This window comes from Pantoea sp. 18059, assembly GCF_902706165.1.
Classification (GTDB): domain Bacteria; phylum Pseudomonadota; class Gammaproteobacteria; order Enterobacterales; family Enterobacteriaceae; genus Pantoea; species Pantoea agglomerans.
The window spans coordinates 345,644-572,958 of the sequence record NZ_CACSJS010000002.1 but is presented as its reverse complement, the minus strand read 5'-3'; the positions used below and the strand labels follow the sequence as shown (position 1 = coordinate 572,958).

General features: G+C 56.3%; 208 protein-coding genes and 3 tRNA genes (2 of these 211 running past the window's edge). 124 read left to right on the top strand and 87 right to left on the bottom strand.

Features of this window, described 5'->3' with window-relative positions; all coding sequences use genetic code 11:
* The 3 genes from lysC to panS form a co-directional block, all read left to right on the top strand.
* Positions 1 to 105: the 3' end of a lysine-sensitive aspartokinase 3 gene (gene lysC, locus GVJ63_RS09440; protein ID WP_022625207.1), read on the top strand. 1,248 nt of this gene lie to the left of the window's left edge; only the last 105 of its 1,353 coding nucleotides appear in the window; its start codon lies beyond the left edge, outside the window; its stop codon occupies positions 103 to 105.
* A gap of 238 nt (positions 106 to 343) precedes the next feature.
* Positions 344 to 1,039, top strand: a complete 696-nt coding sequence (aqpZ, locus tag GVJ63_RS09435) for an aquaporin Z (protein ID WP_304623069.1) — start codon at positions 344 to 346, stop codon at positions 1,037 to 1,039.
* 183 nt (positions 1,040 to 1,222) lie between these two features.
* Positions 1,223 to 2,140 (top strand): ketopantoate/pantoate/pantothenate transporter PanS, encoded by a 918-nt coding sequence (panS, locus tag GVJ63_RS09430; RefSeq protein WP_010252655.1) that lies wholly within the window; start codon positions 1,223 to 1,225, stop codon positions 2,138 to 2,140.
* Between the two features lie 95 nt (positions 2,141 to 2,235).
* Here the strand turns inward: panS and GVJ63_RS09425 are convergent, their stop codons facing one another.
* The 6 genes from GVJ63_RS09425 to GVJ63_RS09400 all read right to left on the bottom strand — a co-directional run bounded on the left by GVJ63_RS09425 (position 2,236) and on the right by GVJ63_RS09400 (position 8,498).
* Positions 2,236 to 3,861, bottom strand: coding sequence for a Na/Pi cotransporter family protein (locus tag GVJ63_RS09425; protein ID WP_010672204.1), 1,626 nt, complete (start codon positions 3,859 to 3,861; stop codon positions 2,236 to 2,238).
* A 108-nt stretch (positions 3,862 to 3,969) separates the two neighbouring features.
* Positions 3,970 to 4,962 carry an ABC transporter ATP-binding protein gene (locus tag GVJ63_RS09420; RefSeq protein WP_010252646.1) on the bottom strand — a complete coding sequence of 331 codons (993 nt, stop codon included), beginning with the start codon at positions 4,960 to 4,962 and terminating at the stop codon, positions 3,970 to 3,972.
* 2 nt (positions 4,963 to 4,964) lie between these two features.
* A complete protein-coding gene (locus tag GVJ63_RS09415; protein WP_062759333.1) occupies positions 4,965 to 5,750 on the bottom strand; it encodes an ABC transporter permease in 786 nt (261 codons plus the stop codon).
* Positions 5,751 to 5,761: 11 nt separating this feature from the next.
* Positions 5,762 to 6,607, bottom strand: coding sequence for an ABC transporter permease subunit (locus GVJ63_RS09410; protein WP_010252254.1), 846 nt, complete (start codon positions 6,605 to 6,607; stop codon positions 5,762 to 5,764).
* Positions 6,604 to 7,416, bottom strand: coding sequence for an alkaline phosphatase family protein (locus GVJ63_RS09405; protein WP_159226738.1), 813 nt, complete (start codon positions 7,414 to 7,416; stop codon positions 6,604 to 6,606). The genes GVJ63_RS09410 and GVJ63_RS09405 overlap by 4 nt, the downstream gene beginning before the upstream one ends.
* Before the next feature lie 20 nt (positions 7,417 to 7,436).
* Positions 7,437 to 8,498, bottom strand: a complete 1,062-nt coding sequence (locus tag GVJ63_RS09400; RefSeq protein ID WP_010252250.1) for an ABC transporter substrate-binding protein — start codon at positions 8,496 to 8,498, stop codon at positions 7,437 to 7,439.
* Between the two features lie 206 nt (positions 8,499 to 8,704).
* On the opposite strand from GVJ63_RS09400, the gene GVJ63_RS09395 reads away from it, so the two are divergent.
* From GVJ63_RS09395 to ubiA, 4 genes are all read left to right on the top strand, one after another.
* Complete coding sequence (locus tag GVJ63_RS09395) at positions 8,705 to 9,412, top strand: UTRA domain-containing protein (protein ID WP_022625213.1); 708 nt, start codon at positions 8,705 to 8,707, stop codon at positions 9,410 to 9,412.
* A 71-nt stretch (positions 9,413 to 9,483) separates the two neighbouring features.
* Complete coding sequence (gene psiE / locus GVJ63_RS09390) at positions 9,484 to 9,894, top strand: phosphate-starvation-inducible protein PsiE (RefSeq protein WP_010252246.1); 411 nt, start codon at positions 9,484 to 9,486, stop codon at positions 9,892 to 9,894.
* 86 nt (positions 9,895 to 9,980) lie between these two features.
* Entirely contained in the window at positions 9,981 to 10,493 is a 513-nt protein-coding gene (gene ubiC / locus GVJ63_RS09385) for a chorismate lyase (RefSeq protein WP_010252243.1), read from the top strand.
* Between the two features lie 10 nt (positions 10,494 to 10,503).
* The gene (ubiA, locus tag GVJ63_RS09380) at positions 10,504 to 11,388 is read left to right on the top strand and encodes a 4-hydroxybenzoate octaprenyltransferase (protein ID WP_022625214.1); all 885 of its coding nucleotides are present in this window, start codon (positions 10,504 to 10,506) and stop codon (positions 11,386 to 11,388) included.
* 63 nt (positions 11,389 to 11,451) lie between these two features.
* Here ubiA and plsB read toward each other — a convergent pair whose 3' ends face one another.
* On the bottom strand, positions 11,452 to 13,875 hold the full coding sequence (gene plsB / locus GVJ63_RS09375; protein WP_159226750.1) for a glycerol-3-phosphate 1-O-acyltransferase PlsB: 2,424 nt from the start codon (positions 13,873 to 13,875) through the stop codon (positions 11,452 to 11,454).
* 128 nt (positions 13,876 to 14,003) lie between these two features.
* Here plsB and GVJ63_RS09370 point away from each other — a divergent pair, with 128 nt between their 5' ends.
* The 4 genes from GVJ63_RS09370 (at position 14,004) to GVJ63_RS09355 (ending at position 16,895) form a co-directional block, all read left to right on the top strand.
* Complete coding sequence (locus GVJ63_RS09370; RefSeq protein ID WP_010252234.1) at positions 14,004 to 14,372, top strand: diacylglycerol kinase; 369 nt, start codon at positions 14,004 to 14,006, stop codon at positions 14,370 to 14,372.
* A 105-nt stretch (positions 14,373 to 14,477) separates the two neighbouring features.
* The gene (gene lexA / locus GVJ63_RS09365) at positions 14,478 to 15,092 is read left to right on the top strand and encodes a transcriptional repressor LexA (protein WP_010252231.1); all 615 of its coding nucleotides are present in this window, start codon (positions 14,478 to 14,480) and stop codon (positions 15,090 to 15,092) included.
* 100 nt (positions 15,093 to 15,192) lie between these two features.
* Complete coding sequence (gene dinF, locus GVJ63_RS09360; protein WP_010672211.1) at positions 15,193 to 16,515, top strand: MATE family efflux transporter DinF; 1,323 nt, start codon at positions 15,193 to 15,195, stop codon at positions 16,513 to 16,515.
* 167 nt (positions 16,516 to 16,682) lie between these two features.
* Positions 16,683 to 16,895, top strand: coding sequence for a CsbD family protein (locus GVJ63_RS09355; protein WP_010672212.1), 213 nt, complete (start codon positions 16,683 to 16,685; stop codon positions 16,893 to 16,895).
* 73 nt (positions 16,896 to 16,968) lie between these two features.
* Here GVJ63_RS09355 and zur read toward each other — a convergent pair whose 3' ends face one another.
* On the bottom strand, positions 16,969 to 17,490 hold the full coding sequence (gene zur / locus GVJ63_RS09350; protein WP_089414668.1) for a zinc uptake transcriptional repressor Zur: 522 nt from the start codon (positions 17,488 to 17,490) through the stop codon (positions 16,969 to 16,971).
* 450 nt (positions 17,491 to 17,940) lie between these two features.
* Between zur and GVJ63_RS09345 the strand changes: the two genes are divergently transcribed.
* The 3 genes from GVJ63_RS09345 (at position 17,941) to pspG (ending at position 20,735) form a co-directional block, all read left to right on the top strand.
* The gene (locus GVJ63_RS09345; RefSeq protein ID WP_061703543.1) at positions 17,941 to 19,188 is read left to right on the top strand and encodes a conjugal transfer protein TraF; all 1,248 of its coding nucleotides are present in this window, start codon (positions 17,941 to 17,943) and stop codon (positions 19,186 to 19,188) included.
* 107 nt (positions 19,189 to 19,295) lie between these two features.
* Positions 19,296 to 20,288 carry a tRNA dihydrouridine(20/20a) synthase DusA gene (gene dusA, locus GVJ63_RS09340; RefSeq protein ID WP_010672214.1) on the top strand — a complete coding sequence of 331 codons (993 nt, stop codon included), beginning with the start codon at positions 19,296 to 19,298 and terminating at the stop codon, positions 20,286 to 20,288.
* 180 nt (positions 20,289 to 20,468) lie between these two features.
* Complete coding sequence (pspG, locus tag GVJ63_RS09335) at positions 20,469 to 20,735, top strand: envelope stress response protein PspG (RefSeq protein WP_010252199.1); 267 nt, start codon at positions 20,469 to 20,471, stop codon at positions 20,733 to 20,735.
* Between the two features lie 210 nt (positions 20,736 to 20,945).
* Here the strand turns inward: pspG and GVJ63_RS09330 are convergent, their stop codons facing one another.
* On the bottom strand, positions 20,946 to 21,929 hold the full coding sequence (locus tag GVJ63_RS09330; protein WP_010252198.1) for a quinone oxidoreductase: 984 nt from the start codon (positions 21,927 to 21,929) through the stop codon (positions 20,946 to 20,948).
* Positions 21,930 to 22,025: 96 nt separating this feature from the next.
* On the opposite strand from GVJ63_RS09330, the gene dnaB reads away from it, so the two are divergent.
* From dnaB to GVJ63_RS09300, 6 genes are all read left to right on the top strand, one after another.
* A complete protein-coding gene (dnaB, locus tag GVJ63_RS09325) occupies positions 22,026 to 23,432 on the top strand; it encodes a replicative DNA helicase (protein WP_010252197.1) in 1,407 nt (468 codons plus the stop codon).
* A gap of 129 nt (positions 23,433 to 23,561) precedes the next feature.
* Positions 23,562 to 24,041 (top strand): Lrp/AsnC family transcriptional regulator, encoded by a 480-nt coding sequence (locus tag GVJ63_RS09320; protein WP_010252196.1) that lies wholly within the window; start codon positions 23,562 to 23,564, stop codon positions 24,039 to 24,041.
* A 240-nt stretch (positions 24,042 to 24,281) separates the two neighbouring features.
* Positions 24,282 to 24,896: a YitT family protein gene (locus GVJ63_RS09315; RefSeq protein WP_003855751.1), complete on the top strand. Its 615-nt coding sequence runs from the start codon at positions 24,282 to 24,284 to the stop codon at positions 24,894 to 24,896.
* Between the two features lie 40 nt (positions 24,897 to 24,936).
* On the top strand, positions 24,937 to 26,130 hold the full coding sequence (locus GVJ63_RS09310; RefSeq protein WP_159226749.1) for an amino acid aminotransferase: 1,194 nt from the start codon (positions 24,937 to 24,939) through the stop codon (positions 26,128 to 26,130).
* Between the two features lie 121 nt (positions 26,131 to 26,251).
* Complete coding sequence (locus GVJ63_RS09305) at positions 26,252 to 26,671, top strand: secondary thiamine-phosphate synthase enzyme YjbQ (RefSeq protein WP_010252188.1); 420 nt, start codon at positions 26,252 to 26,254, stop codon at positions 26,669 to 26,671.
* Positions 26,671 to 26,994 (top strand): MmcQ/YjbR family DNA-binding protein, encoded by a 324-nt coding sequence (locus GVJ63_RS09300; protein ID WP_010252186.1) that lies wholly within the window; start codon positions 26,671 to 26,673, stop codon positions 26,992 to 26,994. The genes GVJ63_RS09305 and GVJ63_RS09300 overlap by 1 nt, the downstream gene beginning before the upstream one ends.
* 52 nt (positions 26,995 to 27,046) lie before the next feature.
* Here GVJ63_RS09300 and GVJ63_RS09295 read toward each other — a convergent pair whose 3' ends face one another.
* Together GVJ63_RS09295 and uvrA are read right to left on the bottom strand one after the other, a co-directional pair.
* Positions 27,047 to 28,111, bottom strand: coding sequence for an NAD(P)-dependent alcohol dehydrogenase (locus GVJ63_RS09295; protein WP_010252184.1), 1,065 nt, complete (start codon positions 28,109 to 28,111; stop codon positions 27,047 to 27,049).
* Positions 28,112 to 28,344: 233 nt separating this feature from the next.
* Positions 28,345 to 31,173, bottom strand: a complete 2,829-nt coding sequence (uvrA, locus tag GVJ63_RS09290) for an excinuclease ABC subunit UvrA (protein WP_010252182.1) — start codon at positions 31,171 to 31,173, stop codon at positions 28,345 to 28,347.
* A 224-nt stretch (positions 31,174 to 31,397) separates the two neighbouring features.
* Here uvrA and ssb1 point away from each other — a divergent pair, with 224 nt between their 5' ends.
* A complete protein-coding gene (ssb1, locus tag GVJ63_RS09285) occupies positions 31,398 to 31,961 on the top strand; it encodes a single-stranded DNA-binding protein SSB1 (RefSeq protein WP_010252180.1) in 564 nt (187 codons plus the stop codon).
* 71 nt (positions 31,962 to 32,032) lie between these two features.
* Here ssb1 and GVJ63_RS09280 read toward each other — a convergent pair whose 3' ends face one another.
* Complete coding sequence (locus GVJ63_RS09280; RefSeq protein WP_033770839.1) at positions 32,033 to 32,554, bottom strand: isochorismatase family protein; 522 nt, start codon at positions 32,552 to 32,554, stop codon at positions 32,033 to 32,035.
* A gap of 120 nt (positions 32,555 to 32,674) precedes the next feature.
* Between GVJ63_RS09280 and GVJ63_RS09275 the strand changes: the two genes are divergently transcribed.
* Both GVJ63_RS09275 and GVJ63_RS09270 read left to right on the top strand, forming a co-directional pair.
* Positions 32,675 to 33,502, top strand: coding sequence for an AraC family transcriptional regulator (locus GVJ63_RS09275; RefSeq protein ID WP_122889187.1), 828 nt, complete (start codon positions 32,675 to 32,677; stop codon positions 33,500 to 33,502).
* A 77-nt stretch (positions 33,503 to 33,579) separates the two neighbouring features.
* On the top strand, positions 33,580 to 34,539 hold the full coding sequence (locus GVJ63_RS09270; protein ID WP_122889188.1) for a DMT family transporter: 960 nt from the start codon (positions 33,580 to 33,582) through the stop codon (positions 34,537 to 34,539).
* A gap of 923 nt (positions 34,540 to 35,462) precedes the next feature.
* Here GVJ63_RS09270 and GVJ63_RS09265 read toward each other — a convergent pair.
* Positions 35,463 to 35,858 carry a transposase gene (locus GVJ63_RS09265; protein ID WP_003855733.1) on the bottom strand — a complete coding sequence of 132 codons (396 nt, stop codon included), beginning with the start codon at positions 35,856 to 35,858 and terminating at the stop codon, positions 35,463 to 35,465.
* Between the two features lie 525 nt (positions 35,859 to 36,383).
* On the opposite strand from GVJ63_RS09265, the gene GVJ63_RS09260 reads away from it, so the two are divergent.
* Together GVJ63_RS09260 and GVJ63_RS09255 are read left to right on the top strand one after the other, a co-directional pair.
* Positions 36,384 to 37,640 (top strand): oligosaccharide flippase family protein, encoded by a 1,257-nt coding sequence (locus GVJ63_RS09260; RefSeq protein WP_031591774.1) that lies wholly within the window; start codon positions 36,384 to 36,386, stop codon positions 37,638 to 37,640.
* A gap of 8 nt (positions 37,641 to 37,648) precedes the next feature.
* Positions 37,649 to 38,599: an ATP-grasp fold amidoligase family protein gene (locus GVJ63_RS09255; RefSeq protein WP_010252168.1), complete on the top strand. Its 951-nt coding sequence runs from the start codon at positions 37,649 to 37,651 to the stop codon at positions 38,597 to 38,599.
* 54 nt (positions 38,600 to 38,653) lie between these two features.
* Here the strand turns inward: GVJ63_RS09255 and GVJ63_RS09250 are convergent, their stop codons facing one another.
* Entirely contained in the window at positions 38,654 to 38,935 is a 282-nt protein-coding gene (locus GVJ63_RS09250; RefSeq protein ID WP_010252166.1) for a YjcB family protein, read from the bottom strand.
* Between the two features lie 254 nt (positions 38,936 to 39,189).
* Complete coding sequence (soxS, locus tag GVJ63_RS09245) at positions 39,190 to 39,615, bottom strand: superoxide response transcriptional regulator SoxS (RefSeq protein WP_122889189.1); 426 nt, start codon at positions 39,613 to 39,615, stop codon at positions 39,190 to 39,192.
* A gap of 100 nt (positions 39,616 to 39,715) precedes the next feature.
* On the opposite strand from soxS, the gene soxR reads away from it, so the two are divergent.
* From soxR to GVJ63_RS09225, 4 genes are all read left to right on the top strand, one after another.
* Positions 39,716 to 40,201 (top strand): redox-sensitive transcriptional activator SoxR, encoded by a 486-nt coding sequence (gene soxR, locus GVJ63_RS09240; RefSeq protein ID WP_010252161.1) that lies wholly within the window; start codon positions 39,716 to 39,718, stop codon positions 40,199 to 40,201.
* Positions 40,202 to 40,240: 39 nt separating this feature from the next.
* Positions 40,241 to 40,906 (top strand): glutathione S-transferase family protein, encoded by a 666-nt coding sequence (locus tag GVJ63_RS09235; protein ID WP_010252159.1) that lies wholly within the window; start codon positions 40,241 to 40,243, stop codon positions 40,904 to 40,906.
* A gap of 358 nt (positions 40,907 to 41,264) precedes the next feature.
* A complete protein-coding gene (locus tag GVJ63_RS09230; RefSeq protein WP_022625223.1) occupies positions 41,265 to 42,614 on the top strand; it encodes an NCS2 family permease in 1,350 nt (449 codons plus the stop codon).
* Positions 42,615 to 42,759: 145 nt separating this feature from the next.
* Positions 42,760 to 44,409, top strand: coding sequence for a Na+/H+ antiporter (locus tag GVJ63_RS09225; RefSeq protein ID WP_010252155.1), 1,650 nt, complete (start codon positions 42,760 to 42,762; stop codon positions 44,407 to 44,409).
* Between the two features lie 44 nt (positions 44,410 to 44,453).
* Here the strand turns inward: GVJ63_RS09225 and GVJ63_RS09220 are convergent, their stop codons facing one another.
* The gene (locus GVJ63_RS09220) at positions 44,454 to 45,356 is read right to left on the bottom strand and encodes a LysR family transcriptional regulator (protein ID WP_010252153.1); all 903 of its coding nucleotides are present in this window, start codon (positions 45,354 to 45,356) and stop codon (positions 44,454 to 44,456) included.
* A gap of 103 nt (positions 45,357 to 45,459) precedes the next feature.
* Between GVJ63_RS09220 and GVJ63_RS09215 the strand changes: the two genes are divergently transcribed.
* From GVJ63_RS09215 to GVJ63_RS09205, 3 genes are all read left to right on the top strand, one after another.
* Positions 45,460 to 45,885 carry a CidA/LrgA family protein gene (locus tag GVJ63_RS09215; protein WP_010252151.1) on the top strand — a complete coding sequence of 142 codons (426 nt, stop codon included), beginning with the start codon at positions 45,460 to 45,462 and terminating at the stop codon, positions 45,883 to 45,885.
* Positions 45,878 to 46,573, top strand: coding sequence for an LrgB family protein (locus GVJ63_RS09210; protein ID WP_010252149.1), 696 nt, complete (start codon positions 45,878 to 45,880; stop codon positions 46,571 to 46,573). The genes GVJ63_RS09215 and GVJ63_RS09210 overlap by 8 nt, the downstream gene beginning before the upstream one ends.
* 136 nt (positions 46,574 to 46,709) lie before the next feature.
* Positions 46,710 to 47,255, top strand: coding sequence for a YfaZ family outer membrane protein (locus tag GVJ63_RS09205; protein ID WP_010252147.1), 546 nt, complete (start codon positions 46,710 to 46,712; stop codon positions 47,253 to 47,255).
* A gap of 82 nt (positions 47,256 to 47,337) precedes the next feature.
* On the opposite strand, the gene GVJ63_RS09200 is transcribed toward GVJ63_RS09205, so the two are convergent.
* The 3 genes from GVJ63_RS09200 to acs all read right to left on the bottom strand — a co-directional run bounded on the left by GVJ63_RS09200 (position 47,338) and on the right by acs (position 51,415).
* Positions 47,338 to 48,993 carry a cation acetate symporter gene (locus GVJ63_RS09200; protein ID WP_022625224.1) on the bottom strand — a complete coding sequence of 552 codons (1,656 nt, stop codon included), beginning with the start codon at positions 48,991 to 48,993 and terminating at the stop codon, positions 47,338 to 47,340.
* Positions 48,990 to 49,319 carry a DUF485 domain-containing protein gene (locus GVJ63_RS09195; protein WP_010252143.1) on the bottom strand — a complete coding sequence of 110 codons (330 nt, stop codon included), beginning with the start codon at positions 49,317 to 49,319 and terminating at the stop codon, positions 48,990 to 48,992. Before GVJ63_RS09195 ends, GVJ63_RS09200 begins: the two co-directional genes overlap by 4 nt.
* A 140-nt stretch (positions 49,320 to 49,459) precedes the next feature.
* Positions 49,460 to 51,415, bottom strand: a complete 1,956-nt coding sequence (gene acs / locus GVJ63_RS09190; RefSeq protein WP_010252142.1) for an acetate--CoA ligase — start codon at positions 51,413 to 51,415, stop codon at positions 49,460 to 49,462.
* Positions 51,416 to 51,999: 584 nt separating this feature from the next.
* Between acs and gltP the strand changes: the two genes are divergently transcribed.
* From gltP to GVJ63_RS09160, 6 genes are all read left to right on the top strand, one after another.
* Complete coding sequence (gltP, locus tag GVJ63_RS09185; protein WP_010252141.1) at positions 52,000 to 53,301, top strand: glutamate/aspartate:proton symporter GltP; 1,302 nt, start codon at positions 52,000 to 52,002, stop codon at positions 53,299 to 53,301.
* A gap of 219 nt (positions 53,302 to 53,520) precedes the next feature.
* On the top strand, positions 53,521 to 53,796 hold the full coding sequence (locus GVJ63_RS09180; RefSeq protein WP_010252139.1) for a type II toxin-antitoxin system RelE/ParE family toxin: 276 nt from the start codon (positions 53,521 to 53,523) through the stop codon (positions 53,794 to 53,796).
* 119 nt (positions 53,797 to 53,915) lie between these two features.
* Positions 53,916 to 54,290, top strand: coding sequence for a helix-turn-helix domain-containing protein (locus GVJ63_RS09175; protein WP_159226737.1), 375 nt, complete (start codon positions 53,916 to 53,918; stop codon positions 54,288 to 54,290).
* A gap of 942 nt (positions 54,291 to 55,232) precedes the next feature.
* Entirely contained in the window at positions 55,233 to 56,144 is a 912-nt protein-coding gene (murQ, locus tag GVJ63_RS09170; protein WP_159226736.1) for an N-acetylmuramic acid 6-phosphate etherase, read from the top strand.
* Positions 56,144 to 57,598 (top strand): PTS N-acetylmuramic acid transporter subunit IIBC, encoded by a 1,455-nt coding sequence (murP, locus tag GVJ63_RS09165; protein ID WP_159226735.1) that lies wholly within the window; start codon positions 56,144 to 56,146, stop codon positions 57,596 to 57,598. The genes murQ and murP overlap by 1 nt, the downstream gene beginning before the upstream one ends.
* A gap of 228 nt (positions 57,599 to 57,826) precedes the next feature.
* Positions 57,827 to 59,371: a PAS domain-containing methyl-accepting chemotaxis protein gene (locus GVJ63_RS09160; protein ID WP_033780425.1), complete on the top strand. Its 1,545-nt coding sequence runs from the start codon at positions 57,827 to 57,829 to the stop codon at positions 59,369 to 59,371.
* A 22-nt stretch (positions 59,372 to 59,393) separates the two neighbouring features.
* Here GVJ63_RS09160 and GVJ63_RS09155 read toward each other — a convergent pair whose 3' ends face one another.
* Entirely contained in the window at positions 59,394 to 60,359 is a 966-nt protein-coding gene (locus GVJ63_RS09155) for an AraC family transcriptional regulator (protein ID WP_010252125.1), read from the bottom strand.
* A gap of 104 nt (positions 60,360 to 60,463) precedes the next feature.
* Here GVJ63_RS09155 and GVJ63_RS09150 point away from each other — a divergent pair, with 104 nt between their 5' ends.
* The 3 genes from GVJ63_RS09150 to GVJ63_RS09140 all read left to right on the top strand — a co-directional run bounded on the left by GVJ63_RS09150 (position 60,464) and on the right by GVJ63_RS09140 (position 63,328).
* Positions 60,464 to 61,651, top strand: coding sequence for an MFS transporter (locus GVJ63_RS09150; protein WP_010252123.1), 1,188 nt, complete (start codon positions 60,464 to 60,466; stop codon positions 61,649 to 61,651).
* 212 nt (positions 61,652 to 61,863) lie between these two features.
* Positions 61,864 to 62,073, top strand: a complete 210-nt coding sequence (locus tag GVJ63_RS09145) for a DUF1471 domain-containing protein (RefSeq protein ID WP_009092571.1) — start codon at positions 61,864 to 61,866, stop codon at positions 62,071 to 62,073.
* Positions 62,074 to 62,275: 202 nt separating this feature from the next.
* Positions 62,276 to 63,328, top strand: a complete 1,053-nt coding sequence (locus tag GVJ63_RS09140; protein ID WP_159226734.1) for a YncE family protein — start codon at positions 62,276 to 62,278, stop codon at positions 63,326 to 63,328.
* Between the two features lie 122 nt (positions 63,329 to 63,450).
* Here the strand turns inward: GVJ63_RS09140 and GVJ63_RS09135 are convergent, their stop codons facing one another.
* From GVJ63_RS09135 to sbmA, 3 genes are all read right to left on the bottom strand, one after another.
* Positions 63,451 to 63,750 (bottom strand): helix-turn-helix domain-containing protein, encoded by a 300-nt coding sequence (locus GVJ63_RS09135; protein WP_159226733.1) that lies wholly within the window; start codon positions 63,748 to 63,750, stop codon positions 63,451 to 63,453.
* A complete protein-coding gene (locus GVJ63_RS09130) occupies positions 63,750 to 64,103 on the bottom strand; it encodes a type II toxin-antitoxin system RelE/ParE family toxin (protein ID WP_010672045.1) in 354 nt (117 codons plus the stop codon). Before GVJ63_RS09130 ends, GVJ63_RS09135 begins: the two co-directional genes overlap by 1 nt.
* Before the next feature lie 234 nt (positions 64,104 to 64,337).
* Entirely contained in the window at positions 64,338 to 65,579 is a 1,242-nt protein-coding gene (sbmA, locus tag GVJ63_RS09125; RefSeq protein WP_010672044.1) for a peptide antibiotic transporter SbmA, read from the bottom strand.
* 276 nt (positions 65,580 to 65,855) lie between these two features.
* Between sbmA and GVJ63_RS09120 the strand changes: the two genes are divergently transcribed.
* Genes GVJ63_RS09120 through GVJ63_RS09110 form a run of 3 tightly spaced genes read left to right on the top strand, consistent with a single transcriptional unit; the run spans position 65,856 to position 69,698 of the window.
* The gene (locus GVJ63_RS09120) at positions 65,856 to 66,590 is read left to right on the top strand and encodes a gluconate 2-dehydrogenase subunit 3 family protein (RefSeq protein ID WP_159226732.1); all 735 of its coding nucleotides are present in this window, start codon (positions 65,856 to 65,858) and stop codon (positions 66,588 to 66,590) included.
* A gap of 2 nt (positions 66,591 to 66,592) precedes the next feature.
* On the top strand, positions 66,593 to 68,377 hold the full coding sequence (locus GVJ63_RS09115; RefSeq protein ID WP_010252112.1) for a GMC family oxidoreductase: 1,785 nt from the start codon (positions 66,593 to 66,595) through the stop codon (positions 68,375 to 68,377).
* Positions 68,378 to 68,387: 10 nt separating this feature from the next.
* Positions 68,388 to 69,698 (top strand): cytochrome c, encoded by a 1,311-nt coding sequence (locus GVJ63_RS09110; protein WP_033780611.1) that lies wholly within the window; start codon positions 68,388 to 68,390, stop codon positions 69,696 to 69,698.
* Between the two features lie 46 nt (positions 69,699 to 69,744).
* Here the strand turns inward: GVJ63_RS09110 and GVJ63_RS09105 are convergent, their stop codons facing one another.
* Complete coding sequence (locus tag GVJ63_RS09105; protein WP_159226731.1) at positions 69,745 to 71,154, bottom strand: MFS transporter; 1,410 nt, start codon at positions 71,152 to 71,154, stop codon at positions 69,745 to 69,747.
* A 381-nt stretch (positions 71,155 to 71,535) separates the two neighbouring features.
* On the opposite strand from GVJ63_RS09105, the gene nadS reads away from it, so the two are divergent.
* Positions 71,536 to 71,820, top strand: a complete 285-nt coding sequence (gene nadS, locus GVJ63_RS09100; RefSeq protein WP_022625237.1) for a NadS family protein — start codon at positions 71,536 to 71,538, stop codon at positions 71,818 to 71,820.
* A 76-nt stretch (positions 71,821 to 71,896) separates the two neighbouring features.
* Here nadS and abgT read toward each other — a convergent pair whose 3' ends face one another.
* The 3 genes from abgT to GVJ63_RS09085 form a co-directional block, all read right to left on the bottom strand.
* Positions 71,897 to 73,414 carry a p-aminobenzoyl-glutamate transporter gene (abgT, locus tag GVJ63_RS09095; RefSeq protein ID WP_010252101.1) on the bottom strand — a complete coding sequence of 506 codons (1,518 nt, stop codon included), beginning with the start codon at positions 73,412 to 73,414 and terminating at the stop codon, positions 71,897 to 71,899.
* A gap of 161 nt (positions 73,415 to 73,575) precedes the next feature.
* On the bottom strand, positions 73,576 to 75,018 hold the full coding sequence (locus GVJ63_RS09090; RefSeq protein WP_159226730.1) for a M20 family metallopeptidase: 1,443 nt from the start codon (positions 75,016 to 75,018) through the stop codon (positions 73,576 to 73,578).
* Positions 75,015 to 76,328, bottom strand: a complete 1,314-nt coding sequence (locus GVJ63_RS09085) for a M20 family metallo-hydrolase (protein ID WP_064690598.1) — start codon at positions 76,326 to 76,328, stop codon at positions 75,015 to 75,017. The genes GVJ63_RS09090 and GVJ63_RS09085 overlap by 4 nt, the downstream gene beginning before the upstream one ends.
* Positions 76,329 to 76,442: 114 nt before the next feature.
* Between GVJ63_RS09085 and GVJ63_RS09080 the strand changes: the two genes are divergently transcribed.
* Both GVJ63_RS09080 and yjdN read left to right on the top strand, forming a co-directional pair.
* Positions 76,443 to 77,339: a LysR family transcriptional regulator gene (locus GVJ63_RS09080; RefSeq protein WP_010252093.1), complete on the top strand. Its 897-nt coding sequence runs from the start codon at positions 76,443 to 76,445 to the stop codon at positions 77,337 to 77,339.
* A gap of 75 nt (positions 77,340 to 77,414) precedes the next feature.
* Positions 77,415 to 77,852, top strand: a complete 438-nt coding sequence (yjdN, locus tag GVJ63_RS09075; RefSeq protein ID WP_010252091.1) for a VOC family metalloprotein YjdN — start codon at positions 77,415 to 77,417, stop codon at positions 77,850 to 77,852.
* A 96-nt stretch (positions 77,853 to 77,948) separates the two neighbouring features.
* On the opposite strand, the gene GVJ63_RS09070 is transcribed toward yjdN, so the two are convergent.
* The 3 genes from GVJ63_RS09070 to GVJ63_RS09060 form a co-directional block, all read right to left on the bottom strand.
* Positions 77,949 to 78,815 (bottom strand): nucleoside-specific channel-forming protein Tsx, encoded by an 867-nt coding sequence (locus GVJ63_RS09070; RefSeq protein WP_010252090.1) that lies wholly within the window; start codon positions 78,813 to 78,815, stop codon positions 77,949 to 77,951.
* A 279-nt stretch (positions 78,816 to 79,094) separates the two neighbouring features.
* Entirely contained in the window at positions 79,095 to 80,450 is a 1,356-nt protein-coding gene (locus tag GVJ63_RS09065; protein ID WP_159226729.1) for a HAMP domain-containing sensor histidine kinase, read from the bottom strand.
* Positions 80,447 to 81,106, bottom strand: coding sequence for a response regulator (locus tag GVJ63_RS09060; RefSeq protein WP_010252086.1), 660 nt, complete (start codon positions 81,104 to 81,106; stop codon positions 80,447 to 80,449). The genes GVJ63_RS09065 and GVJ63_RS09060 overlap by 4 nt, the downstream gene beginning before the upstream one ends.
* Before the next feature lie 671 nt (positions 81,107 to 81,777).
* Between GVJ63_RS09060 and GVJ63_RS09055 the strand changes: the two genes are divergently transcribed.
* The 4 genes from GVJ63_RS09055 to GVJ63_RS09040 all read left to right on the top strand — a co-directional run bounded on the left by GVJ63_RS09055 (position 81,778) and on the right by GVJ63_RS09040 (position 85,037).
* Positions 81,778 to 82,044, top strand: a complete 267-nt coding sequence (locus tag GVJ63_RS09055) for a hypothetical protein (RefSeq protein WP_010252074.1) — start codon at positions 81,778 to 81,780, stop codon at positions 82,042 to 82,044.
* A 241-nt stretch (positions 82,045 to 82,285) separates the two neighbouring features.
* Positions 82,286 to 82,654: a helix-turn-helix domain-containing protein gene (locus GVJ63_RS09050; RefSeq protein ID WP_009092546.1), complete on the top strand. Its 369-nt coding sequence runs from the start codon at positions 82,286 to 82,288 to the stop codon at positions 82,652 to 82,654.
* Between the two features lie 170 nt (positions 82,655 to 82,824).
* Entirely contained in the window at positions 82,825 to 83,721 is an 897-nt protein-coding gene (locus GVJ63_RS09045; protein WP_159226728.1) for a LysR family transcriptional regulator, read from the top strand.
* 110 nt (positions 83,722 to 83,831) lie between these two features.
* The gene (locus tag GVJ63_RS09040; protein ID WP_159226727.1) at positions 83,832 to 85,037 is read left to right on the top strand and encodes an MFS transporter; all 1,206 of its coding nucleotides are present in this window, start codon (positions 83,832 to 83,834) and stop codon (positions 85,035 to 85,037) included.
* Between the two features lie 55 nt (positions 85,038 to 85,092).
* On the opposite strand, the gene GVJ63_RS09035 is transcribed toward GVJ63_RS09040, so the two are convergent.
* Together GVJ63_RS09035 and GVJ63_RS09030 are read right to left on the bottom strand one after the other, a co-directional pair.
* On the bottom strand, positions 85,093 to 87,483 hold the full coding sequence (locus tag GVJ63_RS09035; protein ID WP_159226726.1) for a glucose/quinate/shikimate family membrane-bound PQQ-dependent dehydrogenase: 2,391 nt from the start codon (positions 87,481 to 87,483) through the stop codon (positions 85,093 to 85,095).
* A 275-nt stretch (positions 87,484 to 87,758) separates the two neighbouring features.
* The gene (locus GVJ63_RS09030; protein WP_235038338.1) at positions 87,759 to 88,358 is read right to left on the bottom strand and encodes a hypothetical protein; all 600 of its coding nucleotides are present in this window, start codon (positions 88,356 to 88,358) and stop codon (positions 87,759 to 87,761) included.
* A 400-nt stretch (positions 88,359 to 88,758) separates the two neighbouring features.
* On the opposite strand from GVJ63_RS09030, the gene GVJ63_RS09025 reads away from it, so the two are divergent.
* A complete protein-coding gene (locus GVJ63_RS09025) occupies positions 88,759 to 90,000 on the top strand; it encodes an MFS transporter (protein WP_159226725.1) in 1,242 nt (413 codons plus the stop codon).
* Positions 90,001 to 90,512: 512 nt separating this feature from the next.
* Positions 90,513 to 91,154 (top strand): hypothetical protein, encoded by a 642-nt coding sequence (locus GVJ63_RS09020; RefSeq protein ID WP_052271188.1) that lies wholly within the window; start codon positions 90,513 to 90,515, stop codon positions 91,152 to 91,154.
* 623 nt (positions 91,155 to 91,777) lie between these two features.
* Here the strand turns inward: GVJ63_RS09020 and GVJ63_RS09015 are convergent.
* Both GVJ63_RS09015 and GVJ63_RS09010 read right to left on the bottom strand, forming a co-directional pair.
* Positions 91,778 to 91,987, bottom strand: a complete 210-nt coding sequence (locus GVJ63_RS09015; protein ID WP_010252057.1) for a hypothetical protein — start codon at positions 91,985 to 91,987, stop codon at positions 91,778 to 91,780.
* Positions 91,988 to 92,202: 215 nt separating this feature from the next.
* Positions 92,203 to 93,360: a Gfo/Idh/MocA family protein gene (locus tag GVJ63_RS09010; RefSeq protein WP_010252054.1), complete on the bottom strand. Its 1,158-nt coding sequence runs from the start codon at positions 93,358 to 93,360 to the stop codon at positions 92,203 to 92,205.
* A gap of 270 nt (positions 93,361 to 93,630) precedes the next feature.
* On the opposite strand from GVJ63_RS09010, the gene GVJ63_RS09005 reads away from it, so the two are divergent.
* Positions 93,631 to 94,515 (top strand): BadF/BadG/BcrA/BcrD ATPase family protein, encoded by an 885-nt coding sequence (locus GVJ63_RS09005; RefSeq protein ID WP_061901843.1) that lies wholly within the window; start codon positions 93,631 to 93,633, stop codon positions 94,513 to 94,515.
* Positions 94,516 to 94,555: 40 nt separating this feature from the next.
* Positions 94,556 to 95,674, top strand: coding sequence for an ROK family transcriptional regulator (locus tag GVJ63_RS09000; protein WP_159226724.1), 1,119 nt, complete (start codon positions 94,556 to 94,558; stop codon positions 95,672 to 95,674).
* Between the two features lie 57 nt (positions 95,675 to 95,731).
* On the opposite strand, the gene GVJ63_RS08995 is transcribed toward GVJ63_RS09000, so the two are convergent.
* Both GVJ63_RS08995 and GVJ63_RS08990 read right to left on the bottom strand, forming a co-directional pair.
* Positions 95,732 to 96,823: an ABC transporter ATP-binding protein gene (locus GVJ63_RS08995; RefSeq protein WP_010252048.1), complete on the bottom strand. Its 1,092-nt coding sequence runs from the start codon at positions 96,821 to 96,823 to the stop codon at positions 95,732 to 95,734.
* A 12-nt stretch (positions 96,824 to 96,835) separates the two neighbouring features.
* Positions 96,836 to 97,435 (bottom strand): GNAT family N-acetyltransferase, encoded by a 600-nt coding sequence (locus GVJ63_RS08990; RefSeq protein WP_061901841.1) that lies wholly within the window; start codon positions 97,433 to 97,435, stop codon positions 96,836 to 96,838.
* Between the two features lie 550 nt (positions 97,436 to 97,985).
* Between GVJ63_RS08990 and GVJ63_RS08985 the strand changes: the two genes are divergently transcribed.
* The 4 genes from GVJ63_RS08985 (at position 97,986) to GVJ63_RS08970 (ending at position 102,497) form a co-directional block, all read left to right on the top strand.
* The gene (locus GVJ63_RS08985; protein ID WP_010252044.1) at positions 97,986 to 99,317 is read left to right on the top strand and encodes an extracellular solute-binding protein; all 1,332 of its coding nucleotides are present in this window, start codon (positions 97,986 to 97,988) and stop codon (positions 99,315 to 99,317) included.
* Between the two features lie 57 nt (positions 99,318 to 99,374).
* Positions 99,375 to 100,247: a carbohydrate ABC transporter permease gene (locus tag GVJ63_RS08980; protein ID WP_010252041.1), complete on the top strand. Its 873-nt coding sequence runs from the start codon at positions 99,375 to 99,377 to the stop codon at positions 100,245 to 100,247.
* Positions 100,247 to 101,062 (top strand): carbohydrate ABC transporter permease, encoded by an 816-nt coding sequence (locus GVJ63_RS08975; protein ID WP_010252038.1) that lies wholly within the window; start codon positions 100,247 to 100,249, stop codon positions 101,060 to 101,062. Before GVJ63_RS08980 ends, GVJ63_RS08975 begins: the two co-directional genes overlap by 1 nt.
* Positions 101,063 to 101,165: 103 nt before the next feature.
* The gene (locus GVJ63_RS08970; protein WP_159226748.1) at positions 101,166 to 102,497 is read left to right on the top strand and encodes a glycoside hydrolase family 28 protein; all 1,332 of its coding nucleotides are present in this window, start codon (positions 101,166 to 101,168) and stop codon (positions 102,495 to 102,497) included.
* Position 102,498: 1 nt separating this feature from the next.
* On the opposite strand, the gene GVJ63_RS08965 is transcribed toward GVJ63_RS08970, so the two are convergent.
* Positions 102,499 to 103,569: a tartrate dehydrogenase gene (locus GVJ63_RS08965; RefSeq protein ID WP_010672027.1), complete on the bottom strand. Its 1,071-nt coding sequence runs from the start codon at positions 103,567 to 103,569 to the stop codon at positions 102,499 to 102,501.
* Positions 103,570 to 103,633: 64 nt separating this feature from the next.
* Between GVJ63_RS08965 and GVJ63_RS08960 the strand changes: the two genes are divergently transcribed.
* Positions 103,634 to 104,572, top strand: a complete 939-nt coding sequence (locus GVJ63_RS08960; RefSeq protein ID WP_159226723.1) for a LysR family transcriptional regulator — start codon at positions 103,634 to 103,636, stop codon at positions 104,570 to 104,572.
* Positions 104,573 to 104,773: 201 nt separating this feature from the next.
* Positions 104,774 to 105,868, top strand: a complete 1,095-nt coding sequence (locus tag GVJ63_RS08955; protein WP_159226722.1) for a YncE family protein — start codon at positions 104,774 to 104,776, stop codon at positions 105,866 to 105,868.
* Between the two features lie 30 nt (positions 105,869 to 105,898).
* Here the strand turns inward: GVJ63_RS08955 and GVJ63_RS08950 are convergent, their stop codons facing one another.
* The 4 genes from GVJ63_RS08950 to GVJ63_RS08935 all read right to left on the bottom strand — a co-directional run bounded on the left by GVJ63_RS08950 (position 105,899) and on the right by GVJ63_RS08935 (position 109,225).
* Complete coding sequence (locus tag GVJ63_RS08950) at positions 105,899 to 106,192, bottom strand: DUF1330 domain-containing protein (protein ID WP_010252030.1); 294 nt, start codon at positions 106,190 to 106,192, stop codon at positions 105,899 to 105,901.
* Between the two features lie 10 nt (positions 106,193 to 106,202).
* On the bottom strand, positions 106,203 to 107,066 hold the full coding sequence (yghU, locus tag GVJ63_RS08945) for a glutathione-dependent disulfide-bond oxidoreductase (RefSeq protein ID WP_022625250.1): 864 nt from the start codon (positions 107,064 to 107,066) through the stop codon (positions 106,203 to 106,205).
* 218 nt (positions 107,067 to 107,284) lie between these two features.
* On the bottom strand, positions 107,285 to 108,163 hold the full coding sequence (locus GVJ63_RS08940; protein WP_010252025.1) for a sugar phosphate isomerase/epimerase family protein: 879 nt from the start codon (positions 108,161 to 108,163) through the stop codon (positions 107,285 to 107,287).
* An 18-nt stretch (positions 108,164 to 108,181) separates the two neighbouring features.
* Complete coding sequence (locus GVJ63_RS08935; RefSeq protein WP_010672024.1) at positions 108,182 to 109,225, bottom strand: Gfo/Idh/MocA family protein; 1,044 nt, start codon at positions 109,223 to 109,225, stop codon at positions 108,182 to 108,184.
* A gap of 330 nt (positions 109,226 to 109,555) precedes the next feature.
* Between GVJ63_RS08935 and GVJ63_RS08930 the strand changes: the two genes are divergently transcribed.
* From GVJ63_RS08930 to GVJ63_RS08920, 3 genes are all read left to right on the top strand, one after another.
* A complete protein-coding gene (locus GVJ63_RS08930; RefSeq protein WP_010672023.1) occupies positions 109,556 to 110,581 on the top strand; it encodes a LacI family DNA-binding transcriptional regulator in 1,026 nt (341 codons plus the stop codon).
* A gap of 150 nt (positions 110,582 to 110,731) precedes the next feature.
* Positions 110,732 to 111,649 carry a TIM barrel protein gene (locus tag GVJ63_RS08925; protein ID WP_159226721.1) on the top strand — a complete coding sequence of 306 codons (918 nt, stop codon included), beginning with the start codon at positions 110,732 to 110,734 and terminating at the stop codon, positions 111,647 to 111,649.
* 10 nt (positions 111,650 to 111,659) lie between these two features.
* Positions 111,660 to 112,829, top strand: coding sequence for a Gfo/Idh/MocA family protein (locus GVJ63_RS08920; protein WP_033759601.1), 1,170 nt, complete (start codon positions 111,660 to 111,662; stop codon positions 112,827 to 112,829).
* 101 nt (positions 112,830 to 112,930) lie between these two features.
* Here GVJ63_RS08920 and GVJ63_RS08915 read toward each other — a convergent pair.
* The 6 genes from GVJ63_RS08915 to aspA all read right to left on the bottom strand — a co-directional run bounded on the left by GVJ63_RS08915 (position 112,931) and on the right by aspA (position 118,658).
* Positions 112,931 to 113,006, bottom strand: a tRNA-Phe gene (locus tag GVJ63_RS08915).
* A 107-nt stretch (positions 113,007 to 113,113) separates the two neighbouring features.
* Positions 113,114 to 113,689, bottom strand: a complete 576-nt coding sequence (locus GVJ63_RS08910) for a transcriptional regulator (RefSeq protein ID WP_010252014.1) — start codon at positions 113,687 to 113,689, stop codon at positions 113,114 to 113,116.
* A gap of 63 nt (positions 113,690 to 113,752) precedes the next feature.
* Entirely contained in the window at positions 113,753 to 115,453 is a 1,701-nt protein-coding gene (locus GVJ63_RS08905; protein WP_033787517.1) for a protein-disulfide reductase DsbD, read from the bottom strand.
* Positions 115,429 to 115,743, bottom strand: a complete 315-nt coding sequence (cutA, locus tag GVJ63_RS08900) for a divalent cation tolerance protein CutA (protein ID WP_158149634.1) — start codon at positions 115,741 to 115,743, stop codon at positions 115,429 to 115,431. The genes GVJ63_RS08905 and cutA overlap by 25 nt, the downstream gene beginning before the upstream one ends.
* A gap of 65 nt (positions 115,744 to 115,808) precedes the next feature.
* Positions 115,809 to 117,110 (bottom strand): anaerobic C4-dicarboxylate transporter, encoded by a 1,302-nt coding sequence (locus tag GVJ63_RS08895; RefSeq protein WP_033759606.1) that lies wholly within the window; start codon positions 117,108 to 117,110, stop codon positions 115,809 to 115,811.
* Positions 117,111 to 117,221: 111 nt separating this feature from the next.
* Entirely contained in the window at positions 117,222 to 118,658 is a 1,437-nt protein-coding gene (aspA, locus tag GVJ63_RS08890; protein WP_010251996.1) for an aspartate ammonia-lyase, read from the bottom strand.
* A 328-nt stretch (positions 118,659 to 118,986) separates the two neighbouring features.
* Between aspA and GVJ63_RS08885 the strand changes: the two genes are divergently transcribed.
* The 4 genes from GVJ63_RS08885 to GVJ63_RS08870 all read left to right on the top strand — a co-directional run bounded on the left by GVJ63_RS08885 (position 118,987) and on the right by GVJ63_RS08870 (position 122,561).
* Positions 118,987 to 119,448 (top strand): FxsA family protein, encoded by a 462-nt coding sequence (locus GVJ63_RS08885; protein WP_181955364.1) that lies wholly within the window; start codon positions 118,987 to 118,989, stop codon positions 119,446 to 119,448.
* A gap of 460 nt (positions 119,449 to 119,908) precedes the next feature.
* On the top strand, positions 119,909 to 120,202 hold the full coding sequence (locus GVJ63_RS08880) for a co-chaperone GroES (protein WP_010251990.1): 294 nt from the start codon (positions 119,909 to 119,911) through the stop codon (positions 120,200 to 120,202).
* A 49-nt stretch (positions 120,203 to 120,251) separates the two neighbouring features.
* Positions 120,252 to 121,901: a chaperonin GroEL gene (gene groL / locus GVJ63_RS08875; protein WP_010251987.1), complete on the top strand. Its 1,650-nt coding sequence runs from the start codon at positions 120,252 to 120,254 to the stop codon at positions 121,899 to 121,901.
* 312 nt (positions 121,902 to 122,213) lie between these two features.
* Complete coding sequence (locus GVJ63_RS08870) at positions 122,214 to 122,561, top strand: DUF4156 domain-containing protein (protein WP_010251983.1); 348 nt, start codon at positions 122,214 to 122,216, stop codon at positions 122,559 to 122,561.
* A gap of 53 nt (positions 122,562 to 122,614) precedes the next feature.
* Here GVJ63_RS08870 and epmB read toward each other — a convergent pair whose 3' ends face one another.
* Positions 122,615 to 123,643 (bottom strand): EF-P beta-lysylation protein EpmB, encoded by a 1,029-nt coding sequence (epmB, locus tag GVJ63_RS08865; RefSeq protein ID WP_064704939.1) that lies wholly within the window; start codon positions 123,641 to 123,643, stop codon positions 122,615 to 122,617.
* A gap of 43 nt (positions 123,644 to 123,686) precedes the next feature.
* Between epmB and efp the strand changes: the two genes are divergently transcribed.
* From efp to GVJ63_RS08850, 3 genes are all read left to right on the top strand, one after another.
* Positions 123,687 to 124,253 (top strand): elongation factor P, encoded by a 567-nt coding sequence (gene efp / locus GVJ63_RS08860; protein ID WP_010251979.1) that lies wholly within the window; start codon positions 123,687 to 123,689, stop codon positions 124,251 to 124,253.
* A 51-nt stretch (positions 124,254 to 124,304) separates the two neighbouring features.
* Positions 124,305 to 124,436 carry an entericidin A/B family lipoprotein gene (locus tag GVJ63_RS08855; protein ID WP_003848306.1) on the top strand — a complete coding sequence of 44 codons (132 nt, stop codon included), beginning with the start codon at positions 124,305 to 124,307 and terminating at the stop codon, positions 124,434 to 124,436.
* Positions 124,437 to 124,538: 102 nt separating this feature from the next.
* Positions 124,539 to 124,673 carry an entericidin A/B family lipoprotein gene (locus tag GVJ63_RS08850; RefSeq protein ID WP_003848302.1) on the top strand — a complete coding sequence of 45 codons (135 nt, stop codon included), beginning with the start codon at positions 124,539 to 124,541 and terminating at the stop codon, positions 124,671 to 124,673.
* Between the two features lie 55 nt (positions 124,674 to 124,728).
* Here the strand turns inward: GVJ63_RS08850 and GVJ63_RS08845 are convergent, their stop codons facing one another.
* Positions 124,729 to 125,253, bottom strand: a complete 525-nt coding sequence (locus GVJ63_RS08845; protein WP_061901835.1) for a lipocalin family protein — start codon at positions 125,251 to 125,253, stop codon at positions 124,729 to 124,731.
* A 135-nt stretch (positions 125,254 to 125,388) separates the two neighbouring features.
* Here GVJ63_RS08845 and epmA point away from each other — a divergent pair, with 135 nt between their 5' ends.
* On the top strand, positions 125,389 to 126,366 hold the full coding sequence (gene epmA / locus GVJ63_RS08840) for an elongation factor P--(R)-beta-lysine ligase (protein ID WP_003848297.1): 978 nt from the start codon (positions 125,389 to 125,391) through the stop codon (positions 126,364 to 126,366).
* Positions 126,367 to 126,517: 151 nt separating this feature from the next.
* On the opposite strand, the gene degS is transcribed toward epmA, so the two are convergent.
* From degS to zapG, 3 genes are all read right to left on the bottom strand, one after another.
* The gene (gene degS, locus GVJ63_RS08835) at positions 126,518 to 127,579 is read right to left on the bottom strand and encodes an outer membrane-stress sensor serine endopeptidase DegS (RefSeq protein WP_010251964.1); all 1,062 of its coding nucleotides are present in this window, start codon (positions 127,577 to 127,579) and stop codon (positions 126,518 to 126,520) included.
* Positions 127,580 to 127,668: 89 nt separating this feature from the next.
* Positions 127,669 to 129,042, bottom strand: a complete 1,374-nt coding sequence (gene degQ, locus GVJ63_RS08830) for a serine endoprotease DegQ (protein ID WP_010251960.1) — start codon at positions 129,040 to 129,042, stop codon at positions 127,669 to 127,671.
* A gap of 110 nt (positions 129,043 to 129,152) precedes the next feature.
* Positions 129,153 to 129,554, bottom strand: a complete 402-nt coding sequence (gene zapG / locus GVJ63_RS08825; RefSeq protein WP_003848291.1) for a Z-ring associated protein ZapG — start codon at positions 129,552 to 129,554, stop codon at positions 129,153 to 129,155.
* A gap of 178 nt (positions 129,555 to 129,732) precedes the next feature.
* On the opposite strand from zapG, the gene zapE reads away from it, so the two are divergent.
* The 5 genes from zapE to sspB all read left to right on the top strand — a co-directional run bounded on the left by zapE (position 129,733) and on the right by sspB (position 133,386).
* The gene (zapE, locus tag GVJ63_RS08820; RefSeq protein WP_010251948.1) at positions 129,733 to 130,860 is read left to right on the top strand and encodes a cell division protein ZapE; all 1,128 of its coding nucleotides are present in this window, start codon (positions 129,733 to 129,735) and stop codon (positions 130,858 to 130,860) included.
* A gap of 227 nt (positions 130,861 to 131,087) precedes the next feature.
* Complete coding sequence (gene rplM / locus GVJ63_RS08815) at positions 131,088 to 131,516, top strand: 50S ribosomal protein L13 (protein ID WP_008925400.1); 429 nt, start codon at positions 131,088 to 131,090, stop codon at positions 131,514 to 131,516.
* Positions 131,517 to 131,531: 15 nt separating this feature from the next.
* Positions 131,532 to 131,924 carry a 30S ribosomal protein S9 gene (gene rpsI / locus GVJ63_RS08810; RefSeq protein ID WP_008925401.1) on the top strand — a complete coding sequence of 131 codons (393 nt, stop codon included), beginning with the start codon at positions 131,532 to 131,534 and terminating at the stop codon, positions 131,922 to 131,924.
* Positions 131,925 to 132,255: 331 nt separating this feature from the next.
* Positions 132,256 to 132,897 (top strand): stringent starvation protein SspA, encoded by a 642-nt coding sequence (gene sspA / locus GVJ63_RS08805; RefSeq protein ID WP_009092481.1) that lies wholly within the window; start codon positions 132,256 to 132,258, stop codon positions 132,895 to 132,897.
* Between the two features lie 3 nt (positions 132,898 to 132,900).
* The gene (gene sspB, locus GVJ63_RS08800) at positions 132,901 to 133,386 is read left to right on the top strand and encodes a ClpXP protease specificity-enhancing factor (RefSeq protein WP_010251939.1); all 486 of its coding nucleotides are present in this window, start codon (positions 132,901 to 132,903) and stop codon (positions 133,384 to 133,386) included.
* Positions 133,387 to 133,497: 111 nt separating this feature from the next.
* Here sspB and GVJ63_RS08795 read toward each other — a convergent pair whose 3' ends face one another.
* Positions 133,498 to 135,255, bottom strand: coding sequence for a sulfite reductase subunit alpha (locus tag GVJ63_RS08795; protein WP_010251935.1), 1,758 nt, complete (start codon positions 135,253 to 135,255; stop codon positions 133,498 to 133,500).
* Between the two features lie 185 nt (positions 135,256 to 135,440).
* Positions 135,441 to 140,972: a glutamate synthase-related protein gene (locus tag GVJ63_RS08790; protein ID WP_010251932.1), complete on the bottom strand. Its 5,532-nt coding sequence runs from the start codon at positions 140,970 to 140,972 to the stop codon at positions 135,441 to 135,443.
* An 889-nt stretch (positions 140,973 to 141,861) separates the two neighbouring features.
* On the opposite strand from GVJ63_RS08790, the gene arcB reads away from it, so the two are divergent.
* Both arcB and mtgA read left to right on the top strand, forming a co-directional pair.
* Positions 141,862 to 144,195 (top strand): aerobic respiration two-component sensor histidine kinase ArcB, encoded by a 2,334-nt coding sequence (gene arcB / locus GVJ63_RS08785; protein ID WP_111534513.1) that lies wholly within the window; start codon positions 141,862 to 141,864, stop codon positions 144,193 to 144,195.
* A gap of 888 nt (positions 144,196 to 145,083) precedes the next feature.
* Positions 145,084 to 145,803 (top strand): monofunctional biosynthetic peptidoglycan transglycosylase, encoded by a 720-nt coding sequence (gene mtgA, locus GVJ63_RS08780; protein WP_010251926.1) that lies wholly within the window; start codon positions 145,084 to 145,086, stop codon positions 145,801 to 145,803.
* A gap of 3 nt (positions 145,804 to 145,806) precedes the next feature.
* On the opposite strand, the gene npr is transcribed toward mtgA, so the two are convergent.
* The 11 genes from npr to GVJ63_RS08725 form a co-directional block, all read right to left on the bottom strand.
* Entirely contained in the window at positions 145,807 to 146,079 is a 273-nt protein-coding gene (npr, locus tag GVJ63_RS08775) for a PTS phosphocarrier protein NPr (RefSeq protein ID WP_010251923.1), read from the bottom strand.
* Positions 146,076 to 146,930, bottom strand: coding sequence for an RNase adapter RapZ (rapZ, locus tag GVJ63_RS08770; protein WP_010251920.1), 855 nt, complete (start codon positions 146,928 to 146,930; stop codon positions 146,076 to 146,078). The genes npr and rapZ overlap by 4 nt, the downstream gene beginning before the upstream one ends.
* A 47-nt stretch (positions 146,931 to 146,977) precedes the next feature.
* On the bottom strand, positions 146,978 to 147,457 hold the full coding sequence (gene ptsN / locus GVJ63_RS08765) for a PTS IIA-like nitrogen regulatory protein PtsN (RefSeq protein WP_010251916.1): 480 nt from the start codon (positions 147,455 to 147,457) through the stop codon (positions 146,978 to 146,980).
* Positions 147,458 to 147,609: 152 nt separating this feature from the next.
* Positions 147,610 to 147,897: a ribosome hibernation promoting factor gene (gene hpf / locus GVJ63_RS08760; RefSeq protein ID WP_010251913.1), complete on the bottom strand. Its 288-nt coding sequence runs from the start codon at positions 147,895 to 147,897 to the stop codon at positions 147,610 to 147,612.
* Between the two features lie 21 nt (positions 147,898 to 147,918).
* Positions 147,919 to 149,352: an RNA polymerase factor sigma-54 gene (gene rpoN, locus GVJ63_RS08755; protein WP_010251911.1), complete on the bottom strand. Its 1,434-nt coding sequence runs from the start codon at positions 149,350 to 149,352 to the stop codon at positions 147,919 to 147,921.
* 48 nt (positions 149,353 to 149,400) lie between these two features.
* On the bottom strand, positions 149,401 to 150,126 hold the full coding sequence (gene lptB, locus GVJ63_RS08750; protein ID WP_003851107.1) for an LPS export ABC transporter ATP-binding protein: 726 nt from the start codon (positions 150,124 to 150,126) through the stop codon (positions 149,401 to 149,403).
* A gap of 5 nt (positions 150,127 to 150,131) precedes the next feature.
* Positions 150,132 to 150,683, bottom strand: coding sequence for a lipopolysaccharide ABC transporter substrate-binding protein LptA (gene lptA / locus GVJ63_RS08745; protein ID WP_010672013.1), 552 nt, complete (start codon positions 150,681 to 150,683; stop codon positions 150,132 to 150,134).
* Positions 150,658 to 151,230, bottom strand: a complete 573-nt coding sequence (gene lptC / locus GVJ63_RS08740; protein WP_010251907.1) for an LPS export ABC transporter periplasmic protein LptC — start codon at positions 151,228 to 151,230, stop codon at positions 150,658 to 150,660. Before lptC ends, lptA begins: the two co-directional genes overlap by 26 nt.
* Entirely contained in the window at positions 151,227 to 151,793 is a 567-nt protein-coding gene (gene kdsC, locus GVJ63_RS08735; protein ID WP_010251905.1) for a 3-deoxy-manno-octulosonate-8-phosphatase KdsC, read from the bottom strand. Before kdsC ends, lptC begins: the two co-directional genes overlap by 4 nt.
* A gap of 13 nt (positions 151,794 to 151,806) precedes the next feature.
* Positions 151,807 to 152,790, bottom strand: a complete 984-nt coding sequence (kdsD, locus tag GVJ63_RS08730; RefSeq protein ID WP_010251903.1) for an arabinose-5-phosphate isomerase KdsD — start codon at positions 152,788 to 152,790, stop codon at positions 151,807 to 151,809.
* A gap of 16 nt (positions 152,791 to 152,806) precedes the next feature.
* Positions 152,807 to 153,787 carry a calcium/sodium antiporter gene (locus GVJ63_RS08725; protein WP_159226720.1) on the bottom strand — a complete coding sequence of 327 codons (981 nt, stop codon included), beginning with the start codon at positions 153,785 to 153,787 and terminating at the stop codon, positions 152,807 to 152,809.
* Between GVJ63_RS08725 and GVJ63_RS08720 the strand changes: the two genes are divergently transcribed.
* The 8 genes from GVJ63_RS08720 (at position 153,786) to murA (ending at position 158,820) form a co-directional block, all read left to right on the top strand.
* Positions 153,786 to 154,043, top strand: coding sequence for a hypothetical protein (locus GVJ63_RS08720; protein WP_124889623.1), 258 nt, complete (start codon positions 153,786 to 153,788; stop codon positions 154,041 to 154,043). The genes GVJ63_RS08725 and GVJ63_RS08720 overlap by 2 nt on opposite strands.
* On the top strand, positions 154,015 to 154,830 hold the full coding sequence (gene mlaF / locus GVJ63_RS08715) for a phospholipid ABC transporter ATP-binding protein MlaF (RefSeq protein WP_010251897.1): 816 nt from the start codon (positions 154,015 to 154,017) through the stop codon (positions 154,828 to 154,830). The genes GVJ63_RS08720 and mlaF overlap by 29 nt, the downstream gene beginning before the upstream one ends.
* Before the next feature lie 4 nt (positions 154,831 to 154,834).
* Positions 154,835 to 155,617, top strand: a complete 783-nt coding sequence (gene mlaE / locus GVJ63_RS08710) for a lipid asymmetry maintenance ABC transporter permease subunit MlaE (protein WP_010251894.1) — start codon at positions 154,835 to 154,837, stop codon at positions 155,615 to 155,617.
* 4 nt (positions 155,618 to 155,621) lie between these two features.
* Positions 155,622 to 156,167, top strand: coding sequence for an outer membrane lipid asymmetry maintenance protein MlaD (gene mlaD / locus GVJ63_RS08705; protein ID WP_010251890.1), 546 nt, complete (start codon positions 155,622 to 155,624; stop codon positions 156,165 to 156,167).
* 15 nt (positions 156,168 to 156,182) lie between these two features.
* Positions 156,183 to 156,818 carry a phospholipid-binding protein MlaC gene (gene mlaC / locus GVJ63_RS08700; protein WP_010251887.1) on the top strand — a complete coding sequence of 212 codons (636 nt, stop codon included), beginning with the start codon at positions 156,183 to 156,185 and terminating at the stop codon, positions 156,816 to 156,818.
* Positions 156,818 to 157,123, top strand: coding sequence for a lipid asymmetry maintenance protein MlaB (gene mlaB, locus GVJ63_RS08695; RefSeq protein WP_010251883.1), 306 nt, complete (start codon positions 156,818 to 156,820; stop codon positions 157,121 to 157,123). Before mlaC ends, mlaB begins: the two co-directional genes overlap by 1 nt.
* 113 nt (positions 157,124 to 157,236) lie before the next feature.
* Positions 157,237 to 157,494 (top strand): BolA family iron metabolism protein IbaG, encoded by a 258-nt coding sequence (gene ibaG, locus GVJ63_RS08690; protein ID WP_010251880.1) that lies wholly within the window; start codon positions 157,237 to 157,239, stop codon positions 157,492 to 157,494.
* A 66-nt stretch (positions 157,495 to 157,560) separates the two neighbouring features.
* Positions 157,561 to 158,820, top strand: coding sequence for a UDP-N-acetylglucosamine 1-carboxyvinyltransferase (gene murA / locus GVJ63_RS08685; RefSeq protein WP_010251868.1), 1,260 nt, complete (start codon positions 157,561 to 157,563; stop codon positions 158,818 to 158,820).
* A 73-nt stretch (positions 158,821 to 158,893) separates the two neighbouring features.
* Here the strand turns inward: murA and GVJ63_RS08680 are convergent, their stop codons facing one another.
* On the bottom strand, positions 158,894 to 159,178 hold the full coding sequence (locus GVJ63_RS08680) for a helix-turn-helix transcriptional regulator (protein WP_022625265.1): 285 nt from the start codon (positions 159,176 to 159,178) through the stop codon (positions 158,894 to 158,896).
* Between the two features lie 237 nt (positions 159,179 to 159,415).
* The gene (gene ispB / locus GVJ63_RS08675; RefSeq protein WP_008925415.1) at positions 159,416 to 160,387 is read right to left on the bottom strand and encodes an octaprenyl diphosphate synthase; all 972 of its coding nucleotides are present in this window, start codon (positions 160,385 to 160,387) and stop codon (positions 159,416 to 159,418) included.
* Positions 160,388 to 160,644: 257 nt separating this feature from the next.
* Here ispB and rplU point away from each other — a divergent pair, with 257 nt between their 5' ends.
* From rplU to cgtA, 3 genes are all read left to right on the top strand, one after another.
* Complete coding sequence (gene rplU, locus GVJ63_RS08670) at positions 160,645 to 160,956, top strand: 50S ribosomal protein L21 (RefSeq protein WP_008925416.1); 312 nt, start codon at positions 160,645 to 160,647, stop codon at positions 160,954 to 160,956.
* A 15-nt stretch (positions 160,957 to 160,971) separates the two neighbouring features.
* Positions 160,972 to 161,229 (top strand): 50S ribosomal protein L27, encoded by a 258-nt coding sequence (rpmA, locus tag GVJ63_RS08665; protein ID WP_003851093.1) that lies wholly within the window; start codon positions 160,972 to 160,974, stop codon positions 161,227 to 161,229.
* A 242-nt stretch (positions 161,230 to 161,471) separates the two neighbouring features.
* On the top strand, positions 161,472 to 162,644 hold the full coding sequence (gene cgtA / locus GVJ63_RS08660) for an Obg family GTPase CgtA (RefSeq protein WP_003851092.1): 1,173 nt from the start codon (positions 161,472 to 161,474) through the stop codon (positions 162,642 to 162,644).
* A gap of 72 nt (positions 162,645 to 162,716) precedes the next feature.
* Here cgtA and GVJ63_RS08655 read toward each other — a convergent pair whose 3' ends face one another.
* From GVJ63_RS08655 to GVJ63_RS08635, 5 genes are read right to left on the bottom strand one after another with little or no spacing between them, the layout of a single operon-like run.
* The gene (locus tag GVJ63_RS08655) at positions 162,717 to 163,136 is read right to left on the bottom strand and encodes a hotdog fold thioesterase (RefSeq protein WP_029519501.1); all 420 of its coding nucleotides are present in this window, start codon (positions 163,134 to 163,136) and stop codon (positions 162,717 to 162,719) included.
* Between the two features lie 2 nt (positions 163,137 to 163,138).
* Positions 163,139 to 163,897 (bottom strand): 2,3-dihydro-2,3-dihydroxybenzoate dehydrogenase, encoded by a 759-nt coding sequence (gene dhbA / locus GVJ63_RS08650; RefSeq protein WP_159226719.1) that lies wholly within the window; start codon positions 163,895 to 163,897, stop codon positions 163,139 to 163,141.
* On the bottom strand, positions 163,894 to 164,748 hold the full coding sequence (locus tag GVJ63_RS08645) for an isochorismatase family protein (RefSeq protein WP_010672010.1): 855 nt from the start codon (positions 164,746 to 164,748) through the stop codon (positions 163,894 to 163,896). Before GVJ63_RS08645 ends, dhbA begins: the two co-directional genes overlap by 4 nt.
* 18 nt (positions 164,749 to 164,766) lie before the next feature.
* Positions 164,767 to 166,383: a (2,3-dihydroxybenzoyl)adenylate synthase gene (locus GVJ63_RS08640; protein WP_010672009.1), complete on the bottom strand. Its 1,617-nt coding sequence runs from the start codon at positions 166,381 to 166,383 to the stop codon at positions 164,767 to 164,769.
* A 10-nt stretch (positions 166,384 to 166,393) separates the two neighbouring features.
* Positions 166,394 to 167,572, bottom strand: coding sequence for an isochorismate synthase (locus GVJ63_RS08635; protein WP_159226718.1), 1,179 nt, complete (start codon positions 167,570 to 167,572; stop codon positions 166,394 to 166,396).
* 177 nt (positions 167,573 to 167,749) lie between these two features.
* Here GVJ63_RS08635 and fepB point away from each other — a divergent pair, with 177 nt between their 5' ends.
* On the top strand, positions 167,750 to 168,718 hold the full coding sequence (fepB, locus tag GVJ63_RS08630) for a Fe2+-enterobactin ABC transporter substrate-binding protein (protein WP_132499341.1): 969 nt from the start codon (positions 167,750 to 167,752) through the stop codon (positions 168,716 to 168,718).
* On the opposite strand, the gene entS is transcribed toward fepB, so the two are convergent.
* Positions 168,713 to 169,957 (bottom strand): enterobactin transporter EntS, encoded by a 1,245-nt coding sequence (gene entS, locus GVJ63_RS08625; protein ID WP_033770868.1) that lies wholly within the window; start codon positions 169,955 to 169,957, stop codon positions 168,713 to 168,715. The genes fepB and entS overlap by 6 nt on opposite strands.
* A gap of 145 nt (positions 169,958 to 170,102) precedes the next feature.
* Here entS and fepD point away from each other — a divergent pair, with 145 nt between their 5' ends.
* Genes fepD through GVJ63_RS08610 form a run of 3 tightly spaced genes read left to right on the top strand, consistent with a single transcriptional unit; the run spans position 170,103 to position 172,857 of the window.
* Complete coding sequence (gene fepD, locus GVJ63_RS08620) at positions 170,103 to 171,092, top strand: Fe(3+)-siderophore ABC transporter permease (RefSeq protein WP_072171285.1); 990 nt, start codon at positions 170,103 to 170,105, stop codon at positions 171,090 to 171,092.
* Positions 171,089 to 172,069, top strand: a complete 981-nt coding sequence (gene fepG, locus GVJ63_RS08615; protein ID WP_033769496.1) for an iron-enterobactin ABC transporter permease — start codon at positions 171,089 to 171,091, stop codon at positions 172,067 to 172,069. Before fepD ends, fepG begins: the two co-directional genes overlap by 4 nt.
* Positions 172,066 to 172,857, top strand: a complete 792-nt coding sequence (locus tag GVJ63_RS08610; protein WP_010251825.1) for an ATP-binding cassette domain-containing protein — start codon at positions 172,066 to 172,068, stop codon at positions 172,855 to 172,857. Before fepG ends, GVJ63_RS08610 begins: the two co-directional genes overlap by 4 nt.
* A 43-nt stretch (positions 172,858 to 172,900) precedes the next feature.
* Here GVJ63_RS08610 and GVJ63_RS08605 read toward each other — a convergent pair whose 3' ends face one another.
* From GVJ63_RS08605 to fes, 3 genes are all read right to left on the bottom strand, one after another.
* The gene (locus GVJ63_RS08605; RefSeq protein ID WP_158132057.1) at positions 172,901 to 176,830 is read right to left on the bottom strand and encodes an enterobactin synthase subunit F; all 3,930 of its coding nucleotides are present in this window, start codon (positions 176,828 to 176,830) and stop codon (positions 172,901 to 172,903) included.
* Positions 176,823 to 177,041, bottom strand: a complete 219-nt coding sequence (locus GVJ63_RS08600; protein ID WP_060681688.1) for an MbtH family protein — start codon at positions 177,039 to 177,041, stop codon at positions 176,823 to 176,825. The genes GVJ63_RS08605 and GVJ63_RS08600 overlap by 8 nt, the downstream gene beginning before the upstream one ends.
* A 102-nt stretch (positions 177,042 to 177,143) precedes the next feature.
* The gene (gene fes / locus GVJ63_RS08595) at positions 177,144 to 178,349 is read right to left on the bottom strand and encodes an enterochelin esterase (RefSeq protein ID WP_159226717.1); all 1,206 of its coding nucleotides are present in this window, start codon (positions 178,347 to 178,349) and stop codon (positions 177,144 to 177,146) included.
* A 250-nt stretch (positions 178,350 to 178,599) separates the two neighbouring features.
* On the opposite strand from fes, the gene GVJ63_RS08590 reads away from it, so the two are divergent.
* Positions 178,600 to 180,867, top strand: a complete 2,268-nt coding sequence (locus GVJ63_RS08590) for a TonB-dependent siderophore receptor (RefSeq protein ID WP_159226716.1) — start codon at positions 178,600 to 178,602, stop codon at positions 180,865 to 180,867.
* Positions 180,868 to 180,930: 63 nt separating this feature from the next.
* Here the strand turns inward: GVJ63_RS08590 and dacB are convergent, their stop codons facing one another.
* The gene (gene dacB / locus GVJ63_RS08585; RefSeq protein WP_010251813.1) at positions 180,931 to 182,364 is read right to left on the bottom strand and encodes a serine-type D-Ala-D-Ala carboxypeptidase; all 1,434 of its coding nucleotides are present in this window, start codon (positions 182,362 to 182,364) and stop codon (positions 180,931 to 180,933) included.
* Between the two features lie 249 nt (positions 182,365 to 182,613).
* Here dacB and greA point away from each other — a divergent pair, with 249 nt between their 5' ends.
* Complete coding sequence (gene greA, locus GVJ63_RS08580) at positions 182,614 to 183,090, top strand: transcription elongation factor GreA (protein ID WP_010251811.1); 477 nt, start codon at positions 182,614 to 182,616, stop codon at positions 183,088 to 183,090.
* 106 nt (positions 183,091 to 183,196) lie between these two features.
* On the opposite strand, the gene yhbY is transcribed toward greA, so the two are convergent.
* Positions 183,197 to 183,490, bottom strand: a complete 294-nt coding sequence (gene yhbY, locus GVJ63_RS08575; protein WP_010251809.1) for a ribosome assembly RNA-binding protein YhbY — start codon at positions 183,488 to 183,490, stop codon at positions 183,197 to 183,199.
* 127 nt (positions 183,491 to 183,617) lie between these two features.
* On the opposite strand from yhbY, the gene rlmE reads away from it, so the two are divergent.
* The 17 genes from rlmE to GVJ63_RS08490 all read left to right on the top strand — a co-directional run bounded on the left by rlmE (position 183,618) and on the right by GVJ63_RS08490 (position 201,639).
* Positions 183,618 to 184,247, top strand: a complete 630-nt coding sequence (gene rlmE, locus GVJ63_RS08570; protein ID WP_010251807.1) for a 23S rRNA (uridine(2552)-2'-O)-methyltransferase RlmE — start codon at positions 183,618 to 183,620, stop codon at positions 184,245 to 184,247.
* A gap of 113 nt (positions 184,248 to 184,360) precedes the next feature.
* Positions 184,361 to 186,286 (top strand): ATP-dependent zinc metalloprotease FtsH, encoded by a 1,926-nt coding sequence (gene ftsH, locus GVJ63_RS08565; RefSeq protein WP_010251805.1) that lies wholly within the window; start codon positions 184,361 to 184,363, stop codon positions 186,284 to 186,286.
* 79 nt (positions 186,287 to 186,365) lie between these two features.
* Positions 186,366 to 187,205, top strand: coding sequence for a dihydropteroate synthase (gene folP, locus GVJ63_RS08560; RefSeq protein WP_010251803.1), 840 nt, complete (start codon positions 186,366 to 186,368; stop codon positions 187,203 to 187,205).
* The gene (glmM, locus tag GVJ63_RS08555) at positions 187,202 to 188,536 is read left to right on the top strand and encodes a phosphoglucosamine mutase (protein WP_010251799.1); all 1,335 of its coding nucleotides are present in this window, start codon (positions 187,202 to 187,204) and stop codon (positions 188,534 to 188,536) included. Before folP ends, glmM begins: the two co-directional genes overlap by 4 nt.
* Positions 188,537 to 188,752: 216 nt before the next feature.
* Positions 188,753 to 189,091, top strand: coding sequence for a preprotein translocase subunit SecG (gene secG / locus GVJ63_RS08550; protein ID WP_010251798.1), 339 nt, complete (start codon positions 188,753 to 188,755; stop codon positions 189,089 to 189,091).
* A 37-nt stretch (positions 189,092 to 189,128) separates the two neighbouring features.
* Positions 189,129 to 189,215 (top strand) — tRNA-Leu (locus GVJ63_RS08545).
* A 59-nt stretch (positions 189,216 to 189,274) separates the two neighbouring features.
* A tRNA-Met gene (locus GVJ63_RS08540) sits at positions 189,275 to 189,351 on the top strand.
* Between the two features lie 212 nt (positions 189,352 to 189,563).
* Complete coding sequence (rimP, locus tag GVJ63_RS08535) at positions 189,564 to 190,016, top strand: ribosome maturation factor RimP (RefSeq protein WP_010251795.1); 453 nt, start codon at positions 189,564 to 189,566, stop codon at positions 190,014 to 190,016.
* Between the two features lie 24 nt (positions 190,017 to 190,040).
* Positions 190,041 to 191,528: a transcription termination factor NusA gene (gene nusA, locus GVJ63_RS08530; RefSeq protein ID WP_010251792.1), complete on the top strand. Its 1,488-nt coding sequence runs from the start codon at positions 190,041 to 190,043 to the stop codon at positions 191,526 to 191,528.
* Positions 191,529 to 191,545: 17 nt separating this feature from the next.
* Positions 191,546 to 194,239: a translation initiation factor IF-2 gene (gene infB, locus GVJ63_RS08525; protein WP_010251789.1), complete on the top strand. Its 2,694-nt coding sequence runs from the start codon at positions 191,546 to 191,548 to the stop codon at positions 194,237 to 194,239.
* 65 nt (positions 194,240 to 194,304) lie between these two features.
* Complete coding sequence (rbfA, locus tag GVJ63_RS08520) at positions 194,305 to 194,712, top strand: 30S ribosome-binding factor RbfA (protein WP_010251785.1); 408 nt, start codon at positions 194,305 to 194,307, stop codon at positions 194,710 to 194,712.
* A complete protein-coding gene (truB, locus tag GVJ63_RS08515; protein WP_010251781.1) occupies positions 194,712 to 195,656 on the top strand; it encodes a tRNA pseudouridine(55) synthase TruB in 945 nt (314 codons plus the stop codon). Before rbfA ends, truB begins: the two co-directional genes overlap by 1 nt.
* A gap of 131 nt (positions 195,657 to 195,787) precedes the next feature.
* The gene (gene rpsO, locus GVJ63_RS08510) at positions 195,788 to 196,057 is read left to right on the top strand and encodes a 30S ribosomal protein S15 (protein ID WP_003851063.1); all 270 of its coding nucleotides are present in this window, start codon (positions 195,788 to 195,790) and stop codon (positions 196,055 to 196,057) included.
* 310 nt (positions 196,058 to 196,367) lie between these two features.
* A complete protein-coding gene (gene pnp, locus GVJ63_RS08505; RefSeq protein WP_010251767.1) occupies positions 196,368 to 198,506 on the top strand; it encodes a polyribonucleotide nucleotidyltransferase in 2,139 nt (712 codons plus the stop codon).
* Positions 198,507 to 198,635: 129 nt separating this feature from the next.
* Positions 198,636 to 199,520: a lipoprotein NlpI gene (gene nlpI / locus GVJ63_RS08500; protein ID WP_010251765.1), complete on the top strand. Its 885-nt coding sequence runs from the start codon at positions 198,636 to 198,638 to the stop codon at positions 199,518 to 199,520.
* 105 nt (positions 199,521 to 199,625) lie between these two features.
* Positions 199,626 to 199,682: a protein YrbN gene (yrbN, locus tag GVJ63_RS22540; RefSeq protein WP_098053093.1), complete on the top strand. Its 57-nt coding sequence runs from the start codon at positions 199,626 to 199,628 to the stop codon at positions 199,680 to 199,682.
* A 16-nt stretch (positions 199,683 to 199,698) separates the two neighbouring features.
* Positions 199,699 to 201,639 carry a DEAD/DEAH family ATP-dependent RNA helicase gene (locus GVJ63_RS08490; RefSeq protein WP_010251762.1) on the top strand — a complete coding sequence of 647 codons (1,941 nt, stop codon included), beginning with the start codon at positions 199,699 to 199,701 and terminating at the stop codon, positions 201,637 to 201,639.
* Positions 201,640 to 201,694: 55 nt separating this feature from the next.
* On the opposite strand, the gene GVJ63_RS08485 is transcribed toward GVJ63_RS08490, so the two are convergent.
* The gene (locus GVJ63_RS08485; RefSeq protein ID WP_010671804.1) at positions 201,695 to 202,441 is read right to left on the bottom strand and encodes an SDR family NAD(P)-dependent oxidoreductase; all 747 of its coding nucleotides are present in this window, start codon (positions 202,439 to 202,441) and stop codon (positions 201,695 to 201,697) included.
* A 174-nt stretch (positions 202,442 to 202,615) separates the two neighbouring features.
* Here GVJ63_RS08485 and GVJ63_RS08480 point away from each other — a divergent pair, with 174 nt between their 5' ends.
* Positions 202,616 to 203,536, top strand: coding sequence for an AraC family transcriptional regulator (locus GVJ63_RS08480; protein WP_159226715.1), 921 nt, complete (start codon positions 202,616 to 202,618; stop codon positions 203,534 to 203,536).
* Here the strand turns inward: GVJ63_RS08480 and GVJ63_RS08475 are convergent, their stop codons facing one another.
* The 3 genes from GVJ63_RS08475 to GVJ63_RS08465 form a co-directional block, all read right to left on the bottom strand.
* Positions 203,537 to 204,547 (bottom strand): luciferase-like monooxygenase, encoded by a 1,011-nt coding sequence (locus tag GVJ63_RS08475; protein WP_159226714.1) that lies wholly within the window; start codon positions 204,545 to 204,547, stop codon positions 203,537 to 203,539.
* A 120-nt stretch (positions 204,548 to 204,667) separates the two neighbouring features.
* Positions 204,668 to 205,546, bottom strand: coding sequence for a U32 family peptidase (locus GVJ63_RS08470; protein ID WP_010251753.1), 879 nt, complete (start codon positions 205,544 to 205,546; stop codon positions 204,668 to 204,670).
* Positions 205,547 to 205,555: 9 nt separating this feature from the next.
* A complete protein-coding gene (locus tag GVJ63_RS08465) occupies positions 205,556 to 206,551 on the bottom strand; it encodes a peptidase U32 family protein (RefSeq protein WP_010251751.1) in 996 nt (331 codons plus the stop codon).
* A 204-nt stretch (positions 206,552 to 206,755) separates the two neighbouring features.
* On the opposite strand from GVJ63_RS08465, the gene GVJ63_RS08460 reads away from it, so the two are divergent.
* Together GVJ63_RS08460 and GVJ63_RS08455 are read left to right on the top strand one after the other, a co-directional pair.
* Positions 206,756 to 207,280, top strand: a complete 525-nt coding sequence (locus GVJ63_RS08460) for an SCP2 domain-containing protein (RefSeq protein WP_010251750.1) — start codon at positions 206,756 to 206,758, stop codon at positions 207,278 to 207,280.
* Positions 207,274 to 207,780 carry a GNAT family N-acetyltransferase gene (locus GVJ63_RS08455; protein WP_010251747.1) on the top strand — a complete coding sequence of 169 codons (507 nt, stop codon included), beginning with the start codon at positions 207,274 to 207,276 and terminating at the stop codon, positions 207,778 to 207,780. Before GVJ63_RS08460 ends, GVJ63_RS08455 begins: the two co-directional genes overlap by 7 nt.
* Here GVJ63_RS08455 and GVJ63_RS08450 read toward each other — a convergent pair.
* A complete protein-coding gene (locus GVJ63_RS08450) occupies positions 207,764 to 208,057 on the bottom strand; it encodes a GIY-YIG nuclease family protein (protein WP_031292823.1) in 294 nt (97 codons plus the stop codon). The two genes, GVJ63_RS08455 and GVJ63_RS08450, sit on opposite strands and share 17 nt — an antisense overlap.
* A 75-nt stretch (positions 208,058 to 208,132) precedes the next feature.
* Here GVJ63_RS08450 and GVJ63_RS08445 point away from each other — a divergent pair, with 75 nt between their 5' ends.
* Complete coding sequence (locus tag GVJ63_RS08445) at positions 208,133 to 208,561, top strand: YhbP family protein (RefSeq protein ID WP_159226713.1); 429 nt, start codon at positions 208,133 to 208,135, stop codon at positions 208,559 to 208,561.
* Between the two features lie 34 nt (positions 208,562 to 208,595).
* Here the strand turns inward: GVJ63_RS08445 and GVJ63_RS08440 are convergent, their stop codons facing one another.
* Positions 208,596 to 209,117 (bottom strand): type 1 glutamine amidotransferase domain-containing protein, encoded by a 522-nt coding sequence (locus GVJ63_RS08440; RefSeq protein ID WP_010251739.1) that lies wholly within the window; start codon positions 209,115 to 209,117, stop codon positions 208,596 to 208,598.
* Between the two features lie 145 nt (positions 209,118 to 209,262).
* Here GVJ63_RS08440 and GVJ63_RS08435 point away from each other — a divergent pair, with 145 nt between their 5' ends.
* Entirely contained in the window at positions 209,263 to 209,898 is a 636-nt protein-coding gene (locus tag GVJ63_RS08435; protein ID WP_062759372.1) for an NAD(P)H-binding protein, read from the top strand.
* Here GVJ63_RS08435 and nrdG read toward each other — a convergent pair.
* Both nrdG and nrdD read right to left on the bottom strand, forming a co-directional pair.
* Positions 209,890 to 210,357, bottom strand: a complete 468-nt coding sequence (nrdG, locus tag GVJ63_RS08430; RefSeq protein ID WP_159226712.1) for an anaerobic ribonucleoside-triphosphate reductase-activating protein — start codon at positions 210,355 to 210,357, stop codon at positions 209,890 to 209,892. The genes GVJ63_RS08435 and nrdG overlap by 9 nt on opposite strands.
* The gene (gene nrdD / locus GVJ63_RS08425) at positions 210,354 to 212,492 is read right to left on the bottom strand and encodes an anaerobic ribonucleoside-triphosphate reductase (protein WP_124889634.1); all 2,139 of its coding nucleotides are present in this window, start codon (positions 212,490 to 212,492) and stop codon (positions 210,354 to 210,356) included. The genes nrdG and nrdD overlap by 4 nt, the downstream gene beginning before the upstream one ends.
* 249 nt (positions 212,493 to 212,741) lie before the next feature.
* Between nrdD and GVJ63_RS08420 the strand changes: the two genes are divergently transcribed.
* Positions 212,742 to 215,138 (top strand): beta-N-acetylhexosaminidase, encoded by a 2,397-nt coding sequence (locus GVJ63_RS08420; protein WP_159226711.1) that lies wholly within the window; start codon positions 212,742 to 212,744, stop codon positions 215,136 to 215,138.
* A 33-nt stretch (positions 215,139 to 215,171) separates the two neighbouring features.
* Here GVJ63_RS08420 and galR read toward each other — a convergent pair whose 3' ends face one another.
* On the bottom strand, positions 215,172 to 216,173 hold the full coding sequence (galR, locus tag GVJ63_RS08415) for an HTH-type transcriptional regulator GalR (protein ID WP_010251726.1): 1,002 nt from the start codon (positions 216,171 to 216,173) through the stop codon (positions 215,172 to 215,174).
* A 190-nt stretch (positions 216,174 to 216,363) separates the two neighbouring features.
* On the opposite strand from galR, the gene GVJ63_RS08410 reads away from it, so the two are divergent.
* The 5 genes from GVJ63_RS08410 to GVJ63_RS08390 all read left to right on the top strand — a co-directional run.
* A complete protein-coding gene (locus GVJ63_RS08410) occupies positions 216,364 to 218,637 on the top strand; it encodes a molybdopterin guanine dinucleotide-containing S/N-oxide reductase (RefSeq protein WP_159226710.1) in 2,274 nt (757 codons plus the stop codon).
* A gap of 279 nt (positions 218,638 to 218,916) precedes the next feature.
* Positions 218,917 to 220,656: a penicillin-binding transpeptidase domain-containing protein gene (locus GVJ63_RS08405; RefSeq protein WP_010251720.1), complete on the top strand. Its 1,740-nt coding sequence runs from the start codon at positions 218,917 to 218,919 to the stop codon at positions 220,654 to 220,656.
* Positions 220,657 to 221,076: 420 nt separating this feature from the next.
* The gene (locus tag GVJ63_RS08400; RefSeq protein WP_159226709.1) at positions 221,077 to 222,288 is read left to right on the top strand and encodes an efflux RND transporter periplasmic adaptor subunit; all 1,212 of its coding nucleotides are present in this window, start codon (positions 221,077 to 221,079) and stop codon (positions 222,286 to 222,288) included.
* Positions 222,285 to 225,512 (top strand): efflux RND transporter permease subunit, encoded by a 3,228-nt coding sequence (locus tag GVJ63_RS08395; protein ID WP_159226708.1) that lies wholly within the window; start codon positions 222,285 to 222,287, stop codon positions 225,510 to 225,512. The genes GVJ63_RS08400 and GVJ63_RS08395 overlap by 4 nt, the downstream gene beginning before the upstream one ends.
* A protein-coding gene (locus GVJ63_RS08390; RefSeq protein WP_159226707.1) for a multidrug efflux RND transporter permease subunit crosses the window boundary here: on the top strand, positions 225,509 to 227,315 show its 5' portion. 1,295 nt of this gene lie beyond the right edge of the window; the window shows 1,807 of its 3,102 coding nt (coding positions 1-1,807); it begins with the start codon at positions 225,509 to 225,511; its stop codon lies beyond the right edge, outside the window. The genes GVJ63_RS08395 and GVJ63_RS08390 overlap by 4 nt, the downstream gene beginning before the upstream one ends.

Here is a 227,315-nt window from a genome sequence, read left to right as displayed (position 1 = left end):
CGGATGATTTGCTACGGTGCCAGCAGCTACAACCTCTGCTTCCTGGTACCGGGCAACGATGCGGAAAGCGTGGTACGTACGCTGCATCGTAATCTGTTCGAGTAAACTTCTCTGCCATTCAGGCCGCGTCAGCGCGGCCTGAAAAACGGCAAAAATGGTTCATATCTCCCTCATTACTCCCCCGGCACGCGACTTCCGATAAAACCTGTTAATACATAAGGTTAAATTCTGTTATTGCCAAATGGCAACCCCTTTCTCTGCGCATTTCGTGCACCTGCATTGCGCTCCCTTTCCGCAGATTTATAATCCCGCCGCTGAATCAATTCACCCAAATTTAGGAAATATCATGAAAAGGTTAGTCGCAGAGGCGCTGGGTACCTTCGTGCTGGTGGCTGGCGGTTGTGGAAGTGCCGTGCTGTCAGCTGCGTTCCCGGAGCTGGGCATTGGCTTCATGGGCGTGGCGCTGGCTTTCGGGCTGAGCGTGCTGGTCATGGCGTATGCGGTCGGTCACATCTCAGGCGGGCACTTTAACCCGGCGGTGACCCTGGGATTAGTGGCAGGCGGACGTTTTCCCGCGTCTCAGGCCATTCCTTACATCATCGCGCAACTGGCAGGCGGCATTGCCGCTGGCGCGGTGCTCTATCTGATCGCCAGCGGTAAAGGCGACTTCAGTGCAGCGGCCAGCGGCTTTGCGGCGAATGGCTACGGCGAACACTCGCCAGGCGGCTTCAGCCTGCAGGCAGGCATGATCGCCGAAGGGGTGATGACCGCTATCTTCCTGATTGTGATTATGGGTGCCACCAGCGAACGCGCGCCGAAAGGCTTTGCACCTATTGCGATCGGCCTGGCGTTAACCCTGATCCACCTGATCAGCATTCCGGTAACCAATACCTCGGTTAACCCGGCACGCAGCACCGCGGCAGCCCTGTTCCAGGGTGACTGGGCGATCTCTCAGCTGTGGATGTTCTGGTTAATGCCGATTATCGGTGCCGTGATTGGTGGTTTGATCTACCGCGGTTTAGAGGAAAAAGCAGCGTAATTTCTTCGATATGCAGCGGATCGGCAGCAGTCGATCCGCATTTTGCCGCCTCGCCCCATCTTCGCCTTACGCCATGATAATGAAATGTTATGATCCCGCCTTCGTCACGGCAGTCGTTCCTGCATGATGACTCTCTATGGCAAATCTGCATAAAACATAACATTCTTATAAGGAAGTCTGGCTATGCTCGCCACGTTAACCCGCCTGTTCCCGCTCTGGGCCGTGCTGTTGTCTGTCGCCGCTTATTACTCTCCAGGTACATTTCTCGGCATCGGACCCTGGGTCACTTATCTGCTGATGCTGATTATGTTCGGCATGGGTGTGACCCTGAATATCGACGATTTTAAACGGGTCCTGACCCGACCTGCGCCGGTGATTGCCGGAACCTTTCTGCACTATCTGGTGATGCCGTTAGCCGCCTGGGGACTGGCAAAACTGTTTCATATGCCGCCCGATCTGGCTGCCGGTATGATTCTGGTCGGCTCAGTTGCCAGCGGCACCGCCAGCAACGTCATGATCTATCTGGCGAAGGGGGATGTGGCGCTGTCGGTGACGATCTCGTCAGTCTCTGCGCTGGTGGGTGTATTCGCCACGCCGCTGTTAACCCGCTTTTATGTTGATACCCACATTCAGGTTGATGTGGCTGGCATGCTGCTGAGCATCGTGAAGATCGTCGTGATCCCCATCTCCCTGGGACTGATCATTCATCACAGCATGAACAGCGTGGTTCGCCGGGTGGAACCCTGGCTGCCTGCGTTTTCGATGGTCTGTATTCTGCTGATCATCAGTGCGGTGGTGGCGGGCAGTCAGGCCTTTATTGGATCGGTGGGTCTGATGGTGATCGCGGCGGTGATCCTGCATAACGCGATTGGCCTGCTTGGCGGCTACTGGGGCGGTAAGCTGTTTGGCTTCGATGAGTCAACCTGCCGTACCCTGGCGCTGGAGGTCGGCATGCAAAATTCCGGTCTGGCGGCGACGCTGGGCAAACTCTACTTCTCACCGCTGGCGGCATTGCCAGGCGCGCTGTTCTCGGTTTGGCACAACCTGTCAGGTTCACTGCTGGCGGGTTACTGGTCAGGAAAGCCGATTAAGAAGAAGTAACAGTGGCGGCGCATTATTGCACTGCGCCGCATCTCACTGCTGCCGCGCCGGACGATCGCCGCTCCGGCGCGGCAGGTTATTCACTCCGCTCAGTTTTATTCATAGTCACGTTCATCGTCGGGCTGTTCCAGCACCGTGTAGGCCACACTACAAAACAGTGAATTCAGGCGCTTCATGTCGCCCAGTAAACCGAGATGCAGCGAACTGGTCTCAATACTCTGCACGTTCTTCTGGTGCAGGCGGTCAACATGCGCATGAGAGTAGCGGCGGATCATCAGACGGAAGCGATGTTTAGCGCGGCGCAGACGTTTAGCACTGGTGATATCGTGTGACAGAAACACCGACAGGCTCATTCTGAGGTTAGCGATCAGCAGCTCATGCAGCTCCTGCAGCTCTTTTAATCCCTCGGCAGAGAACGCGCGGCCCGCTGCCAGCGATTTGTCAGCGACATCGCCGCTCATCCGCTCGATGATGTCCCCGGCCTGCTCCAGATTAAGCGACATTTCAATGATTTCGCCCCAGCGACGCGAGTCCTCTTCGGGGAGGTCCTCTTTTGGCATCCGCGCCAGATAGAGTTTGATGGCGGTATAGAGCACATCGACATCATCATCCAGCCTGCGCACCGTGCGTTCCTCGCGGGATTCGCCATGTACCACCTTATTAAACGCCTCCAGCATCTGCTCCAGCACGTCGCCCATGCGTAACGCTTCGCGGGCGGCATTCACCAGCGCCAGCGCCGGCGTATCCAGCGCGCTGCGATCGAGGTGCTTCGGCTTGAGGTGCAGCGCGTTATCCACGTCGTCGGCAATCATACGGCGACAGAGGCGCGCCATCAGGTCAGCAAACGGCACCATCGCCACGCAGCGGATCAGGTTGTAAAACACATGGAAGAAAATCACTAACTCTTCATCGTTGACCGGCAGCTTATCCAGCCACTCCGCCACAATATCGACAAACGGCAGGATGAACACACAGCCGATCAGCTTGAACAGCAGGCTGCCGAGCGCCACGCGCTTGCCCGCGGCATTCGAGCCGCTGGCGTTGATCATCGCCAGCAGGCCGCTACCGAGATTGGCACCAATCACCAGACAGAGCGCCACCTTAAACGAAATCACGCCGGTGGCGGTGAGCGTCGCGGTGATCAGCACCGCGGCCAGGCTGGAGTAACTGATGATGGCAAATACCGCCCCCAGCAGCGCATCGAGCATCACGTCGCCGGTCAGGCTGGAGAAAAGCACCTGGACACCGGCGGCCTGGGTAATCGGGCGAGCCGCTTCGACAATCAGCTGCAGCGCCAGCAATATCAGGCCCAGGCCGATACTGGCCCGGCCTAACTGACCCGCACGGGTCTGCTTGCGGCTGAGGAAGAACACCACGCCAAAGAAGATAAACAGCGGTGAGAGCCAGGAGAGATCAAATGTCAGGATACGCGCCATAATCGCGGTGCCGACATCCGCGCCAAGAATCACCACCAGCGCGGGCGTCAGGCTGACCAGATTCTGCGCCACAAAAGAGGTTACCAGCAGCGTGGTGGCGTTGCTGCTCTGCACCAGCGTGGTCACGCCAATGCCCGCCAGAAACGCCATCGGTTTTTTTTCTATGCTGCGACTCAGGACGCGGCGCAGATCGGCACCGTAGACCCGCATGATGCCGGTTCGTACGATATGCGTGCCCCAGACCAGCAGGGCCACCGCAGAGAGTAAATTAAGCAGGGTTAACACGTGGTGTCGCTCCTCGAATGTCAGGCTCAAAGCACAGACTGCCAGCCTGACGGAAGAGAGCAATCTGTGAAGGGGATTGCCGTGCTATGCGTGATTTTTTCCTGTGTTTTAAGCCACCTGGCGCAAAGTCGACATCTCCAATTGTAGACCAATCTTCCTGCCAGCGGGATGCAAATCCGCCGCCGATCGGTTAAGCACATCAACCGAAAGTTCCACATCATGCGCCCGGATACGATAGCGGATCACGTTGCCCAGCAGGCTGTGGCTGAGGATTTCCGCAGGAATGCCTTGGCCCGGCGCGGTGAACAGCATTGATTCCGGGCGAATGGCCACCTGGCTGTGGAAAGGCTGACCGGTCAGTCGCGTCGCCTGCTCAGCGCTCAGCAGGTTGTAGTTGCCAATAAATCCGGCGGCGAAGAGATCGACCGGTTGGGTATAGAGCGCTTCGGCATCGCCATTCTGCACGATTTTGCCCCGGTTCATCAGCACGATACGATCGGATAGCGTCAGCGCCTCCTCCTGATCGTGGGTGACGAACAGGGTGGTGAGATTCAGCTCGCGCTGGATGCGCCGGATTTGATCGCGCAGATGGCGGCGAATACGCGCATCCAGCGCCGACAGCGGTTCATCCAGCAGCAGCAGACGCGGACGCGTCACCAGCGAACGTGCCAGTGCCACGCGCTGACACTGCCCGCCTGACAACTGGTGCGGATAACGGCGTGCATAATCATTGAGTTCAACCAGCTCCAGCACCTCCAGCACCCGCTGGCGAATCTGCGCTTCGGGCAGTTTCTGCATCTTCAGGCCAAATGCGACGTTCTTCTCTACCGTCATGTTGGGAAACAGCGCATAGCTCTGAAACACCATACCGATGGCGCGCTTCTGCGGGGCCAGCGGCACGATATCTTTGCCCTCCAGCCTGATTTCACCGCTGTCGACGCCGGTTAATCCCGCCAGACAACGCAGCAGCGTCGATTTACCGCAGCCGCTGGGGCCGAGCAGGGTGACAAATTCCCCTTCAGCGGCGCTGAAATCGATCTGCTCAAAAATGGGCGTGGGTCCATAGGACTTGTTCAGCTCTCTGACCTCAAGGTAACTCATATTCAGCCTCGTTCGGGATTCAGGGCGTTGGCCAGCCAGGTAACCAGCAGCACCACAAAGAAGTAGGAGATCACCAGCGCGCTGGTGAAGTGACCGCTGCCGTTACGCATGTTGAAGAGGTAAACCTGCAGGGTTTCATAGCGGTTGCCGACCAGCAGGTTAGCGAAGACAAATTCGCCAATCAGGAAGGAGAAAGAGAGCAGCACGGCAATCAGCATCCCTTTGCGCAGGTTGGGCAGCACGACCCACAGCGCCGCCTGCCAGGTGCTGGCACCCAGCAACTGCGCGGCATCAATCAGCTCTTTAAGGTTGATCGCCTGCATATTGTTCGCCAGCGCCCGGTAGATAAAGGGTAACGCGATAGTGAAATAACAGCCGATTAAGATCCACGGCGTGCCGGTCAGCATCAGCGGTGACGAAGAGTAGAGTTGCAGTAATCCCACTGACGACACCACCGGCGGCACGGCGAAAGGCATCAGGATCAGGACGTTCATCACCGCATCCAGTCGAGGAAAATAGTAAGCGATTACAAACATGGCAGGCAGCACCAGCAACAGCGAGAACAGCAGCGCACCCAGGCAAATCAGCAGCGAATGGCCCAGCGCCGTCAGAAATCGCGGGTCGCTCCAGAGCTGGATGAACCACTTCAGGCTATAGCCCTGTGGCAGAATGGTGTTACTCCAGTCGGACGACAGTGCATAAAGCAGTGTGGCCAGTAAAGGCAGTGCCAGCAGGGTAAAGAGTAACCCGACCATTATCCGGTGATAGAGGTGCTCAGCACGTGACATGGCGGCTCCTTTCATGGCTGTTTCGCATTGAGATAGCTACGGCGCACCAGATACTGCTGCACCAGGGTGATCAGCGCCATAATCGCCACCAGCAGCATCGCCAGCGCGCTACCGGTGTTGGGATCCAGCGAGATATCGCCGGAGACCAGCGCGGCAATACGCACCGGCACCACGTTGAAATTACCCGTGGTCAGGGCATAAATCGTGGCGTAAGCGCCCAGCGCATTCGCCAGCAGGATCACAAAGGTCCCGAGCAGCGCCGGAAACAGAATCGGCAGGCCGATATGCCACCAGTAGTGCCAGCGGCTGGCACCCAGCAGCGCAGCGGACTCCTGCCACTCTTTTTTCAGCCCGTCGAACGCCGGGTAGAGCAGCAGCACGCCCAGCGGGATCTGGAACCAGGTGTAGACCAGCACCATGCCGTTGCGCGAGAAGAGTCTGAAGCTCTCAACCAGACCATAATGGCGCAACAGCAATGTCAGGCAGCCGTTCAGCCCCAGCAGAATCACAAAGGCAAACGCCAGCGGGACACCGGCAAAGTTGCTGGTCATATTGGTAAAAGCGATGAGAAAGCGCTGCAGTCGCCCGCCGCCGAGCTGATGCAGTGAATAGCCGGTGACCAGTGCAATCAGTAAGCCGTAGACGCTTGACCAGAGTGAGATATCCAGCGAAAAACGAAACGCCTGCTGGTAGAAGGGCGAGGTGAGAATGTCCTGATAGTTATCCCAGCCCCACTGGCTGTTCATCTCACTCCAGAAGCTGTTAATGGCGATCCACAACAGCGGTGCCAGCTGAAAGGCGACCCAGAACAGGGTGAACGGTAACAGCAGCAGCAGCGCGACTCCTTTTCCTCTCATCTCTTCGACTCCGCCAGCAGGCCGCGACAGACCGGCTTGTCATGCGCCACCTCAAGCAGTTCACACAGCGTGCCGCACAGATCGGTCTGCTGCGGTGCCAGGTCAGGCTGCAGCGAGAAAGCCCGGCCAAAGACAAACAGCGGCACCGTGGTCTCTTCCGGCAGAATGCCGCCGTGGGAGCGATCGTCATTCATGCCGTGATCGGCGGTCACCATCACCTGATAGCCCTGAGCCAGCCACAAGGGCATCCACTGCGACAGCAGGCCGTCGGCGATGCGTGCCCGGTTGCGGTACTGTGGTGAGGAGAGGCCCGATTTATGACCGGCATCGTCGATATTCATCGGGTGGATTAGCAGAAAATCGGGATCGTGACGCAGCCGCAGGCTCTCTGCATCTTCAAACAGATGCGAGTCGGGATAGCTATCATCAGAATAAAAATGGCCATACTGAATGGGCAGGTCCGGCGCGTCAGTGTGACGATCGCGCGCCGGAACGAACGGCGTTCGGTTATAAAGCTCACTCACCCAGTGGTAGGCCGCCGCCGCAGTCGTCAGTCCCGCCGATCGCGCAAAGTGAAAGATGCTACGCTCGCGGCTTAACCGACTGACGCCATTATGAATAATGCCGCTTCTGACCGGCGGAACACCGGTCAGAATGCACTCATAAAGCGGGCGTGACAGCGAGGGTAATTCACAGGTCATACGGTAATAAAACCCGTTGCCCTGCGAACATTCGGCATGCAGGTAACCCATTGCATGTTGTGCGACCTGATTGCTCAGGCCGTCCAGCACTACCAGGATGGTCTTCATTCCGTTCTCCCTGCCGCGAATTACTGCTGCATGTTGATGATGACGTTTTCCTGCCACAGGCGCGGCAGCATTTTCGACGATTTATCCCAGGCAGCCTGATCCTTCACCGGACGGGCATTTTTATATTCAGATTGCGGCAGCAGGCGAGCCTGAACGTCCGCTGGCAGCGTCAGATGTTCAGCACGGATAGGACGGGCATAGCCTTTCGCCAGATTGATCTGTCCCTGGTCTGAGAAGATATATTCGCGCGTCAGTTTTGCGGCGTTAGGGTGTTTCGCATATTTGTTGATGACGGTGGTGTAGCCGGAGGTCACGGAGCCATCAGACGGGATAACCACTTCGTAGCGGTTTTTGTCGATCTGGTCCCGGTAGTTCAGGGCGTTAAAGTCCCAAACCACCGCCATCTGCACTTCGCCTTTTTCGATATTGGCAATCACCGGATCGGTAACGCCAAGACGACCCTGTTTAGCCAGATCGGCAAAGAAAGCCAGCGCCGGTTTCAGGTTCTTCTCATCGCCGCCTAAGGCGTAGTTTGCCGCCAGTACGCCGTTGGCCGCCTGAGCTGCCACGCCGACGTCACCAATAGTAACCACATACTTACCTTTTTTCAGATCGGCCCAGCTATGGGGGATATCTTTAACCTGCTGCTTGTCGATCAGGAAGGCGATGGTGCCGGTATAGGCCAGCGCCCAGTGACCATCTTTATCTTTTGCCCAGGCCGGAATCTGATCCCAGTGAGTGGGTTTATAGGGCTGGGTCACACCTTTAGCGACAGCGATCGGGCCAAAGGCGGCACCCACGTCACCGATGTCAGCGCTGGCGTTCTCTTTCTCTGCATCGAATTTCGCCAGCTCCTGCGCCGATGACATATCGGTATCGCTGTGCTTAAGGCCATATTTGCTGCTGATGTCGTTCCAGGTATCTTTCCAGTTAGCCCAGCTATCCGGCATCCCGACGCTGTTGACCTGGCCTTCACTGCGTGCCGCTTTTTCCAGGGCGGCAAGGTCGTTATCGGCGGCCTGCGCAACGGGCAGGGTGAGCACTACAGCACTGGCTACTACAGAGGCGATAAACGCTTTCATCTCAGTTGCTCCGGGTGTAAGTTGATGGGCCTGGCTGGTCTAGTCCAGCAAGAACCGAGCCAATGTAGCCCCTGTATATGAACGATTTATGACAGGGCGGCGCTGTGCGGGGGATGGGCGATGAAAGATGTGACCCGTTCGCCTGCCACAGGCGCGTTTACCTGAACAGTAAGAGTGCGGAGTCGCACCAAAATGAGGCTACTGTTGTGGAGTCGATAGCACTCAAAACGGCGGATGCGATCGCCAGCGTCCTGCTGACGCGTATTCAGGCCGGAGAGTTCAGCGCCGGGCGACTACCGGCGGAGCGTGCCTTAAGCGAAGCGTTCAGCACGACCCGGATTACCCTTCGGGAAGCACTGGGCAAGCTGGAAGCCCAGGGGATGATCTACCGGGAACTGCGTCGCGGCTGGTTTATCGCACCGCCGCGGCTGATCTATAACCCGCTGCATCACAGCCACTTTCATGCCATGGCAATGGAGCAGGGACGGCAGGCGGCCACCGAGGTCATCGCCGCCGAACAGGTCGCGGCGCACGACAGCGTGGCGACGGCGCTGCGGCTGGCCTCCGGTTCGTCGGTTTACTGCATCCGCCGCCTGCGGCGCATCGACGGGCGCGCGGTGCTCTATGTTGAACACTACCTCAATCCGCGTTTTTTTCCTGGTCTGCTTGATGAAGATTTGACCCGCTCACTGACCGATCTCTATGACCAGCGCTACGGCATTCGTTACGGCGGCGCGCGCTTCACCATCCTGCCCGGCCCGCTGCCGGAGGTCGCCGCACCCATGCTGAATGTGGCACCGGGCAGCCCCGGTTTGTTGATCACCCGCATCAATCGCAACCAGCAAAAAGAGGTGATTGATTGCGACTGTGAATACTGGCGTTACGATGCGCTCTGTGTTGATGTGGAGGCCTGAGGAGTTATTGTGATTTGCGTCACACTCGCGCATGATACCGCGCGCTAACAACTCCTTTTTTAAGGCGCAACATGAGTGACAAAAATCCTTTGGCCCGCCACCTTGCAACGGTACTGCAATGGGTGCTGAATCTGGGTCTGCTGAGTCTGGCGATCATCCTGATCGTCTTTTTAGGCAAAGAAACTATCCATCTGGCAAACGTGCTGTTTAACACCAGCGAGCAGTCATCCTCCTATCTGTTGATTGAGGGGATTGTCATTTATTTCCTCTACTTCGAATTTATTGCGTTGATTGTTAAGTACTTTCAGTCGGGATATCACTTTCCGCTGCGCTATTTTGTCTATATCGGTATCACGGCAATTATCCGCCTGATTATCGTCGACCATAAAAATCCCTTCGATACGCTCTGTTACTCTGCGGCGATTCTGATTCTGGTAATCACTCTGTGGCTGGCAAACAGCAACCGCCTGAAACGCGAGTAATCTCCCTGCCGTCTGTCATGACGGCAGGTGTTCGCATCGCGTCTCTGCGCTAAACTAGCGTCCTGAAAATTATTGGGAGTGGTGCTATGTCGCAAGACGCGCTCAGCTTATTACGTGCGCTCAACTGGCTTTCTCCGTCGCAGGCAACCCTTGCGCCGCCATTGCTCGACTGGCTGATGGAGGAGGATTCAATGACGCGCCGTTTTGAACAACATTGTCAGCGGGTCACGGTTCAGCCGCTGCGTGAAGGCTTTATCGACGCCAGCGAGTTGGGTGATGAAAAGGGCTTGTTGCCAGACGATCAACGCTTCTGGCTGCGTGAAGTGTTGCTGTTCGGCGACGATCAGCCCTGGCTGGCTGGCCGTACGCTGGTGCCGGAAAGCACCCTTAACGGGCCAGAAGCGATGCTGCAGCAGCTGGGCACCCGGCCGCTGGGTCGCTATCTCTTCTCCTCTTCAACGCTGACCCGCGATTTTATTGAGCCGGGGCAGGTGGAGGGATTGTGGGGACGACGTTCACGCCTGCGTCTCTCCGGCAAACCGCTGCTGCTGACTGAACTATTTTTACCGGCATCGCCGCTCTATCGCGATCTGGTCTGAGGATCCTGTGGTGCAAAATAGCTTAAGTATAAATAAATGGCGGGCCTACACGCGCCTGATGCGTATCGATAAGCCGATCGGTACGCTGCTGCTGATGTGGCCAACGCTCTGGGCATTATGGCTGGCTGACATGGCGATCCCGCCGCTGCCGGTGCTGGCGGTGTTTGTTGCCGGTGTCATCGTGATGCGTGCAGCTGGTTGTGTGATCAATGACTACGCCGATCGCAAAGTAGACGGTCATGTCGAACGCACGAAGCATCGGCCACTGGCCAGCGGCGCGGTGAGTGCAAAAGAGGCTAAGTTGCTGTTCGTGATCCTGGCTCTGGCGGCTTTTGCGCTGGTGCTGACCATGAACATGATGACGATTATGCTCTCAGTGGTGGGGCTGGCGCTGGCCTGGGTCTATCCCTTTATGAAGCGTTATACTCACCTGCCGCAGGTAGTGCTGGGTGCCGCCTTTGGCTGGGCCATTCCCATGGCATGGTCCGCAGTTAGTGAGTCCTTACCTCTGGTCTGCTGGCTGGTATTCATCGCCAACATCTGCTGGACAGTCGCCTATGACACTCAGTATGCGATGGTGGATCGGGATGATGACCTGAAGATTGGCGTGAAGTCGACCGCGATTCTCTTTGGCCGTTTCGACAAGCTGATCATTGGTCTGCTGCAACTGGCGACGCTGCTGCTGATGGCGCTGGTTGGCCTCATGCTGCATCTGAACAGCGCCTTCTACTGGACGCTATTACTGGCCGCCGCGCTGTTTGTTTATCAACAGAAGCTGATCGCCGGACGCGAGCGGCAACCCTGTTTCCAGGCTTTTCTCAATAATAACTATGTCGGGATGGTGCTGTTCCTAGGTGTGCTGATGAATACTCCGCCGTTCAGCCAGCTGTTCTGACAGGGGATTCAGGCACAAAAAAGGCGACCTCATGAGGTCGCCTTTTTACTATGCGCGCTGGGGTCAGTCGTGCGCCACAGCGGTTTCAATCGTCATGCGGACATCGCTGGTGACTAGGTCTGCCAGCATATGCCAGGTCGCCAGGGTCTGCGCAATATCGGCATCACCGCTGTCGCTGATATAACCTTCATCGCGCAGGGTCAGGACCAGTGAGGTAAAGACCGCTTTGTCGAAGAATTCCGGGGCATTGATACCGTGCAGCACCGACAGACGCTGTGCCAGCGTCCGGCTCTCTTTCTCCAGCGTGCCGCGGTTAATCGTCGGCTTGGCGCTGAGAATGGAGAACGTAATGGCATAACGCTGCAGCGTTTCACGCACACCGGCGGCCAGCAGTTGTAGCGTGCGATAGCGCGCTGAGGAAAAGCGTAATTCACCGGCTTCGAACGTAATCAGGCCCTGACGCGCCAGCTCCTGACTCAGTTCGGTCAGCAGTTGCGGCAGTTCATCGGTCTGCCAGCGCAGGAACAGCTCACTCTTCAGCATCGGGTAGATCAGGCTCACCTGACGCAGCAGTTCTGCTTCGCTCAGCGTCTGGTGCTGCTGAACAATGGCGGCAATCAGCGACGGCATCACCAGCATGTGATGAATATTGTTGCGATAGTAGGTCATCAGCACCGCCTGCTCACGCGGCAGAATGATGATGTCGCCAATGCTGTCCTTTTCACTCTCAAACTTATTCATACCCATGGCGTGATCCAGCAGCGCTTCCGCTGAAAGATCGGGTACGGTCGCATTTGGCGAGTAAGGCACGTTGCGCAGCAACTGGGTGTAGCACTCCAGTTGTTCAATCAGCTGTTCACGGGTTAGTGAGCGCTGACGTGACGCCAGCAGGGCGGTGACACAGAGGTTCATGGCGTTAGCCGCGCCCGCTTCATTGATACGCACCATCAGGCTGGCAGCAATATCGTTGACGGTTGGGGTTAACCAGCTGGGACGCTGTGGCTCAATCGGATCGATGGCATCGCGCCATTCCGGCACCCGCTTATTGAGATAGTTGACCAGCGGCAGGGGTTCGCCAAAGTTCACGTAACCCTGACCGAGATTGCGCAGCTTGCGTAAGCCGCGCACCATCTGCATGAAGCCCTCTTTCTCTTTCGCCGCGCCGCGCAGCTCTTTAGCGTAAGTGCCCACTTCCATCACGTGCTCATAGCCGATATAGATCGGCACCAGCGTGATCGGGCGATTTCCGCCGCGCAGCATCGCCTGCAGCGTCATGGCTAAGGTGCCCGTTTTAGGGTCCAGCAGGCGACCGGTTCGTGAACGGCCACCTTCGACAAAGTACTCAACCGAATAGCCGCGGGTGAATAGCTCGCCGAGATATTCGCGGAATACCGTGGCGTAGAGCTTGTTGCCTTTAAAGGTACGACGAATAAAGAAAGCGCCCAGGCGACGGAAAATCGGGCCGGCTGGCCAGAAGTTGAGATTGATCCCGGCTGCGATGTGCGGCGGCACCAGTCCCTGATGATAGAGCACATAGGAGAGCAGCAGATAATCCATGTGGCTGCGATGGCACGGCACATAGACAATCTCGTGGCCATCCTGCGCCAGCTGGCGGACTTTTTCGCCGCCATTGACGTTGATGCCCTGATAGAGCCGACTCCAGAGCCAGCCCATCACGCGGTCAGTTACGCGGATGGCTTCATAGGAGAAGTTTGCCGCAATCTCCTCCATCATTTCGACGGCGTTCTGCTGCGCTTTCTCATGGGAGATTTTTTTGCTGCGAGCTTCATCCTCTACGGCTTTTTCAATCGCTTTGGATTGCAGCAGACGAGTAAACAGATCCTGACGCGCCGGCAAGCGCGGGCCAATCGCCGCCAGCCGCTGGCGGGCAAAATGAATGCGCGCCACACGAGCCAGCTTCTGGGCGATCGACTGATCCGTACCGTGTTCAGTTGCCATGCGGCGCAGCGACACTGTCGGCGAGAAGCGGACAAAACTGTCGCGCCCGTGCCAGATCACCGCAAAAAACTTCTGCACCCCGTTCAGCACCCGCAGGTGTGGCGTTGCTTCGCCCTGGACTTCACGTCCTGGTGCGCGGCCAAACATCACCGTGACCGGCAGCATCTGAATATCCAGCTTAGGGTTATTGCGATGCAGGTCCAGGTAATCGTGAAAGATTTTCACGGATTCAACGCTGGGCACAAAATAGGGGAAGACGCGTGGGCCATTGTGGATAAAGACGTGGCGAGGCAGCAGAGAACCATCAATCTCCAGCGGAGTGAGCGGGTCGGGCAGATGATGCCGCAGACACTGTGCGCGTAAAGTCAGTAAGTCGGCCTTCGAATCGTAAGGCAAAACATACATAATAGGTCGGGTCGGATCCAGACCATGTTCAGACACGGGATCGGCCGGAATGGCCTTACTTTTTACCAAAAACGACAGTGGTAAATTAAGCAATTTGTAATAGAGTTTACGCCAACCTGACATAGACAACATGAAGCCTCTTGTTAGCAAAGCGCCGCAAGCATACCAGAAAGCGCAGCGAAGATCTGTGGTGGTGCCAATTGCACGCAGCCCAGACATTGACGTCAATCCGATGAAAGGGTTCCCACATCATGGCAAATAATGCCACCGGACTTATCAGAATAGTAAAAGCTGCAGGTTACTCATGGCAGGGACTGCGTGCCGCCTGGCAACATGAAGCGGCGTTTCGGCAGGAAGCGCTGGCTGCGCTGGCCGCTATTGTTATCGCGTGCTGGCTGGATGTCGATGTGGTCTCCCGCATCCTCATGATTGGGGCGGTGGTGCTGGTGGTCATTGTTGAAATCCTCAATAGCGCCATTGAAGCGGTGGTCGACCGCATCGGTCAGGAGCATCATCCGCTGGCGGGCCGGGCAAAAGACATGGGCTCGGCGGCAGTGCTGATCAGCATCTTACTGGCACTCTTCGTCTGGATCGCGCTGCTCTGGACACATTTGCGATAAGCCTTCCATAACGCGTCTGAGGGCGCGTTTTCCCTGACAATCGGTTTCCATTTCACCAATACCTGTATATACTCACAGCGACTGTATAAACAACCAGGGGGCGGGATGAAAGCATTAACCAGCAGGCAGCAGCAGGTCTATGACCTGATTCGCGACCATATTTCTTCAACGGGCATGCCGCCTACGCGTGCCGAGATCGCCGCGCAGCTGGGCTTCCGTTCGCCGAACGCGGCAGAAGAGCATCTGAAAGCGCTGGCGCGCAAAGGCGTCATCGAGATCGTTTCCGGTGCATCGCGCGGCATACGACTGTTAATGGAAGAAGAAGCCTCAGAAGGGCTACCGCTGATTGGCCGGGTTGCTGCCGGTGAGCCGATCATGGCGCAGGAACATATCGAAACCCACTACAAGGTCGATCCGGGCCTGTTTAAGCCGTCTGCTGACTTCCTGCTGCGCGTCAGCGGAATGTCGATGAAAGATATCGGGATTATGGATGGCGACCTGCTCGCGGTGCATAAAACCCAGGATGTGCGTAACGGCCAGGTTGTGGTTGCCCGCATTGATGATGAAGTCACCGTTAAGCGCTGGAAAAAGCAGGGTGCTATCGTGCATCTGCTGCCGGAAAACAGCGATTTTGACCCGATTGTTGTCGATACCCGTGCGCAGTCACTGACCATAGAAGGTCTGGCTGTTGGCGTGGTGCGCAACGGCGAGTGGCTCTGATTCTTCTGCCAGCGTGCATTCGCCTTCTCTGATGCTATTCTGTCTGCCCTAATTTTGTCGCTGCCTCTTTTGCGCAGCGACACTGAGCACGGAACGGCGAATGCGCTTTATTACGGCAACCGATAAAAATCTCTGGCGGCTTGCGCTGCCGATGATCCTTTCAAATATCACCGTTCCCTTACTGGGAGTGGTCGATACTGCAGTAATTGGTCATCTCGACAGCCCTGTCTATCTTGGCGGGGTTGCGGTCGGGACTACAGTGACCAGCTTCCTCTTTATGCTGCTGCTTTTCCTTCGAATGAGTACCACTGGCCTTACGGCGCAGGCATTTGGCGCTGGCGATAAAATGGCGCTGGCACGCGCGCTGACTCAGCCGCTGATCATTGCGCTGCTGGCGGGCGTACTGTTCATCGCTTTGCGTTATCCGATTATTCAGCTGTCGACCCATCTGGTTGGCGGCAATCCCGATGTACTCGAACAGGCGGCACTGTTTATTCAGATTCGCTGGCTCAGTGCGCCTGCCACGCTGGCAAACCTGGTCATTCTGGGCTGGCTGCTGGGCGTGCAGTATGCACGCGCGCCGGTGATCCTGCTGGTGGTGGGCAACCTGGTTAACATCGTGCTCGATCTCTGGCTGGTGATGGGGCTGCACTGGGGTGTCGCGGGGGCGGCAACCGCCACGGCGCTGGCGGAATACATTACGCTGGTTGTCGGCAGCATCATGGTCTGGCGGGTGTTAAAACTGCGCGGAATTACGCTTAGCCTGCTGAAGCAGAGCTGGCGCGGTGACAGCGGCCGGCTGCTGCGACTGAACCGGGACATCATGCTGCGCTCTCTGATGCTGCAGCTCTGTTTCGCCTCGCTGACCGTACTGGGTGCCCGGCTGGGTCCGGATGTGGTGGCGGTTAACGCAGTATTACTGATGTTCATCACTTTTACGGCTTACGCGCTGGATGGCTTTGCCTATGCGGTTGAAGCTTTTGCGGGTGAGGCGCATGGTGCAAAAGATGGCAGCAAGCTCCTGCGCGTCTGGCACTCTGCCTGTCGGCAGGCGGTAGTGGTGGCGCTGTTCTTCTCGCTGATCTATGCCATTTTTGGCCCGCAGATCGTTACCCTGCTGACCTCTCTTCAGTCACTCCAGCAGACAGCGGACCGCTATCTGGTCTGGCAGATGATAATGCCGCTGATCGGCGTCTGGTGTTATCTGCTGGATGGCATGTTCATCGGAGCGACGCGCGGGCGTGAGATGCGTAACAGCATGGTAGTTGCCGCAGCAGGCTATTTTCTGACGCTGCTTAGCGTACCGGTGCTGGGTAACCATGGTCTTTGGCTGGCAGTCACGGTTTTCCTGGCGCTGCGCGGCCTGTCGCTGTGGCTCATCTGGCGTAAGCACTGGCGTCAGAACAGCTGGTTCGATGCCTGAGTCAGCCGTGGCTGCACGCAAGCCGATACGGATTATTCTGTATTATTCCACGGTTAATAAATTGGCTACTACAATTAACTCTATGCAGCGCAGTTAACCAGCGCTTTGTATCGTTATTTTGTTAAGTAGCAAGATAATCATTAAAACCCGAGGATTGGAGGTCTGCCATGAATAAAGACGAAGCAAGCGGCAACTGGAAGCAGTTCAAAGGCAAAATGAAAGAGAAATGGGGCAAGCTGACCGACGATGATATGCAGGTTATCGAAGGTAAACGCGATCAGCTGGTCGGCAAAATCCAGGAGCGTTACGGCTCTACCAAAGATGAAGCCGAGCGCGAAGTAACCGCCTGGGAAGGTCAGAACAAAGATCACCGCTGGTAATCAGACAATAGCTTGATAATCAGCTGAATGCGTTCCGGTGGGCCCTCACCGGAACCGCACAAGGATGTGCCGATTACCCGCGTTTCCCCCGCTTTTTACCCTCATCCTGATGGTCATGCTCGCAGCTTTCATGGTGCGTACAGGCTTCAACCGCAGCACAATTTTCACATAAACCATGCGCTTCAATCACGCTGTGGCGTAATACAAACTGCGCTTCACCTGCCAGACCAGCAATAATCTTCTCTACGCCCTGCGCCTGCTTCTCTGTAACGGCGGCACAGCGGTCACAGACCAGCATCACCGATGTATGTGCTGGTGCCTCAAAATGGTGACACATGACGTAGCTGTTGTTGGATTCCACCCGATGAATGAAACCCTGCTCCAGCAGGAAATCGAGCGCCCGGTAAACCGTGGGTGGCTTGGCCTGTGGCTCGCTGACCCGGAGTTGATCCAGCAGATCGTAGGCGCTGATCGAGCCAGGCTGCTCGGCCATCAGGCGCAACACTTCAGCACGCTGCGAAGTCAGACGCACACCGCGCTGCAGGCACATCTTTTCGGCCTGAATCAAAATTTGCTGCGACGTCATGTTTGTCATGAAAATTCTCCGCTGGATAAGTGATGTTATTTTATCACACATAGTTTCGCGGCGCTGAGGTTGGTTTTCGTCTGAAAAAACAGCATCATTTGCCTGATAAAGCAGCACATTCAGAATTTAAGCCGTCTTCTATCTCAAATCTGACGATAAATCAGATCCATTCTGAATCCACCTGAAGCGGAATTTGTTGGCATTTTGCTTTGCATCTCACTGAGTTAAGAAGTAATGTTCAGAAAGACTTAAGAAAAGTCTGGCATTATTTGAAATATCCCAATGCAGTTTGAACAATTACAACGGTTTTTTGATTGGAAAACGTCCAATCCTTTGAATTAAGACACTGTTTCCTTTGAATTCACAGCAATAACGCGTTAGCCAGGGTTCACAATAGGGCTAACAAACTATTCAGTCATTGAATGTTTCAATGGCAATTTCTCAGGTGATGGCAGGCAAATGGTGAAAAAATCCGCTCAACGTTCAGCGCTGATCTACACGGCTGCAACGACCGCGCTTTTCCTTTCTTCTTCCGCCATGGCGGCAGGGACCTGGTATGATGCACGTAATGACGCCATGGGCGGCACCGGCGTAGCATCTTCTCTTTATGGCTCCGCAGTGCTGGCGAACCCGGCATTAATGACGCGCGCCAAACCCGACGATAGCGTCAGCATTATTTTTCCCTCAGCGGGCATTCAGGTGACTGACAAAGATAAGCTGATAGATAAAGTGGATGATATTACCGACACCGTGGACCGTTACCGCACGGTGCTGGGTAACCTCACACCAGCAGATTTCTTCCGTGCTAACTCTGAATTGCGCGCGGCCTCAGGTGATGTGGCAAATAAGCTAAGCGATTTGCGCGGTAACAAAGCAGACGGTTCTGCCGGCGCGGCCGTGGCCGTTACCATCCCCAACGACACTCTGCCTTTCGCCTTTATTACTAAGGCCTACGGTACAGCGCACGTCCGCGCTAACGTGGTACAGAGTGATATTGACTACCTGCGCAGTATAGAAAACGGGGCGTTTCCTCGTCCTGGCGATCAAAATAACCTGCGCTCCAGCGCGAATGGCTTAGCGGCGCTGGTCACCGATTATGGTGTTGCGGTGGCGCATGAGTTCACCATCGCTGGTCAGCCAGTATCGGTAGGCGTCACACCGAAAGTGCAGAAAACCTGGCTCTATAACTACACCGCCAGTATTTACAACTACGACAAAAGTGACATCAATAACAGCCAGTATCGCAGCACCGACACCGGCTTTAACGTTGATGCCGGTCTGGCGACCACCTTTGCTGAAAACTGGACGCTGGGTGTAACCGGACAGAACCTGGTTTCTCGCGATCTGCAGACCAAAGAGGTCAATGGTTTCCGCGACACCTACCAGATTCGCCCGCTGGTCACCACCGGTCTGGCCTGGGATAAAGGTCCGTTTACCGTGACGGGCGATGTGGATCTGACTGAAACCAAACGCTTCAAAACTCAGGATAACAGCCAGTATGCGGCAGTGGGCGCGGAATACCGCGTACTTGACTGGCTGCAGCTGCGTGCAGGTTATCGTGCGGACATGCGTTCTAATGACGAAAATGTCGCTACGGCCGGTTTTGGTCTGTCACCGTTTAACAAAGCCGTCCATCTGGATCTGGCGGGCTCTGTAGGTGCTAACAACACCTGGGGCGCGATGATGCAGCTGGGCTTTAACTTCTAAGCGCGTTATTCAGACTGTTCGGGGGCGGGCGATGCACTATCGCCCGCCCTTGTGTTATCCTTGCACAGAATTCCATCACCCCTTAATTACCGGATTGTCTGCGCTTCATGCCTAATTTCTCTTCGCAACGTTTCTCTATCGCCCCTATGCTCGACTGGACCGATCGTCACTGTCGCTATTTTCATCGCCAGCTGACCGGTGACACGCTGCTCTACACCGAAATGGTGACCACGGGTGCAATCATTCATGGCAAAGGGGATTACCTGGCTTACAGTGAGGCTGAGCATCCGGTCGCGTTGCAGCTTGGCGGTAGCGATCCGGCGGCACTGGCGCAGTGCGCGAAGCTGGCAGAGCAGCGCGGCTACGATGAAGTGAATCTTAATGTCGGCTGTCCCTCTGATCGGGTGCAGAATGGCCGTTTCGGCGCCTGCCTGATGGCCGAGGCGAATCTGGTCGCAGATGCCGTTAAAGCGATGCGCGACGTGGTTTCAATTCCGGTCACGGTGAAAACCCGCATTGGTATCGATGAGCTGGACAGCTATGAATTCCTGACCGATTTTATCGGCACCGTGGCGGGACGCGGTGAGTGTGAGACATTTATCATTCATGCGCGTAAAGCCTGGCTCTCCGGCCTCAGCCCGAAAGAGAACCGCGAGATTCCACCGCTGGATTATCCCCGCGTCTATCAGCTGAAACGCGATTTTCCGCAACTGACCATTGCCCTCAATGGCGGCGTGAAAACCCTGGAAGAGGCACAGATCCATCTGCAACACCTTGACGGCGTGATGATGGGACGTGAAGCCTACCAAAACCCCGGCATTCTGGCGCAGGTCGATCAGACATTGTTTGGTCGTCAGCATCCGGCGGCGAACCCGGTTGAAGTGGTGCGCGCCATGTATCCCTATATTGAAGCGGAACTGGCAAAGGGGACGTATCTGGGACATGTCACGCGCCATATGCTGGGTCTGTTCCAGGGGATCCCGGGCGCCCGCCAGTGGCGACGCCATCTGAGTGAAAATGCCCACAAACCCGGTGCTGATGTTCGTGTGCTGGAAGCGGCGCTGGCGCTGGTCGCCGATAAAATCCCGCAGGAAGCCTGACGCCTCATCTGAACCCGAAAAAACCAGCTCTGAATGCTGGTTTTTTTTACGCCACTATGTGGTTTTTCTCACCAGGTTGCGCTCTTCTGTATATCTCTTATCAGCAGAAAATCAATGAGTTAACTATTGGCACGTTTTTTGTAATAACTATAACAATCGGAATCAAAAAGGAGCGCTGACGTGGAAATTTTATTCGTATTAGGGTTTTTCCTGATGCTGTTGCTGACCGGCGTTTCGCTGTTAGGCGTGCTGGCGGCACTGGTGGTCGCAACCATCGTGATGTTTGTCGGTGGACTGTTTGCAATTGTTATTAAAGTGTTGCCGTGGCTGGTGCTGGCGGTAATTGCGGTCTGGCTGCATCGTGCCTTTTTTGGCGACAGCGATGAGCGAGCACGTCGCAAGCTGCGGCGTAAGATCAACAGGTTAGACCGCAAAGGCTGGCGCTAAATGCGGTGAAGATCACAGTGTGAGAGATTGGTCAGGGCTGATCTGCAATTAAACATATTTTTTACTTATGTTTTCTGGCAGGATGCCTGTCGTCAAATCGATGTGCCATCGACTCGACACGAATTCATCGCCGCTGTCCCTACACCAGCGCGAACAAAAAATAAAAAAAGAGAAGGGCTTCCCGCGGGAGGCCCTTTTTGTTGCTCACTACTATGGAATTAAGAGACAGGATCCCTGCGTGGCGCGGCTCTCCAGCATCTGGTGCGCTTTGCTGGCCTCTTTCAGCGCAAACTTCTGCTGCTCCGGTACATCAACTTTAATTGCGCCACTCGCCAGCAGCGAGAAAAGCTCGGCACTGGCGGTTTCCAGCTCCTGGCGGTTGGTGATATAGCCAAACAGTGAAGGGCGGGTCACAAACAGCGAGCCTTTCTTATTCAGAATGCCGAGATCAATCCCGGTCACCGGACCCGAAGCATTGCCAAAACTGACCATCAGCCCATGACGGCGCAATGAGTCCAGCGATGCTTCCCAGGTATCTTTGCCCACGGAGTCATAAACTACGCCCACTTTTTTCCCGTCGGTCAGTTCGCTGACGCGTTGCGCAATATTCTCTTCGCGGTAGTTAATCGTCGCCCAGGCGCCGGCCTTCTTCGCCATCGCTGCCTTTTCTGCTGACCCAACCGTTCCAATCAAATGGGCACCCAGCGCTTTTGCCCACTGACAGGCAATTAACCCGACGCCGCCCGCTGCGGCATGAAACAGGAAGGTCTCACCGGCGCTGATTTTATAGGTCTGGCGCAGCAGATATTGTGTGGTCAGCCCTTTCAGGTAGCTGGCTGCGCCCTGCTCAAAGCTGATCGCCTCCGGGAGATGCATCAGGCGATCTTCCGCCACGTTGTGCACTTCGCTATAGGCTCCCATCGACGCCAGACAGTAGACCACGCGATCGCCGGGCTTAAATAATGTCACGCCACGTCCAACCCGCGACACCACGCCTGCGGCTTCTGTACCCAGGCCAGAGGGAAAAGCGGCGACCGGATAAAGCCCGCTGCGAACATAGGTATCGATGTAATTAATCCCGATAGCGCGATGTTCTACCTGCACTTCATGTTCGGCCGGGTCAGCAGGTTCAAAATCTGTCCACTCTAAAACGTCCGGGCCGCCATGTGCGCTGAACTGAATACGCTTTGCCATTCTGACTCCTGTGATTGTTTCATCATGAGGGTGAGGCACGCACCCCAACTAAGGTATACTTGCGCGTCCCCACAGAAGATCGGTAATGCATTCACTATGGCAGGAAATAAACCCACCAACAAATCGAACGAAACGCAGGATCGCCAGCTCGCAGGCGTGAAAATGCCCCCGCATTCGCTGGAAGCGGAGCAGTCGGTGCTCGGTGGGTTAATGCTGGATAACGAGCGCTGGGACAATGTCTCTGAGCGCGTCGTCGCGAATGATTTTTTCAACCGCTCGCATCGGCTGATTTTTTCAGAGATGCAGCGGCTGCTGGAAAACAGCAAACCTATTGACCTGATTACGCTCTCCGAATCGCTGGAAACCCGTGGCGAACTGGAGATGGCGGGCGGCTTCGCCTATCTGGCGGAACTGGCGAAAAACACCCCGAGCGCGGCGAACATCGGCGCCTATGCTGACATCGTGCGCGAACGTGCGGTGGTGCGTGAGATGATCGCCGTCGCTAACCAGATTGCCGATGCCGGTTATGATCCGCAGGGGCGTAACAGCGAAGAGCTGCTCGACTTCGCGGAGTCGAACGTCTTTAAAATTGCGGAAGCGCGCGCGGATAAGGATGCTGGCCCGAAAAACATCGAGCAGATTCTGGAATCGACCGTTTCCCGTATCGAATCGCTCTATCAGACACCGCACGATGGCGTCACCGGCGTCGATACCGGCTATCAGGATCTGAATAAAAAGACCGCGGGCCTGCAGGGTTCTGATCTGATTATTGTCGCAGCACGTCCTTCGATGGGTAAAACCACCTTTGCGATGAACCTGTGCGAAAACGCCGCCATGCTGCAGGAAAAACCAGTGCTGATCTTCAGTCTGGAGATGCCCAGCGAGCAGATCATGATGCGTATGCTGGCGTCACTCTCCCGCGTCGATCAGACCCGCATTCGTACCGGGCAGCTGGATGATGAGGACTGGGCGCGTATTTCCGGCACCATGGGCATCCTGCTGGAGAAGAAGAACATGTACATTGATGACTCTTCCGGCCTGACGCCCACCGAAGTGCGTTCGCGCGCCCGACGCATCTATCGTGAAAACGGTGGATTAAGCATGATCATGATCGACTATCTGCAGCTGATGCGCGTGCCGTCGCTGTCGGACAACCGTACGCTGGAAATTGCTGAGATCTCCCGCTCGCTGAAAGCACTGGCCAAAGAGCTGAACGTGCCGGTTGTGGCGCTGTCGCAGCTTAACCGCTCGCTGGAGCAGCGAGCCGATAAACGTCCGGTCAACTCGGATCTGCGTGAATCGGGCTCGATCGAGCAGGATGCGGATTTGATCATGTTTATCTATCGCGATGAGGTTTACCACGAAAACAGCGATCTTAAAGGGATCGCGGAGATCATTCTGGGTAAACAGCGTAACGGCCCGATCGGTACGGTACGCCTGACCTTTAACGGTCAGTGGTCACGCTTCGACAACTACGCTGGCCCGCAATACGACGACGAATAATCCCCGGTTTGTGCTGTCATGCACGATCTGTGCATGACAGCCCCCATCATCACAAAATAGTGTTGGACAACCTCTCGGGTTATCGGGTTATCTGTAACAAAGCGACGCCCATCACGCTGTGGAAACGGAATGACTCACGTAGACGATTACGACCTTAAAATCCTGACTTTATTACAATCCAACGGCCGTCTGACCAATCAGGAACTCAGCGATCTGGTCGGCCTTTCCGCCTCACAATGTTCCCGCCGACGTATCAATCTGGAACAGGCTAATCTGATCCTGGGTTATCATGCCCGGCTGTCGCCCGATGCCATCGGGCTTGGCATGGTGGGATTGATTGAGGTGCGCTTAATTAACCACACCGCAGAATATGTCGAGAGCTTTCACCGGATGGTGGAGCAGGAGCAGGCGATCGTGGATGCCTATAAAACCACCGGCGATGCGGACTATCTGCTTAAAGTGGCGGTGGCCGATCTCAATTCCCTTAGTGCGTTAATCAGCCAGTTAGTCGCGGGCCACCAGAGCGTTTCCCATGTGAAAACCTCGGTAGTGCTGGGACGCATGAAAGAGAACGGGCTGATGATGCTGCCTGAGCAGAAGACGCGCTAAAAAGGTGCGCGCTGTGCGATTTTGGTGCACACTTGCGGCAATTAATGCGAAGAGTGTGCATAGAAACGGACTTTAACGCATAGGTTGACGGTATCAGCCGGCATTTATGCACAAAGTTCTGTTTTAAATCGCCTTAGATATCAATGGGATATCGCTGGCACCCGGTTTACAGCAGTTCAGTGCTGTGGCGATGGTGCGTTTTTTGCATCGAAACCGCATCATTTGCCCTGAGAAAACCCCATGGATAACATCGCAGAACCCTCCCGCGTCCCGCATTCGCGCATTGAAGATGCGCTGGCGATGGTGCTTGGCACCCTGATGGTCTCGTTCGGCGTCATTATGCTGAAACAGGCGGGGGCGCTGACCGGCAGCACCGCAGGCATCGCCTTTCTGATCAGCTACCTGTCGCCGCTTTCGTTCGGCAGCGCGTTCTTCCTGATCAATATCCCTTTTTACTGGCTGGCGGTAAAACGCATGGGCTGGGAATTTACGCTGAAAACCTTCTGCGCCGTCGGTCTGGTGTCGCTGTTTACCCAGCTGCACCCGCTGTTCGTCCACTTTTCTGACCTTAACCCCTTCTATGCGACACTGTTCGGTAACGTCATCATGGGAATCGGGTTTATAGTGTTATTTCGTCATAAGGCGAGCCTGGGCGGCATCAATATTCTGGCGCTGTGGCTACAGGATCGCTTTGGGATCCGCGCGGGGAAACTGCAAATGGCCGTCGATACCTGCGTCGTGCTGGCGTCACTCTTTGTGGTGAGTGGCCCCATCCTGCTCGCGTCGATTGCGGGTGCGGTGATCCTGAATCTGATTATTGCAATGAACCACCGTCCGGGACGCTATCGGGTTTAATCCGCATCTTCCCTCTGGACCAATCATGGAGACCTACACCGTGTTTCAAAACGTTGATGCCTATGCTGGCGATCCGATTCTGTCGTTGATGGAAGCCTTCAAACAAGACCCACGCGAACACAAAGTTAACCTGAGTATCGGCCTCTATTACGACGAAAAGGGCATCATCCCGCAGCTGAAGGCTGTAGCCGCTGCCGAAGAGCAGATCTATGCTGAGCCGCATCAGGCATCACTCTATCTGCCAATGGAAGGGCTGAACAGCTACCGTAGTGCGATTGCACCGCTGCTGTTTGGTGCCGATCATCCGGTGTTAAACGCGGGCCGTATCGCCTCTATTCAGACGCTGGGCGGTTCTGGCGCGCTGAAAGTGGGCGCGGATTTCCTTAAGCGCTACTTCCCGCAGTCTGCGGTCTGGGTCAGCGATCCGACCTGGGAAAACCACGTCGCGATTTTTAATGGTGCAGGTTTTGAGGTAAATACCTATCCCTGGTATGACGCAGAGACCCACGGCGTGCGGTTTGATGCCTTTATCAGCACCCTGAAAACCCTGCCAGCGCAGAGCGTCGTGCTGCTGCATCCCTGCTGTCATAACCCGACCGGTGCTGACCTGACCGATGCGCAGTGGGATCAGACCGTTGAGGTGCTGAAAGCACAGCAGCTGATTCCATTCCTGGATATCGCCTATCAGGGCTTTGGGGCCGGCATGCAGCAGGATGCCTATGCGTTGCGCGCGGTCGCGGCGGCGGGCCTGCCAGCCCTGGTGAGCAACTCCTTCTCCAAAATTTTCTCGCTCTATGGCGAGCGCGTGGGCGGTCTCTCTATCGTCTGTGACAGCGCCGGAGAGTCAGCGCGTGTGCTGGGCCAGTTAAAAGCCACGGTTCGCCGCAACTACTCCAGCCCGCCGAATTTCGGTGCGCAGGTTGTCGCGCGCGTACTCAACGATGACGAGTTGAAAGCCAGCTGGCTGGCTGAAGTGGAAGCGATGCGCTTACGCATTCTGGACATGCGTCAGTCGCTGGTGGACGTGCTGAGCACTGCACTGCCAGGTAAAAACTTCGACTACCTGCTGAAGCAGCGTGGCATGTTCAGCTACACCGGCCTGAGTGCGCAGCAGGTCGATCGTCTGCGCAACGAATTTGGCATCTATCTGGTGGGCAGCGGCCGCATGTGTGTGGCCGGTCTGAACAGCAAAAATGTGCATCAGGTGGCTGAAGCGTTTGCCGCCGTGATGTAACGGCCGCCAGGCTGTAAAAAAAACCGTCAGGGTGCTCTCTGGCGGTTTTTTTATGGGTCAGGGTTTACCTTTCGGCGACATGCTGCACACTTAAACGGGGTAACCGTTTCAGGAATAAGCTATGTGGCATCAACAAACTATTACGCTGAGCGCGAAGCCGCGCGGGTTTCATCTGGTCACCGATGAGATCGTGAACTCGCTCTCCGGACTGCGTGATATCAAAACCGGTCTGCTGCATCTGCTGTTGCAGCACACTTCGGCGTCGTTAACCTTAAATGAGAATTGCGACCCGACGGTGCGCAGCGACATGGAGCAGCATTTCATGCGGCACGTGCCGGAGAATGCGCCTTATCAGCACGATTACGAAGGGCGTGATGATATGCCGGCGCACATCAAATCGTCGATCTTAGGGGTTTCGTTGTTATTACCGGTTCAGCGGGGACGTCTGGTGCTGGGCACCTGGCAGGGTATCTGGCTGGGCGAGCATCGCATTGAGGGCGGTGCCAGGCGGATTGTCGCCACTTTACAAGGGGAATCGTAATGAATAACTCAGACTTACTGACCTATTGCATGAGCAAGCCGGGCGCGGAGCAGAGCGTCCACAGTGACTGGAAAGCCACGCAGATTAAAAGCAACGGCGTGCTGTTTGCGATGGTACATGAGGCGAAAGGGCGACCAGCGGTATCGCTGAAATCGACGCCTGCGCTGGCCGAATTACTGCGCGAAGAGCATAGCGATATTATTCCCAGCGAGCATCTGAACAAGTCACACTGGAGCACGCTGTTCCTGGACGGTTCGCTGAAAGATTCGCAGATCTACTATCTGGTCGATGCCTCATTCCAGCAGGTTGCGACGGCCCGCTAAACGGCAATAAAAAACCCTCTTACCTGAGCAAGAGGGTTTCAGAGACAGCGGGTTACGCGGCAGGTTGCTCGCGCAGGGTATTGATGTCGATAACGAAGCGGTATTTCACATCGCTTTTCAGCATGCGCTCATAGGCTTCATTGATCTGGTCCATCGCGATCAGTTCAATGTCTGACGTAATGCCGTGCTCACCACAGAAATCGAGCATCTCCTGGGTCTCTGCGATGCCGCCAATCAGTGAACCGGCGATGCTGCGACGCTTGAAGATCAGGTTAAATACCTGCGGTGCCGGGTGATCGTGCTCCGGTGCACCCACCAGCGTCATGTTGCCATCCAGCTTCAGCAGGGTGATGAAGGGGTTGAGATCGTGCTGAGCCGCCACGGTATTCAGAATGAAGTCGAAGCTGTTGGCGTGCTGCGCCATCTGCTCCGCATCTTTAGAGATCACGACTTCATCGGCACCCAGACGTTTGCCATCTTCAATTTTGGAAGGCGAGGTGGTGAACAGCACCACATGTGCGCCCATGGCATGGGCAATTTTCACGCCCATATGGCCCAGGCCGCCTAAGCCTACGATACCCACTTTCTTGCCCGGGCCGACATTCCAGTGGCGCAGCGGCGAGTAAGTGGTGATACCGGCACACAGCAGCGGTGCCACGCCCGCCAGCTCCAGGTTCTCGGGAATGCGCAGCACAAAGCTCTCATCAACCACCATCGACGTTGAGTAACCGCCGTAGGTAATGGCGCCGGTTTCACGATCTTCACCGTTATAGGTGCCAACAAAGCCGTTTTCACAATACTGCTCCAGACCCTGCTGACAGCTCGGACAGCTGCGGCACGAATCGACCATGCAGCCTACGCCGACCAGATCGCCGACTTTGTATTTCTGCGTCTGCGGGCCAACGGCCGTGACGCGACCGACAATTTCATGGCCCGGAACCACGGGAAAAATGGTGTTTTTCCACTCATTACGGGCCTGATGCAGGTCTGAGTGGCAAACGCCACAGAACAGCACCTCAAGCTGAACGTCATGGGCGCGCAGCTCACGCGGCTTAAAATCGAACGGTGCCAGTTTGGATTTTGCATCCTGAGCAGCATACGCATGCGTAATATTCATGGTGTCTCCAGTTTCGATGTGTCGTGAGTGTTATTCGATGAAGTGCAGCAGCGTTGATGTGCTGCGAAAACAGGGCGACGCCAGGGGCGTGCCAAAGAGGAACCGCTTAAGGATAGTCAGCGTGGGGAAAAGCGTATATGCCTATACATGTCTGAATCTTGCCTGATTCTGCAATTTTCTGGCTGAATCGACAGGGGAGAGTAAAAGGCCCGCACGCGGCGGGCCTGACAGAATTACTTCTGTAACAGTGGCTTCAGGAAGCGCGCGGTATGTGATTTCTCACACTCCGCCACGGTTTCTGGCGTACCAGCCACCAGGATTTCACCGCCGCCGCTGCCGCCTTCCGGACCCAGGTCGACAATCCAGTCTGCAGTTTTGACCACATCCAGGTTGTGCTCAATCACCACGATGGTGTTGCCCTGATCGCGCAGCTTATGCAGCACTTCCAGCAGCTGCTGGATATCGGCAAAGTGCAGGCCGGTGGTCGGCTCATCCAGAATGTAGAGTGTCTGACCGGTGCCACGCTTCGACAGCTCACGCGCCAGCTTCACGCGCTGGGCTTCACCGCCGGAAAGAGTGGTCGCGGACTGACCGAGGCGGATGTAGGTGAGACCCACATCGATCAGCGTCTGCAACTTACGCGCCAGCGCCGGCACCGCATCGAAGAACTCACGTGCCTCTTCGATGGTCATTTCCAGCACTTCGTGAATGCTCTTGCCTTTGTACTTCACTTCCAGCGTTTCACGGTTATAGCGTTTGCCTTTGCACTGATCGCACGGCACATAAATGTCCGGCAGGAAGTGCATTTCGACTTTCAGCACGCCATCGCCCTGACAGGCTTCACAGCGACCGCCACGCACGTTAAAGCTGAAGCGGCCCGGATTATAGCCGCGTGAACGCGCTTCCGGCACGCCCGCAAACAGTTCACGCACCGGGGTGAAGATGCCGGTGTAGGTGGCCGGGTTGGAGCGCGGTGTACGACCAATCGGGCTCTGGTCGATGTCGATTACTTTGTCGAAGTGCTCCAGTCCCGCCACGTCACGGTAAGGTGCCGGTTCGGCGATGGTCGCGCCGTTCAGCGCCCGCTGGGCAATCGGGAAGAGCGTATCGTTGATCAGGGTCGATTTACCCGAGCCGGAAACACCGGTAATACAGGTGAACAGCCCGACCGGCAGCGTCAGCGTGACATCCTTGAGGTTGTTGCCGCGTGCGCCGGTAATCTTCAGTACTTTGGCCGGGTCGCCTTTGACGCGCTCCTCTGGCACTGCAATGCCACGCTTGCCGCTCAGGAACTGGCCGGTCAGTGACGCTTCCTGCGCCATGATCTGATCAACCGTGCCTTCAGCCACCACCTGGCCGCCATGTACGCCCGCACCCGGACCGATATCGATCACATGGTCAGCGGCACGAATCGCATCTTCATCATGCTCAACCACGATCACCGTGTTACCGAGGTCGCGCAGATGAATCAGGGTGCCGAGCAGGCGTTCGTTGTCGCGCTGGTGCAGGCCGATTGAAGGCTCATCCAGCACATACATCACGCCGACCAGACCGGCACCGATCTGGCTGGCCAGACGGATACGCTGTGCTTCACCACCGGACAGGGTCTCGGCGGAACGCGACATCGAAAGATAGTTCAGGCCGACGTTGACCAGGAAGCTCAGGCGATCGCCAATCTCTTTCAAAATTTTCTCGGCGATCTGCGCACGCTGGCCGCTGAGTTTCATGTTTTCAAAGAAGGACATCGCATGGCCGATGCTCATCTCAGAGATGGTCGGCAGCGTGGTGTTCTCCACGAAGACATGACGCGCTTCACGACGCAGACGGGTTCCTTCACAGCTGGCACAGGCGCGGTTGCTGATAAATTTCGCCAGCTCTTCGCGTACCGCTGAGGACTCGGTCTCTTTGTAGCGGCGCTCCATGTTATTGAGCACCCCTTCAAATGGATGACGGCGCACCGAGGTGTCGCCGCGATCGTTGATGTACTTAAATTCGATGCTCTCTTTGCCTGATCCGTACAGAATCACTTTCTGTACGTTTTCTGGCAGGCTGCCGAACGACGCTTCGATATCAAAATCGAGGTGTTCCGCCAGCGAACGCAGCATCTGGAAGTAGTAGAAATTGCGGCGATCCCAGCCGCGGATTGCACCGCCCGCCAGCGAGAGTTCAGGATTCTGCACCACGCGGTCAGGGTCAAAATATTGCTGTACGCCAAGGCCGTCACAGGTCGGACAGGCGCCCGCCGGGTTGTTAAACGAGAACAGGCGCGGCTCCAGCTCGCTCATGCTGTAACCACAGATCGGGCAGGCGAAGTTAGCCGAGAAGAGCAGCTCTTCTGCGGCGCTGTCATCCATGTCCGCCACGATGGCCGTCCCGCCGGAGAGCTCCAGCGTGGTCTCAAACGATTCCGCCAGGCGGGTCGCGAGATCTTCACGCACTTTAAAGCGGTCAATCACCACTTCAATGGTGTGCTTCTTCTGCAGCTCGAGTTTTGGCGGATCGGAGAGGTCACACACTTCGCCATCAATACGCGCACGGATATAACCTTGCGTCGCCAGATTCTCCAGCGTTTTGGTGTGCTCACCCTTACGATCTTTCACCACCGGCGCCAGCAGCATCAGGCGACGGCCTTCCGGCTGGGAGAGCACCTGATCGACCATCTGGCTGACGGTCTGCGCCGCCAGCGGCACATCATGATCCGGGCAGCGCGGTTCGCCAACGCGGGCAAACAGCAGACGCAGGTAATCATGAATCTCGGTGATGGTTCCCACGGTCGAGCGTGGGTTGTGCGAGGTGGATTTCTGTTCAATGGAAATGGCGGGCGACAAACCTTCGATATGATCGACGTCGGGCTTCTCCATTAACGAAAGAAACTGGCGCGCATACGCAGAGAGCGACTCCACATAGCGGCGCTGACCTTCCGCATACAGCGTATCAAACGCCAGTGAGGATTTACCGGAACCTGACAGGCCGGTTACCACAATGAGTTTGTCGCGTGGGATGGTCAGGTTGATGTTTTTCAAATTATGGGTGCGGGCACCACGAACTTCGATCTTATCCATTCACCTTTCCCGGATTAGCAGCACTCACCGCGCCTTGCCGACACGGCCAGAATAAACGTGTCATTATGGCACAAAAAATAGACTGAATAAATATCCAGTACTCTTAGCCTCTGGCGCGCAGAGTATTAAAACTGGAACCCCGCTCGAAAGTGGGAAACAGACCGCAGGACGTGTTAGAATTGATAGATTAGACTGTATGCATTAACTCATCGGGAGACAGCAACATGGCCAGTCGTGGCGTTAACAAAGTGATTCTTGTCGGGAATCTGGGTCAGGATCCGGAAGTACGTTATATGCCAAATGGTGGCGCTGTTGCCAACATTACGCTGGCTACGTCGGAAAGCTGGCGCGACAAGCAGACCGGTGAAAACAAAGAGATCACTGAGTGGCACCGTGTGGTGCTGTTTGGCAAACTGGCTGAAGTCGCGGGTGAATACCTGAAAAAAGGGTCGCAGGTCTATATCGAAGGCCAGCTGCGCACCCGTAAATGGCAGGATCAGGGTGGCCAGGAGCGTTACACCACCGAAGTCGTGGTCAACGTTGGTGGTACCATGCAGATGCTGGGTGGCCGTCAGCAGGGCGGTAATGCCGGTGCAGGCGCTCCAGCCGGTGGTGGCGCGCAGGGCGGTGGCAACAACAATGGCTGGGGTCAGCCGCAGCAGCCGCAGGGCAACAATAACCAGTTCAGTGGCGGCGCGCAGTCCCGTCCGCAGCCGCAGCCACAGAGCGCGCCGGCCAGCAACAACAACGAACCACCAATGGATTTCGACGACGATATTCCGTTCTGATTCCGTTGGCCAGAGAGTACAAAAAAAGCCCGCTTTGCGGGCTTTTTTTATGCGCGGCGTCTGGCGGCCAGCTACGACCATTCCGCCAGAATCGCCTCCGTGCTCAGCACACGTGGCACGTTGCCGGGGATCAGCAGTGAGGCCCACACATCATTGTGCTGGTTAATCAGTGCTTCGGCGCTGACCCAGCGGCGATCTGCCGTGGTGTGCGCATCGGCGGCAACGGTAATCGCATAGCCCGCACTGGCACCGACTTTTATCGTGGTATCCAGGCAGTAGTCAGTGGCACAACCGCACACCACAAATTCCTCTACCGCCAGCCTCTTTAACAGCGTGGCCAGGTCGGTGTGCCAGAAGCTGTCGCAGGCAGTTTTGGTCACATAGTGTGCGCCAGCAGGCTGAGCGATTTCCGGCAGCAGCCCGAAAGCCGCATTACCCTCGCACATCTCGCCTTCGCGGTGCTGGATAAATATTGTGATATCGGCGCGTTCGGTCAGCCGGTTAATCTGTGCAATCCTTCCCGCTGTGTCGAAGCGTGGCGTGCTGAAGACGCCATTCTGCATATCAATGACCACGACTACCCGCTGTGCCATGCTTAATCCCATCCGGTTTGAAAAAAGCAGTGTTACCTGAGGCATTGCGGAAAGCAATCTTTTGCATTTTCCCCCCTGTCACAGGCATGCTAAACCGACTGGTTAAATAAGGAGAGAGAAGTGGAAGGTGTTCCGGCGAGTTTTCCCTCTGAGAAAGACCGCGCCCGGTTTCAGCAACTCGCCGAGCTGCCCGGTGTGGAACTCTATCAGGCCCACATCTCCCGCTACGCATTTGAACCCCATACCCATGAAGCCTTTGGTATCGGCACCATTGAAGCGGGTGCGCAACGCTTTCGCTACCGCGGCACCGAATATACTGCGCCGGAGAACTCGCTGGTCATGATGAATCCGGATGAGCTGCATACCGGTGAGTCAGCGTGTGAAGAGGGCTGGCGCTACCAGATGATCTACATTCAGCCGCAGCTGATGGATGAACTGACCGGCGATCGCGGCTGGTGGTTCAACGAGGCGCTGTTGACCGATCCGCGCGTGGCGCGGCCGCTCTCCCGCACGCTGGCGACACTCTGGCAGGCGGAATCACCACTGGCGCGCCAGAGCCTGCTGGCTGAACTGCTGTTGCAGATTCGTCCGCTGGCACGCATGTCCTCACAGGGCAGACCGGATGCACGGCATCGTTTTGATCAGGTAAGAGATTTTCTGCGCGCAAACCTCGCAGAACCGGTGCGGCTGGATGAGCTGGCGGCGCTGGCCTCGCTTTCGCCGTGGCACTTCTTACGCGCCTTTCGTCAGCACTATCACGTTACGCCGCATCAGATGCTGATGGCTTTCCGGCTTTACGACGCCAAGCAAAGGCTGGCACAGGGTGAAGCGGCTGCCAGCGTTGCGGCGGCGGTGGGATTAACCGATCAGGCCCATCTGACCCGCGCCTTTGCAAACCGTTATGGCATCACGCCGGGCCGCTATCAAAAGCAGGTGCGCCAGCCCTGATACCACCGCAATCTGCTACAAGCATTCCCCGCCCGAACCCGCCACACTGAACGAAAAAGCTATATAAGGAAGAAATTATGTTTGCTGGTGTCATGTTTGCCGTCACCGCCGGACTGCTGTGGGGGCTGATCTTTGTCGGGCCGCTGCTGGTGCCTGACTATCCTGGCGCGCTGCAATCGGCGGGACGTTATGTGGCATTTGGGCTGATTGCGCTGCCGCTGGCCTGGCACGGTCGTCATCGCCTGCGCAAGCTGGCCCGGGCCGACTGGCGTGAGGCGGTAAAGCTCTCGCTGGTGGGAAACCTCTTCTACTATGCGTTTCTGGCGAACGCCATTCAGCGCACTGGCGGGCCGGTCTCCACCATGATTATCGGCACGCTGCCGGTGGTGATCGCTGTGACGGCCAATCTCTGTTACGGCCATCTTGAAGGACGCCTGCCGTGGCGGCGGCTGTTTCCGGCACTGGTCATGATGGCGGCCGGATTACTCTGCGTGAATGCGGCGGAGCTACAGAGTCAGGGCCACACCCTTGATCTCAGCCGTTATCTGACCGGTATCGCGCTGGCGCTGCTGGCTGTGGTCTGCTGGACCTGGTATCCGCTGCGCAATGCCCGCTGGCTGCGTACACATCCCGAACTGCGGCCCTCGACCTGGGCAACAGCGCAGGGAGTCGTGACGCTGCCGATGGCGCTAATCATGTACGCGCTGGTCAGCGCGCAGCTCGCCTGGCAACAGCCGGCTTTTTCGCTGCCGTTTGGGCCGCGTCCTGCGGTGTTTATCTTCCTGATGCTGGCGATTGGTCTGCTCTGTTCCTGGCTGGGGACCTTATGCTGGAACGCTGCCAGCCAGCGTCTGCCCACCGTACTGATGGGGCCACTGATTGTTTTTGAGATCCTTTTCGGCCTGTTGTGGACTTTTCTCTGGTATCAAAGCTGGCCACCCCTGCTCACCGTAACGGGGATTATTTGTCTGATGGCTGGTGTCCTGTGGGCAATGCGCATTAAACCGCAGCCTCTCGTCGTCGCGGTTAAAGAGTAAACCGCGAAGATTGCCAAAAGACCTCTGCCGCGCGGATAACACGCCGCGCGGCTTTTTAAGATTAAACCCTACCCCGATTTGCTCGCTCTGCGGCAGATTTGTGCCGCGAAATCGATTTCATGCCTCTGCGTAATCGTGCCTTTACCCCCGAAATCCTCTTTCATCCCCTGTTTGTCAGTGAAAAAACGGGACTGATGGTCTCCTGAACATAGCCATGTTCAGCGCTGGCAGCGGGTAACTGTTCAGATATCGGTCGTTAATCAGGAAAAATCGCGCAGCATTATGGACGTTATGCTTTTATCAGCGGCTTTTTATTGCGGTATGGTCCTGAGAAAGGGAGGCAGAAAACCACTATTAACTTCACTTAGTGATGAATGAGTAAGAAAACTCCGCCGCTGCGTTAATAATTAAAGATTAATCTCTGGCATCAATGATGCGCAATGAAGAGAGCGAAAAGATAGACACATAACGTTAGTGATAAGGAGCAATAAACTATTTATCCTGGATTAATCCTGGAGAAAGTATATGCCATTAACCCATTCCCCGGAATTAAACGCAGCCGCAAAAATTTGAGTCAGGTCCAGCATTAACTCAAATGTATGGTGATTATTTTTTGCGCGATGTTTAAATTGGCTTAATGATATTGAGACGATTTAGTTCCGACGATTAGCTGGGCTTACGTAAGAAAGGGAGGGCCCAATCCCGCGTAAACGAGATTGGGAAGGGAAGAATAGCCGTAGAATGCGAGACGTTTGCTGTTGTGAATCAATTTTACCGCAAAAAAAGAAGCTTAGCCGTGAAGCCATTCATTAGTTATAAATGGAGCGGAAAAGGGTGCCGCAATTGTCCTGTTAAATGATCTTCATCTCTTCTGGTAAGAACAAATCTCAGCGTTAAGTCTAAAAAGCGCGGTAGCATTGGGTTTAGCGGTTCTCCGTGCCTGACGGATAATGGTATACGCTGCGACTGATATCTAATAAGCGGCAGCTGCGACGGGTGCCGATGTCAAAGGTGGCCTGCAGGAAATCCACAGCCTGACGTTTTTCATTAGTGGTAAAGAAGTGCTTCAGAACGCTCTGCAGCATCTCTTTGTCCGAGTTGAGCGTCTGCAGTTCACGCGTGATGTTCTGCAGTTTTTCTTCCAGCTCTTTGATTTTTCTGCCTTCTTCCGAAGACAACCCAGAAAACTTCTTCTTCCAGCTGTAGAACGTGGCTTCAGAGATGCCTAACTCTTCACAAATCTCTCTGACTTTCACGCCCGATTCAGAAGCTTTAATGGCATTTGTGATTTGATCTTCGCTGTATCGTGACTTTCTCATAAATGCTCTTACCTTTCTTATCGATTAATGGATGAGAATGACTTTAATAATTTCTGGCACTGTAAGATTCTATTAAGGCAGTATTAAAGTGCGCGAATTGAATTGCGAAGCCTAAATTAAGATATTTAGAATAAATATCATCATGGGATAAATCTTATTTTATTCTTATCCGGTGGGCGTGCCTTCCTGGAGGGGGATTTTTGTTATAAATTCATCGCATCCAAAATACGAAAAAATTCTACGTACATTGGATATTTAGCCTGACCGACTTGATTAATATGGCGGGAAGGGCTCTCAAAGGTTGTTTTATTTTCAGCCTGAAATCGTTTCCATCTGAAGTGATTCGCGCCATTTATAATAAGAATTATCCTGAATTAACACTCCGGATCATGATTTACATCTCAATTTTCGGACCAGCTTGGTCTGAAGTCTTACATTTTCGCCAGGCCCACTGAGCGCTTATTAATTCGTTACAGGGATGTTGTACCGAAGCGGTTGTAGTTGAGTAATACTAAGGAAGAGTCGATGAAATTGAGCGTAATGTCTAATGCCGCCTGGATGATGTCTGAGAAGATCATCTCCGTTTTTGGCGTCATTTTTGTGACGTCTTACGTGGCGAAATCCTTTGGCCCAACGGTGTTTGGCCAGATGGCGTTTTCTACTTCACTATTTGCGATGGTGCAAACCGTTGCAATCTTTGGCACCGAAACCATTCTGTTTAAACGCGTCAGCAAAAATGCGTCAAAAGGCCTGCGCCTGATGACCATCGCCCGCACGATGAGAATGGTGCTGTTGCTGGTCACTTCGGTGCCAGTCTTAATCTGGGTCTGGTACAACATGCAGGAAAATTTCCTGGCATTTGCACTGGCCTCATTTGTTGCCTCGGTTTTTGTCACCCAGGACACCTTCAGCGTTTATAACAACGCGCGTCTTGCCTCGCGTCTTAATACCATCGCCAACGCCGTGGGCATGCTGCTGAGTTTCGGCATCAGCTTCACCGTCGCCTGGCTGCGTCTTAATCCGCTCTGGCTGACGCTGTCGATTGTCGCAGTGACTCTGGTGCCTTATCTGATTAAGCGTCACAACTTCTATCAGGACCATCAGGATCAGATGCCACCGCGCGAAAAGCGCACGGCCTATCTGCGTTATCTGATGTATGCCGGTCTGCCGCTGGCGATCTCCAGCATCTTTATCTCTGTGCAGGTAAAAGCGGCGCAGATGTTCCTGGCAGGCACGGCACCCGCGCGCGACCTCGGGCTGTTTGCGGCGGCGAATACCATTTCCGCCTCGTGGATTTTTATCCCGGTGGCGCTCATCACCTCCTGCTTCACTGAAATCTTCAGGGAGCGGGGCGAGGTCGCCATTAAGCTGGCTGCGCGGCTCAATGGCTATGTTATGGCGGTTTCATTGCTGATGCTGCTGGTCATTTCGCTTTATGGCGAGCGGATCATCATTGCGTTGTACGGCCCGGAATTCACACAGTCAGGAAGTCTCATTACGTTGCTGTCGATAGCGACCAGCTTTTCGGCAATGGGGACCGTAGCGTATCGCTACATGGTCAAAGAGGGAGGATTTAACTACTTGCTGAGGAAAATCATCTGCCTGATGGTCATCAGTTTGCCGCTCTCCTGGTGGTTGATCCAGGGTCACGGCATCATGGGGGCCGCGTGGAGCGTTTTCCTTTCAGAACTTTTGTCCCTGACCGTAATGAATTACTTCTTTAAAAACGGCGTCATTCAAAAGATTCAGGTTTCCTCACTCAACTACAAAACATACAAATGAGGTCAGATATGCTCAAGTTGAAAGAAGAACTCAGAAGAAGTGTGCAGTATTTTATTAAGAAGATGCCCTGGGCTTATCAGGACCGCATCTACTACTTCCATAAGTTCAGAAAGCTGCCCAATCTGCGTCAGCCAAAAGTGTTCAACGAGAAGGTGTTGTACCGTAAGTTTATCTTCGGCGATTACCAGAGCTATGGTCGTCTGTCAGATAAGTACTCGGTGCGCGAATTCATTGCTGAAAAAATCGGTAATGAATACCTGATCCCGCTGGTACACGAAACCACTGACCCGACCACGCTGAACAGCTTACCCTGCTGGAAGGGGACGGTGATCAAGCCGAACCACGCCTCCAACATGGTAGAGATTCTGCTGGAGGAGCCGGACGCACTGCGCAAGCAGCAGATCATTCATGACTGCTATCGCTGGCTGAAGACCGACTTCGCCAACGAAGCGCGTGAGATTCACTATCGCTACATCAAGCCACGTATCCTGGTTGAGAAGTACATTGGTGATGGTAAAAGCGCGCCGATTGATTACAAGTTTCATATGTTCAACAAGCGTGATGGCAAGTTCGAATATGTGCTGCAGGTGATCTACAACCGCTGCCAGCCGCTGCTGTCGATGAATTTCTACGTGAATAACCTCAATGAGGCCTATCACAAGATTCGCGATACCGGTCTGGATGTCTCACCGATTATGCCGTCACTGGAACATGCGCTCGAACTGAGCAAGAAGCTGGCCAGTGATTTCGACTACGTGCGTGTGGACTGGTATATCCATGACGAGCGGATCTACTTTGGCGAACTGACCTTCACCCCAGGTGCAGGACTGGTCACCGGATTAGATCGTGGTTTAAATCAGATGATGGGAGATATGTGGATTCAGGACCGCCGCGGAACGCAGAGCCCGGGCGTTACAGTGCAGGATGTTAATATCCCTGCCATGTTGAAGAAAATTTAAGCACACACAGCAATATAAAAAACCCCGCTTAGCGGGGTTTTTTATGCGCAAAAATCAGGGCATCGGCCAGTCAGCAGGCGCCTGGCTCATCACATCGATAAAGGCATGCTTTGAGATTTCCAGAAAGTTATGCACGTTATCCATGCTCAGGGTAATGCCCATCAGACCGGTAACAAACCAGCAGGTCATGCCTAAACCAATCCCGCCACACATAAATGCCATCACGTGACGGCTATCCTGACGAAGTTTGGTTTTCAGGGTGCTGGCAAAAAACATCATGATTGCGCTCAGCAATTCCCAACGCATAACAAGTAAACTGGCGGTTAACGTAGCCATCGGCCGGACCTCAATATCAGTAAGTATTCCTGACAATCTGCGGACATCACCGGCGGCGGAAAAGTGTGTCAGGGGGTGCTTTTTCGCCGTCAACCCAGGTTCAAAGTGTGACTTGGGTCACATTATATCACCCGATTTTAAATTTTGAACAAAATTTGACTCTGGTATGGTAGCGGCGTGAGGGAATAGTGAGCAGTAGAAGAAGAACGGCGGGGAAATCAGTCAGATGCGCCCGGGCGGGCGCATCTGAGGGGTCAACGAACCGGACAGCACTCGCCGGTCGTGCGCTGGGTGAAGCTACTGATACCGTCATTGCAGCCAAAACTCAGCAGGCGAGGGCGGTGAATCGCCTGGCGGCGCATGGTATGGCGGTAAGCGGTAGGCGTCTGTGAAAACTGACGACGAAACACGCGGGAGAAGGTCTGCTGCGAGTCATAGCCATACTGCATCGCAATATCAAAAACCGGCCGCTGTGTCTGTGACAGCGCTTCCGCTGCCAGCGTCAGACGGCGCTCGCGAATATAGCCACCCAGCGTCTGCTTCGTTACCGAACGGAACATACGCTGCAGATGCCATTTCGAATAGCCCGATTTTGCGGCAACCTCATCGATCGACAGGCTCTTATCCAGGTTCTGGTCAATCCAGTGCGTCAGGGAATGAATGATCTCTTCTTGCATCATGGTCTCATCCTTCTGGTGCTTAATAAGCGGTAATGGGAGTTTAGTGGTTTTAATGGAGAGCGAGTATAATTCCTCAAGTTAACTTGAGGTAAAGAGCCTGATGAAAAAAGAACGCAACTATCCGAAACCGGTCTTAACACCGGGTGAAGTGGCGCGCCGCAGCGGTGTGGCGGTTTCGGCGCTGCACTTTTATGAGACAAAAGGACTTATTTTCAGCACCCGCAACAGCGGCAATCAGCGGCGATACAGCCGTGATGTGCTGCGACGCGTCGCAATTATCAAGATTGCACAGCGTATCGGCATTCCGCTGGCAACAGTCAGTGACAGCCTGGATCACATTCCGCCTGACAAGCGCATGTCGACACCGGAGTGGGATGCGCTGACGCAGCACTGGCGCGAAGAGCTGGATAAGCGCATTGAAACCCTGACCCGCCTGCGTAATGACCTGGATGGCTGTATCGGCTGCGGCTGTTTGTCGATGCGCGACTGCCCGCTGCGCAATCCCGGCGACCGGCTGGGTCAGCAGGGCTCGGGTGCGGTGCTGCTTGACCCGGAACAGGATGATAAACATCCGGATGTGGAGTGACGTCTATACTTGGTGAAGGTCAAAACACAGGGAATCATGATGATCACCGTTCACCATCTTGAGAAATCGCGCTCGCATCGGGTGCTGTGGCTGCTGGAAGAGCTGGAAGTGCCGTACCAGATTAAACGCTATCAACGCGAACCGACCATGCTGGCCCCGGAGGCGCTGAAAAAAGTGCATCCACTGGGAAAATCACCGGTGATTACCGACGGGAACCAGGTAGTGGCAGAGTCAGGTGCCATTCTCGAATACCTTGAAGAGAAATATGATCACGAGTTCCGGCTCAAAGTGAGTGATGAGGCATCACGACTGCAGTGCCGCTACTGGCTGCACTATGCCGAAGGCTCGCTGATGCCGCTGCTGGTGATGAAGCTGATCTTCGGTCAAATGGGTAAAGCACCGGTGCCGTGGCTGCTGCGTCCGGTCGGGGCGGCATTCGGTAAAGGCGTGCAGAAGGCGTTTCTGGATAAACAGCTTAAGCCACACATGCAGATGATCGAACAGCATCTGGCTGCAAATCCCTGGTTCGCCGGTCAGCGCTTCAGTATCGCTGATATCCAGATGAGCTTTCCGCTGCTGGCGCTTGCGCGACGTGCCGGACTAGAGCAGATGCCCGCCAGCCAGAAATGGCTGCAGACTGTGCAACAGCGTGCCGCCTGGCAGCGCGCGATCGATCAGGGCGGTGAGCTTTCGCTGCCAGGTTAATTCCCCTCTTCCAATGGCGGGTCGTGTCTCATCACGGCTGCGCCAGTGCGCATCCCCCTGAAAATCGCGTTAACTTCAGGGCGTCAGCGTTTGACGTCGGCCTGGGCCACGTGGCTGCTGGCGACTTAAGCCTGATCTTTATACTGAAGAATCTCCCTCTGACAGTTGAAAATGTGCCGCTAAACGCCGGATAATCGCATGCCTTTTTATCTGGCCGCTTCTGGCGGCCAACTATCTGCGGCAAGGTAAACGTTTGCCTGCCGGATAAAACCCGACAGTGACGCCGTCTACCCGCTTATTCCAGGGACAGCGATGGTCGCAGAGCGATCCACACAACAAAAATTTTTGAGGCTCAACTATGTCAACTGAATCACGCCCGGCCAGTGGAAAACTGGACGCCTGGTTCTCGATCTCGGCGCGCGGCAGCAGCGTGCGCCAGGAAATTCTGGCCGGACTTACCACCTTCCTGGCGATGGTCTACTCCGTTATCGTGGTGCCAGGAATGCTGGGCAAGGCCGGTTTTCCCCCTACTGCCGTGTTTGTCGCCACCTGCCTGGTTGCCAGCTTTGGTTCCATCATCATGGGACTGTGGGCCAATCTGCCGATGGCGATTGGCTGTGCAATCTCCTTAACCGCCTTTACCGCTTTCAGCCTCGTGCTGGGCCAGCACATCAGCGTGCCGGTAGCGCTGGGCGCGGTGTTCCTGATGGGCCTGCTGTTTACCCTGATCTCAGTGACCGGCATTCGAGCCTGGATCCTGCGTAACCTGCCGATGGGCGTGGCGCACGGCACTGGCGTCGGAATTGGCCTGTTTTTGCTGCTGATTGCGGCTGACGGTGTAGGCCTGGTAGTGAAAAACCCGGCACCGGGCCTGCCGGTGGCGCTGGGCCACTTCACCACCTTCCCGGTAATGATGACGCTGCTGGGACTGGCAGCGATTATTGGACTGGAGAAGCGCCGGATGCCCGGCGGTATACTCATGACAATTATCGCCATTTCGCTGCTGGGGCTGATCTTCGATCCGGCGGTGAGCTACAAAGGATTGTTTGCGCTGCCGAGCCTGCGTGATGCCAGCGGTGAGTCGCTGCTGTTCAGCCTCGACATTATGGGCGCGATGCAGCCGGTCGTGCTGCCAAGCGTGCTGGCACTGGTGATGACGGCGGTCTTTGACGCGACCGGCACCATTCGCGCGGTCGCGGGTCAGGCAAATCTGCTGGATAAACAGGGCCAGATTATCAATGGTGGTCGTGCGCTGACTAGCGACTCCGTCAGCAGCCTGTTCGCGGGTCTGGTGGGCGCGTCACCGGCTGCGGTTTATATCGAATCGGCGGCAGGAACGGCGGCGGGGGGTAAAACCGGTCTTACCGCGATTGTGGTCGGCCTGCTGTTCCTTGCCATTCTGTTTATGTCACCGCTGGCGTATCTGGTGCCGGCTTACGCCACCGCCCCCGCGCTGATGTATGTGGGTCTGCTGATGCTGAGCAACGTGGCGAAAGTCGACTTCAATGATTTTGTCGATGCGATGTCGGGCCTGTTAACGGCGGTGATTATCGTGCTCACCTGTAACATCGTCACCGGCATTATGATCGGCTTCGCCAGCCTGGTCGTGGGGCGTCTCTTCGCGGGGGAATGGCGCAAGCTCAACGTCGGCACCGTCATTATTGCTATCGCGCTGGTGGCGTTTTACGCCGGTGGCTGGGCGATCTGACTGTACAACCGGGCGTGCGGCTGCACGTCCGGAATTTTTCACTATTTTCCCGCCCGGCGCACGCGTAGCTGACAATCTTCACCGCAGTTTGTTTTACACTTTAGCGCTTAACCAATGATTGAAAGAAACGACGCCTAAGGAAAGCATGGAAATCTTTTTTACAATTCTCATCATGACGCTGGTCGTGTCGCTCTCTGGCGTCGCGGCTCGTATCCTCCCTTTTCAGATCCCGTTGCCGCTGGTTCAGATCGCCGTGGGTGCGATGCTGGCCTGGCCAACTTTTGGTCTGCATGTCGACTTTGACCCGGAGCTGTTTCTGGTGCTCTTTATTCCGCCGCTGCTGTTCGCGGATGGCTGGAAGACGCCGATCAGTGAGTTCCTGCATCATGGTCGCGAGATAATTGGCTTAGCACTGGCGCTGGTCCTGATTACCGTGATCGGCATCGGCTATCTGATCTACTGGCTGGTACCAGGTATCCCGCTGATCCCTGCCTTTGCGCTGGCGGCGGTGCTGTCACCGACCGATGCCGTGGCGCTCTCAGGCATTGTCGGTGAAGGCCGTATTCCCAAGAAGATTATGTCGATCGTGCAGGGCGAAGCCCTGATGAATGACGCTTCGGGCCTGGTATCGCTGAAATTTGCCGTGGCAGTCGCCATGGGTACCATGGTGTTTACCTGGGGCGGTGCCAGCGTTGAGTTCCTGAAAGTGGCGGTGGGTGGTCTGATTGCGGGTGTCGCGATCTGCTGGCTCTACGGTAAGTCACTGCGCCTGCTCAGCCGCTGGAGCGGTGACGATCCGGCTACCCAGACCGTACTGCTGCTGCTGCTGCCGTTCGCCTCTTACCTGATTGCTGAACATCTGGGTGTCTCAGGCATCCTGGCGGCCGTGGCTGCCGGTATGACCATCACCCGTTCCGGTATTATTCGTCAGGCACCGCTGGCGATGCGCCTGCGTGCCAACAGCGTCTGGCAGATGCTGGAGTTCGTCTTTAACGGCATGGTCTTCCTGATGCTGGGCCTGCAGTTGCCGGATATTCTGCAGACCTCTGTTGATCAGGCGCAGGCCGATCCGAACGTCGAGCTCTGGATGCTGTTTGCCGATATCGGGCTGGTCTATGCCGCGCTGATGATCGTGCGTTTTGGCTGGCTGTGGATTATGCAGCGCTTCAGCAAACGCCTGCTGAAGAAGAAGCCGCTGGAGTTCTCCAACTACTCGTTGCGTGAACTGCTGATCGCCTCCTTTGCGGGTGTGCGCGGCGCGATTACCCTGGCCGGTGTCCTGTCGATTCCGCTGTTCCTGACCAACGGCGAGCCTTTCCCGGCGCGTTATGAACTGGTCTTTATCGCCACCGGCGTGATTCTCTTCTCGCTATTGGTAGGGGTAGTGATTCTGCCGATTCTGCTGCGCGGCATTGATACCATTGATAAAGGCGCACATCGTCGCGAGCTGCAGAATGCGCGTGCGGTAATGGCAGGCGCAGCCATTGAGAGCCTGCACAAGATGGAAGAGCGGCTGGAGAATGAGTCGGAAGAGAACATCGATCCGGAGCTGCTTAAAGAGGTGAGTCTGCGGGTGATTGGCAACTTACGTCGTCGCGCTGAAGGGAAGAATGACCTTGAACACGCGCTGTTCGCCGAGAACCTGGAGCGTCGCTTCCGCCTGACCGGACTGCGTGCCGAACGTGCTGAGGTCTATCATCTGCGCGCCACCCAGCAAATCTCCAATGAGACGATGCAGAAGTTACTGCACGACCTGGATCTGCTGGAAGCGCTGCTGATCGAAAAAGAGGAGTAAGTCCTGACTGGCACGCCTGCGCGTTAATGCGGCGTGCCAGCCTTTCACACCGACAGGCGCGGCGGCTCATCCGGCCAATGCTCGCGACAACAGGCTATCCACGCCTGCGCACTGCGCGACAGATAACTCCCTTCCCGCCAGATCAATCCCAGACTCCACTTCAGCTCCGATTCCAGCGGCAGCCACAGCAGCGACTGCTTATCCAGCCGCTGACAGATCGGCTCCGGCAGAATCGCCAGCCCCATCTCCGCCTGCACCATCGCCGCCAGAAAATCCCACTGTCCGCTGCGAACCGCCACCGTTGGCGTCAGGTTGAGCCGCTGAAATGCCTGCATCAGCTGACGATTCAGCGAGAACTCCTCATTAAAAATCAGCAGTGGATGCTCTGCCAGTTCTGCCAGTCCAATCTGCTGGCGGCTGAGCCACTCCGGGCGACGCGGCAGCAGTACGCAGAGCGGATGATGCATCAGGGGCAGGGTGTTCAGCGGCAGCTCGGCATCGACCGGTAGCGCGGTCAGGGCGATATCCAGACTGCCCGCCAGCACCGCCTGTTGGACGGTCAGACCGCCGAACTCAGAGATTTTCAGCTTCACACCGGGATAGCGGCGGCGAAACGCGGAAATCGAACCGGCAATCTGCATACCGACCATCGGCGGAATACCCAGTCGCAGCTCACCGGTTTTGAGCTGGTTGATGTCACCAATCTCCGCTTCCAGCTGATGAAACTCCTGCAGGATCGCCAGGCCGCGCTGATAGACCGCCTGGCCGCTGTCGGTGAGGTGCAGACGACGACCATCGCGCAGGATCAGCGTGCAGCCCAGCTCCTCCTCCAGCTGGCGCAACATTTTGCTGATGGTCGGTTGCGTCACAAACAGCTTCTGCGCCGCACGGGTAAAGCTCTGCTGGCGTACGACTTCAGTAAAGTAACGCAGGGCGCGGACATCCATAACTATTCCTTTCAGGCATGATTTCGATAATTTTAATTCATTTTTTTCACCTTCTGTTGACGATTTATACTGGTGACATCAATTTAATCGGGGAGACAAGGTGATGGCGTTAGCGCTCACTTTACGCAGCAACCGCGCAGTGCAATGGCTCAGCCTGCCGCTCCAGCTGGGTTTCTATATCGGCCTGTTTATCGCCTGCGACCGGCTGGTGAGCTGGCTGCATCTGCCGCTGCCCGCCAATATCGTCGGGATGCTGCTGCTGCTGGCGTTAATCGTGACGCGGATTGTGCCGCTGAACTGGGTGAAAGCCGGGTCACGCTGGCTGCTGGCCGAGATGCTGCTGTTCTTTATTCCGGCGGTGGTGGCGGTGGTGAACTATGGCGATCTGCTGCGGGTTGATGGCTGGCGCATCTGTGTGGTGATTGGCGTCAGTACGCTGCTGGTGCTGGCCTCGACTGCCTGGGTGGTGGACCGGCTTTATCATTATGAAGTCGCGCGTGCCGCGCGTAAGCAGGATCCGCATGCGTGATTTTCTGCTCAGCCTGCTGTGTGTAGCCGTTACGCTGCTGGTTTATGCGCTGAATAAACGGCTTTATCGCCGCTGGCGGACGCTGCTGCTGATGCCACTGGTGATGACGCCGCTGGTGCTGGTGGCATTGCTGCTGCTGACGCATATCAGCTGGCAGGATTACATCGCCGAAAACCACTGGCTGCTCTGGCTGCTGGGGCCAGCGACGCTGGCGTTTGCGGTGCCGGTCTATGAGAACGTGGAAATTATTAAGCGCCACTGGCTGTCGCTGAGCGCGGGCGTAGTGACCGCGACGCTGGTCGCCGTCTGCAGTTCCGTCTGGCTGGCGCGGCTGTTAACCCTGCCGGAGTCGATTCAGCGCAGCCTGGCCGTGCGCTCTATCACCACGCCGTTTGCGCTGGCTGCGGCGGGTCCGATTGGCGGGCAGCCCGATCTGGTGGCGCTGTTCGTGGTGATTACAGGCGTGTTTGGCATGGCAATCGGCGACGTGCTGTTTCTGCGGCTCGCCATTAAGCAGGGCGTGGCGAAAGGCGCGGGATTCGGTGCGGCGTCACACGGTGCCGGCACGGCACGCGCCTATCAGATTGGCGAGCAGGAGGGCGTGGTCGCCAGCCTGGTGATGATGCTCTCTGGCGTGGTGACCGTGGTGCTGGCCCCGCTGATTGGGCACCTGATGTGGACAATATAGGCTACACTCCGTCGCACAGGGGCTGGTCTGCGCTGAGACACGTATTTTTACGTAAAGTTTTCCAGATTTTGTTGTCTCCCCATTTCAGGCTGTTAACCTTGCGGCCGAATTAATTGTCCTTTCACGGAGTGGAATCATGTTTAAGCAACTTGTTGCCGGGAGCGCCCTCGGGCTGGTTTTAATGAGCGGTGCCGCTCAGGCGATTGAAGGCAGTGTTGATGTCAGCGAACACAACACCAACCTGAATGTGGGTCTGGGCACCACAACACCCGGTCTGTTTCTGAAAGGTAACTGGCTGCGTAGCGACCATGACGGCAGTACCTACGGTGCCGGTCTGGGTTACAACGTTGATTTCGGGCCGCTGCGTCTGGCGCCGACCGCAAAAGCGATCTTCACCCATCCTGAAGATGGAAAAGATGGATTTGCGGTGGCGCTGGGTGGTGCAGCACACTACAGCTTCAACAGCATGTGGGGCCTGTATGGCGAATATTATTACGCGCCAGAGTCTTTCACCGATCAGCTCGACAGCTATCAGGAAGCCGGTGGCGGCCTGAGCTTCACGCCGGTTTCACTGCTTAACCTGCGTGTAGGTTATCAGTACATCGAACTGAACAACAAAGATGGACGCAAAGATAACGTGCTGGTCGATGGCCCGTACGTGGGTGCATCGCTGCGCTTCTGATTCTGCTGCGCAAAAGAAGAGGGCGACTACTTCGGTAGCCGCCCTTTTTTATTGCCTGCTCGTTATGAACGAAAAGCCACGATCAGTGCGCTTTGCCCTGTTCGATGCCGGTGCCGGTCTGCGAGCGGATAAACTGTGCACGGAAGCGTGAACGTTCTTCTGCGCCCTGCTGCGAATGGTCGGTAATCGAGAAGAGCCAGATGCCCACAAAAGCCACCGCCATGGAGAACAGCGCCGGATACTCATAGGGGAAAATCGCCTTCGCGTTGCCCAGCACCTGTACCCACACCGTCGGGCCGAGGATCATCAGGATAACGGCGGTCAGCAGACCGAGCCAGCCGCCCACCATCGCGCCGCGCGTCGTGAGTTTTGACCAGTACATCGACAGCAGGATGATCGGGAAGTTACAGCTGGCCGCAATCGAGAAGGCCAGCCCGACCATAAAGGCGATGTTCTGTTTCTCAAACAGTATACCCAGCGCAATCGCCACCACGCCCAGCGCCAGCACGGTAATTTTTGAAACCCGCAGTTCATCTTTCTCGCTCGCCTGACCTTTACGATACACGCTGGCATAGAGGTCGTGAGACACCGCCGATGCACCCGCCAGGGTTAAGCCTGCGACAACGGCCAGAATCGTGGCGAAGGCAACCGCAGAGATAAAGCCCAGGAAGGTGCTGCCGCCCACGGCGTTCGCCAGATGCACCGCCGCCATATTGGTGCCGCCAATCAGCGCGCCGCTGGCATCTTTAAAGGCCGGATTAGCGCCCACCAGCAGGATGGCACCGAAGCCGATAATAAAGGTCAGGAAGTAGAAGTAACCCATAAAGCCGGTGGCCCAGAAGACGCTTTTACGTGCCTCTTTAGCATCCGCTACGGTGAAGAAGCGCATCAGGATATGCGGTAATCCGGCTGTACCAAACATCAGCCCCAGCCCCAGCGACAGCGCCGAGATAGGATCTTTAACCAGTCCGCCAGGCTGCATAATCGCGATGCCTTTTGGATGGACCGCCATCGCTTCGGTGAACAGCGTATTAAAACTGAAACCGGTCGCCTTCATTACCATGACCGCCATGAAGGTGGCGCCAAACAGCAGCAGCACGGCTTTGATGATCTGCACCCAGGTGGTGGCCAGCATGCCGCCAAACAGCACATACATCACCATCAGAATGCCGACCAGGACTACCGCAACATGGTAGTTAAGGCCAAACAGCAACTGGATCAGTTTACCGGCCCCGACCATCTGCGCGATCAGGTAGAGCGCCACGACCACCAGTGAGCCGCAGGCTGACAGCGTGCGGATCGGCATCTGCTTCAGACGATATGAGGCGACATCGGCAAACGTGTAGCGACCCAGGTTGCGCAGTCGCTCGGCGATTAAAAACAGAATCATCGGCCAGCCAACCAGGAAGCCGAGCGAGTAGATCAGCCCGTCATAACCAGAGGTGTAAACCAGCGCCGAAATGCCCAGGAACGAGGCGGCCGACATGAAGTCACCCGCCATCGCCAGGCCATTCTGGAAGCCAGTGATATTGCCGCCCGCGGTGTAGTAGTCATTACGTGATCGGGTGCGCTTTGAGGCCCAGTAAGTAATTCCCAGCGTGGCCCCGACGAAAATCGTAAACATGATAATCGCCTGGTAGTTGGTCGCCTGGCGCTGCACGGCACCGGTTATCGCATCGGCAGCCAGTGCTGAAAACGGCAGCATTAAGGCCAGCAGCCATAAGGTGAGACGAGTCATGATTTCACCTCGCTGAGGATCGCTTTCGTTAAACGGTCAAACTCACCGTTGGCACGCCAGACATAGACGCCGGTCAGCACAAACGACATCACAATCAGCCCGACCCCAATCGGGATACCGCGCGTGACGTTGGTGCCGGCATGCAGCGGCGTACCGAGCCAGCCGGGGGCAAATGCGATCAGCAGGATAAAGCCGACATAGAGCACCAGCATGATCAGCGACAGCAGCGTCGCGAACGCCTGGCGCTTACGGACTAATTCATGAAAAAGGGGATTACGCTCAATCTGTTGATTGATGGCATCCTGATTCGAAAGGGCGTCATTCATCACATTTTCTCCAGAGGGCTTGCAGGCGAGAACCTCGCGACAGGGCGCGGATTCAGCTGGTTATAATATTTGTGACTACCGAAACAGACTGCGTAGGGCGGGTGTGGCGGGAAGCGATCTTCCCGCCGGACAGCGTGCGCTTAAGGCATTTTGATCGACTGTTTCTCCTCAAGCAGTTTTTCTACTACGCCAGGATCGGCGAGCGTAGAAGTATCACCAAGATTACTGGTATCCCCGGTGGCAATTTTGCGCAGAATACGCCGCATGATTTTGCCGGAGCGGGTTTTCGGCAGTGAGTCGGTCCAGTGCAGTACATCCGGTGTGGCTATCGGGCCAATCTCTTTACGGACCCACTGGCGCACTTCGGTGTACAACTCCGGCGACGGCTCTTCGCCATGATTCAGCGTGATATAGGCATAAATCGCCTGGCCTTTGATGCTGTGCGGAATCCCCACTACCGCCGCTTCGGCAATTTTAGGGTGCGAGACCAGCGCCGATTCAATTTCGGCGGTGCCGAGTCGATGACCGGAAACATTGAGTACGTCATCGACGCGTCCGGTGATCCAGTAGTAGCCATCTTCATCACGACGGGCACCATCACCACTGAAGTAGACATTTTTAAAGGTAGAGAAGTAGGTCTGCTCGAAACGGTCGTGATCGCCATAGAGGGTACGTGCCTGACCCGGCCACGACTCGGTGATCACCAGATTGCCTTCACAGGCGCCTTCCTGTGGCTGACCTTCGTTATCCACCAGCGCGGGCTGCACGCCAAAGAACGGTCGGGTGGCGGAACCCGCTTTCAGCTCGGTCGCACCCGGCAGCGGCGTGATCATGAAGCCGCCGGTTTCGGTCTGCCACCAGGTATCAACAATCGGGCAGCGGCTGTTGCCGATTTTCTTGTAGTACCACTCCCAGGCTTCCGGGTTAATTGGCTCACCGACCGATCCCATAATGCGCAGGCTGCTGCGGTCGGTGCCGGCAATCGCCTTATCACCTTCCGCCATCAGCGCACGGATGGCAGTGGGCGCGGTGTAGAGCAGCGTGACTTTATGTTTATCGACCACTTCCGCCATACGGCTCGGCGTTGGCCAGTTTGGCACCCCTTCAAACATCAGTGTGGTGGCGCCACAGGCCAGCGGGCCATAAACCAGATAGCTGTGGCCCGTCACCCAGCCAACATCAGCGGTGCACCAGTAGATATCATCCTGATGGTAATCAAAGACGAACTTAAAGGTGGTCGCGGCATAGACCAGATACCCGCCGGTGGAGTGCAACACGCCTTTGGGTTTGCCGGTTGAACCGGAGGTATAAAGGATAAACAGCGGATCTTCCGCGCCGACTTCTGCGGCAGCGTGGTTGGTGCTCGCGTTCAGCATCAGGTCGTGCCACCACTGATCGCGGCCCTCAACCCAGCCCACATCTTTACCAGTGCGCTGGAACACCACCACGTTTTTCACGCTGGTGACATTAGGATTTTTTAACGCGTCATCGACATTTTTCTTCAGCGGAATGCTGCGACCGGCGCGGATCCCTTCATCGGCCGTGATTACCAGCGAGGCGCTGGAATCGACGATGCGGCCCGCGACCGCCTCTGGTGAGAAACCGCCAAAAATCACCGAGTGAACGGCACCGATACGCGCACAAGCCAGCATCGCTACTGCGGCTTCCGGCACCATCGGCATATAGATCGCCACCACGTCGCCTTTTTTCACTTCCAGCAGTTCCAGCACGTTGGCGAAGCGACAGACTTCTGCATGCAGCTGGCGGAAAGTCAGGGTTTTGCTTTCGCTGGCGTCGTCGCCCTCCCAGATAATCGCCGGGTGATCGCCGCGCGTGGCTAAATGACGGTCAAGGCAGTTTGCCGCCAGGTTGAGCGTGCCATCTTCGTACCAGCGAATGTTAATGTTACCTGGTGCAAACGAGCAGTTTTTCACTTTGCTGTAAGGCTTGATCCAGTCAAGGATTTTGCCCTGTTCGCCCCAGAAACTGTCTGGATCGTCGACAGATTGCTGATACATCGCCTGATACTGTTCTGCAGTAATCAGGGTGTTTGCTGCAATATTCTCTGGAACGGGATGTTTGTGTATTTGGCTCATGGCGGATCTCCTTGAAGATGTTAATGATATGTCAATCAATGGTTAATTAAAGCCCGCGCCAAAGCTTTGTTTCTTTTTTGCGCCACAGATCACGTGATACATATCCCCCCAAGAAGCGTTAAGCCATTCTGATCTATCAGGTTAACGCTCTGGCGGCGCTGGAGAAGTCAGGCATCGCTTTTACGTTTTCATCCTGAATAAAAAGCGAGCAAACGCGCCGGATCAGTTTTTAAGCGTTTCTGCATAGCTATGCGTAAATTCATCGAAGTAATACTTTTCATAACAGCAGGTTAGGGTTTTTCAGCTCCAGCAGCACTTTATGCTGCTTAGATGGTGAACTTTTAATCGGATCCGCCAGGGGTTGCATTTACCACAGTGAAAATGGTACTTATCTCGCCCCTGTTCTGCAGGTATCAACTCAGACCGCGTCTGAAAATGGGTATGGGAATCATCAGATTTTCATACGAGGCGCTGTTTCAAGACACCCTCTAATTTACCGGGCTTTTTGCTCACTCCCTGTGTGTATTGTCTTCTGCACCTTCGCAGTAGAGAGAAACGGGTTTTGACTGAGGAAATTACACGTTATGAAAGGTTTTAAAATCAGCCTGGCCTGGCAGATTCTGACAGCCCTGGTGCTTGGCATCGTTGTGGGTGCTGTGTTGCATAATCAGCCAGACAATCGTGAATGGTTAGTCACCAACATTCTCAGCCCGGCAGGCGATATCTTTATTCATCTTATCAAGATGATTGTGGTACCGATTGTGATTTCATCCCTGATTGTCGGCATCGCTGGCGTGGGTGATGCAAAGAAGCTGGGACGCATCGGCGTCAAAACGATTCTCTACTTTGAAGTGATCACCACCATTGCCATTGTGGTCGGTATTACGCTGGCCAACGTATTTCAACCCGGCACCGGCATTGATATGTCAACGCTGGCAACGGTGGACATCTCTAAATATGAAGCGACAACGGCAGAGGTACAGGGCGGTCCGCACAGCCTGGTGACCACCATTCTGTCGCTGATCCCGCAGAATATTTTCGCCTCAATGGCGAAGGGCGACATGCTGCCGATTATCTTTTTCTCGGTGCTGTTTGGCTTAGGCCTGTCGTCACTGCCGTCAGAACAGCGCGATCCGCTGGTGAACCTGTTCCGTGGCATTTCTGAAGCGATGTTTAAAGTGACGCACATGATCATGCGCTATGCCCCGGTGGGTGTGTTTGCGTTGATTGCGGTGACGATTGCTAACTTCGGCTTTGCCTCGCTCTGGCCGCTGGCTAAGCTGGTGTTGCTGGTTTACGCGGCAATTCTGTTCTTCGCCTTTGTGGTGCTGGGCGGAGTGGCGCGCTTCTGTAAGCTGCGGATTACCACGCTGATGCGTATCCTGAAGGATGAGCTGATTCTCTCTTACTCTACTTCCAGCTCGGAAACGGTGCTGCCGCGCATTATGGAGAAGATGGAAGCCTACGGGGCGCCGAAAGCGATCACCAGCTTCGTGGTGCCGACCGGTTACTCGTTTAATCTGGATGGTTCAACGCTTTATCAGAGTATCGCGGCGATCTTTATTGCGCAGCTGTATGGCATTGACCTGTCGCTGACCGACGAGATTGTGCTGGTAATAACGCTGATGGTGACCTCGAAAGGTATCGCTGGCGTGCCAGGCGTCTCCTTCGTGGTGCTGCTGGCCACGCTGGGCAGCGTCGGCATTCCTCTGGAAGGTCTGGCGTTTATCGCCGGTGTTGACCGCATCATGGATATGGCGCGTACCGCGCTGAACGTGGTTGGTAATGCGCTGGCGGTGCTGGTGATTGCCCGCTGGGAAAACCAGTTCGACGTCGAAAAGGCGAAAGAGTATGAGCTGGAGCTGCGGACACAGACCGCAAGCTGAACACGGCATTAACGTAAAAATGGGCTCAACGAAAGTTGGGCCTTTTTTTTTATGAGATTTTTCATGGCAGATATACAGGTTGACTGAAAATTAAAAGGTTATATTTTTATAACTAAAAACCATAATTATGAGACGATAGTATTGTTGTTATGATTGATTATAGTTATATTTCGTTGCGGTAAGTTGACTGTCTTCTTTGACAACATGGAGTGTTGACGGATGCCAGAAATTAACTGGACGAAAAAGGCATTGAAACAGCTTTATGGGCTGCCTCAGAAAGAGGGTAACGCTATTGAAGATGCTGTAGAGGCGCTGGCTAAATGGCCGGATATTCCCCATCTGAAAGTCGAAAAGCTGACTGATGATAAACAGAAGCGAATGAAGCTGGTAGTAGGTCACTACCGCGTACTCTGGAAGATAGAGAAAGGTCAGCCAGTAGTGATAGATATACTTGAAGTCGTAAGAAGAACATCGACCACGTACAAAAAGCGCTAGCAGTGTGGCAGGAGCAATGTGCGTCATCAATAAGTTCTGTGCAGCCGGGTTTAGCGTTCCGCAGCACAGGCAGACGATCAGACAGTGTTGCCTGCCGTACCAGTAAGGAGTGATTACCCATGAATGCTATACAGTTTCTGACGGACGAGCGCGGGAACCGCACTGGTGCTGTCATCCCTATAGAGCTGTTTAATAAGCTCATGGCTGAACGTCATTTAGATGATGTGTTTGAGTCTGTCCCTTATGAAGTGGGTCCAGACGATGATGAAACGATTCCTCACGATGTAATGAAAATCAGCCGACGGCAATCCGTTCCTTTGCATGTTGCCTGGCGTTTGCATCGTCACATGTCACAGGAAGAGGTGGCGAATAAACTGGGCATCACGCAGGCTGGCGTGTCGAAGTTAGAGTCGAGAAAGAAACCTCGAAAACAAACGCTTGAGAAGCTGGCTGCTTTATATGGCTGCAGAACGTCACAACTTTATATTGATTAAATGGATGCGCTTTTAACCTGCGTTTGGTGGGTTTTAATTGTCTTTTGGATGAGTGACATAGGATGGGAGGCGAGGTCTTTGCAGGGAAAACAGTGCTCCGTTCAGTCGGATACCAGCAGTGACTGCGTAAAGTCGTCGAAAGCCCATCCCTGGGGCCTCGGCCGCCGGTTCACTCACCTCATCCATGAGGCTCGCCCGCAAGCGGGCCAACGCTTTGCATTGTTCAAAAACGCTCCCGACGTTTTTGAACAATGCGGCGGACGCTTAACTCCGTCAATGCTGGTATCCGCCTTCTCATCCACCTCGGGTACAGATTGTCAGAAGGACAAAAACCAGGAAAGGACATCTTACTCCAGCAGGCCTTTTTCAACGTTTATGTCCGACTCAAGCCTCTTTTCAAGCAGCCATAAAAAAGCCTGAGGGAAGAAAAGGTTCACCTGAAGAGTAAAGCGTCCCACGCCAGGGACAAAAACGCCGGGAGCGTTTTTGAACAACGCAGAGCGTTGGCCCGGCAACGGGCGCACCTCATGGATGAGGTGCGTAATCGCGTGGGCCGAGCGTCATGGATGACGAATGCGTCTTTACGATCAGGTGAACCTTTTCTGACCGGCACCGGTCTCCCAGCGATTGTACTCACATGCACCGCACCCAAGCCGGAATGCGCATCGATTAAGCATGTCTCAATACTCGATTGCGCTTCCTCGCCGAGCAGGCGAATCTTTTCTGACCGGCACCAGTCTCCCAGCGATTCCACTCACATGCACCGCACCCAAGCCGGAATGCGGAGCGATTAAGCTCCCAATGCCCAATATCACTCACCCAACCTGATCCCCCGCAACATGACTCACCCCACATCCATCGAAAAAAGATCTCACCCAATGAATTAATCATTCGTTATGATAGTTAGTAATTTGAATAATTTATTCCTTTGCGGAGCCCGCCATGAAACTCGACCTCAGCCAGATGATCACCGAAGGCCGCAACCCGGCCAGCCAGAATATTGACGAACTCTCCACCGAAGCGATGCTGCGCGTCATCAATGATGAAGATAAAAAGGTGGCGCTGGCGGTAGAGGCCATCGTGCCGCAGATTGCCGCCGCCGTTGACGCCATCTGCGCCGCCTTCCAGGCCGGTGGACGACTGATCTATTGCGGCGCAGGCACCTCCGGTCGGTTGGGCATACTGGATGCCAGCGAATGCCCACCTACCTTTGGCACACCCCGCGAGCAGGTTATCGGCCTGATTGCAGGAGGCCATACCGCCATACTCCAGGCGGTAGAAAACGCGGAAGACAACCGGGAGCAGGGCGCGCAGGATCTGAAAGATATCCACTTCAGCCGCCACGATGTGCTGGTTGGCATCGCCGCCAGCGGTCGCACACCCTACGTACTGGGTGCGCTGGCTTACGCAAACGAACTTGGCGCGACCACTGTATCGCTCACCTGTAATCCAGGCAGCGCCATGTCGCAGGTTGCCGCGATTGCGCTCACGCCGGTGGTCGGCCCCGAAGTGGTCACCGGGTCTTCCCGTATGAAAGCGGGCACGGCGCAAAAACTGGTGCTCAATATGCTCACCACCGGGTCGATGATCCGCAGCGGAAAAGTGTACGGCAACCTGATGGTCGATGTGGAAGCCACCAATCAGAAACTGGTACAGCGTCAGGTTAACATCGTCATGCAGGCCACTGACTGTGATGAGGCGACGGCCAGCGCCGCGCTCACCGCCTGTGGCGGACACTGCAAAACCGCCATTCTGATGGTGCTGGCTGACCTGGCTGCCGATGAGGCGAAAGCGCTGCTCAGTCAGCATCAAGGCTTTATCCGTCAGGCTTTACAGGTAGCGGGAGCACGCTAATGGCCAGAATCACCGAGGCACTGTTGCGCGACATCCTGCAGGCGGTCGGTGGCGCGCAAAATATCGCGGCCTGTGGTCACTGCATGACGCGGCTCCGCCTGACGCTCAATCAGCCGGGAGAGAGTGATCTGGCACGGTTAAAAAGCCTGCCGGGTATCTTAGGCGTTATCGACAGCGAGGCACAGTTGCAGATTGTGCTGGGACCTGGCAAGGCGCAAACCGCCGCCGAAGGGATGCAGAACCTGCTGGCTCAGGGTGATACCGCGCTGGCACCGCAGGGCCAAACAGCGGAACTAAGCCTGCTTGCGGCGCAGCAGAAGCAGCAGCTAAAGGCGAAACAGACCAGCGGCGTGCATCAGTTCCTGTCGCGCTTCGCCACCATCTTCACTCCGCTGATTCCGGGCTTTATCGGCGCGGGACTGCTGCTGGGATTTGCCACGCTGATTGAACAGAGTCTCCACCTCAACGCACCCGGTGACCACGCGCCCTGGCTGCTGCATACCGTGGCGTACATGAAAGTCTTCGGTAAAGGGCTGTTCACCTTTCTCAGCATCCTGATTGGCTACAACGCGCAAAAAGCGTTTGGCGGCAGCGGCGTCAATGGCGCAATCATCGCCTCGCTGTTTGTGCTCGGCTATGTGCCCACGGCCACCACCGGCTACTACAGCGGCATGGAAAACTTCTTTGGCCTGGCGATCGACCCGCGCGGCAACATTATTGGCGTGCTGATGGCGGCGATTATCGGGGCGTGGATTGAAAAACAGCTGCGCAAAATCATTCCCGACAATCTCGATATGATCCTCACCTCGCTGTTTACGCTGTTGATTACCGGCGCCATCACCTATCTGTTGATCATGCCGCTGGGCGGCGAACTGTTTAAAGGGATGTCGTGGCTGTTTATCCATCTCAATAACAATCCCTTTGGCTGTGCGCTGCTGGCCGGGCTGTTCCTGATCGCGGTGATGTTCGGCATCCATCAGGGCTTTATTCCGGTCTACTTTGCGCTGATGGAAACCCAGGGTTTTAACTCGCTCTTCCCGATTCTGGCGATGGCGGGAGCAGGCCAGGTCGGCGCATCACTGGCATTGTGGTGCAAAGCAGAAAAAGGGGCGCTGCTGCGGGCGCAGATCAAAGGCGCTATCGTGCCGGGGCTGCTTGGCGTCGGTGAACCGCTGATCTACGGCGTCACTTTGCCGCGCCTCAAGCCCTTTATCACCGCCTGTGGCGGCGGTGCGCTGGGCGGGTTCTTTATCGGGCTGGTGGCGTGGCTGGGTTTACCGGTCGGGATGAACACGGTATTCGGACCCTCCGGCCTGGTCACGCTGCCACTGATGACCTCCAGCCAGGGGATCTTCGCTGGCATGGCGGTCTATCTGGCCGGGCTGATGGTGGCCTGGATCGGCGGATTCCTGCTCACCTGGTGGTTTGGCACCCGTAATGTCGACCTCAGCTGACCCGCTGCCGGAATTCTCCAGTCCGGCTAACGGATGGATAATCAACCAAAAATGTGAAAGCCGCTACAAAGCGGCTTTATTATTGCCACTAATTTAACTTAAACGCTAAAGAGTAGGCAGAAGCATGCCGAAAACATAAAAAAAGGTAATCGTTATCTCTCAGCCCACAGTTTTCATGCCGACACTCAGACCGTCGCGTGCAGGACGTCGGGTCTCCAAGGACTTTTGATGCGTAACAACCAGCCTGTCTCTCAGCGTGAATATCTGTTCGACGATAATGCGACACTGATGTCGACCACCGATCTTAACAGCCACATCACCTACGCTAACGACGCGTTTATTGAGGCGAGCGGCTTCACCGCCGACGAGATCAACGGCCAGCCGCATAACATGGTGCGTCATCCCGATATGCCATCAGAAGCGTTTGCCGACATGTGGGCGACGCTGAAACAGGGTGAGCCCTGGACGGCACTGGTCAAGAATCGCCGTAAAAATGGCGATCACTACTGGGTGCGGGCCAACGCCATTCCGGTAGTCCGCGACGGTAAAGTGCAGGGCTACATGTCGGTGCGCACCAAACCCACGGCAGAGGAAGTGCGTCAGACTGAGGTGCTCTATCAGGATTTTCGTGAAGGCCGCGCCAGAGGGCGACGTTTTCACAAAGGCCTGCTGGTTCGCAGCGGCTGGCGTCGTCCCGCCTCAATCCTGAAGACGCTGCCCCTTCGCTGGCGGATCCGCACAACGCTGCTGACGTTACTGCCCCTCTCGGTGGCAGGCGTCTGGGCGCTGGGCATGACGCCCACGGCACTGGCAGGCTTTACCGCGGGAATGGTTGCGCTGCTTCTGCTCTGCAGCCTGTGGCTGGAGCAGCAGATTTCACGCCCTATTGAGCGGATGTGCAAACAGGCGCTGAGCGTGGCAACCGGTGCCAGCCATAAAGTGGAGCAGATGGACCGCGTTGATGAGGTGGGTGTGACGCTGCGCGCCATCGGTCAGCTCGGATTGATGTTCCGCTGGCTGGTGGATGATGTCAGCGGCCAGGCGATCAACGTGCTGAGCGCCAGCGACGCCATCGCCCGCAGCAATAACGAACTCAGCCGCCGTACCGAACAGGCGGCTGCCAACGTGCAGCAGACTGCGGCCACCATGAACGAAATGACCGCCACGGTGAAGAGCAACACTGAAACTGCACATGAGGCGAATACCCTCTCAGCCGGCACCAGCCACGCTGCCAGCAAAGGCGGTGAGGTGATGACCGAAATGATGGGCATGATGGGCGAAATTGCTGACAGTTCAAAGCGGATTGCCAATATTACCAGCGTTATCGACGGGATTGCCTTCCAGACCAATATCCTGGCACTGAACGCCGCCGTGGAAGCGGCGCGGGCCGGTGAGCAGGGCAAAGGCTTTGCGGTGGTCGCCGGAGAAGTGCGCAGCCTGGCGCAGCGCAGCGCCAAAGCCGCGAGCGAAATCAAAATGCTGGTTGAAACCAGCGCCAGCCGGGTCAACTCGGGCAATGAGCACGCCAGCGCGGCAGGCCGCACGATGCAGGATATCGTGTCGCAGGTGCAGAATGTCACCGCACTGATCGCCCAGATCAGCGCCGCCACGGCCGAACAGGCGACTGCGCTCAGCGAAGTCAGTTCAGCGGTGGAAGATCTTGATGATATCACCCACCAGAACGCCGCCCGCGTGACAGAAAGCGCCGAGGCTTCAGGTCGCATGACCCATCAGGCTAACCGTCTGGTCGAAGCGATCAGCGTCTTTCGTTAAGAGAAGAGATTCAGCGGCCCGGTTAAGAGGCCAGCGCCTGCGTGCCGTCGCGTCCGGCACGCAGTGCGCCTGGTGACTGACCGACAATCCGTTTAAAGGCGCGACTGAATGCCGCAATAGAGCCGTAGCCAAGATGATAAGCCACGGCTTCCACCGCTTCACCGTTGTTCACAATCCGCTGCACCGCCAGCCGCATCCGCAACTCCGTCAGATAGCGCAGCGGCGTCATGCCGGTGGCATTGAGAAACCGTCCGGCAAACACTGAGCGCGAACAGCCTGCCACGCTGGCCAGCCGCGCCACCGTCCAGTTTTCGCCTGGCTCCCGATGCATCGCAGCAATCGCCTGACTCAGACGTGGATCGCGCATCGCCTGCACCAGCCCACTGCGCTCGCCGCAGCCGTTCTCTACCCAGCCGCGCACAATCAGCGCGGCAACCACGTCTGCCAGACGCGACAGAATACCGGCGAATCCCGCCTGGCGGGTGAGCGACTCCCGCTCCATCGCCGCCAGAATCGGCTGAATCTCCGGGTATTGCGACAGCAGAGTACTCACCAGCATCACATCGGGCATGGTATTGATCAGCGGCTGCATGCCGCCGAGCTCAAACGCCATGCAGGCGCTGAATAACAGCACGCTGTGCTCGTCATCACAGGCATCTTCCGGGGCTGCAATGGCGCAGACGCTGTCGCAGAGCGGCTTGCTCGCCATGTTCTTAATACACTGGCAGCTCGCCTCCTCACTGGAGATCAGACTGTGGGGTTTGCCGTGCGGCACCAGCAGCGCATCGCCGCTGTTGAGCTGAAACACCTCGCCGGAGGCGCTGCGCACCATCAGTGAGCCGCGTCCGACAAAGTGGAACTGCGCCCGGCCCGGCGCGTGCTCATAACGCAGCCCAAACGGCGCGCTCACTGCGATACGCTGATAGTTCACGCCATAGAGGCGCATCCCCATCAGCAGCTCACTGGTCAGATCTCCATAGTGGCTCATGTGATTCCAGACGAATTATCAAAAATGAAGGTGTAAGCATCATAGATCGTCCTGACACGGCGTTCTATGCTCACACTCACTTTTTTATCTTCCGGAGAAGCAGCATGAGTCTGACAACCGAAGTGGCTGATGAGGTTTCCTCGCCGACCCGTCCCGCGTGGGGCGCGGTATTTGCTATGGCATTTGGGGTGTTCAGCCTCATCACCGCCGAATTTTTACCCGTGAGTCTGCTGACGCCGATGGCCCACAGCCTCGGCGTATCCGAAGGCCAGGCGGGACAGACCGTCACCATCACCGCGCTGGTGGCGCTGTTTACCAGTCTGGTCACCGGCAGCGTCACGCGGCGCATCGACCGCCGCATCGTCATGCTGGTGTTTTCTTTGTTGCTGATCGCGTCGGCACTGATGGTGGCGTTTGCGGCTGACCTGACGGTGATCCTGCTGGCGCGGGTGCTGCTGGGTATGGCCATTGGCGGCTTCTGGACACTCTCAACCGCCATCACCATGCGCCTGGTTCCCACCGATCAGGTGCCGCGTGCGCTCTCTATCGTCTTCAGCGGTATCTCGCTGGCGACGATTATCGCTACGCCACTGGGCAGCTATCTCGGCGGACTGGTGGGCTGGCGCAACATCTTTATGCTGACTGCCGGACTGGGTGCGGTGGCGCTGCTGTGGCAGTTCTTTACCCTGCCCGCCATGCCGGCAGAGAACAAAGCCCGCAACGGCGGGGTGCTGGCGCTGCTGCGTATTGGTGTGATGCGCTGGGGAATGCTGGCGGTAATCATGATGTTTACCGGTCACTTCGCCTTCTTTACCTATCTGCGTCCATTTCTGGAAAGCGTTGCGCAGCTCAACCTCAATCAGCTGTCGCTGGTGCTGCTGGCCTTTGGTGTGGCGAACTTCTTTGGCACCTCGCTGGCCGGTTTCCTGGTCACCCGCAGCGTATCACTGACCCTGAGTGGCATGGCGCTGTTGATGAGTGTCACCGCGCTGCTGCTGGTGAGCTTTGGCGATGTCAGCTGGATGGTAGGTGCAGGCGTGGCGATCTGGGGTATGGCGTTTGGTTCGATGCCAACCGGCTGGTCAACCTGGATTTCGCGCGCGGTGCCGGATGATGCGGAGTCGGGCGGCGGTTTACTGGTTGCCACCATCCAGCTGGCGATTACTGTCGGTGCAGCTGCGGGTGGCTGGATGTTTGACCTGCGCGGCGCAGGCGGTGTGTTCGTTGCCAGCGGAGTGCTGATGCTGCTGGCCGCGCTGACCATCTTCACCCGGGTACGACATCACGGTTAAATCCTCAAGGGCAGCAATATATGCTGCCTTTTTTTATGGGCGTAGATTATTAACCTTTTGAGTGATAACTGTGCGAAATGTGCTTTTTATCATCAATTTTACTGAACGAGTTAAGCAAAACCCTCCGCTTTTTACTGATCAACTTCCGGACTAATATATCTATCAACAAGGCAGCACGCCTTACCTGATAAAAATTAACCGAGGAATTGACCATGAAATCTATCAAAACTTTTGCAGCTGTTATCGCGCTTTCTGTTCTGCCATTCGCCAGCTTCGCCCAATCTGTGACCGCCATCGACTCTACGCTGGATGGTGCTGAAGCGAAAATCGCTGCGCAGGCTCAGGAAGCTGGTGCTTCATATAAAATCACTGAAGCTTACACCAACAACGGCGTTCACATGACCGCTGAGCTGCTGAAATAAGTTAAGTTTTACCCTCTTGTGCTGACAGGACGCCTTTGGGCGTCCTGGCGGCGTTTATCCGCTAATAATCCTGTCCCTTTCCCCCCGAAATAATTATTATTCTCAAAAACAATTCTGCATCTGACTGCTGGTCAGCTGTTTCTGGTTGCAATGTCGGGCTTTCTTTTCACTGCGTCTGCAGTGGATTAACTATGGAGAAGTTATGAAAGCGATTACCAATACGTGCCGGACCCTGCGTCCGCTGTTACTGGCTACGGCCCTGTTCTCTGCCTCAGGATGGTTGGCGGTGCAGGCTGAAGATCTCAATCAGGCCGTGGGTAAAGGCGTCTATGAACTGGCAGTCAGCCCGAAAGATAACGCGCTGTTCGTGGCGACAGCGCAGAACAGCAGCGGTGACGGCGGCACAGTTTTCCGTCTCGACCCGGCTACGCTGGCGGTACAGCAGTCGATCAACACGGAGCTGAAATCGTTCGGCGCGGCGATCAACCCGCAAACCAACGTGCTCTACATCGGCAACACCGTAAACGGCTCGGTTACGGCCATTGACGCCAGCAGCGGCAAAGTGCTCAACACGCTGGTGCTGGATAGCCGTAAGCGCAGTGAGACAGTGCGCCCATTGCAGCCGCGTCAGGTGGCGGTTGATGCTAAAACTAACCGGGTTTATATCACCGGCCTGGGACCGCAAAGCGTGGTCTGGGTGGTGGATGGCAGCACGCTGAAACTTGTCAGTACCATCCCGAATACCGGTAAAATGGGCACCGGCCTGGCGATAGATTCAGACGCGCAGAAGGTCTACGTCACCAACGGTGATGGTGAACTGGTGACGATTAATGCGCGCACCAATGCCATTGAGAAAAAGCAGAAGATTGACGGCGATAAAGAGCACTTCTTCCTGAACATCGCGCTGGATACGCGCGGTCAGCGCGCCTTCCTGACAGATTCAAAGCAGGCGCAGGTGCTGGTGGTTGATCTGCGTAATCAGCAGGTGATTCAGCGGATTGATGTGCCGGAATCGCTGGCGGTGCTGTTTAATGGTGAGCGCGATGAGCTTTATGTCACCCATCGCAAAGCGGGTGAAGTCAGCATCATCGACGCCAGCAGCTATAAGGTGAAGCGCACGGTGAAAACCCCGGCGCTGCCTAACAGTCTGGCACTCTCGGCAGACGGCAAGGTGCTTTATGTCAGCGTGAAGCAGCCTGGCTCGCGTAAGGCGCCGCCAAAAAATCCTGACAGCGTGATGCGTATTGCACTGTAAGGCGTGACGTCCCGGACACTACTGTGTTGAAGCTGTTTTACATCCGGTCTTTGTAAACGAGAAAGCCACTCTGACGAGTGGCTTTTTTATTTAAACAGAATCGCTTTCGCCGTTTTGAGGGTTCAGATGCGAAAGGCCACTCTTTTTCCGGTCGGAAGTTCCACATCAAGACTGAGTTTTCCGCCCATTGCTTCGACATAGCGTTTCAGCGTGGCAACCTTAATCTCATTTCCGCGTTGCTCAATCTGAGCAACGGCAGGCTGACGCACGCCCATGGCCTCGGCGAGCGTCTTTTGTGATAACTGAAGCTCTTCGCGAATCATCTGAAGCCCGACTTCCAGAATCATTTCATCAGACATTTTTTTGATTCGCGCCTGACTCTCAGGGGCGAAGTCGGCGATAACATCATCCAGGGTTCTCATTAATTATTTCCCTTCTCCTGTTCAGCCAGCCAGGCTGAAAATTCATCGTCAGCGATGCGTATCATTCGGATATAAAAACGTTTGTCATGACTCTTATCTCCGGCACATAACACAATAGCCTGGCGGACAGGGTCAAATGCATAAAATGCCCGAATTGGCTTTCCTGAAAACTGTACGCGGAGTTCTTTCATATTCCTGTACTGCGAGCCCTTGAGAGTATCAGCATAAGGGCGAGGCAAATCAGGGCCGTATACTTTTAACTTTCCCAGATCCGCTAACATTTTTTCCTGCAGGGCTTCTTCCTGCTCACTTAGCCAGCTTTCAAAGCGCGGGCTCAGGAGTACGGTCCACATGACATACTTCCTTGTATATATTCCGTCATACAGGGTACAGATTATAAGCTACAGCTTATAAATTCAAGCCAGAGAACACGCATGACGGCTGATTTAAGCATTAAAAAAGCCCGCTTTCGCGGGCCAGGAGCAGCACATCTCTGCTGTTACAGGAGTCCTGCAGGTTCTTTGCGGGATGATCCGTGGCTGAGGAGAGTGGGGTGGAAATCGACCTGTGCCGCCATACTTAAGTAGTTACACCTCTTCCGACGCTTCGCGCATCATCTCATCGTGCGGAACATCATCCAGAATCTGCTCAAAGCTGCGCAGACGCTTATAGATCGACATCAGTTCGATCAGCGTCGACCAGGAGGCGATCAGATACTGGAACGAGCCGCGCACCTGATCAAACACGTTGGTGATCTGGTTGAGTAAGCCCAGCGTGATGGTGCCCGCCACAATGGATGGAAACAGCAGAAACAGACCAAACACGTTATCAACCTGCAGATAGAGAATGCGGGTGATGTTGAAGTAGAGATAGTGAAAGTAGAGACGGAAGTAGTTGACCCGCACCCGACTGAACAACTCCTGAACCGTCTGCGGTGTGGCGCGATCGGCATTGTCTTCGCCGTAGACCAGCTCTTTACGGTAGGCGGCTTCAACCCGCTGATTGCGGAACTCCAGCCCCGGCAGCTTAATCCCTACCAGCGCCAGCAAACCGGTACCAAACACTGACCAGAGCACAGCGGCAATCACCAGTGCGTAAGGAATATTGCCGAGGATGGGAATATCTTTCACGTGATGGGAGAGCGCGACCAGCACCGGTAAAAACGCCACCAGCGTCATAATCGCCTGAATAAAACTGACACCCCAGTTTTCCAGCGTGGTCGCAAACCGCATGGTGTCTTCCTGCACACGCTGTGCGGCACCTTCGACATGACGCAGACGCTGCCAGTTGTGCATGTAGTAGTTATTCATGGCGCTACGCCAGCGGAAAACCCAGTGGCTGATAAAGAAGGAGTTGAGTACGCCAATCACCACTGCGATTAATGCGATGCCGAGAAAAGAGAAAACCTCATGGTAAAACTCCGCAATTTGCACCGATCCCGCTTTGGTTAACGCTTTCTGAATCAGATCATAAAACGGTCCATACCAGGCGTTAATGGCCACTCCGACCTGCACGCCAAACCAGGTCACAAAGATGATCAGCGCGGAGCCCCATACTGACCAGCGTTGCCATGGATGCGCATCAATCAACCGCCAGGCCCCGGCAAAAATGGCTACCATGATCCAGTAATAGAGGTAGAACCAGAGCTGACTCACGGCGATAAAACGCGCTGCCGTCGTCGGCAGGGGCTGTTTCATTGCTGTTTCAAAGGTGGGCCAGATGCCGGGCAGATGCGCGGCAAAACCGAACCAGGCAAAAATCGCTACTAAGCTCCAGACAGCCGCAGAGCTGAAAAACAGCGCTGGCCGCGGAAAAAAAGACTTAAACATAGGCACTCCGCTGTTGTGTGTTGCCTGTTATAACGTTTTTGACGGGTCGCTGTCTGTAGTCTGTTGTTTCTGCTAATGACAGGAGGGGGATAGATGTTAATGAAATTGTGCGGTTTTGTTTCCTGGAACTAAATCTTTGTGAATGGCAGTGTTACAATAGGTTGTTTGTTACCGGTAACAAGCAGGCTCCTGGCCTGTATCTGCTGATAAAAACCATTACAACGCAACCACCTATTTTTTTCATACCGCCGGTCAGCGCGGGAATGAGGCAATGTCATGTCAGAACAAAAAAAGGGTCATTCACGCAGGGATTTTTTGCTGAAGACAATCACCCTGGCGCCTGCAATGGCGGTAGGTTCCACAGCGATGGGTGCACTCTCCCTGCCGCTGGCCACACAGGCGGCTGAAACCCCGGCCACGCCACAGCAGGCGCGCGACTACAAGCCGAACTGGTTCACCGCCGAAGAGTTTGCTTTTATTACCGCCGCCGTGGCACGGCTTATCCCCAGCGATGAACGCGGGCCTGGTGCGCTGGAAGCGGGCGTGCCTGAGTTTATCGATCGTCAGATGAATACGCCGTATGCCACGGGGTCGAACTGGTATATGCAGGGGCCGTTTAACCCCGACCTGCCGAAAGAGCTGGGCTATCAGCTGCCGCTGGTGCCACAGCAGATCTACCGCCTCGGTCTGGCCGATGCCGATAATTACAGCAAAAAGCAGCACGGCAAGGTGTTCGCCCAGCTCAGTGGCGAGCAGCAGGATGCCTTACTGCAGGCGATGGAAAATGGCAGTGCTGAATTCAGCCAGCTGCCGGCAAAAGTCTTCTTTAGCTTCCTGTTGCAGAATACCCGTGAAGGCTTCTTCAGCGATCCTATACACGGCGGGAATCAGGGCATGGTCGGCTGGAAGCTGATTAACTTCCCTGGCGCACGCGCCGACTTTATGGACTGGGTAGAGCGCGGCGAACGTTATCCGTTCCCGTCAGTGTCGATTCGCGGGGAGAGAAGCTAAGCATGGCAAACGAAATGAAAAAAGTGGATGCGGTGATTGTCGGCTTCGGCTGGGCGGGTGCCATTATGGCGAAAGAGCTGACCGAAGCGGGCCTGAACGTGCTGGCGCTGGAGCGCGGACCGCATCGTGATACCTATCCTGATGGCTCCTATCCGCAGTCCATTGATGAGCTGACCTATAACGTCCGCAAAAAGCTTTTCCAGGATCTCTCCAAAAGCACCGTGACCATTCGTCATGATGCGTCGCAGACCGCAGTGCCCTATCGTCAGCTGGCGGCATTTCTGCCCGGCACCGGTACCGGTGGCGCGGGTCTTCACTGGTCCGGCGTCCATTTCCGTGTCGATCCGGTTGAGTTGCGGATGCGCAGCCATTACGAAGAGCGCTACGGCAAGAACTTCATTCCGGAAGGCATGACGATTCAGGATTTTGGCGTCAGCTACGATGAGCTGGAGCCGTTCTTCGACAAAGCGGAAAAAGTTTTTGGCACCTCAGGCAGCGCCTGGAGTATCAAAGGCAAAGTGGTCGGCAAAGATACAGGCGGCAACCCGTTTGCACCCGATCGCTCAGATAACTTTCCGCTGCCCGCGCAGAAGCGCACTTACTCGGCGCAGCTGTTTGCTCAGGCGGCAGAGTCGGTCGGCTATCACCCTTACGATCTGCCGTCCGCCAATACCTCGGGTCCGTATACCAACACCTACGGCGCACAGATGGGGCCGTGCAACTTCTGCGGTTACTGCAGCGGCTACGCCTGCTACATGTATTCCAAGGCGTCGCCTAACGTCAATATCCTGCCTGCGCTGCGTCAGGAGCCTAAGTTTGAGCTGCGCAATAACTCTTATGTGCTGCGGGTCAATCTCAGCGATGACAAAACGCGTGCGACCGGTGTGACCTATGTGGATGGGCAGGGCCGCGAGCAGATTCAGCCCGCTGACCTGGTGATCCTCTCCGCCTTCCAGTTCCACAATGTTCACCTGATGCTGCTGTCGGGCATCGGCAAACCCTACAACCCGATTACCAACGAAGGGACCGTAGGTCGTAACTTCGCCTATCAGAACCTCTCTACGCTGAAGGCGCTGTTTGATAAGAACACCACCACTAATCCGTTTATCGGTGCGGGTGGCGCAGGCGTTGCGGTTGATGATTTCAACGCGGATAACTTCGACCACGGGCCGCTGGGCTTTGTTGGTGGTTCGCCATTCTGGGTTAACCAGGCGGGCACCAAACCGATCTCCGGCCTGCCGGTGCCGGCGGGTACGCCCAACTGGGGCAGCAAATGGAAAGCGGCGGTGGCGGATACCTACACCCATCATCTGTCGATGGATGCGCACGGCGCCCACCAGTCTTATCGCGCCAACTACCTTGATCTCGATCCCAACTACAAAGATGCCTATGGACAGCCGCTGCTGCGCATGACCTTTGACTGGCAGGAGAACGACATCAAAATGGCGCAGTTCATGGTCGGCAAGATGCGCAATATCGCGGAAGCGATGAATCCGAAGATGATCATCGGCGGCGCGAAAAAGCCTGGCACCCATTTCGACTCCACGGTTTATCAGACTACCCACATCAGTGGCGGGGCGATCATGGGCGACGATCCAAAAACCAGTGCGGTTAACCGTTATCTGCAAAGCTGGGATGTGCCGAATGTGTTTGTACCGGGTGCATCGGCTTTCCCGCAGGGACTGGGCTACAACCCGACCGGCATGGTGGCGGCGCTGACCTACTGGTCAGCTAAAGCGATTCGCGAACACTACCTGAAAAACCCAGGCCCACTGGTGCAGGCATAAGGACATGGCGATGAAAAATGGCATTCTGGCTCTGATTCTTGGCTCCCTGACGTTCGCCGCCCTGGCGGAGAGCAGCCAGGACGATCTGGTTAAACGGGGTGAGTATCTGGCGCGAGCCGGTGACTGTGTGGCCTGCCACACCAGCAAAGGCGGCGCGGCCTTTGCCGGTGGGCTGCCGATGGCAACACCGATTGGCACCATCTACTCCACCAACATTACGCCCGATCCCGCTACTGGCATTGGCGAATACAGCTACGACGACTTCCAGAAAGCGGTGCGTCAGGGCGTGGCGAAAAATGGCGATACGCTCTATCCGGCGATGCCATATCCCTCTTATGCCGTGGTCAGCGATGAAGACATGAAGGCGCTTTACGCCTACTTCATGCATGGCGTCGCGCCGGTCGGGCAGCCAAACCGGGAGAGCGACATTCCCTGGCCGCTGTCGATGCGCTGGCCGCTGGCGATCTGGCGCGGAATTTTTGCGCCCGACGTGAAAGCGTTCCAGCCTGCAGCCCAGGAAGATCCGGTGCTGGCACGTGGTCGCTATCTGGTAGAAGGACTGGGTCACTGCGGGGCCTGTCACACGCCGCGCAGCATCACGATGCAGGAGAAGGCGCTGACCAACAATGAGGGCAGCGACTATCTGGCGGGCAGCAGCGCACCGATTGATGGCTGGACCGCCAGCAATCTGCGTGGCGACAACCGTGATGGACTGGGTCGCTGGAGCGAAGAGGACCTGCGTCAGTTCCTGCGTTATGGCCGCAACGATCAGACCGCAGCTTTTGGTGGCATGACCGACGTGGTGGAACACAGCCTGCAGCACCTGAGCGAGTCCGATATCACGGCGATTGCGCGCTATCTGAAGTCGCTGGGCGCGAAAGATCCGCATCAGGCAGCCTTCAGCGTCGATGACGCCACCGCCAAAGCATTGTGGAAAGGTGACGACAGTGCGACGGGGGCAGCCACCTACGTCGACAGCTGTGCGGCGTGCCATAAAACCGATGGCAGCGGCTATAAACGTTTCTATCCGGCGCTGCGCGGTAATCCGGTAGTACTGGCGGACGATCCGACCTCACTGATTCATATCGTGCTGGTGGGCGGACAGTTGCCTGGCGTTAATGGCGCGCCGTCGACCATTACCATGCCAGCATTTGGCTGGCGTCTTGACGATCAGCAGGTGGCGGACGTGGTCAACTTCGTGCGTAACAGCTGGGGCAACAAGGCGTCGGAGCCGGTCAGCGCGAAACAGGTCGCTGAGCTGCGTAAAGATGAGAAAGATCGGCTGGGCAGTGCAGATATCCGGGTACTGGAAGGCAAATAATCGGCAGTAAAAAAGGCCGTCATCATCAGGATGACGGCCTTTTCTTTTAGATATTCTCCAGATCGATACCGCGCGTTTTCGGCCCATAAATCCCTACCGACAGCATCACCATCACCATGCTCAGCACGATAAAGGTAATCACGCCTGGCGTACCGGCATACTGCAGGATCACCCCAATCAAAATACTGCTGAATACCGTAGAGAGACGGCTGAAGGAGTAGCAGAAGCCGACCGCCCGCGCACGAATATGGGTCGGGAAAATCTCGGTCTGATAGGCGTGGAAGCTGAAGGTCAGCCAGGCGTTGGACCAGGTGATCAGGAAGCCGCAGAGAATCAGCAATACCGGCTGCGTCTGGAAGGCGAACAACGTGCCGAACACCACCGTCATCAGCGACGACAGGACAATCTGCCACTTATTTTCCAGCTTATCGGCGTAGCGGCTACAGATCAGCGATCCCAGCGGATAGGCCAGCGTGATGAAGAAGGCATAAAGCAAACTGTGCGTCACCGTGGCACCGCGGCCTGACAGCAGCGCAGGCAGCCAGTTACCAAAGCCGAAAAAGCCGATCGCCTGGAAAAAATTCATCACCACCAGCATCAGGGTGCGCTTGCGGTAAGAGGGTGACCAGATCTCGCTGAAGCGCCCCCGTTTTGGCAGCTGCGCCGCGGCGTCGTCGGCTGAAAAAGCGGGTCCTGCCGGGATGCCGCAGCGTTGCTCCATCGTGGACAGCACCTGATGCGCCTCCTGATGACGACCCTGCTGCGCCAGCCAGCGCGCCGACTCCGGCAGGTTCCTGCGCACCAGCCAGATCACCAGCGAGCAGACCGCGCCCGCAATGACCACCCAGCGCCAGCCTTCAAGGCTGAACAGCGTTTGCGGAATTAGCCACCACGACATCAGCGCCACGGCCGGCACCGATAAAAACTGCACGAAAAAGGAGAAGGCAAAGGCGCGGCTGCGCAGATGGGTCGGCACCCATTCCGACAGATAGGTGTCGATGGTCACCAGCTCGACGCCCAGCCCGATCCCCACCAGAAAGCGGAACAGAATAATCATCTCTGCGCTCTGCTGGAACGCCATCAGCAGTGAAAACAGCCCGTACCACAGCAGCGCACACATAAAGGTGAGACGGCGACCAAAGCGGTCAGCGTAGGGTGCCAGCAGGCTGGCACCAAAAAACAGACCGAGAAAAGTGGCTGAGGCGAAGGCCGCCTGATCGGAGAAGCCCAGCACGCCTGCCGCACCCGTGTGAAATACGCCCGCCGACAGCAGGCCGGTACTGATGTAGCCGGTTTCAAACAGGTCATAAAGCTCAAAAAAGCCGCCCAGCGCCAGCAGCGTAATAAAGCGCCACAATCCGGCGGAGGAGGGCAGCGCATCAACACGAGCGGCTAAGCTGTTACGGGCCACCGATGAAGCGTTCATCGGTGGCAGGCTGGTGGAGGAGGTGGTCATGTCAGCGTGAACCTCAGGCAGTGTGGAGACGACTCGCAGCCGGTCGGAGGCTTATTAAAATAGTTAACCGTTAGCAAGCGAAGAAATAGCAGAATAGTCAATTCATCCGCCGTTGCCGAGAGGGTCGTTGCTGACTATTTAGCAACGTACGTTGCAGGTTTTGCCATCCGTGGCAGGCGCACTCCGGCAGCGGCGACCAGGCCAGAATCTGATTGCAGCGAACTCCGGACTGTCTCTCAGTCCGGTAACGCGGGGGCAGGAGCGCATGGATGCAAATGGCGTCCTTGCGTTATCATAGCCTTGCTTTATGACACCTTTTCACGGACGCGGAAAAAGCTGAGCTGAAGAAGCTGACACAATTACTGAAAGATGAGGTGTAACGTGAGTTTTTTTGACGAGCTGAAAGCATCGCTGGAAGAGGCTGTGGAGATCAAAAACGGTATCAGGGAGCCCGGTCGTGTTACCCGTTACGCGGTTGCCGACGTGAAGGCTATCCGGGCACAGCTTAACGTCTCACAGAGTGAGATGGCGACGGCATTGGGAACCAGCCTCGATACCATAAAGAGCTGGGAAGCCGGACGGCGTAACCCGACCGGGCTGGCAGCTAAAGTACTGGTAACTATCCAGAAAAACCCGGAATTTTTTAAGGAGCTGGCGGCGCAATGAGCCGTTGTTCCCTGCACGCCGTTTAACAAAAAATAAAACGTGCCACCGATGAAACATTCATCGGTGGCACTGTGCTTTAAGGCAGTTTCGGCCAGACGCCTGGCCCGATCGGCAGACCCAGCAGATACCACACCAGCAGCAGCGCTATCCAGCTGATAAAGAACACCAGCGGATAGGGGAAGATCAGCACGTAATAGGTGCCGAGCTGCGCATCTTTCTGGTAACGCTGCAAAAAGGCGAGAAACAGCGGCAGAAACGGCGACATCGGTGCCAGTGGCAGCACGGCGGAGTCGGCGATGCGGAAAATCATCTGGGCAAAGGCGGGATGGAAGCCGAGCAGCATAAACATCGGCACAAAGACCGGCGCCAGAATCGACCAGATGGCTGAGCCGCTGGCGATAAACATGCAGAGAAACGCCGACAGGAACATCAGGCCGAGAAAAGCGGGCGCGCCGCTGACGCCTGCGCTCTCCAGCACATCGGTCAGCCCGATCGCCATGAATTTTCCCATGTTGCTCCAGTTGAAGAACGCCACGAACTGCGACAGCGGAAACACCATCACGATAAAACCCGCCATGCCCTTCATCGGATCGACCAGCAGCTGCGGAATATCATCCGGACGGCGGATCTGTCGGGTGACCACGCCATAAGCAATCGCCACTACAAAGAAAAACAGAATGATGATTGGCACGATGCCCTGAATAAAAGGCGAGGGAATAATGGCGCCGGTGGCGGGATTGCGCAGCGGTGCATTTTCCGGCACCACCAGCAGCGCCATCAGGGCGATAAACAGCAGCGCGGCGATCCCGGCAGCCCGCAGACCGCGGTTTTCAAGCGGCGTCAGCGCCGCCAGCTTCTCGCCGTTGCCCTGCCACTTTGGCAGTCGCGGCTCGACAAATTTATCGGTCAGCAGCGCGCCCACAATCGTCAGCACAATCACCGACGTGGCCATAAAGAACCAGTTATCGATGACGCTGACATGCACCGTGTCGCTGACCGCTTTAGCCGCTTCAGTGCTGATGCCCGAGAGCAGCACATCGGTGGTGACAATCAGCAGGTTGGCGGTAAAGCCGGAGGCCACACCGGCAATGGCGGCCAGCAGGCCCGCCACCGGATGACGGCCCACCGCCAGAAAGATCAGTGCGCCCAGCGGCGGCATCACTACCAGCGCGGCATCCGAGGAGATATGGCTGAAAAAGGCGATAAACAGCACCATGTAGCTGGCATAACGGCGGCTGACGCGTGACGCCATCTTCACCATCAGCGACTGGAGCAGGCCGACCTTTTCCGCCAGTCCGGCACCAATCACCAGTGCCAGAATCGATCCCAGCGGGGTAAAGCTGCTGAAGTTTTTGATGATATTTGGCAGGATCCACTGAATGCCTGCGACGCTCAGCAGGTTATTCACCCGCACGATTTCGCCGTTGCTCGGGTTCTTCACCGCCAGATCCAGCGCGCTGATAATGGCAGTCGCCACCATCAGCACCACGATCAGATAGACAAACAGTAAAAACGGGTTGGGGACTTTATTCCCCACGCGCTCGATCCAGCTGAAGAGCCGGCCAGGACTGCGGTTCTCGGATGTTGCTTCCATGGTATTGGTTCTCGTCTTGTGTCCCTTTTATCGGCGGTAGCAAGGCCTGACGCCGGTCGCGTTGTGCGACAGGCGGTGAGTTCAGTTCCGGCACCGCTGAATCAGGGAAGTGTTTGCAATATTTTTTTATAGTGGTCCGTGTCAGAGACACGGCCGTTGGCTCATTCGGCCAGTTTTGTTGGTGTGATCCCCGCCGGGATCGGGCAGTTATAGGGCTGCGCGGCGCGTACCCGATCAAACTCGGCCCGGCAGCCAGCCAGCGCCTGCCGATCCGTTAACAGCGTTAACACCGTGGCCGCCATCACTTTGCCCGCCAGAAACATCCCCTTATGCCCGATACTGGTGCGTCCCTGCGCCACCAGTTGCCAGGTGTGCAGCGGCGTGCCGAAAGTAAAGCAGGGCGCAAAACACTGTGCAGTCGGCGTCACCCAGCTGACATCGCCGACGTCGGTGGAGCCATAAAGCAGATCACGTGTGACCGCATAGGGCGCGACCTCATCCATAAACAGCTTGTCACCCAGTTGTTCAGCCCAGGCGTGACCGGCTTCACCACCGGTTCGGGCGGCATTGAGCCGGGCATTGCGCAGATCGTCATCAGTGAGCGTGGCACGCAGTTCAGCCGCAAACGCGCGTTCTTCGTCGCTGTAGTCGGGCAAACCAAACTGATGCAAATAACGCTCCATGACCGCTTCCAGCGCGCGATTCGGGACGTAATCCGAGCAGGCTTTGTCAAAACGTACGGTCAGCGTGGTGTCGGTCATCAGTGCTGCACCCCTGGCGATATTGATCACCCGTTCATAAATCGCCTGCGCCTGTGGCAGTTCCGGGGCGCGGATCAGGTAGAGCACCTCCGCATCCGCCTGCACCACGTTTGGCGATACACCGCCGCTGTTGGTGATGGCGTAGTGCAGACGTGCCTCCTGAACAATATGCTCGCGCAGAAAATTGGCCCCGGTATTCATCAGCGTGACGGCATCCAGGGCGCTTCGGCCCAGATGGGGAGAATTGGCCGCGTGCGCCGCAACCCCTTTGAAACTGAACGCCGCCTGAATATTGGCGAGGGTGCGCAGATTGAACATGCCGCTGAACCCCTCCGGATGCCAGGTCACGGCGGCATCAACGTCGTCAAACAGCCCTTCGCGCACCATAAAAGTCTTGCCCGAACCGCCTTCTTCGCCAGGGCAGCCGTAAAAGCGAACCGTGCCGCCCGTGTGATGCTGTTCCATCCAGGCTTTCACGGCGCAGGCCGCCGCAACACCTGCCGTGCCGAGCAGGTTGTGACCGCAGCCGTGTCCGTTGCCGTTGGCTTCCAGCGGTTGTGGCCGGGCGCAGCCCGCCTGCTGACTCAGGCCCGCCAGCGCATCGAACTCGCCAAGGATGGCAATCACCGGCTTGCCGCTGCCCGCACTGGCGATAAACGCTGTATCGATGCCACCCACGCCGCGTTCCACTCTGAATCCCTCTTCTGCCAGCGCATCAGAAAGCAGGGCTGACGAGCGGGTTTCAGCAAAGCGGGTCTCCGGTGTGTCCCAGATGGCGTCACTGAGCGTGCTGAAACGAAGCTGATGACGAGCGATATAGTCGGCAATAAAGTCTTCCATCATCGTGAGCCCCCATACTGCGCCTGGTTCAGCGCCAGCGTCGCCAGCAGCGTGATGGCGTCCGGCATCACCCGCTCATCAAAGTCGAATTTCGCATTGTGGTGACCCGCCGCCAGCTCACAGCCAAAAATGACGTAAGAGGCCTGACCGCCGCGCTGCTTTACCCGTTCCATCATGTAGGTCGCATCTTCCGAACCCGCCGCCTGCGCTTTACGATCGACCACGGAGTTGAAGATACCGAGCGCGTCCGCCTGCTGATGGATGAAATCAACCCATGGCTGCGTCGGGGTACAGCTGCGCGCGGCCCCCATCAGCGAGACCTGCTGCTCAACGCCATACATCGCCGCCGCACCGGCAATCACCCGCAGCGCCTGCTGATAGATGTCGTCGTTGACCTGATTGGTCACGCCACGGGTTTCGACTTTCAGCAGGGCGCAGTCGGCTACCACGTTGCGGCCGGTTCCCGCCTGCAGCACGCCCACGTTGACCCGTGCCACGCCGCCGCTGTGCTGGGTTAAACCATGCAGCGCCAGCGTTGCCTGTGCGGCGGCCAGCAGGGCATTGCGCCCCTCTTCAGGACGACCGCCCGCATGGGCACCGACGCCGGTAAAGTGAACATCCAGCTTGGTAGTGGCGAGGAAGCTGTCGCTGCCGCACACCACTTCGCCTGCCGGCACGCCGGTGCCGATATGAATGGCGGTGAAGCGATCAACGTCATCGACCACGCCCGCCGCCACCATCGCTTTTGCGCCACGCACACCCTCTTCGGCGGGCTGGAAGATCAGTTTAATCGTACCGCTGAGCTGATCTTTCATCGCCATCAGCACCGAGGCAAGACCCAGCCCGATGGTGGTGTGGCCGTCATGCCCGCAGGCGTGCATCATGCCTGCGTTGCAGGAGACGAACCCTTCACGCTGCGGCAGATGATCGTCAGCCTGGCTCTCGTTGAGATCCAGGGCATCCATATCGACGCGGAAGCCCATCACCGGGCCAGGACGGCCGGTCTCGAGCGTTGCCACGATGCCGCAGAATCCGCCGGAGAAGTGGCTGATCCACTGCGGCAGCGCGCCCTGTTGCAGCGCGCGCGCTTCCTGCTGCTTCAGCACCGCCTCGTCGGGCAAGCCCATCCGCGCGTCGGCGTCGATGACCTCACGGCCCAGCTTCAGTTGATAACCGAGCTTATGCAGCTCTTCAGCAACTAAGGTGGCGGTACGGAACTCCAGCCAGCCCGATTCGGCATAGTGATGGAAGTCGCGACGCCACTGTTGCAGCTGTGGCAGCCGGGCGCTGACGTGGTCTGAAAGGGGTTTCATCGGCTCTCTCCTCGTTGTTGATTTTTTATGCACTGTTCCGAATCTACACAATGGTATTGACCGGCATAAGATGCGAATATCTTGTGACTGATAAACAACGGTTATCGCAAAATTATGTCTGCCAATCTCAAGCTCCATCAGCTGCGCGCCTTCGTTGACGTGGCGCGACAGGGCAGTATCCGGGCGGCAAGCCGTCTTTCCGGGCTGTCACAACCGGCGTTAACCAAAGCGATTCAGGAACTGGAGCGCGAGCTGGGGGCAAAGCTGTTTATCCGCCGTCAGCAGGGCGTGGTGTTAACCGATATCGGTGATAACTTTTTTCGGCATGCCAGCCTGGTGCTGGCAGAACTGCGGGTCGCCGAAGAGGATATCCAGCAGCGGCTGGGACTGGGTGGCGGTCAGGTGAATATCGGCGTCGGTGGCAGCGTGGCGCGCACCATTATGCCGCAGGTGATTAACCAGTTTCATCGCGAATACCCGCTGGTGAAGGTGCGCATCGTCGAAGGCCAGCTGGTGTCGATGGTGCATGAACTGCGCCAGGGCGCGCTCGATTTCACCATTAATACCTACGATCAGAGCCATCTCGATCAGGAGCTGATGTATGAGCGGATGATGGAGCGCGAGTACAAGGTGGTGGTGCGCAAAGGCCATCCGCTGGAAAAGGCGCGTTCTCTGGCGGAGTTACAGCAGGCGGACTGGACGATGCCAACGCCTAAAGGCAGTTACTACCGCTTGTTGCACGATCTGTTTGGCGAGCGCGGCATGGCCCCGAAAATTGTGGTGACCTGTGAAACCTTTATGGCCTGCACCAGCCTGGTCGCGCAAAGCGATTTCATCAGTATTCTGTCGGTCGACGTCATTGACGACCCGATTCTGGGTCGGTCGCTGGTGGCGCTGACGCTCGACGAACCCCTGCCGAAAGCGATCTTCTATCTGATCCAGCGCAAAGACACGACGCTGACCCCAATGAGCAGTTATATGGCACAACTCTTTCGCCGTTATTGCCAGTAAAATCAGCGAGTAAAGTCGATCGTCTACACTGTTAAGGTACTGAAAAAAATCCACCCGACAAATATAGAGGTTACGATGCAAGTCAGTCCTTATCTGTTTCTCTATGGCCGTTGCGAAGAGGCTATCGACTTTTACCTGCAGGCGACCGGGGGAGAGTTGCTCTCTAAAATGAAATTCGGTGATATGCCGGATCAGGGTGAGCAGGTCGGCGATCAGTCTGCCGCGCCGCAGCCGCCAGAAAAGATCATGCATGCCCAGCTGCGTATTGGTGACGGTGAGCTGATGCTGAGCGATGGCAACACCGATCAGCCGCCAGCGTCTGAGCATGCCGGTTACGCGGTCAGTCTCTCAACTACCGATGTCGAAAAGGGTAAAGCCTGGTTTGAGAAACTGTCGGCAGGCGGTAAGGTGACAACTGAGTGGCAGGAGACGTTCTGGTCGAACGGATTCGCGATGTTCATTGATAAGTTCAACATTCCATGGCGCATCAACGTCGAGAAGCCGCAGGAATAATCGGGCCAGCCGGCGTCGTAATTTGCGGCGCCGTATTAATTAATGGCAACTGCCCGGATTAATGCGCGGCGGCGCTATTCAGGCCGCCGCACGTAATCAGAAGTTATAACCCGCCACCAGGTAGTAACCCCAGCCAGTCGATTTCACTTCAAACGGCCCGTTGCCGAAGTTCAGTTCCTGACCATCCGCCCACTGTCCGCCGTTGTGGAAGTAACGCGCCACCGCAGAGAAGTGCCAGTGATCGTAACCCAGTGACAGAATGTGACTGGAGGCGATTGAGTTGCTGGTGCGTGATGAACCGCCTTTATCGCGGAGATCGGAACCCCAGTCGAAGTTGGTGAAGCCCACATAGCCCAGATTACCGCCCCACAGCGTGGTGATTGGCACAAAGTATTTCACCTTGAAGCGATAGCCATCCCAGCTGTTTTCATTCGCCGCACCGTAGTTTTCCCACTGATATTTGGCGTAGACGTTCAGCGACAGGCCGACATCGCTGTGCGTATCGATATCGGTGCCCAGACCCATATACCAGGTGTTCTGGCGGCTATCGCTGTTGCGGCCCATGTCGTAGATGTAGTTGTTAGCGAAATACCACTCTTTGAACGGACCAAACGCCAGGCTGGTGCCGGTCAGTTTGTCGATAGAGAAGCGCGGCTCAATCTCCATAAACATCGGTGAACCGTGATCAAAAATGCCGTTGGCGTTGCTGTTGCCTGCGCCGAAGAAGTTGGTCAGGTCGAGGTAGCCATAAAAATCGAACCAGTCCTTTTTCGCAAACGCTTCATATTCCAGATAAACGTCGTTGTTAAACTGCGGTCCGAAACGGGTGTGGTAGCTGCCTACCACGTTAACGCTCTGATGCCACCAGTCGGAGACATACTGCGGATCGCTTTCAGCGGCCTGCGCAGCGCCACTCAATGAACATGCCAGCACGGCACCTGCTATCAACGTTTTAAATTTCATTATTATCAGCCACATGCTTTTGACCGCCGCACAGCAGACGCAGTCAGAGAGAAATCGGTCCCTTGATGGGAATGAGGGTTTCACAGCAAATAACAGCCAGTTCTTCAGCCCGCGTAGCGTGCCTGTAACAGATCGATAGAAAATAGATTTTGCTCACGTTTGTCAAAAAGTGTTGCATTACAATTCAGCTAAAATGTGATGCACTTCACAATAATGACCAGGATCGAACGGAACCAGGCAACCGTTTACGTTGTCTGGTTCGTGATCAAACGGGCGGGATCAGGGAAGGGTGACGCGAACCTGCAAACCACAAATGGCACCCTGTGGCGTCAGGCAATTGGAAAGGGCGACGTGAATCTGATGCTTCTGTGCGACGTTGCGCACAATGGATAATCCCAGTCCGCTGCCCTGGGCTTTAACGTCAGGCGAACGGGTAAAACGGTCAAACGCGCGTTCGATAAAGGATTCCGGCATGCCTGGCCCGTTATCGACAATATCGACCACTGTTTTACCTGCGACCCGATGCAGCAGCACATCGACCAGGCTGCCCTCCGGCGTGTGCAACATGGCGTTACCAATCAGATTGTCGAACAGGCTGCGCAGCTCGGAACGGCTGGCCTGCAGACGATACTGCGTGGAGCCATTAAAGCCGATATCAATGCCGCGTTTATCTGCCACTACCATCAGCTGCTCAATGCTCTCTTTCAGCAGATCGTCCAGTTCGATATGCTCGACGCTGGCGACCACGCTCTGGTCATCCTGACGCGAGACATTGAGTAACTGCGTGACCAGATGACGGGTGCGTGTGACGCCCGCTTCCAGCTGGCTGAACTGTCGGCTCGCTTCGCCTGGCTGGATGTGCTGACGCAGATTTTCCAGCTGCAAGGTCACCGCCGTTACCGGCGTGCGCAGCTCATGCGCCGCATCTTCCAGGAACTGACGCTGCGACGACCAGGCCTCACGCAGCTTACTCAGCAGCGAGTTGTAGGCGGCCACCAGCGGCAGGATCTCATCCGGCAAGCCTTCGGGTGAGACATTGTGCGGATGATGCGTCTCCTGCGCGGCAATCTGACGCGAAACGACCTGCAGATCCCGGGTGATCTTGCGCACCACCAGCCAGATCACCAGCAGTGAAAGCGGCATCATCAGGATCAACGGAATGATCGCTGACAGCGCCCGCTTGACCATCAATGCCTTCATGTAGCTGAGGTTGTGCATCACCTGGATAGTTTTTATCTCGCTGCCAGGTAAGCCGGGCCGGGTATAGATGCGCCATTCGCAGTCGTCGCACTGACCCACATGCACGTCGCGATAGCCCCGTTGATTTTGCAGCGGAGCCTGCAGCTCCGGCCATGAGCTGGCCCGTAACTGACCCCGATCGTCCCACAGTTGCACCACAAAGGCGCTCTTCGCCTTGTCAGGCGCAATAAGCATCGGCATCAGGGCGGGCATCTGTTTATTAGTGGACCAGGCATCAGCGATTTTTGCCAGCTGATCGTCCTTCATGGTGCCGACCATATCGCCGTAGCAGCTGAAGAAATACCAGGTGACGCCGCCGATCATCAGCAGATGAATAATCAGCAGCGTAGAGAGTAATTTGTTGCGTAATGAACGCATAAAGGTGAAGGGTTTCATATTGCCGGTACCCGCCAGCCCAGCCCGCGCACGTTGCGGATCACGTCGTTATCCAGCTTGCGGCGCATCCCGTGGATCAGGACATCCACCGCGTTGCTGCTGACTTCATCGCCCCAGCCATAGATGCGATTTTCCAGCTGCTCGCGCGACAGAATAGCGCCTGGCCGCTCCAGCAGGGCGTAGAGCAGGGCATATTCGCGCGCCGTAAGCTGCTCGCGCTGTCCTTTGTAGAGCACTTCGCGGGTCATCATATCCAGCTGCACATCGCCGCTGCCCAGCACTGAGTCTGCTGCGCCGTGGCTGCGTCGGGTAATCGCGCGCATCCGGGCCATGACTTCCTGTAAATCGAACGGTTTAAGCAGGTAGTCGTCAGCGCCGCTGTCGAGTCCCTGAATCCGCTGCGCCACCGTGTCGCGTGCGGTAAGAATCAGCACCGGCGTGGCGTCGCCGCGCCCGCGCGCCCGGCGCAGTACCTGCAGGCCATCATCGCGCGGTAAGCCGAGATCGAGCAGCACGCAGCTGTAGCCGCCTTCGCTCCAGGCATTCTGGGCATAGATGCCATCACGCACCCAGTCCACCGACCAGCCCGCGCCCTCCAGTGCCTGCTGCAGGTTCGCGCCGATCATTTCATCATCTTCAACCAGTAACACGCGCATGGCTGATCTCCTTCAGAAAGATGAGGGGAGTTTACTCACCAATTGTTAGGCCAGAATTATCCGCCGTCATACTTCGCACTGTGGCGGTGTTGGCTGCTTTTGCTCACCCCAGTCACTGACTTATGTCAGCTCCTGGGGACTCGCGCAGTTGCCGCCTTGCCACAGCACGGATTATTTTGGCGGACTTCTGCCGTCATACTTCGCACTGTGGCGGCGTTGGCTGCTTTTGCTCACCCCAGTCACTGACTTATGTCAGCTCCTGGGGACTCACGCAGTTGCCGCCTTGCCACAGCACGAATTATTTCGCGGACCGCCGTCACCGGTATTTTATGGAGGAGTCAGGTGGCCTGATGTCCCCATCCATATCCATTGAGATGCCAGCGATTGCAAGCGTAAATGGGGTGACGTATATTTGAGCAACAGATTAATGCCAGACATTTCAGCGGTGAATAGTATGTCAGCCCAGGAAGCAAAAATCAGACATCAGCGCGAGTATCAGGAGCGTGTTGAAGCCGTCCGAAATGGTCAGGCTCCAGGCCGCGTGCTTGAAAAACGTCCTCAGGGTATTGTGCCTGCAAAAAGTGGACGCAGCCTCGCATTTTTCTGATGTCACGCCGTGCTGAAATCAGCCAGGTAGTAAAATAAGCTCATCATACAGGTGGGCTTTTTTTATGACATTGCACGCTATTCCTCCAGAAGAACAGATCCTTAAACTTAACCGTTATCTTATTGATAACGCCGGACAACTTCCGTCACCGGTTATTACTGTAGGCGGTCAGGCTGTTATGTACTGGTATCTGACCTACCTGCATCTTTATCCTGATCAGCCTGATGTAACATCCATAACCTCAATTGATGTTGATTATGTCACCCGAAAGGAAGGCGTTGATTTTCTGGCTCAGGAATATCAGCGATATCTCAAACATGTTGACGCCTGACAGGGCTGAATGCCCCTGTCACTTATGATGCAGAAATAAATTTGTCTGACTCAGCGTTTTTATCTTCTGCCTTTTTTCAGCAGCAATCCCTTCTCGAACTTTCACACTAAAGCCCCGCTGGCCGCGCGATTCCGCCTCCGTTTCCGCCGTTGCTAATTCTGCGCTAATTTTCTGCTAATTAAGGGATAAATTTTAGCAGGTAGAGTGGCTCCACTGCACATCAGCATCAACAGGAGGAACCATGAATCAGCGCGAGTTTATTCGGAGTTTGCTGGACTGGATTGAGAACAACTTAGGACACGATCTGCATCTGGATGAGGTGGCGCGCCGCTCGGGCTATTCGCGCTGGCATCTGCAACGGCTGTTTCGCCAGCATACCGGCTTTTCACTGGCAGAATATATCCGTCAGCGCCGTTTAACCGAGTCTGCGCTCACGTTGCTGAGCAGCAACGAAGCGATACTGCAGGTGGCGATGAACTATGGCTTTGATACCCAGCAGGCCTATACCCGCACGTTTAAAAACTACTTTATGGTGACGCCTGGCCAGTTGCGCCGTCAGCGTCGCGTCGAGCCGGATCGGCTGCTATTCCCTCTGGCGATGGCCAGCTGATGCCTGATAAGACCTTCCCGTCACAGCCTGCGGACGGGAAGGTCGGCCCGCGCTTTGCGCTTCTCTCCACTTGTTCTTCGCCTCGCCTTTTTTTACCCATCAGCCACAGTGACCCCGCCCGAACGTGTTAGTTTGTTGCCAGCATCCCTTTACTGTCGGAGTCGGGAAACATGGAAAACGGCGCGAATTTAACCGCCATGTTGGTATTTGCACGGGTTGTGGAATTACAGAGTTTCAGTGAGGCGGCACGCGCACTCGGCTTGTCCAAATCCCATGTCAGCCGGGAGATCGCCCGTCTGGAGCTGCGGCTCGGTATCCGGCTGCTGCAACGCACCACCCGGCGGCTGGCGCTGACCGAGCTGGGCCAGGCGTACTATCCCTACTGTGTGCGGATGCTGGCCGAAGTGCAGCGCGCCGAAGCCTTTGTGCAGCAGGTGCATCAGCAGCCCGCCGGCCATGTCAGGCTGCAGGCACCCGTCACGTTCGGCTGCCAGTGCATAGTCCCTGTTCTTAATCGCTTTCTGCGTCGGCATCTGCATATCAATGTCGATCTTGATCTGACCGATCGCAGTCACGATCGGCTGGATGATCAGGCGGATCTGGCGATTGTGATCCGATCCCGATCGCCACAGCAGGGCAATTTTCGGGTACTCAGCGAAATCGAGTGGGGGCTCTATGCCGCGCCCGCCTACCTGGCGCAGCGACCCGCTATCACGCATCCTGAGATGCTGCCACGCCACGACCTGCTGCTGTTTCATGGTCCGGCGCACACCGCCGCACTGCCGTTTCGCCGTGATAAACAGCGGCTGGCACTGGATGTACGCAGCCGTTTTCGCGCCAATAACAGTATGGCGCTGCTCAATGCGGCACTGGCGGGGAGCGGCATCGCCTATCTGCCCTCCTACATGGCCCAGGAGGCGATGGCGCGCGGTGATATTCAGCAACTGCTGCCGGAGTGGCAGATGGATCGTCTGCAAAGCTATCTGCTGCTGCACGATACGCCTGAACCGGCGTCGCCCGTGACGCTGCTGTGCGATGCCCTGGTTGCGGCGCTGAATACAGGCTGATTGTTGCCTGCTGACAACAATCAGCGCCACAGAGTAACTATCTCACCGCGACTGTTGTTACTCCGCTACGCCGGTTAGCCTGTATCCCTGATCACTCACCGGATATCATCATGCAACAGTCACCCGAAACTGCAGAGTTTCAGCACTGGCGACGTAACTTAGGGGTCTGCGTCGTCGGCTCTTTTACCACTATCGTGGCGATGACGCTGCTGCTGCCGTTCCTGCCGCTCTATGTGCAGCAACTCGGCGTTGAGCAGCCAGCCGCTATCTCCCGCTGGTCCGGCCTTGCCTACGGCGCGACCTTTTTCAGCGCCGCACTGACTGCGCCGTTGTGGGGCAGGCTGGCTGACCGCTATGGTCGTAAGCTGATGCTGATTCGGGCCAGTCTCGGGATGGCGATTGCGATGTCGCTGATTGGCATGGCGACCGCGCCGTGGCAACTGGTGGCGCTGCGCCTGCTGGCGGGGCTGCTGGGCGGCTACGCGTCGGGCTCGACCATTCTGGTGGCGGCGCAAACGCCGAAAGCGCAGACCGGCTGGGCGCTGGGGGTGTTGTCCTCCGGCATTATGGCCGGCAACGTGGTCGGGCCGCTGCTGGGCGGTGTGTTACCGCCACTGATCGGGATTCGTCAGACTTTCTGGTTGACCGGTGCCGTGATTTTTCTCGCCTTCCTCGCCACCACCTTTTTACTCAAAGAGCAGCCACGAGCTCCCGCGACATCGCGCGCCAGCCAGCAACCGCATCCTGAAGCCGGGCCGGTTAATCACAGCCTGATACGGCTGATGTGGCTCTCTGGCATGTTGCTGATCTTCGCCAGCATGTCGATTGAGCCGATTATTACGCTTTACGTGGGCGAGTTTGTGCAGGGCGACCATCAGATCACCCTGATAGCCGGACTGGTGATGTCCGCTGCGGCGCTGGGTACGGTCCTGGCGGCACCACGACTGGGTCGGCTGGCCGATCGGGTAGGGCACTGGCAGGTGCTGACCGGTGGTTTAGTCGTTAGCGGCCTGCTGCTGATACCCCAGGCATTTATCACGGCGGCCTGGCAACTGGTGCTGCTGCGTTTTCTGATGGGGATGGCGCTGGGCGGGTTGATGCCGTGCATCACGGCGATCATTCGTCATAACGTGCCGGGTTCACAGGTTGGGCGGATGCTGGGATATTCGACATCGGCACAATATATCGGCCAGGTCAGCGGCCCGCTGTTCGGTGGGCTGGTGGGTGGTGCATTCGGGATGCGGCCGGTGTTTCTGGCAACCTGCGTGGTGATGCTGTTTTGCGCCTGGCTCAACTGGCGTGGGATGAAAAAGTAGCGCGATCAAAAAAGGCGGACCGGAGTCCGCCTTAGTTTATTCACAGCTGCGTGAATTACTTCTGGTCTGGCAGCGCGTAGGCAATCACATAATCGCCCAGCTTGGTACCAAACGAGCCGTGACCCCCTGCTGCGATGACAACGTACTGCTTGCCATCCACTTCATAGGTCATCGGTGTCGCCTGGCCGCCTGCTGGCAGACGTGCCTGCCATAACAGTTCGCCGGTATCAGTGCTGAAAGCACGCAGGTAGTTATCTGCGGTCGCACCAATGAAGAACACCTTACCTGCGGTGGTGATAGGACCACCCAGCATCGGCATACCCATTTTGAACGGCAGCGGAACCGGTGCGCTATCGCGAACGGTACCGATACGCTGTTTCCACACCACGTTGTTGGTCTTCAGATCCACCGCGGAGATGTAACCCCAGGCAGGCTGTTTGCATGGCAGACCAAACGGTGACAGGAACGGGTTCAGCTCGACGCCATACGGCACGCCATACTGAGGCTGAATACCGGTTTCAGTACCTGAACCACCTTCAGCGCCTTTCGGCGGCTCAATCGGGTTGCCTGGGCCACGTGGAATCAGCTTAGAGACAAACGGCAGCGCCATTGGGTTAGCAATCGCGATCTGACGATGAGGATCGACTGCGATGCCGCCCCATTCGAACATACCGAGGTTACCCGGGAACACCAGCGTACCCTGCTCAGATGGCGGGGTGAACGGACCTTCATAGCGCAGGCGCTTGAAGATCACGCGGCACACCAGTTGGTCAAACATCGTTGCGCCCCACATATCCTTGTCCGTGAGATTCTGTTTCGGACGGAAGGTCAGCTCAGAGTAGGGCTGAGTGGCGGCAACGTGATCGCCTTTAGCAGCACCCTGTGGCACTGGCGTTTCTGGCGCAGGCACGACTGGCTTGCCGGTTCGGCGATCCAGTACAAAGATGTTGCCGGTTTTCGCTGGCGCGTAGACAACCGGTACGGTATTGCCATCTTTGTCGGTGATGTCAGCCAGCGTCGGCTGCGACGGCAGATCCATATCCCACAGATCGTGATGCACAGTCTGATAAGACCAGACCAGCTTACCGGTGGTGGCGTTCAGGGCCAGCACGCTGCTCGCATAACGCTCCTGCTCTGGTGTGCGGTTACCGCCCCAGATATCCGGTGTGCTCACGCCCATCGGCAGGTAAACGGTATCCAGTTTCGGATCGTAAACTGCCGGTGCCCATGAGTTCGGAGAGTTCATGGTGAAGGTGTGTTCATCAGCCGGAATGGCATTAGGATCTTTTGCGCCTGGATCAAACACCCACAGCAGTTTGCCGGTATTCACATCAAAGCCACGAATCACGCCTGACGGCTCGCGGGTTGAGTAGTTATCGGTAACCGCACCCGCCATCACGATGGTGGTGTTAGTAATCACCGGCGGTGAGGTCGGCTCATACTGACCCGCAGTGGTGACAGGCTGTTTGTGTTGCAGATCCAGCTCGCCGTTGACGCCAAATGCCGGGCAGCGTTCGCCGGTCTCTGCGTCCAGTGCAAACAGACGACCATCGTTTACCGGCAGATAGATACGACGTGAACACAGCGCAGGCTGAGTGTTCGCTGCATCGGCGGCTGCCGGCACTTCGTGGTAAGAAACACCGCGACAGGTCACGTGCTGGAAGGTCGGGTTGACCTTCATGCCCGGATCAAATTTCCACTTCTGCTTACCGGTGGCCGCATCCAGTGCAAACAGGATCTGGTGTGGCGAACAGAGGTAAAGCGTGTCGCGGATTTTAATCGGCGTGACTTCGTCGGTAATTTCACCCGGATCGTTAGGGGTTTTCATGTCGCCAGTCTGGAACTGCCAGGCAACCTGCAACTCTTTCACGTTCTGGTGATTAATCTGCTTCAGCGGAGAGAAACGGGTTCCCTGCTGATCACGCGCATAAGCGGGCCAGTCAGCGTCCGGGATGTTGCTCAGCGGCGCAGCCTGCGGGGCATTGTCAGCGGTTTCTGGTACTGATCCGTTAATGACCTGCGGATCGTTGAATACCGCATAGGCCAGCACAATGGCACTGGCAATCAGCGCCACAGACATGGTACCCAGCGCGGCTTTGCTGCCCGCGTTGAAGCTGCGATAAACAAACGGCAGGATCAGCCAGACACCGAAGATCACCAGCACATCGGTGCGTGGTGCCAGTGCCCAGAAGTCGGTGCCCACTTCCCATACACCCCAGATCAGAGTGCCGATCAGTAGCAGTGCATAAAGAACCAGCGCAGTGCTTTTACGACGGGAAAGCAGATAAGCGGTGATAAGCATCACCACACCGCCAAAAACGTAATACCAGGAACCACCAATGGCGGCTAACCAGCCACCGCCAATCAGCATAAACGCGCCCGTCAGCACTGCGAACAGCACTGTCAGGAAACGAATTACGCCAAAAGATGAGGAGTTTTTCCCCATAATATCGACCTCGTTTCGTTGCCATAAAACACACGAAAACAACCAGATAGGCTGTTTCCAGTTATCAAGTACAAATGATTAGGGTGTTCTGAAGTATCTCTTCCGTTAAGACAGACGATCCCTTTGTGTTAAATGTTATAGCAAAATCAGATCGAGGTTTGATTTTTTTGGCTTAAACCGCTTAACAACTGGAATAAAACGACATTTTATGGGGGATTAAAGGACGTTAAGCGCACCGCCGTGTGCCCTTAACGCCGGAAGGCAGGATTTGTGAATCAGCAGCTAATAAGATCGCCGTCCGAGCGTTGCTGTTGCCAGCCGCTGATATTTATCTCAGCAAACTGCTCAGCGGTTAAGGGCGGCGTATGACTTCGTACGATTACCTCTGCCCCTTTTTCACGAAACGTCGCCATAAAAAAGGGAAAGGTAAACTTCTCATAATTATCATTAAAGAAAGATTCGGTTAAAACAATTCCTGAAAAAGGAAATGATTCCAGTAGTCGCCAGTCTGCACCCGGTGGCGCAAAATCATAAAGCCAGAAATCAAATTTCTTTGTTAATTCAAGCAGTGACGTACTGTGTGCTGCCAGACTGGAATAATTAATGCCAATCCGGACACGCGCATTTTGTAAATGCGTATAGGCATCCGGAACCGCGATCATTCCCCGTAATCGAATATCTTCCACCGGAACAACCATTAATGCTGCTTCAGTAGCAATTTGATTGTGTAATGAAATAATGTTGTTTGTATTAAGTATATTGCCGCTATCCTGGTTTAGCTGAAGATAAGGCACGCTATAGCAAATGCCAGTGACATTACGCTTAACGTGATGGATTGGTTCAGTAACATAGGGGTTATATAAACTGTTTTTCATTATCTCTATGAAATTCAATAGAAAGGATTTTTTGTTAATTAAGCATATAAAAAGTCGCATTTTTCTAAACGCGTGAATAAATATAGATCACATGCTTAATCCAAATCATCCTTTTGTTGCCTGAGAAAGTAAATAAACCTGTTAGCAAAGAAACGATAATTCCTTTGGCGTCTGATGATGTGCTGGAATATATTCAATAGTCGGGACCAATAGGCTGGTAATAATCATGAGGGGTCTGACGCGCCTCGGCCGGACAGGGACGCTGCTTATCGCACAGGGAGGCAGCGCTGGAGCCGCAGGCCTTCTGCTCGCATGCGGTCTGCTATCGTGAAGCCGACAATCACCACACCAATAACACCGCGCAACGACGCGGGTTTCCTCACCTGATTTGGGATAAGACATGGGATTTATGGCATCGGCAGCGGAAGAGTCGCTGTGGCGACATCGGACATTTGTCGCCTTCTGGGTGGCGCGTACCTGCTCATCATTTGGTTTTCAGATGTTCTCGGTCGCAATCAGCTGGCAGATCTATGCGCTGACCAACAGCGCGATGGCGTTAGGGATGATTGGCTTAATGCAGTTTCTGCCGTCGGTGTTGCTGGCGCTGCCAGCGGGCCATCTGGCGGATCAATATGACCGGCGGCGGATCGTGCTGTTGGGTCAGCTGGTGGAATTTGCCGCACTGCTGGCATTAGTGGTGCTTACCTTATTCCATACCCCCGATAAGACCGCGTTGTGGGGGTTGGTGTTTATGATTGCAGTGGCGAAAGCGCTGGAGTGGCCTGCGATGTCTTCGATGCTGCCGTCGCTGGTGCCACCTTCGATTCTGGCGCGTGCGATGGCGATGAACTCCGTGGGCGGTCAGGCAGCGGTTATCGTCGGGCCGACGATTGGCGGGCTGCTTTATGTCGCCGGGCCGCATGTGGTGTATGGCGTTTCCGGGCTATTTTATCTGGTTTCGCTGACGCTGGTGAGTCTGCTGCGTTATGAGCGTCCGGTGCAGGCTCGTCTGCCGATGAATATGAAGAATCTGTTTGCCGGGATTCACTTTATCCGTGAGCGCAAAGATGTACTTGGGGTAATTTCGCTCGATCTGTTTGCGGTGCTTTTGGGCGGTGCAACGGCGCTGCTGCCGATTTTTGCCAAAGATATTCTGCATACCGGGCCCTGGGGGTTGGGGATGTTGCGCGGCGCACCGTCGGTGGGAGCATTGCTGGTGGGCATCTGGCTGAGCCGTCACAAGCTGGAGAAGCATGTCGGGATGATTATGTTTGGCTCGGTGGCGGGCTTTGGCGTTGCGACGCTGGTGTTCGCGCTTTCCACGCATTTATGGCTGTCGCTGGTGGCGCTCTGTGCATTGGGTGGCTTTGATATGGTGAGTATGGTGATCCGGGGTGCGCTGGTGCAGCTGGATACGCCGGATACCATGCGCGGTCGGGTGAATGCGGTTAACGCGATTTTCATTAATACGTCGAATCAGCTGGGCGAGTTTGAGTCGGGGTTGCTGGCGGCCTGGATGGGTGCGGCACCGGCGGCGGCGATTGGCGGCATCGGTACGCTGGTGGTGGTGGCGCTGTGGATGAAGTTGTTTCCGCATCTGCGACGGCGTCAGAAGCTGGAGAATGAGGTGGATCCGGTTTGATGACTGGCGTTGGGGTTAGGTGAGGGGGGTTGTGAGGTGGTTAACCACGGCGCAGGCGCAGGGAACAAACACCTTTCGCAAAGACGCAAAAGCGCCATCCATTCGCTCATTCGCTTTGAGTTTGTTCGTTGCCTAAGGCTGCGGAGAGATGGATTGAGGCTGGCTGGGTTATTGCGGTTGTAGAATTGTGTGCAGGCATATGCTGCCATCGCTTTAAGTTTGTTTGTGACCAAAGCCTGTCTGCGGCCCTTGAGAGTCCTTTAATGCTTTTCTGATACGAACGGCTCGTTTCCGGCACCTTTAACTGTTCCGCCATTTAGTGATGCTGCGCAGCGGCAATGATTAAAAAATGCCCTTTTCTAATCCCAGTTCTTGATCCTGGCATAGGAGTGAATGACAAATCAGTGCCAATTAAAACCATATTGATGGCACTCAAGAGATCAGTTTTCGTTTACGGAAGGCAGCGTGCGCTAATATTTTTCAGGCTGGTATCTAAAACGGTAGAAGAATGAATGGACGCAAAGACGCTCGCCGTATCAGTTGCTCATGGTATTGCTTCACTTCCGATGGATTTTTATTTGGGTATTGAAAGAACCTTTCAGGATCTCAACCTGGCAGATGGCGGCAAAAACATTCAGCGCCGTAACTTCGGTGAGGATGAGAGGATGTATCGGGCTTTGAACAAGCTCTTCCGTAACAGAGCCATTCTGGGGCAGATTGCAGAGATGATAATCAAAGACTCTCTTTCCTACCTTCCGGATCCAGCCCTTAAAAAAATCACAGATAAACTCATCGGAGCAGCGTCTTCACTGGGTTCAAGACAGTCCATGCAGCTGGCCATTACAGGTTATCTTGGTTCAAAAGTTGTTGGAGGAATGATGGCCAGCGTGATAACGAAGTTATCACTGCGATTATGGACAGGCACCCTTGCGGGCGGCATAGTTCTGCAGGGGGTGCTTTCGCGTGCTTCTGCAGCTTCACGGCGTTTGAGGCATCAAAATCCTGAATTATGGTCAAGGCTTTATATACTTGATTTTGAAATGCTTTACTTCCTCTTTGAAGAACCTTTAGCCAATTACATCGAGCTCGGTGAGACTCTACGTAAAAATCCTTCGAAAACGGAGCAATTTCTGGGTGCAATCGAAAATCTTTAGACTAATCAGAAAAGTCATTTCTGAGTTATCAGGGGCGGTTGTTGTCAGCGCTGTAGTGATTGGAATTTTCATCGCAATATTTGCGAATGAAGGAATTATGCGCGTTATCGCCCCCTTACTCGTCTTTATCGCTGGCCTGGTTCTTTACTGGTTAGCCTGGAAGATTTCATCCAAAGAAGATTGAAACCAGGTCACTAATAAACACATTACCATCAGGGATGAAAGACTGTCGCGTATCAGCACAAGATCACCCGGTGCAGGCTCAGCGCGGGCGATTACGCACCTCATCCCTGAGGTGCGCCCGAAGCCGGGCCAACGCTTTGCGTTGTTCAAAAACGCTCCCGGCGTTTTTGTCCGTGGCCCGCGATGCTTTGCTACAGGCATATGTTCCCATCGCTTTAAGTGTTTAAGTTGCCTCTGACTGAGACGCAAACCGGACGAACGCAAAGCTCCGGAACGCCTTTCAAAACGTTCCTGATTTACACGAAAACGCGTTCCTTGCTATAACTTATCTCTCATCGGCAGGCCTGTGGCCTCCTCAGTCAGCTTAAGCGCTTATAGAGGGTACCGTTATGAATCAGACTCACTCCATTCCGGAAATTTATAATCCTGATGTGCCGTATTCAGTAAAGTGCGAGATCGTGGCGCAGCTGTGCCGGGCGCTGGCTTCCCATAAAAACATCCCGGTTAGCGCCCTGAGAAAATATCTTCTGGAAAAAACTCACGTTGATTTCGAAAATCTGGAGGATAACCCGGTAGGAATGCTGCTGCTGTATGAGTACCTTCACTGCCAGCGCCCCTCGGTCTGCGCCCGGAATGAAAAAAACCTTCATTAAGCGCTGCCTCCAGCAGGGGGCCATTTAATCAAATACGCCTTCGGAGAAGAGGGCTGGAGAAGGGGCGGTTGAGTTGTCGCTGGCAACGGTTTCCCGAGCCAGCTCAACCTCAATATTGTCACTGGCCCGAAGGCCAGTACAGGAAGTTACCAGTCATACTGCCATTAAAATCCTGGGGTCAGAGGGGGAGGCCGACCCGCAGGCTGGGGCCATCAGGCCCCGGTTTTTCCCAGGTTGGCGTCAAATGTTAGCCAGCTTTCACGCATGTCCACTACGCTGCGGGTTTTACGGGCCTCATCGATTTTAATTGCCGTGAGGCCCGCTTCCAGCGCGTCCACTACTGAAACTTTCAGCGGTGTTCCCTGTTTAATATGTTTAACGATCTCTTCAGCCATCAACGCATCTGCGCCGTAATGGCCATCATACGCATTGCCGCTGTAGGCGGTATCGACCTCTTTCTCGCCGCTGCGCGCGTTGTGTACGCGGAAGTAGTTGCGCACGAAGTCGCCTTCCGCCATGCCGTCGGTGCCCATGACACAGAAACGGCGGAACTCATCCGGCACATTCAGATTGGCGTGGAAGGCCAGCGTCGCGCCGCCTTCGTACTCAATCAGGGCAGTCTGGTAGTCGACAATATCGGCATCGCTATCGAACACCGCATCGGTGCTCGACCAGCCGCTGGGCTTCACGTGATAAAGTTCTGAGTCAGCGGTGATAGCTCCCTGCGGCGCATGAGCGGGAGTAAAGGATTTCCGGCCACCAAAGCTGGCGACGCGGATCGGGCGCTCCTGCAACAGGCCCTGATAGAGATCGATGTCGTGACAGCATTTTTCCAGAATGTACGGGCCGGCATATTTCTCCAGACGGCGCCAGTCGCGCTGAAAGAATGCGCCGTGATAAGGCTTGATATGTTCTGTCGCCTCAATCGAGGTGATCTCACCCAACTGACCCGCATCGCGTGCCGCCAGCAAATCATGATAGAGCGGGGAATAGCGCAGTACCAAGCCGACCAGAATGCGCGCTTCGCCATACTGACGCACCAGCTTCGCCATCTCCATGGTCTGCTCTTCATTGATCACCACCGGCTTTTCGGTAAACACCGTGTAACCCGCTGCCAGCGCCTGACCCACATGCTCCAGATGCAGAAAGTTGGGAGAGCCAACCAGCACGACATCCATTCCGCCATGTTCCAGCAGAGCATCGATTGACGCAAAGGCCTGGCCGGGCGCGATACCAAAGCTGTGCAGATTAGGCAGTCCGGCGGGTGCCGGATCGTAATAACCCACTACCGAAAAGGCGTCGTCGGCTTTGCTGAACTCTTTGATCACGTGGGACAGTCGAAAGCCGAGACCGATAATGCCTACTTTCATGTTAAACCCCTGCTCCTGAAATCGCATGATGCATAGCCCGCCTGTGATCGGGCGCGCCTGTTGATAATCTGACCACCAACTTATTACGACAGAAAAACTAATGTCAATAACGCACTGCGCGTTTTGCGAGGGGTTTTTTGTTATGATGATGTAAAATAAGAAGAAAATTCAGATATGATTTTGCTATATTTATTTGTTATTGCGATTTAAGTTTTTTTATCCTATCGTTCGCTCATTATGGCTATAACCCTTAATCAGGGAAGGAAGCGCGTGCAACCACACTATCTTCTGGGCATTGATGGCGGCGGTACACAGTGTCGCGCGCGGTTAACCGACCTGCAGGGTCGCATTCTGGCTGAAGCCACCGGCGGGCCTGCCAACGTCTGGTCAGACTATGACGCGGCGCTGACCTGCGTCGGGCAGCTGATCGAACGGGTATTGTCACAGGCGGGATTAGCCCCGGAGGCGCTGACGCAAACCGCGCTGGTGGCCGGATTAGCCGGTGCGAACGTCACCTCGGTACAGGCGCGGCTCGCCAGCTGGCAACCTGCCTGCGCGGCGTTACAGGTGGTCAGCGATGTGGAGATCGCCTGTGCGGGCGCCCATGGCGGCGCACCTGGCGCCGTCTTTATTATCGGCACCGGCAGTCAGGGAGCCGCGTGGGATGGCGAACAGTTTACGCTGCTTGGCGGCTGGGGCTTTGCCTTGTCTGACCAGGGATCGGGCGCTGAGCTGGGCCGTCGTGCGCTGCGGCTGGCGCTGCTGGCCCATGAAGCGATTATTACCCCGAGCGCTCTTACCCGGCAGCTGATGGCGCAGTTCGACCACGGCCCGGAAACCATGCTGCTCTGGACGCGCTCAGCGACGCCTGCAGACTGGGCTCGCGTGGTGCCACAGATTTTTGCGGCCGCCGACGCGGGCGATGGTCATGCACAGGATCTGCTGCATCAGACCGCAGCCGATATCGGCCTGATGGTCCGCCGTCTGACTGCCCTGAGCAGCGGACCCGTGGCGCTGATGGGGGGACTGGCCACGCCGATTCAGCGCTGGCTGGATGACGATATTCAGGCCCGGCTGGTGACGCCGCAGGGCGATGCCCTGAGCGGGGCGCTGATACTGGCGCAGCAGCTGACGCCTGCCCGATTACCGATCTGAAGCTGGCTGAGCATCCTCAGCCGGATAACCCGAGGAATTTATGACCGCTCCCAACGTAACCGCGCGCATTCTGCGGTTGATTGTTGAAAATGCGCCGATCAGCCAGTCAGACCTGAAAGTTCGTAGCGGACTGAGCATGTCGACCGTGTCGCAGGCGACTAATCGCCTGCTGGCGCAGGAAATCGTGCAGGAGCTGGGGCTGCGTCGCGTGTCGATGGGGCGGCCAAAAACGCTGCTTGGGCTCAATCCCGATCGCGCCAGCGTGATTGGCATTCAGCTCAATGCAGAACGCAACCTGATCGTCATGACCGATCTCAGCGGCAATCTGCTGGGTGAACAGCAGATGCCGAAAGGCACGCTTACACCGCGCCAGCTCGGCGATGCACTGGCGAAATTCCTGCGCGGCGTTGAGGAGAAGCGGGTGGGCGCCATTGGCCTGGCCCTGTCGGGACTGGTCGATGCCGAAAACGGCTACTGTATCCGCTCCAAAGTGCTCGACTGGGACAACGTCCCGATTGCGCGCCTGCTGGAAGAGCGTTTCTCGCTGCCGGTGTTTATCGAGAATGACGCCAACGCCATGGCAATGGCGGCGCTGGTATTTGGTCAGCTCGGCAACGCGCAGTCGGCGGTGATCGCCACCTACGGCAAAGGGATCGGGGCAGGCATCATCCTGAATCGTCAGCTCTACCGCGGTCGTCACGGCAAGGCGGGGGAGATTGGCAACGGGCTGGTGGGCGACGGCTCACTGCGTCTGCTGGAAGATGTCGCCTCATCGCGCGCCATTCTGCAACGGCTTGCTGAGCAGGAACCGGTGGAAGGCCTCACGTGGCAGGCGCTGGATCAGCGGCCAACACCCGAGGTGCTGGCGGTGCTGGAAGAGGCAGGACGCGAGCTGGGAATTTCACTGGCGAACCTGTCGGTGGCTTACGATCCGGATGTGGTTTATCTGGCGATGGAGCCGCACATGGCGTCACGCATTCTGCTCGATCACATCACCCAGAGCTTCCAGGCCTACCGACTTAAACTGACGCCGCACATGACGCCGCTGCAGTTCCTGACTGAGTCGAACCGCATGTGGGCGCTGGGCGCGGCGGGTTTTGCTGTCAACCGGCTGCTTGATCTGCTGGCGGCGCAGGCCGATGAAGAGCCGGTCACCTGAGTTATCCCTCGAATAAAAACGGGCGCCGCGGCGCCCGTTTTTGTTTCCGCGCTTCCCTTAGCGCAGGCGCATTCCCTGCTCATCAAACAGCAGGCAGTGCGCAGCAGAAAAGCCCAGTTCAACCTGGGTTCCCAGATCGCGCGTGGTTGCTTCGCGCTCTTCCACCACCAGCATCTCTTCACGCCCGATATCCAGGTAGAGATAGTTGGTGTGGCCCAGCATTTCGCCATAGGCCAGCTCGCCGTGAAAGCGCAATGCCTCCGGCGTCTGCGCGGCAGGCTGGAAATGCTCGGGACGAATTCCCAGCGTCACGGTTTGCCCCTCGCGGCAGTCGGCGGCGATTTTCAGCACCAGCCCCTCAATCTTCAGTTCCGGCACCCGCAGCTGCACTTCACCCTCGCCCGTGGCGCTGATTTCCGCCCGCAGGAAGTTCATTTTTGGCGAGCCGATAAAACCGGCGACAAACAGGTTATCCGGATCGTGATAGAGCGTCAGCGGTGCGCCGACCTGCTCAATGCGGCCCTGACGCAGCACGACGATGCGGTCAGCCAGCGTCATCGCTTCCAGCTGATCGTGGGTGACATAAATCATGGTATTGCCGAGCGAGGCGTGCAGCCGCGCAATCTCAATCCGCATCTGCAAACGCAGCTCGGCATCGAGGTTAGAGAGCGGCTCATCGAACAGGAAGATACGCGGATGACGGATAATTGCCCGGCCAATCGCCACGCGCTGCCGTTGTCCGCCAGAGAGCGCGCGCGGCAGGCGGTCGAGCAGTTCGGTGAGATGCAGGCGGGCGGCCGTCCGGGCAATCGCCTCATTGATCTCCGCCTTAGACTTCTTCATTACCTCAAGCGGATAGGCCAGGTTGCCGCGCACCGTCATGTTGGGGTAGAGCGCATAAGACTGAAACACCATAGCAATGCCGCGCTCGGTGGCGGGCTGCTGCGTCATGTCCTGCTCCTCAATCAGCAACTGACCGCTGCTGATCTCCTCCAGCCCGGCGATCATCCGCAGCAGCGTCGATTTGCCGCAGCCGGATGGCCCGACAAACACCACAAATTCGCCGCTGTTGATCGTCAGATCGATGCCATGAATGACATTAACGTGTTCATAAGACTTCTTCACATTCTGCAAGCGCAGGCTGGTCATCGGCTACCTCACTCAGAGTAACTGGCCCATGTAGATGGCATTGCTGCGCAGGATTGGGGTGAACCCCATGCGCTGATAAAAGGCACAGACCTGCTCATTCTGCAGGCTGACGCCAAGATGGACACCGCTGACACCGGCAGCGCGCAGCGCCGCCAGCTCATGCTCAATCATCCGGCGACCCCAGCCGCCTTTCTGTGCCGCCGGCAGCAGGTTGATATGCAGATGAGCGGGCCACTGCGTCACCAGCGTGTCAGCGGCCTGGTCAGGATGGCGTATTGCGTCGAGCACTTTGCTGTCGAGCGGCGCGCTGGCGCTGCGATCACGATATTTCTCCTGCAGCTGCGGCCACCATTCGGCCTGTAGCTGCGCTTCAAACGCGCGGGTATCGGGCGCGGCGACCACATAACCCTGCACCTCACCGTCCCGCTCCAGCACAAAAGCAAAGTCAGGCGCGAAACGCGCATAAGGCACAGCAAAACGCTGGCCGGGATAGTCAGGATCGGAATAGAGCGCGCGGGCATCGCCACCTGCATCGGCTGTTTCCAGGCAGATGCGGTAGAGCGCCGGGTAGTCCGCCGGGGTGGCCGGACGAATGACACCTTGATTCGCCATGGTGAATTCTCGTGAGTGAGTGAATCGGTCAGGGATTGAACAGATCCGCAGATAAAAGTTACGTTAATGAAAGTGGACTTAGTTTTCAAGATAGAATAATTACCTTATCTCACTAACACGGGCGCTTCGGCAATGTTTACCGGCATCGGGATGCACAACTGTGATCGCCAACACGCCCGGATCGTGGCGGCTGGCAGCAGATTCACGGCCAGTGAAAGGGGAAAAGTGTGAGCGTGATAGGATTTTCGTATGTTTTATCAGGACGTTATTTTGCAATGATTGCACTGGCATCTCCTGCTGCAGAAAAAGTAGCTGGCGACGCACCGCCACGGTTAATCGCGTAAATGCCAGCGCAGTGTGCTGAATTTCACGCCATGTCGCTGTTTATTTGCGCGTGCTCACAGCGTTGCAATTCCCCGCGCAGGCTGTTTGACTTTATTTTTTTATTAAAGTAAGTATGAGTGAGTGCGTTTGTGTGCGGCTGCAGCCTGCAGGATGTCAGGCGGTGAGATGAAAGGATGCCGATCCTGGTCTGAAGAAGGTGAGCATAATGTCTGTTTCCTCCGTTCGTTCGTTCCGAATTCGCAATGTGGGTCGGCTGCTGGCAGCGGGCCTGCTGGCGGGCAGCGTCTCGCATGCCGCCCACGCCGCCGTTACCCTGAATGAGTGGGATATCTACAACTACCCGGAGCAGACTGCCGCGGTAGATGAAGGGATTAAAGAGTTTTCCCAGCAGAATCCCGGCATTGTGATTAACCGCTCGGTTCACTCCTTTGAAGATACCCGTATTCCCCTGAAGCTGGCGCTGACCGCCGGTGATGGCCCGCAGATCGCTCAGGTCAACCAGGGCGGCGGCGATATGGGCTCGCTGGTTAAAGATAAGCTGCTGCTGCCGCTCGACAGCTACGCCGCCAGCAACGGCTGGACCACACGCTTCCCGGACTCGATTCTGAAACGTAACCGCTGGTCAGACAGCGGCGAGTTTGGCAGCGGCAAACTCTATGGCGTCGCCAGCCTGGGCGAGATGGTCGGGCTCTATTACAACAAAGCGCTGCTGGATAAAGCAGGTATTGCCGTGCCGAAAACGCTGGCTGAGCTGGAAAGCGCGATGGCGAAACTGAAGCAGCAGGGCACCGCACCGATGATGCTCGGTCTGCTGGATGGCAACATGGGCCAGCAGCTGCTCAGCACCCTGTGGCAGGCGCAGATTGAGAGCCACGACCGCAAGACGCTGGATAATCTGATTTACGATGTGGGCGGCACCTTCAAAGACAGCAAGCTGGTCAATGCCGCCTCTATGATGAAGAGCTGGACCGACAAAGGGTACTTCTTCCCTGGCTTCCAGGGCATCGGTCACGACGATGCGGCGACGCTGTTCCAGAACGGCCAGGCTGCGTTCCTGGTCAGCGGCACCTGGTATCTCGGCCAGTTTAAAGACAACAAAGATATTCACTTTGCCGCGATGCCTGCCGGTGAAGGCGTGAAGCAGCCGCTGATGGTGGGCGGTACCGATCTGGCGTTCTCCATCACCAGCACTGCCAAAGGCAAAGATCAGCAGGAAGGTGCGGCGAAGTTCATCAACTATATGGTCTCTGATGCCATGGCGAACCGCTGGCTGAAGGTGGGCTTCCTGCCTGCCAGCACCAACAAAGCGGCGAAAATGCCAGCGGACAATCCGCTGCTGGCCGAGGCGTATCAGGTCTGGCTGACGCTCAATGATTACGACGGTTTAGGCCACTACGTGGACTGGGCGACACCCACCATGAACGCCGAGCTGAATCAGAACGTTCAGCTGCTGCTGGCGGGCCGTCAGACACCCGATCAGATGGTAGTTAATTTTGATAACAACTATCAGCGTTACCTGAAAACACTGAAGCATTAAGCCGGAGGCCCGGCGAACAGCCGGGCCTGAGCCTCGTTCTGAACCACGAGTAGAGTTATGTTGAATTTAAGTGGCTGGCGTAATTTTCTCTATGTTCTGCCTGCGGTGCTGGTCTATGCGGTGTTTCTGCTGTTCCCGCTACTGGCCTCGCTGGGCATCAGTTTTACCGAATGGGACGGCACCTCGCTGCCGGTGTTTAGCGGCGTCAGCAACTATCTGCGGATGTTCAGCGATCCGGTGTTCTGGATTGCACTGGGCAATAACGCCATCCTGATGCTGTTCTATACCCTGTTGCCGATTGGCGTCGGCCTGCTGCTCTGCAGCTTTCTGTATGACACGCGCAACAACAGCGAACGCAGCGTGCTGCGCATTCTCTTTTTCCTGCCCTACATCATGCCGATGGCGGTGCTGGGCGTGGTGTGGCGCTGGCTCTATAACCCGGCGTTTGGTCCGATCGACCAGATATTACGCGCAATCGGATTGCCCCAGCTGGCACTCTCCTGGCTGGGTGATTTTACCTGGGCGCTGCCCGCCGTGGGTCTGGTCGCCACCTGGTACTTCTTCGGCTTCTGTCTGGTTCTGTTTATGGCGGGCCTGCAGCGCATGGATCCCTCACTGCTGGAAGCGGCCGATCTCGATGGCTCGTCGCGTCGCCAGAAGTTTATGCGCATTACGCTGCCAGGCCTGCGACCCGAGCTGCGGATTGCCCTGCTGCTGACGGTGATCGCCAGCCTGAAAGCCTTTGACCTGGTCTATGTGATGACGCAGGGCGGCCCGGGCACCTCCACCATGGTGACCAACATCTTTATGTATAAGCAGGGCTTTGATCTGCACTACTTTGGCTACGCCTCGTCGGTGGCGGTGTTCAGCATGGTCATTGTTTTAGGGATTAACTATCTGATCCATCTGGCCTTAAAGGAGCGTTACTGATGCGAAGCACGCCGGTGATTTCACGCGCGCTGATCTGGATCGTGGCGCTGATGACGATTCTGCCGTTCCTGATGGCGCTGATGACGTCGTTCAAAACCCAGATGGAGCTGTTTCAGGGGGTCTTCACGCTGCCCGCCTCGCTGAATTTCAAAAACTACCTGACCGCGTGGCAACAGGGACACTTCAACGTCTACTTCCTCAACTCGGTGCTGGTGGTGATTCCGGTGGTGCTGTTCAGCGTGCTGCTGGGCATTCTGGCCGGGTTCGGTTTCGCGTGGCTGAAAATCCCTGGTAAAAAAGTCATCGGAGCGATGCTGGCGCTGGGGATGGTATTGCCGAGTGAAGCCTTTATCATTCCGCTCTATCACGAGCTGCGCTGGATGGGGCTGACCAACACCTATCTGGCGCTGATCCTGCCGCAAATCGCCCTGTCGCTGCCCTTTACCACGCTGATGATCGCCAGTGCTTTCCAGCAGGTGCCGAAAGAACTGGTGGAAGCGGCGGTAATGGATGGGGCATCGCGGGTCAAAATTCTGTGGGGCATTCTGGTGCCCGCTATCTGGCCGACCCTCTCAACGCTGGGGCTGCTGCTGTTTATCTGGACCTGGAATGAGTTCCTGATCCCGCTGATTCTGGTCAACAAGGATGAGTTACGCACACTGCCAATTGGCATGATGTTTTTCCAGAACAAAAACACCATCGACATTCCGGTGCTGATGGCGGGCGCGATGATTGTGATTATGCCGCTGATCGTGGTGTTCCTGATTTTCCAGCGCAAGTTCATCAGCGGCGTCACCGAAGGGGCCGTGAAGTAATCTGTGATAGCCCGCACGAAACGGCGCACTGGCGGCCAGACAAAGGTTTGCCGCGCCGTATCGTGCTGCAATTCCTCCTCCTCAATCCTGCGGGAGACGCATGATGCACCTTTCCCTTGCTGATTTTCACCCTGTCGCCGATGGCGAAACCCCGGACACGGCCGTGCTGCAACGCGCTATGGATCAGATTGCGGCGGCGGGCGGTGGCCGTCTGACCCTGCCTGCCGGGCGTTATCGCAGCGGCTGCCTGAATCTGCCCTCTGATTTTGAACTCCATCTTGAAGCGGGCGCGGTGCTGATCGCCAGTCAGCGGCTGGCTGATTACCAGGCGGTACAGGCGCTGAGCTGTGCTGAGAAGTCCCACAATGTGCTGCTCTATGCGCTGGGCCAGCGCAATATCACCATCAGCGGCACCGGCCGTATAGACGGTGACGGTGAAGCCTGGTTTGCCGCTGAGCGTGACGAGCAGGGCTATCGCCTGCCGCGTGCGGACCGGCCGCGGATCATTGTGTTTGAAGATTGTGAGCAGGTAACGCTGACCGCTTTTACCATCGTGCAGGCGCCGATGTGGACGGTGCATCTGGTGAGCTGTCGCCATGTGCATATCGACCACCTCACCATCGACAATGCCATGACCATGCCGAATACCGATGCGCTCGATATCGACAGCTGCGAAGCGGTGTTTGTCAGCAATAGCTATCTCAGTGCTGCCGATGATGCCATCTGCATCAAAACCACCCATAAACCGGCCGCGCTGCGGCGTCCGGCGCGGCAGATTATGATCACCAACTGCCTGCTGCGTAGCTACAGCTGCGCCTTTAAAATCGGCACTGAAACCTGGGATGATGTGGAAGATGTCACGGTGACCGGCTGCACCATTTTTGATTCCAACCGTGGCATTGGCATTCTGTCGCGTGACGGCGGCGCGATGCGGCGTCTGCTGTTCAGTAATCTGACTTTTGCCTGTCACCATGCGCCGCCCTGTCACTGGGGAAAAGCCGATCCGCTGCATATTTCGGTGCGCAGGCGCGATCCCGCCATTACGCCCGGCATCGTAGAGCAGGTGCAGTTCAGTAACGTTACGGGCGTGGCGGAAGGGGCGATTAACCTGCATGCCGCAGAACCGGGCTGGATACGCGATGTGGTCATCAGCCAGCTGCAAATGCGGCAGATCGTGGCACCGGTTGCACAGGGACACTATGACGTACGGCCGCCCTGTAACCCGGACTCCCCGACCGGCATGCGGCTGGATAACGCCTACAAACTTGACCCGAAAACCGGAGAAGCTTTTGGCGTAGAGCGCTATCCCGGCGGGCTGCCGGGCCTGTTCGCACGCGGGGTGGAGAACCTGCAACTGCACAGCCTGGCGATAATACGGCCGGAACCGTTACCGCCAGGCTGGCACCCCGAGTGCGTGGTGCAGTTGCCGGACTAAATCACAGCGCGGCGGCGATGGCCATACCGAGCTGTTCGGTGCTGGCGCTGCCGCCGAGATCGCGCGTCAGGTGCTCACCCGCTGCCAGCGTGCGTTCAATCGCGTCTAACACCGCATCACCTGCCGCTTTGTAGCCGAGGTGCTCCAGCATCATCGCGCCACACCAGATCTGTCCGATGGGATTGGCGACACCTTTACCGGCGATATCGGGCGCAGAACCGTGAACCGGTTCAAACAGGCTGGGGAACAGGCCTTCCGGGTTGATATTGGCCGAAGGGGCGATGCCGATGGTGCCGGTACAGGCCGGGCCGAGATCGGAGAGGATATCGCCAAACAGATTGCTGGCGACCACCACATCAAACCAGTCCGGATGCAGCACGAAGTTAGCGGTGAGAATATCGATGTGATACTTATCGACGCGAACCTCGGGGAACTGACCGGCCATGGCTTCAACGCGACTATCCCAGTAGGGCATAGTGATGGCAATACCGTTCGATTTGGTGGCGGAGGTCAGGTGTTTCTTCGGCCGACTCTGCGCCAGCTGATAGGCAAACTTCAGGATGCGATCGACGCCGGTGCGCGTCATCACCGTCTCCTGAATCACCACTTCACGTTCGGTGCCGGGAAACATGGTGCCGCCGACGCTGGAGTATTCACCCTCAGTGTTTTCGCGTACCACATAGAAGTCGATATCGCCGGGCTGACGATTCGCCAGCGGCGCTTTGACGCCTGGCATCAGTCGCACCGGACGCAGATTCACATATTGATCGAACTCCCGGCGGAACTGCAGCAGCGAGCCCCACAGTGAAACGTGGTCGGGCACCACATCGGGCCAGCCGACCGCGCCAAAATAGATTGCATCAAAGGCTTTCAGCTGTGGAAACCAGTCGTCAGGCAACATTTTGCCATGCTGCTGCCAGTAGTCGGCACTGGCGTAATCGAACCACTCCCAGCGCAGCGGAATGTTAAATTTCTCTGCGGCCGCATTCATTACACGGACGCCTTCCGGCATCACTTCTTTGCCGATGCCGTCGCCAGGGATCACGGCAACAGAGTGAATTTTGTCAGTCACAGGGTACCTTTCCGGTTGATGTTCGAATTGTGTACGCAGTATAACTGTCGCTTACGGGGAAATAATGAGCCTGAAAGGCAATCCAGTGTTGAATAAAAGTAGAGAATCCCGCACCTCCACCGATGATTTAGCCTTCTTTGTTCGCCTGGCTGCGCTGGATAGCCTGACTGCGGCGGCGCGCGAACTGGGATTGTCGCTGGCGGCGGTAAGCAAACGTCTGAGCCAGCTGGAACAGCGGCTTGGTGTGCAACTCCTGCGCCGCACCACGCGACGACTGGAGCTGACGCCGGAAGGGCGCCGATATCTGGCGGGTGCGCGTCCATTGCTGGATCAGCTGGCGGCGCTGGAAGAGGAGGTCAGCGGCGAAACCGCCCAGCTGCGCGGCATACTTAACATCAACGCCTCATTTGGCTTTGGCCGTCGGCATATTGCGCCCTGCGTCTCGGCTTTTGCCGCGCTGCACCCGGAACTCTCGCTGTCGCTGCAGCTCAGCAGCCAGCCACTTAATTTTCTTGATGCCCACATGGATATTGATATCCGCGTCGGAGAACCGCCCGACTCACGGCTGGTGGCGCGCAAACTGCGTACCAATCCGCGCATTCTCTGCTGCTCACCCGCCTATGCCGCCCGGCACGGTCTGCCGGAGACAGTGCGCGATCTGGCACAACACAACTGCATTTTACTGCGCCAGCACGACAGCGATTTTACCCTGTGGCGACTGACCAGCGGCGAACAGAGCATCAATCAGAAAGTGCGCGGCAGTCTTATCACCAACGATGGCGAAGTGGCGATGCGGCTGGCGATGGATGGGCATGGCATCTTGCTGCGTTCCTGGTGGGATGCGCAGCACAGTCTGGCGACGGGCGAACTGCTGCCGGTGTTACCCGACTGGCAGGCACCGGATGGCGATATTTTTGCGGTCTGGCAGGCGCAGCGTCAGCTTCCGGCGCGTATTACCGCATTTGTGGCGTTTCTGCAGAGCAATCTGCAATCGGTTGATTAGCCAGGCTTTTAAAGGCAGTTTCTGGTGCGGCCAGACGCCTGCGGACAATATACATACCGCATTAAGCTGATTCGGTTGCGTCAGCGTGCCGCTGCGTTTACAGCGTTTTAGCGGCTGCGTATGATTCTTATTCTTTTTATTTCCAGCCTGTCCTCTGCGTTGTGGCCAGCCGGGAGCAGCAGGCAGATAGGGGAGTTAAGTATGAAAGCGTTGTTCAGTCCGCGTACAGCGGCACTTACACTGGCGATGGTGACCACCTTCAGCCTGACGGCGTGCCAGATGCCGGCGAAAAAAGTGGATGCCAGCGCGCCGGTGGTGATGCAGCCCTCCAGCCCGGATAACCTGATTCAGCGCGAGCTGGGTGAAGGTTTGTATGAGATGGCCTATCTGCCAGCAAAAAACGCCCTCTATGTCGCCAGCGCGCAGGGATTTAAAGATATCAGCGGCGGCATGATCTACCGTCTTGATGCTTCCACGCTGCAGAGCACCGGCGCGGGACACTTCGATCTGAAAAACTTTGGTCTGATCAGCGCGCCTGACGGCAGCGCACTCTACGCCACCAACACGCTGGATGGCGGTATCTCTAAAATCGATCCTGATAACGGTAAAGTGCTGAAGCGCCTGATGTTTGACGAGAAAAACGAGAAAGGCATGCCCTATGGCACGCGTGAAATCTTTCTGCATGACGGGCTGCTCTATGTCGGCGGCGTGGGCGATCCGGGCGTGATCTGGGTGGTTGATGCCAAAACCCTGACGCTGAAAACCCGGATAAAAAATGCCGGGAAGTGGGTCACAGGTATCATCTTCTCGCCGGTCAGCGACCGGATTTATGCGGCGAACGGCAGCGGGGAAATCCTGGTGATCAATCCGCGCAATAACAAAATCGAGCAGCGCCTGACGGCGGGTGACGGGCAGGAGTATCTGTTCCTGAATATGGCCGAGGATCCGGCAACCGGTCGCCTGTTTGTGACGGATAATTCAAAAGCGAAAAATACGCTGGTGTTTGATGAGCGCAACGGCAAGGTCATTAAGCGTCTGAATCCGGGCGACTCACTGGGGATTAAATTTAATGGCAAGCGCAATGAGATTTATATCAGCCAGCGCGAATCGAAGAAGGTGCTGCAGCTGGATGGCACCACCTATGAGGTGAAAAACAGCTGGTCATTTGATAGCCACCCCAACAGTCTGCTGGTCTCACCGGACGGGCAGACCCTGTTCGTCACCCTGAAGCAGGGCTTCAATGACGATCACAGCAGTCAGGGGCTGGATGGCGTGGCGCGTATCACACTGCAATAAGAAAAGGCGGCATCGCTGCCGCCTGCATCTTTACTTAGCCACACCTTCTACCAGCACCACGCGATAGTTCGCGCCTTTCAGACGGTGCGCTTTGGCAGCCTGATATTCCGGGCTGTCATACCAGGCATGTGCGGCTTCGCGGCTCGCGAATTCCAGAATCACCACGCCTTCCGCTTCCTGCCCTTCCAGCGTTTCCAGTTCGCCATAAAAGGCGAGAGGATTGATCTGATGATCGCCGCGAGCCTCGCCCGCTTTCTCGGCATAGATCGCCATTTCGTCCTGGTTCAGGGTGTTATCACGAATAAATACAACATATGCACTCACAGGTCTCTCCTTAAGCTTTTTTATCCTGGGTTTTGGTATCGAAGTCAGCGGCATCATGACGCTCGTGCAGCTGATCGGCCGGGTCGCCCATGACACGGTTGACCTTGCGGCCACGAATCACAGCAGGTCGCAGCGCGATCTCTTTCGCCCAGCGCACCACATTTTTATAGGAGTGCACATCCAGGAATTCGGCACCGCCATACTGGTCATTCAGCACCATGTTGCCGTACCACGGCCAGGTGGCGATATCAGCGATGGTGTAGTCATCACCGGCCAGATAGCGGTTATCTGCCAGCTGACGATCCAGCACGTCGAGCTGACGCTTCGCTTCCAGCGTGAAGCGGTTAATGGCGTACTCAATTTTTTCTGGCGCGTAGTGATAGAAATGACCGAAACCACCGCCGAGGTAAGGCGCTGAGCCCTGTAACCAGAAGAGCCAGTTCAGGGTTTCGGTGCGGCCAGCGATATCTTTCGGCAGGAAGTAGCCATACTTCTCCGCAAGATAGAGCAGGATATTGCCCGATTCAAATACCCGAATCGGCGGCGTTGCCGAGTGGTCGCTCAGCGCCGGGATTTTCGAGTTCGGGTTTACGTCGACAAAACCGCTGGAGAACTGATCGCCTTCGCCGATACGGATCAGCCAGGCATCATATTCCGCATCGTTGACGTTAAGCGCCAGCAGTTCTTCCAGCAGGATGGTCACTTTCTGGCCGTTAGGCGTGCCAAGCGAATAGAGCTGTAAAGGATGCTTGCCGACCGGCAACGCTTTTTCATGGGTGGGACCAGCGAACGGACGATTAGTTTTAGCGCCGTTACCTTTGGCTTCAGGGTCCCAGGTCCAGACTTTTGCGGGCTGATATGCATTTTCCGACATAATGAAAGTTCGCCTTATGGTGTGGTATTGGTCTGGAGTGTAGCAGGTGCTGCGAAGGGGGTTTAACTCTGCTGGCTGCGCAAGGCCGTGCTGCAGGGGGCTGATGTCAGGCGGGCAGCGGCACTGGAGAAAAGTGAATAAAAGTGTGTCAGGCAGGTGGTTCGTTATCCTGAGCGGAGGTGGCCGTGCAGTCAGCAGCGACTGCACGGCAGGCAGGGTTACAGCAGTTCACGCTCAATCAGTTCGCGGGTTTCTACCGCCTGAACCTTCATCTTTTCCGGGTAGCCAAACAGAGACGCCGCGATGATCGGTTCACCGCCGACTTTATAACTGCGGGTGGCAAAGCCGGTGTCGCGCAGTGTTTTAAACAGGGTGTCGAAGTCCACTTCGCCTTCGCCCACGCCGACATGCTGGTGAATGGTGGCATCCACCCCTGGCGGGTTAACGATGTAGCGACAGTGTTTTGTATGGTTCATGGTGTCGGCGATCAGCATGTGTGACAGATCGTCACCGGCATACTCCAGCATCGGTTTCACATCACCTTTGCCTTTGTCATAAAAGAAAGTGTGTGGCGCGCTGTAGATATACTTCACATTATCGCTGCGGAACGACTTCACGATATCCACGGTTTCGTTGTTCTCTTCGCAGAAATCCCACGGATGGGCCTGGATTTCGACGCGGATGCCTTCACGTTCGATGATCGGCAGCAGCTCTTCCATGGAGCGATAGAACATCTCTTCACAGATTTCCGGCTCGTTAGGCGTGCCGGAGAGCTCGGTGTTGATCACCTGCACACCCATCTCAACCGCGATCTCGATCATCCGCTTCCAGTTCTTCACCGCCGCCTGACGACGCAGCTCATCCGGGCCGGACCAGCGATAGACCACGATAAACGAGGAGATCTCCAGCCCGGTGGCGTTTAACGCATTCTTATACTCGGTGATGATTTCACGGCTGGCTTTAGGATGTTTATAAAACGGGTTGATCTGCGGATGCGGCGACTGTTCGATATATTTGTATCCCCAGTCGGCCACCTGATGAACCATACGGGTGATGCCTAAATCTTTAATCACATCCACATCAAAAGCGATTTTCATCTTTCTGCTCCGGGCACATTAAGGTTGCTGTTCTTCATTGAAGGTCACGCCAATCTGCTGCCTGACGTTATCCATCGTGGCCAGGGTGGTAATCGCCTGGTCAAGCGAATGGATGGGTGAATCGATCCGGTTCTGACCGATACACCAGGCGAAGTGGTTAATTTCATGACAGAGCTGTTCATAGCGGCTGGCAGGCTCCTGCCACTGCAGGCGATGACGCCGATCGCTGGAGGTCAGGGTGAAGTTACCGGGCGCATAGAACTGGCCCGCCAGTTCCAGCGTGGCCTCGCGTCCGGCGATCACCGCGCCGCCTGGCGTGTTGCTGAACAGGGTGGTATTCAGCACCGAATGCATGCCGTGCTGATGGGTAAACAGCATCGACGTCTGACCGTTTACACGCCCAGCCGGGACGGGCTGGCCCCGGGCGACGATCGTGTCAGGCGCACCGCCGCCAACAAACACGCTAAGCGCCACCAGATAGCTGCCCAGATCCAGCATCGGGCCGCCCGCCAGATCGGCATTGAAGATGCGATGGTCCGGGGTGAAAAACTCGCCATGATCGGCAATCAGGGTGTGAACATCGCCGAGCACGCCATCCTCCAGCAGCTGACGGATAACGTCATATTTCGGTGTGAAGTTGCACCACATCGCCTCCATACAGAGCAGGTTCGCGGCAGCGGCGGCCAGTTTAAGCTGTGTCGCCTGCTGAGCATTCAGCGCCAGCGGCTTTTCAATCAGCAGATGCTTTCCGGCGGCAATCGCGCGCAGACCATCGGGAAAATGGTGGTTGTGGGGCGTGGCGATATAGACCGCATCAACATCCTCCCGCGCCAGCAGCACGTCGATACTGCCCGTGGCATGGCTGATTGACCATTTGTCGGCAAAGGCCTGTGCTTTTGCCGGGTCACGCGCAGCCACCGCCGTGATCTGCTGATGGGTATGCTTGCGCAGTGCATGGGCAAAATGGTCGGCGATCCAGCCCGGCCCGATAATGCCCCAGCGCAACTGTGGTACCTGGCTGGCAGCGGTCAGGCGTGGAACCGGAAGCGTTGAAGGGAACATAACTTTTCCTTTTGTACGTGCAGGCAGGTGCTGCTCAGGGCTCCACTATAGAAAGCCCGCCGTCGTCGCTCTAACCTTTTAATGATGTGATCCCATCAACCCGATCGGCGCAGGATTTTTATCCGTTTTAGCAAATGGGCGTTTTAAAGAGAATGCAGAAAGAAATGAATGTTTCATTTTGCGAGGACGATCAAGATTAACGCTGACTTTCTATCAAATAAATGAGAGGAAATGGCTGTGCCGCGATAGAGTGTTGATGTCTCAGACAACAGAATATATAGGCGTAGCCGTCAGCCAGCGCTACAGAGAGCAGAAGCAGGGAGAAGGATGATGTCAAAAGTGACGATGACCGCTATTGCGCAGGCGGCGGGCGTGGGCGTGGCCACCGTGGATCGGGTGCTGAATGGACGCGCGCCGGTGCGCAGCGTGACCGAGCAGAAAGTGCTGGCTGCGGCCCGCGAGCTGGGCTATCACCTGACGCAGGCACACATCCGGACAACATCGCCGCTCGCTGCGGCAACCGTTCGCGTGAGCTTTATCCTGCTGCCTGCCCGTTATTCGTTTTATCAGCAGCTAGGCGAGGTGCTGAAACAGCAGCTGAAGGCGCAGCAGCCACAGGGCAGCGAACCTGAATTCTGCTGGCATGATATTCATGAAGTGGAGGCGGTGGCGCACTCGCTGCGTCTGCTGGCACAGCGCAGTGATGTGATTGCGCTGGTGGCGCTGGATCATCCGCTGATTCGTCACGCGATTCAGGATGTGTCCCGACTGGGCGTGCGGGTTTACGCGCTGTTTTCTGATTTCTCGCCCTGTGAGCATGCGGGGTTTATCGGCATTGATAATCAGAAAGCGGGACGTACGGCGGCCTGGATGGCACAGCATCTGCTGCGTCAGCCGGGATGCGTTGGGGTGCTGCTGGGCGATCACCGCTTTACCTGCCAGGAGAGCAGCGAGATCAGTTTCCGCTCTTACCTGCGCGAGTCAGGCATCAGCCAGCGGGTACTGGAACCGTTAAAAACGCATGAGTCGGGTGAAGGAGGCTATCAGGCGACCCGGCAGTTGCTGGACACTCATGATGATCTGGTGATGATTTATGCGCCCTGCGGCGGCATAGAGGGTGTGGTGCGGGCGCTGCGTGACAGCGGGCGCAGACAGATCGATCTGCTGTGCCACGGTCCGCTGCCCGGCGATGAGCTGGCGCTGATTGATGGCACCATTACGCTGATGTTGCGCCATCGTATTGATGCCATGGCTGCGGCGGTGATCGCCACCTGCCTCAACAGCCGGATGGAACAGCGCGACCATTTTGCGCAGGTGACCGTACCCTTTGAAATCGTGACGCGTGAAAACCTGTAGAAAGAGCAGGTTAGCGGATATTTGATAGAAAACTATCATATAAAGAAATATTTAAACGCGATCTCTATCAAAAAATGAAACTTTCATTGTTGTCTGAGATGAAATTTTCATTTGATACTGCCAGCAGTTCTCACTGCACAGGCAGATATCATGACCTTTCACATTGCTAATGCGCCCTGTAGCTGGGGCGTCGACGATCCCGCTAATCTCTGGCTGCCGCCATGGCAGAAAGTCCTGACTGAAGCCGCTCTGGCTGGTTATCCCAGTATTGAACTCGGCCCCTGGGGCTATCTGCCAGCCGATGCAGCCGAACTGACCCGGCAGCTTAATGCGCATCAGCTTTCGCTGGTGGCGGGTACGATTTTTGATGATTTGGTCAGTGAAGCGCATTTCCCTGAACTGGTGACGCTGACCCACAACCTGTGCCGTACCCTGGCCAGCGTACCAGCCACCGTCAAAACGCCCGGCGCCAGCGCGCCTTATCTGGTGATCATCGACTTCGGGAATCCGGAGCGGGCGAAATATGCCGGTCAGTCAGAAAAAGCGCCACGGCTCTCCGCTGACGACTGGCAGCGCATGATGCGACACATCACCATTCTGAGTGAGATTGCCTGGCAGGAGTATGGCGTGCGACCGGTGATCCATCCGCATGCGGGCGGCTGCATTGAGTTTGCCGATGAGCTTGCGCGGCTGGTCAGTGATATTCCGCATCAGGTGGCTGGTTTATGTCTGGATACCGGCCATCTCTATTACGCCGGGATGGATCCGGTCGCTTCACTGCAACAGTACTGGACCCGCATCGATTACCTCCACTTCAAAGACGTTAATCAGCGGGTCTGGCGTGACGCCCTCTCTCGCGGACTCGACTTTTTCACTGCCTGCGCGCAGGGGGTGATGTGTCCGCTGGGGCAGGGCGCAATTGACTATCCGGCGGTGCGCACGCTGCTGACTGAGCGTAACTATCAGGGCTGGATCACCATCGAACAGGAGCGTGATCCGCGCCATGCCGACACCATTCTGCGGGATGTTAAAGCCAGCCTGGACTATCTCCGATCAACAGGATTCTGAGGACAACAGCATGATTAACGGTAAAAAAGCGGCTAATCGCTCGCTGCGCTGGGGCATGATCGGCGGCGGCGGCACCAGCCAGATTGGCTATATCCATCGCTCTGCAGCACAGCGTGACGGAAACTTTGTGCTGCTGGCGGGGGCGTTTGATATTGATGCCGCACGCGGGCGTGAGTTTGGTCAGGCGCTGGGTGTGGCACCGGACCGCTGTTATCCCGATTATGCCAGCCTGTTCGCCGGGGAAGCCGCGCGTGAAGATGGCATTGAGGCGGTGTCTGTCGCCACGCCTAATAATACTCACTTCGCCATTTGCCGCGCGGCGCTTAATGCCGGGCTGCATGTGGTGTGCGAGAAGCCCCTCTGTTTTACGGTCGAAGAGGCGGATGAGCTGGAGCAGCTTAGCCGGGAGAAGCAGAAGGTTGTTGGCGTCACCTACGGTTACGCCGGGCATCAGCTGGTTCATCAGGCCAGGGAAATGATCGCCGAAGGGGCTTTGGGTGAGATCCGCATCGTTAACATGCAGTTTGCCCACGGCTTCCATAATGAGGCGGTGGAGTTGCAGAGTGAAAGCACCCGCTGGCGGGTCGATCCGCGCTTTGTCGGCCCGAGTTACGTGTTAGGCGACCTGGCGACGCATCCGTTATTTATCGCAGAAACGATGTTGCCTCAGCTGAAAGTGACGCGTCTGCTCTGTTCGCGTCAGAGCTTTGTCGCGTCGCGTGCGCCGCTGGAGGATAACGCCTTTGTGATGATGGAGTATGACAACGGCGCAGTCGGCACGTTATGGGCGTCGGCGGTGAATGCCGGATCGATGCACGGGCAGAAGATTCGGGTCGTCGGATCGAAAGCCAGTCTGGAATGGTGGGATGAGCAGCCGAACCAGTTGCGCTATGAAGTGCAGGGCGAGCCAGTGCGCATTCTGGAGCGCGGCATGGGCTATCTTAATCCGCGCGCGCTGGAAGAGGACCGCATTGGCGGAGGGCATACCGAGGGGTTATTTGAAGCCTGGTCCAATCTTTATCGTCGCTTCGCGCTGGCGATGGATGCCACCGATCGCCATGACACCGACTTCCTGCAGAATTTCTGGTATCCCGACGTGCATGCCGGATTAATGGGCGTGCGCTGGGTCGCGCAGTGCGTGAAATCGGCGGATGCCGGTGCAGTGTGGGTGGCGTGCTGAAGCAGAGGGCGAGCCACAGGATGTGGCGAGTGTATCGAACCTTCGATAACGGGTTCGTTCCACAAAAGCAAAAACCCGCCAGAGGCGGGTTCTTTAAATTTTGGTGCCCGAACCCGGAATCGAACCAGGGACACGGGGATTTTCAATCCCCTGCTCTACCGACTGAGCTATTCGGGCAACGGGGCGCATTAAACCGTAAAGGCCGCGGGTCGTCAACGGCTTTCACTAAAAAACCCCTGGAAACGTGACTGATTGCCTGATTTTCAGTCAAAGCGGGTAAAACCTCAGGCCAGCGCGCCATTTTTACGGCACAGCGCGATGCTGTAAACATCCTCCGCCAGCCGCTGTGCGGTGGCGACATCCTGCACATTGCGCTTCACCAGCAGCTTGCTGAGGCAGCCTTCAAGAATCAGCTCCATCTGATCGGCCACCATGCTGGGGTTGTCCAGCGCCTGCTCCACCAGAATGTCGTGGGTGAACTGCCATGAGCCGCGTTTCTGCTGTTCGGCCAGTTGATGGATGGGCTGATCGGGCTGCGGGTAGAAGCTACAGGCGGCGATAAACAGGCAGCCTGGAAAGCGTCCTTTGCTGACCTGCTCACTCAGGACCTCATAGCGTGCCATCAGCTTCTGGTCGGGCGACAGCGATTCATCCAGCAGGATCTGGCGTCGCCAGGTATCAATCTGCTGCCCGTGATAGCGCAGTGCATCGTAGAGCAGGGCGTCACGATCGGGCCAGAACTGCTGAAGCTGGTCACGGGTTAATTCGGATCCCGCCAGGGTTTCCAATGAGAGGGTGGCGGCGAGGCCGTTCTGTTCAAGCACATTCAATGCATGCTCGAGTATCTGTTCACGCTGCAAGTGACTCTCCTCTGGTATGCAGGCCCGGTAATGCACCGGGCAATGACCTGACTCCAGTGTTGTTTACGGGGTAAGTTTCTGCAAATGCGCCCGGAACTCGGCGGCATTGAGAAACCCGGTGATGCGCGATCCGGCTATTTCGCGGCCCTGCGCATCAAAGAACAAAATCGTCGGTAAGCCCAGCACCTGAAGGTGCTGCAACAGCGCGTTATCACTGGCGTTGTTGGCGGTGACGTTGGCCTGGAGCAACTGTACCTGACTCAGGCTATCGCGCACGGCGCTGTCACTAAAGGTATATTTTTCAAACTCTTTGCAGGCGACGCACCAGTCAGCGTAGAGATCGACCATGGTGATGCGGCCGCGGGCCTGCTGCAGCGCGCTATCGAGCTGCTGCGGCGTCTGGATAGTATGGAACGGCAGCGGTGCCACAGCCTGCTGCTGCGCCGGTCCGCCAAAGGCCCAGTCCTGCAACGGGCGTGCGCTGATCAGCGCAGCGGCCAGCATGATAATCTGTACTACGCGCCACTTACCGCTGCTGGCGCGCAGGCTGACGCTGAACGCCCAGCCAAAGAACGCCACGCCGAGCAGGCTCCAGAGCCGCAATCCCCACGCATCGCCCAGCACCCGCTCCAGCAGGAAGACCGGCAGCGCCAGGATGACAAAACCAAAGCCCTCTTTGACGGTTTGCATCCACGGGCCGCTTTTCGGCAGCAGCCGGTTACCAAACAGGGTCACGGCGATCAGCGGTAATCCCATTCCGACCGCATAGAGCCACAGCGTCCCGGCACCGGCCCACAGATTTCCGCTCTGCGCGATGTAAAGCAGAATGGCGCTGAGCGGGGCCGTGGTGCAGGGCGAGCAGATCAAACCCGCCAGCGCCCCCATCAGGAAGACGCCGGGCAGCGAGCCACCCTGCTGACGATTACTCCACAGGGTCAGGCGGGTTTGCAGGCTGGCGGGCAGTTGCAGCGTAAACAGGCCGAACATCGACAGCGCCAGCACGATAAACAGCAGTGAGAGCGTGAACAGCACATAAGGATGCTGCAACGCGGCCTGGAAGCGCAGGCCCGCTGCCGCGACGACTACTCCCAGCAGCGTGTAGGTCAGCGCCATCCCCTGCACATAGACCATCGCCAGCGCGAACAGCCGGCCCAGCGAATAGTGGCGCTGTCCGCCAAGGATAATGCCGGAGATCAGCGGATACATCGGCAGTACGCAGGGCGTAAACGCGACACCGATACCAATCAGTAGCGCCCAGAGCGGCGAGAAAGGCAGCGGGCTGGCGGGCGCGGGCTGAGCGCTGACCGGCGGCGGTGCGCTGCTGGCGGTCACCGCACTTACCGGAACGCTGCGCGTTTCTGGCGGATAACAGAATCCGGCGGCGGCACAGCCCTGATAAGTCACACTGAGCGTGGCGCCGCTGGCCGCCTGTTGCAGCGTCACCGGCAGCGTCAGATCCTGCGGATAGATTTCACTTTTGCCGAAGAATTCATCTTCATGCGGCTGACCAGCCGGCAGCGTTAACGGCGCGATGGTCGCGTTCTGCGGTGTGATGTGGATCTGCTGGCGATAGAGGTAATAACCCGATTTCACTTTCCAGTGCAGGTTGAGCTGCGCGCCCTGCTGGTCGAAGTCAAAAGTAAAGGCCTGATCGACCGGCACAAAGCGACTGGTCGCCGGATTTGAAAAGAGTGAAGCGTGCGCCTGCAGGCCGATAAACAGCGTCAGCAGAAGCGTAATTAAGCGAGAGATGCGTGCAGCCATGACAAGTATTCACTGTCTCCATATTGAACCGGCAGCGCCAGCAGTTCGGGCACATCGTAAGGGTGAGCGTCTTTGAGCAGATCACACAGCGCCTGCTGATGATCGCTGTCGCATTTCAGCAGCATCTGGACTTCGTTGCTCTGCTCCATTTTTCCCTGCCAGAGATACCAGGAGGTGGCGCCCGGCAGCAGTGTGACACAGGCCGCCAGCCTGGCTTCCAGCGCTAAGCCAGCAAGGTGCTCCGCCGTGACCTGATCGGGTGTGGTGCAGAGGATAACGACAGCATTCATCCTGTGACTCCTGTTTTAAAGAGCGCCGATGATAGCACGCTCCATCCGTAACACGAGGAGTGCGCTTATAGCAGCAATCCGCCAAAAACGAAGCCAGAGAGCACCGACAGCGCAATGGCGATCACGCCGGGAATGATAAAGGCATGGTTAAACACATACTTGCCAATCCGGGTCGAGCCGGTGTCATCCATCTCAACGGCGGCCAGCAGGGTCGGGTAGGTCGGCAGCACAAACAGCGCTGAAACCGCCGCGAAGGAAGCGATGGCAGTAAGCGGCGTAACGCCCAGCAGCAGCGCGGCGGGCATCAGCGCTTTGGTGGTCGCAGCCTGCGAGTAGAGCAGCATCGAGGCGAAGAACAGCACCAGCGCCAGCATCCACGGATAGGTTTTCAGCGTGTCGCCCGCCAGCATCTGAATCTCCGCCAGATGTGCCTTCACAAAGGTATCGCCCAGCCAGGCGACGCCCATTACGCAGATACAGGCGCTCATGCCGGACTTGAAGGTGCTGGCGCTGAGGATTTCGCTGGTGTCGAGTTTGCAGGTCAGGCTGATCAGCGTGGCGATGGTCAGCATAAACACCACAATCGCTTCATTGCGTGGCAGTGGCGGATTGACGATCAGCCCGACGCTGGCGCTGGTCGCAGTGGCATAAAGCACCACGGCCACGATGCCCGTCAGAAACAGCAGCACCGATTTTTTCGCGCCCGGTTTTGCTTGGTAGAGGCTGGCGCCGCGCAGCGTGACTTCGCCTTTGGCGAGACGCGCCTGATAAACCTCATCATCCTTTAGCTCACGGCCTAAGAAGTTAGTCACCAGAGCCGCCAGGAAAAGGCCCACCATGGTCGAGGGGATGGCAATCGCCAGCAGCGTGATATAGCTGACGCCGCGCGGCTCAAGCAAAGTGGCGAAGAAAACCACTGCGGCTGAAATGGGTGATGCGGTAATCGCGATCTGCGAAGCCACTACCGCAATCGACAGCGGCCGGGAAGGGCGAACGCCTTGCTCTTTCGCCACTTCTGCAATCACCGGTAATGTTGAGAACGCGGTATGTCCGGTACCTGCCAGCAGCGTCATCAGGTAGGTCACCAGCGGGGCCAGCAGCGTAACGTGGCGAGGATGGCGGCGCAGCAGGCGTTCCGCCAGGCTCACCAGATAATCCATGCCGCCTGCCACCTGCATGGCGGCTATCGCGGCGATCACCGCCATGATGATTTCAATCACATCGAACGGAATAGCGCCGGGTGCCATGCCAAATCCCAGCGTCAGGATCAGCACGCCCATTCCGCCTGCGAACCCGATACCAATGCCGCCAAGACGTGCGCCCAACCAGATCGCCATCAAGACGATAAGCAGCTCAACCACAAACATGAATGACTCCTGAAAGATAAACCGGTAATAGCCGGGTGTGCTGTTTAACAAAAAAAAAGGCACACCGTGTTGATCGCGGTGTGCCTTTGGTTAACCAGCGTCGGTTAAACCTTACTGTTCGTTTTCATCAGTATAACGTTTGGCTTTATAAACCGGGTACATCAGGTTCTGCACCGAGAAGATATCGTCCAGCTCACTTTCCGTCAGCAGGCCGCGCTCCAGCACGACTTCACGTACGCTTTTACCGGTTTCCGCACAGATTTTACCGACGATGTCGCCGTTGTGGTGGCCGATGTAAGGGTTGAGGTAAGTCACGATACCAATCGAGTTGAAGACATAGGCTTCGCACACTGCGCGGTTGGCGGTAATGCCGTTGATGCACTTCTCCAGCAGGTTGTAGCAGGCGTTAGTCAGAATGCTGATCGACTCAAACAGCGCCTGGCCAATCACCGGCTCCATCACGTTGAGCTGCAACTGGCCCGCTTCAGAGGCCATCGTCACGGTGATGTCGTTGCCAATCACTTTGAAGCAGACCTGGTTTACCACCTCCGGTACAACCGGATTGACCTTGGCGGGCATGATAGAGGAACCCGCCTGCAGCTCTGGCAGATTGATTTCATTCAGGCCAGCACGCGGGCCAGAGGAGAGCAGGCGCAGGTCGTTACAGATTTTAGAGAGCTTCACCGCCAGACGTTTCAGCGATGAATGGACCATCACATAGGCGCCGCAGTCGGAAGTTGCTTCAATCAGATCTTCCGCCGGCACCACCGGCAGGTTGCTGACTTCCGCCAGACGCTGTACCGCCAGGTGCTGATAGCCTTCCGGCGTATTGAGGCGGGTGCCGATGGCGGTCGCGCCCAGGTTCACTTCCAGCAGCAGTTCCGCGGTGCGCAGAATGCTTTTGGTCTCTTCGTTCAGCAATACGCTGAAGGCGTGAAATTCCTGCCCGAGGGTCATTGGCACGGCATCCTGCAACTGGGTACGGCCCATTTTCAGGATGGTCTGGAACTCATCGGCTTTGTGCTGGAAGCCTTCGGCCAGCTGACTGATGCCATCAAGCAGTTTCAGTAGCGAGCTGTAGACCGCGATGCGGAAACCGGTTGGGTAGGCGTCATTGGTGGACTGGCATTTGTTCACATGATCGTTGGGGTTGAGGTACTGATATTCCCCTTTCTGGTGGCCCATCAGCTCAAGGCCGATGTTCGCCAGTACTTCATTGGTGTTCATGTTGACCGAGGTCCCGGCACCGCCCTGATAAACATCCACGGGGAACTGGTCCATGCAGCGGCCATTATTGAGCACTTCGTCGCAGGCCTTAATGATGGTATCGGCAATGTTGCGCGGGATGGTCTGCAGCTCTTTGTTGGCCATCGCCGCCGCTTTTTTTACCATCACCATGCCGCGGACAAATTCAGGTATGTCGCTGATTTTGCTGTTGCTGATATAAAAATTCTCAATCGCACGCAGAGTATGAACGCCATAATAGGCATCCGCCGGAACTTCGCGCATACCTAACAGGTCTTCTTCGATACGAATGTTGTTCGCCATGATAACCTTCTTGTTGTTGCCGCTAACCATCACAAAGGATGTGTTTATTTTGTCGTGGTGTACCCGTGCCGACATATTATCCGTCTTCATAGGGGCGTGTGCGATCATATTCTGATGCATATGAAAAGCACGCATGCAGATCACTTAATGCTGCAGCCTGGTTAACGATATGTGAAGTTGGTTACAAAATTAACCCCGCAGGATAAATTTGACAGGATCGGTTGAAAATGGCGGCGCGGGTGCCCATCTCTTTTCTTATCATCCTCAGGATGAACGCTTTCTGCTGACCGGCACGCTGCCGTTCAGCCCCTACTTACAGGAGAGTACGGTGCGCTGGATACCGTTATTAGTCTTTTTCGTTCTGGCCTGGATTGAGATTTCCCTCTTCATTCAGGTTGCACACGTCATGGGCGTGCTGCTTACCATGCTGTTGGTGGTCTTCACCTCGTGCATCGGCGTCTCGCTGGTCAAAAATCAGGGCATGAAAAACTTTATGCTGATGCAGGAGAAGCTGGCACGTAATGAAAGCCCGGCCAATGAGATGATCAAAAGCGTGTCGCTGATCATCGCCGGTTTCCTGCTGCTGCTGCCTGGTTTCTTTACCGACCTGCTGGGCCTGCTGCTGCTGCTGCCACCGGTGCAGAAACATCTGACGCTGAAGCTGATGCCTCATCTGCGCGTCTGGCGGGGACCGGGAGCCGGTCCAGACAGCGGCTACACCATGGATGGCGAGTTCGAGCGTAAAGAGAGCGATCGCCTTGAGCATCATGACGATCACAAGGATCGTTAACCGCAGCTGTCACCTTTGAAAGCGCAACCCTCGGGTTGCGTGAGATTGTTGAAAAACCTGACCCGGCCAGCTGTGAGACCGGAGCCGCACAGGGAACAGGGTCAGATCGGAAAGTCGCAAAATCGTCATCCATGACTGCTCGGCCCGCGCCATCCGTGGCGCGTGACGCTTTCCTCTTCTGACCCTGTTTCCTGCGCCCTGAGCTTAGCCGTTGCTGCCAGGGTCATCTTGTACTGAGTTTGTCAGCACGCTGGCGCAACCTTCGGGTTGCGTTTTTTATTTGCCCCATCATCTGTTCAAAAAGCCATCACTTATCACTCACAGGTAAAAAATTTGTTGTCCGCCCCCTTGAAAGTGGGTGGCAGCGGCCCTATCTCTCTGGTCACGAGGCCGGAAGCCATGCAGCCCGGTGTTCAACCCCAAAACTGAATGATTGGACTTCTCAAAGGAGAGCTATCAAATGAAAATTCGTCCATTGCACGATCGCGTTATCGTCAAGCGTAAAGAAGTTGAAGCTAAATCAGCTGGCGGCATCGTGCTGACCGGTTCCGCAGCCGGTAAATCCACCCGTGGTGAAGTACTGGCTGTCGGCAATGGCCGCATCCTTGAGAGTGGCGACATTAAGCCGCTGGACGTGAAGGTTGGCGACATCGTGATCTTCAGCGAAGGTTACGGCGCGAAAACCGAGAAAATCGACAACGAAGAGGTGCTTATCATCTCTGAGAGCGACATTCTGGCCGTTGTTGAAGCGTAATTTTTACGCGTAATTCACTGAACGAAACGAATTTAAGGGATATTTAAAGATGGCAGCTAAAGACGTAAAATTCGGTAATGACGCACGCGTAAAAATGCTGCGTGGCGTGAACGTACTGGCAGATGCAGTAAAAGTTACCCTGGGTCCTAAAGGCCGTAACGTAGTCCTGGATAAATCTTTTGGTGCACCGACCATCACTAAAGATGGTGTTTCTGTGGCACGTGAAATCGAGCTGGAAGACAAGTTCGAGAACATGGGCGCGCAGATGGTGAAAGAAGTTGCCTCTAAAGCGAACGACGCTGCGGGCGACGGTACCACCACTGCAACCGTACTGGCACAGTCTATCATCACCGAAGGCCTGAAAGCGGTCGCAGCGGGTATGAACCCGATGGACCTGAAGCGCGGTATTGACCAGGCTGTTATCGCTGCGGTTGAGAAACTGAAAGCGCTGTCTGTTCCTTGCTCTGACTCTAAAGCGATTGCGCAGGTAGGTACTATCTCTGCTAACTCCGATGAAACCGTGGGCCAGTTGATTGCTCAGGCGATGGAGAAAGTGGGTAAAGAAGGCGTGATCACCGTTGAAGAAGGCACCGGCCTGCAGGATGAGCTGGATGTGGTTGAAGGTATGCAGTTTGATCGCGGCTACCTGTCACCTTACTTCATCAACAAGCCAGAAACCGGTGCGATTGAACTGGAATCTCCGTTCATCCTGCTGGCTGACAAGAAAATCTCTAACATCCGTGAAATGCTGCCAGTGCTGGAAGCCGTTGCGAAAGCCGGCAAACCACTGCTGATCATCGCGGAAGATGTTGAAGGCGAAGCGCTGGCAACACTGGTGGTTAACACCATGCGCGGCATCGTGAAAGTGGCTGCGGTTAAAGCACCAGGCTTCGGCGACCGTCGTAAAGCTATGCTGCAGGATATCGCTATCCTGACCGGTGGTACCGTAATCTCTGAAGAGATCGGTATGGAACTGGAGAAAGCGGCTCTGGAAGATCTGGGCCAGGCAAAACGCGTTGTGATCAACAAAGACACCACCACCATCATTGACGGTGTGGGTGAAGAAGCGACAATTCAGGGCCGTGTAACCCAGATTCGTCAGCAGATCGAAGAAGCAACGTCTGACTACGACAAAGAAAAACTGCAGGAACGCGTAGCGAAACTGGCAGGCGGCGTAGCCGTTCTGAAAGTAGGCGCAGCAACTGAAGTTGAAATGAAAGAGAAGAAAGCCCGCGTTGAAGATGCGCTGCACGCAACCCGTGCTGCCGTTGAAGAAGGTGTGGTTGCTGGTGGTGGTGTGGCGCTGGTTCGCGTGGCAGCACAGCTGGTTGATCTGCGTGGTCAGAACGAAGATCAGAACGTCGGTATCAAAGTTGCGCTGCGCGCGATGGAATCTCCACTGCGTCAGATCGTTTCTAACGCCGGTGAAGAGCCATCTGTAGTCGCTAACAACGTGAAAGCGGGCGACGGTAACTACGGTTACAACGCGCAGACTGAAGAGTACGGCAACATGATCGACTTCGGTATCCTGGACCCAACCAAAGTGACCCGTTCTGCTCTGCAGTACGCGGCCTCTGTTGCGGGTCTGATGATCACAACCGAATGTATGGTCACTGACCTGCCAAAAGGCGACGCACCTGATTTAGGCGGCGGCGCTGGCGGTATGGGTGGCATGGGCGGTATGGGCGGCATGATGTAATTGCCGTTGACTGCTTAAGTCATCAAAGAACCCCCGATCGGAAACGGTCGGGGGTTTTTCTTTTGGGTGGGAAAATAGTATAAGTAAGGCGCAATCGTTCGTCTTTCCTCTTGATATGTCACGCTGTCTGCGGCTGCGCCGACTGATCGACTGGCTTCATTTTATTCACCAGCATCGGCACGCTTGCCAGCCTGCAAGCGGCGTGAAATATTGAGACGATATAACGGGATAAGGGCAATGAATGTGCAGAAAGAAAAATCCTTTTTCTGCTACGCTGCCACCCGACTCTGATGATAATAAATGGGGATTACAATGCGGATTAACCTCTTGCTCGGACTGACGGCTGGCGCGTTATTGCTGGCGGGCTGCAGCAGCTCTACGCAACTCTCTTCAGCAGGACAGCGCGTGACGTTCACCGATCAGCAGCCTGGCAATACCTGTCAGCTTCTGGGCAATATTACCGGCTCTCAGAGCAACTGGCTGAGCGGTGCAGGCGGGGAAACCAGCGCACTGCGTGGCGCAGCAAACGACCTGCGCAATCGCGCAGCGGAGATGGGCGGTAACGTGATTTATGGAGCAACCAGTCCGACGCAGAACCTGTTGTCCGCGTTCGCGCCACTCGACAGCAAAATGACCGGCCAGGTCTACAAGTGCCCATAATGTGAATCAGGCAGTCTGCCAAATTGAACCGGCCAGCCTTTTACTGGCCGTTTTTATTCCTGACGTAACTGTAAATCTAACGGTGTTTTACTTGGCTCTCCGCCAATTTCACGCGCCAGCTTTGGCACCAGATAGCCGGAGACCTGTGACAGTAATGCACGCACCAGCTGGCGGGCCTCGTCATCTGACACAAAGAAATGCGCCGCACCCTGTACCTTATCCAGCACGTGCAGATAGTAGGGCAGAATGCCGGCATCAAATAGTGCATTGCTCAGGGTGGCCAGCGTCTGCGCATTATCGTTGACGCCACGCAACAGCACGCTCTGATTCAGCAGGGTCACTCCAGCACGCTTCAGGCTGATCATCGCCTCACGCAGCTCATCATCAATCTCCTGCGCATGGTTGATGTGCGTCACCATCACCACCTGCAGACGCGTCTCGCTTAACATCTGACAGAGCTGATCGGTAATGCGCGCCGGTATCACCACCGGTAAACGGCTGTGGATGCGCAGACGTTTCAGATGCGGGATCTGTTCCAGCGCGGCGATAAGCCAGGCGAGCTCATGATCTTTCGCCATCAGCGGATCGCCGCCGGAGAAAATGATCTCATCCAGCTCGGGATGATCGGCGATATAGTCCAGTGCAGCCTGCCAGCTACGCTTGTTGCCGGGATTATCCTGATAGGGGAAATGACGGCGGAAGCAGTAGCGACAGTTGACGGCGCAGCCGCCTTTTACCAACAATAAAGCCCGGTTTCGGTATTTATGCAGCAATCCAGGTACAACGTTGCTTTGTTCATCGAGCGGATCGGTGCTATAACCTGGCGCATCAGTGAATTCCTGGCGGCGGGTCAGTACCTGAAGCAGCAGCGGGTCGTGCGCATCGCCTTTTTTCATCCGGCGGATGAACGCATGCGGTACACGTAAGGCGAAAAGACGCCGCGCATCCGCACCTTCAGCCAGCTCAGTGTGCTGATCAAGGGCTAAAATCCGCAGTAATTCATCAGGTTCGGTGACAACATCCGCAAGTTGCTGCAACCAATCTTCTCTGGAAGGTGTTTTTAGGGTTACAATGTGTGCCATTTTTTTGGCTTAGTACCAGTGTCAATTTTCGTAGAGGGCCTTCATGGCGACTTATTCTAGCAACGATTTCCGTCCCGGTCTTAAAATCATGTTCGAAGGCGAGCCGTATGCCATCGAATCCAGTGAGTTCGTTAAACCGGGTAAAGGTCAGGCATTCGCGCGCGTTAAAATGCGTCGCCTGCTGACGGGTTCTCGCGTTGAGAAAACTTTTAAATCTACCGACTCCGCCGAAGGCGCTGACGTAGTAGATACCAACCTGAACTACCTGTACAACGACGGTGAGTTCTACCACTTCATGCATCCGGAAAGCTTTGAGCAGTTCCAGGTTGAAGAGAAGACGGTAAGCGATGCAGCGAAATGGCTGCAGGATAACGCTGAATGTATCGTTACGCTGTGGAACGGTCGTCCGATCGCCGTTCAGCCGCCGAACTTTATCGAAGCTGAAGTTATCGAAACCGATCCAGGCCTGAAAGGTGATACCGCAGGGACTGGCGGCAAGCCAGCTAAACTCTCTACCGGTGCCGTGGTGAAAGTGCCACTGTTCGTGCAAGAGGGCGAAGTGGTGAAAGTTGACACCCGCTCTGGCGAATACGTGTCACGCGTGAAATAAGATTCGCAGGCGCATCTTCTGGTGCGCCTTTTTCTTGTCTGAGAGAAAAAAATGATCAAGCTGGCAAAATTAATCGCGTTCGCGTTGCTGGTCTCCTCTGCGTTAAGCGCCTGCAACACATTCCACGGTTTTGGCGAAGATGTCTCTCACTTAGGTGGTGCCATTTCGCGGGCAGCAAAATGACCTTAACTGATTGTCCTTTTTAAAGTCTCGCCAGCAGCAACTGCCGGAAATCCGGCTATGCTTAAAGCGCTGTACTTTACATCCATCAAAAAGGACATTGTTATGTTAAAGAAAAGTATTGCTGCAATCTTCTCTGTACTGGTGCTCTCTTCCCTGCTCACAGCTTGTAATACAACGCGTGGCGTAGGTGAAGATGTCGAAGCGGGCGGCCAGGCGATTCAGAACAGCACGAAGTAACCTGTTATTCCAACCGGTACGAAATGCTTTTCGTACCGGCTTGTCAGATTCTGCACTATTTCTGTTTTACCCAGATTAACTCTTCAACCGGGAAACCATCCCGACGCGCCTGCTCAACCAGTTTCTCTTTTACGCCCGGCTCCAGTTGTGGTGTGCGTGACAGTATCCAGAGATAGTGGCGATTCGGTCCACATACCAGCGCATAGCGGTAGTCAGGATCGAGAGCAATCACGTTATAGCCGCCATAGAAGGGGCCGAAGAAAGAGACTTTCAGAGAAGCCCGCGTGGGTTCACCGGTGAAGTAGGCTTTGCCGACGCTCTCCTGCCAGCGCTGCTTTTTGACGTTATAGCCACGGTTGATTACCTTCAGGCCGCCATCTTCACGCGGGCTGTAGTTTGCCGTTACCTGTTCAAGGCCGCGCTCAAAAGGGTGGTTAAGGCGGGCAATCTCATACCACTGACCGAGATAGCGCTGGCTGTCAAAGTTATCTACGACCGTGACGTTCTTTGGCGGCGTAGTGCTGCAGGCGACAGAGAGAAAAGCACTCAGGCTGGCAACAACTGTTTTCCATGGAGACATAGTGGGATTCCTTTGTGATTTAACCGCTTAAGTATAGAAGCCGAAACGCTGTTTTTGGCAGTACGGGCACGAGATTGTTTGCCGCAGGCATTGCAGGTAGACTTCCCCCCCTAATTTGCATCAGGAGTCATCACCATGAGCGAAACGGCAAGCTGGCAACCAAGCGCATCCATCGCCAATTTGTTAAAACGCGCCGCTATTTTAGCAGAAGTGCGTCGTTTCTTTGCCGATCGCGGCGTGCTGGAAGTGGATACGCCGGCGATGAGCCAGGCCACCATTACCGATATCCATCTGGTGCCATTCCAGACGCGTTTTGTCGGGCCTGGCGCTGCGCAGGGGCGCGATCTCTGGCTGATGACCAGCCCGGAATATCATATGAAACGCCTGCTGGCGGCGGGCAGTGGCCCGATCTATCAGATGGCGCGCAGCTTCCGCAACGAAGAGGCGGGACGTCACCACAACCCGGAATTCACCATGCTGGAGTGGTACCGGCCGCATTACGATATGTACCGTCTGATGAACGAAGTCGACGATCTGATGCAGCAGGTGCTGGAGTGTGACAGCGCTGAGTCGCTCTCCTATCAGCAGGCGTTTATCCGTCATCTTGAGCTGGATCCGCTGTCAGCGGATAAAGCGCAGTTGCGTGAAGCGGCAGAGAAACTGGGTGAAGGCGAGCTGGCGCGTGCAGAAGAGGATCGCGATACCTTACTGATGCTGCTGTTTATGCTGGGTGTGGAACCAAAGATTGGTCAGGATAAACCCTGCTTCGTTTATCATTTCCCGGCCAGCCAGGCAGCCCTGGCGGAGATTAGCACCGAAGATCACCGCGTGGCCGAACGCTTTGAGGTCTATTACAAAGGCATTGAGCTGGCGAACGGTTTCCGCGAGCTGACCGACAGCCGTGAGCAGCGTCAGCGTTTTGAGCAGGATAACCGTCGCCGTGCGGCGCGCGGCCTGCCTGTGCATCCTATTGATACATATCTGCTGGATGCGCTGGCGCATGGCATGCCTGCCTGTTCCGGGGTCGCACTGGGTATCGATCGCCTGATCATGCTGGCGTTGAAAGCGGAGTCATTGAGCGATGTCATCGCGTTTCCGGTGGATCGCTGCTAATCGGTTAATCACAAACGATGGCGGATTAGAGGGGAAGGGTTGGCCCGGATGAAGAGTAAAGCGTCCGAGCCAGGATGGCGAGGCCGACCGCCATGGATGGCGGCCTTCTTTGCGATCAGCCGGGCCATCCCTGACCTGGCACAGGTTTCAGCTAACTGCTGCTGTCAGGAAACTCCTGAATGGTGACCGGCAGCGTCAGTTTCTGATCGTTTCGCAGTACCTGCACATCAATCACTGAACCCGGGCGAATTTCTGCCACCTGATCCATGGTCTCCTGCGCGGAGATGGCCGGCTTGCCATTAACGCTGAGCAGCACATCGTTGGCCTGAATCCCGGCTTTATCCGCTGGCCCATCTGGTGTGACCACGCTGACAATAATGCCCTGAACCCGATCCAGATTGCTCCCCTGTCCATGCAGCGGCGGCAGCTCACGCCCGGTAATGCCGATATAGCCGCGGATCACCCGACCATCACGAATCAGCTTATCCATGATCTTCGAGGCTAAAACGGTTGGAATGGCGAAACCAATCCCTTCCGGGGTTTCACCATCACTACTTTTATCGAAGGTCAGGGTGTTAATGCCCATCAGCTCGCCTAGCGAGTTAATCAGCGCGCCGCCGGAGTTACCCTGATTGATTGACGCATCGGTCTGCAGGAAGTTCTGTCGGCCTGATGAGCTTAAGCCAACCCGGCCCGTGGCGCTGATAATGCCCTGCGTGACCGTCTGACCGAGGTTATAGGGGTTGCCGATAGCCATCACCACATCCCCGATATGCGCCTGGCGATTTGGATTGATGGGGATAACGGGCAGGCCGGAGGCCGTGATCTTCAGTACCGCCAGATCGGTCATACCATCGGAACCCACCAGCGTCGCTTCAAAGAAGCGGCCATCCTGCAGCGCCACGATAATTTGATCGGCATTATTGATCACATGCTTATTGGTAAGGATGTAGCCTTTTGCATTCATGATCACCCCTGAACCCAGGGTCGTGATGCCACGATTGTTGTTGCCGTGGGCGCTACGATTGTAAACGTTCACAACGGCAGGCACGGCGCGGCGCACCCCTTGATTGAAGCTAAAGGGCGTTTCGTCTGTAATATTTTCGTGGTTATAGAGGGCGTCGCTGCCCATACGCAGTGCAGGCAGTGCTGCGAGCAAAATACCCGCCACAATCAGGCCCAGCACCACGGCACGCAAAAGTTTAAGAAACATGGTGTTAAATTACGCCAGGGGAGATCGCAGGGGAGAATAGCATGAGAGCGGCGGACACACACGCGCTTGTGTCCGCCGTAATGCGAGGTTTATCTCAACAACAGATAGATACTCTCATCGCCGCGCACCACATTCAGTGCCAGTACCGGCGGTTTCCCTTCCAGTATTTTACGCATTTCAGCAATGGTCTGAACCCGGTTGCGGTTAACGCCGATAATCACATCATCTTTCTGCAGACCAACCTGTTCAGCCGGTGTGCCTTTTTCGATGGTATCGACCTTCACGCCTTTATCACCGGTTTTAGTCTGCCCATCACTCAGGGTTGCGCCCTGAAGCGCGGGTGACATCAGCTGTGCGCTGGCGGTGCTCTGTGCGCTCTGCTCCAGCGTAACGGTAACCGTTAATGGCTTACCTTCACGCAGCAGGCCAAGCTTAACCTGTTCACCTGGCGGCGTGGTTCCCACTTTGACGCGCAACTCAGCGAAGCTGGTAATCGGCTTGTCGTTGATCGACGTAATGATATCGCCTGACTTCACGCCCGCTTTCTGCGCGGCAGATTGCGGTAAGACTTCAGAGACAAAGGCGCCGCGCTGTGCATCGACATTGAATGCTTTAGCCATATCGGCTGTCATTTCAGTGCCTTTGATGCCGAGCTGACCGCGCTTCACTTCACCAAATTTAATCAGCTGCTGCGCGAGGTTCATCGCCATATCACTCGGGATAGCAAAGCCGATACCGATGTTACCGCCGCTGGAGGCGAGAATCGCGGTGTTGATACCGATCAGTTCACCATTAAGGTTGACCAGCGCACCGCCTGAGTTGCCACGGTTGATCGCGGCATCGGTCTGAATAAAGTTTTCCAGCCCTTCCAGGTTCAGGCCGCTACGGCCCAGTGCGGAGATAATACCGGAGGTGGCCGTCTGTCCCAGCCCGAACGGGTTACCGATCGCCACCGCGAAATCACCCACTTTCAGCTGGTCAGAGTCCGCGACTTTCACCTGCGTGAGGTTTTTTGCGCCCTGAATCTGAATCAGCGCGATATCGGTCTGCTCATCATGACCAATGAGTTTGGCTTCATATTCACTGCCGTCGCCAAGCTGTACGTTGATTTTATCCGCACCGTTGACTACGTGATTGTTGGTGAGCACGTAGCCTTTCGCGGCATCGATGATCACGCCAGAACCTAAACCTTCAAACGGCTGTGGCTGACTATTTCCGCCAGGCATCTGACCAAAAAAACGCTTCAGCGGTTCAGGAATATCCTGAGCCTGTGCACCCGAATCAGTGCCTTCCACATGCACACTGACCACGGCAGGTAGCACTTTCTCCAGCATCGGTGCCAGACTCGGCAGCGGCTGGCCCGCAATTTGTGCTGGCAGCGTTGCCATCGCGTCTGGCGCGGCGGCAAGGCTCATCCCAATACTCAGGGCTAATGCGCTAAACAGGCGTGCTTGTTTTTTCATTGCTACAACGCTCTCGCTGCAAAAGGTGGGAGGAATTAATAAGTGTGACAGTCGTTTGCGGTCAGGGTTCGCAAAAACAGCGGGCGCAGACAGGCTGCGCCCCAAAAAGATTAGTCGCGGGCAGGGCGCTCGCCACGCAGTAAACCGGATGCGCCTTCAGAATAGTCGCGCGGCATCTGCACCGGCACCTGATCGTTGTCCGCTTCGGCTTCAGTCAGCTGATAGGCAAACGGATTTTTCTGGCCAGGCAGATTCGGCAGCAGGTCATTTGAGCCCTTTGCCATGTGCTGATAGAGCTGACGATAATCACGCGCCATGTTGTCCAGCAGCTCCGCACTCTGCGCGAAGTGGTTGGTCAGCTCTTCGCGATAATCCGCCAGCTCCGCTTTCGATTTTTCCAGCTCGTACTGCATGCTGCGCTGCTCACGCAGCTTTTTGTTGCCAAAACGCATGGCGACTGCGCCGACAATAATACCAACCACTAAACCAATTAGCCCGTATTCCCAGGTCATAATGACTCCCGTGTTATTTCCATTGTTCCGTAGGGCATTGCACCATTTCAATAATAGTCACTATACCCGTTAATCTTATGGATGTGGAACTCTGGAGCAGCATGGCTTAGTGTAGAACGGCCTTTTTTTCAGCAACCGTGGTATGAATCAGACACCATTCAGGGACTTTGAAACAACAATGCAAACCTCAACTCCGCTTTCACGCTATGAACAGGCGCTGTCGCAGGGCGAATTCAGGCCCGATGACGTACAACGTGAAGCGATTACCCGTTTAGACGCGCTGCAGCAGGCGCTGGTTGCCCGGCAACAATCCGCCGCGCCTGCCACATCCGGCCTGCTGGGTCGCCTGTCAAAATTGATCGGTAAAGAGAAAAACGAGACGCCACAACCGGTACGTGGACTCTATATGTGGGGCGGTGTCGGTCGCGGTAAGACCTGGGTCATGGATCTCTTTTTTCAGTCTATTCCTGGCGATCGCAAACTGCGTCTGCACTTCCACCGCTTTATGCTGCGGGTGCATGAAGAGCTGACGCAGCTTCAGGGGCAGAGCGATCCGTTACTGATTATTGCGGACAGATTCAAAGCGGAAACGGACATCCTCTGTTTTGATGAATTTTTTGTCTCCGATATCACCGATGCGATGCTGCTGGGCACGCTGATGGAAGCACTGTTTGAACGCGGCATTGCTCTGGTGGCCACTTCGAACATTCCGCCTGATGATCTCTATCGCAATGGTCTGCAGCGCGCGCGCTTCCTGCCTGCCATCGAGCAGATCAAACGTCATTGTGATGTGATGAATGTGGATGCCGGTATCGACTACCGGTTACGCACGCTGACCTCCGCGCACCTGTGGAACTCTCCGCTGAACAAAGAGACGCACGCTGAAATGGCGCGGATGTTTAAAGCGCTGTCGGGCAGCCAGCCTGAAGATGCGCCGGTTCTGGAAATTAATCACCGCCAGATGCCGACGCTGGGCGTCAGCGAGGGCGTGCTGGCGATTAATTTCACCACCCTGTGTGGCGAAGGGCGCAGCCAGCATGACTATATTGCGCTGTCGCGCCGTTTTCACAGCGTGCTGCTGTATGACGTGCCGGTGATGATCTACAAAACCGAAGATCAGGCACGGCGTTTCCTGGCACTGGTCGATGAGTTCTATGAACGGCATGTGAAGCTGGTGGTCGCGGCAGAAACGTCACTGACCGAGATTTATCAGGGCACGCGGCTGAAGTTTGAATACCAGCGCTGTTTATCGCGACTTCAGGAGATGCAGAGCGAAGAGTATCTGCGTTTACCGCACCTGCCGTGAGAATAATCGGGATAAATACCGAAATAGGGTTCGATTTTTGTAACCGACTTCTCTATAATCTTGCGACCCCACGTTACAGCAAAGGATTTTTTTCCCAAATCCTCTGTGTTCCAGTAACTCTATCCGAAGGGGTGGCTTGCTGGTCAAAATGGTCGTGTGAGCCTCATTCGTTTACTTAAGCGTTTGGGATTTCACCAACGTGTAACTTAATTTGGGTAAGCTTTTCGATGAAAACTTTTACAGCTAAACCAGAAACCGTCCAACGTGACTGGTTTGTAGTTGACGCAACGGGCAAAACTTTGGGTCGCCTGGCGACTGAACTGGCGCGCCGTCTGCGTGGTAAGCATAAAGCGGAATACACTCCGCACGTTGATACGGGTGATTACATCATCGTTCTGAACGCAGAAAAAGTTGCTGTAACCGGCAACAAGCGTACTGACAAGATCTACTATCACCACACTGGCCACATCGGTGGTATCAAACAGGCGACCTTTGAAGAGATGATTGCTCGCCGTCCTGAGCGTGTGATTGAGATCGCGGTTAAAGGCATGCTGCCGAAGGGCCCGCTGGGTCGTGCTATGTACCGTAAACTGAAAGTTTACGCAGGCAACGAGCACACCCATGCGGCACAGCAACCGCAAGTTCTTGACATTTAATCGGGATTAAAGGCAATGGCTGAAACTCAAAACTACGGCACTGGTCGCCGCAAAAGCTCTACCGCTCGCGTATTCATTAAGCCGGGTAGCGGTAACATCGTAATTAACCAACGTTCTCTGGAACAGTACTTCGGTCGCGAAACTGCCCGCATGGTAGTTCGTCAGCCGCTTGAGCTGCTGGACCTGGTTGGTAAATTCGATCTCTATGTCACTGTTAAAGGTGGCGGTATTTCTGGTCAGGCTGGTGCGATCCGTCACGGTATCACCCGCGCTCTGATGGAATACGACGAATCACTGCGTGGCGAGCTGCGTAAAGCTGGTTTCGTAACGCGTGATGCGCGTCAGGTTGAACGTAAGAAAGTCGGCCTGCGTAAAGCACGTCGTCGTCCTCAGTTCTCCAAGCGTTAATTGTTTGCAGCTCCGGCTGCGGCAATTGGCTCAAAAAACCCGCTTCGGCGGGTTTTTTATTTTCTGCCTTCCCATAAACTGTCCGCGAAAACCGTAACGCCGCGCTCAATTTACCTGCAAAGATTCATTCCACGCCCACAAGCAGCCTAAAATCTGGTAAACTCTGTGTCACTTTGCGCCCGCAGGCCGGTGCGTTATGCGCCTCCCCACTGTCGGGGCGTCAGTATCTGTGACGCAGCTAACCAGGTTGCGTGCGAGTTCGATAAGCAAGTGAGTCGCCGTGTGGTTGGCTATTCGCAGTATCTTTTTGTGAACAAACTTGGAGGTTTTCATGGCTGTCGCTGCCAACAAACGTTCGGTAATGACGCTGTTTTCTGGTCCTACTGACATTTTCAGCCATCAGGTACGTATCGTCCTGGCGGAGAAGGGTGTCAGCGTAGAGATCGAGCAGGTCGAAATGGATAACCTGCCGCAGGATCTGATTGACCTCAATCCGTATCGCACGGTACCGACGCTGGTAGATCGTGAGCTGACGCTGTATGAATCACGCATCATCATGGAATATTTAGATGAGCGCTTCCCGCATCCGCCACTGATGCCGGTTTATCCGGTTGCCCGTGGTGATAGCCGCCTGATGATGCACCGCATCGAGCAGGACTGGTATAGCCTGATGAGGAAAGTAGAGAACAGCAGCGGTCAGGAAGCGGAAGCGGCACGCAAGCAACTGCGTGAAGAGCTGCTGGCTATCGCGCCACTGTTTGGCCGTACGCCTTATTTCATGAGCGAAGAGTTCAGCCTGGTTGATTGCTATCTGGCTCCGCTGTTATGGCGTCTGCCGTCAATGGGTATCGATTTGATCGGCTCAGGTTCAAAAGAGCTGAAAGGTTACATGAATCGCGTATTTGAGCGTGACTCCTTCCTCGCTTCATTAACTGAAGCTGAACGTGAAATGCGGCTGCAAGCCCGGGCTTAACGTATGGAAATGTCGCAACTTACTGCACGTCGTCCCTATCTGCTGCGCGCCTTTTATGACTGGTTGCTCGACAACCAGCTGACGCCGCATCTGGTGGTCGACATTAATCTGCCGGGTGTGCAGGTGCCGCTGGAGTATGCGCGCGATGGTCAGATAGTCCTGAACATTGCGCCACGTGCTGTCGGTAACCTCGATCTGGCGAATGATCAGGTGTCGTTCAACGCCCGCTTTGGTGGCGTTCCTCGCCAGGTTAACGTGCCGATGGCGGCGATTCTGGCAATCTATGCGCGTGAAAATGGCGCCGGGACGATGTTTGAACCGGAACCGGCTTACGAGCTGGGCACGCATGAGGCGTCAGAGGGTCAGGAAGAGACTATGATGTCGGTGATTGATGGTGATCGTCCTGACGATGCCAGCGATGACGAGACACCGCCTGATGACGATCCACCGCCACGTGGTGGACGACCTTCACTGCGCGTAGTGAAATAGCAGTGACATAACAGCGAATACCCGTCCATCCGACGGGTATTTTTTTTGCCTGCAGCCATAAAAAAATCCGGCTGCCTGCGCAAGCCGGATTTTTTCAGCAGACCATCGCGATCAATAGACGTCGCGCAGGTAGCGCTTCTCTTTCTTCAGCTGATCGACATAGTCAGCAGCGCGCTCGGTGGAGAGGCCACCAAACTGGCGAACCACTTCATACAGCGCATTATCCACATCCTTCGCCATACGCGATGCATCGCCACAGACATAGAAGTAAGCCCCTTCCTGCAGCCAGGCATACAACTCAGCGCCCTGTTCAAGCATCCGGCTCTGCACGTAGATCTTCTTCTCCTGATCGCGTGAGAACGCCAGATCCAGACGCGTCAGCAAGCCATTATCGCGCCAGGCAAGTAATTCATCCTGATAGATAAAGTCATGTTCCTGATGCTGATCGCCGAAGAACAGCCAGTTTTTCCCCTGCGCGCCGGTTGCCTGGCGCTCCTGCAGGAAGGCACGGAATGGCGCAATACCGGTACCTGGTCCCACCATGATCAGCGGTGCGCTGTTGTTGGCAGGCACGCGGAACGATTTATTGGGTGAGATAAAGATGGCGGGCTTCTCACCGCGACGCACACGCTCGGCCAGGTAGGTTGAGCAGACGCCACCGCGATTACGGCCGCCACTGTGATAACGCACCGAGGCAACGGTCAGATGCACCTGATCAGGATGGGCTTTAGAGCTGGATGAAATAGAGTAAGCGCGATGCTGCAGCGGACGCAGCAGCGCGACAAACTCGGGTACCGCCAGCGTGCGCGTCAGTTCAAGCTGTAGCAGGTCAAGGGTATCTTTGCCCCACAGCCACACGCCCAGCGCATCTTTATCATCATGCTGTAACACATGACGCAGCTCCTGGTTGGTGGTGTTCTGCCCGACCCATTCGATTAACTTGCGTGACGGCTCTGAGATCTCAAACTGATAGGTCAGCAGGTCGCCAAGGCTGCGATCAAAGCCGGGCACCGGCGTCTCGTAGTCTGCGTTAAGCTGGGTCAGCAGCAGGCTGACCAGCGACGGCTCGTTGACCGGAATTACGCCCAGCGCATCGCCCGCTTCATACTTCAGGCCGCTGTCAGACAGGTCGAACTCGAAATGACGAATATCTTTGGCTGACTGCTCGCCTGACAAACGCTTGTTGGTGATCAGCGCGGCGGCGTATGGATTGGATTTGTTGCTGCCTGGAATGACTGGCGCTTCAGGCGCGCTTTCCAGCACGGTGCCGCTGCTGCCCGCGCTGGCGGCAAACTGTGGCATTGAGCTGTTCAGCCACTCGCTGGAAGGCTCCTCAAAATCGATATCACAATCGATACGATCAACCACGCGTTTCGCGCCCAACTGCTCAAGACGCATATCAATGAATTTACCCGCCTGACAGAAGCCATCGTAGCCGGTATCGCCAATCGCCAGCACGGCGAAATGCATCTGCTCCAGACGCGGTGCGGTACTGGCAGAGATCGCGTCCCAGAACAGCTGCGCGTTGTCCGGCATTTCACCTTCGCCATAGGTCGAGGTGACGATCAGTACATGGCGCATGGTGGCAAATACGTCGAGATCGACATCGCCCAGCGCCTGAACCACCGGCACCAGACCTTTAGCGCGGGCAGATTTCGCTGCGGTCTGCGCCAGTGCTTCAGCATTGCCGGTCTGTGAGCCATAAAGAATGTGCAGTTGCGTCGTCGCGGCTGCGCTTGTGCCCGCGGCGGGTTGCTGCTTGTCTTCTAATACCAGCAAACGGGAGTGCAGACCCGCAAGAAAGCCAGCCAGCCAGTACTTCTGATCGCCATTAAAAGGTGCATCTTCTGGAATATAAGGAATTTTCATGGGTACTTTTACTCAATCCCGTTCTCGCCCGTCATCAGTGGCATTGTCCGGTGTGAAAGCGGTTCCGCTTTCCCGCGCCGCATCATGTGCGACAGGGGAGAGCGGTGCTGCATCTGTCCGGTACAACGATTAATCCGGGCAATGATCAATTAATAATATTCAGTTCAGCCTGATCAGTATCACTGTCAGGAGAGTTTACCCACCGCAGCGGCGATTTCCGGCAATGCCGCACGTGCAAACAGCTCTTCAAAGTCAGGCAGGTGGCCCAGCACTTCCCGGTTACAGGCATCCTGATACATGATCCAGCCATAGGTTGCCAGACTGTCCATGGAGCGGATGTTACGTTGCGTCAGCGCCGCTTTGTAATCTGACATGCGTTTGGTACCAATCAGACTCGCCAGTTCATCATCACTGTAGCTCTCGATAGCGGAACGGGCATGACGCTGCAGCTTGCTTATCAGCGAAAAGTCTTCCGTCATCAACAGATTACGGACCGCTTTTTCAACTGCCGCATCTTCAACCGGGGTGCCTTTCGGTAATTTCCCCAGCGCCAGCTGCTGGGCAAAACTCAGCACGGTGTAGTTGTTGAGCAGGACAAACATCTCCAGCGTATCGGTCGCGCCATAAGCCGGTACGGCACCGTTGGCGATGGTTTTACCCTGACGCCATGCGGCTTTAAACTTCGCCACCTGATGGCCTGCCAGCGCCGTCGACAGCTCTTCGAGCAGATCTTTGCGGCTCTTGGCTTTCAGAATCTCGCCGCCATCCTGATAGAGCAGCAGCGAGCGCGGCATCACGTAAACAAAGTGGTGACACTCCGTTTCCCAGTTCTCCAGCAGCCAGGCGGCACGCGGTGATTTGGTCGCCTCCAGATGCCAGTTCAGCATGGTCAGCACCGCCTGCTTATGCACCTGGGCCATTTCATCCTGATCGGCAATCGAGCCGAACTGTACCGAATCACCGGCAGCATGGCTGGCCAGCGATCCATAGGGGTCGTACTGGTAGGCGAAGCCGCCGCTCATGCCGTTGCCAAATCCTTTACCGAAGGTGCCCAGGTTGAGGATGGCGCCATTGGTCATATATTCGCAGCAGAAGTCACCGACGCCTTCAACCACGGCGGTGGCACCGGAGTTACGCACCGCGAAACGGTCACCGGCCTGGCCCTGCACGAACAGACGTCCGCCTGTCGCGCCAAACAGCGCAAAGTTACCAATCAGCACGTTGCCATCGGCATCCTGCGCGCCGCCACCAGGCGACATCACGATCAGTTCGCCGCCACACTGTCCTTTGCCGACACCGTCGTTACAGGTGCCGTAATGGGTCAGCTGCATGCCATCGTTGCAGAAGGCGCCAAACGACTGGCCGGCAGAACCGGTGGTGGAAATTTTTACGCTCTCAGGAGCCAGATAGCGACGACCGCGATCGTCAGTCATTACGGCAGGCATCGCCTGCAGCTGCTCAGAACTCAGCTGATGGTTCAGCATCCGCTCAATATCGATGGCCAGCTGGCCGCCGACACTTTTGTTTCGGTTATTCAGCACGATGTTGTTGCCCAGAGTGACGTCAGGATTTCCCTGATCCACCAGCGACAGCTTCAGTTGCTCAATCCAGACATCATCCAGCTCAAAATCTTTTTCCAGATAAACCGGCTTGTCGATTTTCAGCTCAGGCACCACGGTAAGCATGGCGCGTAAGTCGAGCTTGCCCACTTCCAGCGGGTGATCCATCAGGTGCAACAGGTCAGAGCGACCGCGTGCCTCACGCAGGGAACGCAGGCCCATACGCGCCAGGATTTCACGCACTTCATGCGCCACGTTGAGGAAATACTGCGCCAGCTGACGCGGATCGCCATCAAACGCTTCGGCATTCGTGGTTAAGCCAGCCGGGCACTTAACGTTACAGTTCTTCGCCATCACGCATTTCAGCATCATCAGCGCCGTCGTACCGAACTCAAAGCTGTCGCCGCCAAGCAGTGCAGATTTCACCACGTCGCTGCCGGTCTGCTGTGCGCCAGAGCAGCGCAGCAGCACTTTCTCACGCAGGCCGTTGGCGCACAGCGCCTGGTGGACTTCAGCGATGCCGATTTCGGCCACGCGTCCGGTATATTTCAGGCTGGTCACCGACGCAGCGCCGGTACCACCGGTGTTACCCGCAACGTTAATCACGTCTGCACCCGCTTTGGCCACGCCGACCGCGATGGTGCCGATCCCTTCAGACGAGACCAGCTTGACGATAACCCGCACCCGCGCGGCTTTGCAGTCGTGGATCAGCTGCGCCAGATCTTCGATGGAATAGGTGTCGTGATGCGGCGGCGGTGAGACCAGCTCGACGCCAGGCGTACCGCCACGCGCGGCAGCAATCTCGACGGTAACTTTGGCCGCCGGTAGCTGGCCGCCTTCACCAGGTTTCGCACCCTGACCAATTTTGATCTCCAGCTCTTCCAGCATCGGATCCGCCAGATAGGCAGCCCAGACGCCGAAACGGCCCGAAGCCAGCTGTTTGATGCGTGAGGCACGAATGGTGCCGTGACGGGAATAATGCTCGCCGCCTTCACCGCAGTTACTCATGCCGCCGACCATATTGGTACCGTGCGCGACCGCTTCATGAGCGGGAGCCACCAGCGCACCGTGGCTCATCGCCCCGGAGGCAAAGGTACGGGTAATTTCACAGGCTGGCTGCACTTCGCTCAGCGGCAGTGAGGGCAGGGTGGTGAAGATACGTGACAGATAATCGGCCGCTTTACCGTAAGCGGTCACTTTCAGACCGCCAGTCACCACTTCGCTGCTTTCAATATCGTCGCCGAAGCGGGATTTCAGGGCGCGAGACAGGTTCTGCAGGCGTTCGCTCTCAGGCTTCAGTCCTTCAATCGCATCGGTCAGACGCAGCATAAAGTGATTCAGGCTGCCATCTACCGCTTCACACTCCATGCCACGAATGGCAAAGCCGTTGTTGGTCAGCGAGTAGCGTCCCAGCTTGCGGCGGAACTCCGCTTCGCTGTCGATGTGGGTCAGGTCAGCCGGGAATGTCAGGATGTCGCGCAGGGCCGCCGGGCGACGTTTACGCTCTTCATACATCAGGCTTGAGAACTGACGGTAATCAGCAGTAATCGCGAAATTATTAATCACCTCATCCGGGATGCGCTCAAAGCTGCTGTCTTTAAAGGTCTCTGGCTTGATGCCAAACGCATTATCCAGTTTAGCCAGCGTCATCAGGCGGATGAAGTTGTCCTCTTCGCGCGCTTTGTCGGCAAAGCGAATCGGCTCTTCGGTCATATCGATAAAGGTCCGCACGGCGATGGTGCCGTAGGAGTGACCTGCGCCTTCTGCACGCTCTTTGAACAGGCCCAGCAACGGAACTTCAGATTCGCCCTGAATCTTCAGTGCACTCTGGTGCCAGTCAACGGCCATCTGCGCGATCGTCGCGAAGCCTGCGCCGCCCACCGGCGTTTTGATATTCGGGAAATACTTTTTCAGCACCGGGTCATCGGTGTTAAGGAAGTTAGGCTCAAAGAACTCGCCGCTGCTGTAGCTCTCAACGGTACAGAGGCCCACTTTGCCCATGGTTTTCATCAGTGCTTTTTCAGCCGCTTTGGCATAGCGCTTAAAGGCTTTGTTACCTTCTTCACCTTCACCAAATTTTTCCTCTGCGCGCATCTGTACGCCCAGCGGATAGATAGCTGACGCCCCAAAGCCAAGTGTGGCGGCAATGTGGTGCGACGAGATGCTCTGGCCGCTTTCAACCACCAGAGAAACATCCAGACGCAACCCTTCCTTTATCAGGCGCTGGTTGATGGCGGAAACCACCAGCAGCATCGGGATCGCGGCGTGCTTTGAAGAGATATGGCGATCGGTAAGTACGGCGATGCCACCCTGGGTACGGGCAAAATCAACCACCTGTTGCGCCAGGTCATCAATCGCTTTTTCCAGGGCATTCGCGTTCGCGGTGGTGCTCAGCAGATCTTTGCCGATCACCGGCTCATAGAGCATCTCAAAGCGGGCATAAGGTGCGATGGTCTGCTCGCGTAAACGCAGCATATCAAGGTGGCTGAGAATCGGGGTCGGCACCACAATCTGACGGCCTTTGCTGCGGCCCAGATGGGGTTTTGCCCCCAGCGCGACCCGCAACGTCATGCCATCCACTTCACGGATAGAGTCCAGCGGCGGGTTGGTGACCTGCGCAAAGCGCTGAGAGAAGTAGTGCGCCATACCCCCTTCATGATCGGATAAGCCGTTGATGGCGTTGCCGTAACCCATCGCGGAGATCTTCTCTGCGCCGGTATTCAGCATCGGATCCATCATGAACTTGAAGCTTTCCTGGTTGTAGTAGTAGGCAACAAAGCGCTGATACGTTTTCAGATCGCCACGATAACGCAGCGGTGAACCCTGCTGTTCTGCCGGGATCTCGGGCAGATCGTCAAGACCGACGCGCGCTTCACGCAGCAACGCCGAATAATCTTTCTCTGCGGCCAGTTTTTCCAGCGCCTGCAGCGTGGTATAGCTGCGTTTTTCACGGTGATCGAAATAGAGCATACCGCCCGCTTCGATACGCCCACGACGCAACACGCTTTCAGGGGGGAAGGCGATCTGGCCCGCTTCCGACATCGCACCGATATAGTCAGCGGTTTCTACTGAACGCAGTGGACGCAGACCCAGACGATCAAGACGGGCGCCAATCACTTCGCCATTACCAAAGATTAAGGCAGCAGGGCCGTCGTTCTTCTCTTCATACAGCGAGAAGTACTCCAGCATGTCACGCACTTCTGGCGACAGCGCGCTGTCGTTTTCCCAGGCGGGCGGCATCATCGACACCACGGCGGTGATCAGATCGAGGTCATCTTCCATCAGACGGCTGTGGATGCTCTGATCCAGGCGCGAACTGTCGGACTGGCCTTTAGGCCGCACGATGGTCTTGCCACGGGCCAGCGCCAGCGCGGACTCAGCGATGCGGTTTTTACGGTCAGTGTTCAGCTCGCCGTTGTGCGCCATCAGGCGGAACGGCTGCGCCATCGTGGTATGGGGATCGGTGTTAGTGGAGAAGCGGGTGTGGAAAAACAGCCCGCGCACCTGATGATCGGGATCGGTCAGATCTTTGAAGTAAGGGATCACTTCATTGGAATTCAGACGGGCTTTGAACACCTGCGTGCGTGACGACAGCGACAGCGGATAGAGGCCGCCAAATTCGCTTTCGGTGAAAGCTCGGGCTTCAATGGTTAACAGGGCGCGGTAGATGCGTTTTTCGAAGTCGTTCTGATCAACTACATCCTGTGGCGCAGTGAAAATCCACTGCAGAATCGGTAACTGGAACTGCGCGGCTGCCGGGCGCGTCACGCTGCTGTCGAGCGGCATGTCACGCTTCATGAGTACCGGCAGACCAAAGCTGCTGAGGGTTTCATCCACCAGACGTTCGGCATTCGCGCGCAGCTCAGCATCTTTCGGCACAAAGAAGTTACCGACACCAAAGCGTCCCGCCTCCAGCGGCTGGCCGGTAATCTTGCGGAAGAACTGCAGCGAAAGATCAACGTTGACCCCCGCGCCGTCGCCAACGCCTTCCGCTGACATGCCGCCGCGGTGAGGCACCGTACACAGGGCGCTGTGCGCCATCTGCAGAATCTCGTGGGTCTGCTCGCCGTCCTTACGCGTAATGAAACCTACACCACAGCTGTCACTGCCTGCTGTCGGATCATACAAGCCATAGGATTGAGGTTTTTTAGTGGACATTGAGGGTCTCCTTAAACTGCTTTGACATTACCTGCACTGTTTCAGGGTCTGAGCGCAACGGGGGCGCTATCATTTTCATCGCCATGCTCTGTCGAGCGCGCGTCATAGCCCTGAGCATTTCTCTCCAGACATCGGTAAAACGTCCTTAATTGAGCTGCTCTCTGATTTCCGGTCTCTTAAAGGAGATGACTTAAACCACGCGGGAGTCTTCTTGTTGCATAGATATGCCGAGACAATGGCCCGTCTGGAAAGCTTTCAGCGGATTTCCAACTTATCGGGAAAGCGTAATCAGGTCAAATAGGGTGGTCAGACGGGATTATCATGCGTTTTATCTGCTTAAGTGTATGAATTTAGTAATTTTTCAGGTTTAAAATGTATCACTCTGGTGCCTGGCGACAGGCCGATAAATGTGAACTGACTCACTGTAGTGCAGGCGTCAGATCTCTGCACCATGCTGGTGACAGGGTGTTAAGCAGCATTAAATGCTGTTCAGCACCCATGATGCATAGCATGTATCTGTTTTTCTTATGTCCGGCTATTTGAATGAAACCGCGGTTGGTTATAAGAAAAATTAATCAGCATGGGCATGCTTAAAACAGCATTAAAGATGAATGGCTATGCATATAAAAGGGTGTACCTGTGCAACAGGACGCTGCCAGGATATTGAAAAAAGGCCGTACAGAGAAATCGGTGATTCGCTGGCGGCCTTACAGATTATTCATTTGGCACAGTCAGTCAAGGGTTTTAACCGCTTTGTCCTTAACGTCGCCGATCGGCGAGGCTGCTGCACCATAAAAGCGCATTTGATCCCTTATCTCCACGCGACGTGCTGCGACGGCAGCGGGTTAACTGCGCTATTATGAGGCTGTTTCTCTTCCAGGGAGTTGTTATGAAACAAATTCGTCTGTTGGCGCAGTACTACGTTGATTTAATGGTGAAGCTTGGACTGGTGAGGTTCTCGCTGCTGCTGGCGTCTGCGCTGGTGGTGCTGGCGATGATTGTCCAGATGGCGGTCACGATGGTACTGCGGGGCCATGTCGAGAGTATTGACGTGGTGCGTTCGGTCTTCTTCGGGCTGCTGATCACGCCCTGGGCGGTCTATTTCCTCTCGGTGGTGGTCGATCAGCTGGAGGAGTCACGGCAACGCCTGGCACGGCTGGTGGATAAGCTGGAAGAGATGCGTACCCGCGATCTGGAACTCAATCAGCAGATGAAAGAGACCATTACGCAGCTGAATCAGGAGATCAGCGATCGTAAAAAGGCGGAGCTGGCACGCGAACAGGTGATGGATAAGCTGCGTGAAGAGGTAACGCGTCGTGAGCAGGCACAGATTGAGCTGGAACAGCAATCCTCCTTCCTGCGCTCCTTCCTGGATGCCTCGCCTGACCTGGTGTTCTATCGCAACATCGATAAACAGTTCTCCGGCTGCAACCGTGCAATGGAGCTGCTGACCGGCAAAAGCGAAAAGCAGCTGATTGGCCTGACGCCGCGCGATATCTATGATGATGAAGCGGCCACTAAGGTGCTGGAAACGGACGAGAAGGTGTTCCGCCACAACGTCTCGCTGACCTATGAACAGTGGCTGCAATATCCCGACGGACGCAAAGCCTGCTTCGAGATCCGTAAAGTGCCTTACTACGACCGCGTGGGTAAGCGCAGCGGATTGATGGGCTTTGGCCGCGATATAACCGAACGTAAGCGCTATCAGGACGCGTTAGAGAACGCCAGCCGGGAGAAGACCACCTTTATCTCTACGATCAGCCACGAGCTTCGTACGCCGCTTAATGGCATTGTCGGCCTGAGCCGCATCCTGCTGGACACCGACCTCAATCAGGAACAGCTGAAATATCTCAAAACCATCCACGTCTCCGCCATCACGCTGGGCAACATCTTTAATGATGTGATTGAGGTGGACAAAATCGAGCGCCGTAAAGTACAGCTGGATAATCAGCCGCTCGACTTCACCGGTTTCCTGGCCGATTTAGAAAACCTCTCTGGCCTGCTGGCACAGCCGAAAGGGCTGAAGTTTGTGCTCGCGCCGCAACTGCCGCTGCCGCATATGATTTCGACGGATGGAACGCGTCTGCGCCAGATTCTGTGGAACCTGATTGGTAACGCCGTGAAGTTCACCCAGCAGGGCGAGATCGTGGTGCGGGTAACCTATGAGCAGGACGAGACGCTGCGCTTTGAGGTGCAGGACTCCGGCATGGGTATCCGTCAGGAGGAGCAGGACAAGATCTTCGCTATGTATTATCAGGTCAAAGATCAGCATGGCGGTAAACCGGCTACCGGTACCGGCATCGGACTGGCAGTATCACGCCGCCTGGCGCAGGCGATGGGCGGTGATATCCGGGTGCACAGTGCGCCGGGACAGGGTTCCTGCTTCACTGTAGAGATTAAAGCGCCACGCATTGCTGAAGAGGTGGAGGATGAAGGCGTGGACGACAGCCTGCCACTGCCTGCGCTGCACGTGCTGCTGGTTGAAGATATTGAGCTCAATGTGATTGTCGCGCGCTCGGTACTGGAGAAGCTGGGCTGCAGTGTAGAGGTCGCCATGACCGGCAGCGAGGCGCTGGCGATGTTTGACCCGCTGGAGTTTGACCTGGTGCTGCTGGACATTCAACTGCCCGATATGACCGGGCTGGATGTCTCACGTGCGATTCGCCAGCAGTACCAGGGAACGCATCTGCCCCCGCTGGTTGCTCTTACCGCCAATGTCCTCAAAGACAAAAAAGAGTACTTCGACGCGGGAATGGATGACGTGCTCAGCAAACCGCTGGCAGTGTCGGCACTCACTGCGATGATTAAAAAGTACTGGGATTATCAGGCAGAACCGGAAGAGGAGATCGCTGATGTCAGCGATGACAAAACCCGGATGCTGCTGGATGTCGCGATGCTCGAACAGTATATCGAGCTGGTTGGTCCCAGCCTGATTACCCAAAGCCTGACGATGTTTGAAAAGATGATGCCGGACTACCTTGCGGTGCTGGAGTCGAATCTGATGGCGCGCGATCAGAAAGGCATTGCTGAAGAGGGACACAAAATCAAAGGGGCGGCGGGTTCGGTCGGGCTGCAGCGTTTGCAGATGCTGGCGAAACAGATTCAGAGTCCGGAGTTACCGGCGTGGTGGGACAATGTAGGTGAATGGATTGATGAGCTGAAGCATGAATGGCGACACGATGTGCAGGTATTACGCGACTGGGTGGCAGAGCAGGATAAGTGATACCCCGGAAAAAAATGACCCCAGCCGAGGCCGGGGTGCGCGAAATACTGCGCCAACACCAGGGAAATCATTGCGGCCGCTATGATTTGAATAATTAATGCAGCCGCAGGGTATTGGTTAACACTGTCATCACCTTAGCAAATTCATCTTCTCATGCGACAAGATTCATTAAAATTTGTGATATTGAGCAGCGTTTAAATACAGAAAACATTAATTTGGCAACACAGTCAAGTAAGGAATTAATTTCTGTGCTGTGTTGCTGCTATTTTAATCAGTTTTACGCTTTTTCGTGTAGTTTTAATGCTGCCGGGCAGGGAAACTGAGGCTGAGCAGCACCAAAGTGAGCCGCCGTTAACATTTGCCTTTTGAGTGAGGCTAACGCGCTGATATTGCAAGCGCGCTGCCTGAAATGACACGAATTATCCAAAACGATTTGGAATGATAAAAAAGAATCTAAAAGTTTGTCCTTCTGTCGTTCTGCTATCAGGGTTATTCCTGGAAGGAAATAGTGCCATTCTGGCAACCCGTGACGCTATTAAGCGCTGCTTATTTATCCGTTATAACGATAATTCTGATTAACCTTTAGGCGCGGCAGGATTAAGAAAACAATAACAGTTAAGTATGGTAAATGATTCATGCGGGCGCTTATTACTCATGATTAAGTGTTTATCTGGAAAGATGCTAAGCAATGGCAATGAATGGAACCGATTCCTTTTTTGCGGAAGTACTTGAACTATTTCGAACTGTTGCAGCATGTTGATGCAAAATGATTGAATAAAGTCTGGAAACAGCCTGTCAGTTTTCAGCGATAATCGTAAAAAGGCTGCTTTTTTAGCAGTGATTACATGAGTGATTGATTAACGTCTGAAACAAGTGTGGGAAGATTGCATGAACAAGCATAAAGGAAGCGTCGGACAGCGTATCAGACGTATTGTTGGTCGTATCGTACTGGTGTGGCTGGGAATATGGCTGGCGGGCATTTTACTCTTTTCGTTCTTACCCGTGCCGTTCTCAGCGGTGATGGCTGAACGACAGATTGGAGCCTGGTTACGCGGTGATTTTAGTTATGTCGCCCATTCAGACTGGGTCGGCCATGACGAGATTTCGCCCTGGATGGGGCTGGCCGTTATCGCCTCAGAAGATCAAAAGTTTCCCACCCATTGGGGCTTTGATGTGGCGGCGATTGAGTCTGTACTGGATAACAGCGATAGCCGGATGCGTGGGGCGTCCACGCTGTCTCAACAGACGGCGAAGAATCTGTTCCTCTGGGATGGTCGCAGCTGGGTGCGTAAAGGTCTGGAAGCGGGTCTGACGGTAGGAATTGAAACGGTCTGGACGAAGCGGCGTATTTTAACCGTCTATCTCAATATTGCGGAGTTCGGGCCCGGCATCTTTGGCGTTGAGGCGGCTTCTCAGCGTTACTTCCATAAGCCTGCCAGCCGGCTGACCGCAGCAGATGCCGCCTTACTGGCAGCGGTGCTGCCTAATCCGATACGTTATCGTGCTGCTGCACCCTCAGGCTATGTCAGAGAGCGGCAGCAGTGGATACTGCGTCAGATGCGCCAGCTTGGCGGGGAAGGCTTCCTGCAGCGTAATCAGCTCGATTAAGCGTTAATCTTCATCGAAACCCGCTTCAAATAACTCAATGACCGCTGCCAGCGCCGGGATCTCCTCCGGGCCGCTGGCTTCAATCTCAATGTGGCCGCCTTTTGCCGAGTCGAGCATCAGCAGCGCAATCACGCTGCTGGCTTCGGCTTCAGTGCCCGCTTCATTACGCAGTAATACTTCGGCATCAAAGCTCTGCACCAACTCAAATAACTTCATCGCCGGACGTGCATGCATGCCCAGCTTATTTTTGATTTCTACAGTTTGTCTGACGGTCATGATTTGCGCTTTTCCAGCGTACGATGGCGTGACTGCACATTCTTACCCCGTGAACGGAAGTAATCTGCCAGCTGTTCTGCAATATAGACTGAGCGGTGTTTACCGCCGGTGCAGCCAATCGCCACGGTAAGATAGCTACGGTTATTGGTCTCCAGCATCGGCAGCCAGAGTTCAAGGTAGCTGCGCGTCTGGTAGATAAAATTATGCACTTCAGTGTGGCGATCAAGGAAGGCCGCCACAGGACGATCGAGGCCGGTCATCGGGCGCAGTTTGGGATCCCAGTGGGGGTTGGGCAGAAAGCGCACGTCAAATACATAGTCAGCGTCAATCGGAATGCCATGCTTGAAGCCAAACGACTCAAACACCATGGTCAGCTCACGTTCACGCTTGCCCAGCAGGCGGGTACGCAGCATCTCTGCCAGCTCATGCACCGACATCTCTGAGGTGTCGATGATCAGATCGGCACGTGAACGAAGTGGCTCCAGCAGATCGCTCTCTTCATCAATCGCGCTCTCCAGCGAGAGGTTTTTGCTGGAGAGGGGATGCAGACGGCGCGTATCGCTGTAACGACGAATCAGGGTGTTGCGATCGGCGTCGAGAAACAGCAGCTGAGGGGAAAATGTATCAGGCAGATTATTCAGTGCGGTTTCAAAAATTTCCGGGGATTCGGGCATATTACGCACGTCGATGCTGACCGCCGCCGAAATATTGCGCTCAGCCAGCGAGTTAGCTAACTCAGGCAGCAGCACGACCGGCAGGTTATCAACGCAGTAGAACCCCATATCTTCCAGCGCACGGAGCGCCACTGACTTCCCCGAGCCTGAACGACCGCTAACGATCATCAGCACCATGACCTTCTCTCCCGTTTTAAAACCGGCACCGGGCCGGTAAAGACGCGTTACTGCTCCGACTGGACTTCCGTAATAATGGCATAGAGCTCTTCATCACTCTGCGCTGCGCGCAGACGACGGCAAACCGTTTTATCTGCCAGACGCTTTGCCACCAGTGACAGGGTGTGCAGATGTGTTTTGCACTGGTCAGCCGGGACCAGTAAGGCAAACAACAGATCGACCGGCTGGTTGTCGACGGCATCAAACGCAATCGGCTGTTCGAGGCTGATAAACACCCCAACCGCGCGCAGCGTATCCTCTTCCAGCTTGCCGTGCGGGATGGCTATCCCGTTACCAATACCGGTACTGCCCATGCGTTCGCGGGTCAGGATCGCTTCGAAAAGCGTCTGGTGCGGCAGGTTGAGCTGCTTAGCGGCCAGTTCGCTGATGATTTCCAGCGCACGTTTTTTGCTCTGGCAGTGGACGCCGCTGCGGGTGCAGTCTGGCGAAAGCACTGTGCTCAATTCCAGTGTGAGATCGTTGTTCATTATCGTTTCACTTGCGTGTTCACCAGGCCATTCACCGCCAGCGCGTATTGACGCGTGTGACAAACGGCGCCTGCTCAGATGACAAAACGGGGCGGATTATCCGCCCCATCCTGTCGGCTCTGCGCGCCAGGCGCGCGTCGCTAGCGTGAAGGTTAGTGTTTTTTCAGTTTATCTTTGTGTTTGGTCAGCTGACGGGTGAGCTTATCGATCAGTCCGTCAATGGCCGCATACATATCTTCCGCTTCGGATGTGGCGTGCAGCTCGCCACCATTCACGTGTAGTGTTGCGTCAGCCACCTGCGTGACTTTCTCAACCTTCAGGACAATATAGACCTGATTGATATGTTCAAAATAGTGTTCCAGTTTGGCAAATTTACCGTTGACGAATTCACGCAGAGGTGGAGTGATTTCAACGTGTTGCCCGGTCAGGTTCAGCTGCATAGGTCTTCCTTCTCATTTCTTTCAAACCAGTTGTTTACGCTGGTTCGATGGCGGGATGGATAAAGACTCACGATATTTGGCGACGGTACGCCGTGCCACCATGATCCCCTGATCAGATAACATGGAGGTCAGTTTACTGTCGCTCAAGGGTTTGGCTGGATTTTCCGCCGAAATTAATTTTTTCACCAGGGCACGAATCGCGGTAGAGGAGGCTTCACCGCCACCTTCCGTATTAACGTGACTGGAGAAAAAGTACTTCAGTTCAAAAATGCCACGCGGGCTGTGCAGATACTTCTGCGTGGTAACGCGGGAGATGGTCGATTCGTGCATCTCAACGGCCTGGGCGATATCCGCCAGCACCATCGGGCGCATAAATTCTTCACCCTGCTCGAAAAAGGCCTGCTGCTGCTCAACAATACAGCGCGTCACTTTCAGCAGGGTATCATTGCGGCTTTCCAGGCTCTTAATCAGCCAGCGGGCTTCCTGCAGATTACTGCGAATGAACTGGCTGTCGCTGTCGTTTCGCGTCGCGCCGCTCATTGCCGCATAGTGCTGATTGATCTTCAGGCGTGGCACGCTATCGGCATTGAGTTCAACCGTCCAGCGGCTGCCGATCTTACGCACCAGCACATCGGGAATGACATATTCTGGTTCGCCGGTGTTGATCGACTGACCCGGACGCGGGTCCAGCGACTGAATCAGCAGCATCGCCTCTTTCAGCACCTCTTCTTTGAGGCGGGTGACCCGCATCAGGCTGCGGAAGTCGTGGTTTGCCAGCAGATCGAGATGTTCGCTGACGATCAGACGCGCCTCTGCCAGCATCGGCGTTTCGGGCGCATATTGTGAAAGCTGCACCAGCAGGCAGTCACGCAGATCGCGCGCGCCAACACCAATCGGGTCAAAGCGCTGGATGCGTTTCAGCACCGCTTCAACTTCATCCGCTTCGAGCTCATCATCGCCGATGCTGTCAAGGATCTCCTCAAGCGAAACGGTGAGATACCCGGTGTCATCAATAGCATCGACAATAGAGGTGGCAATAGCGCGATCGGTATCGCTGAACGGCGTCAGTCCGACCTGCCACATCAGATAATCCTGCAGCGACTGGGTTGTTTCGCCCTGATAAACCGGTAACTCATCATCCTGGTAATCGGTGCCGGTGCCGGAAGGCGTACCCGCGGTGTAGATCTCATCCCAGGTCGCATCCAGCGGCAGTTCATCAGGCATCTCTTTCTGCTCAAGCGCTTCACGTGTATCCAGCGCCTCGGCCTCTGAAGACTCCCGTGAATCGATCTCTTCATGCAGGTCAGTCTGCTCAAGCAGCGGATTACTTTCCAGCGCAAGCTGAAGCTCCTGCTGGAGTTCAAGCGTAGAGAGTTGCAGCAGGCGAATCGCCTGTTGCAATTGCGGAGTCATTGCCAGCTGTTGGCTGAACCTGAGTTGTAAACCTTGCTTCATAGACAGGATGATCGTTCCCAGGTAAACATCGGTATTAACGACACCTTATCAGAGTCTGAACTCTTCACCCAAATAAACCCGCTTAACCTGCTCATCCGCAAGAATTTCATTCGGTGTGCCGTGTGCGATCAGGTGCCCCTGGCTGACGATATAAGCCCGCTCACAGACCGCTAACGTTTCGCGTACGTTATGGTCGGTAATCAGCACACCGAGGCCGCTGTCACGCAGATGCTCAATGATCTTCTTAATGTCGATAACGGAGATGGGGTCAACACCGGCAAAAGGTTCATCCAGCAGGATAAATTTAGGATTAGCCGCCAGTGCCCGCGCAATCTCAACACGACGTCGCTCACCACCTGAAAGTGCCTGGCCCATGCTGTCGCGCAGGTGCTCAATGTGAAACTCTTCCATCAGCTCACGGGCACGATCCTGGCGTTGCTCTTCGGTCAGATCGTCACGGATCTGCAAGACCGCCATCAGGTTATCGTAGACGCTGAGGCGACGGAAGATCGATGCCTCCTGCGGCAGATAGCCGATGCCACGACGCGCACGGGCATGCAGCGGCAGGATGCTGATATCTTCATCATCAATAATAATGCGGCCAGCGTCACGCGGCACAATGCCCACTACCATGTAAAAGGTGGTGGTTTTACCGGCACCGTTCGGGCCCAGCAGGCCGACAATCTCGCCGGATTTTACCTGCAGGCTGACATCTTCTACCACGCGACGGCCTTTATATGCCTTCGCCAGGTTTTCTGCGATTAATGTGGCCATAGCTATCAGTTACTCTTCTTTCCGCTGTTGGACGAACCTTTGTCCTGAAGTTGCGACGGCACCAGTACAGTCGTGACGCGCTTGTTCTGGCCCTGACTGAAAGCCTGCATTTTCTGCTCTTTCACCAGGTAGGTAATACGATCGCCTTTGATGTTGCTGTCCTGCTGCTCAATGAACGCATTGCCGGTCAGTTCAACGAAATCATTAGCCAGTTCATAGTGCAGTTTTGCGGCATGGCCCTGCACCGGCTTACCGCTGTCCTGCATCTGATAGAAGGTGGCGGGATTACCGTAGGCGTCAACGATGGTTTTCTTGCTGTCGCCGCCCGGACGGGTCACCACGACTTTATCTGCCGTGATTTTAATTGAGCCCTGCGTCACGATGACATTGCCGGTAAAGGTCGCGACATTGCCTTGCAAATCCAGCGCCTGATTCTGCGAGTCAATATTGACGGGCTTGTCCGAGTCACCGGTCAGAGCCAGCGCCGGAACGCTGGTTGCCAGCAGCATGCTGGCCAGTAAAAGCTTCAGGCTATTTTTGTTCATTTTGAATTTCATAAGAGGTTTTGACCTTCTCGATTAACTCGGCGTTTTTTGTCCGTAAATTGCCGCGCATTTTCATGCCGGTGGAGTTAAAACTGCGGCCATACAATGTCACCTGGTCATCAGAGGTAACGTCCTGAGTGACAAGATTAATCTGGGCGTTATCGGTTTTGATCCGCTCAAGCTGAGAATCCTGCGTCAGCGTATTCAGCTCAACATGGCCATACAGGTAAAGCATACGATCTTTGGTGAGCTTTGCTTTATCCGCGCGTAACGTCCAGGTAGGGATTTTGTTCTCATCAAAGGTGGTCATGACCGGATTGTCGAACCAGCTCAGTTCATCATCCGAGAAATAGGTCACTTTGTCAGAGACCAGTTTATATGACAGCGCGCCCTGCGGGTTATAAACCACAGTGTGTGAATCAGCACTGGTGTAGGTCGGTGACTGACTGTCCGTGCCGACTGGCGTGCCATCGTCATCCTGGTTAGTAAGATTCCAGCCGATCAAAACCAGTGCAATCAAGGTCAGAATCAGCGTTATCCAACGCCTGCTTTTACTCATACTGATTGCCCTTTGGCATCCTCAAATTTGTTCTGCGCCATTAAGATCAGGTCACATACTTCGCGAACTGCACCGCGTCCACCGGCAATCCGCGTGACATAATGCGCGCGCGGCAACAGGATCGGATGTGCATCCGCCACCGCCACGCTTAATCCCACTTTTGCCATAACCGGCCAGTCGATCAGATCGTCACCGATGTAGGCGACCTGGTCGTCGGAAAGAGACAGTTTATCCAGAAGTTCACGATAGGCCAAAAGCTTATCCGATTGTCCCTGATAAAGATGACGGATGCCGAGCGTTTTGCAGCGATCTTCCATCAGACGGGCATTGCGGCCGGTAATAATAGCCACTTCCACATCGGAGGTCAGCAAACAGCGAACGCCGTAACCGTCCCGCACGTTGAATGCCTTCAGCTCTTCGCCATTATTCCCCATGTAGATCACTCCGTCGGACATCACGCCATCGACATCGCAGATCAGCAGACGAATCCTGCTGGCGCGCGCCATAACGTCAGCGCTGACCGGGCCGTAGCAGGTTTCAATCGGGTGGGTTGCCTGTTGCATTTTCTCTTCCTGTTCAGACTACGCCAGCGCGCAGCATGTCATGCATATGTACCACACCGAGCAGATGGTCGTCATCGGCCACCAGAATCGAGGTAATGTTTTTGGTCTGCATCAGGTTCAGGGCTTCCACCGCCAGCATATTAGGCCGGACGCGGATGCCACCTGGCGTCATCACTTCCCCGATAGTGGCGCGCTGGAAATCGATGCCCATATCAAAGATGCGGCGCAGGTCACCATCGGTAAAGATACCTTCAATTTTCATCAGGTCGTCGACGATCACCGTCAGTCCCAGATTTTTGCGGGTAATCTCCAGCAGCGCATCGCGCAGCGAGGCGTCCCGTGTGACGTGCGGCAGCTCATCGCCGCTGTGCATGATATCAGCCACATGCAGCAGCAGTTTACGGCCCAGCGCACCGCCAGGATGGGACAAAGCAAAGTCTTCGGCGGTGAAGCCGCGCGCTTCCAGCAGCGAAACCGCCAGCGCGTCACCCATCACCAGCGTGGCCGTGGTGCTGGTGGTCGGTGCCAGACCCAGCGGGCAGGCTTCCTGCGGAACATGGACACACAGATGCACATCGGCAACCCGGCCCATCGCACTGTCAGGCCTTCCGGTCATGCAGATCAGCGTAATGTGCTGACGCTTTAAAACCGGAATCAGCGCGAGGATTTCGTTCGACTCACCGCTGTTGGAGATGGCGATGACCACATCATTTTTGCTCACCATGCCCAGATCGCCATGGCTGGCTTCGGCCGGATGAACAAAAAAAGCGGGCGTGCCGGTACTGGCAAAGGTCGCCGCCATTTTTTTGCCGATATGGCCAGACTTGCCCATGCCCATCACCACCACTTTACCCTGACAGGCGTAGATCAGGGCGCAGGCGCGGGCGAAATCGTCGTTAATATATTGATCGAGTTGTTCCAGACCTTCGCGCTCAATGCGCAGTACGGTTTTCCCCGCCTGCTGGAAATCAAATGCTGTTGGTTGCTGATATGACATAGTGAGTCTGTCCTTGTTAGCCGTCCATGAATGCCGGCTGCATCCACAGCAGCGTCACCCAGACGAAGAAACCACAGAGTAAAAATAAGCCTGCCGTCCGGCCAACGCGGCGGCGACGTAGCAGGCAGAGCAGGGCAAACAGCACGCTGACTCCCAGCATCACCCAGTAATCACGGGCGAAGGCGTGATAATCGACACTGCCAGGGTGAATTAGCGCCGGCAGACCCAGCACAATGGCAATATTATAAATGTTGGCGCCGATCAGATTACCGATCGCGATATCATCTTCGCCTTTCAGCGCACCGGCAATAACCGTTGCCAGCTCGGGCAGGCTGGTGCCCACGGCGATCAGCGTCAGGCCCATCACCAGCTCGCTGACGCCAAAATAGTCGGCAAACGCCGTGGCATTGTCGATCACCATTCGTGTCGACATCGGCAGGATAATCAGCGCGACGGCCAGCCAGAGAAAGGCCACCGTATTTCCGCTCTCTTCGCGTGGCAGCTCGGCCAGCTGCTCGCGGGTCAGGGTGTCGTTGTTATCCCGTTCTGCTTTACGCGCAATGCGAATTACCACCATCAGATAAATCGCGGCAATGGTGATCAGGCCTATTCCATCCAGTCGACTAAGCTGATTGTCAAACAGCATGAAACCGCTGAGCAGGGTAACCAGCAACATTAACGGCAGTTCACGGCGTATCAGATTAGAATGGACGCTAAGCGGGTGCATGAGCGCAGCGGCACCCAGGATGAGTAAAATATTGGTAATATTCGAGCCGAGCGCGGTGCCAACAGCAAGATCCATCTGGCCATGCTGCGCGGCGGAAAAGGAGAGGATCATCTCTGGCAGCGAGGTGCCGATGCTGACAACGGTCATGCCAATAATCAGTGGCGGGATGCCAAATGATCGACACAGTATAGAGGCGCTAAACACCAGACGATCGGCACCATATGCCAGTAAAAGCAAACCGATAATCAGCAGTGCAGAAGCTACGAACATGAAAAATCCTTGCGTAAAAACCCAGGCCGGCAATGCCTTTCCCGACCGGTTTAAGGTTCTGTTTGGCGAGACAGGCGCTGATTTTGACCGTCCGGACGGCAAAAGTAAATTTAATGACCATTTTCGCCAAATCTTAGCGGTAAGTTTCTGTAAAGCTATCGTGAATCAGGACCGAACAGGCTACCATCGTACCCCATGTTTACGCCCGATCCTTACAAGAGGTTATAATGATCCAGCAGCAATCGAATCTGGTTGAGGTTCGTGGCGTGAGTTTTTCGCGCGGAGATCGCACCATCTTCGATGACATTTCGCTGACCGTGCCGAAAGGCAAAGTGACGGCGATAATGGGGCCGTCGGGGATAGGAAAAACCACGCTGCTACGCTTGATTGGGGGGCAACTTCAGCCGACCAGCGGTGAAATCTTTTTCCGTGGTGAAAACATTCCGTCACTGTCTCGCACTAAATTGTACGAAGCGCGCAAAAAAATGAGCATGCTGTTCCAGTCTGGCGCGCTGTTTACTGACCTGACGGTCTATGAAAATGTTGCCTGGCCGCTGCGTGAACATACCCGTCTGCCTCCTCCGCTGCTGCACAGCACAGTGCTGATGAAGCTGGAAGCGGTGGGTCTGCGTGGCGCGGCCCAGCTGAAGCCCGCGGAGCTGTCGGGCGGAATGGCGCGTCGTGTGGCACTGGCGCGCGCTATCGCGCTGGAGCCGGAACTGATCATGTTTGATGAGCCTTTCGTCGGTCAGGATCCGATCACGATGGGTGTGCTGGTAAAACTCATTGATGAACTGAACCATGCTCTGGGCCTGACCTGTATTGTGGTCTCGCACGACGTACCGGAAGTACTGAGTATTGCGGACTATGCCTATATCGTGGCCGGACAAAAAATTATCGCACACGGCACCACGCCGGAGTTGCGAGCGAACAATGACCCGCGCGTTCGCCAGTTTATTGATGGCGATGCGGATGGTCCGGTTCCCTTCCGTTTTCCTGCCGGCGACTATCTCGCTGATTTAACCGGCTCAGGGAGTAACTAAACTGATGGTGTTGAAGGCGCTGGCGACATTTGGACGTCAGGGAATTGAAACGTGCGCCAGTTTTGGACGCGCAGGACTCATGCTCTTTCATGCGCTGGTGGGCAAGCCAGCGTTCCGCAGACACACGCCGCTACTGATTAAACAACTTTATAGCGTCGGCGTGCTGTCGCTGCTGATCATCGTGGTTTCCGGTCTGTTTATCGGCATGGTGCTTGGCCTTCAGGGTTATCTGGTCTTAAACACCTATGGCGCGGAAACCAGCCTCGGTATGCTGGTGGCGCTGTCATTGCTGCGCGAACTGGGGCCGGTTGTGACCGCGCTGCTGTTCGCCGGACGGGCAGGGTCTGCGCTGACCGCCGAAATCGGCCTGATGAAGGCCACCGAACAGCTCTCCAGTATGGAGATGATGGCGGTTGACCCGTTGCGCCGGGTGGTCTCGCCGCGCTTCTGGGCCGGTTTTATCAGTATGCCGTTACTGACGCTGATTTTTACCGCGGTAGGGATTGCCGGTGGGGCGCTGGTCGGGGTGAGCTGGAAAGGGATTGATCCTGGTTTCTTCTGGTCGGCGATGCAGAATGCCGTCGATTTTCGTGCCGATGTGGTTAACTGCCTGATTAAAAGTGCGGTATTTGCCATTACCGTGACGTGGATTGCGCTGTTTAACGGCTATGATGCGATTCCAACCTCTGAAGGGATCAGTCGCGCGACGACGCGCACTGTGGTGCACGCGTCACTGGCGGTGCTCGGATTGGATTTTGTGCTGACAGCACTGATGTTTGGGAATTGATGCAATGCAAAGCAAAAAAAGCGAAATCTGGGTTGGCATATTTATGATTATGGCGTTGCTGGCGGCGCTGTTTCTCGCGCTGCGCGTCGCCGATTTAAAGTCAATGGGCACCGAGCCGACGTGGAAGCTCTACGCCACCTTTGACAATATTGGTGGTCTCAAAGCCAGTTCGCCGGTCAAGATTGGTGGGGTGGTGATTGGCCGGGTGACCGACATTGAGTTAGAGCCGAAAACGCTGCTGCCGCGTGTCACCATGGACATCAGCGATCAGTATGCGAATAAAATTTCAGACACCAGCTCGCTGGCGGTTCGCACTCAGGGACTACTGGGTGAGCAATTCCTGGCACTCAATTTAGGATTTGACGATCCTGAACTGGGTTCGGCGATGCTGAAAGATGGCGATACGCTGCGCGATACGAAATCCGCCATGGTGCTCGAAGACCTGATCGGTCAGTTCCTTTATAAGAGCGGCGATAATAAACAAAACAGTGAAAACAAGGATGCGCAGGAAGGCGACAGTGCTGCGCCTGCGGCACCGGCTCAACCTTAAAGAAGAGGGTATACCATGTTTAAACGTTTACTGATGATTGCCATGCTGGTGGTTGCGGTACCGCTGACGGCAACCGCAGCCGATCAGAGCAACCCCTACAAACTGATGAATGAAGCGGCGCAAAAGACGTTCACCCGTCTGAAAAACGAGCAGCCGAAAATCAAGCAGGACCCTAACTACCTGCGTCAGATTGTGCGTCAGGAGCTGCTGCCCTATGTGCAGATCAAATATGCGGGCGCGTTAGTGCTGGGCCGCTACTATCGTGATTCGACGCCCGCTCAGCGTGAAGCCTACTTCAGCGCCTTTGGTGACTATCTGGCGCAGGCTTATGGTCAGGCACTGGCACTGTACAACGGACAGAGCTACCAGATTCAACCTGAGCAGCCGTTAGGCGATGCCCAGATTGTCGCTATTCGCGTTTCCATTATCGATCCCAATGGTCGTCCACCGGTTCGCCTCGACTTCCAGTGGCGTAAAAACAGCCAGAGCGGTAACTGGCAGGCGTATGACATGATCGCTGAAGGCGTCAGCATGATTACCACCAAACAAAATGAGTGGAGCGATCTGTTACGTACCAAAGGTATCGATGGTCTGACGGCGCAGCTGAAATCTTCTGCGGCACAGCCAATCACGCTGGATAAACAACAATAATGCACGAATCGTTACGCTGGGAGCGGGAAGCCAGCACGCTATTACTGAAAGGCGAACTGGATCGCGACACGCTGATGAGCCTGTGGCAGCAACGTGAAACGCTGATTAAAGATGTCGATACCATCGACGTCGCGGCGCTGGAGCGTGTGGACTCTTCCGGGCTTGCCCTGCTGGTGCACCTGCGGGAAATCGCGCGGGCACAGGGTATTACCCCTCGCTTTACGGGCATCAGCGACAAACTGCATTCGCTGATAACGCTTTACAATCTGCAACAGATTATTGTTTCTGCGGATAAAAGCGCCTGATATCCGGTTGTTATGCTAAGCCCCTGTTTTCAACAGGGGCTTTTGCGTATTTAAGAGTCAGCCGCTTTCCTCTACTATGTCAGCCTTATTATTATTAAGTGAAGTTAAGCCCAATGGAAAACAGTGAAATTCAGGCCGTGCTGATGGCAGCATTGCCTTTAGACGAAGTGCATGTGATGAGCAATGATGGCAGCCATTTTCAGGTGATCGCCGTAGGCGAACTGTTTGGCGAACTGAGCCGCGTAAAAAAGCAGCAGGCTGTCTACGCGCCGCTGATGGAATTTATCGCGGATAACCGCATTCATGCTGTCTCTATCAAAACCTATACTCCCGCTGAATGGGCGCGTGACCGTAAACTCAACGGTTTCTGATCCCCAGCGGGGTGAACTCGTCGCTGGCGAGTCCAATCTTTAGCTAGTTAATTGAGAGCCGTGTTAATGGACAAATTTCGTGTGCAAGGCCCCACCCGCTTAAGTGGTGAAGTAACCATTTCCGGGGCAAAGAACGCCGCGCTTCCTATTCTGTTTGCTGCGCTGCTGGCTGAAGAGCCGGTCGAGATCCAGAATGTGCCAAAGCTGCGCGACATTGATACCACCATGAAGCTGCTGAGCCAGCTGGGTGCGAAGGTGGAACGCAACGGTTCTGTGCATGTCGATGCCAGCGCGGTAGATGTATTTTGTGCGCCTTACGATCTGGTCAAAACCATGCGTGCCTCAATCTGGGCGCTGGGCCCGCTGGTGGCGCGTTTTGGTCAGGGTCAGGTTTCCCTGCCGGGTGGCTGCGCTATCGGCGCGCGTCCGGTTGATCTGCACATTACCGGTCTTGAACAGCTGGGTGCCGAGATCAAGCTGGAAGAGGGCTACGTGAAAGCGTCAGTCAATGGCCGCCTGAAGGGCGCACTGATTGTCATGGACAAAATCAGCGTTGGCGCGACCGTAACCATCATGAGTGCTGCGACGCTGGCGACCGGTACCACCGTGATTGAGAATGCGGCGCGTGAGCCGGAAATTGTCGATACCGCCAACTTCCTTAACACCCTGGGCGCCAGAATCAGTGGTGCAGGCAGCGATAAAATCACCATCGAAGGCGTAGAGCGTCTGGGTGGCGGTGTTTATCGTGTCCTGCCGGATCGTATCGAAACCGGTACCTTTCTGGTGGCTGCGGCCATTTCAGGTGGCAAAGTGATGTGTCACAAAACCCAGCCGGATACGCTGGATGCTGTGCTGGCCAAGCTGCGTGATGCGGGTGCCGATATCGAAACCGGTGAAGACTGGATCAGTCTGGATATGCACGGCAAGCGGCCAAAAGCGGTCAACGTGCGCACTGCACCGCATCCAGGTTTCCCGACCGATATGCAGGCGCAGTTCACACTGCTAAACATGGTCGCGGAAGGCACGGGCGTAATTACCGAAACCATCTTCGAAAACCGTTTCATGCATATCCCGGAACTGATTCGTATGGGCGGACATGCTGAGATTGAGAGCAACACGGCGATCTGTCATGGGGTTGAAACCCTGTCAGGTGCGCAGGTGATGGCGACCGATTTGCGTGCGTCTGCCAGCCTGGTTCTGGCCGGTTGTATTGCGGAAGGAACGACGTTTGTTGATCGCATTTATCACATCGATCGTGGCTATGAGCACATCGAAGATAAGCTGAAAGCCATGGGCGCAAACATCGAGCGCGTCAGCGAAGAGTAATCCCGCAGATGCTCTGAAAGAGCCAGCCCCCTTTGGGGGCTGGTTTTTTTTCGCCTGAGGATCGCCTGAGTTTTCAGGCGGTATCGGAATGATCGACAGGCGCCCGGATACGTTTTCTGCGATCCAGCAGGCAGTGGGTCTCGGGATCGTAATAGCGGCTGGGCCAGATCTCACAAGGATGAACCTTGATCGCGTCAGCGATCAACCATTCGCCCTTGGGCCATGGACGCGTGAGCGCATTAGCCAGCGTTGATGAACTGAGACCTGCTGCGCGTGACAGCGCTGCGAGTGTCATTCCACGCTTATGCAGCGCCGCGATAATGTCAGCCGGGTGCCAGTCTTCCATCCTTTTTTGCATATCCTGTTCTCCTTTTCCCTGTCATTGCGTCGTCCAGCAGGACGTGAGCTTTCCTTTTTACCGTTATCTGGAAAGATTGAGGTTTTTATAGCAAATAGTTCCCATTAGTTTCCAGTAATATTTGGATCCAGCATCTGATCTGTGGGGTGGCATGCAAAAGGAGTGCAACAGCTAAGAGATAACAAAAAGAAGTGAGAGCGGGGACGTAAAACGGAGCCTGTCAGGCTCCGTGAGGGATCAGAAATCGCGCTGAACTGACATGTGCGCCAGCGACTCCAGCGCACTGCGCCACGGCGATTCGGGCAGAATACGCAAGGCTTCAATGGCTTTATCCGCTTCCTGTTCGGCGCGGCTGCGCGTCCATTCGAGTGAACCACACTGATTCATCGCTTCCAGTACCGGTTCCAGCAGATGGCGGCCATTTCCCTGCTCAATGGCTTCACGGATCATCTTCGCCTGCTCAGGTGAGCCGTGCTGCATAGCATGCAGCAGTGGCAGCGTGGGTTTGCCTTCACTCAGATCATCGCCGGTATTTTTGCCCAGCGTCTCGCCATCAGCACTGTAATCCAGTAAGTCGTCAATTAACTGGAAAGCGGTGCCCAGATAGCGCCCATAATCCTGTAGCGCTTTTTCCTCTTCAGGTGTGGCTTCAGCCAGTATCGCCGAGGCCTGCGAGGCCGCTTCAAACAGGCGCGCGGTCTTGCTGTAAATCACGCGCATGTAGCTCTCTTCGGTGATGTCGGGATCGTTGACGTTCATCAGCTGCAGGACTTCGCCCTCAGCAATCACGTTTACCGCTTCTGACATCAGCGCCAGGATACGCAGCGAACCCATGCTGGTCATCATCTGGAAGGCGCGGGTGTAAATAAAATCACCGACCAGCACGCTTGCCGCATTGCCAAACGCCGCGTTCGCGGTCGCTTTGCCACGACGCATATCGGATTCATCCACGACATCGTCATGCAGCAGCGTGGCGGTGTGGATAAATTCGATCAGCGCCGCATTGGTCACGTGCAGATCGCCCTTGTAGCCCATGGCACGTGCGGATAGCACGGCAATCATGGGACGGATACGCTTGCCCCCACCACTGATGATGTAGTAGCCCAACTGGTTGATGAGCGAGACATCTGAATTCAGCTGGTCGAGGATGGTCTGGTTAACGGCAGCCATATCCTGTGCGGTTAATTCATTAATCTGTTCTAAGTTCATTCGTCTTTTCAGCTATGACTCGTTATCTCTGCCATGGTAAGTGCTTTTACCCAGCCAGCGTTCAGGTAATCTGTTACTGATTGTACTTGAATTTTCTGCCTGAGAAACGGTTGCATTCAGCCTGTGTTTTTTTTCTGCAAGAGTGTGCAAAGTGCTCTTGTCTTCTTCTGGAGTTTTGCGTAGAATTCGCGCCCTATTGTGAATATTTAGCGCGCCGCCTGATGAACTAAAAGGCAAGCGCAGAAGCGGAGTTTTATATGTACGCGGTTTTCCAAAGTGGTGGTAAACAACACCGAGTAAGCGAAGGTCAGACCGTTCGCCTGGAAAAGCTGGACATCGCAACCGGTGAAACGATTGAGTTTGACCAGGTTCTGATGATTGCTAATGGCGAAGACGTGAAAATCGGCGCGCCACTGGTTTCAGGCGGAATGATCAAGGCAGAAGTTGTTGCTCACGGTCGTGGCGAGAAAATTAAGATCGTTAAGTTTCGTCGTCGTAAGCACTACCGTAAGCAAGCAGGCCATCGCCAGTGGTTCACTGATGTGAAAATCACTGGTATCACGGCATAAGAGGAGATCTGACAAATGGCACATAAAAAGGCTGGTGGTTCGACTCGAAATGGTCGTGACTCCAATGCAAAACGTCTGGGTGTAAAACGTTTCGGTGGCGAATCTGTTCTGGCAGGTAGCATCATCGTTCGTCAGCGTGGCACCAAATTCCACGCCGGTACCAATGTAGGTTGTGGTCGTGACCACACCCTGTTTGCTACCGCAGACGGTAAAGTACAGTTCGAAGTTAAAGGTCCGAACAACCGTAAATACATCAGCATCGTTGCTGAGTAAGGTTGTCGTGACGCAGACGTTTAACGTCTGAACGCACGAATTGAAGGCCCCGCAGCTCCTGCGGGGCTTTTTACATTCTGCGGTCTGTTGCGGTAAAAGCGACGCATCACAAAAGTTTGCTGTACACTTTATGTACGCACTGGCGAAAGCCAATCCTGATTTATCCGCCGCTGGTCAGCGCAGAAGACCCTGGCGGACCCGTCTGCAGAGTGCTGCAGGCGATTGTGTGACGGAGATAGAAAATGAAGTTTGTAGATGAAGCGACAATTTTGGTCGTCGCCGGTGATGGCGGTAATGGTTGCGTAAGCTTCCGCCGCGAAAAATATATCCCGAGAGGCGGCCCTGATGGGGGTGATGGCGGTGACGGCGGTGACGTTTATCTGATCGCTGATGAAAACCTCAACACCCTTATCGATTATCGTTTCGAAAAATCTTTCCGCGCCGAGCGTGGGCAGAACGGCCAGAGCCGCGACTGTACTGGCAAACGCGGTAAAGATATCGAAGTTAAAGTGCCGGTCGGCACCCGGGTTATCGATCAGGGTACCGGCGAGACACTGGGCGACATGACGCGTCACGGCCAGAAACTGATGGTCGGCAAAGGCGGCTGGCATGGCCTGGGTAACACCCGCTTTAAATCATCTGTAAACCGCAGTCCGCGCCAGAAAACCATGGGTACCCCAGGTGAAAAGCGCGATCTGCAGCTGGAGCTGATGCTGCTGGCAGATGTCGGGATGCTGGGCTTACCGAATGCCGGTAAATCGACCTTTATCCGTGCCGTATCGGCAGCGAAGCCAAAAGTGGCGGACTATCCGTTTACCACGCTGGTGCCGAGCCTGGGCGTGGTTCGTATGGACAGCGAGCAGAGCTTCGTCGTGGCCGATATCCCTGGCCTGATTGAAGGCGCAGCCGATGGCGCAGGCCTCGGCATTCGCTTCCTGAAGCACCTTGAGCGCTGCCGCGTGTTGCTGCACCTGATCGACATCGACCCCATCGATGAAAGCGATCCGGTTGAAAATGCCCGCATCATTCTCGGCGAGCTGGAAAAGTACAGCGAGAAGCTGTTCAACAAGCCACGCTGGCTGGTCTTCAACAAAATTGATCTGATCAGTGAAGAAGAAGCGCAGTCACGGGCTAAAGCGGTGGCTGAAGCACTGGGCTGGGAAGATAAGTATTACCTGATTTCTGCCGCAAGCCGTACCGGTGTCAACGAACTCTGCTGGGACGTGATGAGCTTCATCAACGCTAATCCGAAAGAAGCGGAGCTTGAAGAGAAGCAGCCGGAGAAAGTGGAGTTCATGTGGGACGATTACCACAAAGAAACCATTGAAAACACGGTTGAAGTGGAAGATGAAGAGTGGGATGACGACTGGGATGATGAAGACGACGAAGGCGTTGAAATTATCTATCAGCGTTAACCGATCGCCTGCTACAGCGTGATATGCAATGCCCCCTTTCAGGCCTGAAAGGGGGCATTGTTCTTTCTGCAGCTAGCTCATCACCGCCACACTCAGTCGCGCACTGCAGCACAGCTGATCCCGACCGTTCCGAATCTCAATCTGCCAGCTCTGACTGCGTTTACCCAGATGCAGTGGACGGCAAATTCCCCGCACCAGACCGGCAGAAACCGCACGATGATGGCTGGCATTCACTTCTACGCCAACCACGCTGCTGCCTTCCTCAACCGCCAGATATCCGGCAATTGAGCCCATCGACTCCGCCAGCACCACGGACGCACCGCCATGCAGCAGCCCGAACGGCTGTTGCGTACGGGCATCGACCGGCATCGTCGCTTCCAGATAATCATCACCTATCAGGGTAAAAACGATACCCAGATGGGCCACCAGAGAGTTCTCACCCAGCGCATTCAGGGCGGGAAGATCAATGGATCGCTTCCAGATCGCTGTCATTATCAGGCTCCCAGGGTTGCGCCACCATCAACCACAATATCCTGCAGCGTCACATGGCTGGCAAGATCCGACGCGAGAAACAATACGGTGGCTGCAATTTCCTGCGGCTGCGCGATCTTGCCCAGCGGGATACCCAGCTTGAACTGATCCGGGAAGCCGGCAATCATCTCCTGCTCACCCGTCGGTGTGTGCCACAGGCTGCGCTGCATATCGGTGTCGGTGGAACCCGGTGAAACGATGTTGCAACGGACGCCATAGGGCGCCATCTCCAGACCCACGGTCTGACAGAGACTGCGCAGCGCCGCTTTTGAAGCACCATAAGCGGACATGCCGATACGCGGGGCATGAGCCGAATTAGACGCGACGGTGACGATGGCACCGGCGCGCTGTTCGCGAAAGCGTGGCAATGTCTGCTGGAACAGATTAAACGCGCCGCCTGCATTGACGTTAAGACACGCCTGCCAGTCGGCAAACGACAGCTCATCGGTGGCACCAATCCGTAAGATACCGGCTGCGTTGACCAGCACATCAATGCGCGGTTGCACGGCCAATACGCGCTGGCAGATCGTTTTGACCTGCGCCGGATCGGCCACATCCATCGTGTGGCAGGGAAACGGGTAATCATGGCCCTTGAAACATTGATCAAAGGCCTCAACCTGTGCGCCAGCCTGATGAAAGGCTAACGCAGTATGATAGCCTATGCCCTGGCCGGCACCGGTTACCCAGACGATTTTACCGCTGAAGTCGAATGTGTGGCTCATTTCGCCGGCTCCCGCGCCAGCAGCGCCCACCAGCCATCAATGCTCGGGTTTTTCGCCAGGCTGACGAAATCGATATCACGATGTACCTGACGCCAGCGTGCCGCCAGCGCCATCACGCGTACTGAGTCCAGACCGTAATCAATCAGGTTTTCATCATCTTCCGGCACCTCATCATCTTCCAGCAGCGGCAGGATCAACGCGCGCAGATCATCTTTGCTGAGTGGCACAGGCATCAGATCGGCGGTCATCACCACTTTTCCGCTACGGCCCGCAGTGTAGGTCAGCGCCATCATATGTTCCTCTCGGCTGAAATCAGCCAGCGCATCGGCCACCATAAACGGCTGAATATTGCGCATAAACGCATCGGTGGCCGTAGTCAGGCAGCCAATATGAGCATAGACGCCGGTGATAATCAGCTGATCGCGGCCCATCTCCTGCAGTATCGACTCCAGCGGCGAGCGGTGAAATGCACTGTAGCGCCATTTGGTCAGGACCTGATCGTCCTCATCCGGTGCCAGCGCATCCACGATCTTCTGCTGATCGGGATGTTTATTCAGGCCCGGTCCCCACATGTCGTTGAGCAGCGCACGATCCTCATCGCTCTGCGCGTTTGGCTGAGCGGTGTAAAACACCGGAATACCCTGCGCTTTGCAGTAGCGACGCAGGCGGGCAATATTGTCGACTACCTGCTCAACCAGCGGGCTATTTTCGCCCCAGAAGTTGAGAAAATAGCGCTGCATATCGTGGATCAGCAGGGCGGCACGGTCCGGCTCCAGCATCCATTTCACTTTGTTGTTGGGCAACTCGGTGGCGGCTGGCAGTGGATAAGAGGTCAGTTGTGGAATAGCCATTGAAAATCTCCGGACAGATCAGGCTTGCGCTTGTTGATCGGCAAGTTGTTGGCGCAGACGTTTTTTGTCCACCTTTCCGACGGCGGTCAGCGGCAGGGCATCTACGCAGGTAATACGGTCAGGCAGCTTAAATTCTGCCACGCCAAGTTCACGCAGGTGACGACGCAGCGCCACCGGTTTAACCGGCTGACGGGTGACGATAAAGGCACAGCTCTTTTCACCCATCAGCTCGTCGCTCATGGAGACCAGTGCAGCGTGGATCACATCCGCATGGCGCTGCAGCAGGTTTTCGATCTCTTCGGCTGCGATCTTTTCGCCGCCCCGGTTGATCTGATCTTTCTCCCGGCCCTGCACGATGATGTTGCCAGCAGGCGTGATCTCAATCAGATCGCCAGAGCAGTAAAAGCCCTGGTCATCGAAGCTGGCGGCGTTATGTTCCGGGCTGTTGTAGTAGCCGCGGAAGGTATAAGGACCACGCGTCATCAGGCGACCGATGGAGCCTGCTGGCAATGGATTACCCTGATCGTCGGCGACCCACACCTCGTCATCCGGGGAGATCGGGCGTCCCTGCGTGGTGAGAATGGTCTGCTCATCGTCATCCAGTCGGGTGTAGTTCACCAGACCTTCCGCCATACCAAATACCTGCTGCAGGGTGCAGCCGATCTCGTTCTGGATGCGCGCGGCCAGTGTTTCACCCAGCTTTGCGCCACCGACCTGAATGCGTTGCAGCGAGGCCAGCGCAGCATTGCTGCCCCATTCCTGAATCGCCTGCAGCCAGAGACTGGCGGCGGGCGGAACCAGGCCGGTATCGGTGACCTGATGCTTTTCAATCAACGGGAAGCAGAGCGTTGCGCTGGGATCGGCGGCTAAGATCACCTGTCCGCCCGCGTAAAAAACGCCCAGCGCGCCCGGCGAACTCATCGGGAAGTTATGCGCGGCGGGCAGGGCGATCAGGTAGCGGGTGTCGGCGGTAACATCGCAGATAACGTCACTCTCACGGATGCTGTAGTAGTAATCATTATGGGTACGTGGGATCAGTTTCGGTGTACCGGTACTGCCACCCGACAGCTGGAAAAAGGCGACTTCATCGCCTGCGGTCGGGGTTGCGATGAAGTTGCCCGCGGGTTCAGCCAGCAGGGCGTCGAGGCTGTTTTCCGTCTGAGCGTCATTACGCAGGATCACCTGTTGTAGTGAACGCTGATCGCGGCGAAGTTGCGCAATAAACGCATCATCGGCGAACAGTGCGTGGCTGCGATCGGCAATTAACAGGCTCGGCGAGATCTGACTGGCATAGGCGGCCAGTTCAGTGCGCTGATGGCTGAACAGGGCGTTAACCGGGGCAACGCCGATTTTGAACAGGGCAAACAGCGTCAGGTAAAATTCCGCCACGTTGCCAAGCTGCACCAGCGCCGTATCGCCTGACTTCAGGCCGCGACGCTGCAATGCCGCGGCCAGGTTGTCACTCAGCGCCGCCAGCTGGCGATAGGTAAATTGTCGTTCGCCATCAATCACCGCCACGCTCTCGCTGTCGCGATGACGTTCCAGGATGTCGGTCATCGGCAGATCGAGCCAGTAGCCTTTTTCACGGTAACGTGCGGCCACATCGTCCGGCCAGCGGCTGTAGGAAATCGTCATACAGGTTCCTTTATTGCAGTCCAAAAGCGCGAAGCATGGTGTCGAGTTTGACGCCGGTTTCACGCCATTCTGATTCAGGTTGTGAGTCCGCTACGATGCCTGCGCCCGCAAACAGCCGCACCCGCGGGCCATTCACCGTACCGCAGCGAATGGTGACGACCCATTCGCCATTGCCCTGATCGTCACACCAGCCGACGATGCCGCCAAACAGCTGACGTTCAAATGGCTCCAGTCGCTGAATCAGCGCCTGAGCACGCTGATGCGGGAAGCCGCTGAGGGCCGGTGTCGGATGCAGCAGACAGGCCAGTGACAGCGCATTTTCGCGATCGTCCAGCACGTCACCCTGAATCTGCGTAGCGAGATGCCACAATGTTGCAGTGGTCAGCAGTGAAGGTGTCTCGGGGACCGACAGCAGGCGGCTGCGCGGCTGCAGTGTCGCGCGCATCGCATCCGTGACCAGCTTATGCTCATGACGATCTTTTGCTGAGTGCATCAGGCTGTCGCCAGAGGCCTGGTCACGCTGCGGATCGCGATGACGCGGCGCTGAACCGGCCAGCGGACAGGAGCTGAACTGGCGGCCCTGCTTACGAATCATCAGTTCCGGGCTGGCGCCAACCAGCGCGCCACCATCGGGCAGCGGCAGATGGAAGTGATAGCTGTTAGGGTTCTGCGCCACGATGCGCTGCATCAGGGCGGCCGTATCAACCGGTTGTTCCGCCACGATATCCATCAGCCGCGACAACACCACTTTATCCAGATCGCCGCGCTGCGTAGCCGCCACCGCCTGCGCAACCATGTCGATGAAAATGTCATGGTCCGGCACCGCCGTGCGGCGACGCACCTGCGGCAGTTCAGCCTCAGCCAGAGAGGCACTGGCGTTGAGATCGTCACGGTTAAAGGTCTGATACGACTCAGGGATAAACAGCGCAGCGGGCTGATCCACGTCGAAGGGGACTGCACCCACCAGAATGGGATGGGCAATGCCCTGTTTTCTGGCTGAAGCAAAATGGTGCTGTAGTTGCTGCTGAAACTCCCCTGTCAGCTGCTCACCCTGCCTTACCGGCGCGGTAAGGGTAGTAAAACAGCCCTGTGTGGTCAGGCTTTGCCAGGGAGAGGTAAACAGAAAGCCACGGCAGAGTGCCGGGAAATCCTGCAACAAGGGATGTTCAAACGCCAGCGATTCCACCATAATTTCCACCTATAAATGATAAGATAACTAATAATGATTATCATTTGTATTGTGGGCCAGTAACCTACGTTGATTAGCTGAAAGTGTCAATAATTACGCGGCGATTCAGCTGGCATGGCCGGTTAAATCAGCACAAATGGTCTCTCTCTTTTTCCGGGTAAAAGTGGACGAAAATCTATGAGTAAACATGGTGTCACATCGGCGATAGCGCTGTTTTTCCTGAGCATCAGCCTGTTCAGCGTTACCGCTGCTGCCCAGACCGGCTGGCCGCGAACTGTCGCCGGGACAACAGGCAATATCACACTGACCCAGGCACCAATGCGTATTGTTTCGACCAGCGTTACCCTGACCGGCTCGCTGCTGGCGATTGATGCGCCGGTCGTCGCCAGTGGCGCAACTGCACCCGGCAGTCGGCTGGCTGATAAGCAGGGATTCTTCCGTCAGTGGGGCGAAGTGGCCAAACAGCGCGGCGTAAAACGTCTCTACATTGGTGAGCCCAGTGCAGAAGCGATTGCTGCTGAAGCGCCAGACCTGATTGTGGTCAGCGCCACCGGGAATGATTCGGCAATAAAACTGGTCGATCAGCTTGCGGCGATTGCGCCGGTGCTGGTGGTGAATTACGACGATAAAAGCTGGCAGCAACTGGTGACGTTGCTGGGTGAGGCGACCGGGCATGAAGCGGAAGCTGCCGCCCGGAAAGCTGAGTTTGATGCGCGAGAAAAGGCTCTGAAAGCGAAGCTGACCCTGCCGCCGCAGCCGGTTTCAGCGATGGTGTGGAACGGGGATGGCCGGGCAGTCAATCTGTGGACGGATGCGTCGGCGCAGGGGAAATTACTGCAGCAACTGGGCTTCACTCTGGCGACGCCGCCGGCCACTCTTCAGTCTGGTCACAGCATGGGACAGCGTAAAGATATCCTGCAACTGTCAGGAGAAAATCTGGCGGCAGGCCTTAATGGTCAATCATATCTGCTGTTTGCCGCCGAAGAGCCCACCGCCGCACAGGTGATGAGCAACCCTTTCCTGGCGCAGACCCCAGCGGTGCGCGCAAAAGCAGTCTATGCGCTGGGGCTGGATAGCTTCCGGCTCGACTACTACAGCGCCAGCAATTTGCTGACGCGGCTGGAGACGCTGTTCGTTAAATCATGATCCCGTTTCCGCCGGTGCAGGCGGTTGATAGCGACGCAGACGCGCCATCAGCAGCCACATGATGATGCCCAGCACGGTGGCTGCCAGACCAGCCAGGCTGGCAGCCTGCTGCGGCAACAGCAGTGAACCCATCGCGCCAATCATCGCTGCACCTATCGCATCGCCGGTGACATTCTGCGCTGTCCAGAGGCTGTTGATCCTGCCGAGCAGCGCATCAGGCGTCAGCGTCTGGATCATCGCGTACTGCACCAGGCTGTTGATGGCACTGAAATAGCCAAAGACCGCGAGGCAGACCAGACTCGCGCTGAACCACGGCATCAGGCTGAACAGAGCCAGCGCGACGAAAGCAGCAATAGCACTCGCCAGAATCAGGCGGCCCGGCTGCGGTGACTGTGCCAGCCGTCCGCTGGTGAGGGCACCTGTGGCAGCACCCAGCGGAACGGCGGCATACATCAGCCCTAACTCCGTCACGCCGACCTGCCAGTGTGGCGCCAGCGCCGGATAGAGCACGCGCACCGCACTGGCTAACGTCACCAGCGCGCCGACCAGCGCCGCCATGCCAACAATCGGGCTGGCAAACAGGAATTGCACGCCGCTGGCCAGTGCTTTCAGCGGATGTTCACGCGGCTGCGGCGGTGGCGCCAGCCGCGGCAACCGCAGCAGGGTTAGCACCGTCAGCAACGTGCCGAACGCCGCCAGTCCATAGTTCCACGCCACACCGCCCTGCGCGATGACCAGTCCGGCAATGGCGGGTGAGAGAATCGCGCCAAATCGCACCGTCAGCATGGTAATCGCACCTGCTTTCATCAGATTTTCACGCCCGACCAGCGCCGGCGTCGCCGCCAGCAGCGCGGTGACGCCTATCGCGCCGAAAAAACCATCCCACAGTCCCAGCACAAAGACGGCGATCACCGACGGCGAAGGGAGCAGGGCATTGATGCATAAGGCGACAAAGCCCAGGCCACAGGTGGATCGGGCAAACAGGATCAGACGTCGGCGCTCATAGCGATCCGCCAGCACGCCGCCGGTCAGCAGGCCGATAAACATGCCGGCACCGGCCAGCGTCACCGCCAGCCCCACCAGCAGCGGCGACTGCGTTAGCTGCTGAATCTGAACCGGTACCGCCACCGCCAGCATGCCGAGGGCGACGATGGAGATAAAGCGGGCGATAAAAATGGCGCGAAAGGCGGGGTGGGTTCTCAGCAGGCTGAGATCGATAAAGTGGGAGGGTTTGTTCATAACGTCGCTTTTTTGCACCCATTTTCCTCATCATTGAGTCCGGGAGTCATGGTAACATACAAAAAATCACTAATAACGATAACAAGTATCATTATCATAATGACTCGTGCTGCGATCTCAATGAATCGGTGAAGGTTTAAACGTTATGCGTCAACTTCGTGCAATAGCAGGTTCAGGGATGCTGCTGTTGTTGCTTCTCGCGCTCAGCCTGATGCTGGGTGCCAAATCTATCCCCTTTCATGATGTCACGCAGGCCTTATTCAGCGACTGTAACCGCGTCGATTGTGTCATCGTGCGCGATGCCCGACTGCCGCGCACCCTGGCGGGTCTGCTGGCCGGGATCAGTTTAGGTCTGGCGGGCGCGCTGATGCAGAGCCTGACGCGCAATCCGCTGGCCGATCCCGGCATTCTCGGTATCAACGCCGGTGCAGGCTTTGCGGTGGTGCTGGGCATCGCCCTGTCTGGCGCCGATTCCCCCGCTGACTGGCTTGGCTTTGCCTTTACGGGCGCACTGCTGGCCTCCCTGCTGGTGGCGCTGACCGGTGCGCTGGGCGGTGGCCGCGTTAATCCGGTGCGTCTGACGCTGGCAGGCGTGGCGCTGGGTGCAGTGCTGGAGGGGTTAACCTCTGGTTTATCGCTGCTCAATCCTGACATCTACGATCATCTGCGTTTCTGGCACAGTGGCTCGCTGGATATCCGCAATTTTGCCATTCTGCGCACCACCTTTCCGGCGGTAGTCGCCGGGAGCCTGCTGGCGCTGCTGCTGGCGCGTTCGCTCAACAGCCTGAGTATGGGCGGTGATATGGCGACCGCGCTGGGTACCCGGGTGATGCGTACCCAGCTGGTGGGATTACTGGCTATTGCGCTGCTGAGTGGGGCGGCGACAGCCGCTGTCGGCCCCATCGCGTTTGTCGGCTTAATGACGCCACATCTGGCCCGCTGGCTGCTGGGTAACGATCATCGCTGGATGCTGCCCGGAACCCTTCTTATCACCCCCTGTTTGCTGCTGGCCGCCGATATTCTGGGACGGCTGCTGGTACCGGGCGAACTGCGCGTGTCGATTGTCACGGCCATACTGGGCGCGCCGATGCTGATTGTGCTGGTGCGCCGCAAGTCGGGAAGAGGGCAGCTATGAAACGGGTGATGATTAATGCGCTGATGCTGCTGGTGGCCTGCGGGGTGCTGACCTTTCTGAGCATTACGCGCGGCACCTTACCGATCTCCGCCAGCCAGTTGTGGGCCCTTATCAACGGCGAGGCGGCGCGTAACATACAGCTGATTGTACTGGAGTGGCGACTGCCGCGTGTCATGATGGCGCTGCTGATTGGTGCGGCACTGGGCGTCAGCGGGGCAATTTTTCAGTCGCTGCTGCGCAACCCGCTGGGCAGCCCCGATATTCTGGGTTTCAATACCGGCGCTTACAGCGGCGTGCTGGTGGCACTGGTGCTGTTCCAGCAAAACATGGAGGGCATGACGCTGGCGGCACTGCTTGGCGGACTGCTCACGGCGAGCGTGGTCTGGCTGTTCAGCTGGCGCAACGGCGTGGAGACCTTTCGTCTGATCATTGTGGGCATCAGCGTGCGGGCGCTGCTGATGGCGCTGAACAGCTGGCTGATTATCAGCGCCTCACTGGAGGCGGCACTGAGCGCCGGGCTCTGGAGCGCCGGTTCACTCAACGGCATTACCTGGGCGAAAACGACGCCGGTGATTACCGTGCTGCTGCTGGCGCTGCTGGCGACAAGCATGCTGGCCCGGCGCATGCGTCTGCTGGAGATGGGTGACGACACCGCCTGCGCGCTGGGCGTACCGGTTGAACGCAGCCGCGTTTTGCTGATGCTGACGGGCGTGATCCTCACCGCCGCCTCTACCGCGCTGGTCGGTCCTGTCTCCTTTATTGCGCTGCTGGCACCGCAGATTGCTCGTCGGCTATGTGGCGGTATCAAAGGCGCGCTGCCGCTGGCTGCCTTGTGCGGCGCGCTGCTGTTAACCGCCGCGGATTACGCCGCGCAGCACTTTTTCCTGCCTTATCAGCTGCCGGTTGGCGTCATCACGGTTAGCCTGGGAGGACTCTATCTGATTGCTCTACTGGTACGGGAGGCGCGACGCCAATGACAGTGAAAACACGTTTGCAGGGCGACGCGCTGACGCTGGGGTATGACAAAAAAATCGTGGCGGAGAATCTCACCGTCGCGATCCCCGACGGTGAACTGACCGTTATTATTGGCCCAAATGCCTGTGGAAAGTCGACGCTGCTGCGTACCTTAAGCCGCCTGGTCTCGCCCCTGAAAGGCCAGGTGCTGCTGGATGGCAATGCGATTGCTCACTACGCTACCAAAGAGGTGGCGCGTCGGCTGGGTCTGCTACCGCAAAGCTCGAATGCACCAGCGGGCATCAGCGTCAGCGAACTGGTCGCGCGCGGGCGTTATCCGCACCAGTCGCTGTTTGGTCGCTGGCGACAGGACGATGAGACGGCTGTTCAGCAGGCAATGCAGGCTACCGGCGTGGCAGACTTAGCGCAGCAGCAGGTTGATACGCTCTCTGGCGGCCAGCGGCAGCGGGTATGGATTGCGATGGTGCTGGCTCAGCAGACGCCACTGTTGCTGCTGGATGAACCGACCACCTGGCTCGACATCGCCCATCAGATTGAGTTGCTGGAATTAATGCAGGATCTCAATCAGCAGCATGGTCGTACGTTGGTGGTGGTGCTGCACGATCTCAATCAGGCGTGCCGCTATGCCAGCCATCTGATTGCGATGCGAGACGGGAAAATCATTGCCGAAGGGAAACCGGCGGAGATCGTTACGCCGGAACTGATAGAAGCGATCTACGGCCTGCGCTGCATCATCATTAACGATCCGGTGGCCGGTACGCCGATGATTGTGCCGCTGGGAAGAGGCTGACCTGCGCTTTCTCCACCCGAAGAAAGCGCAAAGTCAGAACGGTTCAGGGATCCAGCGACGCCAGGCACTGCTGCAGTCGTGGCCCAATCTGTTCGAACATGCGCGGTGAGATGATCTCGACGTGCGCACAGTCCAGCGGCCAGATAGTCAGCTCGCCCACATAGGGCGCCCAGGCGCGGCGCGCATCCTGACCGGGCTGCTGCGTCTGTTCCGCCAGGAACAGGGTTGCGTGTCCGGTGAAGCGGGCACTGCGCGCTGTTGCCAGCAGGCGCACTGAACTGGCGTAGTTGGCTTCAATGGTGGTAAACAGTGCCTCCATTCCTTCACCGGCCTGCTGCCGTTGCGCAGCGATAAACTGCTCGCGCTCACGATTAACTTCTTCCAGCACCGCCGGATCCAGCACGTTTTCACCGCGCCGTTCATCCCAGTTCTGCGTCTCCGGCGGCCAGGTATCCAGCAGTCCGAGGAAGGCAACGGTTTCACCTTCGGCCTCCAGCCGCGCGGCGATACCCTGCGCCAGCGTGCCGCCCAGCGAGTAGCCCAGGAAATAGTAAGGCCCCTGTGGCTGCTGCTGACGCACCGTCGCCAGATGCGCCTCACACACCGCGTCAAGTTGCTGCGCCTGGTTCAGCGGGCTGGTGATGTCGGGTGACTGAATGCCGAGTAGCGACCAGCGTGCATCCAGATAGCGCTGCAACACGCTGAACTGCCAGGCAAAACCGGAGGCGGGATGGAAGCAAAACAGCGTTGAGCCAGTGCCGCGTCGCAAGGGTAATACCGCTTCAAATCCGGCGCGAGCCACATCCGCGGGCTCGCTGCTGAGCAGCGCCGCCAGCTTTTCTACCGTGGATGCCACCATGATCTGGCCCACTGACACCGGCTGATTTAGCGTCCGGCGCAGCTGTGCTGCCAGCCGCATCGCCAGCAGCGAGTGGCCGCCCAGCGAGAAGAAATCATCCTGGGCGCTCACCGGTTCGCACTCCAGCAGCCTGGCAAACGCCTGTGCCAGTGTCGTTTCGAGTCCGGGATGCGGCGCGCGACCAGCCAGCGCTGCCTGCTTTTGCGGCAGCGGCAGCGCTTTGCGATCCAGTTTACCGTTGCTGCTGAGCGGTAACGCCGCCAGCTGAACAATCGCCACCGGCACCATATGCGCCGGTAACTGTGTGGCCAGAGTCTGACGCATTGCGTCGGTATCGATCGGGCCATCAGCCACCACATAGCCGACCAGCTGGCGGGCATCGCCCTGCTGATCGCTATTGCTCCCCAGCACCACCGCATATGTGACGGCCTGCTCAATGCCAGGTAGCGCAGCCATGGCGTGGTCGATCTCATTCAGCTCAATACGCTGTCCGCGAATTTTAAGCTGATCGTCGCTGCGGCCCAGATACTCCACCGCACCATCCGGCAGCCAGCGCGCCACATCACCAGTGCGGTACATCCGGGAGCCGTGACCCCACGGATCGGCGACAAACCGGCTGGCGGTGAGGTCGGGACGATCAAGATAGCCATGTGCCAGCTGCACGCCGGTCAGATAGAGATCGCCAGCCACGCCCGGTGGCACCGGCTGCAGACGCGCATCCAGAATCCGTAAGCCGGTGTTCCAGACCGGGAAGCCAATCGGCACGCTGGCTCCTTCGACGGCCGCCAGCTCCGGGCCAAAGGCCGGATAGTAGCTGACATCAACCGCCGCTTCGGTCGGGCCATAAAGATTATGCAAGGGCACCCGGGTCAGCGCCTGCCACTGGCGCGATAACTCTGCGGGCAGCGCTTCGCCGCTACAGAAAACCCGGCGCAGGGTGGCGCAGCGCGCTATCGCGTCACCTTCCTGCAGCGAAGCGACAAAAGCAGCCAGCATCGACGGAACAAAATGGGTGGTGGTCACGCGGTAGCGGGCAAACAGCTGCTGCAGCGCGTCCGGGTCGCGATGAGCATCGGGCGGAGCCATCACCAGCCGTGCGCCGACGATAAGCGGCCAGAAGAACTCCCATACTGAAACATCAAAGCTGCTCGGGGTTTTCTGCAACACCACATCATCGCTGCCGAGCGGATAGCGATCCTGCATCCATAACAGACGGTTGACGATCGCCTCATGACTGACCAGCACCCCTTTTGGCCGACCGGTCGAGCCGGAGGTATAGATGATGTATGCGCCATCCTGTGGACGCGGGGCCTGCATCAGCACGCTATCAACGGGTGTTAACAGCGCGTCGTAAAACAGCGGCGCGACGGGTGAGAGTGCCGCCAGCCGCTCGGCCAGTTCACGACAGGTGATCAGCGTTTTCGGCGCGGCATCTTCCAGCATCATCTGTAACCGATCGTCCGGGTAGCCGGTATCAAGCGGCAGCCAGGTTGCCCCCACGCTGACGATCGCCTGCAGCGCCAGCGATAAAAAGACCGAACGCGGCAGCGCTACGGCGACGATATCACCCGGCGTCACTCCCTGCGCAATCAACTGTTGCCCCAGCGCGGCGACCTGCTGCTGCATCTGTTGATAGTCAAGCTGATGCCCCTCATCTGCCAGTGCCGGAGCGCGCGGCGAACGCTGTGCCTGACGGAGCAGCAGGCTGCTCAGGGTTTCTGCAGGCAGCATTACGGCAGTCTGGTTGATCGCCGCGAGCTGCTGATGCTCTTCCGGCATCAGCATATCCAGCTCGCCACAGGCACTGGCTGGCCGGACGGCAAGCTGCTGAAGCAGCAGGCCAAAGCGGCTGGCGTGTTGCTTTAGCGTTGTGTCGCTGTAGCGCTGTGCATTAGCGAGTAACTCCAGCGTCAGGTCGCCCTGTTCGCTGAGGTAGATAGCAATCTCCAGATCGCGTACCGGTCCTGACGCCAGCTGATGGGTTATGCCTTTGATGCCAGCGAAATCGAGCTGGTAATCAAACATCTTCAGGTTGATTACCGGCCCATAGAGCGGATCGCTGTCGCCGGAGCGACCCAGATCGCGCTGCACCTGTTCAGCGTCGTAACGCTGATGACGACGCATTTTTTTGACTTCGGCCGCCAGACGCCCGGCCAGTGCCGTCAGCGGCTGTGCCGGATCGTAATGCACCGCCATTGGCAGCACGTTAATCACCGGACCGGTGGCGCAGAGCGCGGCCGAGCCGATGCGGCGCATAAAGATGAAACCGGCGGCGAACGCATGCTGACCGGTGAGGCGCGCCAGCCATAAGGCCACCAGCGCAAAGGCGGTATCCGCAGCACTGAGGTTGTGCTGCCCGGTGTGCGTCAGCAAAGCCTGAAAAGTGTCGCGATCCACGGCAAACGTGTGGCGCAGCAGGTCGGTACTGGCGCTCTCACCGGCCAGCGGCAGAGCGGACAACGAGGCGGGCGCAGGTAGCTGCGCGCCTTTCTCCAGCCAGAACTGGCGATCGCGCTGCCAGCCCGAAGATAGCTGATAGCGCTGATATTCATCAACGACGTCGCTGAACGGCACGAACGGGCTTGGCTCCGGCGTGTCGCCGCGCTGCCAGGCGCTGTAAAGATTGGCGATACGGCGGGTCAGGGCGGTGAAACTAAAACCATCGACCACCAGATGATGGTATCGCTGATACCAGTACCAGTGATCCTCATCCAGCCGAAACAGGCTGTGATGGTAGAGCGGCGCGCCGCTCAGCACCCGCAGATCGCCGGTCATATCCTGCTGCATCAGCGCACGTGCTGCGGCCTCCGGATCGGCGGCGTCGCGCAGATCGATCACCTCAGGCTCGCGGAAAGCCTGGGGTTCAGGCCACTGTAGCGGTTCACCCTCCAGCTCGCCAAAGGCCATATTCAGTGTGTCCGCTTCCTGCATGCCAGCAATTATGGCCCGTGATAACAGCGCGCTGTTCAGCGCACCGCGCAGTTCGACAAAATGCGCCACGGCGTAAGCATTGGAATAGGGCGATAGCTGGTCAGCGATCCAGATTCCGGGCTGAGCGGCCACCAGCGGCAGCGTTTTTTGTTCTGTCTGCGGCTTGAGGGTGATCTCAGACATTTTCGCCTCTGTCCTGCGTCATAACCGGACGGATATCGTGCCAGTTTTCATTCAGCCAGCTCAGACAGTCAGCCTGTGGCCCGGGACCAAACACCGGCTGCCATCCTGCCGGAATCGCACAAAAGGCGGGCCATAAGCTGTACTGCTGCTGATCGTTCTTCAGCACCTGACAATCCTGTTGCGGATCGTCGAAAGGGTTAAGTTGTTGCATGTCGGTCTCCTGTCCGCAGTCACCGGGCGCGCTAACGCCGCTGTCCTGCATATCCAATATCTTTCAGTGGCGCGCAGAAGGCGGAATATAAGCGGGTTAGGGCTATTGCCACATGGCTTTAAGGCCTGCCAGCAGTCCGCCGCGCCAGCACAGCGCATCGTGACCGCCTTCGACCGGGTGATAGCTGACCTGATGTCCGGCAGCGGTCAGATCGTGCTGAAACTGCTGGTTTGCTGCCAGAATCAGCCGTTCGCGTCGTCCCGCTTCCAGGTAGAAGCGGCGAGGGGGTGCCTGCAGTAAGCCCTGTTGTAACTGCTGTGGCAGCCAGCCATTGGGATCGCCGCGCGCGGGCCACCAGAACGAACCGGAGAGGCTGATCGCCCCAGCAAAGGTTTCCGGCCAGGTCAGGGTGGCGTAAGCGGCAGAAAGGCCGCCAAAACTCTGTCCCGCTACCAGCGTGCTGTCGGCACGAAACGGCGCCCAGCGCTGAACCTGCGGCAACAGCTCGTGCTGAATCGCCAGCCAGAAGTCAGGGTTACAGGTCAGCTCACGCGTGCGGTGTTCGCGGTCGATGATGTCGATCATGACATAGACCGCAGGGGGCAGTTCGCCTGTCTCTGTCAGTTGCTGAAGCGGGCCGGCAACCGGCATGGTCTGTGCCCAGAACTGACCATCCAGCAGCAGTACCAGCGGACGATCGCCTGCACTGGCGTCTCCGGTAACAGAGATCCAGATCTGACGCTGGTTCCCCAGCCGTTCGCTGCGCCACAAATAGTGTTGCAGCGGAATATCGGCGGCACGGCCCTCATCAACTGCACGCCACACCTGCTGATCCGGCGCGTGTGGCAGGTGCAGTGGCGAGACCCTCATTCCGCGTCCACCCGCCCAGCTTCGCAGAGGATTCAGCGGATCGCTTTGCGCCTGCGGGAATTTCTGACTCCACCACTGGCGCACTGACTGCATATCGGCCTGCCCGGTAAAAGTCTCTTCCTGACTATCAGGAATCAGGCAGTAGCTGCCGCGCCAGTCAGCGGGCAGAGCGGTTTGCCACCACCAGACATCGGTATCGGGAACAGGCGTTAATGAGGAGGGGACCGCTGAATGATGATGATCGGTTACGCCGGTAATATTGATCCAGACGCGCCGGGTATCGGAGTGCTGCGTGTCACCCTGGGGATCGCGCCAGAAAAAGGTGACCTGACAGGTTCCCTTTTCGCCAGCTTCAACCAGAGGAATGCCCCGTTGCTGCTGCTGTTGCCACCAGCGTTCACTGCCGGTTTCTTCACTTAACCACGTCATACGCGCCATCTTTCGATCACCCTTGATTAGGGTCATACATGTTATGAATAATAGTATTGATAATTATTTGCATTTGCAATAGGGTGTTTCCGCCCGACAGGGAGCGCGCGCATCCTCTCTGCCGCACCGGCTTTCAGACTGATGCAAAGCGGTTCTGACGCTGGCCCGGCGACAAGGGGAAAACGTTGCAGGCAAGGTTATTACTTTTTTACCGGCACGCCGGCAGTGGCATCCTCGCCGGCACTCCAGGAACAGAAAAATGAAAAAGTTATCCCGGCTTTCGTTAGCCATTATGATTGAACTGGGTTTCACCGCCTCTCTCATTTCTGTCGGTGCCGTGGCTGCTGAAGCCACCCGCCAACCGGCTATCGACAGCAGCCCCTCCGATACCCTCCACGACGACACCATGATGGTGACCGCCGCCGAGCAGACGTTGCAGGCACCTGGCGTGTCGACCATCACCGCCGACGAAATTAAAAAACATCCACCCGCACGCGATGTCGCCGAAATTATCCGCACCATGCCTGGCGTCAATCTGACCGGTAACTCCACCAGCGGCCAGCGCGGAAACAATCGCCAGATCGATATCCGCGGCATGGGGCCGGAAAATACCCTGATTCTGATTGATGGATTGCCGGTGACCAGCCGCAACGCGGTTCGGCTTGGCTGGCGTGGCGAGCGTGATACGCGCGGCGACACCAACTGGGTACCGCCAGAGATCATTGATCGCATTGAGGTGATCCGCGGTCCGGCAGCGGCCCGTTACGGTAACGGCGCAGCGGGCGGCGTGGTGAACATCATCACTAAAAAAGAGATGGATAATCAGTGGCACGGCTCATGGAGCGCCTATTACAACGTGCCGGAACACAAGGAGGAGGGCGCGACCCGTCGCACCAACTTCAGCCTTGAAGGGCCGCTGGGCGATGATGTCAGTTTCAGGCTCTATGGCGGACTGGCAAAAACGCAGGCTGATGCTTACGACATTAATGAAGGGCACGCTGCAGACCGCACCGGCAGTTACGCCGGATCGTACCCGGCGGGCCGGGAAGGCTCGATCAACAAAGATATTCATGGCCTGCTGCGCTGGGCATTTGCGCCGATGCAGACGCTGGAAGTGGGGGCCGGTTACAGTCGTCAGGGCAACCTCTACGCCGGGGACACGCAGAACACCAATACCAACGCCCTGGTGAAAAGCAAATATGGTGACGAGACCAACCGGCTCTATCGGCAGAACTTTTCTGTTAAGTGGACCGGTGCCTGGGATAATGGCATCAGCACCAATACCTACGCGCAATATGAGAACACCCGCAACGCGCGTCTGAATGAGGGGCTGGCAGGCGGCACCGAAGGCATCTTCGCCAACAGCAACTTCAATACCATCCAGCTGGATGATGTGTTGTTGCACAGTGAGATCAGCGTGCCGTTTGAATGGCTGGTGAACCAGACCGCGACTTTCGGGACGGAATGGAATCAGCAGCGGATGAAGGATCCTTCATCAACGACGCAGGCCGCCAGCTACGGGTCGATTCCCGGTATCGCTACGACCGGCCGCACACCCTATTCACAGGCGGAAATCTTCTCGCTGTTTGCCGAAGACAATATTGAGCTGACCGACAGCACCATGCTGACGCCGGGCCTGCGCTTCGATCACCATTCGATTGTCGGCGATAACTGGAGTCCGTCGCTCAACCTGTCACAGGGATTAGGCGATGAGTTCACACTGAAAATGGGTATTGCGCGCGCCTATAAAGCCCCGAGCCTCTATCAGACCAACCCGAACTATCTGCTCTACAGCAACGGTCAGGGCTGTGCCGCCAGTGCCGGTGCCTGTTATCTGATGGGTAATGACGATCTGAAAGCGGAAAACAGCATCAATAAAGAGATTGGGGTCGAATGGAAGCGCGATGGCTACCAGGCGGGCCTGACCTGGTTCCGCAACGACTACCGTAACAAGATCGAGGCTGGCACGGCGCCAACCGGCACCGCATCTAACGGCAAAACCGACATCTACAAATGGGAAAATGTGCCCAAAGCAGTCGTCGAGGGGCTGGAAGGCACGGTCAATGTCCCGTTCTCCGATAGCGTAACGTGGAACAATAACTTCACTTACATGCTGCAGAGTAAGAATAAAGAGACCGGCGATCGTCTGTCGATTATTCCGGAATATACGCTCAATTCGACGCTGAGCTGGCAGGCGATGCAGGACCTCTCCCTGCAAACGACCCTGACCTGGTACGGTAAACAGGTACCGAAGAAATATGACTATAAAGGTAACGCCGTTACCGGTAGCGCCACCGATCAGGTGAGCCCCTATTCGGTTGTGGGCATGAGCGGCACCTATGACGTTAATAAATATGCCAGCGTTACCGTGGGTATCGACAACCTGTTCGACAAGCGCCATTTCCGTCAGGGCAACGCGCAGACCACCGGCAATGCCACCACCGGAGCGTGGCTCTATGGCGCAGGGGCCAATACCTTTAACGAGTCGGGCCGCACCTGGTATATGAGCGTGAATACCCGCTTCTGATGGACGGGCAATAAAAAGCGCAGCGGTTGACCTGACCGCTGCGCTTTTTTCATGACTGAATAATCAGTTGTTCTGATTGATATCGCGGTAGAGACGGCTCTCAAATCGCACCAGCGGAATACGGCGGGTACGCTGATCTTCCGGCGGGACCGCATAACCGGAAAGGAACTGAACGAATGCCACCCGCGCACCACTGGAGGTGGTGATAAAGCCCGCCAGGTTATAGACGCCCTGCAGTGAGCCGGTTTTCGCCGAGACTTTGCCATCCAGCCCCGCCTCATGCAGCCCGCCGCGATACTGCAGCGTGCCGTCGTAACCTGCCAGCGGCAGCATCGAAATATAATCCAGCGTGTTGTCATTCTTCGCAATGAACTGCAATACCTGCATCATGGTTTGCGGCGAAATCAGGTCATGGCGGGAGAGACCTGAACCATCCACCTGAATGCTATTACCCATGTCGACATTGGCTTTGGCTTTCAGGATGCGGCGAACGGCATCCTGTCCGGCGCGGAACGTGCCGGGCACATTGAAGTAGTGATGACCAATGGTGCGAAACACCGTGTCGGCAATCATGTTGTCTGACTTCTTCAGCATGGTGTGCAGCAGCGTATGCAGCGGCGCGGACTGGGTCGATGCCAGCACGGTACCCGGTTCGGTGACCTGCGTCTGTCGCACCAGATGCCCGCTGTAATCAATCTCAGACGACCGCAGTTCCGCCTTGAGGATTTCGCCAGCCCAGGCCGCGCCATCCTGCACCGCAAATGCCAGCGGCAGTGGTTCCGCGCGCTGGCGCATACAGCCCGTGAGGGTGTAGCGGTTCAGCTCGCCCGGCACCACATCCAGCTCGCAATATTGCCCTTCGCCGCTGTTGCGGCCAATGGTGCGCACCTGGCTGTACATATGCGCCGGATAATAGGAGGCGATACGTACAAAGGCATTCTCACCCGGCGTATTAGCACTGTAGAGCGACACCGAGAAGCAGTTTTTATCAACGATTGCCGCACCCGGCGGAGCACTGAAGCACTGGGTCATATCGTTCCACGGCCAGCCCGGCGCCATATCGTGACTGGCAAAAACGGAGGTGTCGATAACCAGATTGCCTTTGATATGGTTAATGCCCTGCTTCTTTATCGCCGCCACCATGTTGCGCAGATCCTGACGGCTTAAGGTGGGATCACCGCCGAAACGTGCGACTAAATCGCCGTTCAGGGTGCCATCGATAATGGCGCCGCGAGTCTCAAAAGTGGTCTGAAAACGGAAGTCGCCACCCAGCTCCAGCAATGCTGCCAGCGCCGTCACCACTTTCATGGTACTGGCGGGCAGGGCCATCTGTTTTCCGTGATAATCAATAATCGGTGTTGATGCGCCTACTTTTTGTACCATCAGCGCCAGATTGGCGCCGTCTGGCAGGTACTGCATGTATTCATCAACTGGCGCTGCGTGTGCCTGCAGCATAAATGCGCAGCTTAATCCGGTAACAAGTCGTGAAAATCGCATAATCTCGCGGTAACTGGCAGGTGAGGGCGTCAATACTACGTCGCTGGACGGTGCAAAGTAAACGATGACCCGCAGGGAACTCTGGGGTAAAATACGTATCAAATTGCAAAACTCTTTTCTGGCCTGGAAGCATCTCCGGGTCAGGATTCTTTTATTTGCAAAAACGGGCTAATGCGCCGCAGAACGCTTTTTTCTGCAGTCACCGGTCAGGATGACATCGTTAAACAGGAAAGATGGCGAGGAGCTTAAATGAATCAGATTCCGATGACGTTAAGAGGCGCTGAAAGATTGCGCGAAGAGCTGAACGAGCTGAAAACCGTGAAGCGCCCGCGCATTATCGCCTCTATCGCTGATGCACGCGAACATGGCGATTTAAAAGAGAACGCGGAATATCACGCTGCGCGTGAAGAGCAGGGTTTTTGCGAAGGCCGTATTCAGGAGATTGAAGCCAAACTCTCCAATGCGCAGGTTATCGACGTCACTCAGATGCCGAAAACCGGACGCGTGATTTTCGGTGCAACCGTTACCGTGCTGAACGTCGAAACCGACGAAGAAGCCACGTATCGCATTGTGGGCGATGACGAAGCGGACTTTAAGCAAAATCTGATTTCGGTCAATTCGCCGATGGCGCGTGGCCTGGTGGGTAAAGAGGCCGATGACGTGGCTATCGTGAAAACCCCGGGCGGCGACGTTGAGTATGAAATCCTGAAGGTGGAATACCTTTAAGATGTTGCTACGCTTTGAAAAGCGTTAAAGCACAATGTAAAGAAAGGAAAAAGGCCGCATTGCGGCCTTTTATCTGAGGTAAGAGCATGTCACTTTCTTTGCCCACTTAGCGTGGCAGAGAAATTTTGCTCTCTTTAGAGGGGCGATACAGCACCAGCGTTTTGCCGATCACCTGTACGTTGCTGGCACCGGTCTCACGCACGATAGCCTCAACGATCAGCTGTTTCGTTTCACGATCTTCCGAGGCGATTTTTACCTTGATCAGTTCGTGATGCGACAGAGCCTGCTCGATTTCGGCCAGCACGCCTTCAGTCAGGCCATTGCCACCCAGCATAACCACTGGCTTGAGCGGATGGGCGAGGCCCTTGAGGTGCTGTTTTTGTTTGGTACTTAGATTCATCGTAGTTTTTTACTTACTCAGGGATTGAAAACGGTTCATTCTACCGCCATCTCGGGTATATCACCAAATCGACGCAACCCATTGCGTGCAGGTTTATCGCTACGATGACGATTTAGTTGGAAATATTATGACGGGTAAAAAGCGTTCGGCCAGCTCCGGCCGCTGGCTTCAGGAACACTTTAGCGATAAATATGTGCTCCAGGCGCATAAAAAAGGGTTGCGTTCGCGCGCCTGGTTTAAACTTGATGAAATACAACAGGGTGACAAGCTTTTCAAACCCGGCATGACCGTGGTAGATCTGGGTGCTGCACCCGGAGGCTGGTCGCAATATGTGGTACAGCAAATTGGGAACAAAGGGCGAGTCATTGCCTGTGATATCCTGCCAATGGATCCGATAGTCGGTGTCGATTTCCTTCAGGGCGATTTTCGTGAAGAATCGGTGGTCAATGCGCTGCTTGAACGCGTTGGCGATCAAAAAGTTCAGGTTGTCATGTCCGATATGGCGCCGAATATGAGTGGTACACCTGCCGTAGATATTCCCCGGTCGATGTATTTAGTCGAGCTGGCGCTGGAGATGTGTCGGGATATCCTGGCACCTGGCGGCAGTTTTGTAGTGAAAGTGTTTCAGGGAGATGGCTTCGATGAATACCTGCGGGAAATTCGCTCCCTGTTTACGAAAGTGAAAATTCGTAAGCCGGACGCTTCACGTTCACGTTCACGTGAAGTGTATATTGTGGCGACTGGGCGCAAACTATAACCAAATTGCTGGAGAAGTCCGCAGTTTTGCTGCGATTCCATGTATGCGGGATCTATAGTACCCTACGCTATCTGTTAACACCGTTGTAATATGAGGTTAATCCCTTGAGTGACATGGCGAAAAACCTGATTCTCTGGTTAGTCATCGCGGTCGTGCTGATGTCAGTATTCCAGAGCTTTGGGCCCAGCGAGTCGAATGGCCGTCGGGTTGATTATTCAACCTTCCTGTCGGAAGTGAACCAGGATCAGGTCCGCGAGGCACGTATTAACGGGCGTGAAATTAACGTCGTTAAAAAAGACAGCAATAAATACACGACCTACATTCCTGTCAACGATCCCAAGTTGCTCGATAACCTCTTGACCAAAAACGTCAAAGTGGTTGGCGAACCGCCGGAAGAACCAAGCCTGCTGGCTTCAATCTTCATTTCGTGGTTCCCGATGTTGCTGCTGATCGGTGTGTGGATCTTCTTTATGCGTCAGATGCAGGGCGGCGGCGGTAAGGGCGCGATGTCCTTCGGCAAGAGCAAAGCCCGCATGTTGACGGAAGACCAGATTAAAACCACTTTCGCCGACGTAGCAGGTTGTGACGAAGCGAAAGATGAAGTTGCTGAGCTGGTGGAATATCTGCGTGAGCCAAGCCGTTTCCAGAAGCTGGGCGGTAAGATTCCAAAAGGCGTTCTGATGGTGGGGCCACCGGGTACCGGTAAAACCTTGCTGGCAAAAGCGATTGCCGGCGAAGCGAAGGTGCCTTTCTTTACCATCTCCGGTTCTGACTTTGTGGAAATGTTTGTCGGTGTCGGTGCATCCCGTGTGCGTGACATGTTCGAACAGGCCAAAAAAGCGGCTCCATGCATCATCTTTATCGATGAGATCGACGCAGTCGGTCGTCAGCGTGGCGCCGGTTTAGGCGGTGGACATGACGAACGTGAGCAGACGCTGAACCAGATGCTGGTTGAGATGGATGGTTTCGAAGGTAATGAAGGTATTATCGTTATCGCCGCAACTAACCGTCCTGACGTCCTGGACCCTGCGCTGCTGCGTCCAGGACGCTTTGACCGTCAGGTTGTTGTTGGCCTGCCAGATGTTCGCGGTCGTGAGCAGATCCTGAAAGTGCATATGCGTCGTGTGCCGCTGGCAACTGATGTTGATGCAGCAATCATTGCACGTGGTACGCCAGGCTTCTCGGGTGCCGATCTGGCCAACCTTGTTAACGAAGCAGCGCTGTTCGCGGCCCGTTCAAACAAGCGTGTGGTTTCGATGGTGGAGTTCGAGAAAGCGAAAGACAAAATCATGATGGGTGCGGAACGTCGCTCCATGGTGATGACGGAATCGCAGAAAGAGTCAACTGCCTACCACGAAGCAGGCCACGCCATTATTGGTCGCCTGGTGCCAGAGCATGACCCGGTTCATAAAGTAACGATTATCCCGCGCGGTCGCGCACTGGGTGTGACCTTCTTCCTGCCTGAAGGCGACGCGATCAGCGCCAGCCGTCAGAAACTGGAAAGCCAGATCTCAACGCTTTACGGCGGTCGTCTGGCAGAAGAGATCATCTACGGTGCAGAACGTGTTTCTACCGGTGCGTCCAACGATATTAAAGTTGCGACCAATCTGGCGCGTAACATGGTGACGCAGTGGGGCTTCTCTGAAAAACTGGGTCCGTTGCTCTATGCAGAAGAAGAGGGTGAAGTGTTCCTCGGACGTTCTGTCGCGAAAGCGAAACATATGTCTGATGAAACGGCCCGCATCATCGACCAGGAAGTTAAGCACCTGATCGACAGCAACTACCAGCGTGCTCGTCAGATTCTGGGTGAGAACATGGACATCCTTCACGCGATGAAAGACGCGCTGATGAAGTATGAAACCATTGATGCACCGCAGATCGACGACCTGATGGCGCGCCGCGAAGTGCGTCCGCCAGCGGGCTGGGAAGATCCAGGCAGCAACTCAGACAGCAACGGTACGCCAAAGGCGCCACGCCCGGTTGATGAACCGCGTACGCCAAACCCAGGCAATACCATGTCAGAGCAGTACAACAAATAAGACGCAACATCGTCAGACAAAACCCCGGCTGGTCCGGGGTTTTTTACATCCAGATATTGATCAGCAAGGAGTTTCCGCCATGAAGTTGTTCGCCCGTGATTCCCATCTCGATTTATCTTTTCCACATGTGATGGGCATTCTTAACGTCACGCCGGACTCCTTTTCAGATGGTGGAAAGCATAACGCGCTGGTTGATGCGCTAACGCATACCAATGAGATGGTCAATGCAGGTGCAACCATCATCGATGTGGGCGGGGAATCAACCCGTCCTGGCGCGGATGAAGTGAGTGTGGAGGAGGAGCTGGAGCGGGTGATTCCGGTCATCGATGCCATTGCCCAGCGTTTCGAAGTCTGGATTTCAGTGGACACCTCTAAAGCTGACGTCATCCGGGAAGCCGCGCGAGTAGGTGCTCACATCATAAACGACGTGCGTTCGCTTTCTGAACCCGGAGCACTGGAAGCCGCAACCGCAACCGGACTGCCCGTCTGTTTAATGCATATGCAGGGCGAACCGCGCACCATGCAGCAGGCACCGGTTTACGAAAATATTTTAAGCGAAGTGGACACTTACTTCGCTCAGCAGATAGCGCGCTGCGAAGCAGCGGGCATTAAAAAAGAGCGTCTGATACTCGACCCGGGCTTCGGTTTCGGTAAAAATCTCAGCCACAATTATGAACTGCTGGCTCATCTTGGCGATTTTCACCACTTCGGCCTGCCGCTGTTAGTGGGGATGTCGCGTAAATCGATGATTGGCCAGCTGTTAAACGTCGGCCCGTCACAGCGTTTAACCGGCAGCCTGAGTTGCGCGGTGATTGCTGCTATGCAGGGCGCGCAGATTATTCGCGCCCATGATGTAAAAGAGACGGCTGAAGCGATGCGCGTGGTCGAAGCGACCCGAAGAGCAAAAGGAGTATCATGAGTAATCGTAAATATTTCGGTACAGACGGCATTCGTGGCAAAGTCGGTGAAGCACCCATCACCCCCGATTTCGTCCTGAAGCTGGGCTGGGCCGCAGGTAAAGTGCTGGCGCGCCACGGTTCAAAGAAGATCATCATCGGTAAAGATACCCGTATCTCTGGTTATATGCTGGAGTCCGCGCTGGAAGCCGGTCTCGCTGCAGCAGGCCTGACGGCCGCCTTTACCGGCCCGATGCCGACACCAGCCATCGCCTATCTGACCCGTACCTTCCGCGCAGAGGCGGGCATTGTGATTTCAGCGTCACATAACCCCTTTGACGACAACGGAATTAAATTCTTCTCGTCCGAGGGCACCAAACTGCCCGACGACGTTGAAGAGGCGATTGAGCTGGAGATGGAAAAGCCGATTACCTGTGTTGAATCAGCGCAGTTAGGTCGTGCCAGCCGTATTGTGGATGCAGCAGGGCGTTACATTGAGTTCTGCAAAGGGACTTTCCCCAGCGAACTGAATCTGAATGGCCTGAAAATTGTGGTCGACTGCGCCAATGGCGCCACCTACCACATTGCGCCGAATGTATTACGTGAACTGGGCGCGACGGTGATTGCTATCGGTGTCCAGCCAGACGGCATGAACATCAACAAAGAGTGCGGTGCCACCGATCTCAAACTGCTGCAGCAGCGCGTGCTGGCGGAGAAGGCTGATATCGGCCTGGCCTACGACGGTGACGGCGATCGCATCATGATGATTGACCATCTGGGTGACAAAGTTGATGGCGACCAGATCCTCTACATCATTGCGCGTGAAGCCCTGCGTCAGGGACAGTTACGCGGTGGCGTCGTGGGTACGCTGATGAGTAACATGGGGCTGGAGTTAGCGCTGAAACAGCTTGGCATTCCGTTTACCCGTGCCAAAGTCGGTGACCGTTATGTACTGGAGAAGATGCAGGAGAAGGGCTGGCGTCTCGGTGCAGAGAACTCCGGTCATGTGATCCTGCTGGATAAAACCACAACTGGTGACGGTATCGTTGCAAGTTTGCAAGTGCTCACTGCGATGGTGCGTAACCACATGAGCCTGCACGATCTCTGTAGTGGCATGAAGATGCTGCCGCAGGTCCTGGTTAACGTACGCTTTGCGGGCGAACATGATCCGCTTCAGAGTGACGCGGTAAAAGCTGTCACGGCCGAAGTGGAAAAAGCGCTGGCGGGTCGCGGACGCGTTCTGCTGCGTAAATCAGGTACTGAGCCACTGATTCGTGTCATGGTCGAAGGCGAAAATGAGGCGCAGGTTACCGAACTGGCGAATCGCATCGCCGACCAGGTCAAGGCCGTTTAAAACAGTAACAGGCGGTCTGCAGGGTGCTGAACTGCCTGTAAAATCACCGGGATGGCGTTTTTTTCTGCAAACAGTATGGGTAGTAAAAATTGCACTTGCAGAGATATGCGCCTTTGGTTAGTATTCACACCCGCTTCTGATGGGTGATGACGAGACTCCCCATCAATACTGGTTGAAGCTTTAACTGTACGATTACCGTGCAAGGAACAGGATGATATGTACCAAGCTCTTTTAGTAGTTTTCCTTATTGTAGCTATCGCCCTCGTGGGTATGATCATGCTGCAGCAAGGCAAAGGCGCTGATATGGGAGCCTCATTCGGTGCAGGCGCATCCGGTACGGTGTTTGGTTCTTCGGGTTCAGGTAACTTCATGACTCGTACAACCGGCATCTTAGCAGCGCTGTTTTTCATCATCAGCCTGGTTCTGGGTAATCTGAACAGCAATAAAGCGTCTAAAGGAAGCGAGTGGGAAAATCTTTCTGCGCCGGCGCAGTCTTCTCAACAGACTGAAAAGCCAGCTCAACCGGTAACGCCGGGCAGCGATATTCCTAAGTAAGGTCGTCAGCACAACGAATCGTTGTGGTCAGTGCAGTGCCGTGGTGGTGGAATTGGTAGACACGCTACCTTGAGGTGGTAGTGCCCGATTGGGCTTACGGGTTCAAGTCCCGTCCTCGGTACCAAATAGCAGTATCCCTTGCATTTTATGCAGGTCTGGCGTATTATTCGCCACGTTTTCGGACGCGGGGTGGAGCAGCCTGGTAGCTCGTCGGGCTCATAACCCGAAGGTCGTCGGTTCAAATCCGGCCCCCGCAACCAATTTTCCCTTTGAGTTCTTTTTCAAATATACTGTATGCATCGACGTACGCATTCACGGTTATTTTTTGAAAGAAAATTCTTTGGATGGAGTCCGGGCCGCATTGCGGCATACCGGGTCCAGTGATTAAAAGCCCCGAATATTCGGGGTTTTTTGTTATTAGCGAATCGTAATACTGGGCTATAGGCCCTTTTTTTATGTCTTGGGGGTGGGCTTGTCCACATTAGAGCAAAAATTGACAGAGTTGGTATCGGCTCCCGTAGAAGCGCTGGGTTACGAACTGGTTGGAATTGAATTCGTTCGTAGTCGCACATCTATCCTGCGCATCTATATTGATAGTGAAGATGGCATCAATGTCGATGATTGCGCCGATGTCAGCCACCAGGTAAGTGCGGTAATGGATGTTGAAGATCCCATTACGGTCCCTTACAACCTAGAAGTCTCTTCACCGGGACTCGATCGTCCTCTGTTCACTGCAGAACACTACACCCGCTTTATGGGTGAAGAAGTGAGTCTGGTGTTGCGTATGGCCGTTCAGAACCGCCGTAAATGGCAGGGAACCATTAAGTCAGTTGATGGCGAGATGATCACGGTGCACGTTGAGGGTAGCGATGAAGTGTTCGCACTGAGTAATATTCAGAAAGCGAACCTGGTCCCCCACTTTTAAAAGTCCGGATTGAGGCTAACCAGGATGAACAAAGAGATCTTAGCTGTTGTAGAAGCCGTTTCTAACGAAAAAGCCCTGCCGCGTGAGAAAATCTTCGAAGCGCTGGAGAGCGCGCTGGCGACTGCGACCAAGAAAAAGTATGAGCAGGAAATTGAGGTACGCGTCAGCATTGATCGCCGCAGTGGCGATTTCGATACTTTCCGCCGCTGGGAAATCGTAGAAGAGGTGACACAGCCGACGCGCGAGATCACGCTGGATGCGGCCCGCTTCGAAGATGAAGCATTCAATCTGGGCGAATATGTCGAAGATCAGATTGAATCGGTCACCTTTGACCGTATCACCACCCAGACCGCTAAGCAGGTTATCGTGCAAAAAGTGCGCGAAGCTGAGCGCGCAATGGTGGTTGATCAGTTCCGTGAGCAGGAAGGCGAAATTATCACGGGCGTGGTGAAGAAAGTTAACCGCGACAACATTTCCCTCGACTTAGGCAGCAATGCCGAAGCGGTGATTCTGCGCGAAGATATGCTGCCGCGTGAAAACTTCCGTCCAGGCGACCGTATTCGTGGCGTACTCTACTCTGTACGTCCGGAAGCGCGTGGCGCGCAACTGTTCGTGACGCGTTCTAAACCAGAAATGCTGATTGAACTGTTCCGCATCGAGGTGCCAGAAATTGGCGAAGAACTGATTGAAATTAAAGCCGCTGCCCGTGATCCGGGTTCGCGCGCTAAAATTGCAGTCAAAACCAACGACAAACGTATTGATCCGGTGGGTGCCTGTGTGGGCATGCGCGGCGCGCGTGTTCAGGCAGTTTCCAGTGAACTGGGCGGCGAGCGTATCGATATCGTGCTGTGGGACGATAACCCGGCGCAGTTTGTTATTAACGCCATGGCTCCGGCCGATGTGGCGTCAATCGTGGTTGATGAAGATAACCACACCATGGATATCGCCGTAGAAGCTGGCAATCTGGCTCAGGCGATCGGCCGTAACGGCCAAAACGTGCGTCTCGCTTCACAGCTGAGTGGCTGGGAGCTGAACGTGATGACCGTCGATGATCTGCAGGCTAAGCATCAGGCTGAAGCACATGCAGCGATCGATATGTTCACTAAACATCTCGACATCGACGAAGAGTTCGCCACCGTACTGGTGGAAGAGGGCTTCTCCTCGCTGGAAGAGCTGGCATATGTGCCAATCAACGAGCTGCTGGAAGTCGACGGCCTCGACGAAGAGACCATTGAAGCCCTGCGTGAACGAGCAAAAAATGCGTTAACCACCCTGGCACTGGCGAAAGAAGAGAGTCTTGGAAATCAGGAGCCCGCTGAGGATCTTCTGAATCTTGAAGGCCTCGATCGTGCGCTGGCGTTCCGCCTGGCGTCGAAAGGCGTTTGCACGCTGGAAGATCTCGCTGAGCAAGGTGTTGACGATCTGACGGATATTGAAGGCATGTCTGATGAACAAGCCGGCGCGCTGATTATGGCCGCACGTAATATCTGCTGGTTCGGCGATGACGCGTAATAACAGGAAGGAACAGCATGACAGATGTAACCGTAAAATCGCTGGCCGCAGAAATTCAGACTCCGGTCGATCGCCTGGTACAGCAATTTGCTGATGCGGGGATCCCTAAGTCTGAAAATGACGCGGTGACCCAGCAAGAGAAAGAAACCTTACTATCTCATCTGAACCGTGAACACGGTCAGGTCGGTTCAGCTAAGCTGACGCTGCAGCGTAAAACGCGCAGCACCTTGAATATTCCAGGCACCGGGGGTAAAAGTAAGTCGGTGCAAATTGAAGTCCGCAAAAAGCGTACCTATGTGAAGGGTGATGCAGAGGCTGAGCAAGCTCAGGCAGAAGCTGAAGCCGAGGCGCAGCGTGAAGCGGAAGAGCAGGCGCAACGCGAGGCTGAAGAAAAAGCCCGTCGCGAAGCTGAACAGAAAGCGCAACGTGAAGCCGAAGATAAAGCCAGGCGCGAAGCCGCTGACAAGGCCAAACGTGCAGCAGCGGAAAATGAAAAAGTGACAAATCAACCTACCGACGAAGTGACCAGGGCTGCGCAATCAGACAAAGCCCGTCGCGAAGCTGAAGCTGCCGAACTGAAGCGTAAAGCTGAAGAAGAAGCCCGCCGTAAGCTTGAAGAGGCTGCCCGCCTCGTAGCAGAAGAAGCCCGCCGTCTGGCTGAAGAGAAATCAGCTGAATGGGAAAAACCGGAAGAAGAGGATAAAGGCGACTATCACGTCACCACTTCGACCCATGCCCGTCAGGCGGAAGACGAAAACGACCGTCAGGTTGAAGCAGGTCGTGCGCGTGCGCGTACTACGGCTAAAGCTGCGCGTCCGGCGAAAAAAGGCAACAAACACTCTGAAGCCAAAACTGACCGTGAAGAAGCGCGTGCGCAGGTTCGTGGTGGTAAAGGCGGCAAGCATCGCAAACCTAGCGCACTGCAGCAGGGCTTCAACAAGCCAGCGCAGGCCGTTAACCGCGATGTTGTGATTGGCGAAACTATCACCGTAGCCGAACTGGCTAACAAAATGGCGGTGAAAGGTTCTCTGGTCATTAAAGCGATGATGAGAATGGGCGCCATGGCGACCATCAACCAGGTCATCGACCAGGAAACTGCACAGCTCGTTGCCGAAGAGATGGGCCACAAAGTGACCCTGCGTCGTGAGAACGAGCTGGAAGAAGCGGTAATGGACGATCGTGATACTGATGCTGCGCAGGAGTCTCGTGCTCCGGTTGTCACCATCATGGGCCACGTCGACCACGGTAAAACGTCCCTGCTGGACTATATCCGTTCCACTAAAATCGCCTCTGGCGAAGCGGGCGGTATTACTCAGCACATCGGTGCTTACCACGTTGAAACCGACAACGGTATGGTCACCTTCCTGGATACCCCGGGCCACGCCGCGTTTACCGCGATGCGTGCACGTGGTGCGCAGGCGACCGATATCGTTATCCTGGTGGTTGCAGCAGACGATGGCGTGATGCCACAGACTGTCGAAGCTATTCAGCACGCCAAAGCCGCTAAAGTGCCGGTTGTGGTTGCAGTGAACAAGTGCGATAAGCCAGAAGCGGATCCGGATCGTGTTAAAAACGAACTGACTCAGTACGGTATCATTCCGGAAGAGTGGGGCGGCGAAAACATGTTCGTTAATGTCTCTGCGAAAGCGGGTACCGGCATTGATGACCTGTTAAACGCTATCCTGCTGCAGGCGGAAGTGCTGGAGCTGACCGCTATCCGTGAAGGTATGGCGAGCGGCGTGGTGATCGAATCGTTCCTCGACAAAGGTCGTGGTCCGGTTGCCACCGTGCTGGTACGTGAAGGTACGCTGAACAAAGGCGACATCGTTCTTTGTGGTTTCGAATATGGCCGCGTTCGTGCAATGCGTGACGAACTGGGTCGCGAAGTCATGGAAGCGGGTCCATCTATCCCGGTTGAGATTCTGGGCCTGTCCGGCGTGCCGGCTGCGGGTGATGAAGCGACCGTGGTACGTGACGAGAAGAAAGCACGTGAAGTTGCGCTCTATCGTCAGGGCAAATTCCGCGAAGTTAAACTGGCTCGCCAGCAGAAATCTAAGCTCGAGAACATGTTTGCTAACATGACCGAAGGCGAAGTGTCTGAACTGAACATCGTTCTGAAAGCGGACGTTCAGGGTTCTGTGGAAGCAATCTCCGACTCCCTGCAGAAACTCTCCACCGACGAAGTGAAGGTGAAGATTGTGGGTTCAGGCGTGGGCGGGATTACCGAAACCGATGCGACCCTGGCTGCTGCCTCTAACGCCATCCTCCTTGGCTTCAACGTTCGTGCCGATGCCTCTGCGCGTCGCGTCATTGACGCAGAAAGCCTGGATCTGCGCTACTACTCTGTCATCTATAACCTGATTGACGAAGTTAAAGCGGCGATGAGCGGCATGCTGGCACCAGAGTACAAACAGCAGATCATCGGTCTGGCTGCGGTGCGCGATGTGTTCAAATCACCGAAGTTTGGCGCGATTGCCGGTTGTATGGTGACGGAAGGTAACATCAAGCGTCACAATCCAATCCGTGTCCTGCGCGACAACGTGGTAATTTACGAAGGCGAGCTGGAATCTCTGCGTCGCTTTAAAGATGACGTCAACGAAGTGCGTAACGGCATGGAGTGCGGTATCGGCGTGAAGAACTACAACGACGTTCGCGTTGGCGATATGATCGAAGTGTTTGAAATCATCGAAATTAAACGCACCATCGAGTAATAGACTGCTGATGTGTTGCAATTTGGGAGGCCTCTGGCCTCCCGAATTATTTGGGAGAAATAATGATGGCGAAAGAATTTGGTCGCCCGCAGCGCGTTTCACAAGAGCTGCAAAAAGAGATTGCGATGATCCTGCAGCGTGAGATCAAAGATCCACGTCTTGGCATGATGGTCACCGTATCTGGCGTTGAAGTCTCACGCGATCTCGCTTACGCAAAAGTGTTCGTGACTTTCCTTAACGACAAAGATGAAGAAGCGATTAAACATGGCCTGAAAGCGCTGAAAGAAGCGTCAGGTTATATCCGCATTCTGCTGGGCAAAGCGATGCGTCTGCGTATCGTGCCTGAGCTGACTTTCTTCTACGACAACTCGTTAGTCGAAGGGATGCGCATGTCCAATCTCGTCACCAGCGTCGTGAAGAACGATACTGAACGCCGTGGTCCGGACGCCACTGGCGATGACGAGGAGGCGTAATGAGTCGTCCGCGTCGTCGCGGTCGCGACGTCCATGGCGTGTTGTTGCTGGATAAGCCACAAGGCGTCTCGTCGAATGATGTCCTGCAGAAAGTGAAGCGTATCTTTAACGCGAATCGCGCAGGACATACCGGCGCGCTGGATCCTCTGGCTACCGGCATGTTGCCGATCTGCCTGGGTGAAGCGACTAAGTTTTCGCAGTATCTGCTCGATTCCGACAAACGCTATCGCGTGATTGCCCGACTGGGCGAGCGGACCGACACGTCAGACGCCGATGGCAACATCGTGCAGACGCGTCCGGTCAGCTTCAGTCAGGCCGATCTGGACAGTGCTCTGGAGAGCTTCCGTGGCGAAACGCTGCAGGTGCCTTCGATGTTCTCGGCACTGAAGCATCAGGGACGCCCGCTGTATGAATATGCGCGTCAGGGCATTGAGATTGCGCGTGAACCGCGTCCGATCACTGTCTATGAACTGCAATTTATTCGCTGGCAGGATAACGAGCTGGAGCTGGAAATTCACTGCTCCAAAGGCACCTATATCCGCACCATCATCGATGACCTGGGCGAAAAGCTGGGATGCGGTGCGCACGTGATTATGCTGCGTCGCGTTCAGGTTGCCCGTTATCCGTATGAAAGGATGGTGACGCTGGAACAGCTCAACACCCTGCTGACGGAAGCCACAGAAGCCGGCATTCCACTGGAAACGCAGCTCGATCCGCTGTTGTTGCCAATGGACAGCCCCGCCTCTGATTTCCCTGAAGTGAATATCCCGCCTGCCGTGGCAGATTTCTTCCGCCAGGGACAGCCGGTACAGGCCAGCAATGCGCCTGCCCAGGGGCTGGTAAGGGTATCGGAAGGCGAAGCGCGTAAGTTTATCGGTATGGCAGAAATTGCCGACGATGGCCGGCTTGCGCCACGTCGTTTAGTGGTTGAGTATCAGGATTGAGCCAGGCGTTCACTTTTCGCTGATGGGGCATTTGCGTTGCTATCGGGCGCAGAGTAGAATAGCGCGGCTTTAAAGCGGGATGCTGAATTAGAGATCGGCACCCATACATTCATTTATTACTGGAGTTTATTATGTCTCTAAGCGTAGAAGCTAAAGCAGAGATCGTTGCTAAATATGGCCGTGGTGCTAACGACAGCGGTTCAACTGAAGTTCAGGTTGCCCTGTTGACCGCGCAGATTACCCATCTGCAGGGTCACTTCTCTGAGCACAAAAAAGACCACCACAGCCGCCGCGGTCTGCTGCGCATGGTATCTCAGCGTCGTAAGCTGCTGGACTACCTGAAGCGTAAAGACGTTGCACGCTACAGCAGCCTGATCGAAAGTCTCGGTCTGCGTCGCTAAGTCTGAAGAATCTGATCGTCGGGGCATTATGCGGGCTTTTGCACTCTGTGCAGCTTACGATCAGATTTGTGCGAGTTTCGTGAAGAGGGGGCCTTTATGGCCCCTTTTTTCGAGCAATCGGCAGCAATCCGGACCAAACTGATGTATTGTTGCTTAGTGTGATCTTTAGTTTGCAGAATTTCGCGCGGCTAATGAGAGGCTTTACCGCAGGGGCGGTCGAGGGTTGTCATTAGTCGCGAGGATGCAACTGAAGATTGGTAATCAATGGCGGGCTACAGATAGCCATGCCCCGAAGTTAAGGACTTTGATTTTGCTGAATCCGATCGTACGCAAATTCCAATATGGTCAACATACCGTCACGCTGGAAACCGGCATGATGGCTCGCCAGGCGACAGCCGCTGTTATGGTGAGCATGGACGATACTGCAGTATTCGTCACTGTAGTAGGTCAGAAAAAATCTAAACCAGGTCAGGATTTCTTCCCACTGACCGTGAACTATCAGGAGCGTACTTACGCTGCTGGTCGTATCCCAGGCAGCTTCTTCCGTCGTGAAGGCCGTCCAAGCGAAGGCGAAACCCTGATTTCGCGTCTGATTGACCGCCCGATTCGTCCGCTGTTCCCGGAAGGTTTTGTTAACGAAGTTCAGGTTATCGCCACTGTTGTCTCTGTGAACCCACAGGTTCACCCGGACATCGTTGCCATGATCGGTGCTTCTGCTGCACTGGCGCTTTCTGGTCTGCCGTTCAATGGCCCAATTGGTTCTGCGCGTGTTGGTTACATCAACGATCAATATGTCCTGAACCCAACCGCAGATGAGCTGAAACAGTCCCGTCTGGATCTGGTGGTTGCCGGTACGCAGAATGCCGTTCTGATGGTTGAATCTGAAGCTGAGATCCTGTCAGAAGAGCAGATGCTGGGCGCCGTGGTCTTTGGTCACGACCAGCAGCAGATCGTTATCGAAAACATTAATGCTCTGGTTGCTGAAGCGGGCAAACCACGCTGGGACTGGCAGCCAGAAGCGGCCAATACCGCACTGATTTCTCGCGTTGCTGCCCTGGCAGAAGCGCGCATCAGCGATGCTTACCGCATCACTGACAAGCAGGAGCGTTACACCCAGGTTGGCGTCATTAAAGACGAAACCATCGCTGCGCTGCTGGCTGAAGATGAAACGCTGGATGGTTCAGAAATCGGCGACATCGTGCATAGCCTTGAAAAAACCGTCGTTCGTACTCGCATCCTGAATGGCGAGCCACGCATCGATGGTCGTGAAAAAGATATGATCCGTGGTCTGGACGTGCGTACTGGCGTATTGCCACGTACACACGGTTCATCGCTGTTCACCCGTGGTGAGACGCAGGCACTGGTTACTGCAACGCTGGGTACGACCCGTGATGCGCAGAACCTTGATGAGCTGATGGGCGAACGTACCGACAGCTTCCTGTTCCATTACAACTTCCCTCCATACTCTGTCGGCGAAACCGGCATGGTAGGTTCGCCGAAGCGTCGTGAGATTGGTCACGGTCGTCTGGCGAAGCGCGGCGTGTTAGCGGTAATGCCTAAAGCGGAAGATTTCCCTTACACCATTCGTGTTGTTTCTGAAATCACCGAATCTAACGGCTCTTCTTCAATGGCCTCTGTCTGTGGTGCCTCACTGGCGCTGATGGATGCAGGTGTGCCAATCAAAGCCGCCGTTGCCGGTATCGCAATGGGTCTGGTGAAAGAAGATGAGAAGTTTGTTGTTCTGTCTGACATCCTGGGCGATGAAGATCACCTGGGCGACATGGACTTCAAAGTAGCCGGTAGCCGTGAAGGTATCACCGCGCTGCAGATGGACATCAAAATCGAAGGCATCACGCGTGAAATCATGCAGGAAGCGCTGAACCAGGCCCGTGGTGCACGTCTGCACATTCTGGGCGTTATGGAACAGGCTATCAGCACACCGCGTACTGAGATTTCTGAATTCGCACCACGCATTTACACCATCAAAATCAGCTCTGACAAGATCAAAGATGTGATCGGTAAAGGCGGCTCAGTGATTCGTGCACTGACCGAAGAGACCGGCACAACGATTGAAATTGAAGATGACGGCACCGTGAAAATCGCTGCGACCGATGGTCTGAAAGCGAAAGAAGCGATTCGTCGTATCGAAGAGATTACCGCAGAGATCGAAGTGGGCCGCGTTTACAGTGGTAAAGTGACCCGTATCGTTGACTTCGGCGCCTTTGTTGCAATCGGCGGCGGTAAAGAAGGTCTGGTTCACATTTCACAAATCGCTGATAAGCGCGTTGAGAAAGTGACCGACTATCTGCAGATGGGTCAGGAAGTACCGGTTAAGGTGATGGAAGTTGATCGCCAGGGCCGTGTACGTCTGAGCATCAAAGAAGCGACAGAATCTAAGCCGCAGGCTGAAGAAGCTGTCGCGGTGACCACGCCTGACGCTGCTGAATAAGTCATTGCTGATTTGCCCCTCTCTGCCTGGCGGAGAGGGGCGTTTGTATCATCGCGAGGGCGGGAATCCTTGTGCACAGCAGGCGGATGACAGGATGGTTATCCCAATGTTTGTATTCGGGAGTGGGAAATGAAGCCTTTTCTGCGCTGGTGTTTTGTTGCGACAGCTTTGACGCTGGCAGGATGCAGCAACTCCAATTGGCGTAAGAACGAAGTTCTTGCAGTGCCTTTACAGCCCACACTGCAGCAGGAAGTGATACTGGCGCGCATGGAACAAATTCTTGCCAGTCGCGCTCTCACCGATGATGAACGCGCACAGCTGTTATATGAGCGCGGAGTGTTGTATGATAGTTTAGGTCTGCGGGCATTAGCGCGGAACGATTTTTCGCAAGCGCTGTCTATAAGACCAGATATGCCCGAAGTGTTTAACTACTTAGGCATATATTTAACGCAGGCGGGCAACTTTGATGCCGCCTATGAAGCGTTTGATTCTGTACTTGAGCTTGATCCAACTTACAACTATGCGCATTTAAACCGTGGTATCGCCCTCTATTACGGCGGTCGATACAAGTTAGCGCAAGATGATCTGCTGGCGTTTTATCAAGACGATCCTAACGATCCTTTCCGCAGTTTGTGGCTCTATCTCGTTGAACGTGAGATGGATGTCGACAAGGCAAAAGTCGCGCTTCAACAGCGTCACGACAAAGCGGTCAGAGATCAATGGGGATGGAATATTGTCGAGTTCTACCTTGGAGATATCAACGAGAAAACGTTGATGGAAAGTCTCAAGGCGGACGCAACGGATAACACCTCGCTCGCTGAACATCTCAGTGAAACCAACTTCTATTTAGGTAAGTACTACCTAAGTCTGGGGGAGAAGGACGACGCGAAAGCGTTGTTCAAACTGGCGGTGGCCAACAACGTCAATAACTTTGTTGAACACCGATACGCATTGTTGGAACTGGCGCAACTCGGCCAGGCACAAGACGATTTATCAGAATCTGACCAGCAATAGCTGACGAACTTAATTTGCCTGTAAAACCTGTTAAGTCATCATCTTAAAGGATGAAGGCTTTTCTGTTCGTCAAAACTTTTAATTTGAGCCGGTTCACACTTTTTGATGAAAATGACTGAAAGTTTTCACGACGAGTTATGTAGACTGGCCGCCGCAATCTAAGAGGCACGTGTACTACATGACTGATATTCAAACCACTTTTGCTGACCTTGGCCTGAACGCCGACATCCTTGAATCACTGAATGGCATGGGCTACGTAAAGCCATCCCCAATCCAGGCTGAGTGTATTCCTCACCTGCTGGCGGGCCGTGACGTGTTAGGCATGGCGCAGACCGGGAGTGGTAAAACCGCGGCGTTCTCTCTGCCGCTGTTACATAACATTGATCCTACTGTTAAAGCGCCACAAATCCTGGTGCTGGCACCTACCCGCGAACTGGCGGTACAGGTTGCTGAAGCAGTTACCGAATTCTCTAAACACATGCGTGGCCTGAACGTGGTTGCCCTTTACGGCGGCCAGCGTTATGACGTGCAGCTGCGCGCACTGCGTCAGGGACCACAGGTTGTTGTGGGTACGCCTGGCCGTCTGCTTGATCACCTGAAACGCGGCACGTTAGACCTTTCTAACCTGCGTGGCCTGGTGCTGGATGAAGCAGACGAAATGCTGCGCATGGGCTTCATCGAAGACGTTGAAACCATCATGGCGCAAATTCCAGCCGATCATCAGACCGCGCTGTTCTCTGCAACCATGCCGGAAGCGATTCGTCGTATCACCAAACGCTTCATGAAAGATCCACAGGAAGTGCGTATTCAGTCAAGCCTGACCACGCGTCCTGATATCAGCCAGAGCTACTGGACCGCTTACGGTCGTAAAACAGACGCACTGGTTCGCTTCCTGGAAGCAGAAGACTTTGATGCTGCCATCATCTTCGTGCGTACCAAAAACGCAACCATGGAAGTAGCAGAAGCGCTGGAACGTAGTGGCTATAACAGCGCCGCGCTGAACGGTGACATGAACCAGGCTCTGCGTGAGCAGACGCTTGAGCGCCTGAAAGATGGTCGTCTCGACATTCTGATTGCAACTGACGTTGCGGCCCGTGGCCTGGACGTTGAACGCATCAGCCTGGTTGTTAACTACGACATCCCGATGGACTCAGAATCTTACGTTCACCGTATCGGCCGTACCGGTCGTGCTGGTCGTGCTGGCCGTGCGCTGCTGTTCGTTGAGAACCGCGAACGCCGTCTGCTGCGTAACATCGAACGTACCATGAAGCTGACCATTCCTGAGGTAGAACTGCCTAACGCAGAACTGCTGGGTGAGCGTCGTCTGGCTAAGTTTGCTGCTAAAGTTCAGCAGCAGCTGGAAAGCAGCGATCTGGATCAGTACCGTGCTCTGCTGGCTAAAATGCAGCCAGAAGACGAAATGGATCTGGAAACACTGGCAGCCGCACTGCTGAAGATGGCACAGGGCGAACGTCCTCTGATTCTGCCACCAGAAGCACCGCGTCCGGCACGTCGCGAATACCGCGATCGTGACGAGCGTGATGGCCGTCGTGACAGCCGTGAAGCGCGTGGCGATTCTCGTGCTCCGCGTGAAAACCGCGAAAGCCGTGATGGCGATCGTCCACGTCGCGAACGTCGTGACGTTGGCGAAATGCAGCTGTACCGCATCGAAGTAGGCCGCGATGATGGTGTTGAAGTTCGTCACATCGTTGGCGCTATCGCTAACGAAGGCGACATCAGCAGCCGTTACATCGGTAACATCAAGCTGTTCGGTACCCACTCGACTATCGAGCTGCCGAAAGGCATGCCAGGCGATGTGCTGCAGCACTTTACCCGTACCCGTATTCTGAACAAGCCGATGAATATGCAGTTACTGGGTGATGCACAGCCGAACGAAGGCCGTGGTGACCGTCGTCCAGCTGGTGCTGGCGGTGAGCGTCGCAGCGGTCCAGGTGCAGGCGGTCCGGGCGCAGCTAACCGTGAAGGTGGTCGTCGCTTCTCTTCTGAACGCCGTGAAGGTGGTCGTGAAGGCGGCGGACGTACTTTCAACCGTGAAGGTAGCCGTGGTCCACGTCGTGAAGAGGGCGCAGCCGCCGCTCCACGTCGTCGTGATGCATAACGACTTAGCGTCGTAACAAAAAGGGAAGCCAATGGCTTCCCTTTTTTTATGCCTGTCAGGCACCGCCGCTGATCATCACGCGCTCGCCGCTGACCCAGGCGGACTCTTCAGAGGCCAGAAACAGCGCAACCTGCGCCACATCTTCCGGCAGACCAAAGCGTCCCAGCGGCGTGGCTGCCAGCAGTTGCGCTTTGAGCTGTGGGCTCATCCTCTTCGCGGCCAGTAATCCCTCCGTCAGAATCATGCCTGGTGCCAGGGCGTTAACCCGGATGTTCTTTGCGCCCAGCTCGCGCGCCAGTCCCTGGGTCAGGGTATCCACTGCGCCTTTGGTTGCCGCCCAGAGCACGGAACCTGGCGTGCTGTTTTTACTGTTCAGGGCGCTGAGATTAATAATGCTGCCGCCGTGCGCCGGGAAGTGATGAATCGCCTGCTGACAGACCATCAGCGTACCCAGCAGGTTAACGTTAATCTGCTGCTGCATCTCCTCCAGCGTCAGCGCCGCAAACTCGCCGTGATGAAAGCTGCCCGCATTGTTCACCACAATGTCGGGCGCGCCGAAGCACTCTGCGGTGGTGGCGAAGAGCCGTTCCACATCCCGCAGGAGAGAGATATCTGCCTGTACCGCCACGGCTTCACTGCCCAGGTTGACGATATCGCTGACCACGTCAGCCGCTCCCACTTCATCCTGACGATAATTGACCACGACGCGGGCGCCAGCCGCGGCAAAAGCGATGGCAATCGCCGCACCAATGCCTTTTGAGGCGCCTGTTACCAGCGCGATTTTATTCTGCAGTGCCTTCATTATGTTGTTCTCCGCCGTAATGATTGCGTCGAAAGACTATGCGCGCTGGTGCCGAAAAGCGGGTAGTGCAATCCTGCAAGCTTCTTGCACGATCCTGCAAAAGTAACGCAGCGGGCCAGGTATTCCGCTCAGCGTCAGGTAATATCAGCACAGATAGCGGGAGGGGAGAACACAGTGACAGAGAGTGAGAAGTGGCAGGGGCTGGCGCAGTTAATTGCCCGTCATGCTCCGGAGGATGGGCGGCATTCAAGCGCCATAGATTGTCTGTTTTTTGGGCGGGTTTCAGCACCGACTGAGCCAATGCACTTTGCTCAATGGGCCAGTTTTGCCCTGGTGGCACAGGGCGGTAAGGCGCTGCATATCGGTGATGAGGTGCTGCACTATGGTCCGGGCGATCTGCTGCTGGTGACGCTGGATATGCCGGTGCGCGCCTGCGTCACCGTCGCCACGCCGGAAAAGCCCAATCTGGGGATTGGTATCGCCATCAATGAATCCCGGCTGATGCGCTACCTCGAACAGTTTCCCCCGACGCTGCCGCTGGTGACACCAGACAGTGAACGCGGCGTTACCGTGCATAAGGTCTCACCTTTGCTGGTGGATGCGGTTATCCGGCTAATACGCCTGCTTGACCACCCTGAGGACATTGAGGCGCTGGCCCCGCTCATTGAGCAGGAGATTTTCTACCGGCTGCTGACCGGGCCGGAAGGTTCGCGCATCCTGAATATGGCGCTGGCTGAGCGGCCGGGCAACCGCGTCGCGCAGGCTGCCCGCTGGCTGCGGGAAAACTTTCATCAGCCGCTGAAGATCGATCGGCTCGCCAGCAGTGTCGGCATGAGTATCTCTTCGCTGCATCATCACTTCAAAGCCGTGACGGCCATGACGCCGATGCAATACCAGAAACAACTGCGGCTGAATGAGGCGCGACGTTTGATGATGGTAGAAAAGCTGGATGCCGGTACGGCAGGTTATCGGGTGGGGTATCAGAGCGCGTCACAGTTCAGCCGGGAGTATCGCCGCCTGTATGGGCAATCTCCGGCCAGGGATAGTCGTCAGCTGGCGGTGAGCCCGGACAGATTGCGCCCACCGCAGAACTGATTACAGGCTGTTAGCCGCTTCCATCGCAATGGCGAAGGAGCGCAGGCGCGCTTCGGAATCAAAAATCTGGCCATTGATCATAATTTCATCCGCCTGGGTTTCACGCATCAGCGAGGCGAGCCCATGACGCACTTTGTCCGTATCGCCGACCAGCGACATGCTGAGCGCTTGCTGTACACCATACTGTTCTGATGGCGACCAGAGATTATCCATGTTTTCAACCGGTGCCGGTAACGGGCCCGGTTTGCCGCGGCGCAGGTTAATAAACTGCTGCTGCTGCGAGGTAAACAGGAAGCGCGCATCACGCTCACTGTCTGCGGCGATCACGTTAATGCAGACCATGGCATAAGGCTTGTCGAGACGCGCCGATGGCTGGAAGTTCTCACGGTAAACGTGCAGCGCCTGGAACAGCTGGTCAGGGGCAAAATGGGAGGCAAACGCAAACGGCAGGCCCATTTTCGCTGAAAGCTGTGCGCTGTAGAGACTGGAGCCGAGCAGCCAGACCGGGATCTGCAGGCCCAGACCGGGTACAGGCTGCACTGGCGGCTGTGCATCCGGTTCGGCATCGAACCAGCTAATCAGTTCAGCCACATCCTCGGGAAACGTGTCGATGTGCATGTTGGCCTGATGACGGCGCAGAGCCATCATGGTGCGCTGGTCAGAACCTGGCGCGCGACCTAAGCCGAGATCGATACGGCCAGGATAGAGAGAGGCCAGCGTACCAAACTGCTCGGCGATCACCAGCGGCGCATGGTTAGGCAACATAATGCCGCCGGAGCCCAGCTTCAGAGTCTCGGTATTCGCCGCCAGATAGCCAATCAGCACGGAGGTGGCTGCGCTGGCAATACCCGTCATGTTGTGATGTTCAGCCAGCCAGTAGCGTTGATAGCCCAGTTTTTCAGCCTGACGCGCCAGCGCCAGCGAATTATGGAACGCATCCCGAGCGGTCGCGCCCTGTGGAATCGGCGCGAGATCCAGCACGGACAGGCGAAGAGGTTTTTTATCAGACATGACTACTCCCGTTGTATGGCGCAGGCGTTAAGTTAAAGCCAGCACCATTTAGTATTACGCATCATTCCTTATATTAAAACTGCTAACCTCAGCAGGAATATAGCCGGTATGTGCTTTTATTCAGGATGCCAGCGTCATGCCCGCCAGTTTGCGCCAGTAACCGTTACAATCACTGCCTTTCGCGACCATTAGCGGAGCCTGGCCGTTTTCATTGGCGCGGAAACGGTCGATCTCTGCCAGCGTCGTCACATCCTGCGGCGAGAGCCGTATGCAATCGACCTGGCCGCGCATACCGGCCAGATCGTTACCCAGGTTATAGCAGTAGCCGCTCATGGTCTGAATGCCATTGAGGACGAACACCTGCTGCCCCTCCTGGGAGTTGACGCGCCGGCCTGTCGGATAGTTGATACAGCAGGTTTCGCAATCATCTTTCGCGCGGTTTTCCGAGCGGGCGGTGAAGCAGCGCGCTGAGAGCGCCAGCGGCAGATGACCGTAGCCCAGCACCTCCACCTCAAACTGCTGCCGGATACCCCGCGTCTCGCACTGCTCCAGCAGCTGTAGCAGCCAGTCACGTGACATCTCCACCGGCATACACCAGCGCGTCATGCCCTCTTTGACCAGCAGCTGCAGCGTGTCGGCGTTATAAACATTGAGCGTCGGACCCGCGACAAAGGGCAGATGACGCTCAGCGGCCATGTTTACCGTGCCGATATCATTGGCTTCAATCAGGAACTCACCGTTCTCTACGTAACGCTGCAGCTCTTTCAGCTCAGAGGGCGATTGCAGCAGCGCCAGCGTGCTCAGCACCACCTGTTTGCCGCTGGCCGCGAGTTCACGGGCCAGCGCCATCCAGCGGGCATAGGGCGTGGCGCGACGTTTACTGCACACCGCTTCGCCAAGGTAGATAATATCCGCGCTACTGCGGGCAGCCTGCTGGTAAAAATCTTCCAGCGTATCGGTCGGCCAGTACCAGAGCACCGGCCCAAGGGCATATTGCATCATGACTCCTTATTGCCATTCACGGTGATAAGCACCCAGCGTGGTTTGCGAACCTTCTGAGAGATCGCCCAGCGTCTGCATCCACTGTGGTGCAACTTCAAACTGTTCCGGCTGCGCCTTGCAGCGATCAATTGCCTGACGCCAGACGCGCGCCACGTCAGCGACATAGGCAGGGCTGCGCTGACGGCCTTCGATTTTCACCGAGGCGATGCCTGCCCGCAGCAGTTCCGGCAGCAGTTCCAGCGTGTTCAGACTGGTGGGCTCCTCCAGCACGTGATAACGCTTGTCGTTAACCATATACCGTCCTTTGCAAAGTGTCGGATAACCCGCGCTTTCGTCCGGGGCGTAGCGATCGATCAACACTTCATTAAGACGTGACTCCATGCCCTGCGGCGTCTGCTGCCAGCGCACAAACTTCGCCGGAGAGCAGGCACCGGCGCTGTTAGGTGATTCACCGGTCAGCCAGGAAGAGAGGTAGCAGCGACCTTCCGCCATGATGCACAGGCTGCCAAAGGCGAACACCTCCAGCGGCACCGGCGTGCTGCGCGCCAGCTGTTTAACCTGGTGAATCGACAGCACGCGCGGCAACACCACACGCTGCAGATTGAAGTGGCGATGGTAAAAGCGAATCGCCTCCAGATTGGTTGCCGAAGCCTGTACAGAAAGATGACGTTCAACCTGGGGATAGCGCGTCGCGGCATACTCCAGCGTGGCGATATCCGCCAGGATCAGCGCGTCGGCTCCGTTTTGCGCCGCCACATCAATCGCCCGCTGCCAGCGGCCCATGCCATCCGGATGGGCAAAGGTGTTGATCGCGACATGCAGTTTGCGGCGATGCTGATGAAGATAACGCGCGGCTTCAGCCAGTTTCTTATCGGTGAAATTCAGACCCGCAAAATGACGGGCATTGGTGTCATCTTTCAGCCCCACATACACCGCATCAGCGCCATTCTCTACAGCGGTGCGCACTGCGGGTAAGTTTCCTGCCGGGCAGAGCAGTTCCATAGATATTCCTCTCAACATGCAGATGGGCGTCGAGTCTAGGCATCTGGTCCGGGCAGCGTGTTGATTTGGGGCAGTGAAATTCAAATTCATCCGCCCGGCGGCGCTTTTTTTACCTGCATGGCAGCGGTTTTTATTGATCTCAGAGGAGGCGCGCAGAAAAGGATATGGCAATATACGTAAAATTTTCTGAAGGGAGTGACGAAAGTGTTAGAGCGGATACATGCCCATTGTGTGAAAAACGGTCCTAAAATCTTAGGGTTACCCGCTGCGTTCACCCCATTCCCGGTCAAAAAGTTGCTTCTGCAACAACTCTTAAACTGGCAATTTCGTCATGCTTTGGCTGAAGGTGAGTTAGACTTTCTGGATGGTCGCCTGCTGGGTATTGAAATTGCCGATCTCAATCTGCAATGGATAACCACGCTGCAGGACGGCCGACTGGCGGTATTGCAACAGTCCGAAGCGGATGTCTGGTTTCGGGGCAATGCCAATGATCTGTTGCTGGTGGCAGCACGTAAAGCAGATCCCGACATGCTGTTCTTTCAACGCCGGCTGGTGATTGAAGGTGACACTGAACTGGGACTTGAGGTGAAGAACGTAATGGATGCTATTGAACCCGAGGCTATGCCCACCGCGTTACGCACGGCAATTGAGCAGATGGCGGCATTTGTCGACGCCGGCATGAAACAGGACGCGAAGGCCGCACAGGCGCGCGCAGGTGCTGCATGTTGATTCGTAGTGAAATTGGCGTGGATGCCGCAGGCATCGACGCGCTGCTCAGACGCTGCTTCAGTACCTCAGCAGAGGCGGAACTGACTCAGGCGCTGCGTGAAGATGGCTTGCTGACCTTAGGCGTGGTCGCGACGGATGACGAGGGACAGGTGCTGGGTTATGCCGCATTCAGTCCGGTCAGCGTTCAGGGTGAAGATCGCGGCTGGGTTGGGCTGGCACCGCTGGCCGTCGATGAGACGCTGCGCGGTCAGGGAATTGCCAGCAAGCTGATCTATGAGGGGCTGGATACGCTCAATGAATTTGGCTACAGCGCGGTAGTGGTGCTGGGCGATCCGGCGCTGTTCAACCGTTTTGGTTTTGAACCGGCGGCACGCCACGGCCTGCGCAGCCGCTGGCCGGGCACAGAGGCAACGTTCCAGGTCTACCGTCTGGCTGATAATGCGTATGACGGGGCGGAAGGGCAGATCGACTACGCCGAACCCTTTAATCGCCAGCCGTAATACCCAGCCAGCTCTCCAGACAGCCGGGCTGGCCCGCCACCAGCAGTAATTTCTGCTGGCGGGTCAGTTGCTTGACCTGATACTCCAGCCTGGAGGCGCTGGCGCGATCGCCCGCGTCACAGTGAAACACCAGGTCCAGCGGCCCTTTGCCGCGCAGCGCGCGGGCGCCGCGTCCGCTCTGGTGCTGAGCGACCCGACGCACCACATCCGTGGTAATACCGGTGTACAGGCTCCCTTTCGCCGTACGGACGATGTAGAGTTGCCACTGCTGACTCATCGCAATCATTTCCCAAAAAAAGGTGCCGGGCAGTGTAGCGCGCTTCACTCTCCGGTGCACCGCCAGGAGTTTATCTTGTCCGATCACGCCCATCTGGTTCGCTATCTGAGAAAGCAGCATGTGCTTTCACTCTGCTGTACCGCCGACGATCAACTGTGGTGCGCTAACTGCTACTACGTCTTTGACGAGACGCGCATGGCCTTCTGGATCATGACGGAACCCGATACCCGCCACGGTGAGTTAATGCTGCAGAATCCGCAGGTTGCGGGCACCGTCAATGGCCAGCCCAGAAGTGTGCTGCTGATTAAAGGCGTGCAGTATCGTGGCCGGGTCAAACGGCTGGAAGAGTCAACAGAGCAGATCGCCAGAGCCGCTTACCAGAAACGTTTTCCGGTCTCACGCAAAGTGTCGGCACCGCTGTGGGAGATTGTGCTGGATGAAGTGAAGATGACGGATAATGCGCTGGGATTCGGCAAGAAAATTGCCTGGCAGCGGGAGAAATAGAAACGCCCTTTTCAGCAGAAAAGGGCGTCGCGGCTTACAGCGCTTCGAGGATCCGCAGGGATTCACGATTAAAGGCCGGTAAATCGGCCGGGGTGCGGCTGGTGACCAGCTTATCGTCGTCTACTACCACTTCCTTATCATGGAAGTCGGCACCGGCATTGATCAGGTCAATGGCGACGGCTTTAACGGTAGTCATCTTGCGACCGCGCACGCCGTTAGCGCTAATCAGCAGCTGTGGCCCGTGGCAGATGGCAAAGATTGGCTTGCCGCTGGCGACAAACTCTTTGGTAAAAGCAACAAAACGATCGTCGCCGCGCAGGGCATCGGGCGAGTGACCGCCAGGCAGGAGCAGAGCGTCAAATTCAGCCGGGCTGACGTCATCAATGCTGCGATCGATGGTCACTTCCGCTTCGCCTTTCTTGCCTTTAACGACATTACCGGCTTGTTTCTCAATGGTAACCACCTCAAAACCAGCACGTTTGTAAACTTCCGCAGGTGAGGTAAATTCTGAGTCTTCAAATTCATCGGTAATTAAAACCGCCACTTTCTTGCTCATTTTTTTCCTCCTTCAGCATGTGGAGCGCGAGACGCGCTTTCCGGATAACGCTATAAGCCTGGTCGCTGAGAGTGAGAACGCAAGCCAGCCCGTTAAGATCAGCTATCTTTTAACCAGTCAGCAGTGAAATAAGGATGAATCTGAGATGAATCGCGTATTACTGACCGGTGCCACCGGCTTAGTCGGGTCGCATCTGCTGCGCTTACTGATTGAGGATCCACGCGTCGATGAGATCATCGCGCCAACCCGTCGGCCACTACCCGCCATGGACAAGGTGGTGAATCCGGTTGAGGCCGATCTCACCGATGTACTCGGGCCGCTGCAAAGCTCGCTTGACACAGTGTTCTGCTGCCTGGGCACCACGCGTAAGCAGGCGGGCAGTAAACAGGCCTTTATCCACGTTGATTACACCCTGGTGGTGGACAGCGGGTTAAGCGGATTACGTCTGGGGGCGAAGCAGATGCTGGTGGTCAGTGCGCACGGGGCCAGTCGTCACTCGCCGTTTTTGTACAATCGCGTCAAAGGCGAAATGGAGAATGCGCTGCGCCATCAGGGCTGGCCGCGCCTGACGCTGGTGCGGCCTTCATTGCTGCTAGGGGATCGCGCGCAAAAGCGCCGGGGCGAAAGCCTGGCGGGACCGCTGTTTTCGCTGCTGCCGGGCAACTGGCGGGCGGTCAGCGCGCACGACGTGGCACGCTGTCTGCACCAGCAGGCTTTTACGCCGGGGAGTGAGAGCGTCAATATCATTGAGTCTGGCGAAATCCCGCGCCACTCAGCGTAACTGCCAGATAATCTGATTACGGCTGCCGCGCCATTGCAGCGTGGCATCCTTCTCCTCTTCGACAAAACGGCCATCGATCAGCACGTCGAGATAGATCAGCACAGCGCGCTGCGCCGCATTCAGCTCCTGCATCCGGTAACCGGTCCAGAGCCAGATATCTTTACCGGGACACGCCTGCCGCACCCGTTTCACCAGACGGCGAATGTGCGGCACGTTATGCGGATGCAGCGGATCGCCACCGCTCAGCGACAATCCCTGGCGTGGAATGCGGGTGTCCTGCAAATCCGCCAACAGTTGCTCCTCCATCTCAAGCGTAAAGGGCACGCCGGAGTCGAGCCGCCAGGTGCTCTGGTTATAGCAGCCGCGGCACTGATGTTCGCAACCGGCGACAAACAGCGTGCAGCGGGTACCGGGGCCATTAACGATATCCACATCATAGTAGCGATGGATGTGCATCATCCCAGCGGTCCTTCAGACAGATGCTTCACCCGACGCTGCACTTCCTGCTGTTTACCGGCATTAAAGGGCCGCGCATCCGGGCTGCCCAGATAGCCGCAGACCCGCCGGGTAACGGAGACGCGCGCCGGATCGTGGTTGCCGCAATTCGGACAGGTGAAGCCGCGGCTGGTACAGGTGAACTCGCCGTTGAAGCCGCACTCGTAACACTCATCAATCGGGGTATTGGTGCCGTAATAGGGCACGCGGTCGTAGCTGTAATCCCAGACATCCTCCAGCGCCTTGAGGTTGTGCTGCACATTCGGGTATTCGCCGTAACAGATGAATCCGCCATTCGCCAGCGGCGGATAGGGCGCTTCAAAGTCGATTTTGTCGTAAGGATTGACCTTCTTCTCAACGTCAAGATGGAAGCTGTTGGTGTAGTAGCCCTTGTCGGTAACGCCTGGCACCAGACCAAACTGCGCCGCATCAAGACGGCAGAAACGGTCGCAAAGATTCTCGCTTGGCGTGCTGTAAAGGCTGAACCCATAGCCTGTTTCTGCTTTCCAGCGCTCGGTGGCATCTCGCATGTAAGCAATGATCTCTACCCCTTTGGCGCGCAGGGCCGCGTCATCGTAAGGATGCTGATGACCGCCGCTGAGCGCATTCAGGGTTTCATGCAGGCCGATATAGCCCAGCGACAGCGACGCGCGGCCATTACGGAAAATAGGACCGACTTCATCATCCGCATTCAGCCGAACGCCACAGGCGCCTTCCATATAGAGGATGGGCGCCACGCGCGCTTTGGTCTTCTCCAGCCGCGCCACCCGCGTCATCAGCGCCCGCTTAGCCAGCAGCAGTCGCGCATCGAGCAGCGTCCAGAAGCGCGCTTCATCCCCGCCCGCTTCCAGTGCGATGCGCGGCAGGTTCAGGCTGATTACCCCGATATTGTTGCGGCCCTCATGAATCTGCTCGCCGTTCTCTTCATAAACGCCAAGGAAACTACGGCAGCCCATTGGGGTTTTAAACGAGCCGGTGACTTTAACCACCTGATCGTAATTGAGGATGTCGGGATACATCCGCTTGCTGGCGCACTCCAGCGCCAGTTGTTTGATATCGTAATTAACGTCGCCCGCCCGGCGGTTGACGCCTTCGCGAATGCTGAACACCAGTTTAGGGAACACCGCCGTCTTGCGATTTTTACCCAGTCCGGCCAGCCGGTTAAGCAGAATCGACTGCTGAATCAGCCGGGCCGCCCAGTCCGTCCCCAGACCAAAACCAAAGGTGACAAACGGCGTCTGGCCGTTGGCGGTGTGCAGGGTATTCACCTCATACTCCAGCGACTGAAAGGCGTCGTAGCACTCTTTCTCCGTACGCTGGCGCGCATACTGCTCGGCCTGCGGGATCTGCCACTGCTCAGCAATCGCCAGATGCCGGGCATAGCTCTGCTCAACAAACGGGGCCAGCACTTCATCAATACGGTTAATGGTGGTGCCGCCGTAAATATGGCTGGCGACCTGCGCGATGATCTGCGCGGTCACGGCGGTGGCGGTGGCGATCGATTTAGGCGGCTCGATTTCAGCATTGCCCATTTTGAAACCGTTGGTCAGCATGCCTTTCAGATCGATCAGCATGCAGTTGAACATCGGGAAGAAAGGGGAGTAGTCGAGATCGTGATAGTGGATCTCGCCGCGCTCGTGCGCCAGCACCACATCGCGCGGCAGGATCTGCTGCTGTGCGTAGTGTTTTGCCACGATCCCGGCCAGCAGATCGCGCTGAGTCGGGATCACTTTGCTGTCTTTGTTGGCATTCTCGTTCAGCAGCGCCGCATTGGTCTGATCGACCAGTCCGCGAATGGCGTGATGTAACTGGCTCTGACGATCGCGGGCGACGTCGCGATCGTGGCGGTATTCAATGTAGGCGCGGGCCAGTTGAGGGTAAGGACCCGCCATCAGCGTCTCTTCTACTGCACACTGAATTTCACGTATATCCACTTCCGGACGATCAGCCAGCCGCAATGCCACGCGCTCAGCGACCTGCGCGCACCAGGCCGCGTCTTCTACTTCGGCTGCCCGTGCCGCCGCCGCCACGGCCTGCTCAATACGCTGCGCATCAAAGCCTGTCCGGCATCCATCACGCTTGATTACCACCGTCGCCATTTCTCTCTCCATAAACTACATATAGGGGTTGGAAGGATTCTATTCGCTACATGTAGTGATTGCTGAGAATTATTGCGATCAGATTTGACCTGAAACAAGGAAGCCTCAACCCGCTGGAAAACTCTGGCTGATGTAAAAAATCGGGTGCTGGTTCAGGTTTCCTGCAGGATTCACTGGCGGATTGGCGTGCAGCAACTTTAATCAACGTTCTGCCCTGTCAAAACGTTGACGTCACAAGGATGCCCGCCAATGTGGTTACCCCGTTCTCTGCTCCTGCTCCTGCTCCTGCTCCTGCTCCTGCTCCCGGCCCTCAGCCCAATCGCCCTGGCCAGTCCGCTGCCGCTGATGCCCTGGCCGCAACAGGTGGAACAGCCCGCCAGCGGCGGCACGCTTATCCTGACGCCGCAGCTGACGCTGCAAATCTCCGGCGATCATCTGGCGGGTGCCGAAGCGCGCTGGCTGGAGCGCATCAGTAATCAGACCGGCTGGCCGCTGTTGCCCGCCACCCAGCCGGTGGCAGCACCGACTATCCGCATCGTCATTGCGAAGGCGGTGGATCCGCTGCCGCTGCCTGATAGCGATGAGAGCTATCAGTTGCAGGTCGATGGCGACGGCGTCCTGTTAACCGCGCCCAGCCGTTTCGGCGCGATGCGCGGCATGGAAACCCTGCTGCAGCTGATACAAAACGGCGCACAGGGGACAACCATTCCTTACGTCACCATCCACGATCATCCGCGCTTTCCGTGGCGCGGCGTGCTGATCGACACGGCGCGTCACTTTATGCCGGTGGAGACGCTTAAACGGCAGATCGACGGCATCGCCGCCGCGCGAATGAACGTCTTTCACTGGCATCTTACCGATGATCAGGGCTGGCGCTTCGCCTCCAGCCACTATCCCCAGCTGCAGCAGAAAGCCAGCGATGGCAACTATTACAGCCAGCAGCAGATGCGGGAGATCGTGAAATATGCCACCGATCGCGGGGTGCGTGTGGTGCCGGAGCTGGATATGCCGGGACATGCGTCCGCGCTGGCGGTGGCGATGCCAGAGCTGATTAGCGCACCCGGCCCCTGGCAGATGGAGCGCGGCTGGGGCGTCTTTAAACCGCTGCTCGATCCCAGCAACGAACAGGTTTATCAGGTGATCGATACGCTGGTGGGTGAGATGGCGGCGATCTTCCCCGATCCCTGGCTGCACATTGGCGGCGACGAGGTGGATCCAACACAGTGGAACGACTCGCCCACTATCCAGCAGTTTATGCGCGACCACGATCTGAAAGATGCCCATGCGCTTCAGGCGTATTTCAATCAGCGGGTAGAGAAGATCCTGGAAGCCCATCACCGTCAGATGGTGGGCTGGGATGAGATTGCCCATCCCGACTTGCCGCGCAGCATTCTGATCCAGTCGTGGCAGGGCCAGGATGCGCTGAGCGCGCTGGCAAAAGAGAACTACCGCGGCATCCTCTCCACCGGTTTCTACCTCGATCAGCCTCAGCCTGCCAGCTATCACTACCGCAATGAGGTCACGCCACAGGGCCTCAACGGCCAGGATCGTCTGCGGCCAGGCGATCAGGCGCAGAGCTGGTCATTCACCATGCCGCGGCTGAAAGGCAGCCCGGTGAAGGGCAGCTTTACGCTGATACAGGGAGAACCAGGCTGGCGCGGTTTTATCGACTTCGATGGCAAAGCCCGCCGGATGGTCGGTCAGATCAACTGGCTCTCGACTCAGCAGGTGCGGTTTAGCGTGGATAGCTGGATGGGGCCGTTCCAGCCGGTGTTCACGCTGCAACAGAACGCCCTCAAAGGTTATGCAGAGGTAGGCAACGTGCGTTATCCCACCACCGGCCAACGGCTGGCTCAGACGCCTGCGGGCATCGCGCCCGCGCTGCCCACACCTGAGCAGGTGCAGCAAAATCTGCTGGGTGGCGAGGCGGCGCTGTGGGCGGAAAACATCAACAGCCAGATTATTGATACCAAACTGTGGCCGCGCGCCTTTGTGGTGGCCGAGCGGTTATGGTCGGCACAGGATGTCACCAATACCGACTCGATGTATTCGCGGCTGGCGGCGATGGATCGCTGGAGCAGCGTGTCGGTCGGAACGCTGCAACACGCGCAGACGGAGCAGCAGATGATGCGGCTGGCCAGTGGGCATGACATCGCCCCACTGCGGGTACTGGCCGAGGTGCTGGAACCGGCGCAATACTACACGCGCCAGCATCTCAAGTTTCAGGCGGGCCATTACGACTACCATGAACCCCTGAACCGGCTGGCAGATGTACTGCCCGCTGAGAGTGAGGCGGTACGTCAGCTGGAGCAGCAGGTCGCCGTGTTAATCGCCAATCGTAATAATCCGGCTGCCGCCTCTGCGGTTCGCGCGCCGCTGCAGCGCTGGCAGGCTAACACCAGCGCGGTGCTGCCGATCATTAACGCGAGTGCAACGCTGAAGCCGCTGGCACAGAGCGTGCAGCAGATCGAGGCGCTGAGCGCCATGGGCCTCGCGCTGGTTAATGCTTACGTTCGCAATCAGGCGTTTGGTGCCAGTGAAGTGGCGGAGATGCGTGCGACACTGGATGCCGCCGCAGAGGTACAGGATGAAACAGTGATTGCGCTGGTCAGGCCGCTGGAGACGCTGCTGCGCGCCTTTCAGTAAACGCTGCGGCCGGATAAACCGGCCATAGCGTCCTCAGGCCGGGCCGCTGACCGAGTGGCGGCGCACCAGGGTCGGGCTGAACATGTGGGTCACTTCCGGCAGCGGCTGATTGTTGGCCAGCGCCAGCGCCAGCTGGGCCGCCTGCTGCGCCATGGTGACAATCGGATAGCGGATGGTGGTGAGGCGCGGTCGCACATAGCGCGAAACCAGCACATCATCGAAGCCGATCAGCGACATCTCTTCCGGCACCCGAACGCCGTTATCGCTCAGCACCGCCAGCGCACCGGCGGCCATTGAGTCGTTGTAGCAGGCGACGGCGGTGAAATTCTTGCCGCGACCCAGCAGTTCCGTCATCGCCTGCTCACCGCCCACTTCATCCGGTTCACCCCAGGTGACCAGCCGATCGCTGCACGGCAGGCCATGTTCTTTAAGCGCATCGTAGTAGCCCTGCAGGCGATCTTCTGCATCGGAGATAGTGTGGGTCGAGCAGATAAAGGCGATATTCTGGTGGCCAAGCTGGATCAGATGACGGGTCGCCAGCCAGGCGCCGTAGCGGTCGTCGAGCGCGATGCAGCGCTTTTCAAAGCCTTTTATCAGCCGGTTCAGCAGCACCATGCCAGGCACCTGCTTCATCAGCACTTCCAGTTCTGCATCCGGGATTTTCTTGGCGTGAACCACCAGCGCCGCGCAGCGGTGACGCATCAGTTGTTCAATCGCCTGCCGCTCTTTTTGCTCATTATGGTAACCGTTACCAATCAGCAAAAAGTTACCGGTGTCACCTGCCACCTCATCCACGGCTTTAACCATTGCGCCAAAAAAGGGATCGGAGACGTCACCGACAATCAGGCCGAGCGTTTCGGTCGATTGCTGCGCCAGCGCACGTGCGTTGGCATTCGGGTGATACTGAAGCTGCTCCATCGCCTGACCTACGGCCTGTCGGGAGCTGTCGCTGGCTTTGGGAGAATTATTGATTACACGGGAGACTGTGGCGACAGAAACGCCAGCCAGTCGCGCAACATCCTTTATGGTAGCCATGCGTTGACCTGCTTTGGGGAAAACGTTTACACATCGCATCAGTGTTACGGAAAAGGGCGGACACATCAACCCGACAGAATGCCAGCGTCGTCGCAAAAAGGGGTAAAAACGGTCACTGCTGCACGTCTTCTGCTGAGGCGTTGCACCATGCTATGCTCAATCTCCCACCTGGCTACCGTGAAAAACAACGATGAAAACCAAAGTGCCACATCTGGCGCACTGGGGCGCCTTTACCGCCGTAACTGAAAACGATCGCCTGATTGGCTGCGAACCTTTCTTCGCCGATGCCGATCCGTCACCGATGATCCACACCATTCCTGAACTGGTCTATTCCGACAAACGCATTCGTCAGCCGATGGTGCGGCGCTCGTGGCTGAAGTCACGTGAAAAGAGCGACCGTACGCTGCGTGGCCGGGAAGATTTTGTTGCCGTCGACTGGGAAACCGCGCTGGATCTGGTGGCGGAGGAGAATCGCCGCATTCGCGAGCGCTATGGCGCATCGGGCATTTTCAACGGCTCCTACGGCTGGTCATCGGCCGGACGTGTTAACCATGCCCGCACCCTGATTCGTCGCTTCTACTTTCAGGGCGGCGGCGGCGTTGATCAGCAGGGTAACTACAGCTGGGGCGCCGCGCAGTTCTTCCTGCCCTATGTGATTGGCACCTACATGCCGCTGACCGGGCGCGTCACCGAATGGCCGCAGGTGGTGGAACATGCCGAAATTTTTGTCGCCTTTGGTGGGCTGGCGCTGAAAAACGCCCAGGTCGCCTCGGGGGGCGCAGGGCAGCACAGCCTGAAACCGGCGCTGATGCAACTGGCGGCCAAAGGCACGCCGGTGATCAACATCAGCCCGATGCGTGATGACTGCCCGGAATTTGTTAACGCCGAGTGGATTCCGATTCGCCCCAACACCGACGTGGCGTTGATGCTGGCGCTGGGACATGAGATCACCCAGCGCGGCGCGGTTGACGAAGCGTTTCTCGCCAGCCACTGCACCGGCTGGCCGCAGCTGCGCGCCTATCTGCTGGGCGAAACCGACGGCGTGGCGAAAACCGCCGGCTGGGCCAGCCGTATCACCGGCATCCCGGCCGATCGCATTGTGCAGCTGGCGCAGCAGCTCACCGGCAAGCGCAGCTTTATTACCTGCTCCTATTCCGTTCAGCGCGCCCATCGCGGCGAACAGCCTTACTGGATGATGATTGCGCTGTCGTCGATGCTCGGCCAGCCAGGCCTGCCGGGCGCAGGTTTCTCCTTTGGTCACGGTTCGATGAACAGCGTCGGCAACCCGCGCCAGGAAGGTCCGGCTCCGATGATGAGCACCGGCCCCAATCCTTCCGGGCTGTCGATTCCGGTGGCGCGGATCAGCGATATGCTGCTCAATCCCGGCCAGCCTTACCGCTTTCAGGGCGAAACCCTGCACTATCCCGACATTCACATGGTGCACTGGGCGGGCGGCAATCCTTTCCATCATCACCAGCAGCTCAACCGGCTGGTGGAGGGCTGGCAGCGGCCCGATACGGTCGTGGTGCAGGATATCGTCTGGACACCCGCCGCGCAGATGGCGGACATTGTGCTGCCTGCGACCACCACGCTGGAGCGCAATGACATCGGCGGCTCCTCACGCGACCGCTTTGTGCTGGCGATGCATCAGGCGATTAAACCGCAGCATCAGGCGCGCAACGACTTCGATATTTTTGCTGACCTGGCGGAGCGCCTCGGCTACCGCGATACCTTCACCGAAGGGCGCAACGAGATGCAGTGGATCGCCCATCTTTATCAGCAGTGTGCGACCGCGCATCAGCGTAAAGGCATCGATTTCCCGTCGTTTGAGGAGTTCTGGCAGCGCGGCTTTGTGGAGATCCCCGAAGGGGGCAAACCCTATCAGTTTATGGATGATTTCCGTGCCGATCCGCAGGCCAATCCGATTAAAACCGCCAGCGGCAAAATCGAGCTCTTCAGCCAGACCATTGCAGACTACCAGCTGGACGATTTCGCCGGCCATCCGGAATGGCGTGAACCGCAGGAGTGGCTCGGTTCGCCGGTCAGCCGCGACTATCCGCTGCACATGATCTCGATTCAGCCTTCCGACCGGTTGCACAGTCAGCTGGATGCTACAGAAACGGTGCAGGGCAATAAAACCGCCGGACACGAAACGCTCTACATGCATCCGCAGGATGCGGCCGCGCGCGGGCTGGTGGAGGGCGACGAGATAGAGGTGAGCAACGCACGCGGCGTGATGCTGGCGGGCGTGCGGATCACCGATGGCGTGACGCAAAGCGTAGTGATTATCGCCACCGGCGCCTGGTTTGATCCCGGCTTTGGCAAGGCGTGGCAGCCGCACGATCGCGCGGGTAACCCCAACGTGCTGACGCTCGACATCGGCACCTCGTCGCTGACGCAGGGGCCAAACGCCATGAGCTGCCTGGTGGAAATCAAAAAACATCAGGATTGCACAATAGCGTAAGGATCTCATGGCTGGTTACATTTTGCCGGTAACTGTTGCGTTTGAGAGATGGCAGCCGATCGATCCCTCTTGCTACATTCAGGGTCCCAGAGGTATTGATGGGTGAACATCAATAGATTTTCTTGATTACACCAACCTGCGCAGATGCGCAGGTTTTTTTTTGCCAGAAATCGGCTGCCGATAACGAACTGATACACAGTTTTCCTGTTATACGGCCAGCGCTTTCTTTATAACTGCTGGCACCAGCCCCTTTCTCTTTATTTTGCGCAGCGGAATGCCATGCCCCGGATTAAAAAACTACTGGGAAAAGACCAGATAAAAGCGCCGTTTAACCCTTTTCGTTTCCGACTGATCTGCCTGGGTGTCACGACCTGTCTGGTGGTGCTGCTGGCGCGCGTCGCGGACCTGCAGTTCCTGAATCAGCCGATGCTGGAGCACGAAGCGGATCAGCGATCGCTGCGTACCGTGACGCTGCCGACCAGTCGCGGCACGCTGCTGGATCGTAACGGTGAAGCGCTGGCGCTCAGCGTCCCGTCGCGCGACGTGATTGCCGATCCGCAGCGCGTGCTGGAGAGCAACCCCGATTTTACCAGTGCCAAATGGGCCTATCTGGCGGCGGCGCTCAACACCCGTCCCGAAGAGCTGGCGGCGCAGATCACCGCCAACCCGAAACGTCGCTTCCTCTATCTGGGGCGTAAAGTCGAGCTGGGCATCGCCAAAGATATTAAAGAGCTGAAGCTGAAAGGCATCAGCGAAGTCTATGACGACAGCCGTTTCTATCCGATGAGCGAGGCCTCTGCGCCGCTGATCGGCATCGTCGGGGCGGATAACGTCGGCCTGAACGGACTGGAAAAGGGCTTTGATAAAGTATTGCAGGGCGAGCCGGGCAAAGAGGTCTATCGGCAGGATGCCGCGGGCAATATCATCGCGATGATCAACTATCAGCCGCCGACCCAGCCGCCGACGGTACAGCTCAGCATCGACAAATATGACCAGTACACGCTCTACAGCAAACTGCGCGACGGCGTACTGATCAACAAGGCGGACTCGGGTGCGGCCGTGCTGGTGAAAATCGACACCGGCGAGATTCTGGCGATGGCCTCCTATCCGTCGTTCAACCCCAACAACTATGAAGGGGCAACGCCCGCGCAGATGCGTAACTCTGCCATCAATGACAGCTACGAACCGGGATCGACCGTCAAACCGTTAGTGGTGATGGAAGCGCTGGAGCGCCACCTGGTGCGCCCGGATTCGGTGATCGACACCACGCCTTACAGCGTTAACGGCCACCTGATCCGCGACGTCGGCCACTGGCCGCGCCTGACCATGACCGGCATTCTGCAAAAATCGAGCGACATCGGCGTGTCACACCTCGCACTGGCGATGCCCGCCGAAGCGCTGGTCAACACCTATCATGCGTTCGGCCTTGGCAAACCGACCGGCTTAGGGCTGACCGGCGAAAGCGTCGGCTACTTTCCGTTGCACCGCACCCGCTGGGCAGATATCGAGCGGGCCACCTTCTCCTTTGGCTATGGCCTGCGTGTGACGCCGTTGCAGATTGCCCGCGAATACGCCACGCTCGGCTCCTATGGCATTTACCGTCCGCTGTCGATCACCCGCGTTACGCCACCGGTCATGGGACGCCAGGTCGCCAACCCGGAAACGGTGAAAGAGGTGGTGCACATGCTGGAGAGTGACGTCCTGCCGGGCGGAACCGGGCTGAAAGCTGCGGTGCCGGGCTACCGTCTGGCAACCAAAACCGGTACGGCGGAAAAAATGGGCACCAGCGGCAAGTATGATGGCGGCTACGTCAACTATACCGCCGGTCTCGCTCCCGCCAGCCATCCTGAAGTGGCGCTGGTGGTGATGATCAACCATCCGACGGCGGGCGATCACTTCGGTGGCTCGGTTGCTGCGCCGGTGTTCGGCAATATCATGGGGCCGGTACTGAAACACATGAATATTGCACCGGATGCCATCTACACCAAACCGGCGGCCACTCCTTCAGATAAATCTTAGACAAATCAGAGTGTAAGCGAGGCGTGAAGGATATTCACACCTCGTTGCACTTCCCCGAATTCGGTTGCGTTTTCCTGCTGTCTCCGCGCGGTCAATCAGTGCGAGGATAGCAGTCCCAGAGGTATTGATGGGTGTGAAAACAACACTGCTTCGGCAGTGAGACCCTGTTATTACACCAACCCACGCAGATGCGTGGGTTTTTTTTGCCTGCTTGCCTGAGCCTGCCGTTACCGCTCTAAAAACCCCCGCTAAATCAACATCGTTCTTAACGAAACCCTGACAGTTTGCCAATAGAAAGGCGCGTCGCCTTTCACTGATAATGGCCGCCGTGAAGCCTGGCGGTTTTTTGCTCGCCGCCGCTCACTGCCGCATTCCGCACGTTCCGGGATTTCTTTTTCTGCTTATCTGAAGAGTTCGACGATGACTCACCTTTCTCGCCCCGCGCGTTCCTTTGGGCTTAAATGGCTGCTCCTGTTGCTGGTGGCGGCGATTGTCGCTGGGGTTATCTGGCGTCTGCTGTCGGCAGGTCACGGGCCGGGCGAGGGGATGCCGTCGGGCAGACCGGGTGCGCATGGCATGATGGGCGGAGGGGCAACGCTGGTTCACAGCGGTGTCGCCAGCACGGCGGATGTGCCGGTGTGGCTGAATGCACTCGGCACGGTCATCCCCAACGCCAGCGTCACGGTGACCAGCCGCGTTGACGGCCAGCTGGAGCAGGTTTTCTTTACCGAGGGGCAGAAAGTCAGCGCCGGGCAGCTGCTGGCGCAGATCGATCCGCGCAGCTTTCAGGCCACGCTGAACCAGTATCAGGGCGAACTCAGCGAAAACCAGGCGCTGCTGAAAAGTGCGGAGCTGACGCTGGCGCGCTACCGCAAACTGGCGGCGCAGGATGCACTGGCGCGTCAGGATCTGGACAGCCAGATTGCCACCGTCGGGCAGTATCGCGGTGCCGTCGCCGCCGATCAGGCGCAGATCGCCAGTGCCAGACTCAGCATTGAATATGCCCGGATCACCGCCCCGATCAGCGGGCGCGTCGGCCTGCGTCAGGTCGATCCCGGCAACATGGTTCAGAGTGCCAGCAGCACCGGTCTGGTGACCATCACCCAGATGCAGCCTGCCGCCGTGACCTTTAGCGTGCCACAAAGCGAAATCCCGACGCTGGTCAGCGTGCTGCATCAGGGGCAGAGCCTGCCCGCCACGCTGTATGATCAGGACAACCAGCATCAGCTCGGCAGCGGCGAGGTGAAGTTCATCAGCAACCAGATCGACACCGCCACCGGCACCGTGGCGCTGAAAGCGGTGTTCGCCAACCAGGATGAGTCGCTGTTTGCCAATCAGTTTGTGAATCTGCGGCTGCAGACCCGGGTGCTGAAAGGCGCGACGGTGATCCCGGCCCAGGCGCTGCAGCTGAGCAGCGACGGCAGTTTTGTCTTTGTGATCAATCAGGATCACAGCGTCACGCGCAAAGCGGTCACCACCGGTCCCGCTTTCGGAGACGAACAGCAGGCGATCCTCAGCGGCGTTTCGCCGGGCGATCGGCTGGTGACGGAAGGGATCGATCGTCTGACCAGCGGCAGCAAAGTGTCGCTGGCCGATGAGACGCCCGCCGCTGCGGGTGCTGTGTCGAAATGAACCCGTCGCGCCTGTTTATTCTGCGTCCGGTCGCCACCATTCTGCTGATGGTCGGCGTGCTGATCGCCGGCATTTTTGCCTGGAAATTCCTCTCTACCTCGGCGCTGCCGCAGGTCGACTATCCGATCATTCAGGTCACCACGCTCTATCCGGGTGCCAGCCCGGATGTGATGGCATCGTCGGTCACCTCACCGCTGGAGCGCCAGTTAGGGCAGATGGCGGGGCTGAGCCAGATGAGCTCCACCAGTGCCAGCGGCTCCTCGATCATTACCCTGAAGTTCAGCCTCGATCTGTCGCTGGATGTCGCCGAGCAGGAGGTGCAGGCAGCGATCAATGCGGCGAATAACCTGCTGCCCGACGACCTGCCCAATCCGCCGACCTACAAAAAGGTCAATCCGGCGGACAGCGCGGTGGTGACGCTGGCGGCGAGCTCCAGCACGCTGCCGTTGACCTCGGTGCAGGATCTGGTCAACACCCGGGTGGCGCTGAAGCTGTCGCAGATCTCCGGCGTCGGGATGGTGACGCTGGCGGGCGGCCACCAGCCGGCGATTCGGGTGCAGATGAATCCTCAGGCGCTGGCGGCGCATCATCTGACGCTGGAGGCGGTAAATACGCTGATTGGCAACAGCAACGTCAATGGCTCCAAAGGCGGCTTTGACGGGAAATATCATTCGGTGACCATTGACGCCAACGACCAGCTGCGCACCGCAACCGAGTACGGCAACCTCATCCTCAGCTATGAGAATGGCGCGGCGCTGCGCCTGAAAGATATCGCCCACATTGAACAGGGCCCGGAAAACAGCTTCCAGTCGGCGTGGGCCAACAACCAGCCCGCGATTGTGATCAGCGTGCAGCGCCAGCCGGGCGCGAACGTCATCCAGGTGGTGGACAACATCAAGGCGCAGCTCCCCGCGCTGCAGGCGGCACTGCCGGACGGGGTGAAGATGACCATTCTCTCCGATCGCACCCAGACCATTCGCGCCTCGATCAGCGACGTGCAGTTTGAACTGATGCTGTCGATTGCGCTGGTGGTGATGGTGACTTTCCTGTTCCTGCGCAACGTGGCCGCCACGCTGATTCCGAGCGTGGCAGTGCCGCTGTCGCTGGTCGGCACCTTTGGTGTGATGTATCTGGCGGGCTTCAGCCTGAATAATCTGTCGCTGATGGCGCTGACCATCGCCACCGGTTTTGTCATTGATGACGCCATCGTGGTGGTCGAGAACATCTCCCGGCGGCTGGAGCAGGGCGAGTCACCGATGGAGGCGGCGCTGAAAGGCTCCCAGCAGATTGGCTTCACCATCATCTCGCTGACCTTTTCGCTGATTGCGGTGCTGATCCCGCTGCTGTTTATGGGCGATGTGGTCGGGCGACTATTCCGGGAGTTCGCGATTACCCTGGCGGTGGCGATTCTGGTGTCAATGCTGGTGTCGCTGACCCTGACACCGATGCTGTGTGCCTGGCTGCTGCGCCATATTCCGCCTGAACAGCAGTCGACGTTTGCCCGCAAGGGCGGCGAACTGTTTGATGCCCTGGTGCGCGGCTATGACCGGCTGCTGACCGTGGTACTGAATCATCAGAAACTGACGCTGCTGGTGGCGCTGGCCACCTTCGGGCTGACGGCGCTGCTCTACATGATGGTGCCGAAAGGCTTCTTCCCGACCCAGGATACCGGGCTGATTCAGGGTATTACCGTCGCCTCACAGGACGTCTCGTTTAACGCCATGGCAACGCGGCAGCAGGCGTTGTCAACGCGGATCCTGAAAAACCCGGCGGTGGAGAGCGTCTCATCGACGATCGGCATCGACGGCACCAACACCAGCCTTAACAGCGGACGATTGCAGATCAACCTGAAGCCGTTTGGCTCGCGTGATGTGAAAGCGGGTGAGGTGATTAAACAACTGCAACAGGCGACTGCCGATGTGGCGGGCATCCGGCTCTATCTGCAACCGGCGCAGGATCTCACCGTCAACGATCAGGTCTCGCCGAGTCAGTATCAGTTCACCCTCGACGACGCCGACAGTGAAAATCTGGTCAGCGAGTCGCCGAAACTGGTGGCGGCATTGCAGCAGCGGCCCGAGTTTAATGGCGTGGTAAGTAACCTGCAGGATCAGGGGCGCGTCTCTTACGTTGAGCTGAACCGCGATAAAGCGGCGCGCTTCGGCATTACTGCCTCGGATGTGGACACCGCGCTCTATAATGCCTTTGGTCAGCGGCTGGTCTCGACCATCTTCACCCAGTCGAATCAGTATCGGGTGGTGCTGGAAGTGGCTCCGGCATACCAGCAGGGTCCGGCGTCGTTTGATGATGTCTGGCTGCAATCGTCCGGCAGCAGCAGTTCGGCGTCGTCATCCACCAGTACGGCTTCATCAGCGTCAACGTCTTCGTCAACATCGTCGTCTTCGTCGACGTCCACTTCAGCCTCTGACACCAGCGCCAGCCCGATCAGCAGCGGCATGGTCAAACTCACTTCTATCGCCACCATCCACCAGCGCACCGGTTCGCTGATGCACATGCGGCTGAATCAGTTTCCGGCGGTGATGATCTCCTTCAACCTTAATCCGGGCTACTCGCTGGAGGATGGACAGCGGGCGATCGCGGAAGTACGGCAGCAGCTGCATCTGCCGGAGAGCACCACACTGCGTTATCAGGGGGAAACCTCGGCGTTTCAGAGCGCCACCGGCAACACGCTGTGGCTGATTCTGGCGGCGCTGATCACCATGTATGTGGTGCTCGGCATCCTCTACGAAAGCTTTATCCATCCGGTGACCATCCTCTCTACGCTGCCGTCGGCGGCGGTGGGCGCGCTGCTCACGCTGTTGCTGGCGGGCACCGAATTCAGCCTGATTGCGCTAATTGGCGTTATCCTGTTGATCGGCATCGTGAAAAAGAACGCCATCATGATGATCGACTTCGCGCTGGAGGCGGAACACCATCAGCAACTCAGCGCACGCGACGCGATTCATCAGGCCTGCCTGCTGCGCTTCCGCCCGATTCTGATGACGACGATGGCGGCGCTGCTGGGTGCGCTGCCACTGATGCTGGCCTCCGGCTCCGGGGCAGAGCTGCGTCAGCCGCTGGGGCTGGTGATTGTCGGCGGGCTAATTGTCAGTCAGGTGCTGACACTCTTCTCCACGCCGGTCATCTACCTCCTGTTTGATGGGCTGGCGCAGCGCGGTAACGCCTGGGTGAAACGCCGTCAGCAGCGGGCGCGGAGCGGGCAATGAATCTGACGCGGCTGTTTATCTTTCGTCCGGTGGCGACGCTGCTGCTGACGCTGGCGATCCTGTTGCTGGGCGCGCTGGGCTACCGGCTGCTGCCGGTGGCACCGCTGCCGCAGGTCGATTTTCCTACCATCATGGTCAGCGCCAGCCTGGCAGGCGCCAGCCCGGAAACCATGGCGGCGACGGTCGCTACGCCGCTGGAACGTTCGCTGGGGCAGATTGCCGGTATCAGTGAGATGACCTCCAGCAGCTCGCAGGGCTCCAGCAGCATCATCCTGCAGTTTGAACTGGACCGCGATATCAATGGCGCGGCGCGCGACGTGCAGGCGGCAATCAACGCGGCGCGCAGCCTGCTGCCCAGCGCAATGGCCTCGCTGCCGACCTATCGCAAAGCCAACCCGTCAGACGCGCCAATAGTGATGCTGGCGCTGACCTCTGCCACCCGCACGCCAGGCGAGCTCTACGATCTGGCGGAGAGCAAAATCGAACAGGCGATGGGGCAGGTACAGGGCGTCGGCGAAGTGTCGCTGATGGGCAGCGCCTTACCGGCGGTGCGGATTGATCTGCAGCCGCTGAAGCTGACCCATTACGGCATCTCGCTGGAGACGGTGCGTGCCGCCGTCGCCAACAGCACCACTAATCTGCCTAAAGGGATCTTACAGAGCAGTGACCAGTCGTGGCTGGTGGACAGCAACGGCCAGCTGGAGAAGGCGGCCAGCTACCGCGATCTGATCATCACTTATCAGCAGGGCAACGCGGTGCGACTGCGCGACGTCGCCACGGTCTATGACTCGGTGGAAGATCGCTATCAGGCGGGGTTTCTGAATGCCACACCGGCGGTGATGATCGGTATCAAACGTCAGGCGGGTGCCAACATGCTGGAAACCATCGACGCGATAAAAGCGCAGTTGCCACAGCTGGAAAAGAGCCTGCCCGCTGACAGCCAGCTGAACGTGGTGGTTGACCGTTCGCCTGGCGTGCGCGCCTCACTGTATGACACCGAAGAGACGCTGCTGATCGCGGTGCTGCTGGTGATTGCGGTGGTGTTTATTTTTCTGCGCAATCTGCAGGCGGTGATCATTCCGGCGCTGGCACTGCCGGTGTCGCTGATCGGCACCTGCGCGGTGATGTATCTGCTGGGATACAGCCTGGATAACCTGTCGCTGATGGCGTTGATTATCGCCACCGGCTTCGTGGTGGATGATGCGATTGTGGTGCTGGAGAACATCACCCGTCACATTGAGCGCGGGCTGAGCCCGCTGCGGGCGGCGCTGCGCGGGGCGCAGGAGGTGAGCTTCACCGTGCTGTCGATGACCGTGTCGCTGATCGCGGTGTTCATCCCAATCCTGCTGATGGGCAGCATTGTCGGGCGGCTGTTCCGCGAATTTGCCGTGACGCTCACCGTGTCGCTGCTGATCTCGCTGTTTGTCTCGCTGAGTCTGACGCCGATGCTCTGCGCCCGCCTGCTGAAACCAAAGCCGCCCGTCAGCCAGCGGCCGCATCCGCTTTATCAGTTGATTGAAAACCAGCTGAATCGCCTGCTGGCCGCCTACGGGCGCGGGCTGGCCTGGGTGATGCGCCATCAGAAACTGACGCTGCTCAGCCTGCTGCTGACCGTACTACTGAATGTTTTTCTCTTCGTCGTGGTGCAGAAGGGCTTCTTCCCCAATCAGGATACCGGGCTGCTGATGGGTGCGCTGCGCGCCGATCAGAACATCTCGTTCCAGGCGATGAAGCCGAAAATGCTGATGTTCACGCAGATCATTCAGGAAGATCCGGCGGTAGAGAGCGTGATGTCGTCGATGG

What these genes read in the sequence shown, in the direction of transcription:
- panS (WP_010252655.1), top strand. Translation starts at nt 1,223, where the DNA reads ATGCTCGCCACGTTAACCCGCCTGTTCCCGCTCTGGGCCGTGCTGTTG.
- GVJ63_RS09420 (WP_010252646.1), bottom strand. Translation starts at nt 4,962, where the DNA reads ATGAGTTACCTTGAGGTCAGAGAGCTGAACAAGTCCTATGGACCCACG.
- GVJ63_RS09415 (WP_062759333.1), bottom strand. Translation starts at nt 5,750, where the DNA reads ATGTCACGTGCTGAGCACCTCTATCACCGGATAATGGTCGGGTTACTC.
- GVJ63_RS09410 (WP_010252254.1), bottom strand. Translation starts at nt 6,607, where the DNA reads ATGAGAGGAAAAGGAGTCGCGCTGCTGCTGCTGTTACCGTTCACCCTG.
- GVJ63_RS09405 (WP_159226738.1), bottom strand. Translation starts at nt 7,416, where the DNA reads ATGAAGACCATCCTGGTAGTGCTGGACGGCCTGAGCAATCAGGTCGCA.
- GVJ63_RS09400 (WP_010252250.1), bottom strand. Translation starts at nt 8,498, where the DNA reads ATGAAAGCGTTTATCGCCTCTGTAGTAGCCAGTGCTGTAGTGCTCACC.
- psiE (WP_010252246.1), top strand. Translation starts at nt 9,484, where the DNA reads ATGAGTGACAAAAATCCTTTGGCCCGCCACCTTGCAACGGTACTGCAA.
- ubiC (WP_010252243.1), top strand. Translation starts at nt 9,981, where the DNA reads ATGTCGCAAGACGCGCTCAGCTTATTACGTGCGCTCAACTGGCTTTCT.
- plsB (WP_159226750.1), bottom strand. Translation starts at nt 13,875, where the DNA reads ATGTCAGGTTGGCGTAAACTCTATTACAAATTGCTTAATTTACCACTG.
- GVJ63_RS09370 (WP_010252234.1), top strand. Translation starts at nt 14,004, where the DNA reads ATGGCAAATAATGCCACCGGACTTATCAGAATAGTAAAAGCTGCAGGT.
- lexA (WP_010252231.1), top strand. Translation starts at nt 14,478, where the DNA reads ATGAAAGCATTAACCAGCAGGCAGCAGCAGGTCTATGACCTGATTCGC.
- dinF (WP_010672211.1), top strand. Translation starts at nt 15,193, where the DNA reads ATGCGCTTTATTACGGCAACCGATAAAAATCTCTGGCGGCTTGCGCTG.
- GVJ63_RS09355 (WP_010672212.1), top strand. Translation starts at nt 16,683, where the DNA reads ATGAATAAAGACGAAGCAAGCGGCAACTGGAAGCAGTTCAAAGGCAAA.
- zur (WP_089414668.1), bottom strand. Translation starts at nt 17,490, where the DNA reads ATGACAAACATGACGTCGCAGCAAATTTTGATTCAGGCCGAAAAGATG.
- GVJ63_RS09345 (WP_061703543.1), top strand. Translation starts at nt 17,941, where the DNA reads ATGGTGAAAAAATCCGCTCAACGTTCAGCGCTGATCTACACGGCTGCA.
- dusA (WP_010672214.1), top strand. Translation starts at nt 19,296, where the DNA reads ATGCCTAATTTCTCTTCGCAACGTTTCTCTATCGCCCCTATGCTCGAC.
- GVJ63_RS09330 (WP_010252198.1), bottom strand. Translation starts at nt 21,929, where the DNA reads ATGGCAAAGCGTATTCAGTTCAGCGCACATGGCGGCCCGGACGTTTTA.
- dnaB (WP_010252197.1), top strand. Translation starts at nt 22,026, where the DNA reads ATGGCAGGAAATAAACCCACCAACAAATCGAACGAAACGCAGGATCGC.
- GVJ63_RS09320 (WP_010252196.1), top strand. Translation starts at nt 23,562, where the DNA reads ATGACTCACGTAGACGATTACGACCTTAAAATCCTGACTTTATTACAA.
- GVJ63_RS09315 (WP_003855751.1), top strand. Translation starts at nt 24,282, where the DNA reads ATGGATAACATCGCAGAACCCTCCCGCGTCCCGCATTCGCGCATTGAA.
- GVJ63_RS09305 (WP_010252188.1), top strand. Translation starts at nt 26,252, where the DNA reads ATGTGGCATCAACAAACTATTACGCTGAGCGCGAAGCCGCGCGGGTTT.
- GVJ63_RS09300 (WP_010252186.1), top strand. Translation starts at nt 26,671, where the DNA reads ATGAATAACTCAGACTTACTGACCTATTGCATGAGCAAGCCGGGCGCG.
- GVJ63_RS09295 (WP_010252184.1), bottom strand. Translation starts at nt 28,111, where the DNA reads ATGAATATTACGCATGCGTATGCTGCTCAGGATGCAAAATCCAAACTG.
- uvrA (WP_010252182.1), bottom strand. Translation starts at nt 31,173, where the DNA reads ATGGATAAGATCGAAGTTCGTGGTGCCCGCACCCATAATTTGAAAAAC.
- ssb1 (WP_010252180.1), top strand. Translation starts at nt 31,398, where the DNA reads ATGGCCAGTCGTGGCGTTAACAAAGTGATTCTTGTCGGGAATCTGGGT.
- GVJ63_RS09280 (WP_033770839.1), bottom strand. Translation starts at nt 32,554, where the DNA reads ATGGCACAGCGGGTAGTCGTGGTCATTGATATGCAGAATGGCGTCTTC.
- GVJ63_RS09270 (WP_122889188.1), top strand. Translation starts at nt 33,580, where the DNA reads ATGTTTGCTGGTGTCATGTTTGCCGTCACCGCCGGACTGCTGTGGGGG.
- GVJ63_RS09265 (WP_003855733.1), bottom strand. Translation starts at nt 35,858, where the DNA reads ATGAGAAAGTCACGATACAGCGAAGATCAAATCACAAATGCCATTAAA.
- GVJ63_RS09260 (WP_031591774.1), top strand. Translation starts at nt 36,384, where the DNA reads ATGAAATTGAGCGTAATGTCTAATGCCGCCTGGATGATGTCTGAGAAG.
- GVJ63_RS09255 (WP_010252168.1), top strand. Translation starts at nt 37,649, where the DNA reads ATGCTCAAGTTGAAAGAAGAACTCAGAAGAAGTGTGCAGTATTTTATT.
- GVJ63_RS09250 (WP_010252166.1), bottom strand. Translation starts at nt 38,935, where the DNA reads ATGGCTACGTTAACCGCCAGTTTACTTGTTATGCGTTGGGAATTGCTG.
- soxS (WP_122889189.1), bottom strand. Translation starts at nt 39,615, where the DNA reads ATGATGCAAGAAGAGATCATTCATTCCCTGACGCACTGGATTGACCAG.
- soxR (WP_010252161.1), top strand. Translation starts at nt 39,716, where the DNA reads ATGAAAAAAGAACGCAACTATCCGAAACCGGTCTTAACACCGGGTGAA.
- GVJ63_RS09235 (WP_010252159.1), top strand. Translation starts at nt 40,241, where the DNA reads ATGATCACCGTTCACCATCTTGAGAAATCGCGCTCGCATCGGGTGCTG.
- GVJ63_RS09230 (WP_022625223.1), top strand. Translation starts at nt 41,265, where the DNA reads ATGTCAACTGAATCACGCCCGGCCAGTGGAAAACTGGACGCCTGGTTC.
- GVJ63_RS09225 (WP_010252155.1), top strand. Translation starts at nt 42,760, where the DNA reads ATGGAAATCTTTTTTACAATTCTCATCATGACGCTGGTCGTGTCGCTC.
- GVJ63_RS09220 (WP_010252153.1), bottom strand. Translation starts at nt 45,356, where the DNA reads ATGGATGTCCGCGCCCTGCGTTACTTTACTGAAGTCGTACGCCAGCAG.
- GVJ63_RS09215 (WP_010252151.1), top strand. Translation starts at nt 45,460, where the DNA reads ATGGCGTTAGCGCTCACTTTACGCAGCAACCGCGCAGTGCAATGGCTC.
- GVJ63_RS09210 (WP_010252149.1), top strand. Translation starts at nt 45,878, where the DNA reads ATGCGTGATTTTCTGCTCAGCCTGCTGTGTGTAGCCGTTACGCTGCTG.
- GVJ63_RS09205 (WP_010252147.1), top strand. Translation starts at nt 46,710, where the DNA reads ATGTTTAAGCAACTTGTTGCCGGGAGCGCCCTCGGGCTGGTTTTAATG.
- GVJ63_RS09200 (WP_022625224.1), bottom strand. Translation starts at nt 48,993, where the DNA reads ATGACTCGTCTCACCTTATGGCTGCTGGCCTTAATGCTGCCGTTTTCA.
- GVJ63_RS09195 (WP_010252143.1), bottom strand. Translation starts at nt 49,319, where the DNA reads ATGAATGACGCCCTTTCGAATCAGGATGCCATCAATCAACAGATTGAG.
- acs (WP_010252142.1), bottom strand. Translation starts at nt 51,415, where the DNA reads ATGAGCCAAATACACAAACATCCCGTTCCAGAGAATATTGCAGCAAAC.
- gltP (WP_010252141.1), top strand. Translation starts at nt 52,000, where the DNA reads ATGAAAGGTTTTAAAATCAGCCTGGCCTGGCAGATTCTGACAGCCCTG.
- GVJ63_RS09180 (WP_010252139.1), top strand. Translation starts at nt 53,521, where the DNA reads ATGCCAGAAATTAACTGGACGAAAAAGGCATTGAAACAGCTTTATGGG.
- GVJ63_RS09175 (WP_159226737.1), top strand. Translation starts at nt 53,916, where the DNA reads ATGAATGCTATACAGTTTCTGACGGACGAGCGCGGGAACCGCACTGGT.
- murQ (WP_159226736.1), top strand. Translation starts at nt 55,233, where the DNA reads ATGAAACTCGACCTCAGCCAGATGATCACCGAAGGCCGCAACCCGGCC.
- murP (WP_159226735.1), top strand. Translation starts at nt 56,144, where the DNA reads ATGGCCAGAATCACCGAGGCACTGTTGCGCGACATCCTGCAGGCGGTC.
- GVJ63_RS09160 (WP_033780425.1), top strand. Translation starts at nt 57,827, where the DNA reads ATGCGTAACAACCAGCCTGTCTCTCAGCGTGAATATCTGTTCGACGAT.
- GVJ63_RS09155 (WP_010252125.1), bottom strand. Translation starts at nt 60,359, where the DNA reads ATGAGCCACTATGGAGATCTGACCAGTGAGCTGCTGATGGGGATGCGC.
- GVJ63_RS09150 (WP_010252123.1), top strand. Translation starts at nt 60,464, where the DNA reads ATGAGTCTGACAACCGAAGTGGCTGATGAGGTTTCCTCGCCGACCCGT.
- GVJ63_RS09145 (WP_009092571.1), top strand. Translation starts at nt 61,864, where the DNA reads ATGAAATCTATCAAAACTTTTGCAGCTGTTATCGCGCTTTCTGTTCTG.
- GVJ63_RS09140 (WP_159226734.1), top strand. Translation starts at nt 62,276, where the DNA reads ATGAAAGCGATTACCAATACGTGCCGGACCCTGCGTCCGCTGTTACTG.
- GVJ63_RS09135 (WP_159226733.1), bottom strand. Translation starts at nt 63,750, where the DNA reads ATGAGAACCCTGGATGATGTTATCGCCGACTTCGCCCCTGAGAGTCAG.
- GVJ63_RS09130 (WP_010672045.1), bottom strand. Translation starts at nt 64,103, where the DNA reads ATGTGGACCGTACTCCTGAGCCCGCGCTTTGAAAGCTGGCTAAGTGAG.
- sbmA (WP_010672044.1), bottom strand. Translation starts at nt 65,579, where the DNA reads ATGTTTAAGTCTTTTTTTCCGCGGCCAGCGCTGTTTTTCAGCTCTGCG.
- GVJ63_RS09120 (WP_159226732.1), top strand. Translation starts at nt 65,856, where the DNA reads ATGTCAGAACAAAAAAAGGGTCATTCACGCAGGGATTTTTTGCTGAAG.
- GVJ63_RS09115 (WP_010252112.1), top strand. Translation starts at nt 66,593, where the DNA reads ATGGCAAACGAAATGAAAAAAGTGGATGCGGTGATTGTCGGCTTCGGC.
- GVJ63_RS09110 (WP_033780611.1), top strand. Translation starts at nt 68,388, where the DNA reads ATGAAAAATGGCATTCTGGCTCTGATTCTTGGCTCCCTGACGTTCGCC.
- GVJ63_RS09105 (WP_159226731.1), bottom strand. Translation starts at nt 71,154, where the DNA reads ATGACCACCTCCTCCACCAGCCTGCCACCGATGAACGCTTCATCGGTG.
- abgT (WP_010252101.1), bottom strand. Translation starts at nt 73,414, where the DNA reads ATGGAAGCAACATCCGAGAACCGCAGTCCTGGCCGGCTCTTCAGCTGG.
- GVJ63_RS09090 (WP_159226730.1), bottom strand. Translation starts at nt 75,018, where the DNA reads ATGATGGAAGACTTTATTGCCGACTATATCGCTCGTCATCAGCTTCGT.
- GVJ63_RS09085 (WP_064690598.1), bottom strand. Translation starts at nt 76,328, where the DNA reads ATGAAACCCCTTTCAGACCACGTCAGCGCCCGGCTGCCACAGCTGCAA.
- GVJ63_RS09080 (WP_010252093.1), top strand. Translation starts at nt 76,443, where the DNA reads ATGTCTGCCAATCTCAAGCTCCATCAGCTGCGCGCCTTCGTTGACGTG.
- yjdN (WP_010252091.1), top strand. Translation starts at nt 77,415, where the DNA reads ATGCAAGTCAGTCCTTATCTGTTTCTCTATGGCCGTTGCGAAGAGGCT.
- GVJ63_RS09070 (WP_010252090.1), bottom strand. Translation starts at nt 78,815, where the DNA reads ATGAAATTTAAAACGTTGATAGCAGGTGCCGTGCTGGCATGTTCATTG.
- GVJ63_RS09065 (WP_159226729.1), bottom strand. Translation starts at nt 80,450, where the DNA reads ATGAAACCCTTCACCTTTATGCGTTCATTACGCAACAAATTACTCTCT.
- GVJ63_RS09060 (WP_010252086.1), bottom strand. Translation starts at nt 81,106, where the DNA reads ATGCGCGTGTTACTGGTTGAAGATGATGAAATGATCGGCGCGAACCTG.
- GVJ63_RS09055 (WP_010252074.1), top strand. Translation starts at nt 81,778, where the DNA reads ATGACATTGCACGCTATTCCTCCAGAAGAACAGATCCTTAAACTTAAC.
- GVJ63_RS09050 (WP_009092546.1), top strand. Translation starts at nt 82,286, where the DNA reads ATGAATCAGCGCGAGTTTATTCGGAGTTTGCTGGACTGGATTGAGAAC.
- GVJ63_RS09045 (WP_159226728.1), top strand. Translation starts at nt 82,825, where the DNA reads ATGGAAAACGGCGCGAATTTAACCGCCATGTTGGTATTTGCACGGGTT.
- GVJ63_RS09040 (WP_159226727.1), top strand. Translation starts at nt 83,832, where the DNA reads ATGCAACAGTCACCCGAAACTGCAGAGTTTCAGCACTGGCGACGTAAC.
- GVJ63_RS09035 (WP_159226726.1), bottom strand. Translation starts at nt 87,483, where the DNA reads ATGGGGAAAAACTCCTCATCTTTTGGCGTAATTCGTTTCCTGACAGTG.
- GVJ63_RS09030 (WP_235038338.1), bottom strand. Translation starts at nt 88,358, where the DNA reads ATGAAAAACAGTTTATATAACCCCTATGTTACTGAACCAATCCATCAC.
- GVJ63_RS09025 (WP_159226725.1), top strand. Translation starts at nt 88,759, where the DNA reads ATGGGATTTATGGCATCGGCAGCGGAAGAGTCGCTGTGGCGACATCGG.
- GVJ63_RS09020 (WP_052271188.1), top strand. Translation starts at nt 90,513, where the DNA reads ATGGACGCAAAGACGCTCGCCGTATCAGTTGCTCATGGTATTGCTTCA.
- GVJ63_RS09015 (WP_010252057.1), bottom strand. Translation starts at nt 91,987, where the DNA reads ATGAAGGTTTTTTTCATTCCGGGCGCAGACCGAGGGGCGCTGGCAGTG.
- GVJ63_RS09010 (WP_010252054.1), bottom strand. Translation starts at nt 93,360, where the DNA reads ATGAAAGTAGGCATTATCGGTCTCGGCTTTCGACTGTCCCACGTGATC.
- GVJ63_RS09000 (WP_159226724.1), top strand. Translation starts at nt 94,556, where the DNA reads ATGACCGCTCCCAACGTAACCGCGCGCATTCTGCGGTTGATTGTTGAA.
- GVJ63_RS08995 (WP_010252048.1), bottom strand. Translation starts at nt 96,823, where the DNA reads ATGACCAGCCTGCGCTTGCAGAATGTGAAGAAGTCTTATGAACACGTT.
- GVJ63_RS08990 (WP_061901841.1), bottom strand. Translation starts at nt 97,435, where the DNA reads ATGGCGAATCAAGGTGTCATTCGTCCGGCCACCCCGGCGGACTACCCG.
- GVJ63_RS08985 (WP_010252044.1), top strand. Translation starts at nt 97,986, where the DNA reads ATGTCTGTTTCCTCCGTTCGTTCGTTCCGAATTCGCAATGTGGGTCGG.
- GVJ63_RS08980 (WP_010252041.1), top strand. Translation starts at nt 99,375, where the DNA reads ATGTTGAATTTAAGTGGCTGGCGTAATTTTCTCTATGTTCTGCCTGCG.
- GVJ63_RS08975 (WP_010252038.1), top strand. Translation starts at nt 100,247, where the DNA reads ATGCGAAGCACGCCGGTGATTTCACGCGCGCTGATCTGGATCGTGGCG.
- GVJ63_RS08970 (WP_159226748.1), top strand. Translation starts at nt 101,166, where the DNA reads ATGCACCTTTCCCTTGCTGATTTTCACCCTGTCGCCGATGGCGAAACC.
- GVJ63_RS08960 (WP_159226723.1), top strand. Translation starts at nt 103,634, where the DNA reads ATGAGCCTGAAAGGCAATCCAGTGTTGAATAAAAGTAGAGAATCCCGC.
- GVJ63_RS08955 (WP_159226722.1), top strand. Translation starts at nt 104,774, where the DNA reads ATGAAAGCGTTGTTCAGTCCGCGTACAGCGGCACTTACACTGGCGATG.
- yghU (WP_022625250.1), bottom strand. Translation starts at nt 107,066, where the DNA reads ATGTCGGAAAATGCATATCAGCCCGCAAAAGTCTGGACCTGGGACCCT.
- GVJ63_RS08940 (WP_010252025.1), bottom strand. Translation starts at nt 108,163, where the DNA reads ATGAAAATCGCTTTTGATGTGGATGTGATTAAAGATTTAGGCATCACC.
- GVJ63_RS08935 (WP_010672024.1), bottom strand. Translation starts at nt 109,225, where the DNA reads ATGTTCCCTTCAACGCTTCCGGTTCCACGCCTGACCGCTGCCAGCCAG.
- GVJ63_RS08930 (WP_010672023.1), top strand. Translation starts at nt 109,556, where the DNA reads ATGTCAAAAGTGACGATGACCGCTATTGCGCAGGCGGCGGGCGTGGGC.
- GVJ63_RS08925 (WP_159226721.1), top strand. Translation starts at nt 110,732, where the DNA reads ATGACCTTTCACATTGCTAATGCGCCCTGTAGCTGGGGCGTCGACGAT.
- GVJ63_RS08920 (WP_033759601.1), top strand. Translation starts at nt 111,660, where the DNA reads ATGATTAACGGTAAAAAAGCGGCTAATCGCTCGCTGCGCTGGGGCATG.
- GVJ63_RS08905 (WP_033787517.1), bottom strand. Translation starts at nt 115,453, where the DNA reads ATGGCTGCACGCATCTCTCGCTTAATTACGCTTCTGCTGACGCTGTTT.
- cutA (WP_158149634.1), bottom strand. Translation starts at nt 115,743, where the DNA reads ATGAATGCTGTCGTTATCCTCTGCACCACACCCGATCAGGTCACGGCG.
- GVJ63_RS08895 (WP_033759606.1), bottom strand. Translation starts at nt 117,110, where the DNA reads ATGTTTGTGGTTGAGCTGCTTATCGTCTTGATGGCGATCTGGTTGGGC.
- aspA (WP_010251996.1), bottom strand. Translation starts at nt 118,658, where the DNA reads ATGGCGAACAACATTCGTATCGAAGAAGACCTGTTAGGTATGCGCGAA.
- GVJ63_RS08880 (WP_010251990.1), top strand. Translation starts at nt 119,909, where the DNA reads ATGAAAATTCGTCCATTGCACGATCGCGTTATCGTCAAGCGTAAAGAA.
- groL (WP_010251987.1), top strand. Translation starts at nt 120,252, where the DNA reads ATGGCAGCTAAAGACGTAAAATTCGGTAATGACGCACGCGTAAAAATG.
- GVJ63_RS08870 (WP_010251983.1), top strand. Translation starts at nt 122,214, where the DNA reads ATGCGGATTAACCTCTTGCTCGGACTGACGGCTGGCGCGTTATTGCTG.
- epmB (WP_064704939.1), bottom strand. Translation starts at nt 123,643, where the DNA reads ATGGCACACATTGTAACCCTAAAAACACCTTCCAGAGAAGATTGGTTG.
- efp (WP_010251979.1), top strand. Translation starts at nt 123,687, where the DNA reads ATGGCGACTTATTCTAGCAACGATTTCCGTCCCGGTCTTAAAATCATG.
- GVJ63_RS08855 (WP_003848306.1), top strand. Translation starts at nt 124,305, where the DNA reads ATGATCAAGCTGGCAAAATTAATCGCGTTCGCGTTGCTGGTCTCCTCT.
- GVJ63_RS08850 (WP_003848302.1), top strand. Translation starts at nt 124,539, where the DNA reads ATGTTAAAGAAAAGTATTGCTGCAATCTTCTCTGTACTGGTGCTCTCT.
- GVJ63_RS08845 (WP_061901835.1), bottom strand. Translation starts at nt 125,253, where the DNA reads ATGTCTCCATGGAAAACAGTTGTTGCCAGCCTGAGTGCTTTTCTCTCT.
- epmA (WP_003848297.1), top strand. Translation starts at nt 125,389, where the DNA reads ATGAGCGAAACGGCAAGCTGGCAACCAAGCGCATCCATCGCCAATTTG.
- degS (WP_010251964.1), bottom strand. Translation starts at nt 127,579, where the DNA reads ATGTTTCTTAAACTTTTGCGTGCCGTGGTGCTGGGCCTGATTGTGGCG.
- degQ (WP_010251960.1), bottom strand. Translation starts at nt 129,042, where the DNA reads ATGAAAAAACAAGCACGCCTGTTTAGCGCATTAGCCCTGAGTATTGGG.
- zapG (WP_003848291.1), bottom strand. Translation starts at nt 129,554, where the DNA reads ATGACCTGGGAATACGGGCTAATTGGTTTAGTGGTTGGTATTATTGTC.
- zapE (WP_010251948.1), top strand. Translation starts at nt 129,733, where the DNA reads ATGCAAACCTCAACTCCGCTTTCACGCTATGAACAGGCGCTGTCGCAG.
- rplM (WP_008925400.1), top strand. Translation starts at nt 131,088, where the DNA reads ATGAAAACTTTTACAGCTAAACCAGAAACCGTCCAACGTGACTGGTTT.
- rpsI (WP_008925401.1), top strand. Translation starts at nt 131,532, where the DNA reads ATGGCTGAAACTCAAAACTACGGCACTGGTCGCCGCAAAAGCTCTACC.
- sspA (WP_009092481.1), top strand. Translation starts at nt 132,256, where the DNA reads ATGGCTGTCGCTGCCAACAAACGTTCGGTAATGACGCTGTTTTCTGGT.
- sspB (WP_010251939.1), top strand. Translation starts at nt 132,901, where the DNA reads ATGGAAATGTCGCAACTTACTGCACGTCGTCCCTATCTGCTGCGCGCC.
- GVJ63_RS08795 (WP_010251935.1), bottom strand. Translation starts at nt 135,255, where the DNA reads ATGAAAATTCCTTATATTCCAGAAGATGCACCTTTTAATGGCGATCAG.
- GVJ63_RS08790 (WP_010251932.1), bottom strand. Translation starts at nt 140,972, where the DNA reads ATGTCCACTAAAAAACCTCAATCCTATGGCTTGTATGATCCGACAGCA.
- arcB (WP_111534513.1), top strand. Translation starts at nt 141,862, where the DNA reads ATGAAACAAATTCGTCTGTTGGCGCAGTACTACGTTGATTTAATGGTG.
- mtgA (WP_010251926.1), top strand. Translation starts at nt 145,084, where the DNA reads ATGAACAAGCATAAAGGAAGCGTCGGACAGCGTATCAGACGTATTGTT.
- npr (WP_010251923.1), bottom strand. Translation starts at nt 146,079, where the DNA reads ATGACCGTCAGACAAACTGTAGAAATCAAAAATAAGCTGGGCATGCAT.
- rapZ (WP_010251920.1), bottom strand. Translation starts at nt 146,930, where the DNA reads ATGGTGCTGATGATCGTTAGCGGTCGTTCAGGCTCGGGGAAGTCAGTG.
- ptsN (WP_010251916.1), bottom strand. Translation starts at nt 147,457, where the DNA reads ATGAACAACGATCTCACACTGGAATTGAGCACAGTGCTTTCGCCAGAC.
- hpf (WP_010251913.1), bottom strand. Translation starts at nt 147,897, where the DNA reads ATGCAGCTGAACCTGACCGGGCAACACGTTGAAATCACTCCACCTCTG.
- rpoN (WP_010251911.1), bottom strand. Translation starts at nt 149,352, where the DNA reads ATGAAGCAAGGTTTACAACTCAGGTTCAGCCAACAGCTGGCAATGACT.
- lptB (WP_003851107.1), bottom strand. Translation starts at nt 150,126, where the DNA reads ATGGCCACATTAATCGCAGAAAACCTGGCGAAGGCATATAAAGGCCGT.
- lptA (WP_010672013.1), bottom strand. Translation starts at nt 150,683, where the DNA reads ATGAAATTCAAAATGAACAAAAATAGCCTGAAGCTTTTACTGGCCAGC.
- lptC (WP_010251907.1), bottom strand. Translation starts at nt 151,230, where the DNA reads ATGAGTAAAAGCAGGCGTTGGATAACGCTGATTCTGACCTTGATTGCA.
- kdsC (WP_010251905.1), bottom strand. Translation starts at nt 151,793, where the DNA reads ATGCAACAGGCAACCCACCCGATTGAAACCTGCTACGGCCCGGTCAGC.
- kdsD (WP_010251903.1), bottom strand. Translation starts at nt 152,790, where the DNA reads ATGTCATATCAGCAACCAACAGCATTTGATTTCCAGCAGGCGGGGAAA.
- GVJ63_RS08720 (WP_124889623.1), top strand. Translation starts at nt 153,786, where the DNA reads ATGAAAAATCCTTGCGTAAAAACCCAGGCCGGCAATGCCTTTCCCGAC.
- GVJ63_RS08725 (WP_159226720.1), bottom strand. Translation starts at nt 153,787, where the DNA reads ATGTTCGTAGCTTCTGCACTGCTGATTATCGGTTTGCTTTTACTGGCA.
- mlaF (WP_010251897.1), top strand. Translation starts at nt 154,015, where the DNA reads ATGATCCAGCAGCAATCGAATCTGGTTGAGGTTCGTGGCGTGAGTTTT.
- mlaE (WP_010251894.1), top strand. Translation starts at nt 154,835, where the DNA reads ATGGTGTTGAAGGCGCTGGCGACATTTGGACGTCAGGGAATTGAAACG.
- mlaD (WP_010251890.1), top strand. Translation starts at nt 155,622, where the DNA reads ATGCAAAGCAAAAAAAGCGAAATCTGGGTTGGCATATTTATGATTATG.
- mlaC (WP_010251887.1), top strand. Translation starts at nt 156,183, where the DNA reads ATGTTTAAACGTTTACTGATGATTGCCATGCTGGTGGTTGCGGTACCG.
- mlaB (WP_010251883.1), top strand. Translation starts at nt 156,818, where the DNA reads ATGCACGAATCGTTACGCTGGGAGCGGGAAGCCAGCACGCTATTACTG.
- ibaG (WP_010251880.1), top strand. Translation starts at nt 157,237, where the DNA reads ATGGAAAACAGTGAAATTCAGGCCGTGCTGATGGCAGCATTGCCTTTA.
- murA (WP_010251868.1), top strand. Translation starts at nt 157,561, where the DNA reads ATGGACAAATTTCGTGTGCAAGGCCCCACCCGCTTAAGTGGTGAAGTA.
- GVJ63_RS08680 (WP_022625265.1), bottom strand. Translation starts at nt 159,178, where the DNA reads ATGCAAAAAAGGATGGAAGACTGGCACCCGGCTGACATTATCGCGGCG.
- ispB (WP_008925415.1), bottom strand. Translation starts at nt 160,387, where the DNA reads ATGAACTTAGAACAGATTAATGAATTAACCGCACAGGATATGGCTGCC.
- rplU (WP_008925416.1), top strand. Translation starts at nt 160,645, where the DNA reads ATGTACGCGGTTTTCCAAAGTGGTGGTAAACAACACCGAGTAAGCGAA.
- rpmA (WP_003851093.1), top strand. Translation starts at nt 160,972, where the DNA reads ATGGCACATAAAAAGGCTGGTGGTTCGACTCGAAATGGTCGTGACTCC.
- cgtA (WP_003851092.1), top strand. Translation starts at nt 161,472, where the DNA reads ATGAAGTTTGTAGATGAAGCGACAATTTTGGTCGTCGCCGGTGATGGC.
- GVJ63_RS08655 (WP_029519501.1), bottom strand. Translation starts at nt 163,136, where the DNA reads ATGACAGCGATCTGGAAGCGATCCATTGATCTTCCCGCCCTGAATGCG.
- dhbA (WP_159226719.1), bottom strand. Translation starts at nt 163,897, where the DNA reads ATGAGCCACACATTCGACTTCAGCGGTAAAATCGTCTGGGTAACCGGT.
- GVJ63_RS08645 (WP_010672010.1), bottom strand. Translation starts at nt 164,748, where the DNA reads ATGGCTATTCCACAACTGACCTCTTATCCACTGCCAGCCGCCACCGAG.
- GVJ63_RS08640 (WP_010672009.1), bottom strand. Translation starts at nt 166,383, where the DNA reads ATGACGATTTCCTACAGCCGCTGGCCGGACGATGTGGCCGCACGTTAC.
- GVJ63_RS08635 (WP_159226718.1), bottom strand. Translation starts at nt 167,572, where the DNA reads ATGGTGGAATCGCTGGCGTTTGAACATCCCTTGTTGCAGGATTTCCCG.
- fepB (WP_132499341.1), top strand. Translation starts at nt 167,750, where the DNA reads ATGAGTAAACATGGTGTCACATCGGCGATAGCGCTGTTTTTCCTGAGC.
- entS (WP_033770868.1), bottom strand. Translation starts at nt 169,957, where the DNA reads ATGAACAAACCCTCCCACTTTATCGATCTCAGCCTGCTGAGAACCCAC.
- fepD (WP_072171285.1), top strand. Translation starts at nt 170,103, where the DNA reads ATGCGTCAACTTCGTGCAATAGCAGGTTCAGGGATGCTGCTGTTGTTG.
- fepG (WP_033769496.1), top strand. Translation starts at nt 171,089, where the DNA reads ATGAAACGGGTGATGATTAATGCGCTGATGCTGCTGGTGGCCTGCGGG.
- GVJ63_RS08610 (WP_010251825.1), top strand. Translation starts at nt 172,066, where the DNA reads ATGACAGTGAAAACACGTTTGCAGGGCGACGCGCTGACGCTGGGGTAT.
- GVJ63_RS08605 (WP_158132057.1), bottom strand. Translation starts at nt 176,830, where the DNA reads ATGTCTGAGATCACCCTCAAGCCGCAGACAGAACAAAAAACGCTGCCG.
- GVJ63_RS08600 (WP_060681688.1), bottom strand. Translation starts at nt 177,041, where the DNA reads ATGCAACAACTTAACCCTTTCGACGATCCGCAACAGGATTGTCAGGTG.
- fes (WP_159226717.1), bottom strand. Translation starts at nt 178,349, where the DNA reads ATGGCGCGTATGACGTGGTTAAGTGAAGAAACCGGCAGTGAACGCTGG.
- GVJ63_RS08590 (WP_159226716.1), top strand. Translation starts at nt 178,600, where the DNA reads ATGAAAAAGTTATCCCGGCTTTCGTTAGCCATTATGATTGAACTGGGT.
- dacB (WP_010251813.1), bottom strand. Translation starts at nt 182,364, where the DNA reads ATGCGATTTTCACGACTTGTTACCGGATTAAGCTGCGCATTTATGCTG.
- greA (WP_010251811.1), top strand. Translation starts at nt 182,614, where the DNA reads ATGAATCAGATTCCGATGACGTTAAGAGGCGCTGAAAGATTGCGCGAA.
- yhbY (WP_010251809.1), bottom strand. Translation starts at nt 183,490, where the DNA reads ATGAATCTAAGTACCAAACAAAAACAGCACCTCAAGGGCCTCGCCCAT.
- rlmE (WP_010251807.1), top strand. Translation starts at nt 183,618, where the DNA reads ATGACGGGTAAAAAGCGTTCGGCCAGCTCCGGCCGCTGGCTTCAGGAA.
- ftsH (WP_010251805.1), top strand. Translation starts at nt 184,361, where the DNA reads ATGGCGAAAAACCTGATTCTCTGGTTAGTCATCGCGGTCGTGCTGATG.
- folP (WP_010251803.1), top strand. Translation starts at nt 186,366, where the DNA reads ATGAAGTTGTTCGCCCGTGATTCCCATCTCGATTTATCTTTTCCACAT.
- glmM (WP_010251799.1), top strand. Translation starts at nt 187,202, where the DNA reads ATGAGTAATCGTAAATATTTCGGTACAGACGGCATTCGTGGCAAAGTC.
- secG (WP_010251798.1), top strand. Translation starts at nt 188,753, where the DNA reads ATGTACCAAGCTCTTTTAGTAGTTTTCCTTATTGTAGCTATCGCCCTC.
- nusA (WP_010251792.1), top strand. Translation starts at nt 190,041, where the DNA reads ATGAACAAAGAGATCTTAGCTGTTGTAGAAGCCGTTTCTAACGAAAAA.
- infB (WP_010251789.1), top strand. Translation starts at nt 191,546, where the DNA reads ATGACAGATGTAACCGTAAAATCGCTGGCCGCAGAAATTCAGACTCCG.
- rbfA (WP_010251785.1), top strand. Translation starts at nt 194,305, where the DNA reads ATGGCGAAAGAATTTGGTCGCCCGCAGCGCGTTTCACAAGAGCTGCAA.
- truB (WP_010251781.1), top strand. Translation starts at nt 194,712, where the DNA reads ATGAGTCGTCCGCGTCGTCGCGGTCGCGACGTCCATGGCGTGTTGTTG.
- rpsO (WP_003851063.1), top strand. Translation starts at nt 195,788, where the DNA reads ATGTCTCTAAGCGTAGAAGCTAAAGCAGAGATCGTTGCTAAATATGGC.
- nlpI (WP_010251765.1), top strand. Translation starts at nt 198,636, where the DNA reads ATGAAGCCTTTTCTGCGCTGGTGTTTTGTTGCGACAGCTTTGACGCTG.
- GVJ63_RS08490 (WP_010251762.1), top strand. Translation starts at nt 199,699, where the DNA reads ATGACTGATATTCAAACCACTTTTGCTGACCTTGGCCTGAACGCCGAC.
- GVJ63_RS08485 (WP_010671804.1), bottom strand. Translation starts at nt 202,441, where the DNA reads ATGAAGGCACTGCAGAATAAAATCGCGCTGGTAACAGGCGCCTCAAAA.
- GVJ63_RS08475 (WP_159226714.1), bottom strand. Translation starts at nt 204,547, where the DNA reads ATGTCTGATAAAAAACCTCTTCGCCTGTCCGTGCTGGATCTCGCGCCG.
- GVJ63_RS08470 (WP_010251753.1), bottom strand. Translation starts at nt 205,546, where the DNA reads ATGCAATATGCCCTTGGGCCGGTGCTCTGGTACTGGCCGACCGATACG.
- GVJ63_RS08465 (WP_010251751.1), bottom strand. Translation starts at nt 206,551, where the DNA reads ATGGAACTGCTCTGCCCGGCAGGAAACTTACCCGCAGTGCGCACCGCT.
- GVJ63_RS08455 (WP_010251747.1), top strand. Translation starts at nt 207,274, where the DNA reads ATGTTGATTCGTAGTGAAATTGGCGTGGATGCCGCAGGCATCGACGCG.
- GVJ63_RS08450 (WP_031292823.1), bottom strand. Translation starts at nt 208,057, where the DNA reads ATGAGTCAGCAGTGGCAACTCTACATCGTCCGTACGGCGAAAGGGAGC.
- GVJ63_RS08440 (WP_010251739.1), bottom strand. Translation starts at nt 209,117, where the DNA reads ATGAGCAAGAAAGTGGCGGTTTTAATTACCGATGAATTTGAAGACTCA.
- GVJ63_RS08435 (WP_062759372.1), top strand. Translation starts at nt 209,263, where the DNA reads ATGAATCGCGTATTACTGACCGGTGCCACCGGCTTAGTCGGGTCGCAT.
- nrdG (WP_159226712.1), bottom strand. Translation starts at nt 210,357, where the DNA reads ATGATGCACATCCATCGCTACTATGATGTGGATATCGTTAATGGCCCC.
- nrdD (WP_124889634.1), bottom strand. Translation starts at nt 212,492, where the DNA reads ATGGCGACGGTGGTAATCAAGCGTGATGGATGCCGGACAGGCTTTGAT.
- GVJ63_RS08420 (WP_159226711.1), top strand. Translation starts at nt 212,742, where the DNA reads ATGTGGTTACCCCGTTCTCTGCTCCTGCTCCTGCTCCTGCTCCTGCTC.
- galR (WP_010251726.1), bottom strand. Translation starts at nt 216,173, where the DNA reads ATGGCTACCATAAAGGATGTTGCGCGACTGGCTGGCGTTTCTGTCGCC.
- GVJ63_RS08410 (WP_159226710.1), top strand. Translation starts at nt 216,364, where the DNA reads ATGAAAACCAAAGTGCCACATCTGGCGCACTGGGGCGCCTTTACCGCC.
- GVJ63_RS08405 (WP_010251720.1), top strand. Translation starts at nt 218,917, where the DNA reads ATGCCCCGGATTAAAAAACTACTGGGAAAAGACCAGATAAAAGCGCCG.
- GVJ63_RS08400 (WP_159226709.1), top strand. Translation starts at nt 221,077, where the DNA reads ATGACTCACCTTTCTCGCCCCGCGCGTTCCTTTGGGCTTAAATGGCTG.
- GVJ63_RS08395 (WP_159226708.1), top strand. Translation starts at nt 222,285, where the DNA reads ATGAACCCGTCGCGCCTGTTTATTCTGCGTCCGGTCGCCACCATTCTG.